Below are 230,686 nucleotides of genomic sequence, written 5' to 3' on the forward strand. Positions count from 1 at the left end.
AAAACAACTCGAAAGATACTGCTGAAAATGCTATGTTTATCAAGCATATAGTTGCTAACAACTCTAGGTCGTTATGTTTGATTACTGATGGGTTACACTTGCAAAGGTCTAAAATCTATTTTGAGAAAAACAATATAAATACTATCGCTTTAGCTTCCTCAATACCTTCTCCGGAGTTAAGAGTTTTACCGAGTTCTTATAATATTTACACAACACAAAGAATCATCCATGAATATTTTGGAATGGTAAAGGCTTACATCCAGACTCACATATAAAATTAATAATACAAATAACTTGTATGTTATATTTTTTAAGTTAATATATATAATATTAATATTGTTGCAATATTTGGCCTATAATGAAAATAGTAAATCTTTTCACTAAATTAGCACTGCTCTTTATTGTGACACTTGGTATATTTTATGTTTCATTAGGATTTTCTCATAGGGCTATTCCTGCACTTGAAATAATAGAATTTCATACAAATGAAGGAGTTACAACCGAGCAGGTTTCTGATGCTTCACAAAAATTCACAAGTGATTTAAAGAAGTATCCTGGCTTTCTTGGAAGAACTTTAACTCAAGACTCTGAGGATCTAAGTTTATGGACAGATATAATTGAATGGAATTCTGTAGATGAAGGTATTTCTGCAATGAAATCTGAAATAAATAAAGATAATATGAAAAACTTTATCGCATTAATGAAAAAAGGTCATAAAAGGTTTGAAACAGGACAAAGTATTGATGTTTCTTATCTAAATATCAAATCTCAAGACTAATTAAGTTATTGTCTTAAATATTTTATTTCTTCCCCACTTCTCTCTGATATAATCCTATTTATATAAAATAAATTTTTAAATTTAAAATGAAATATTTAAAGCTTGGAAATACAGATATTGATATCAGTAGAATTTGTCTTGGAACAATGACTTGGGGAAAACAAAACTCTCAATTAGAAGGTTTTGAACAGATGGATTACGCGCTTTCACAAGGTGTTAATTTTTGGGATACAGCTGAAATGTATGCTGTACCACCTTGTCCGAAAACCTATGGTAAGACAGAGGAAATTATTGGAAACTGGTTTAAAACATCTAATAAACGTAATAATGTCATTCTAGCTACAAAATTCTCTCCGGTCCCTTGGGCTAGAGGTGAAGAAGAGCCAGTTATAAACAGACAAAATATAATAACAGCTGTAGATAATAGTCTTAAACGCTTACAAACAGATTATATTGATTTATATCAGTTTCATTGGGCAGCAAATAGACCAAACTACCACTTTGCAGGTGTTTGGGACTTTATTCCTGATAGTTCTAAAAATAAAGAGCAAATCGAGGCTAATATTTTAGAGATTTTGCAAACTTGTAATGATCTTGTAAAGCAGGGTAAGATTAAGAATATTGGTTTATCTAATGATACTACTTGGGGGATTAATAAATTCATATCACTTGCTGAAAAGCATAATTTACCAAAAATACAAAGTATTCAACATGAGTATAGTCTTTTACGTAGAAGAGATGAAACAGATGTTATGGAAACATGCTCGTTAGAGAACTTATCTTATCTTGCTTGGTCTCCACTTAACATGGGTGTTTTAAGTGGTAAATACTTAGGAGGTAATAGACCAGATGGTACTAGACTTTCAAAAGAGGTTCTTAATGGTCAAGAAGATCGTTTTATGACTCGTACAAGCCCTACTGTTGATAAAGCTGTAGCTGAATATATGAGAGTTGCAAATAAGCATGGTTTAGATGTTTGCCAAATGGCATTAGCTTTTACTATTCGCAGAGATTATATGAGTTCTACAATAATTGGTGCTACCAATCTTGAGCAATTAAAATCAAATATTGATGCTGTGAATCTTGAACTTTCAGAAGAAGTGCTTAAAGATATTGAGATTGTTAGAAGAAAGTACCCTGTACCCTTTTAATTAGTTAAGATCTCTTTATGAATAATAAATATCAAATCCCTACACTATTATTGATTATATTTTTTAGTGTTATGGGTACTGCAATGCCATATACTATATTCGCTCCGATGTTTATTAATCATGGTGATTTATTTTCAGCATCAATTGATAGCAATATAGCCCTTAATCTAGCTTTAGGAATCACTTTGGCAGCCTATCCCTTAGGGCAGTTTTTAGGTGCTCCTATTATAGGTCGATTCTCTGATATTTTTGGGCGCAAGAAAATCTTACTATACACTCTATTTTTTGCTGGGTTTGGTTATATTTTATCTGCTCTTACGATATATAGTGGGAATATATACTATCTGGTTATAAGCAGATTCATCACAGGTGTTTTAGAAGCTAATTTTGCTGTTGCTCAAGCTTTTATAATTGATATAACTAAAGATAACAAAAAGATCTTGGAAAGCTTTCTGCTGTGATATCAATGGCTTATGTTATTGGTCCAATTATAGGAGCAATACTTTGCAATTCTAGCATAGTGTCATGGTTTAACTATGCAACACCTTTCTTGTTTACAAGCATAGGTTCCTTTGTTTTAGTGGTTATGGTAAGTAAATTATTATATGAAAATCATAATTTAGACGAAAAAAATATTCAAATAAATTTTTATGAACAAATAAATATTTTTAAAAATCTATCAAATATTATAAAAAACACATCGGTTAAATGGATACTTGTTAGCAGTAGTTTTTTATCACTATCAATTATGACATATTATGAATTTTTCCCAATAATATTAGCTTCAAGCTGGAAAATGTCTAGCATCTATATAGCTTATATGACAGCAATCTATAGTATCAGTCTATGTATAGGTGCACTTTATTTACCAAGTTTTTTGAATAAAAGATATTCTAAAAATGTCTCTATCCTTTGTATTTTAGTTATAATGATAATAGGTTATTTTCTCCTTATAACTGACTATATTACCTTAGTATACCTACAGTTTGTTATATTGGGTTTAGCCTATGGAGCAGTAAATAATTTAATGATGGTGATGCTCTCAGATGAGGCTCGACCTGATCAGCAAGGTGAGGTTCTTGGGTTTAGGATGTCTTTTGCAATGTTAGGTAGTGCAATAATTTGTCTTGTTGGAGGTCTAATTATTTCACTATCAGTTAAAATAGTTATTTTATTATGTTGTATTTTTACACTAGTCAGCATTTTAGCTATAGTTTTTTTAACTAATTATCACTCTGAATCTAACTAAATCTTAGATCTAGTCTCTAGATAGTAACTTATAAACTCTAACTCTAATGATTTACTATCTTCAGCTAAACAGTAAAAATGTACCTTAACGGTGATAATACTATCATTTTCAACTATAGGAATAAGATCTATTTTAGGCTCTAAGCTATGGACACTTATTTTTGCTAACTTAGCTTTACTAAAAACTTTACTTTCTTTAAAACTGTCACTAATCCCATATTTTTCTTTGATTTTATTAGAGATATACTGTTTTACTTTTTTAGAGATATCTAGAGCAGTATCTACATTAGTAGTAAAAGAAACTTTATGTAGCAATATAGCATCATCATTTGGGAAGGTTGTTACTGGTGCTGTAATAATTAAAGAATTTGGAATTTTAATTATTTTTCCAGTTGTTTTTTTATCACCTAAATAATAAGTCTCATTGATTGTGAAATACAGTAACCTAATACCGACAACTTTACCTATATATGATTGAACCTGTATTGAATCACCCTCAGAAAATAAGCTTCTCCAGTTGATAATAATCCAACCACTAAAATTCATAACATTTTCTTTATTGACTATAACCAAACCAGCTGCTACTAAACTAAGCATTGTAAATAAATGATAGAAGCCTTCTATCCAAATTCTTACAATTACTAAAATGGTGATAATTGTTGCTATATAAATCACCCGAGATTTAATTTTATTAAGCTGTTTTTGACTAGTAATTTTTCTTTTAAAAAATGAATGACATCCTATAGCTATTATTGCAATTACAGCTGCTGATATAAATGTGTTAAAACATTGGAAAAATAACTGATTAAATATTTGCTCTTCCTTCATATTAGATACTACCTATATTAGAATATTTACACTATAAACATACATGTTTATTTAACTGACATATTAAAGAAATACAATATGATAAGCAATGTTTATATTTAACTGTTTGATTGGTATACTCTAGCCATCTTTTTTGTAAACTTTCTGCTAAATGAAACAGTCTAAGTTTTTGATCTTTATATGGATTAGTGCCGTACTCTTTTATATGTATACTCGTATGTTAAGTACTTCACTGTCAGCTTTTTCTATCCCATTACAGTCTGAGTTTGGCTTCATTAGTATTGATATTGCATGGGCAATATCAATGTATAGTTTAGCAATGTTGATGATGAAAATACCTGTAGGAATGCTCGTTGATAGATACGGTATAGACTACCCTCTTCTATTTGCTATGAGTATGGTTTTAATCGGTACCATAATGTTTGCATACCCTATAAACTACCATCTATTATTATTGTCAAGATTTATTATTGGAGTGGGTGCTGCATTTGCAATGATGAGTGCATATAGGCTTACAAGTATAATTTTAAGTAAGCGATTATTTGCTATAGCTACTGGATTTATATACTTTTTTGGATCTTTAGCAGTTTCAGTGTCTGGAGCACCTCTTAACCTGGCTATAAGTAGTTATAAATATAGCAACATAGTTATTATTCTAGTGTTGATCATAGCTTTGATTTTATGCTTATATGCTTTTAGTCGCTATATGAATGGTAGTATCCCAAAAACGGGAAATATCCGCTCATTTGGTGATTATTTTGTAGGAGTGAAAAATATCTTTAAAGATAAACAGATAGTTATCACAATAATTTACACAAGCTTCTTTACATGTGTTTTTTTTAATACTATTGGCTATTGGGGAAATACTATCCTCTCCCACACAAAAATAAATAGTATTGAACAAGCTGGCTTAATTGGAAATAGTATTGCCTCTATCGCATCTGGTATTGCATCTATAGTTGTAGGATTTATTATTGCTGCCCAACTTCTTAAAAGAATCCATATTGCTATATTTACTACTTTAGCAACTGTATCTGTATTTATTTTGTTTTATACTGATATTACAAACATATACATTATTAATGTTTGCATCGTTTTGTTTTGGGTTTGGTTTTGGGTTTACTGGTATCGCTTTTGATACTGCTAATAAAAGAAATCAAACATATTTAGTTAGCATCTTATCAATCCTTTTTTTAGTTGAATATATTTTAAATAGTATCATCAACCCTGCAGTTGCATACTTACAAAGTACCTTAATAAGTCATGGGATCAGTGAATTTGTAAGCTATAAACTCGCCTATAGTTTGTTTTTCATATTACTTATAATTGCTAATAGTTTGAGCTTTTATATAAAACCACAAAAAGTTTGATTTATATTTTTAGAAAATTATTTAATGTTTCAAATCCATACTCACTCAGGAATGCTTCAGGATGGTATTGAAGCCCGAAGATATTTTTACTAGAATGTTCGAAAGCCATTATCTCATTAGCTTTTGTAATAGCAGATATTTTGAGTGGTTTTTTAATACTATCTATAATTAAAGAATGATATCTAATAACATCGAATTCCTGTGGGTGATTATTTAGTAAAATTGTATCGAGTGACCGTGTTACTTTGGAGCTTTTGCCATGAAATATATTTTTAGCTTTTATAACATCTGAACCAAAGTACTGTGCTATTAGTTGATGACCTAAACATATACCTAAAAGAGGTTTATTATTAAGCTCACAATACTCAATAGTTTTATAAAGGTGCTTGATTTCATTGGGATGGCCTGGCCCTGGACCGATAATAATATGAGTGAATTGGCTTAAATCAGCAGGAATATTATCTGTTTTATGTACAACAACCTCATAACCTAGTAATGATATATAGCTATAAATAGTATTTGCGAACGAATCGTAATGATCAAGGTATAAAACCATATTTTATTGCTCCAACCTAGCTTCAATTATGCCTCTAACACTATTAACTAGATATATTTCATCAGCATTTTCTAAATCTTTTAGAGAAATACTTCTCTGACTTATCTTATTGTCACTTAATAATTTCTTTCTAGCTATACCATCTAATATTCCATCTTCTAATCTTGGCGTATAGATTTTATTATCTTTTTTAACAAGTATATTGTGAAATCTAGTTTCAGTTATATTATCTTGTTCATTTACAAAAACTAGCTCCTTATTGTCTTCTTTACCGATGTATTTGTTATGCATATCAGTATAAAAGCCTCTTGTAGAAATATGTGTGGTTTTATATCTAAACATAAAATTATTAGAGTCAATTTTTTCAGGGCATACAGTCAGCTTAACTAATTTTTTATTTGTGTTATCTATCTGACTATCTGTAATAAGAATTTTTTTATCATATAAATACTCTAAGCGAATCTTGTATTGTTTATTACTATCTAACTCCCTTGTATAAGAGATAAGGGACTGTTTTAGTTTTGCAATATCTACCTCAAAAAATAGTTTTTGTGCGGTTAATTTTAAACGCTCAAGATGTAGGTCCAAATCCTTAAATTGATTAGAAAAATAAATACTTTCTATAATTGAAAACTTAGGTTTATAGATTTCTTTAATAAATGACATTTTAGTATTCATTTCTTGCCATTCATCATTAATTTCAGAAGAAACTGTAATACCTCCTCCGACTCCAAACTTGATCTTCCTACCATTTTTTTTAATCGTTCTTATTGCTACACTAAAAGTCATATCATTATTGGGCATTATATATCCAATCGCTCCAGTGTATATACCTCGATTACCACTCTCTATATTTTTGATATATTCCATAGTTCTCTTTTTTGGAGCTCCTGTAATAGAACCGCATGGGAATAAATTCTTAAATATCTTCTTAATCGAGATTTCTTTGGTGACTTCAGCAGAAATTTGCGAAACCATCTGATACAGTGTTTTATATTTCTCAATCTCAAAAATTTTATCAACTTTTACAAGATGATTCTTTGCTATAGTTGATAGATCATTTCTTAATAGATCTACAATAATTAAGTTTTCAGCCTTATTTTTAGTACAGTTTTTCAGTTTATTATAAATCAAACCATCATTATCATCTTCAATAATTTCAGCTGTACCTTTCATTGGTTTTACTGTTAGCTTAGATTGAGTTTTTTCAAAGAAGAGTTCAGGTGATAAAGATATTATCTCATCATCTTTAAACTGTAAATATGATGCATACCTTACTTGCTGATGCCTTTTTAGAATATTATAAAGCTCTAACCCTTTTGAATCTGTTTGACCAGCTACTCTTTTAGTTAGATTAATTTGATAGCTATCCCCTTTAGTTAAAGCAGAATAGACTTCTAAAAATTGTTTACCATAATCATGTAAGCTTAAATGATCATATAAAAGATCTATAGCTCCTTCATCATCCTTACTCAACAAGTCGCTAGGAATTTTAGTAGAATAATTTTTATAAGCAATAAAGTGTAATAACTTTTGAGAATTATCAGATCTCAAGTGAGCCAAGTATGGTGTTAAATAATAACTAGCTTCATAGCTAACATACCCAACCAAATATAAGCCTTTTTGTTGCAGTCGTGTAAGTTCTTTAAATGCACTATCTAAAGAGGCCTTATCTTTAGCAATAATCTCCTCAACAGGATCATGAAAAAAATACTTATCTTTTTCAGTTATTTTATTTTCAAATATAGCGTAGTCGTTACTAAAGTTCATTTGCGATTTCTTTTAGGTGTTTTCTATTGATTTTTCCAGTCGGTGTTAAAGGAATCTTATCTACTTTAATTATATGATCAATTTTTTTGTATTTTGCTAAGTAATCTGCCAAATAATTATTGATGAAATCTAGTGTATATTCTATTTTATCAGTAACTAAGAAACCACAAAGCACCTCTCCCCATATTTTATCTGTTTTTCCAACAACTACACAATCATTTATACCATCTATTTTCAGAAGAATATTCTCGATTTCTTTAGGGGCAATATTAGAGCCTCCTTTGATGATAATATCTTTATATCTTCCATAAAACTTTAGTTTATATGCTTTTTCATTAAAACTACCAACATCTCCAGTTTCAAACCAACCTTGGCAAGAACCTAAAGGTAGCATTTCATTTTTTATGAAGATCTTACCGTACTCAACTCCATCGAATTTTTCAATTTTTATATCAGTATCTGGAAATACTTCGATAACATTAATCTCCTCCAAAACCGTATTCTGACCATAGCCAAAAACTTCTGTCATACCTATACCTGTCAATAAAGGAAGCTGTAGTTTATTAGTAATTCTTTCTTGTAAATCTTCTGAAATCATATCGCCTGCTACACTTACATATCTAAGACTATTTGTATTGATCTTATCAAGCTCTAAAAGATAATACATACTTGGTAATAGTGCTAAAGCTGATACTTTAGAGTTATTAATTATTTTTAATACATCCTCAGGAGTAAATTCTTTTACGAAAGTTATATCTAAACCAAGCTCAAGTGCAGGTAGTAACTGATATGAAAATGCATATGCATGATTTACTGATAAAGCAATCAACAAATGGTCTTCTTTTATTAAACCTAATCTGTATGTTTGTGTCTTAGCATAATTAATAATCTGATCAATAGAATGATAATGCTTTTGATAAAAACCTGTAGTTCCTGAGCTGACATGAGCAATTTGACATTTATTATAAACTCTAAAATCTTGTGTTTTTTTTAATGCCTTTAAAAAACCTACTTCATCAGATATCTCAATTATCTTTATATTATTTTTATCAGCGAAATCATCTAAAAAAACTGACTTTTCAAAAGTAAAAAATATAGAATCTGGCTCAATTATACTAACTAGTTCATTATCAACTAAACGAGGATTAATTGGGATAGAAAAATCTATGTCTGCTATCAAACTAGCTATATATAAACAAATAGATAAAGGAGAGTTCTTTATATTAAAGAATATCTTTTTACGATTATATGATTCGATAAACCTAGCTAAAGCATAACTTTTATCGATAATTTCACTATAGGTAAACTTAGTATTTTCAAAGTATACATATTTATTATTGTGAGACTCTATTTTTCTTAAGAACTTTTGAAGCTGAGACATTTAAATAAGTACTTTATAAATAAATAGATATGATATATTTATACCTATAGTAAATACAACTCCTAATCACAATAATGCAACAATCCTTAGAACTTAAAAACTTACAAATTTATGTTAATCTTGGTTGCTCAGATGAAGAGCGTGATATTAAGCAACTAATATATTTAGATCTTGAATTATTATTCCCAGAAAACTTTAGTGCTAGCGATACAGATGACTTAACACAAACTATTTGTTATTATACTTTACGCAATGAAATTCAAAATTTTTGCGACGATATTAGTTGCAATCTTATTGAATATTTAGCAAAACAAATATATAACTTTATAACTGAGAAATATGGTGTTTGCGTAAAATACCTTAAACTTATAAAACGCCCTCCCATGTCTCATATTGAAACAGCAAGCTTTATAATAAAAGGATAGTATGAACTACATAATAGGTATAGGAACAAACATAGGATTTACTCTTGAAAATATTCGCTCTGCCGTAGCTCTTATAGATGCTCATAAAGATATTAGAACTATAAAAAAAGCAGCATTGTATAGTAGTGATGCATTATTGAAAAAAGATTCTCCTAAAGAATGGAATATAAAATTTTTAAATACAGCTGTAAAAATTAAAACTTCATTAAAACCTGAGCAATTACTCGTAGCTTTAAAAGAGATCGAACAAAGTATCGGTAGAGATTTAAACTCTCCTGCATGGTCTCCTAGAGTTATGGATTTAGATATATTAGCTGCTGATGATTTAGTGTTTGAAACTGATGGTTTATCAATTCCTCATAAAGAGTTAATCAACAGAAACTTTGCATTAGCACCACTATTAGACTTAGATAGAAGTTGGCAACACCCAAAATATGCTGAATTTAATCCTCAAATTAGACTTAAAGAGCTAGGACATATAGACAAACTAAATCAAACTCTTTCAAACACAATGCGTATGGGAATCATTAATATCTGTGACCAATCTTTTTCAGATGGACACTTTGATGATAGCCAACGAAAAACAAATCTAGAGAATTTGATTGAGTCTGGTGCTGAGATTATTGATATTGGTGCAGAATCTACAAAACCAAGTGCCACAACTATATGCGTTGATGAAGAATTCCAAAAACTTGATGACTTTCTTGAGTATCTTAAATCACAATTAACAAACTTTAAATATCGCCCATTAATTAGTATTGATACGAGAAAATATGAGGTAATGGAAAAAGTATTAGAAAAACATCATGATATAGTTTGGATGATAAATGATGTTGAAGGTAATGACATTATAAAAAAAGCCCAATTGATTGCTAAATATAATAAAACTTATGTTATTACTCACAATTTAGGTATTGATGACAGAAGTGATTATTTAGAAAATGAGAATGTTATCAAAGAGGTTAATCAGTTTATAGAATCAAAAAAACAAATACTTATATCAAATGGAGTTAAGCAAGAAAATATATACTTTGATGTGGGTTTTGGGTTCGGAAAAAAACAAGATGTTGCACTTCATCTTTTAAATAAAATAGATAATGTAAAGAGTGAGTTAAATCTCAAAGCCCTAGTAGGTCACTCTCGTAAACCATCAGTATTAGGATTAGCTAAAGACAGCTCTATAGATGAGTTAGATAAAGCAACTATTGAGTTATCATCACAATTACAGAAACAAAAAGTAGATATTATAAGAGTTCATAAGATATAAGAGGAATAACTTAATGACATATCATCCAAGTTTAGAGGCAATATTAGATACACTTGAAATTAGGCAAATAAAAAACCTCCCATTCCCACAGCAAAGAGAAATCTTTGAAAAGATAACAATGGAGCAAATACAAAATATACCTAAAAGTGATATTACTACTAAAGATATAGCTTTAGATAAAGATGTTTTTATCAGACATTATAAACCTACATCTAAATCTTCTAATAAAGCTATATTTTTTATTCATGGTGGTGGCTGGTGTGTAAGTTCTGTAGACACTTATGATAATGTTTGTCGTTATCTTTGTGATAATAGTAGTCTTGATGTATTTTCATTAGAGTATAGACTTGCTCCTGAAGCGCCGTTCCCTGCTGCAGTAGAAGACTCTTTAAAGGGCTATGATTGGTTATATGCCAATGCAAAAAACTTTGACGTGGACCATAAAGAGATATTTATTATGGGTGACAGTGCCGGTGGTAATCTAGCTACAATAGTTTGCCACGAAAGACAACAAACAATGCCTAAAGCTCAGATTTTAGTCTACCCTGCTACTGACAAATATACCAGCTATAAATCTCATAAAAAATACGATGCCTATAAATATCATCTAAATATGAAATGGAGCAAAAAGTTTATTAACGCATATGTACCTCAAGCAAAAGGTGACAGAGAGTTTTTTAAAAACCCTCAAATATCACCTTTGTTTTATAAAGATACAAAACAGCCTGATACCCTTCTAATAGCAGCTACTCATGATATATTAATTGATGGAATTTATGCCTATGAAAATAAACTTAGATCAGAAGGTGTAACTGTTGAAACCCATTATGATGATGAAATGTTTCACGGATTTATTGGCAGTATTGGACTTTCTCCCCTAAAAAATGCCGAAGTAGCTTTAAATAAAGCTATAGATTTCATCAACCAAAGATAACCAGAAAAATGAAACCAATTTTTGAGACAAATAGGAACTTTAGTGAAGATTCTAAGATACTTGTTAAAACATTTAACAATATCCCTGCTTTTATCGCTACAGGAGGAGAAATTCTTTTTGTCTCAGATGACCTGTTAGAAGTGCACCTTAAGTTCAACCTTACAGAAAATACAATGAACTATCATAAGTCCGGCTTTGGAGGTGCTATATATTCATCTTTAGATCCTGTATACCCGTTACAACTGATGAGTATACTTGGGGATAAATATGTGGTTTGGGATTTAGCAGCAACTATAGATTATTTAAAACCAGTTTTTAATGATGTCTATGCTAGATTTGAGCTTAGTAAAGAACAAATTGAAACCATCAAAAATAAAATTGAATTGAAAAATAAATGCGTAGTTACTCTTCCTGTTCAGTATGAAGATTTGAGTGGTAATGTGTACGCTAAAGCAACTAAAACAATTTATATTGCAGATAAAGAATACTTTCAAAGAAAAAATAATCATTCTTAGGTATGTTTTATCTCAAAGGTTTAGATATAATTAAATTATTGAACTAAAACATAGGATTTTAATATGAAAATAGAAGATGTAAAAAAGAATGTTTTTTCAATGCCATTAGTATCTCCAACAGCTAATAGAATTGACTATAAGTTCACAAATAGAGAATATTTTATAATTGATTATCTAGCGGATATTGATGTTTTGAAAAAGTTTGTTCCAGAACCTCTTAAACCCACTGGTCTTGTAAAGTTTGAATTTATGAAAATGCATGACTCTAATGGTTTCGGAAGTTTCAATGAGGCTGGTCAACTTATAGAAGTTGAGCTTGATGGTAAAAAAGGCTTATATTCACATATAATGTTATTAGATAATCTTCCATCTATAGCTGCTGGTCGAGAAATTTGGGGTTTCCCTAAAAAATATGCTCATCCTACTCTTGTAGTTGATGAAGATACGCTATTAGGTACTATTAGATATGGCAGTGTTGATGTTGCTTTTGGTACAATGGGGTATAAATATCAAGAAGTAGATAAAGCTGTAGTTAAAAAGTCACTAGAAGAAACACCGAACTTTTTACTTAAAACTATCCCTCATGTAAATGGGAAAGATGTAAGCATATGCCAGCTTGTAAAATATCATGCAAAAGATGTAACTATAAAAGGTGCATGGACAGCCCCAGCCGATTTACAAGTATTTAATCATGTTCAGGCTGCTCTTCATCACTTACCAGTTAAAGAAATCTTAAAAGGCTCTCATTTTATTGCAGATGTAACTTTAGGATTTGGTGAGGTTGTCTACGACTATCTAAAATAAAGATATCTTTATTTTCAAAAAATAACTCTAAAATCATATCGCTTACTATCATATTTATTATATAATTTTTATTATATTTAAATATTAATGTTGGTAATTTTATGTCAGTAAAAAATAAAGTAGTAATAATTACAGGTGCAGCTTCTGGTCTTGGACTTGGTATGGCAGTAGAATTTGCAAAACAAGGCGCAAAAGTAGTGATTGCTGATTTAGATTTACAAAAATCACAAACTGTAGCAACTGAACTATCTGATAAATTCAAAACCAAAACTCTAGCAATAGAGATGGATGTAACGAATGAAGATCAAGTAAATACTGCTATAGATAAAGTAGTAGATATCTTTGGTCGTATAGATACTGTTATCAATAATGCAGGTATTCAAATAATCTCGCCTATCGTAGATTTTGGTGTGAGGGCATGGAAGAAGCTTTTTGATATTCACATGACAGGTACTCTACTAGTTACTCAAGCTGCTATGAAGCACATGATTAGACTAAAAACTGGAGGTAGAATCATAGTTGTGGGTTCTGTGCATTCTGTACTAGCTTCTAAGAACAAGTCTGCTTATGTGGCGGCTAAGCATGCACAAGTTGGTTTTGTAAAAGCATTAGCAAAAGAAGGTGCTGAGCATAATATCTCTTCAAACCTAATTGGGCCTGGATTTGTGATGACTCCTCTTGTTGAAAAACAAATTCCAGAGCAAGCAAAAGAGTTAGGTATCTCCGAAGAGGAAGTTATCAAAAATGTAATGCTTGGTGGTACTGTAGATGGTGAATTTACAACTGTTCAAGATATTGCAGACGTAGCTATATTCTTAGCAGGTTTTAAAACTAATGCTTTAACAGGTCAAAAAATGATAGTTGGTCATGGTTGGGGAATGTAATGACAGCTAAAGAGAAGCTTGGCCAACTTTTTATGATGGATTTTCGCTACTGGGGTAAAAACTCTGATGGTCAAAACATCCCTTTCACACAAGCAGATGAAAAAGTCTGCAAGCTTTATAAGAACTATAATTTTGGTGGCTTTATTCTTTTCAAAGAAAATATTGAAAATAATTTGCAAACAATATCCTTACTCAGAGATTTACAAGCTAATATAGCTACCCCACTATTTTTTGGTACTGATCAAGAAGGTGGTCGCGTGCATAGACTAAAGCAAGGCACTAGCGGTTGTGGTAATATGGCTATAGCTGCGACAGATAATCCTAATAATGCTTATACAATGTCTAAACTAATAGCTGATGAGCTTTATAGCTTAGGTATCAATACAAATTTTGCCCCTGTAATAGATGTAAATTCTAATAAAGATAATCCTATTATAGGTGTAAGATCTTATTCTGATGATACTAACATTGTTATAGAATATGCTAGAGAATCTTTAAAAGGCTTAGCTGATGCTGGTGTTATATCATGTGTAAAGCATTTTCCAGGTCATGGAGATACAGCTTCAGATAGCCATCATGGTGCTGTAATTTTAGACAAAAGTATCGAAGACCTAGAAGAAGTTGAGCTACGCCCTTTTCGTAAGCTAGCTAGTGAATATGATATGGTAATGACTGCACATATAAGTATGCCGAAGCTTGATGATACCAAACATACATCTATAGCTACAAATCAACAACTCTATATTCCTGCAACACTATCATATGAAATCATCACAAAACTTCTAAAAAAATGTATGGGATTTAATGGCTTAGTTATATCTGATGCTATGGATATGAAAGCTATTGCTACTCATTTTGGTGAAATAGAAGCTACTAAAATGGCTATATATGCTGGCGTTGATGTTGTGCTTATGCCTGTAAGAGTATGGTGTGAAGATGATATTTATAAGCTTGAGAAGCTCTTTAGTTCATTAGAAAATGAATACTCTAAAAGCAAGGATTTTGCTAAGATTGTGGATAATGCCTATGATAAAGTGATTAACTACAAGAAACTACATAAACTAAGTCAAAGTCTGCTTTACACACACACTTTCGATGAGCAATTAGATATTGCAAATACTATAGTTAGCTCACAGAAGCATCAAGATGTAGCTTTTGATATAGCTAAGCAAAGTACAAGCATTGTCAAAAATAATGGCTTAATTCCATTTGCTTTGACTAATAAGCAAAAAATAATGATTCTTGATACTGATAGAGATCGACTTACAGATTTTCATATTTATTTAGAAGGTATCATTGCAGCTAAAGATTTGGATATTGAAATAATTCAGCAAGTTATTGATCCTAATGATGAAAACATATCAGCAAGCACTTCTACTCTTTTAAGCTCAAGCGATTTAATTCTTTTAATTTCTGCTAACTTACATGAATTCAATCAAACCTACAGTGATTTAACAGCTATTAACTCTGCTAAAACTATCAATATCGCTGCAATAAATCCGTATGATAATGATTATATAAATAATATTAAAAACTATGTATGTATATATGGTGCTACATCAATAGACCAAACAAATTATACAAAAACACATCTTGATATAAATATAGAAGCCGCTCTTAGTAATATATTTACAGTTTAATATTCTTATTAGCAACTAAAGATACATATTTTGTAGAATCTATAATATAAAACTTATTCTTATCTATATCGTGCTTATAATCTTTTAAAGATTTAGGACTATCAAAATCAGGCTTGTTTATGACCACTAATAATTCAAGCTTTGTTGCTCTATTCCATTGTTTAATAAACTTTGGATAGTTTGTAAGATACTCATCTGCTTCAGAATTTTTAAAATTTTTAACATCATCAAGCTCACCCTCATCATTTATAATCGTTGGAATTTCTTTAGTATAAAAAGCTACCTGATAGAATCTATCGCTTGTGTAGAGTTTAAGACTTGGATACTTTATTCTGATTTTAGATATATCATTTATAATTGGCTTTGTATCTTTAAAATCAAAATATTCACCTGAAGCATAACCAAAATTTGCTATTACAAATAACATTACACAAAAACAGCCAACTAGCTGCTTAATATTTTGAGCTTTTAAGGCATATATTGATTTATAAACTATAACTATAGATACTAAAGCAACAGGAACTAGATATATTATAAATTTAAGAATATTACTCCAAAAAGCAGGAATACATAATACAACTATTGTAACTATAGGTAACAAACTAAATATAGAAATTGGTAATATAAATGATGCTTTATCCCACTTAGAGAAAGTCTGCTTAACTGAAAGCTTTTCTAATTCAAATGCAATTAAAATAGCTAAAGGAAGTATCATTGGTGCTAAATATCCAAATAAAAAAGATTTAGATAAACCAAAGAAAATAAATATAAAAATAAACCAAACAAATAAAAACCATTTATCTTGATTATTTTTTCTATCTTTAAATGCCTGCTTTGAAAAAAAGTTTTTAAAAACTTGTGGTAAGAAAAATGTCCATGGAAAAATAGCAGCAACTACAGCAAAAAGGTATATATATTTTGCTACATCTCTATTTTGTTCATCAACTGAAAATCTTAATATCTGTTGAACGACAATATAATAGTATGCAAAATGTGGGTGATATTCTTCTACAGCATAAATCCATGGTAAAGATATTACAGCTACAATTATTAAGCCTATGTATAATCTAATATCAAATAATCTTTTATACTGACCCATTAATAAGCTATATAACCCGACAATAGCCATAGGAAAAACTATACCCATAAGCCCCTTTGTCATTACAGCTAACCCTGAAAATATAAAAGCCAACAATAACCAAAATGTACTTTTAAGGTAATTATCATCATATTTCAAACTCATCCAGTAGCTTAAAATAGTCATATTCAAAAACACTGCTATAGCTAAATCCATATTTAGGTATCTACCAATAAAAAGTAACATTACACTTGAAGATGCTACAGCTATTGAATATAAACCAAGAGCCCTTGATTTTAAAACTTTACTAATTACATAATAAGCAAAAACTAAACATATAGTTAAGAGTACAGGATTTACTAACCTAGCTCCCCAAGTGTTTTCACCAAAGACACTCATAAAAGCACAAGTTAACCAATAAACTATAGGTGGTTTATGGAAAAATATAACACCATTTATATGAGGTACAATAAAATTATGATTTACAATCATCTCTCTTGCTACTTCAGAGTATCTACTTTCGTCTGGAGAATAAAAACTAGGCACTCCATACATACAGAAGGCGATAATCATAACCACTATGATTATCAAAATATCTTTTAGTGTTTTATTCATAATGTATTTCTTAGGTTTGGTTTTATTTATTATCTTTAAAAAAATCTTTAGCAAGCTCTATAGTTTTATAAATATCTTCATCACTATGAGCAATAGATATAAACCCAGCTTCATAAGCTGATGGTGCTAAATAAACACCATTTTCTAACATATAACTAAAGAACTTATTAAATAATTTTAAATCAGTTTTTTGTAAGTCTGCAAAAGTATTAACGGCTGTAGTAGCTTTACAGAAATACAAACCGAACATCCCACCAAGACTTTTAGCATGAAAATTAAAATTATTATCTATAGCTGCTTGGTTTAATCCTTTCACGAGCTTTATAGCTTTATTTGAAAGCTCATTATAAAACCCAAACTGTGAAATTTTCTTCAAAGTTTTTAACCCTGAAATCATCGCAATAGGATTTCCTGATAGTGTTCCTGCTTGATATACTGGACCTGCAGGAGCAACCATTTGCATAATCTCTTTACGGCCACCAAAAGCCCCTACTGGCATACCACCACCAATTACTTTTCCTAGGGTAGTCATATCAGGTTTAACGTTATAAACCTCTTGAGCACCACCTAATGCAACTCTAAAGCCAGTCATAACCTCATCAAAGACTAATAAGCTTTTGTATTTATCACAAATCTCTCGTAATTGTTCTAAATAACCTTCTTTAGGTTGAATGAAGTTCATATTCCCTGCGATTGGTTCAATAATAATACAAGCAATATCATCACCATACTCAGCAAATAAGTTCTCAACAGATTCTATATCATTAAAATCAGCTATAAGTGTATCTTTAACTACATCTGCAGGTACGCCTGGTGAGTTTGGTTGACCTAAAGTTAATGCTCCAGACCCAGCAGCAACTAAGAATTCATCTGCATGGCCATGATAACACCCTTCAAACTTGATGATTTTATTTCTATTAGTAAATGCTCTAGCCACACGGATAGCACTCATTGTTGCTTCTGTACCAGAGTTTACAAACCTTACTTGCTCAATATTTGGCATAAGTTCAGTAATTTTTTTAGCTAAATCAATCTCTAGTGTACATGGAGCACCATAGCTTAGACCTTCGTCTAGTTGTAGCTTTATAGCATTTACTACATCTTCATCACCATGACCAAGTATCATCGGTCCCCATGAGCCGATATAATCTATATACTTATTCCAATCAACATCATAAAGATAAGCACCTTTTGCTGATTTGATAAACCTTGGAAAATCTTGTCCAACACTTTTAAATGCTCGAACTGGAGAGTTTACACCACCTGGAGTATATTGTTTTGCATTTATAAATAGTTTTTCTGAATTAGTGTTAGTCGACATCTAACTGCTCCTGTTTCATTTTTTGTATTTTTTCTTCAGCAGCTTGCATTAGCAAACTTGCAATATTGATTTTTGTAGCTTTATATATCTCACGCATACAAGTTGGACTTGTGATGTTTATCTCAGTTAGCTTATCGCCAATTACATCAATACCTGCTAACATTACACCCTGTTTTTTAAGTTTTTTAGCTATTTTTTTTGCCATCTTGTATTCTGCATCTGTAATAGCTCGCACTTCTGAAGTTGCTCCTGCAGCTAAATTACCACGATTATCACTATCACTTGGAATACGTGCAACCACATGCTTTATAGGCTCACCATTTACTATAAGAACTCTTTTATCTCCTTGAGATATAGTCTCTTGATAGTCTTGTACCATTATATAGCTAGTTTGATGCTTTGTAAGAGTCTCTAGAATTACGGCTTTATTTTTATCACCATCTTTTATTCTAAAAATGGAGCTACCACCCATGCCATCAAGTGGCTTTACAATAATATCTTTATATTTAGCATAAAACTTATTAATTTCAGCATAGCTACGCGTAATAAGTGTATTTGGAGCATGTTTTGGATAGTATGATATAGCAACCTTTTCATTAAAATCTCTAAGAGCTTGAGGATTATTTACTACAAGCACTCCTGCTTTTTTTGCTAAATCTAGCATATAAGTCACATATACATATTCCATATCAAATGGTGGGTCTTTACGCATAAAGATACAATCTAAACTTGTTAATGAGATATTGTTCTTACTAGCAGTTACATCATACCAAGGGGTTTTATCTTTTTTAATTTTTATATTAAATGGGTTACCCTTAGGATCACCGTTTAAAATAAACAGTTCATTCAGGTGAAAAACATAAATTTCCCAACCTTTATCTTCTGCTGCACACATCATCATATATGTGCTATCTTTTGCTATATTAAATGTACTTAAATCATCAACAATAAAACCAACTTTCATATCTATCCTATTATATGTCCAACATATTTACTTAAATCTTTTCCATTTAGAATATCTGCTATATTGAGCATTTTCTTATTTGGGAATTGTAATTTCTTAAAGCGAATAATTTTATCAGCAGTAGCTACATCAAAACCTGCTTTTGTTATAGCTATAACTTCGCCTGCTTGTTTGTTTGCATTCTCAATTATTTCAAACTGCCCTACCTTTATAGTATCTTCATCAAGCTTAAAAAATGTCGATGGCCATGGCGTAAATGCTCTTATATGACAATCTATCTCTTGTGCTGATTTACTAAAATCAATCAAGCCTTCTTCTTTGGTGATCTTATGAGCGTAAGTAGCTTTACCTTGCTGGGGCTTAGCTTCTATAGTCTCAATATTATCTAAAGTCTCAAGTAGTGGCTGTATTGCTAGCTTTGCAAATTTATCATGCAAATTAGCCGAAGTATCTGTAGGCTCTATGGCTATATCAAGTGTATTTAGTATATCGCCAGTATCTAAGCCCTCATCCATCTGCATTATACATACACCTGTTTTATCATCACCAGCTTGTATAGCTCGTTGAATAGGTGCAGCACCTCGCCATTTTGGTAGTAGTGATACATGGATATTCAAACAACCGTATTTTGGAATCTCTAAAAACTCTTTTGGTACTATAATCCCATAAGCTATTACTACAATTACATCAGGTTTTAGCCTCTTTAATGTATCTAAGCTTTCAGGTTCTTTTTTAAAAGATTGAAGTTGTAATACTAAAGTATCATTTGCTAAAGCTACTTCTTTTACTGGAGAGTATTGGATTTTTTTACCACGCCCTTTTGCTCTATCGGGTTGAGTAAGTACTGCTTGGATATTGTGACCTGTTGCGTATAAATCTTTTAATACTTGTGCAGATATATCTGGTGTACCTGCAAAGATTATATTTAGTTTTTTCATTTATTTATCACCTTTAAAAGCATAAGCTATTAATCTAACATTACTCTTATCATCTATGTCAGAACATGTGTATCTTATTTCTGCTACACCTTTTTCACTAGCTAATGAAACAGCTTTTTCTAGGTTATTTAAACATAACTGTTGCTGTGAAGCACTAGTTGTTGTTTGGTGTACTATGACTACTATTTTACCAATATTATCACTTATGTTATCTGTAGCTTTTAGTTTTTCATTTTTAACGGCATTATTTGGTATAGGTGTCGATTCTGTATAACCTCTATTTGGTAGAAAAACACCCTTTGGATCTTTATCCAGTTCTGGCATAAAAATCCAAAAACATACTATGAAAATTATCGCCAAAATAAAAACATATAACAGATTTTGTTTAAGTTTTTTCATTAAATTTAATCTCTAAAAGTATAAGAAAGCAAAGAAACACTACTTAACTCATTAAGTTCACCTTCTGGATATATGCATACAAACTTTATCTCATGCACCCCATTTCTAGCAGCAATATCTACAGCCTTGGCTATATTTGCTTCACACAACTTATTAAATTCTTTTTTATTTTCTGCGTGAACAGATGTTCTTATTGTCCCAATGGAGTTATCACTCTCACTCTTATAGTGGAGGTTATATACTCTAACCTCATTAGGACTCGTTGCTGGAGGTGTCACACTATACTTTGGTAAATAGACACCTTTTACATTATATGTACTACCATGAGTAAAATAAAAAATACTACCGCCAAATATTAGTAATATAATAGCAATATACATTATGTTTTGAACAAATCTACTCATTGAGTTTTAGATTAATTAGCTTTTAATTATTATGATTTTATCATATCTATGCTTATTAACTCTATTTAGATATAAAAACTACCAAATAATTTTCTTTCAAAGCTAATGATTCATTGTGTAAGGTTAGAGTTTTCAATATAATTAAAAATATAATACATTCAATAAATGTAAATGATAGTGACTCATTACCTCAAAAAAGAGCTAGAAGAATTAATCAAAAAAGACTCGCAAATCTTTGAGTTCTTTCGAATTAGTAGCTTAGATGGATTGTGGTACTGGGATCTTGAAAACCCTGAAAATGAATGGATCGATTCTCAGTTTTGGAAACTTCTTGGTTACGATCCTAAAGATAAAAAACATTTAGCAAATGAGTGGCAAGATATTATCTTCCCTGAAGATTTAAAAACTGCTGTATCAAATTTTGAAAAACATCTTAAAGATCCTAACCATCCATACGATCAAATTGTAAGATATATACATAAAAATGGCTCTACGATATGGGTTCGATGTCGAGGTATAGCTATTCGTGATGAATATGGAAAAGCTATTAGGATGCTTGGTGCTCATAACAATCTAACACAACTTAAAAACTCCGAATTAAATCTTCAAAACACAAATGACCTCTTAGGTCTAATTCTAGATAATACACCAGACTTAATATATGTAAAAGATTCAAAAGGTAATATTATAAAATCAAATAAAGCTTTTGAAATATTTCATAAAAAAAATAAATTTTTTAGTAAATTTATTTCTGAAGATACTTATAATAAATCGTTATCTAAATATAGTGACTCAAAAGCTTTTACAAACGGGATATTTCAAGAAACTTTTACTGTTAATCATGATAATAAGAATGTAGTTTTTGAAATTTTAAAAATAAAATTTAATGATCGAATTAATGGCGCCCTTTTATTGTGCATCGCCAAAGACATAACAGACCAAAAAATACTTATAGATAGACTAAAAGCTAAAAACACAAATATAAATAACCTTTTAAATGCTTCTGAGAGTAATCTTATTTTTGTTGATACTAATTATGAAATTACACAGTATAGCAAAAAAGCTGAGCAGACATTAAACATACATTTAGATATTACAAAATCTATTTTTGAATATATCGATTTCTTAAATATTTCAAATATTAAAACTATTTTCAAAAGCACTTTAAAAGAAGGAAAGATCTTTGAAAAAATAGTCTTTGCAAAAAATTCACGCTATTATCAAGTGAAAATCAGGCCATACATCAATGATGATAAGCAAATTACTAGTCTTTCAATAAATATTATAGACGTCAATGACTTAGAGGTCTCAAAACACATTATTAAAGAAAATGAGACCTTAATTGATGTTGCGACAAAACATGCTCGAATTGGAATTTGGGTATGGTATCTTGCCGATGACTCCGTACATTGGAATGATGGAATGTTTGATCTTTTTGGTTTGGATAAAAAAGCATTCATTCCTACTTATGATTATGTTGTAACTAGAATGGTTAAAGATGATCAAGAAAAGGTACATAAAGCAGTTAAAGATACTATAAAAAAGAAAATACCTTTTAACGTAGTTTATAGGGTAATAAAGCAAAATGGTGAATTAGCATATATACACGGTATAGGCCAGTATGATGAGTCTAAAGATGGGTTATCTGATTCAATTGCAGGAATGTCTTTCGATATAACTGCTCAAAAAGAAGCTGAAAATCAATTAAAAGAAATTGCATATAAAGATACTCTAACAGGTGTTTCAAATCGAACTCGTTTTATTACAGAATTAGATATAGCTCTTAAACTGGCTATTGACAACTCAAGCTTTTTAGCGATACTCTTTATAGATTTAGATAACTTTAAGCAAATAAATGATATTTATGGACATATTGTTGGAGATAAATTATTAGTAGAGGTATCTAATAAAATATCTAAAATCCTTAATAACAAAGCTATTTTAGCACGGGTTGGTGGAGATGAGTTTGCGGCAATTATTACAAACTGTCACCACGAAGATGAAATTGCGCAATTAGCTGATAAATGTATAAAAACCGTGATTGAACCATATAGTATTAACAATGAAATAATTGCTCAATCAATTAGCATAGGAATATCAACATTCCCCAAATCATCTCGAGATGCTAATGAGCTTCTAAAATTTGCCGATACTGCCATGTATAACTCAAAAGAAAAAGGGAAAAACACATACTCGTTCTACCGCCCTGAATACAGCATTAAGCGACTGCGTTCTGGAGAAATAGAAAATGCATTAAAACTGGCTCTTGAAAAAAAGGAATTCACTGTAGTTTATCAGCCACAGTATGACAGTAATGCTAGTTTTTATGGGGTTGAGGCACTATTACGATGGGATTCTGAGTTACTAGGAGCTGTTACTCCAGATGAGTTTATACCTATTGCTGAGAAATCACATAAAATTGTCAGTATTGGCTGGTGGGTACTTGAACAAGTTATAAGAGATATTAAGCAAATTGAGGAGAAGTTAAACTCAAAAATAGACTTTAAAGTGTCGATAAATATCTCTAGTGTGCAACTTTTTAAAGAGAAGTTCACAAAAGATATTCTTGATTTGTTTAGGCAAAACAATATTAATAATAAACTCGTGAATCTAGAAATTACAGAAACTCACCTTCTTGAAGATATACATAGAGCAAGAGCAATTCTTAATGAAATTAATAAGACTGGAACAAACTTTGCTCTAGATGATTTTGGTACAGGCTACTCTTCTCTTACTTACCTTGCTAATTTACCTATCAACTATCTTAAGATAGATAAAAGTTTTGTGCAAAAGTTAGATGTCATTAAAAATAAAGCCATTGTAAAATCAATTGTCCAACTCTCTCAAAACTTAAATAAAGTGTGTATAGCAGAAGGAGTAGAAACGCTTGAGCAGTTTGAATACTTAAAAAAGATTGGATGTAATTTATTTCAAGGGTATTATTTTAATAAGCCATTACCTATTAATGAGATTGTAAAAATAATAAGTATCGCAAAAAAAATATCTGAGACTAATTATGAATAGTATTAAAAAACAAAATAACTTAAATTATATTGTAGCAATCGGTGCTTCTGCTGGTGGGCTAAATGCTATAAAGAGTTTTTTTGATAATATTCCTTCTAACACCAATAATTCATATGTGGTTTTACAACACCTTTCTCCAGATTTTGAAAGTTTAATGAGTGAGCTTTTAATTAACCATACTGATATGGATATAATAAAGTTAACTCACAACACTCAAATTAGACCTAATACAATTTATCTTAATCAGCCAAGTTTTGAAACTACTATTAAAGATGAAACTCTAGTTGTCACTCCGAGTGATAATAATCATTTAAAGATGCCTATAGATCTGTTTCTTATAAGCCTTGCAAACCAAAAAAACTATAATTTTATAGCTATAATTTTATCTGGTACTGGTAGCGATGGGTCAAAAGGTATCCTTGAAGTAGCTAAAAATAACGGTCGTGTTTTCGTTCAGTCTCCAGAAGAAGCTGAATTTGATAGTATGCCTATTAATGCTATAAATACAAAAAAAGTAAACTATATTTTAGAGATTCCAAAACTAGCTAATGCTATTATAAACTATACTCTAGGGCAAGATACCGCTTTGCTTGATAGTTTTGATGATGAAGCTATGACTGAATACTATCGAGAAATTTATAATCTTTTATATCCCATATCAAAAAACAATTATAGGAATTATAAGAGCTCTATGATTAATCGTAGAATTACTCGTAGAATGCAATTTCTTAAAGTATTGAAGGTAGATGAGTACATAGGTATTTTAAAAAAAGACCCTCAAGAACTTGCGTTACTTGAGAAAGATTTGCTAATAGGCGTAACTGAATTTATGCGCGATGCAGAAGCTTTCGAAACTATAAGAACAAAAATAATCCCAAAAATAGTCACTAAACATATTAAAGATAACTCAAGTATAAGAGTTTGGGTCTCAGCTTGCTCAACAGGTGAAGAAGCATATTCTATAGCTATTTTATTTTTAGAATACTTTGAGCAGCATAAATTAAATATCCCGATAAAGATATTTGCAACAGATGTTAATAAATCATCCATTACTACTGCTAGTAATGGAATCTATGAGTCTAAAAGCCTTAAGAATTTAAATTCATATTTAATAAACAAATACTTCAAAAATTTCTCTAAAAATAACTATAAAGTAATTCAAAAATTACGCGATAATATTATCTTTGCTCAGCATAACTTAATTTCCGATATTCCATTCAATCAAATGGATCTTGTCACCTGTCGGAACTTCTTAATTTACATCAAACCATTAATGCAAGCAAATATTGTTCAAAAAATAATATTTGCGACTAATGTTAATGGTTTCTTATTTCTAGGCTCTAGTGAATCAATGACGAAGAATCAACAAATCAAAGCTTTTGATAATAAATGGAAAATTTATAGCAAGATAGACTTTGATTCTGATCAAAGTAAAGATGAAGAGCTAGATTTTGATTCCAAACTCAGCGATCCTTTACCAGAGAATACGCATAACCTATCATCAGTAAAAAGAGACGAAAATACAGCATTGTTAGACAAAAGAGATACTAACAACTTAAAAACATCTTTCAGTGATAATGATAAAGAGTTACGATATACTAACGAAGAATTACAATCGACAAATGAAGAACTACACTCAGTAAATGAAGAGCTTTATACCGTAAATGCTGAATATCAAGAAAAGATTATAGAACTAAATCGTGCTAAAACAGATATTGATAATATACTCAAAACATCTCAGATTGGAACTTTAATCATTGATTGTGACTTAAATATCCGTCTTATTACATCTGCAATTAACCAAGTTATAAATATTTTTGATCATGATATTGGTAGAAATATAAGTGATTTTAGCCATAGTTTGAAAATTAATAATCTCATAGAAATACTTAAGCATACTATAAAGAATGGAAAAGAAATAAGTATTGAGGCTGAGGATAAGCATAATAACTGGTATATCCTAAGAATATTTCAGTATAAAAATAAAGATGGAAAAATAGAAGGTGCTGTTTTAACAATAACAAATATCACCGCCTATAAAAGACTAAATTCTCGCTTTTATAATGCGATTGAATCTCTTATTGTAGGAGTGATTATCGTAAATGAAAAAGGAAGAATTTCTTTCTATAATAATTTTCTTGCCAACTTAATTGGTTATGATAAAAATGAACTTTTAAATCAAAAAATAGAGGTTTTAATAGAAAAAAATATTCGTTTAAACCATAAAAACCTTCAAAACAATTATCTTAAAGATCCTAAAGCTATAGATATGTCTCGCAATGCTGAAATTAATATTTTAGCAAAAGATGGTAGTACTATACCAGTGTCTATATCTCTTATACCATATATAGAAAGTAATAACAAGCAATCTATTATATGTAATATTCTAGATATGACAAAAATTAGAAAGGCTGAGAAAATTCTTTCCAAAAACCAAGAAGAATTAGAATGCGAGATAATACTGCGCTCAGCACAGCTTCTAGAATCTGAGAAAAAAGTATCACTTTTATATCATAATTCACCAGATATGCATGCATCTGTCGATCCGGAAACAGCCATTATACAGCAATGTAATAATACATTAATAGAAACATTAGGTTATAAAAGTACTGATGAAATTATAGGTAAATCAATATTTGAACTTTATCATTATACAAGTTTAGATGAGGTTAAAGAAGCTTTTAGACATTTCCAAAAAACAGGCTTTGTTGAAAATCTTGAGCTAAACCTTAAGACAACTAAAGGTATAGCTTTTCCCGTAATCCTAAAAGTAAACTCTATAAAGGATGCTGACGGTAAAATCATTAGTAGCGTATCTAGCTGGCGAGATATATCCGAGCTTAAAAGCTTACGCCAAAATCAAGCTAACTTCAATCAAGATAAAAAACTATATGAGAAAAATGAGCAACTCTATAATACAGTTTTAAACTCAGTTTCTGATGGTTGGTGGGATTGGCATCTTAAAACAGATAATATCTACATATCTCCAAGTTTTAAGACACTACTAGGTTATGATGACGATGATTTACTCAACCACTTAAGTACTTGGGAAAAACTATCTTTTGATGAAGATTTTATTAAATTTAAGCAAGAAATTGATAATTATTTAGCAGATGAAAAGCAACAATCTTTTTCGATAGAGCTGCGTTTTCGTCACAAAAATAATTCAACCATATGGATTCTTTGTCGAGGTGTTGCTTTAAAAGAAAATGGTCAAAATTATAGAATTATAGGTACTAATATAGACATCTCTAATTCTAAGGAGCTAGAATCAAACTTACAAGAAGCTAAAAACTTTGCAGAGCTTACTCTAAATGCTAGTGAAGATAAAATTTTTATTAAGGATAAAGATTATAAAATAATCCAAGCTAACACAGCATTTCTTAATCTCTACCCTAAAGATGTTCGAGATAGTGTGATAGGTTCAACAACAGTTGAGAAGTATAATAAAGAGGAAGCAAAATTATTTTTAGCAAATGATAAAAGTGCTTTTGATAATGGTATATCTAAAGTTATTGAAACTGTTAGAATGCCAAACGGCAAAAAAGTGATTTTCAATACTACTAAAATTCGTTTCTATGGTAAATACAATACTCCTTTTATACTCGGTATCTCTCGTGATGTTACCGAAAGAGAAAGTTTATTTGAAAAAGTTGAAGAATCTAAAGTTGAACTTGAGCATACAAACCAAAAACTAGTTTCGTTAAATGAAGATAATGAGATTCAAATTAAAAAACTAACTGAAATAAACAGTGATATTAGACAGCTTCTTGATTCATCTGATGATACTGTAATTTTCTTAGATAAAGATTTTTCTATAAAAAGATTCTCATCAAAAGCAAAAAAGTTGTTTAAACTAAACTCTTCTAGTATTACCAAATCATTCTTCTCTTTAGAGGGAAATTTAGACTTATCTAAATATAAAAATTTCATAAAAACATCTGTTCTTAAAAAAAATACACCTCTAAAAGAGATATTTACTAATGATGGTAGAGTATATCTTCTTAGAGTCACACCTTATTTAGATATACAGAAAAATTTACAAGGCTGTATTTTAAATTTTATCGAAATTACTGAATTACGCAAATCTGAGCAAATGATACGTGATAACCAAGATCTTTTACAATTAGCTGCTAAGAATGCTGGAATTGGTATATGGAATTGGTTTTGTGATAGTGACAAACTAGAATGGAATGATGGCATGTTTAGTCTAATGCCTATATCTAAAAAAGACTTCAAAAAAAATTATGATTCATTTATAGGTTGTATTGCTTTTGATGATAGACAAATGTTCAATTCTGCTTTAGATAACTCCATTGCAACCAAAAAACCTTTCTCAATAGAGTGTCGGATAAATACTGATTCCAACGATATACAGTATACTCGTATAATTGGAGAGTTCTATGCTGGTAATGAGTATCATCCCAATCGTTTAACAGGTATATGTATAGATATAACTCCTATTAAACAAGCTGAAATAAAACTAGATAGAATGGCTAAATTTGATTCTATTACGGGAGTTTCTAACCGTGAATATTTCTTATCCCAACTTCAAGGATTAATCTCGCGCGCAAAAAGATATAAAACACCTTTAGCTTTATTCTTTTTAGATCTGGATGGGTTTAAACAAGTTAATGATACTTTTGGTCATGCATTTGGCGATATTTTACTTGAAAAAGTTGTGTTTAGGCTGAAGAGGATTCTCCGTGAAGAAGATATGATAGGTAGAATCGGTGGAGATGAATTTGCAATCGCTATATCACAAGCTAACTCTATTGAAGAGGTAAGACAAATAGCTAATCGTTGTATTGAACTAGTTAACAATCCTTTTCGAATAAAAAATCATGAAATATATCAATCATTTAGTTTAGGCATATCAATCTATCCTGATACAGCTAACACTATTGATAATCTACTTCAGTATGCTGATACTGCAATGTATCGAGCTAAGGAAAAAGGGAAAAATAATTTTGTATTCTTCCAGGATGATCTTGATAAAAAAATGCAACGTCAAAATAGTATTGAGTATGCTCTTAGAAAATCTGTTAGTGAAAATAACTTTAAACTAGTTTATCAACCGCAATACAACCAAGATCAGCAAATAACTGGTTTAGAAGCTCTCCTTCGTTGGGATTGCCCTGAACTAAATAATCCTCGACCAGATGAGTTTATCCCTATTGCAGAAAAAACTAGAAGAATAGTTGATATAGGTAATTGGGTTTTAGAAAAGTCTATACAAGACTTCCTTACTTTACCTGAAAAAATTCAAAAAAGTATCACCCTTTCAATCAACTTCTCTGGAGTACAATTAGCTGATAAAAACATAATATCTACTACTACACGAATATTAAACAGGTACGCTATAGATTCAAAAAAATTAGTTTTTGAAATAACTGAAACACACTTAATGAATAATATAAAACAAGCTTTAAGTAACATGGATAAACTACATAAGCTAGGAGTTTGTTTTTCGCTTGATGATTTTGGTACAGGCTACTCATCACTTAATTATTTAGCAAAACTGCCTATTAGTTACTTGAAAATTGATAAGGCTTTTATTGATAAAATTAGTGATTCTGCTAATAAAACTATTGTCAAATCGATGATTACTTTAGCAAAATCTTTAAATATAGACTGTGTTGCTGAAGGAGTTGAGAAAAAAACTCAATTTGATTATTTAAATTCCATGAACTGTGATAAATACCAGGGGTATTATTTTAGTAGACCTGTTGATTTAGAGCAATTGAAAAAAGTTATTAGCTAATTTTAATCTTTTAAAAAATTATCAATATCAGGTATAAGCTCTTCCGGTATCGTTTTTGGAGCATATCTTTGAACTGTTTTGCCATCTTTACATACAAGAAACTTTGTAAAATTCCATTTGATTCTTTCTGTGCCAAGTATGCCTTTTGCATGCTCTTTTAAGTAATCAAATAGTGGTTCAGCATCTTTACCATTTACTTTAGTTTTTTTCATAATTGGAAATGTAATTCCAAATTCTGTTTCACAGAAGTTCTTTATTTCTCCATCTTCTGCTGGCTCTTGACCACCAAAAGAATTGCACGGAAATGCAACTATTTCTAAATCAGGATAAATTTCGTGAAGATGTTGTAAACCTCTATATTGTTTAGTAAAGCCACATTTACTTGCTACATTCACGATTAAAAGGACTTTATTTTTAGGTAAGTTAAACTCTTTACCATCATTAGTTGTGAGTTTAAAATCATAAATACTGTTCATTAGTGATCCTTGTCTATTTTTTAAAAACTTTGTTCTGCTGTTTGTAAATCTGTCGTATTTAGAGTATTAAAAATTTCATTTACTAAAGCTGGAGATACATCATACTGAACAGCAAAAGCAAGTCTTGTTTTCTCAAACGACTTATCTTCAAATGGATCATATGTAGGTAAATTGTTTTTTTTCTCAAACTTTAACATTTTTTTACGAATACCTTTTCGCTGAGCAATCATTTTTATCAGTTCTTGATCTGTATTCATAAGTTTAGTTTTATAGCCCTCTATTGATGGACCTGCTACATTACTATTAGCCATTGCAAAAGCTGAACTACTAGCAAGTAAACTAACTAGCAAGGCTGGGATTAGTACTTTTTTCATTGTTTTATTTATAAAACTATTATCATTTGTATACTATAGACTTTTATATGAAATTTTTAAAGAGTGATTGTATAAGATACATAAATTTAATTTGATAGTTACAAGGTTTGTAACTATAACCAACCAAATAATCTTTCAAACATACTAGGAACAGTACCATCTGCTCTCATAGTTCTAAGATATTTGTTATTAGGGAAGTTTTTCTTAAGTACTTTAATATTTGCTTCTGCAGGACCGTTTACCCCTAATTCTTTATACGCTCTAATTTTTAAAACTAAAGCATCTTGAGTAGACTCACTCTGTGGGTAGTCTTGAACAACTTGAGCAGCTCTATCTATAGCAGCATTAAATGCTCCTCTCTTAAAGTAAAAATACGCTACCTCATAATAATGTTTTGCAATTGTATTATTTATAAAAACCATTCTTCGTTTAGCATCTGGAACAAATGAACCTTTAGGATCTAAAGCAATTGCTCTTTCAAAGTTTACATATGCATCAGAGTATCCTGTTGGATCATGATGAGTCATATCATAGGGAACATATGTTTGCAGCAGTCCTCTACCATCTTCAAATCCAATTACTCCAATCATATAGTAAATATAGCCTTTATACTTACTATAAGGATACATCTTAATAAACTGTTGAGCTAACGCTAACCCCATAGGAGTTTCATCATCCATATAATAAACATATACTAAATCAACCATACCCTTTTCTGCTAATGGTGTAAAAGGATATTGTGCCGCTAAAGACTTATAAGAACGAATAGCATCGAAGTATTCATGGTTTTGCATTTGTTGATGCGCTTTTGCATAAATGAAATCAGCTGTATAACCTGTATAGACTTGTGGTAACTCACTATCTTTTTTAGGTCCGCAGCCAACTAACACCAAAACAAGCGACACAACGGCTATTAATGATAAAAATCTAGTCATTTAATTAACTATCCTCTGATTTTTTTTATATAATCTATATTAGAAAAAATTATCGCGTAGATTACCTACTAAATATGGCAAATAATAATACACTATCAAATGAGTTTCAGCAAAGTATTCTTCTAACTCCTGAGCATGCAGGTAAAAGGTTAGATGTTGCTATAAATGAGCTTTTTGACGAATTTTCTCGCTCTCAAATTCAAAAATGGATAAAAGATGGATCAATTAAAGTAAACGGATCTACTAGCAAAACCAAATATACAGTTTTAGGTGATGAAGAAATTGATGTAAATATTGAAATTTTACCAACAAATGAATGGATAGCTGAAGATATCAAACTAGATATTGTTTTCGAAGATGATGACATTATCGTGATAGATAAACCTGCAGGCATGGTTGTCCATCCTGGTGCAGGAAATATGACTGGAACTATCTCAAATGCACTTCTTGGCATGTATGATACTCAAAAAAACCTACCTAGAGCAGGTATTGTTCACAGATTAGATAAAGATACTACAGGGCTTATGGTAGCTGCTAAGACGAGCCTTGCATACCATAGCTTAGTAAATCAACTTTCTGAAAGAAAAGTATCGCGTAAATATATAGCTATTGTCGATGGTGAAATCTATGAAGACGGTACCGTTGATGAACCTATAGGCCGCGATCCTAATAATCGTATAAAAATGGCTGTTAACTATAAAGGCAAAGAAGCTATTACAAACTATACTCCTTATGAGATATATGATGGCTTTACTCTTATAGAATGTCAGCTTGAAACAGGAAGAACTCACCAAATTCGTGTACATATGAAGCATATCAAGCACCCTCTTATTGGTGATCAAACATACAACAAGCCATCAGCTAAATTAGATGAGCTAGGTATTGAACAGTTTCCAAGACAAGCTCTACATGCATATAGCCTAGCTTTTATACATCCTAAAACTGGTGAAGAAGTGAGTTTTAAAAGTGACTTACCTGATGATATGTATGAGTTAAGTGTCAAACTAGCTGATTGCATTCAAGAAGAAGATGATATGGATTTTGAATATGAAGAATTTGATGAGTTTGATGAAAGCTAAATACATGTACTTTATAATAATCTTGATAAGTGCATTTATCTTATCTACTGAGCCTAATATTAATGTTAATGACAAATATCATTTAGCTACTAAAGCAAGCTATAATGAAACAAAGCCAGATTTTAATGGTTTCAAAAATGTGAATGAAAAAAAAGAAGCTTTCATAACATATATGCTTGATGCGATAAGAGTTGCAAATAATGAAATTTGTGGTGAAAAAAAACAAGTAAATAAATTAACGCTTTCATATAAAAAAAATAAAACCTTAAATGAGAATCAACAACAAAAGCTAGACTTATATATTGACTACTATAAAATCAGTCGATCTAACTCTATTTCTAAGCAGTTACAATATTTAGATATAAAGTTAGGTACGACACCAACTAGCTTTCTTCTTGCTCAAGCTATTTTAGAAAGTGGTTGGGGTACATCTAGATTTGCTAGAGATTATAATAACTATTTTGGACTTCATTGCTTTAAAAAAGGATGTGGTGTTAAAGCTAATCGTGCAGATGTATATTTAGAGGTGTTTAAAACTGCAGATGATAGTATTTTAGGGTATTACCATAGATTAAATACTGGTTCAAAATTTGAAGCATTTCGAATAGCTCGGGATAAAGTTAACCAAAAACAGTTATCTATTGATGATCTTTTAAATACTCTTGATGAATATTCTGAACTTAATGAAGGAGAGTATCAAACAAGACTGAAATCTGTCATTAAGTATAATAAACTTGATCAGTATGATAAATTACTACAATGTTAAAAATATTATTAGACAGCTTGGTATTGTAGTATTTTTCTAGTAATATGATTAGTAAGGAAGATAACTTTGTAACAAGCTTTCAAATGAATATAAAAATATCGGATAATACTATATATTTTGAGGGGTCACTTACTCTTAAGAATATTAACACTAAAATCCTTGATAAAAAGTTATCATCACCATCGTTAAATATATCATCTATTGATATTGGCAATGTTAAAGAGCTCGATACTGCGGGATCCTATATAATCATTAAATACTTAAGATTCTTTAATTTAAGTCAAGATCAACTTTTAAGCTGCTCTGATAAAAATTTTAAACTTATAGAATTAACAGGTATCAACTACCCTACTAAGGTAGACGAAGAGTTTCAAAAAAAACCTAATACAATGTTTAACAGTATTTATGTTTTAGGTAAAAACACAAATGACATGTTTGGTGAGGTTAGATCTGCCATAGCATTTTTAGGTGCTATTATACTAGGTTATATAAATTTCTTAAGAAGACCATATAAATCTTTTTTCTCAATAGTATTAAGTATTACATATGACTCTACAATTAAAGCTTTAGGAATTGTTATATTACTATCCTTAATTATTGGGCTAGTTCTAACTTACCTTCCACTAAACATGATGATGCAATATGGGACACAAATATTTGTTGTTGATATGCTAGGAATATCATCTTTTAGAGAATTTGCTCCTCTATTTACAGCAATTATTATAGCTGGTAGAAGCGGATCAGCCTTTACCTCAGAAATAGGTATTATGAAGGTTAATGAAGAAATTGATGCCCTTCAAACTATTGGTGAAGATCCTATACAAAGACTCATCCTTCCAAGAATTACCGCTCTAATGATAAGCCTTCCAATTTTAGCTACTGTAGCAATGATCGCAAATGTTATTGGTGGGTTAATTATTACTTATGCAGTTGCTGGTATCACGCCGTTACAATTTATTGAGAGACTATTTAGTCATGTAAATGTTAGTCATTTTTATATTGGTATATTAAAAACTCCATTCTTTGCTTTAGTAATTGCTGGAATGGGATGTCTTAAAGGTATATCTGTAAAAAGAGACTCGCAAAGTGTTGGTAAAGCGACTACAGAAAGTGTCGTTTATTCAATATTTTTAATAATCGTTGTTGATGCTATTTTTGCTGTTGGCTTAAATGGCGTTGCTTAGGAGATAAATATGGCTGAAAATTTAATTGAAGTTCGTGACCTAAGCACTAAATTTGGCAAAGAATGGATTCATAAGGGTTTAAACCTTGACATCCCTCCTGAAAAAATAAGTTGCATAATAGGAGCCAGTGGCTGTGGTAAAACCACTTTGATGCGTGAAATACTTATGTTACAACCGATTCATTCAGGAAAGATATACTTACAAGGGCAAGAAATATCTAAACTTGTATCAAACCCTATTAAACGCAAAAAAATCTCAACAAATATGAGTATGATGTTTCAACACTGCGCCCTTTTCTCTTCACTTACAAATTTGCAAAACGTAATATTTCCATTAAAGCAACATACAAAGCTACCTGAAGATATTTTGACAGATATAGCTATTATCAAACTCAAAATGGTTGGCTTACATGAAGATGCTTTCGACAAATACCCATCTGAAATAAGTGGAGGTATGTTAAAAAGAGTAGCCTTAGCTAGAACAATCGTGCTTGATCCTAAGGTTGTTTTTTTAGATGAACCTAATGCTGGTCTTGATCCCTACTCAGCTCGAGCAATGGATGAGCTTATTAAGTATTTAAAAGAAGAACTAGGGATGTCTGTTGTAATGATTACACATGACTTAAGTACAATTTGGAATATTGTTGATGATATTATATATATGGATGAAAAGAAAATTATGATACATGACTCGGTAGAATTTGTTTCAAAACAAACGCAATTTGATAGTATCAAAAAGTTCTTTAGTTCACATGGAGAATCTAAAAGTGAGGAGATTAAGTAAATGAATGAAAACAATATCAAGAATCTAGTGGCTGGACTATTTGTGATCTTCATGCTCTTTGTGATGATATTTATAGCCTTCTTTTTATCTGGTGGCTTTAGAAACCAAGAAACTTCGACCTATGTAACTAATTTTAATAGTATTTCTGGGCTAAATGTTGGTTCAGATGTATCCTATAAAGGCTTTAATATTGGTAAGGTTTCCAAAATTGCTATCAACAAAAAAAATCCAAAGCTTGTTAGTGTTTTTATGGAGGTAAACGATCAAATACCTATTTACAAACAAACTGTTGCGACATTAAAAACTATAGGAATTACCGGACAGTCTATGGTTGAACTTTCATTACGTATTAGTAAAAAAGATGTTAATTTAGACCTTATAGATAAGAAGGCTAAAGAAATACCTATAATACAGTCTAAACCATCTCAATTTGATAGCATTCTTAAAAAAGTTGGAGGTATCGCCTCTTCACTTGAAGAAATCTCTGCAAAATTCAACAAGATGATGTCCCCAGGAAACCTTCAGCAATTCAACGAATTTACTGATAGTGTAAATATCTTACTTTATAACTTGAGTAATTCATCCATATATTTCAACAAAACTCTTTTAAACTTTAATGAAACTATGACAGAAAGCCAAGAAACTATTACAAGATTAAATGATGTAATTAGAATGCTTCAGTATGATCCATCAATCGTTGTAAGAGGCGTAGAGCACTAAGAGGAAATAATTATGAAAAAAAAGATCTTAATAATACTAACTATAATTTTACCAATACAAGTATTTGCTTTCTCACTTGTTGGAAATCCTATTAAGGTTCCCGGTGAAAAAGAATATATAATATATAGTAGTAAAAAAATAGAAAAAGCGAAGATTCCAGATACTCAAAATGCAGTTATAGATACTACCTTGCTTGTATATAATATTCAAACTCAAGCTTCAAAGGCTACCCAAATGTTTTATGTTAAAAATAATCGTATTAATGATTTTAAAGATAGTGTTTGGGCTATTCCTGTATCAAAAATGCTTACAGTAGCAACTTTTGAATATCTTTTAGATCATAATATTGTTAGTGGCTTAGCATTTCAGGATATAAATATTCGCCAAAACTTTACTCTTTCAGGTACTACTCCATATGGACCAATTATAGACTTAGATAACAAAATGTTCTATTTTTATATATCTTTCTATCTTAAAAATGAAAAAACAGGAAAAACTGTAATTAAAACAATAAAATACCAACAGCCTTTAGAGGGCAATAACGTTGATGCTGATATTTATGCTAAGCTAACTAATAAGGCGTTGCTTCATATATTTAAAGAGTTAAAACCTTGGCTTATTAAAAATCTTAAAACTCAAAAAGATATAGCTAAAAAGTTCACTACAACAGGACCACTTGAAGGCTTAAAAGTAAAAATTCCTAGTAAATAAAACTTACAGCCAAGCCTATAATTCCTCCGAATACCCTACTCCAAACAACTAATTAAACTAACTTTTTTGAACTAGTCTTTGACCATTTCCATGGATTAATTCATTAAGTCTTTTATTTATAACAGTTATTTTTCACTATCAAGTGAATTTTTTACTGATTAGATTTGATTCTATATGAGGTTTGCTTGTTCAAAACCATCAAGAAATAATAAGCTGCTAAAAAGCCAGGAATAGAAAGAGTCCCTCCCAATATAAACAAAGCTGCATACCCTATATTTGCTGCTAAAAAGCCACTTACAGACATGCCTAGTATGTATATCAATAATTCGGCACAAATTAAAACTGTAAAATCAGTACCTGCTTGTGATTTAGAACTAAACTTCATGAATATAGTATATAGAATCACCATTTCCATCAAGCGTGAAGCCATATTTAATAAGACTACACCAAATATAACTATAGTGTCACTAATACCATAAAATGCTATAAAGCCAAGAGAAAAGTAACAAAATGCACGTATTGTAGCTAAAAGTGATAATAGAGCTATTTCCTTAAAAAAATTAAACATGTAGCTAATAATCGCGGCTCCAAAAATCCCAATAATAGCACTGCCTACACCCATTACTACTCCAATAGTCGTGAGAGAAATGTGCGAATCCACTAAGAAAGCAGACTGCATGCCCATTACTAAACCTTCACAAGCTCTATAGCTTAGGCAAATCAACAGTAACAGTATTGTTTCTCTCCGGCGGAAAAAAGACTTAAGTGAAGGTCTCTCATGATAAGACTGTTTATCATTTGATTTTTCTTTGATAAACAGCATATAAATAGCAATAAAAAAGCTTACCCCCATGAGAGTTAAAGTGATTTGATACCAACCTATAATTTTATATAATGCTATCAGGGCAGCCCCACCTAGCATGCTACCAAGTGTAGTTCCAATGATTCTAGCAAAATTACACCACTGAAAATTTGATTCTTTAATTTGCTCAATAGAAAACCCATCTATAGCTATGTCTTGGGTTGCAGCAATAGCTGACAATAAAAATGCTAAAATAAATATATAATCAGAATATTGTTTTGGACTATAAGTAGAAAACACAAAGAACAATATAATTGTCAAAAACTGTAAGCATAAAAACCAACTCTTTCTTTTACCTATGGATGAAAAATAATTTCTATCTACATATGGAGCCCATAAAAACTTAATAGCCCAAGGTAATAAAAGAAAACTCATAAGGCCTATTTTTTCTAAAGCAACTCCTTCAGCTCTCAAGATTGTAGGTAATCCAAAAGTACAAAAATACAAAGGAATTGCTTGTGCCAAATATAGTATAACTAAGTTTAAACCTTGCCTTTTCATGCCACAAACTCTCTTTTAAGTAATATTTGACTAGCTTTTTCCCAAGCCAAGCTTATATTATCAACAGCAATACATTTAAAAGGCATACCTTTGTCCATAGCTGGTGCTCTAATTTTTTTTATAATAATAGGATCTTGAGTTACTCTAAGCATACTTAGACACCATTTTTTTAGCTCAGGTTTTACTGATTTAAACCATTTTGCCTGCTGTATTCTAGCTTCATGTCCAAATTGATAATTATCATCAAATGTACTAATAATAATAAATTTTTGCTTCTTTTCAAGAATCTTGTCACACTGCTTTAGCCAAGCTATAACATCTTCATAGCTTGAGTGACTACCAAAATGCATTTTAACAATGGGCCACTCAACTATATTACAATCAATCATACAACTCCCCCTTTTGCCTCCATTGTACTAAAAGCCTCCTTAGAACAAGTAAATAAATATGCTTTTTTCTCAGGTAAAACTATCTCACCTTGGTTTATATAACCAATTCTTGGAGCAATCTTCTCAAAAGGTGTAACTCTAATATCTGGTTCAAAAAGGACTCTATTAGCATCTAATTTAGAAAAGCAATATTTACTAAGTGCTTCTACAAATAATTTTGAATACCCTTTGCCTATAGACTCTTCAGGACCTATTAAAAGATGCCAGCCATAATCATTTTCTTCAATAGTACAATAAGAGGCAATTCTATCTTTTTCTGCTTTATAAATTTCAGCATATGCTATTTCTTCACCATCTACGGCTAGAATAAATATATCTTGGTTAGGTTTAGATAAAATATCACAAAAATGTTTCTTTAAACTCTCTCTAGATTTGTCTAAATTCCAGAACTTAGCAACATGTGGTTTATTCATCCACTTATGCACAGTATCCAAATCACTATTAAAATTAAAGGGTCTAAAAGAAACTCTTTTATGATTAAAGCTCGAAGCTTTAGAGGTATCAAAACACTTGCCTTTAAAAAGAGGATTATCTAATCTACCTGTAGATATAACTTTAGGTCTAGCAGAATAATCACTATAACCTACCTCAAATATTCTCAACCTGTTAAGACATAGTTTACTAAAGCTTTCTTTATATAAATCAAATCTGTCAAACCGAGAATTTAATTCAGGATTATGTAACTGGTAACGCTTTATACACTTGTGTAGTTTTTCATAAAAATGAACTTCTGGGTAGAGAAATTCCCCTGCTAATATTGATGAGATATATCTATAATGCACAACGAAAAGACCTGTTTGGATAAATTGAAGTAAATAATCATCATCAACGCGTGGGATAGCTTTTTTGACTTCATCTGGTAAAGTAGCTAGCTCTTTAACAGGGTCTTGGCAAATATTTATGTCATCAACAAAATCTTTCATAGCTAAACCAACAGGCATATTATCTTTAATAATCAAGATACTATTCTCTCCATGAGGAGAAAACACCATGCCATACTTATATAAGAAATGCAGTAATGCTGGAATAGTATTTTCAAAAAACATCTCCAACCAAATATCTACACTAAGACCTGACTCACTTATCATCTCACCAATAACACTTTGTCCACTACTATCAACATATGTTAGAGCTGCCATAGTTATAGCTCTTTCTCCTTTTTTAAGTCGTGTATGTATACTCTCACGCCATATAGCCCCAAGCTGCTCGGTAAAATAATAAGGGGGATTTTCTATTTCTGAATAATAAGGATGCTTGCAGTAGGCACTTGCTAGTTCACCTAATAATATAAAATTACATTTACTTAAAAAAGTATCTTCATTGGCTATTTTTTTAACCCACTCAGTTAATATAGGAGCATTTATTGTTTGATCTTTTGGTAGCCCTCTATAAACCGCTGTATTTAAAATATTAAGGGGAAGTTTAATACTATGTTTTTCAGAGTGAGATATATTTGAAAGAGTCCTTATAGACTGCATCGCAAGATGCTGATCATCCGAAGTACCTAAAAATATAATATCTTTGTTGGAAAGATACGAGGTAAATTGTTGTTCAATAACATTTTCCCACTGCCAAGGGTGTACAGGTAAAATGAAGAATTCATCTGGATTTTTATTGCTAGCTTGAATAGTTTTATTAAATTTACTCAAAAGATCTGGCTCTATTTCTGTATTAAGAAGCTGTGTGTAATCTAAATCTGAGATACAAGCAAAATCTATAAGCTGATTACTTATTGCTAGCCATTTAAGATTTATAATATTCTGCATTTCAGGAGCGTAACTACTATGATCTCTTGCATTAAAACCAATCCTACCTTTATTTATAACAAACCATGGATGACCCGTCATATTACCCTCTACTTGAGCATATGGTAATTTATAAATATTATTAGCAGAAATAGCCCCTTTCTTAATAATCTCAGTATCTGCATATAAAGTATTGTTTAACTCTTTGATAAAATGCGCCATAGTTACAGAATCTATATTAGTTATCGGCCAAGTGTCTATAATAAGCTTTATAGCATCATCTGCTACACTTTCTATACCTCTTTGGTATCTTACAACGGAGTTTTTATGAACAACTAGATTACCATAAATTCTTTTTGTTGCTTTAAACTTATAACACAAGGATGAATCAACCTTTAATGTATATGTTTCCTCATCACTATCATTTTGTATAGGCACAAAAATTTCTTCATAGCAGAACTCAGAGATAATTTTTTCTAAAAGTTTCGTACTAGCAATCTTATAGTAATTATATTCATCATTATTTAATAATTTATCATCTTTCATTATTTATCTCCTCTCTTTAAGCATTTACGCAGTCTCTATAATCAATTGTTGTTAAATATTTAGTTGGTACACCAAAATCTGAAAAAACATTTTTTCTTGGTAAATGATATATTTTCTCTTGAAGTAATTCATTCGCTATAGTGGCACTTCTGTATGCTCCCAAACCAAGGTCTGGTGTTCCAACACCATGGCTGAGCATTTCAGCATTCTGAACGAATATATTTAGCTTAGTATTTTTCATTACTACTTGATAATCTCGACTTATATTGAAATTACCTTGGCTATCTTTAGTAATGAATTTTTCTAGTTTTCTAAGTGGTGAATTAATATCAGATTTATAGCCAGTAGCTGCAATAACTCTATCAGTTTGAATTAGGAAATCGCTTTCTTGGTGATTATGATAAAAATAACAATCCAGTTTTTCACTATTGTTACCAATACTATTTAACCTGCTATTAGATATCAGCTCAACGTTGTTACAGTTGCTTAAGTTTTGCTCGTAAAGCACATCATAAATATCTGAGATTGTTTCAGCACTAATACCTTTATATAACAAATCTTGCTCAGCTACTAATTCTGCTTTTTTATCACTAGAAAGGTTATAAAAATAATCAACATATTCTGGAGAAAAATGTTCTAAACCTAACTTAGAATATTCCATTGGAAAAAAACCTTTACTGCGTGTAACCCAACTAATATTTGTCGAGCTATTTTTTGATTTCATTAAATCTAGAAAAATCTCTCCTGCACTTTGGCCTGAACCAATGATTGTAATATGATCATCATCCAAAGCTTGAGCTTTTACATTAAGATATTCTCCACTATGATGTACCTTTTTATGATTACTATTACTTTGCGAAATAAATGCTGGTAAACAAGGTTTAGTGCCTAACCCTAGTACAATATTTTTAGTTAAAAATTTTGTAGTTTCACCACTTGATTTTCTTATGGTTACTGCCCAAGCTTCTTTTTCTTGTAAATTTTCATGTTCGATACTGATAACCTCACTATCAAAATTACAAGATTTACAATTAGTAGCTACCCATGAACAATAATCATTATATTCCTGTCTTGGAACAAAAAAATTTTCTTTGAAATAGAACTTATAAAGTCTGTCTTTTTCCCTTAAATAATTCAAAAAACTAAATCTACTTGTAGGATCAACCATGGTTACCAAATCTGCAAGAAATGGAACTTGTAAGGTTGCCCAATTCATCATCAAGCCAGGATGCCAACTAAAACTTTCTTTTTTATCAAAGAAAATGCTTTCTATAGGCTTATCTTCTAATAATGCTGATAACCCTAAATTAAAAGGGCCTATACCAACTCCTATTACATCATAAATTTTCATAATTTGCCTTAAATGGATTTTTAATATTTACATATACTGATTGACTTGTAAGCGGTGCTTGTAATTCATCTAGCCCATGTAAGCGTGTAAGTAAATTTGCTTTTAATGGAAGTAGGTCTTGTGATAATATTTTTTTACAAAATCTATCATTAACTTGATTTTTTGTAGCAAACTCAGTAATGAAATTCACAAATATCTCTACAAAGTTTTGCTCTTCTAGGTAATCAGTATTTGTAATAGCTTCAATTACTGCAATCAGATGATTAACTAAAAAATAGTAACTAAAATGATGATCAACAAATTCTTCAGTGCCGATGCAAAGATCATCAATATCCCCAAATATTTTTTGATTAATATGGTTTTCAATATAATAATATCCTTGGCTATCTCTATAAAAACTTCCTACAGGTAAGCCATCTTCTAACTTAATTAATGAATTTTGCTGGTGGGCCTCAAGAGCTATACCATACTCACAATACAACCAAAGTACTGGAGCTATAGCTATATTTAAATATGTCTCAAACCAGTAGCATGCCGCTTCTTTATAAGAAAGATTGCTTTGCTCGCTAAGATATTCAATCAGTGAACTAATCCGTGTCTTACCACTAAAAGGATCTGGCTCAGTTAAACTTGCTATACAAGCAATATCTTCTTCAGAATTAAAATTTGCCTCACGAACAATGCAAATACTCGAATCAATTATCTTATCGTTTACTTTTATCGCAGTATATGCAGGATCAGCGACTAAACCAAAATATGGAAATCTATTTTTCAAAATAGTTCCTAGTTGTCCTTTATACAAATTATAAACAGTGAGGCTTCTTTTACATTCTTTAGCTAAATTCACTCGCACAGAATTAGTGATTGCTACATTCAGGGAAAATTTAAGCATTATATTTAATTCTGGGGAATATACAGTTCTAACTGAAGTTGTTGGATAAAACCACGGTCCGATAACACCTATATCAATAATTTTGTTTTGATTTTTATACTCTTTAACTTCTTTTAATTTATTTAAAAAATTAGCTTGCCAAGGATGAACTACAAAAAGCTCATAATCTTTACTAGGCTTACCTGGTAAATCAATGTCTCTCACAAAAGATAGAAATAGTTCATCTACAGATTTTTCTAATAAGCTCTCAGTTGCTACAATAGCTTTATGCACATACATAAAATGTAGCTGCATTTTTCCATTAGTTTCTGGGGAATATTTAACAAACTCATCCTTAGAAAAACCTTCTCTACTTTTAGGGTCAGGTTGCTGTCTATGCCCAACTAAAAGGTTTTGTTCATTTTTTATAAATGAACTTTTATAGCTAAAAGCACCTTCCGACCGATCTTTTCTAACTGCTAATATAGTAGCTAAATTATCAGTTGAATTAATAACTCGCTGCAGTATCTCATTAGCTCCACTAGAGAGATTTTTTGAAACTGATAGCTCTTCAATTAACATTGATATAGCTCTTAAAGAAGTAAGTTGTTCTCTTTGATTTTCATCAATCAAATAACATGGAAGTTTCCAAGTTGGCGAGCCTAAAATAGATGAGATTATAACCTCTACTTCAATACTTTGATTACTATTAGTTAGATTTACCTGTAATAAATAATCCTTATTGACAGCTTTTTTTAAAAAAAAATTATCACTTTCACGGTAATAACAATTAAGTAAGTTTTTAAGAGTAATTTCATAAGCATGCTGAATCATTACACCCCTCCTCAACCTGGTTTTCAATAAATTGACCTTGTTTTTTTATTTTGTCTAGACAGTCAGAAACAAGGTCTAAAGTAACACTAGGATTAACAAAGGTTATCTTTAAAAATGTTTCTTTATTAACCTTTGTCTGAGCTATAGCAAATTCTCCACTTAAAAACATAGATTTATGAATTTTGCTATTAATAATATTTAGAGTTTCTCTAGAAGTACTTCCATCATTAAACCTAAAAACAGCAGTATTGAGACTATTATTAAGATGTTGATTTTCTTGAAATGCTAATTCTAGATATTTATCTGAGCCAATCAACTTAATTGTTTCTGTGGTTATCTCAAGTATATGGTCAATCCATTTAGCAAAGTTTTTAGTACCACAACATTTTAGAGCCATACAAAGTTTTAAAGCATCAAAGCGTCTAGTAGTTTGTATTGATTTATCAACTAGATTTAAAGCATCAAAACCATCCTGATCCGGATTAAGATAATCAGCATGATAGTTAATAAGGCTAAATAATGACTTATCTTTACAAAGAAAAGCTCCACAACTAATCGGCTGAAAAAAAAGTTTATGGAAATCTATAGTCACAGAATCAGCAAATTCTATACCTTTTAAACGTTGCTTATGATTATTTGAAAGTAGTAAAGCACCTCCAACTGCAGCATCCACATGCAGCCATATATCATGTGCTTGAGCAATTTTTGCTATTTGAGCTATATTGTCAATACACCCAAAATCAGTATCACCAACAGTTGTTACAACGCATAATGGAATTAGATTATTATCTATAAGATTTTGTATCCTGCTTAAAAGATCATCTGTATCTAGTTGTAAATTATCATCAGTATTTACAGTTTCTATACAGTTCATACCAAGCCCTAAAAGAGATAATGATTTATGTACTGAAAAATGTGTTTTCTTTGTACATAAGACTCTAAACTTACTTGCTTCTTTAGGCAGCCCTGACTTTGATACATTATGATTAAGCTGATGGTTACAGTAGTTATCTCTTGCTAAAAGAAGCCCCATTAGGTTTGATTGTGTACCTCCACTAGTAAAGACTCCATCAGTTACATCTTCACGCTCATATATCAGAGAATTAAGCCAATTAATTGTATTTTGCTCAATATAAGTGGCTATAGGACTTTGATCCCAAGAATCCATAGACTGATTTAATACTGATATAAATAACTCAGCTATTAGTGATGGCTGCATTACAGGACAATGTAAATGTGCCATAGATTTTGGAGAATTAATATTAAGAGAATTTTCTAATACAGCTTTAAACTGGTTTTCTAATAAAGTTTCGATACTCTGAGATTTTTCACCTATTTGAAAGCTCTGAACTTCTTGTTCTAATTCAGCTGCAGTTTTACCGCTATATACCCCATTTGAGTGAAGAAACTTAGAAATATTATTTAGTGCTTTATGCATATCTAAAGTATACGTTTCTATACTTTTACCTGAACTGTTTAGAAAGTATTTATCTAAATTAAGATTCATAAGTTCTCCACTACTGCTTGTTCAAATATTTTTACTACTTGATCTATTTCTTCTTTTTTTATCGTAAGAGGAGGCAAAAATCTAATTGTAGCTCCAAATCGACCTCCTAGCTCAACAATTAATCCTTTTTTAAAACAGGTTTTCTTTATATTCAAAGCTTTATCACCGTCAGCAGGGAAACTACCTATAAGATCAGGACTAGTGCTTACATCAACCACCTCCACTCCTATCATTAAACCCGAACCACGCACATCACCTATGCTTTCATATTTATTTTTTAAGCTACTCAACTTAGCTTGCAAATAGCTGCCAGTCTCTTTTACATTTTCTAAAAATTCCGGCTGATTGACCTTCTCAAGTACGACGCTTCCAGCAGCCATAGCTAATACATTTCCCCTAAACGTACCCGAGTGAGCCCCTGGCTTCCAAGTATCTAAAGCTTTTTTATAGATAATCACTGAAATTGGCAACCCACCTCCCAAAGCTTTTGATAGCACAATTACATCAGGCTCAATACCCGCTTTTTCAAAAGCATATAAATAACCTGTCCTACCTATACCACACTGAACTTCATCAACTATCAAAGGAATATCTAGCTCTTTAGTTATAGCTCTTATAGCTTTTAACCATTTAACTGGTGCAGGAATAACTCCTCCCTCTCCCTGTACAGGCTCAAGAATTATAGCAGCAGGTTTTTTTATACCACTTTCTGGGTCTCTTAAGAGTCGAGAAATGGTTTCAATATTTACATCTATACTCTGCTCTCCTTTTAAGCCAAAAGGACAACGATATGCATAGGGATAAGGTAAAAAATGGATATATGGTGACAACCCATTGATCTCTTGTTTTGGACCTAAATTGCCCATCATAGCTAAGGTGCCTTGCGTCATGCCGTGATAAGCACCATTAAAAGCCAGTATTGTCTCTCTGGTTGTAGCTGTTTTACATAACTTGATAGCAGCTTCAACAGCATCAGCTCCACTGGGACCACAAAACTGGATCTTTGCATTATCTTTATATGAAGCAGGTAAAGTTGCTAGTAGATCTTGCATAAATTTATGCTTTTCTTCTGTAAGTAAATCCAAAGTGTGTAAAGGAGAACCTTTGTCTAAACTATCTCTTATAGCATCTATAATTAAATCATTATTATGGCCAAGAGCTATACTGCCAGCCCCTGCTAAGCAGTCTATATATTTTTTACCATTAATATCTGTTAAGTAAATACTTTTAGCTGTTTTTATAACTAAAGGATTTTTCCTTGGATAACTTCTAGCATTAGACTCCCAACATGTCTGATCATGAAGCATATTCTCTGAGTTAAGCACTGTATTTGATTGCATTTATTTTACCGCTGTAATTAATATTGATAATTATTATCATTTATAATATATTCTATGTCAACCTTTTAACAGCATGAATATGGATTTAAAAAAATACATGAAAAAACAAATAAATGTCGCAAAATTTGGTGGCTCAAGTGTTGCAAATATAAGTGCAATAAATAAGTGTATTCATATACTCAATACACACTCTGATATAAAAATAGTTGTAGTTAGTGCTCAGTCTGGTATAACAAATTTATTAGAAGATCTCACAACTAGCAACCTTAAAAACTATAAAACTATAATTGCAAAAATTCATGAGATTATTAGTCCCATAACTCAACATATTGATCAAGAAGCTTTTATCTATTTTAGAACCTGTCTTAAAGAATTAGAGTTAATATGCCAAAATACTTATATAAACCCCTCAATAAAAACAACAGATCAAATACTCTCCTTTGGTGAACGCATGTCAGCTTATTTATTTACGCAAATTTTAAGAAAAAATGCTATTTCTGCTAGATATGTAGATGCTAGAAAAATCATAAAGACAAATAGTGAATTTACAGAAGCAAAACCATTGATAGAAAATATTTGTTTAGCTGCAGAAAACCATCTTTGCTTAGAATCAAATGAAGTAATTGTCTTAGGTGGGTTTATTGGTTCAAATGAAAACGATGAAACAACAACCCTTGGCCGAGGTGGTAGTGACTATTCTGCAGCACTTATAGCAGAAGCGATAGATTCTAAGCTTTTATATATTTGGACGGATGTTGCTGGGATATATCAAGCTGATCCAAGATTAATACCCACATCAAAAGTTATAAAGAAACTTAATTTTGCGGAAGCAAGTGAACTTTCCAGTTTTGGTGCAAAAGTATTACATCCTGCAACTTTACAACCTGCTATACGCAAAAATATTGAAGTTTTTATAGGATCTACTTTTTATCCTGAAAAAGGCGGAACTTGGGTTAGCAATATCAAAAAAGAAAAAAGATCTATTATAAGAGCTATTACAGAACGTAAAGAACAAATTTTAATCACTATAAAAAATTTAAACTTATCTAAAATTCCTGATATTTCTGCAGTATTTAAAAAATATCATATAAATATAAATTTGGTTAATGTGACTGATACAATGGTTTCTTTTACTATTAATCAAAATATTGAGCATCTAGAAAAAAATTTAATTAATGATTTGAACTATTTACTAGATAGTTGTGAAATTAGTATTGAAAGAAATTTATCTTTAACTGCTATTATTGGTAATAATTTAAATAAAATACCAAAATTGCCCAACAAAATTGCCAATATTATTGATCAATCTAATATAAAACTATCAAACTACGCTCCTGATGGAAATAGCCTATACTTAGTAACTAATAATAAGAACTTTCTAGAAAAAATATATAAAACTCTATTTTAATCTATATTTTCATTTTAATTACCAAACAATTTCATCAAACCAATATTGACTTCCTAAACATATTGTCTAATATTGACAATAAAACTAAGCTGGATATAGGATGAAAAGAAATTACTTTATTATAATGATCTCTGGATTATTTTTAATTAAATTTTCTTTTGCTGATGCTCGATCACAAATAATATTAGAGAATAACTGCCCCTCCCCTGTGTCTTTTGATATAAACCCTGGCAATAGTACTGGTGCTAAAATAATAAATAAAATTCTTGCTCCCAATGAATATGTAAATATTGGTAGTTATACAAATGATAATATTGTTGATTATATTTCTCTTATCGATATAAGCTATCACTCAATGCAAACACAAGATAGTGGCTATGTTCAGTATATCTTAAATAATGGATGGGAAGCTAATCATGCCAGTTTTGAAAAGCTACAAAACATCGCAGTTGAACACCTCAATGATACTTTTTCATATGACTGGCATAGCTATACCACCACATTAAAATATAGAATACCTATATTTACAGTTTCTGCCTGTCAAGAACAAATAAATTTAGAAAACAGTAAATTAAAAGATGTAGAAAGAATACTTATCTTTGGAGATAGCTTAAGTGATAATGGGAATTTATACGGCTATACTAATGGAATAATTCCGAAATCATTACCTTATAATAAAGGGATGTTCTCAAATGGCGTTGTATGGTCAGATTACCTTGCTAAGCTGGTAAAAAACAAAATTGCAGTAAGCAACTATTCTGTAGGTGGTGCAACTGCTATATTTGAGCCAGAATGGACAGACCTTGGTTTACCATATACGCTTGGAACTGAGTTAACCGCATATAATCTTGATAGTGGTGCCCATGATACGAATAAGAAATTAGCTATTTTTTTCATCGGAGCAAATGATTATCTAACTATAGCTGCAGACCAAGATCCTAATAGCATTCCTAACATAGCTAACCAGGTAACAAATAGAATTATATCTGTCATAAAAGAAGTAAATGCTGCTAAAACACTAATTATTGGCTTACCAAACTTGGCTCTTACCCCTGAATCAGCAGAAATAGGAAATCAACATCTTCTTCAGAAAATATCATTTTTGCATAATGGCCTCCTAAAACAATTTTCTGAAACTGATGACAATATTGAGTTTATTTCTTTAAATGATATGTTTGATATGTTAGTTAACAATACATCAAAATTTAATGAAGTTTATAAAACAAGCTTAAATCCTAACAAAATTTCACAAAGCTGTTGGATAGGAGGATACTTTATCCCCCAAGACTATAAATCTTCTGATTTTTACAAAGACCTACTCGTAGCAGACCCTGAAATAAAAGCTGTATATGAAGAAAACAATTTCAAAACTGAAGATATTGACATGAATAAGATACCACTTACTCCTGATATTACATCGGCCATTTTAGCTGCAGAAACAGGTACTTTATGCGATAATCCTCAAGAATTTATATTTTGGGATAAAGTACACCCAACCTACCAGATACAAAAAGCATTATTTGAATATATCACTAAAAAATTAGGATTAAAGATAAAATAAATCAAGTAAATAATTAAGTTTTACGATCAAACAATCACTTAAAGAATTAAAACTTTGGCTTATTAAGAATCTTAAAACTTAAAAAAATATAGCCAAAAGTTCATACAACAGGGTCTTTTGAAAGCTTAAAAGCAAAAATTCTTAGTAAATAAAACTTGCAGCTAAGCCTATAATGCCTCCGAATACCCCACCCCAAACAACTAACCAACCTAAATGTTCTTTAATAATTTTTTGTACTAGATCTTTGACCATTTCTGGAGTTAACTCATCAAGTCTTTTATCTATAACAATTTCTATCTTATCTACAGCTTTTTTTGAAATTTGAGAACTATCTATATTCATGTCAGCTATTATTTGCTCAAGCTTTGAGTCAATTTTTTCAATAAAAGGTTCTCTCAAACCATCTAAACCAGCTTTACCTCCAAGAAACATGTCTATCATAGAACCATATTTACTATCCATCAACATCTCAACAAAACTCTCAAAAATCTTATTATAATCAATCTTCTTGATAAGGTTTTCTTTGATGTATTTTTTTATAGTATCTTCATTTAAGAATCTATCTAAATTCTTTGCAGAAAAAAACTGCTCCATTATCATTTTTTTGATAGCTATTTTAAAACTCTCGAACTTATTTGGAATAATCCCAGAACCATATAAAAAAGGTATCTTCTCAAAAAGCATATATATAGCTAACCAGTTTGTTAAAGCACCTGATAGAGCATAAAAACCGACATTTTTTATATGTTGGTCAGCAAAATAAAATCCTAATACTGTAATCAGTAATGCAATCAGGTTAGTCATTAAACTTTTATTTATATGATTCATTTTTATATACCTTTATGATTAAAAGAAATTATAATAAGAGTAATATTCTAGCAAATAATTCATATATGAGAACTATCAGAGCATTTTTTACAGATATTCATGATGAAATATCTACTATTTCAATTACTGGTGAATACTTCAATTATTTTAAAAATGTTTTACGACTTAAAAAGTCTGATACTATTGAACTTTTCAATAATAAAGACAATTTTCAGTATACCTCTACAGTTATAGAGATTAATAACAAATCTATAGAACTAGAAATCTTATCTAAAAATATAATAGAAAATGAAAACTCATACTCAACCAATCTTTATCAATCGTTAATTAAACTAGAAAATTTTGAGCTCGTAATACAAAAGGCTACTGAATTAGGTGTCAATAACATCCACCCTATTATAACTGACTATACAAACTTGAAATTTGATCGCAAAAATATCGACAAAAAACTTGACCGTTGGCAGAAAATAGCAGTTTCGGCTTCCGAGCAATGTAGAAGAGTTTTTATACCTAGAATACATGAGCCTACAGAACTTAAAAATATAGATATTAATCAAGACCAACTCAATATAACTTTATGCCCATACACAAAAAACGATTTAAAGTTTGAAGAACAAATTAAGGTATCTAAAGAGATTAATATTTTTATAGGACCTGAAGGTGGTTTTAGTGATTCTGAAATGAGCTTATTCAAAAGTAAAATGAATTTTTCAACAATTAACCTTGGTAAAAGAATACTTAAGGCTGAAACAGCATCAATAAATATTCTATCCGTCATTAATTTCTTAAAATAACCTGTACTAAGCCCTTGTAATACCTAAATTTAGGTGGTTTAATTATCCACTTAATTTAATATAACTGAAGTTGATAAACTAGGAAGGACTTATGCAAAAAGACTATAAAACCCTATCTGCTCCATTTTGGATAGTTTGGGGTATAGAGTTTTGGGAAAGATTTGGTTTTTATGGGTTTCAAGCAATTATTGCTTTGTATTTTACTAAAAAACTTGGAATGAGTGAAAAAGATACTATATATCTCATGGGTTCATTTTTTGCTTTTACCTTTGGTTTTATCTGGGTTGGCGGACTTGTTGGAGATAAAATTTTTGGTGCAAAGCGTACAATAATAATTGGCGCAGTTATTCTTGGAGCATCTTACCTTGGATTTATGTTTGCAGATAGGGAGAGTATTTACTATATTTTTTCAGGAATAATTATTGGTAATGCTATTTTTAAAGCAAACCCTTCCTCGCTTATATCTAAAATGTTTAAGAAAGGTGATGGCCGTTTAAATAGTGCTATGACTCTATACTATCTGGCAATAAATATCGGCGGATTAATATGTATGGCATTGACGCCGATAATTTCTGAAGCTTATGGATATACCGAAGCTTTCATTTTATGTGGTGTTGGCTTATGTGTGGGTCTTTTAGGGTTTTTAGTATTTTATAATAAAATGGATGACCTTGATACCGAGGCTGGTAAACATCCTATTAATAAGACTTACGCTGTGTATGCTTTATGTGGAATTATTGCCTCGTTTCTTATTATTGCAAATATATTACCAAATACTCAGTTATGTATTGAGCTAACAGCTGTAGTAGTCACAATTGCGACAATATACTTTATATATATTGCCCTAAAATTAGAAAAAATTGAAAGAAATAGAATGCTTGTCGCTTTGATACTAGTTATTGAAGCTATTATATTTTACTCATTATACTTTCAAATGCCAACGACACTAACATTCTTTGCTGAACATAATGTTTCTTTAAGTATATTCGGATGGCATGTTCCTGCTGCTCAATACCAGTTTTTAAATCCATTCTGGATTCTTATACTGTCACCTATATTAGCTATTGCATATAAAAAAACTCATTTAACTCATGCTACTAAATTCTGTATTGGTACTGTTTTAATGTTTGTATCTTATTTAATATTATATTGCACAAAATTCTTTGCTACAGATTTTATTGTTTCTGGTGGCTGGTTATTCATATCTTATGCCTGCTCATCACTTGCTGAACTTCTTATAGGTGCTTTAGGTTTAGCTATGGTTGCAGAATTATGTCCAGCATTTATATCTGGGTTTGTAATGGGTTTTTGGTTTTTATCGACAATGATAGCATCATATATAGCTTCTTTTATTGGTTCATTCATAGCGTTACCAACTAGTGATGATATAGTTACAAAACAACAAAGTTTAGAAACTTATACAACAGTATTTGGTTATATTGCTCTTTCCATATTCATCATTAGTATATTTATGATAATGATAGCCCCTACACTAAACAGATACATTAATAAGGCTTATGTTTCTAAACTAAAAACACTCGCAGATGAAGACTGATCTTTTTATTAGTATCAATCTTATATCTAAATATATGCTATAGAGCTTCTTTTTTTGATAAAATACTTATCAACTAACATATAAAAATAATTTATGCTAATGAGTAACTTCTCAAAAGAAACATGGTTGAATAACTATCCAGCAACAGCCCAGAAACATATTGAAGAAAATAATGAAACTATATTAGACTTATATGAAAAAACAGTCATTAGGTATCCTTTTAATACAGCTGTTTCTTGTCATGAAGTTGATTTTACTTTTACTCAAATAGATAACTTTGCTACACATTTAGCTAGTTACTTACAAAATGATTTAGGTATTAAAAAAGGTGATAGAGTCGCTATAGTACTACCAAACTGTATACAGTTTACTGTAAGTCTTTTTGCTTGTATTAAAATAGGAGCTGCTTTTGTAAACATAAATCCACTCTATACAGCTGATGAACTTGAGTCAATATTTAATAACTGTAATGTTAAGGCTGCTATTGTTATGGATATGTTTGCCCATCATATTCAAAAAGCTCGCATAAACATACCCTCTTTAGAATCTGTGATTGTCACAAACATCGCTGATCTTTACTCATTCCCTAAAAAACAAATTATTGGTTTTATCTCTAAACATCTGATTAAAACAAAACCTCAATACAATAAAAATACTTTTGTCCAATTTAGCAAAACATTGAAAGCTGATAAAAAACTTTATGTAAGACCCAACATAACAAAACAAAATATACTATGCTTACAGTACTCAAGCGGAACAACTGGTAAGCCTAAGGGTGCTATTCTTACTCACGATAACTTAGCATCAAACATAAAACAAGTATGGGCTTGGATCCAAGGGGACTTAAAAATATCAAGTCAGGTTATTGTAACTGCTCTACCTCTCTACCATATATTTTCACTTAGCGCTAATTTGTTATGTTTTTATTTTGCTGGAGCTAAAAATATCCTCATACCAAACGCTAGAGACATAAAAAACCTAATAAAAACAATGTCTAAAAATGAGTTCACTATTTTTAATGGGCTAAATACTCTATATATGGCAATGCTTGAACATGAGGATTTTGATAAGATCAATAAAACTCGCTACACCTTTTCACTAAGTGGTGGAATGCCAATATCTCGTAAAGTTTACTTAAAGTGGCTAGATAAAACAGGTGTTGAACTTAAAGAAGGCTATGGAATGACTGAGATGTCTCCAGCAATAGCATTAAACAAATTTAATGAATCTGAGTCTGACTACTTTGGAACATGTGGTTACCCTATTCCTGGTACTGAGCTTAGTATCCGAGATTTAGATACACAAGAAGAGATAACTGAATGCTATAAAGAAGGTGAAATTTGGTTAAAAGGTCCTCAAAGATGCCAAGGTTTTTGGAATGATGATGAAAATAATGAATTGTTTTTTAATGGTGAAGGCTGGTTAAAAAGTGGTGATATTGGCTATATAGATACTAAAGGTCGACTGACTATTTCTGATAGACTTAAAAACATGATTATAGTATCAGGATTTAATGTTTACCCTCGTGAAATCGAAATTTGTCTACTAAAACTAACTACTATAAAAGAAGTTGCTGTGACTGGTGTAGAATCAAAAACATCTGGTGAAAGAACTATTGCTTTTGTCTCTTTGGAAAAAGGTGCTCATTCTTCAGAAGCTGAAATTATAGCTCACTGTAAAGATAAACTAGCAAGCTATAAAGTACCAAAAGCAATTATTTTTGTTGAAACTCTACCAAAAAATAATACTGGTAAAATTGATCTTCAATCTCTTAAAAAAGAATACTTATAACAAGTGTATCAGCTATAAAATTAATAGTTATTTTTTAGCAAAATACTGCTTTGGTGTTTTCCCAAATGAACGACGAAACATTGCGATAAAATTGCTAGGTGAAGCGTATCCAAGTGAATCAGATATTTCCGTTACGGATATGTCTTGAGCTAACATATCTAAGCCTCTTGCTAACTGAGCCTGCTGACGCCATCGAGAAAAACTTAATCCAGTTTCTGATAAAAACACCCTTCTTAATGTCCTAGGTGACATTGCTGCATTAGATGCCCATTCATCTAATGTTATCGATACTGACGGGTTATCTATAATAGAATTTGCAACCTTTCTAACTCTAGGTGTTTTTGGTATAGGCAAATGTAAAACATTTTCAGGGGCTTGCCTAATTTCATTACAGATAATATTTGCTATATGCTCTTGCTCTGTTGTCAGATTATCTTTAATTTCCCATTGAGTAGCTCGTAATGCAAGTGCTCTTAAAACCTCACTCATTGGTATTACATGTGAGCTTTTAGACAAGTGTTTACATAATTTAGGGGCTATAAATATCATCCAGCCACTAACTAAACCACTGATGCGTATTTTATGTTTTGTATTTGGAGGAATCCACCCTGCTCTATTAGATGGTAAAACCCAAGAGCCATCAGGAGTACTGACATGTACAAGACCTGATTCTATACAAAAAATTTTTCCTCTAGAATGTCTATACCAGTCAGATTCATTTTTACTAATTTTATTTTCACTATCTGGAGTATTACCTCCTTTTATCGCAACGATAGATGGACCATTTAACCACTCTCCGATTGACAAAATATCTTCCGTAGATATATTTTGACCTATATTCACTATTTATTGTCCATATAATGCTATAATACATAGCAATAATTATGCAATAATTTCATCACTAAATAAACCTTATAAAAGATACTCATTATCCTTAGGTACTTTATTTATATAAAAATTTTTTAAATTAGATACAAATACTATGCAAACTGAAACAGCTAAACAAAACTTTTGGACTCAAAAACGCTCTATTATTGCTATAGCTATAAGTTTGCTTGCACTGGCTGAAATTGTTGATTTAACTATTGTAGCAGTTGCGATACCTCAGATTATGGGTTCGATTGGAGCTAATGTCGAAAGTATTGCAGATGTGACAACTATGTACATCGTCATGGCAGCAATATTTATACTGCTTTCTGGTTTAATTATAGAGAAATACGGCATTAAAAGAGTAGCCCTATTTTCTGCTGTGCTTTTTGGAGTATCTTCAATAATGTGTGGCCTTTCAACATCACTCACTGAAATGATCGTTTTTAGAGCCTTTCAAGGTATTGGAGGTGCATTTTTACCATCAGCAGCCCAAACATATATAGCCCAGAATTTCAAAGGTAAAGAATTTAATAAAATGATGATTATCTATACATTGGTAGTTGTCATGGGACCTATTATTGGCCCTGTACTTGGTGGTGCTATTTGTGAGCATCTATCTTGGGAGTGGATTTTTTATGTAAATGTTCCATTATGTGTAATTGCGTTTGTAGTTATTTTTATATATATGGAGTCTGATAAGGTTAAGAATATAAAAATTGACTATACAAGTTTTGCTTTTATGGCAATTGGAGTTGGTTGTCTTGAGCTGTTTTTCGATAATGGAAACTCCAACGATTGGTTTAGCTCTATCGCAATGATTTGTATACTTGCTATATCCATTATCTCTTTAGGCTTTTTTCTATGGAGGGGTCTATTAGGTTCATCAGTTGTAAAACTTAGCATCTTTAAAAACATTAATTATGTAATAGGCTGTTTTTTATGTTTTACATTTATATTGCTCTTTACTGCAGCACTTGCTTACTTTCCAACTATGCTCCAACAAATATATGGTTATCCGGTCGATTTAGCAGGATATATAACCGCACCTAGAGGTTTAGCTGCTATAGTAGGAGCAGGACTTTCTCAAGGATTATTAGTACCAAAAATTGGCGTAAGAAAAACTGTTAGTCTTGGTATAATTTTATTTTCAATCTCTTGTTTCATGCAAGCTTCATTCTCTTCGAATATTAATGAAAACCTTGTCATAATGACTATGCTTGTTCAAGGTCTTGGAATTACAATGTTCTTCTTACCAATCATGCAAGCAATAGTAGTAGGTTTTAAAGATGAAGATTTAGGAGATATGTCGGGAGCTTTTAATTTCTTCAGGAGTTTTGGCAGTTCTGTGGGTACTGCATTTATAGCAACTATAATCACTAGAAATCAACAAGTACATTATCAAGATTTATCATCTAATATATCTTCATATAATCAAAGTTTTCAAAACTGGAAGCAAATACTTCCTGTACCTGATATAACGACTATTGCCGTTGCTAAACAACAAATTGCTCATCAAGCAAGTTTGTTAAGTTATTTAAACTCATTTTACATAATAGGAATACTTAGCTTATGTTTAGCAGTAGTTCCATTTTTACTAAAAGAACCTCCTAAAGATGCCCCTGTAGTAATGGCTCATTAGTATATATTGATAATAGGAAATAAAATGTCAGAAGAAAAAAAAGATCAAGCAGTAGATGAAATAGAAGCAAAAGTAGAAAAAAAACCTTCTAAATTCTCACCTAAAAAAATATTTATTGGATGTGGAATAATTGCCTTAACAGCCGCTGGTATATATGGTTACTATACATATAGCAAAGTATTCCCATCTACTGATAATGCATATGTAGATGCTGATATTGTAAATATTTCTGCAAAAGTTGGTGGGTATATAGATGAGGTTTTTGTAAAAAATAATCAATATGTACATAAAGGTGACAAACTAGTTCAGATTGATCCTATTGATTATCAATTAAATGTTACAGAAGCTAATACAAATATAATAAAAGCTAAGGCTCAACTTGCTATTTCAAACGAAAAAGTTAAAAGTGCTAGAGCTGATCTTAGTAAAGCTAAAGCAAGCCTTAAAACAGCTGCAGCTATGTCAAATAGATATACTAAGTTATTTCATGAGGATGCAGGATCACTTCAAGATGCTCAAAAATATCTTAATCAAAGAATTCAAGCTGAAAAACAAAATGATCAAGCAGTATCAAATTTGAAGCAATCTATGATTCAGGTAGAAGTTGCAAAAGCTGGTCTTGATGCTGCAAATGTTAGCTATAGTAATGCAAGCTTAAATCTAGGATATACTACTATTACAGCACCTACTGATGGTTATGTTTCAAACTTAAAAATCTACAAAGGGCAGCTTGTATCACCAGGACAATCTTTATTTGGCTTTGTGAATAATAAAGAATGGTGGATAAATGCAAACTTTAAAGAGACTGATATAGATAGAATTAAACCAGGCCAAAAAGTTAAAATATCTTTAGATATGTATGATCATAAATATGAAGGTGTAGTTAATAGTATCAGCTATGCTACAGGGTCAGTATTTTCACTACTGCCACCAGAAAATGCTACTGGTAACTGGGTCAAAGTTACGCAAAGATTTCCTGTAAAGATCACTCTGAAAGATAGTGAAAAATACCCTCTTCGTGTTGGTGCTAGTGCTGCAGTACAAGTAGATACTTTTGGTGGTTAGATTAATGAAAAAACAAATATTTGCAATTGCAGCTATTACATCCACTCTACTAATATCAAGTTGTAGTTTTTTTAATCCTGAATATCAAAAACCAAAAATTGAAACTCCTAAGCTATGGAATAGTCAGAATACCTCAACTGAGCAAACTAAAAACTGGGATTTACCAGAAATGGCATGGTGGAGGCAATTTAATGATCCTGTACTAAACAGACTAATAACAACAGCTTTAAAAGATAATAATAAGCTACAGGTTTCTATTGGTAATATACTACAAGCTAATGCAGAGATAAATAAAGCTAACTATGGTTGGTTACCTACTGCAAGTGTCGGGGGCGGTGGTTTTGTTGCTCAAGCTTTTGATATTAATTCTAGTACTAGTATTCCTGGCTTAAGTATACCTAATTCTCAAACAGCTGGTGGCGGACTAGTTGGGATTATTCCAAGTTATACGATAAACATTGCTAGACAGTTTAAGCTTGGCGAAATTTCTAGATTATCTAAAAAAATGCAAGTAAACTTAAAAAACACAACTAGGCTTTCGATTATCAGTCAGGTTAGTGCTGCTTACTTCTCATTTATTACTTCTAAAGAACAGTTGAGACTACAAAAGATTATGGTAGCTCAACTACAAAAAATGTATCGTTATAGCAAAGCACAAGAGGCTCTTGGTGCTAGCTCCCCAGTTTTAACGGAAGCTATCAAACAGCAGTTAGAAAGCCAAGAAGGTAAAGTAGCTACGATTAAAAACAACATTATACATTTCCAAAATACACTAAAAATTCTAATGGGTAAAAATCCAGGTAAGATACTAACAGCTAGAAGCATGAATCAGATAAATTCTAATATAAAAGTACCAGTAAATCTACCATCTAAAGTATTAGAAAATCGTCCAGATGTCGCTATAGCAGAATATAAACTTATGACCGCTAATGCAAATATTGGTCTAGCTAGATCACAGTTCTTCCCAAGTATTGATCTAACTGGTACTTTTGGTAATGCTACACTAGCATTAGGAGAGCTTGCCACAATGAATGCATGGGCATGGGCTGCTGAAGCTGTAGCTGCTGTACCAATATTTAACATGAGTATATTCGCTGATAGTGATAAAGCTAAAGCACAATTCTATCAAGCATATTATGATTATATAAATACACTTCAGCAGGCATTTCAAGAAGTTGATGATAATCTTTCTGCTCGAGATGCTGATGAAAAAAATTACAAAAAGCAAGTGAACTCATTAGACTCTACAGTAATACAAAGACAAATATTCGCTAAAAAACATAGGTCTGGAGAGATTAGCGGATTAGAGTATACAGGTGTTACCTTAAACCAAATTTATCAGCAAATGCAGGTGAATCAAGCAAAACTAAAATCTTTAATGAGCATTGTAAATCTGTATCAAGCTTTAGGAAGTGGCTATGATGTAGATAATTATTCTGATCCGCACTTAGGTAATCCAGCTTTCGATAAATAATGGAGCAATAAATCTTTATGAAAATATCTAAACAAATAAATTATGATCAATATACTCAAAAATTAGTAACTTTCTTAAAAGAATCTTGCAAGAACTACCCTGCTGATGGTTTTGTTATAGGTATTAGTGGCGGTGTAGATTCTGCTGTTGCAAGCTCTTTAGCTACTATGACAGGTCTACCTGTTACAGGACTGATAATGCCATCGTCCAATAATGACTCTGCTGATATGGTAGATGCTATAGAGCTAATAGATAAACTTGATATTCCTTACCATATTGTGCCCATTCAAGATGCTTATGATGTCTTTATAGAAACTACAGTTAATTTCACAAACTCTGATAATGATCGTCAACATGTAATCAAAGGCAATGCCCAAGCTCGCCTTAGAATGATGTATTTATATGCTTATGCTCAGCAAAATAATCGCATGGTTATCGGTACTGATAACGCATGTGAATGGTATATGGGGTATTTTACAAAACATGGTGATGGTGCTGCTGATATATTACCTCTTGTTAACCTAAAGAAATCACAAGTTTTTGAACTTGGAGAGCATTTAAACATCCCCTCAAATATATTAGATAAAGCTCCTTCTGCAGGTTTATGGCAAGGGCAAACTGATGAAGATGAAATGGGAGTTACATATAATGAAATTGACGCTTTCTTAGATGGTGAAAAAGTTTCAGAAAAAGCATTAGAAAAAATTAGCTTTTGGCACAATCGCTCTCATCATAAAAGAAATGGAGCTTTAACTCCTAATTTTTAATATTTTTTGGCACTACCTTTTCAGTACCAATTTCAGTTAATATTTTCTCTTTTGCTTTCTTCATTTGTGATATATAAAATTCTTTATGCTCACTAAACCTCTGCTGTGGAACTAATAAAGCTATGCCAAAGCTTCCTAAAAAAGAGTTTATAGCTATAGCAACACTAGCTATTCCACCATAAGTCATCCCTTCATCAATTTCAATATCACTAGTTCGGATATTTTTTAATTTTTTTATAACATCTTCTTTCATGGAATAATTTGATAAAATTTCTTCAATAGTATCATCATCATATAAGGATAATAGTGCTCTACCTGTAGCAGTATTATAAATTGGTTGTTTTAATGTCCCTATGCTTGGAATAACCTGTAACTCCCTGTTTGCAATAACTCTATGGATAACTATCAAATCTAGTTTGTTTGAGCGAGTCATTATTACAGTTTCCTGTGTAAATTCGCTTAATTTCCTTAAGTAGTTTTGTGTTAGCGATACAATGTCTGCATATGAAGATGATACTAAGTTAAATAGTCTTGTGCCTAACAAAATTTTACCAGCTCCTTCACTTCGCGTGTATCCTTCAGATTCTAAAGCCGCTACTATTCTTTGCACTGTTGACCTAGGTAAATTCACACTTTGTGCAATTTCTCCTAGGCTCATTCCTGTAGAATTTTTACTGATTGATTCTAATATTTTTATAGCCCTACTTATTACTTGTATTTTTTTTTCTTCACTCACTTATCTAGACCTTTAAAGTTACGATTGCTGCTAGCTTTGATTAATAATTGTACATTAAAATTTAAAAATAATCATTGTATCATTATACGATACATTGTATCATTATGTTTAATAGAAAATTTTAACACATATCAGTATGAGTGTAATAGTAATAAATGGACTTTTAATATCACCATTGGTTCTACCAATACTTATGTCTTTGTTTTTAACAGCCATTACAAAATTTTTATTACCACAAATTATTAACCAATATGTGATTTTCAGTAATTATTGGATAAATATGATTATCTTTACATTTTATTTAACTCTATGTGTTTTTAGTTTAGGAGCTTTTTTTTAAGATGTTAGAAAGAAAGAAAATCATTACGAGTTTAATTATCTCTATTCTATTTCTAGCCTGCATTTATTCAATCTGGAACTACTATATGTACTCACCTTGGACTAGGGATGGTAGAGTTCGTGCAAATATTATAATGATTGCTCCAGATGTATCAGGACTAGTAAATAGTGTAGATGTAGTTGACAACCAAGTTGTTAAGAAAGGTGATTTGATTTTTAAAATAGACGATGTCAGATATAAAGCTCAATTACTAAAATCACAAGCAGAACTTGAGCATGCATACTCTTCATGGCAATTATCAAAACAACAGTATGATAGAAGAAAACTATTAGGAAAAACAGAAGCCATAAGCAAAGAAGAGCTTAATAATCATAAGATAGAAGAAAGAATTAAATTTGCAGAATTTAAAGAAGCTCAAGCTACCCTTGCTATTGCAAAAACTAACTATGAAAGAACTAATGTGTACGCGCCAGTTTCAGGAACTATAAATAATATAAATCTAAGAGTTGGTAGCTATGTGTCTCAAGCTATCCCTGTTATCTCAATTATTGAAGAAAACTCATTTTATGTAACTGGATATTTTGAAGAAACTAAATTATCAAATATTAAAGTTGGGGCAGAAGCTAAACTTGAGCTTATGACTGGTGGAAAACCCTTGTATGGTAAAGTCGCTGGAATAGGCAAAGGAGTAGCTGATACAAATACCAACACAAACAATCAACTTTTACCTGAAGTAAAAGAAGTTTACGACTGGGTTAGATTACCCAAGCGTATCCCTGTAGATATTTTACTAACTAAGATACCTGATGATACTGTTCTTGTTTCTGGTATAAATGTAACTGTTAAGATTTATAAATAAATGCTAAAAGAATTTATACGCAATAATCAAATCAATATACTACAATGCTTTAAAATATTATTAGCTATAAATATAGTCCTCTATATCTCTATCTGTTTGGATTTATACAAACCAATGTGGGCAGTTATTGGTGCTATATTTCTTCAATTAAGACCAGAAGCTGGTTTTGTAGTTGAGAAAACGATATGTTTAATAGCTGCAACTTTAATTGGTGCTATTATTGGTACTACAATTGTTGTCCTTTTTATTCCATTTCCTTTCCTTGCTATACTGTCTTTGGTATTTTTCTTGATTATTTGCTTATTTATTTCAGCAGGTATGAGTCATCCTAACTTTACTTATGGAATAGCTTTAGGAAATATAACTGCTATTGTAATTGTCTTTTATTCCGCTAGCGACCCAGAAAACATTACAGCTACAGGAGTATTTAACATAGCTGCTGCACGCTTTACAGAGATAGGCTTAGGATGCATAACTGCATGTCTAGTTAGTTTTCTTATAAAACCTCAATCAGTTAAAAGTATTTATAAAAAACATAGTAGCAGAGTATTCTTAGCAACAATAAACCACTTAAGTGCCTTAACAGACTTATATATAACAAATAATTCTATTATAAACACTGCAACCAGAGAGATTATTGAAGCTACAGTTACTCTACATAGTGATAGTAGTGCTAATATGTACGAAACTATAAATGCTAAAAACCGCTATATTCTATTTTCTAATAGAGCATTAGCTATGCTTAGGCATATTAAAGACTATTCTAAATACAGAGATAGAAATTTTACTGATGATAATTATATTTATTATTCTAACCTTTTAAACAATCAGTTAAAAACAATATCTTTAGACACAAATTTAAGAAATAAGATAAAAGAGTTAAAAGTAAACTCTAAAGATCATAAGCAACCTATAGTAATAAGAAATTTATATACAGCTTTAATCAGTTTTCTTATCGCCTATATAAACCTTGGTAACATAAAAAGCAAAAGTCTAGAACAAATAAATTTACCTAAAATAAAAAACTATCATAATCTAGCTATTGTATGTACCTCAACTATTCGCACAATAAGTATCTTCATAATCTGTACTTTATTATGGATACTTTCTAATGGTAGTCCTGGACTACTTGTAGCAATAATCTTAATGGTCATACTTTCTCAGTTATTTGGAGGGATTCCAAAATCTATTATATTAGTAAGAAATGTCTTAATTGGTGTTTTAGTTAGTGCTCCTATAGCAGTAGCTACAAAGCTATTTTTAATGCCTCAAGTACTTGGCTTTGTTGAACTATTTTTAGTACTATTTAGTTTAATTATTAGTATTGGGATTATTTGTTTAACAATACCAAGACTTCAAATATATGGTTTAGGATATTGCTTAGGAATTATTTTCATTATACAGCCAGATAATCATATGAATTTTGATATAATCAGTTCTTTATCTACATGTATTGGATTACTCATAGGGGGATGTGTATTTTATACAATATACACATTATTACCAAACGCTCCTAATATTCTTACCCAAAAGTTAGCAATTAAAGCATTATATGGTGATTTACAAAAAATTGGCAAAACTATACATAATAAAGATCAATTTGTAACTAGTGTAGCTAAAAAAGTATTATGTGTTTATAAATATGAACTTCCTAATAATGATATGTCTAAAAACTATGTTGATAAGATGCATGATATTCTTAATAAAGCTAACAAATATTTTAAAAAATAGCTCTACAAAAATAAGCATCTATTTTTATTACGTCAATTCTACATATAAAAAAATATCATAAAACTTCGTGATCATTGATTATCTAATTGATGTAATACTTCTTTTATTCTTTTTTCATAACTTTTCACAGTTTTATGATTTTGCGATTCACTATATGTAAGTAGCTTTTTATTTTTTATAATTAATTTACCATTGATAATGACAGTCTCGACATTTAAAGGATAAGCTGAATAAACTAAAACTGAATATGGATCATATACAGGGTTCATATTTGGAGACTTCGTTTCAACTATAACTATGTCAGCTAGCTTACCTTTTTCTAAAGAACCTAGAGCATCATCTTTATGAATAGCTTTAGCTCCTCCTATTGTTGCCATTTCAACAACATCTCTTGCAGGCATTACTGTTCTATCACTATGTTTTAGTTTTTGTAGTGTAGAAACATAACTCATTTGGTTAATAATATCCAGAGAGTTACTACTCATAGGTCCATCTGTACCTAGTCCTAGCTTGATATTTTCTTTATCCATCTCTAATACTGGAGCAATACCTTTTGCTGATTTTGAATTAGCTATAGGGTTATGTGACACTCCCACACCATTTTGCTTCATTAACTGAATATCTTTAGTATTAACAAATATGCAGTGTGCAGCTATAAGCCTATTTGATAATAAACCTATTGATTTTAAATATTCTACTGGTGTTTTATTATATTCTTTTTTATATTTTTCTAACTCAGCTTTAGTTTCTGCTAAATGGATAGTAATAGGGATATCTTGCTGTTTTGATAGTTTCTCGATCTCTTTTAAATGTTTAGTATCATTAGTATAAGGTGCATGAGGTGCATAAGCAGGTGTTACTAAATCATCATTTTTATATTTTGGTATTAAATATTTATTTGCATACTCTATACCACCATAAGGCTTTTTAGAGTCTGGCGTAGGGTTTCCCATAATCGTTTCACCCATTATGCCTCGCATCCCTATTATTTTGACAGCTTTGGCAGCATAATCTTCAAAATAATACATATCAACCATCGTAGTAACTCCACCTTTGACCATCTCTATAGCAGAGTTTAAAGTTGCATCATATACTAATTTAGGAGTGACTAGCTTTGCCTCTAGAGGAAATAAATACTTCGTTAATCTATCGGCAACATCATCTCCAGCGCTTCTAAATAACGACATTCCAGCATGAGTATGAGCATTGATCATTCCAGGCATAACTATACCTTGCTGAACATCTATAGTTTGTTCAGCTTTATACTTATTGATTAAATCTTTATCGCCAACATCAATTATCTTATTATTCAGAATAACTATTACGCCATCATCTATAGTTTTATAGTTCTTATTCATAGTCAGAACTAAACCATTTTTTATAATAATTGATGCTTTAACTTTTGTATCTGCAAAACATTTTAAACAGCTAAGAAGACAAATAGTAATTATAGTAATTTTTTTCATAATAATCTCTGTTAACTAACTTTAAATTATTTATCCTCAATAAAATGACTGCCTACACTCTGCTTTCTTAGTATTGCATTATCTATTGTTAGCTCAGCTAAAAGCATAAGTTTTTTAACTTTCTCAAGATTTAGATCATATCTATCTGAAACAATTTCTGGTGGCAATGTTGCGCAAATCTCACGAAGTTTTTCTTTAGCTTGTTTAAGTTTATTAGCGTTTCTAACTAAACCCACATTATCCCACATTAACTGTTTTATGACAGCTGTATACTCTTTAACATCAACATGACTCTTAAAAGCTTTAAGAGCCTCTATATCATAATCAATATTTTGCTGATCTTTAACACAAATATCTTTAGCTGCAGATAATCCATAAACTAAACACTCTAATAAAGAGTTGCTCGCAAGCCTATTTGAGCCATGTAATCCTGTACAAGAAACCTCTCCAACAGCATAGAGTCCTGTCACTTTAGTTTGAGATCTTAAATCTACTTTAATACCACCACAACTGTAGTGTGCAGCTGGTGATATAGGTATTGGTTGATTAGTTGGGTCAATACCATTTTCTAATAATTTTTTATAAATAGATGGAAACTTATCTTGCCATTGAGAGCCACTAAGATGTGTAGCATTTAAAAAGACATCATGACCTCTTTGCATATTTGCGTAAATTTGTCTTGCAACAATATCTCTAGGAGCTAAATCTTTTTGAGGATGAACTTCTCTCATTACCGCAAGACCACACTCTCGTTGTAGTATTGCCCCACTACCTCTAACAGCTTCAGATATTAGCAAAGGTTCATGATTCTTATCAAAAAAGCATGTTGGATGAAATTGCATAAATTCAAGATTTTCTAACTCACAACCTATATCGTATGCCATCACCATACCAGTTCCAGTACTTGGATTTGTTTTAGTTGCGTACTTATATATACCGGCTGCACCACCTGTAGCAAGTATTATATTACTGCTTTTAAATGCTACTATTTCTTTACTTCTAATATAAGAATATAAGCCAATACATCTATTGTTTTGATTATCTTTTATTAGCCTAAATACTTTACAGTGATTATAGATTTTAATATTTTTATATTTATGAAGAGTATTATATAAACTATCAATTATAGCTTTACCTGTATGATCTTTGATGTGTAATATTCGCTGTAATGAATGCCCACCTTCTAAGTGTAAACTATATTCACCAGTATCATCTTTATCAAAAACTACGCCGTTTTCTTCTAGCCAGTGTATCGCATTTCTAGAATTTTCTACTACATGAGAAACACTTTTAATATCAGCAATATTTGCACTAGCTATCAAAGTATCATCTATATGATTTTCAGGTGTGTCATTTACATTTATTTGTGCTGCAATACCGCCTTGAGCATAGTAACTAGCAGATTGCTGATAATCTTCATCAGATATGAGAGCAACATCAAAATTATTTTTAGCAAGCTCAATAGCACTAACAACGCCAGCTAACCCACCACCTACTATTACAACTTGATGTTTTTTTATTTCCATAAAACTTATATCGCAACCTGCATCGATAAATCTATAGCTTTAACACTTTTAGTTATAGCTCCAACAGATACAAAATCAACACCTGTTTTTGCAACATCTATAATTGTATTTTCATTAATATTTCCTGAAACTTCTAAAAGTAATTTACCTTTAGCTATTTTTACAGCTTCTAAAATATCTTGTATCGAAAAATTATCTAACATTACAATATCAGCTTTAGCTTCAATAGCTTGATTTAACTCATCAAGGTTTGTAACCTCAACTTCAACCATTTTATCTTTTGCTATATCATTAGCCCTTGCTACAGCCTTACTTATATTTCCAGCTGAACGAATATGATTTTCTTTAATAAGAAACGCATCAAACAAGCCTACACGATGATTATATCCACCACCACATTTAACAGCATATTTTTGAGCAACCCTAAAGCCTGGTACAGTTTTACGCGTATCAAGAAGTTTTGTTTTACTATCAGTAATTAAACTTACTAATTTATTAGTCGTAGTAGCTGTAGCTGATAAAGTTTGAATAAAGTTAAGTATTATTCTCTCAGCAGTAAGTATAGATCTAGCATTACCTTCTAAACTAAAAATTTCTTGATTAGCTTTAACGCTATTACTATCTTTATAATGCCAACTTATATTAAGTTTATTATCAATCTGAGCTATTACTTCATTTGCAAAATCACAACCACATAGAATCATATCTTCTCGAGTTATGCAGTATGCAGTTGTGTCAACATCATCAACAAGTAAGGCTGTTATATCTTGACCATTTCCATCATCATAAACATCTTCTTTGATTGCTAGTTCAACAAGCTCTGAAATATAGCCTTTAGGTAGACCTGTAATTTGATTTTTATTTAACATTAGAAATTTATCATCCTATTTAAAGGAACTAGAGCCTTTTGTCGAACATCTTCCGAAACAAATATTTGATTATCTTGCTTAATCAAGCTCTCACGTAAATTTTTAAGTTGATTTAATTTCATCCATGGACATTTAGCACATGACTGACAAGTAGCTCCTCGCCCAGCAGTTGCAGCTGGAATAAATTCTTTCTTAGGAGATAATTGTTTCATTTTATAAAAAATACCAATATCAGTTGCTACGATAAATTTATCATTTGGCATTTTCTGACTTGCTTCAATAAGCTGAGATGTTGAGCCTACAGCATCTGCTCTTTTAATAACTTCTGCCGGTGACTCAGGATGCACTAAAACAGCAGCCTCTGGGTACTCTAGCATAAGATCATCTAATGCCTGGGCTTTAAACTCTTCATGGACAATACAACTACCATTAAAAAGTAGCATATCTGCACCTGTTTGTTTCTTAATCCAATCACCAAGATACTTATCTGGACCCCAAATAATTTTTTTACCTTGTTTATGTAGGCTTAAACATATATCTAATGCATTTGAAGATGTAACTGTCCAATCTGCAAGAGCCTTTACCTCAGCAGAAGTGTTTACGTAGACAACAACTTCTCTATCAGGATGTTGATCAATGAATTTTTTAAACTCATCATTATTACAACTTAAATCTAGCGAGCATTCAGCAGCTAGTGTAGGCATTAAAACAGTCTTCTCAGGACTTAAAATCTTAGCTGATTCGCCCATAAATCTTACCCCTGCTACCACTAAAGTATCACAAGGACTATTTAATCCAAACTTTGCCATTGCAAGAGAATCACCAATGAAACCACCTGTTTCTTCTGCTAATTGTTGGATTTCATCATCAACATAATAATGAGCAACTAAACACGCATTTTTTTCTTTAATCAATGCTTTTATCTCATCCATGTATGCTTGCTTTTCTTCTTTTTTAACACGTATATTAGGTAGTTCTTTTCTTGCTTGAGAAATTTTTTCTTTTATTAGGTTTTCATTTAACATTATTTATAGCTCGCATTTTCCAAGTATTTCATGATTTTATTGCAGTAGAAAAATATGCTGTTAACTCTTCAACAGCTTTATCAAAATCATCATTAATTAATTTATAGTCATAATCATCAGCATGAGAAATTTCATCTTTAGCTTGATTCATACGATAGTTGATAGTTTCTATAGAATCAGTATCACGGTTTTCCAGTCTACTTCTAAGTTCATCTAACGAAGGGGGCAGTATAAATATGCTTTTAGCTTTATCTTTATAGATAGCTCTAGCCTGTTGAGCTCCTTGCCAATCAATTTCTAAGATTATATTTTTGCCTAACTGTAGGAGCCTATCTACTTCTGCTTTTGAAGTACCATAATAGTTTCTAAAAACTTTTGCATATTCAACAAAACCATTCTCACCAAGTAGATCTTCAAAAACTTTAACTGTCGTGAAATAGTACTCTTTACCATGCTCTTCTCCAACCCTAGGATCACGAGTAGTATGTGAAGTTGCAACAGCAAAATTTTGTTTACCAATATCTGTATTTAGAAAAGCTTTTAAGAGAGAACTCTTTCCAGCCCCAGATGGCGCCGATACTATAAAAATATAGTTACTCATAAAAATCATATAAATGTATAGCTAGTTCGATACATTATACAGTTTTCATCATTAAATTAGAATATAAAAGAAATAATCTCTGCCTTCTAAAAAAGATGGCAAAGATATTAGGGTTTGAAAAAATTATTTTTCAGACATGTTTAGCTTCTTACCAGATACCCAAACATTTCTAAGATGGCTAACTGTTTTAGATTCTAAGTTAGCTGGTAGATCAACAAAAGTATGATCATTTTGAATAGAGATGTTACAGATATGTTTACTATCAATTCCACCTTCATTCGCTATAGCTCCGACAATATTACGAGGAGCAACATCATTATCACGACCAACATCAAGCCTATATGTAGTTAATGCTATATCAGGTGTTCTACGAGGAGCGGATCTTCTTTCACCACCACGGTCATTACGATCAAAACGATTACCTCGATCATTACGGCCACCTCTATCATTACGATCAAACCTACCGCCACGATCATTTCTATCATTACGGCCACGATCTCTATCACGACTACGACCTTTTTCTTCACGTGCTTGTATTTCACGCGGGAAGAAAGATTTATTATCTTGTGCAAGTAAAGTAAGTACTGCTAATAAATCATCAGAATCAAGTTCCATCTCATCACGCATTGTTGTGATGATTTCTTTGTATTTGTCTAAAGATTTATTTTTTTCTAATGCGTTTTCTATTCTTGCTTTAAAGTTAGCGATTCTACTATCAGCTAAATCTTTAGCAGAAGGCATAAATACTTCTTGCATTTTTGAGCTAGTAAATCTTTCAACTATGCGTAAAAATCTCATATCCTTTAATGGAACTAAAGATATAGATACACCTTCACGACCAGCACGACCAGTACGACCAATTCTATGAACATAAGTATCTGCATCATTAGGAAGATCATAGTTTACTACATGACTAATTCTTTCTAAATCTATACCTCTAGCAACTACATCTGTAGCTACAAGAATATTTGATTTACCAGTTTTGAACTGATCAATAATATATTCTCTTTGCGATTGTTGCATATCACCGTTTATAGCAGCAACTTTATAACCCATAACTTTTAGGCTATCAGCAACTTCTATCGTAGATGCTTTTGTTTTAACAAATATAATCACACCATCAGTTTCTTCAACCTCAAGCAATCTATCTAAAGCATCAGTTTTTCTAAAGCCTTTAACTACTATAAATTTTTGAGTTACAGTATTTGCTGTCTTTGTTTTTGCTTTTACTTGAATCTTACAAGGATCTCTAAGATATTCTTTGATAATATCAGCAATATCATTTGGAATAGTTGCTGAGAAAAGTAATCTTTGGCATTCATCAGCTACATGACTAAGAACATATTTCACATCATCAATGAAACCCATTCTTAGCATTTCATCTGCTTCATCTAGTACTAAACATTTAAGGTTATCTAAACGCAAAGTACCTTTTCTGATATGGTCCATTACACGACCAGTTGTACCAACTACAACATTTACGCCATTTTTAAGTGCTCTAATTTGTGAACCATATTCTTGGCCACCATAGATAGAAGTTACACTTAAACCTGGGATATTTTTTGCAAAAGCATCAAATTGCTCTGCTACTTGTATAGCCAACTCACGCGTTGGTGCTAATACTAAAATTTGAGGTTCTCTATTTCTAGAATCAAGATCCATGTTATTAATTAGAGGTAATGCAAATGCTGCAGTTTTACCTGTACCCGTTTGTGCTTGACCAAGCACATCTCTACCCGATAAGATATATGGAATAGCATACTGTTGAATTGGTGTAGGATTTTCGTATCCTAGTTTAGTTACAGTATCTACAATATCTTGACTTAGCCCAAGCTGGCTAAAATCTTTTTTAGTTTCAGAAGTCATTTTTGTCCGTAAATTTATATTTGAAGTATTTTAAAATAATTTGAAAATCATAACTAATGTTACACACTAAATATTTTTTGAGTGATATAAGTTATAAGAAATTTAAAATTATCCGCGAGATGTAATTTCTAATAGATGATAACCAAATTGAGTTTGTACTGGACCATGAACTTTATGAAGCTCATCGTTAAATACTACTTTGTCAAATTCAGGAACCATTTGACCTTGCGAGAAAGATCCCAAATCACCACCTCTTGCGCCTGATGGGCATAAAGAGTGCTTTTTAGCAGCTTCTTCAAAAGTTATTTTACCTTCAGATATATTATTTTTGATCTCGTTACACTCGTTTTCAGATTGTACAAGTAAATGTCTAGCAGAAGCTTTCATAATTATTGTTCCTTTAGTTTGAAATGTTACTATTGTAAATTACGAGGTCAAGGATATATTATTTGAGAGATTTTTTCAAGTTTAGTGTTGACCCAAGTCTTTAAGCTTACTACCCGAGATAAGATTATCTTCTATTTTTTCTAGACTCACACCCTTAGTTTCAGGGACAAATAGTTTAAGAAATACTATTGCAATTATACAAAATATTGCATAACTCACAAATAGCATTGGTTTTCCCCAAACACCACTACCCATAATGACATTAGAGTACGCAACTACTATCCATACAAATGTCCAGTTCACTATTGTTGTAATAGTCATACCTATTTCACGAACTTTTTGTGGGAAAATTTCCGAACATAGAATCCAAGCAACAGGTCCCCATGAGCAAGCAAATCCAAATATATAAACTAAACATGAAATCAGTAATATATATTTCGGAATTTCAGAATGTACTCCCGCAATGTCAATCACATAGAAACATATAGCTACAACTAATAATGCACCAGCCATTATCGTAGCACCAACAGTGAGTAGTTTTTTTCTACCCCATTTTTCTACCCATCTGATTGCTGGAAAAGTAGATATAAAGTTAACAAAAAATACCGCTAAGCCTGCTAATATAATGTTTAAACCAGCACCTTGTAAGAAAGTTGGCGCATAATAAATCATTGCATTAATACCAACCAGCTGTTGAAACATTTGAATAATTACACCAACGACAAGAATCTTCCAAAAATACGGTTTATTCAAAGTATTTTTGATAGGCTCACCTTTTTGACTATTTTTATGTCTAATAATACTTAGTTCTGCTTCTATCTCGTCACTATTTCTTAATCTTGCTAAAACTTCTCTAGCTTTTTCTTCATCACCACGCATCATCAACCATCTTGGGCTTTTTGGCAAAAAGAAACATCCTAACGTCATCAATAAAGCAAATAGAGTAATAACAGAAAACATCATCACTAGAGAAATTTGCGTATGCCCTGCTAACTCTACAATTACAACATTAACTAAACATATAAGGAAGATACCAAATGTTATCATTAACTGGAATAATGACGACATAGCCCCTCTTATTTCAGTTGGGGCTGTTTCTGCTAAATATAAAGGTGTCGCAAAAGATGCTAAACCAACACCAAATCCCAATAAAAATCTGCAAGCTGTCAGTATACCTAATGGAGGTAAAATAGAAGAGATTAAAGCCCCTAATAAAAATGAGAACCCTGCGATAATTAAGGTGTTTTTACGACCCACAAACCTTGTAAAAAAACCACTACATATAGTTCCTAATATACCACCATAAGCAAGTATTGCATTAAATTTGCCTTCACTAATGCTTCCTGGAACCATCCCGTACACATGATCCAAGGTAGTTCCCGCGTTCGCAATAAAACCTTGATCTAGACCGAAGAGTAACCCACCTAAGGCTGCAATTATAGCTATTAAAAAGACTATTCTTTTATACTCACTATTTGAACTCATTATTTTTTCCTTATTTTATAATTTGATTTATTAACGCCCAATTCTAGCTAAAGATTTCCCACTTCTAAGATTATTCTCTATCTCCTCAAGGGATACACCTTTTGTTTCAGGTACAAAAAACTTAACAAAAAATATACATACTATACAAGTTATAGCAAAACCAAAGAAAGTACTGCCAGGATAGAAGGTTAACCATGTTAAAGCAAAATTACCTATAATAGCATTACATATCCAATTACTCATTGTCGATGCTGTAATACCTAAATCCCTACCCTCTATTGGCTGAATTTCAGAACATAAGATCCAAATAACAGGTCCCATAGCTATAGCAAAACCAAAAATAAACAGTAAACAGAAAATCAAAGAAACCCACTGCAATGTTTGAGATAAGACCATAGCTTGATCATATACAAAGTGAGTCTTAAAAATAGTTCCAACGACTAAACATGACAGTATCAATAATGTCAGTCCAAAATATAAGATAGGTTTTCTACCAAACCTATCAACATATTTGATTGCTATAAATGTCGTAAGCATGTTTAAAAGACCTATAACAATAGTAGAAGTTGCTGGATTAGTAAACCCTGCCATTTTGAATATATCTGTCGAATAATACATAAAAGCATTCATACCAGTAAACTGTTGAAAAGCTTGTAATGCCATACCCAATAATAGAACTTTTATAAAGAACGGTTTTCTAAGCATTGCAAAAGGGCTCACTCCCTTATGTGTAGTTTGCTTAATTTCATCAAATTCTTTTAAAGCTTCAACATCTGTAGTTCTTATTTTCTTTAATACTACTTTTGACTCTTCATCTTCACCTACCAAAACCAACCATCTTGGACTTCTAGGTAGAGTTAGACATCCGAAAAACATAACAACTGAAGGCACTGCTAAAACTGTTAGCATAATTCTCCAAGAACCAGTACTCTCGAGGGCAGAATTAGTTAAAAAGACTAAAAATAAACCTATAGTAATCATTAACTGATAAAGAGCTATAAGAGCACCTCTATACTTTTTAGGAGCTATCTCAGACAAATATAAAGGAGCAATAAACGAAGCAATACCAACGGCTATACCTAACACAAATCTCGATAAAATAAAGGTTTCATAATTTGGTGAGATTATTCCAACAATAGTAAAAACTGAGAATATTGCTGCTGCTATTAGCAATACTTTTCTACGCCCAAACTTTTTAGATAAAAATCCACTGAATAAGGCCCCGGCTGCGGCTCCAATCAATAAAACACTTGAAACATGTCCTCTTTGAGATATATCAAGATTAAATGTCTCAGCTATGAAGTGCAAAGACCCATTAACATAACCAATATCCATACCAAAAAGTAATCCGGCTAAAGCAGCTATTAACGCCACTCTAATAACAACAAAGTTCATTTCCCCAGACTTCATATATAATTACTCCTCGACACTAGTAATTTAAAAAACATACTAGCTCATGATATACTAACTTTAAATCATAAAACAACAGATTTTATTATCTCTCATGAATATTTCACATAAATTAGAAAACATCAAACTTTCTCATCGCCGTAAAAACATCCTCACAAATGAATGGATTTTAGTATCACCACATCGTTTAAATAGACCATGGCAAGGCCAGTCTGAAGATGTAATAAAGGATACTCGCCCGGAATATGATGAGAGTTGTTATCTTTGCCCGACAAATACGCGAGCTAATGGTGAAAAAAATGCAGATTTCAAAGATACTTTTATTTTTGAAAATGACTTTTCAGCACTATCAAAAGAAAAGCTTGATTCCAATTTAGAAATAAATGATGACCTTTTCCAGGTAAGTGGTGCAAATGGTGTTGCAAAAGTTTTATGCTTTTCAGAGAAACACAATCTTACAATGGCTTCGATGCAAGAGAAAGACATTACAAAAGTTGTAAAGCTTTGGGGCAAAGAAGTTGCTGAACTTAGTAAGACATACGAGTGGGTGCAAGTTTTTGAAAATAAAGGTGCTATTATGGGATGCTCAAACCCTCACCCACATGGGCAAATTTGGGGTTGTGATTTTTTACCCACAGAGGCTTTAAAAATTAAAGCATCTCAACAAGCTTATTTTGAAAAAAATAACTCAAATATGTTGCTTGACTACGCTCAAAGAGAGATGGCAGAAAATGAGCGAATTGTTTACCAAAATGATGATTGGCTAGTTGTAGTACCCTTTTGGGCAACATGGCCTTATGAAACGTTAATATTGCCTAAGTTTCACTGCTCACACTTAAATCATTTAAATGAAGTTCAACAACAGAGTTTATCAAATGCGTTAAAATCCATTCTTGTTAAGTACGATTCTTTATTTAACACTTCATTCCCATACTCAATGGGCTGGCACGGTTCTGTAAATGCAGTAGAATGTGATTACTGGCAACTTCATGCTCATTTCTATCCCCCTCTACTTCGTTCTGCTAGTGTTAAAAAATTTATGGTTGGATTTGAAATGCTTGCAGAATCTCAACGCGACATCACACCTGAATTGGCAGCAAAAGTTTTACGAGAGCTATAATCATGAACAATACTACGAATAACATAATCAACAATCTTCACAATGATTTTAGAGAGCTATATGAGAAAGAACCTTCTATTTACTATTCACCGGGAAGAGTAAATCTTATAGGTGAGCATACAGATTATAATTGTGGCTTTGTAATGCCATTTGCAATAAATATGGGTACATATATAGCTATTGCAAAAAGAGATGATGACTTAGTCCGTGTATATAGTAAAAACCTTAATGAAAAAAAATCGTTCATCTTAGAAGAGGTTCAAGAAAAAATAATCAACTCTTGGGACAACTATATAAAAGGCGTTTTTAATATCATAGCTAAAGACTACGGTAAAAAAACTCAAGGCGTTGATATTTATATTTATAGTGATTTACCATTTGGTGCTGGTTTATCTTCATCAGCTTCATTAGCCACTGCACTAGCTTTTGCTTATAATGATTTATTAAACTTAGATTTAAAAGATATAGAGCTTGCAACAATCGCTCAACAGGTAGAGCACCGTTATATAGGTACAAATTGTGGCTTACTTGATCAAATGGCTTGTATTCTTTCTAAAGAAGATATGACTACGATGATAGATTGTGATACATACAAGCATAAGAATATCCCTCTTGATTTAGAAGATTTAACATTGCTGATCGTTGATACAAATATAAAGCACAACCTAGCAGAATCAGCTTATAATGATCGCCGTAAAACTTGTGAAAATATAGCTAGATTTAATAACATCAAATCGCTTAGAGAGTTAAATATTGAAAACCTTACAGTAACAAAAGAAAGCTTCAGTAAGGATGACTATAGTTTAGCTAAGCATATCTATACTGAAAACCAACGAGTTTTAGATGCTACAGAAGCTATGAAATACAAAAACTGGAAAAAGCTTGGTGAACTAATGTATCAGTCTCACTATTCATTAAAAGATGATTATAAGGTCAGTTGTAATGAGCTTGATTACTTGGTTGAGTTATCTGAAAGTTTTGATGGTGTTCATGGTGCTAGAATGACTGGCGGTGGTTTTGGTGGTTCTACAATTCATCTTGTTCCAAAGAAGGTTGTTGAAGAATATAAAGCATATTTAGAAAAATATTATTATGATAGGTTTAAAATAAAGCCTTTGTTCTATATGTCTAAAGCTTGTAATGGAACTCATAAGATCTAATACAACCTACAATTGGTATAAATTCCTAACCCTCAACACAATCTAATAATAAATCCACAAAAGAAACATATTTTAACTTACCATGATGGCTTAAACCTATTTGGCAAGACCTATTGAAACTCACTCCTATATCACAGTCTTTAATCTGAGACTGCAAACCCGATAAGCTACTAGCATTTAACTCCGGTACACTAAAGCCCTTATCACCAGCAAAACCACAACAATATATCATTTCAGGAGTTACAACTTCATTTGCACACTTATTTAAAACATCAATATATTTTTGATCGATACTTTGCTTCCTAGTTGAACAGTCAATATGCAAAGCGATACTTTTATACTTTTGCCTAATGTTTAAAGTATCAAGGTTTTCTAAAATCAGCTTATTTAGATCGACTATTTCCACACCATTATGTTTAGCAAAATTTGAGCATGAGCTATTATCAATAACAGCCACATCATACGGAGTATAGTCAATTTCTTGTAAATCCTTTTCAATCACTTTCTCTTGAGTAACATTTCTCATTGAATTATACATTTGACCACAACATTTACTATTTACATCTGTAGGATACTCAACATCATAGCCTAACTTTTCAAGAATTAGCTGACTTGGGTACTTCATTGAATCATTAGCTGATGAGAAAATCCTATTTGGACAAGCTGGTAAAAGCAGTGCTTTTTTAACTTTTGATTTATTTGAAATAGACGGGTTAGTATTTGCAAAAATATCACTTTGAGCTTTTGGCATAGTATCTAGGTAAATAGGGATAGCCTTAAACTTACTATGTACAGCTTTTGTAATATTTTGCAGATTTTCTTTGCCAACTATTTGTGCAGCAACATTACCTATTTGAACTTTAAGTTTGGCTGCTGAAATTTCTTTAGCATGATTTACAGACTTATTTGCTTCTGCTTTTTGGCTCAAAATAAAACTACCAGTATCAATATCTACTGGGCACCGTGTTTTACAAAGACTCGTAGTAGCACAGGTTTTTATACCATAATACTCAAAATCTTGTTGCCATTTTTCTTTTTCTGCTCCCTTGAGAGTATTGATCTTACGAGCAACAGTATTTCTCTGTCTTGGCGTCAGACTAAGATTGCGTGATGGGCAAACAGGCTCACAAAAACCACATTCCATACACTTATCAATTTGCTCATCTACATTATTTAGCTCTTTAAGATTTTTCGTATGTAGGTTTTTATCTTTTGTGATTTTAACATCAGGGTTTAAAATATGCTTAGGATCAAAAAGACTTTTAATCTGCCACATTATATCCCAACACTTCTCACCCCACTCTACTATTGCAAATGGTGAAATATTTCTTCCACTACCATGCTCTGCTTTAAGCGAACCATTATATTTACCAGCAACAACATTTGTAAGCTCTTTCATGAAATTATCATAATTTATAAGCTCATCTTCATTGTTGAAATTTGGCGTAAGTACAAAATGAATATTACCTGCTAAAACATGCCCAAATATAGCAGCATTATTATAGCTATATTTCACAAACATCTTTTTTAGATCTACTATCAAAACTGGTAAATCTAAAATATTCACAGCAATATCCTCGATTAAAACAGTCGTACCGTCAGGTCTTGCTCCAGCAATAGTTGGTAGCACACCATTTCTAGTTTTCCAAAGCGTTTGCATTTGAGCTTCATCAGTTTTAAAACCAACCTGATGGGTAATCTTTGCACCATCTATAATGCTCTCTACAATCTTTAACTTTTGTTGAAGCTTTTGTTGATCTTCCTCGGCCAATTCTACCATTATAGCTGCGGTATTTTGATCAACTAATGGGATTAAAAATGGTTTTAAATCAGCTTGATTTTCTACAGATTTAAGTGATTGATAATCTAGCAACTCAACAGATGAAACATTTAACGGCTCAAGTTTAGTAGTAAGTGCCACGAGATCATCTAGTTTTCCATAGATTAAATTTAAAGCCCTACTTTCATAATCTGGAACAGTGTTTAAAGTAACTTCACTTACAAAGCCTAAAGTACCTTCTGAACCAATTATAAGCCTTTCAATTATTTTAATTGGATCTTCAAAATCTAAAAATGCGTTTAAGCTATAACCACTTGTATTTTTTATAGCAAATTTTTTCCGAATAAAACCTTCAAGTTCTTTATCTTGTTTTATAGTATTACGAATAGTCGATAGCTCTGTAATAAAATCACTTTTAGAATTTAGAAAGTTTTTTATACTATTTTCATCTTTAGTATCTAATACTTCTCCATCTGCAAAAATAATTTTTAACGAATCAATTGTTGCATAGGAGTTTCTTGCTGTACCACAACACATACCACTTGAGTTATTAGCTATAATTCCACCAATTTTAGCAGAATTAATTGATCCAGGATCTGGACCTATTTTCTTTTTGTGGATTTTAAGGTATTTATTAGCTTGAGCTCCGATTATACTTGGTTGTAGTTTTATAAGTGTACCATCAGTACTTACCTCATAATTAAGCCAACTATCTGCCGCGAGTATTACAAGTACTTCATCTGTCACCGCTTGCCCTGATAAGCTAGTTCCAGCAGTTCTAAATGTAAGTTTTATTTGCTCTGAATTTGCAAGCTTTAATAGTTGTTTGACCTCTTCATCCGTGCGTACAATTAAAACTAGTTTTGGTACCATTCGGTATGGACTAGCATCTGTAGAGTATGCATAGCGGAGAAGTTCATTTTCTATTATTTGTGATGAATTAATATATTTTGATATATTAGATTTAAAGTTTTTTAGCATGAAGAAAGTAGTCAAAAATATTTACTTCTTAGATTATACAAAATAAGTGTGATTATTAGAAGTTACCTTATAATCTTTGATTTTTTTTATTTTATGATAAAAACACTCTATGGTTCAAACAATATAGCTCGTATGTTATGATAATTGATTAGTAAAAATAACAGTTAAACTATAAAAAATGACGATACTTGAAAGAATATCCCGAACTGGGTATTGGAGTGACTTTTATATTTACCCTTTATTTATACTTTTATTTATAGCTATAGGAATAAAGTATATATCAATAAATACATTTATAATTCCCTTACTCTACATATTTGGAATTATCTTTTGGTCTTTTATTGAGTACATAGTGCATCGTTTTCTATTTCATCGCTTTGCTTTTCTTAAAAAACTCCATGATGCTCATCATAATAAACCTACTGAATTAATAGGTACTCCAACCTATATGTCTTTGCCCATTTATACAGTAATGATGTTTCTACCTTTATATTTGTTCTTTGGGCTAGGTATTTCATCTGTAATTTATAGTGGTATTTTAACAGGCGCCTTTCTATATTTTTTTATTCATCATAGCACTCATCACATTAAATCTAGGAAAGGTGCTCTACTTTTTTACTTTAAGAAACACCATTCTTTACACCATCTAGATTCAACACAAAACTATAGTGTTACTCTACCTATATGGGATAGAATTTTTAGAACTAAAAAATAAGTAACTTGCTATATAGAACTGCTTATAAAAACATATGACCAGTCAGCCTATAAATTTACTAAAGTGAATTTTCTTAGCTAAAAGCCTTATTTCTTCAGTATTCTTAAAATTTAATTTATATAACCAAGTTTTAATTTTTTGTAATTCCTGTTTTTACATCATAAGCTACAGCCCAGGTAACTATATTATTTTCTTTCATATAATCAGAACTCCAAGGTAAATCATTTGCAGTAGCTCCATTTTTAGGAAGGAAAATATAAGCATCTACAGTAAAACGATCTTTTTTGACCTTACTATACTCAATAGCTATATATTTAAATTTCCAGTCATTTTGCTTATTTGTAATATTCTCATTAGATGCACTCCAACTAACTTTAGAAGAAGATGATTGACCAAATATGCTTGCTTCTAAAGTGACACTTTGATCTGTCAATACTTTATGAGACTTTTCATTTGTTATAGTATAACCACCTTCTTTAGTAACATTTGTAGGTATCTTGACCATCTTAACATCATAATATTTATTTCTATCCTCATCAGCTTTTGAAACCCAGTTTAAAACCAAATCATTCTTTTCTAGGTTTTTGATATCTTCACTATTTGGAAAAGATGGCAAACCTTTTGTAACTGTTGAATATGTATCTCTTTTCTTAAATTTATCTAAAATTTTAGAGGGTTTAGTTATATCAAAAGTTATATCTGTTAACCCTGAGTTTTTAGGAGTATCCGCAAAAACAAAATCAACAATAGGGTAATTTATGTGTGTATTATCTTCTTTATCATATATGTTGATAGGCTTGTTTGAACTATAATTATATTCAATAAACTTATAAAGTTTACTTCCATATGAACGAGCCTGTCCAACAACCCAAGCAGATTTTTTTCCATATGACTGTGTAGTAAATTCCATACTTGATTTTTTGCTACTAGTAATCTTATTACTATCTACTCCTGATTGTGTTAAATTATAAGTAACACCTCCCGAGAAAGGACCTGCACTTCTTCCTAAAGTAACTGAACTTGATAATGAAAAAGATGAAGTATCAATTCCTGTATCAGCTTGACTGTTAGCTATTACAAAAGATGAAGCAACCCAAGCAGCTGTACTATCTTTATATCTTGGAGGAGCTCCAAATACAACACCTGTAGGAGTGAATCTAAGAGGGTTAAATCCTTTATCATCTACAATTGATGCGGGATTGTCTTTGTCTAACTTATATTTCGATGATGTAGTATCATAATATTTAGCACCACTTCCATACCACTCTCCACCAAAAACTTTTAAATGTTTTAAGTATTCATCTCTACTACTTGATTTTGTATACGGATATATTATTCTAGGAACTGTAGCTCTATCGCCTCCAAACAAGTATCCTTTGAGATCTTTGTGAAAATAGTTATCTAAAGATAGGTTTTCCCCAGACTTATCCTTCGATATAATTTCAATAAACTCGACCACATTCTTCATATGATTGGTTGATGATTGTTGTTCTGTATTTGTATAATGAGCCAAAATAACAAAACCAGGTACTCCTCCATTATCATGAACAAACTTTATATCAGTAATCTGTAAACCTGTAAGTTTTTTACCCTCTTCATTACTTATTTTAACTGTGGATTGTCCTGTTTTTTCTAAAGAATTATTATCTCTTACTTTATACATTTCTGCTCTTATTGTATACCCAGACCCATCATGAGTTGTACCAAAAACAACAACATAGTCTGATCCAGGGATTCTTCTTATTTTTAAAGTATTTTTATGTTTATCTTTAAATATAGGAAGTATTCTAGCACAACCACTTTCTTTAAGGTTTCCATTAACTGGATCATCTCCAATTAAAACACAAGCTTTTGGACCTCTATCAGTGTCATAAACTGCAACAAATTTTGTATCTGAAAGTGCTGCAAAACCATAGTACTCTCTTGCCGGTAAATTGTAATAATTATCCCAAAGGCTTCCTCCTCCAACGACTTCACTTATTTTATTGCTATATAAATACATATTAGAGTCATTGTGCCTATGGAGATTAAATATTCTATCAGCTGTTACCGTAGCATGATCATACTCTGCATACTTTAATTTTTCATGTTCAGCTTTAGAGTCCATCAATAATTTTCGACTTTTATAATCAATAGTACCATCACTATTTAAATCAGCCTGCCATAATCCAGGTTCGGTACCATACCCAGGTCTAGTTTCCCATAATATCTCACCAGGTATTCTAATTGAATTATAAGAATCTCTTAATGCGTATTCATCACTAAGCCTATTACTATCTCCAAATGCCATACACACAGAACAAGCACTAAAACATAGTGATATTAAAGTTTTTTTCATTATTTAAAACCTATTAAAGCAATCAACATTAAATAAATAACAACAACCTTTCTTTATTATTCAACATATTTTAATAAAATTAAATAAATAAATCCATAAATCTATAAATAAAAATAAATAAAAAATTAATTCTAATAAACATAAAAGCCAACAGAAATAAAAGTATTAGGAGTGAACTTACATCTAAATAAAGACTAAAAAAGATAAAATATTATATTTAGATCTTAATAAAATGAATTCTCCTAGCTAAAAGCCTTATTTCTTGGGTATTTTTAAAATTGGATTTGTATAACCAAGTTTTAATTTTTTTATTGCTTCCTTGTTGTAGCAGACAAACATATATCCAATTATTTATAATGATACTTCTTTTTATATCCCAAAAATCACTTTGCTTATTATCAATACATATACTGATAGTGTTTGGATATTCATCATCTATGATAATTGCAGTGATATTTTTACTAGCTGACCCTATAGTTTCAAGAAATATAGACAACCCGATTAATATACTACCTAATATTAGCATCGGATAATTTCCTCTGAAATATACACCCAGAACAAATGCTGTAAAAACTAGCATGAGCAAATAGACAACCTTACGATAATTATGATTTGTATTTAGGTATATAGTATTCATCAGAATTTACATTAGATCATAACCTAAAGATCTTAATGCCCTATCATCATCAGACCAACCACTTTTAACTTTTACAAAAGTTTTCAGATTTACTTTCATTTCTAGCATTCTTTCAATATCAACTCGTGAATCCATACCTATTTTTTTAAGTTTAGACCCTTTTGCACCGATAACAATACCTTTTTGGCTATCTCTCTCAACCAAAATACTTGCATAAATGTCTACTATTTTTTTCTCTTCATCAACCTTATAACTATCAATCTCAACTGCTATTTGATACGGTACTTCACTACCTATAGTTCGCATAATTTTTTCACGAATTATTTCAGCAACCATAAACTTCATACTTCTATCTGTAACCTGATCCTCTTCAAAAAAGAAATACTCACTTTCAGGTAGAAGTTTTTCTATGCGCGATTCTAGCTCATTTACATTATGACCTTGCTTTGCTGATACATAAATTACATCATAGAAATTCACTTTATCCTTGATAGTGTTTATGAATACAGAAGCCTGCATAGACTTTTGTTTATCAACTTTATTTACCACCAAAAATATTGGGATTTTAGAATCTTTAATTTTACTGACAATATTATCTTCAAGCTCAGTCCACTTATCCATCTCAACTACAAATAAAATAACATCAACATCACGAATCATTGTAGTTGCTGCTTTGTTCATAAATTTATTGATAGCTTTCGGCTCTTTAGTATGAATACCTGGAGTATCAACATAGATAAACTGTGTATCATCTAAAGTCTTAACACCTGTTATCTGATGTCTTGTTGTTTGAGGTTTACGAGAAGTAATACTCACCTTAAACTTTAAAATATTATTTAAGAGAGTTGATTTACCTACATTAGGTCGACCAATAATTGAAATATAACCACATCTTTTCATGTAAGAATAAAAAATATTAGAAAATAATAAAGATTGTAACAGTAATTACTTAGCGTGTCGATTGATGAATTTAGCTAATCTATCCATTGCTTTTTCAAGTTCAACCATTTCATTAGCACAACTAATCCTAGCAAACCCACTTGAGCCAAATGCAACACCTGGCATCATAGCTACAAACTCCTCTTTCAATAAGGCACTACAAAACTCTGTATCACTTTCAAAACTAGTATTTTCAATTAATTTTCTTAAATCAGGGAAAAGATAAAAAGTTCCATGAGCACTTTTTACATCAATATAAGGCATAGATCTTAAACAACTTGTTACAAACTCTGCTTTTTCTTGATAAGACTCTGCAAAATAAAGCAAATCTTGAGCAGGCATATTCATCGCAGTTATAGCTGCATACTGAGAAATAGAACAAGCACAGGTAACAGATTGCGACTGAAACTTTTTCATAGCATCATTGAGTAGCTTTGGTGCAATAGTAAAACCAACTCTCCAACCTGTCATAGCAAAATTCTTAGAAACTCCGCTAGCAATCACATACCTATCAGCTAAATCAGGAGCTACTTCTGTAAGCAATGTAATTTTATGATCGAAAAATAATTGATCGTAAATATCATCACCTATTATCCAAATATTAGGGTACTTTCTTAATAGGTTAGCTAAATCTTCTATACATTTTTTTGAATAAATAAGTCCTGTTGGATTGTTAGGATTATTTATAATTATAGCTTTTGTTTTATCTGTAATGTGCTTTTCAAGATCAGCAATATCTATTTCAAAACCATTTTCAAATTTAGTTTCTACAACTACTGGTTTTGCTCCAGTTAAAGAAACCATTGCAGGATAAGACACCCAGTAAGGTGCAAAAAATATTGCTTCATCACCATCTTCAAGAATACAATTAAAAATATTATGTAAGCTATGCTTAGCACCAGACGTTACACAGACCTGGTCTGCAGCAAAATTTACTCCATACTCTCTTTTATAGTGAGTAACTATAGCTTCTCTAAGTTCTTTCAAACCATCAACATTTGTATACTTCGTGATATTAGAATTTATAGCTTCTATACCTGCCTCTTTTACAACATCTGGCGTATTAAAGCCAGGTTCTCCAACCGCTAATGATACTACATCGTTACCATCATCTTTTATCTGTTTAGCTAACGCTGCCATTGCATTTGTCGCTGAAGGAGCTACATTTTGAATTTTTTTATTTAAAGAAGCCATGTTATATACCTTTAATCAAATTAACTTTTAAAATTTTAACATAATCACATATTAAAATTTAATTTTATACACCTTTCTTTTTCCAATGACTAGTCCCTCTCAAATACACTGGATAAGTCTCATGAGTAAGTTTTCCGGATGTTTTTTGAGTATTGTATAAAGTTTCTACGTAATTGATTATATTTATTACATCAATTTTAAAATCTGTCAAATCAGGGATTAGTTCAACTTGTGAAATAGCATCTCCAACCAAATAATAACTTTGATACAATTCAGAAGTCCACTCTTCAAGTTTATAAACATTTTCAGATAATATACTATCACTAGCCTTATCATATAAACCTAGATAAAAATCACCCATTTTTGCATCAAGGACTACCGCGACTTTACCAGCATTTATAGGGTTGCTTTTTGCGATTGCAAACATACTTGAAAACCCAACTATTGGAATATCACAACTGACAGCAAAAGCTTGTGCTACAGATGCTGCTAATCGCACACCTACAAAACTACCAGGCCCTACACCGTAAGCTATAAAGTCTAACGCTTTTTTATCAAGCTCCGCTTTAGCAAATAAATCCTCTATCATCTGTAATAAGTATTTATTATGCTGGCGTGGAATATAGCGTGTATCAGAGTAAACTTGACCATCTACACTAAGTGCAACTGAGCAATAGCTAGTTGATGTATCTAATACTAAAAATTTCATCTAACTTATTACCTGCCTTATCTGATAATTTTTATCTAAAACCACAAGTTCGGCATCAAAGCCCTGCTTGATTTGCCCTTTGTTTAATCCTAATGATTTTGCCTGGTTTGTACTAGTCATTTTGACTGCCTGGTGTAGACTACAATTTGAGAATTTCATTATATTCTCTAATGCTTTATTCATAGTAAGTACACTACCTGCCAGTACACCATTTTCTAAACGAGCTTCGCCATTTTTTACTATAACCTTTTGACCTCCTAGGTCAAATACGCCCTCACCTGCTCCTTGAGCCGACATTGCATCTGTGACTAAAGCTATATTATCACTACCTTTTATCTCATGTGTAAACTTAACCATGTCAGGATGAAGATGTATACCATCGACTATAAGCTCAGCTAATACTTTTTTAGACATCAAAAGCGCATTAGCAGCACCTGGGTTACGATGCTCAATAGGAGTCATTGCGTTAAAAAGGTGTGTCGCATGACTACAGCCTTGTTCTATAGCATTTAAAGCCTGTGCCATAGTACAACTTGTATGACCAATTGAGCTGATTATATTTTTTGAATTACAATACGCTATAACTTTATCAGCATTATCAATTTCCGGCGCTATAGTTATTTTTTTAATCAGATTATTTGATTCATTATGCCAATTAGTTAACTTTTCAACATCAGCACCTTGTAAGTAGTTTGGGTTTTGAGCACCTATTTTACCAGGAGAAATAAATGGTCCTTCTAAATGAATTCCTATTATTCTTGCTCTATCACTTTGTTGCATCGCTGTATATTTAGCTACAGCTTGCATAGATTTTAGTATAGCTTCATTAGTAGCTGTCATCGTAGTAGCAAGGTAACTTGTCACACCATGAGAATATATTGACTTAGAAATCACATCCAAAGCATCTACATCACCATCCATTACATCAGCACCTTGAGAACCATGTATGTGTATATCTATAAACCCAGGTATTACGAAATCATCACTATCCAAATTTATAACGGGAAGATTATATTTGGCAGTATCAATGTCTGCATCAATCTCTTTTATTGTATTGTTTTCAACAACAATATCTTTATATTGAAAATCATCTTGGCAATATATTTTTGCACCTTTTAGAATATAACTTTGCATAAAAAATACTTCATAGGTAAAATCTTATCTCATAATAACGAAATTTAAGTTTTTTATCTACCATGCTACATTGGTTTCCTGGGCATATGCACAAAGCTACGAAAGAATTTCGTAAAAAAATGCCATCTATAGATATTGCTATTGAAATTGTTGATTCTCGAATACCTGACTCAAGTAGTAACCATGTATTAGAAGCAATAGTTGGCGATAAGCCAATAATTAAAATACTCTCAAAAGCGGACCTTGCTGATCCTAATACCACAAAACAATGGCTCGAGCATTTTAAGGGTAGTGCTATTGCAGTAGATACACTTCGAGATAAAACTCTTACTAAAAAAATCATTGCTCTTGCTAAAAAGAAACTCCCACATAGAGGTACTGTTTTAAAACCTATTCGTGCGATTATATTTGGCTTACCTAATGTCGGAAAATCTACAATGATAAATAAACTTGCTGGACGCAAAGTAGCAAAAACTGGCAATGAGCCTGCTGTAACAAAGCTCCAACAACGCATAGATATTGAAAAAGGTTTCACAATATATGATACGCCTGGAATAATGTTTCCAAGCCCTAAAAGTGAAGCAAGTGGATTTAGAATAGCCTGTATAGGATCTATACGTGATACTGCGATGGATTACGAAGGTACAGCTGAATATTTGATTGATTTTTTACTTAAAAATAAACAACGTAGTTCATTTATAAAAAGATATGGACTTGATGACTCTAAAGTTACTAATCAGCTTCCTCAAGAGATAGTCAAAGATATTGCTGGTATGAAAACTAAACATAAAGTAGTGCATGCTTGTCAAAATATTGTTCATGATTTTAGAGCCGGACAGTTTGGAAAAATATCACTTGAAGACCCTAAAACTATCGAGAAAGAGAAATTAGCATTTATAAATGAAGATATTTCAGTAAAAAATATCGATAATGCTTAAATGTACTTTAAAGCTAATATATAATAAAATCAGTATTTTATAAAATGTATAGCTGATGTCTGACTTAGAAAACCTACCTAAGCCTCCAAAAAAGCTAGGCCCGATAACTCTAACGCGAAAAAATGTCATAAAAATTTGTGCTGGTAGTGCAATAGTAGTTTGTGGTGCTCTTGGAGTAAATAGTTACTTTAGTTATCAGCATCAAGTTTTTTTAGAAAATTATTCAAACGCTATTGCAAGCATTCAAAATAAAGATACTAGTGGTTATAACAAGGCTTTTAAAATACTAAAAGAAGTAGATGAAAATGGGACAGCTACTGCAACAGATTATTATTACCTTGGGTATGCTTTACAATATGGTTATGGTACTCATAAAGACTACGATCATGCCTTTAGATACTATAAAAAATCAGCGAATGATGAAGACCCTAGAGCTTACTATCAAATGGCGACTCTTTACCAGGCAGGACAAGGTGTAAATAGAGATGACATAAAAGCTATTTCATACTACAAAAAATCTTACGATCTAGGTTACTCTCCAGCCATTGTTAAAATTTTTAACATGCTCGAGTCTAATAGCAGATTATTAGCTTCTACTAACCCTAAACTTCTTTATAACATATACGAAGCTATTACTAATAATAAGATCAAAGACATTAAAAATAATGATGATAAAAATAAATATCTTTTATCTGCTGCTGCTGAAGGATACGAACCAGCATTAATGAAACAAGCTCAAAACTTTACTGATGAAGGTGATAACTATAGAGCTTTGATGTTATGGCAAACCCTACTATATAGCTCCAACCCTAAAACAGCTAAAAAAGCAAAAGCTGAAATAGTTAAAGTAAACAAACTTCTAGATAAAGAACGTGCAGAAGAAAGAGCTGAACAAGAAAAAATTCAAGTTGAAGAAGTCCATGAAGAAAAAGCCAAAATCATAAGACAAGTTGAAAGACAAAAAGAAATAGAGCACAAAATAGAAAAAGGTTTAAGCATTCCTAAAAGAGAAATCTCTAACCTTGATGGTTTTGTTTACATAAATTTATTTAAATCAGACAAACAAAGCCTACAAGACTTTTATCAAAATATAGCAGACATTAAAATTAATAATGATTTTTTAAACAACACTAACAACATATATACTAACTATGTCTCTGATTTTTTAAAAATCAGCAAGCTTAAAGAAAATAGATCTTCATTATTTGTAGACTTTGGTGAAAATATAAGCACTAATAAATTTGAAGGTCTAGCTTACTATTATTTCAATGAAGATGATATATTTACAAAAAATCTATTACACACAGCTTTTGAAAACCAAGCTAAAACATCCTCTTTATTACCAAAACTTATAGAAAGTGAAGTATATAAAGAATTAGAAAAGAAAAAAAATGATCTGATAGTTCAGAATAAAAAAACTGAAGAAATAAAGGAATCGGATAAAATACAGCTTACTCATGAAGAGCAAATGCAGAGACTACAAGTTTTCGCACAAAAAGGCGATTATAAAAAACTTTATAAATTAGAACAGATTGCACGATCTGATGACCCTTATGCAATGTATTTTGCTGGTGAATACTACTATAACGAGGGGGACTATAACAAGGCTCTTGATTTTTTCAAGAAGTCTGCAAATGCAAATTATGGCCCAGCAAATTATAGATTAGCGTCACTGTATTATAATGAAGAGAAAAACGGTGTACCTTTTGACAAAAAAATAGCTATTAAATATTATGAAAGAGCAGCAAAACTTGGCGTTAGAAATGCTAAACATATATTGATGTTGCTTGATTAAACAATTTATTAACATTAAAACACCTCCACCTTGCTATTTTCCTCTAAACAAGTCATTTTATACAATATTTTTTGCTACAATATCATTTGTTAATTTCAATATGTTTAAGGTCTCTAATGCAAATAAGAAAAGGTAGTAAATACTTAATATTTTATGTTGTTCTTTTCGTAGCACTTCCGCCATTTGCTATTGATGCATACATACCTGCTTTTAGTAATTTAAGTAATTATTTTCATGTCAATCAAAATCAAATAGCGATGACTGTTTCAACATACCTTTTTGGCTTTGGCTTAGGCATGCTGTTTTGGGGAGCATTATCAGATAGATTTGGCAGAAAAAAAATCTTAACTATAGGCATGTCAATTTATACAATTAGTACAATTCTATGCACATATAGCCATAATTTTGAAACACTTACCTTTATGAGGTTTTTACAAGGGCTAGGAGACTCCCCCGCTGCTGTAGCTGCTATGGCTATACTTAAAGATTGTTATCGAGGGCAAAAGCTAATCAAAATGATGGCTACAATGGTAATGGTATTTATGATAGCTCCTATAGTTGCCCCGATAATTGGTAGTGTCATCATCTACACTACGGGTGAATGGCAAAACATTTTTCATTTTTTAACATTCTATGGAATAGTCTTACTTATTATTACACTATTAATGCCTGAAACACATAAAACACATAAGAGATCAAAAAGTCTTCTTATTAGCTTTTTTGTATATATAAAGCATTTAATGAATACTCCTTATATATTAGCTACCATAAGTGGAGGACTATGTTTTGGAGCATTATTTAGCTTTATTGGAGCTTCTTCAAATATAATGCTAGGTTACCTGAATTTAGGCTACTTTCAATTCTGCCTATTATTTGCTTTAAATATTTTTGGAATTGTATTTTCAAGCTTATTTATAAAAAAGAAAGTTAATAATAGCAATCAAAGCCAAGTTATATATTATGGCTATACAATAGCAATAAGTTTAGTTTTATTAAACACCCTATGCTCTTATTTGATAGATAATATTTATGTTTTTGTAATCATAAATACATTAGCTACTGCATGTTTTGCTCTTGTTAATATCATAATCACTGCCAGAGCTATAGACTTACTAAAAGAAGGTTTTGCTGCAGGGAATGCTATCATGAGATTAATAAAATTTATGGTTGCTGGAGTAGCAACTACAATTGTAGGTTTTTTTAGTATCAACCATTTAATGGTAGAAATTCCTATACAACAGTTCTTCTTCTTGATCGTCTCTTTATTAATTTTTATAACAATAAAAGATAAACTTAAAGACTAAAATATTTTTTGGTGTTTATGACAATATGGAATAGAACCATTTCTCATGTAATAATCTAAATGATAATCCTCAGCAACATAATATGGCTTCATGCTTCTAACCTCAGTAGCAACTTTATAACCTTTTTCTACAAGAATACTTTTAAGCTCTTCAGCAATCTTTTTTTGATTATCTGTATAACAAAAAATTGCTGATTTGTATTGCTCACCTATATCGGGACCCTGACCATTTGTCTGTTCAAAATCATGAATTTCAAAGAAATATTTTAAAAGCTCTTCTAATGTTAGTTTATCTTTATCAAAGATAATTCTTACAACTTCAAGGTAATCTGTTGTCCCACTACAAACTTTTTTATAGTTTGGGTTTGGTTCATCGCCACCACAATAACCTGATTCAGCAAGTAGTACCCCATCTAACTTTTTCAAATAATGCTCCACACCCCAAAAACAACCAGCTGCAACTATAACCTCTTCAGTAGCTCCAAAGCTCTCAAAAGGTATAAAGTCAACAGAAGCAGAGTTTACACAGTATCGCGTACTTAACTTTGTATAACCTTCACCATGAAAAATATGTCCAAGATGTCCTCCACAACAGTTACATAAGATTTCAGTTCTACGTCCATCTGCATCAGGAAGTGTCTTGACATTATCTTCTATATGTAAATCATAGCTTGGCCAACCACATGTGGAAATAAACTTACTATCTGCTTTAAAAAGAGGCGTTGCACAGTTTCTACAGATATATATTCCGTTTTGATCAAGATCGTTATATCTACCTGTGAATGGTTGTTCTGTATCTTTGTTTATAATAATCTCATGTTGGTGAGGTGTTAGGCTCTTAGTTTTCAGCATTTAAAATCTCCTAAATTAAATATTAGTAATAGTAATACTTCTATCGTCAAAATCATATACATCTACTATAGCAATAAGCTAGAATATTGCTAATTAATTTTTAGTAAACTATAAGGAATTTTAATGAAAAATATAAAAGCCAAGGATTGGGGATACTTAGTTTTATTTATTACTATAGTTTTAGGGCTTGGGTTTTTAGTTGCAAGTGCTACCACTACACAGATACAAGGCTGGTATAGTACTATAAACCACCCCTCATTTTCTCCTCCAAACTATATATTTGCACCAATTTGGACTATTTTATATATTATGATTGCAATTGCTGGTTGGTTAATATGTCTAGAAGGCAAGCTAGTAAAAAAAATATTTATAGTTTATAAAACTCAATTTGTCTTAAACTTCTTATGGAGTATCATATTTTTTAGCTTTCATGAGATAGGCTTAGCATTAGTTGAAATCTCTGTTTTATGGGTGTTTATTGTATGGAATATTAGACTTTTCGCAAATGTTTCTAAAGTAGCTTCATACTTGATGGTCCCATATATTTTATGGGTTAGCTTTGCATGGGTTCTAAATGCCAGCTACTTTATGTTAAACTAGAAGTATAGACTTTGATGAACCATAAACAAAAAAAGGAAAACGTTATGAGTAAATGTAAGCAACATGAAAATCACGACCATAAACATGAAGATGGATGTGGACATACAAAAATCAAACATGGCGATCATTACGACTTTGTACATGATGGTCACCTTCATCATGAGCATGAAGGTCATTACGATGAGCATACACTAGAAGTATCAGAAAAGAATCCTGCTGACTGTAAGCCAGTAGAAGATGAATGTTGTGATCATAAACATGGTCCTGACTGCGGTCATGAAGCTGTACCTCATGGTGATCATGTAGATTACATTGTTGATGGCAGATTACATCACCCTCATGGAGACCACTGTGATGATCATGGTCCTGTTGAAGTTGTTAAAAACAAAAAATAATTCTATACAAATATCTCCTATCAATTCTTCAAATCAAACATTATTCTAATATATCAGTATTATTTTCAACTGTTTTATTTCTACATCAGATTGCTGTTTGTCTATCAACATGTATATAATCTAATTGTACCTATTAGGTATTTGATAAATATTAAGCAGGAGATATTCTATGAAAAAAATAATAACAATTATAAGTTTGGTATTAGCTATGGGTTCTATTGGTATCAGTAAACCTAATAATAATCATCAGCATCATAATAAGCGAATTCAATCAAATAATAGCTTCAAAACAACACCAAATGAATACAAAAGCATGAACAAGAATGAAAGAAAGCAGTTCAGAAACAGTATGTCAAAAGATGACTATAAGGAATTTAGAAATAAACATAATAAAAATAATGTTTCACATAAAAGAGCAGAATCTAATATCCGTTATTAAAAATGTTATACCTTGTGTAAACATGATAAATAACCTTTAAAACTGTACTAAAGTTGTAAGGAAATGTTAAATATTAAATGAAAAGAAGTATTTTGATAAGATCAATTATATCGATTGTTAGTTGCGTATTAGTTCAACAATCATTTGGATATGCTCATACAAAGCTAATGCTGGAAAATAACTGTAGTACAGATGCAATATTTACAGTTAATGAAAATAACAACACAATTATAAAAAAGACACTCAGACCTAACCAATATTACACTACAGAAAAACTAACGAATGATAATTTTATTTTTTCAACGACATCACACTACTATATAAGTTATAACTCTCAGCAATCATCCGGATCAGTTGAGTCTGATTTATCAAATAGTTTTTTCTACTTTGGAGAGAAAGGTGCAAACCGAATATTATTCAAAAATGCTAAAGGAAATATTGAAATAAACCATAGATTGCATAATAACGGCTATGAGTATTACTGGACTAATTATTCTGTAAATATTGAAACGCTAGTAAATGACAGCTTAATAACTCCGACTTTTACTGTGTCAGCATGTCATAAGAAAATAGATGTATCTGATAGTTTACTTTTCGGGGTCAAAAGAGTTTTAATCTTCGGAGATAGTCTAAGCGATAATGGTAATTTGTATAGATATACATTGCAACTTCTTCCTAAATCAACTCCGTACTATAGGGGTATGTTTTCTAATGGAGAAGTATGGTCAGAACAGTTTGCTAATAGACTGCTTTTAAATAATATGACTGTTAGTAATTATGCGGTAGGCGGTAGCTCAGTTATAGTGTTTCCAGAATGGGCTGATAATAGTACCCCTTATATATTAGATGATCAAATTGGATTATATTTAAATTTAGAAGCTAGGGATAATATAAAAAGTAATCTAGCAATATTTTTTGTTGGAGGAAACGATTACTTAACAACGAATCCTCAAACAATAGAGATCAAAAAAGCTGTGAAGCAAGTGACTAATGGAATTTTTAATGCTATAGAGCAAGTAAATATTAAGAAGACAGTAATTATAGGCTTACCTGATCTAAGTATAACAGGGGAATCTAAATCTCTTAATAATCAAAAGGTTTTAAAAGAAATATATAAGTTACATAACAATACTCTTAAGCAATATGCAAAAGTGCATGATTACAAGTACATTGATATAGCAAAAGTCTTTGATGAGCTGATTAATGATACTCGAAGCTTTAACAAAAAATATCATGCAGAAATTATGGATAAACGAACAACTGGGTCATGTTGGCTAGGAGGATACTTTATATCTAAAAGAGCAAAACTAGATAGTGCATATTCAAACCTTAAGAGTCATGAAGGCTCACAAACTGGCATATCAAATGTGAAAATGAACAATTTATTAAACTCAACATCGTTACAAAGTAGTTTAAATGCGGGCTTCAGTGGTAGAATGTGCAATCATCCACAACACTTTGCTTTTTGGGATCATGTACACCCTACATACCAAATACATAAGGCTCTATATGAGTATATTATTAAAGAGCTAGGAGCTAAATCTATAACTAAAGAAAATTAATGTACAGGCAATAATTTTAGTAAAGATTAAAATTAAAGGATATGTAAAATATAAGTGAGAAAGCTTTAGTTCGTATTGTAATTAGTACAGCAATAGACTTTCTTCATGAAGAAGAAAATGCTAACATCTTTTATCAAGATAGTTTAATAAAGCTACTTATGCTGTTATTCTAATATCAAGACTATTTAAAATAAACTAGAACAATGACCTCCCAATCTACTATAAAAAAACTTGCAATTGTTTGTATCCTTGGAGCTTTAATTGTCTGGGTGCTCTACCCTTTTATCTATGCAATTTTATTTGCTAGCTTACTTGCTATCATTTTAGCTCCAGTACAGAAAAAACTGGAAAAACATATTAGTAAGCATAAAAGTAGTTTTTTATTAGCCCTTACTGTTCTGCTATGTGTATTTATTCCTTTACTTATAATTGTTTCTTATGCTATTCATGAAATAATTCTTTATGTCCAAAACATTCAGTCTCTAGGTGAATCATCAAAACAGCTAGGAGATTATTTAACAAAAATTCCATATATAGGAGATCAACTAGATCAAAGATTAAATGATTTTATTGCTACTATTCAAAAAGACCAGGAAAAAATATTGAAGAATGTTGACCAGGTTCTACCAGCACTCAAATATGTTGGGTTTACTTCAATAAGCTTTATAACAAACTTTCTTATAACACTTTTATTGATGTACCAGTTTTTAGTGAGTGGTACTACTGTTGAACAATTTTTTAAAAAAGTAGTTCTTAAAGATTTTGATGATCGTGATAATTTTATTGAAGCGGCAATTAATACAACTAGAAGGGTAAGTATCGCTATTATGTCAACTGCTTGCTTGGTTGGCATAGTTATGGGAACAACATTTACAATGATTAACTTACCTAGTCCAGTACTCATTGCTTTTATATGCGCGATTGCATCAATGATACCTTTTATGGTTTCTATAGTCTACTTTTTGCTAGCATTCGTGATCTTTGCTCTTTTTGGGCTTTCTAAAGCTATAATTGTATTAGCTATTGGATTTGGTCTAAACATGTTTACAGATAACATAATGCAACCTAAAATTATCAATAAAGGTGTAAGTTTAAGTTTTGCAGCTTCATTGCTAGGTATATTAGGCGGTCTCCAAGCATTTGGATTTATCGGAATATTTCTTGGACCTGTAATATTCAATGTTGCCTATGTTGGATTAGAAAAATTAATGAGTGGAAATGATAGTAAACTTTAACTCTAAAAAATAATGACTTAAACAATAAATATCTCTAGAATAAATTCTACAACTATTTTACTAAAATAACTTTATGTCTGAATTAAAACACCCTAAAGGCTTGAAATTCTTGTTCTTTGCTGAAATGTGGGAGCGTTTTAGTTTCTACGGCCTTTCGGCTATTTTAATACTCTACATGACAGAAAGACTTGGATTTACTGACGCTAATGCTGCCTTAGTATTTGGTAGTTATGTAACTTATCTTTATATCACCACGGCTGTAGGTGGAATACTTGCAGACAGAGTAATTGGCTACCGACGCTGTGTACTAATTGGTGGTGTCGCAATTATGGCTGGTCATATAACTATGGCATTATCAGGCACAAGTAATATTGCTCTTTTTCTAGGACTTGGTTGTATATCTGCAGGCACGGGATTTTTCAAATCTAATGTATCAACTATGGTTGGTAGGCTTTATGATAATAAAGAAGAGCTTAGAAATAGTGGCTTTGCTTACTTTTATACTGGCATAAATTTTGGCTCAGTTTTGGCAACTTTTATAGTAGGTTTTGTCGGTGAAAAATTAGGTTGGCATTATGGTTTTAGTTTAGCCGCTTTTGGTATGGCTCTTGGCTTAATTTTCTTTGAATCTGGTAAGAAATATTTTCCTGCAAGTTGTGATAAACCTAACCGCCCTCTTATGGCTAAAAAAGTATTTTTAGGAATAAGCTTTTGGTATCTAATAATTTTATTCGTAATATTATCGGCTTGTATATTTGCTTACTTAATCGCTCACCCTACAGAATCTATGGTGATAATTTCACTATCAGGTATCGTGCTTTTAGTTTATTTGATGTCATTGTGGAAATCTTTAACTAAATCACAAAAATCAAACATAGCTATTTTATTGATTTTGTCTGTATTTATGCTCTTTTATTGGTCATTAAGTAATCAAACTAGCATTAGTATTCCTTTGTTTATCAAGCACAATATTGACTTAAACATCTTTGGATTAAACTTACCTGTAACAACAGTTATGGCGATACAATTAACTTTACTTGTAATTATCACGCCATTTTTTGCTGTACTATGGCAGAAACTAAGCGAACGCAACAAAGAACCTTCTGATGAGCTAAAATTTGTATTTAGCTTGGTATTTCTAGGTTTATGTTTTTTATTTTTGAGTATAGCTGGTTCAATCGCTGCTAACTACGGTAAGGCAAATGTGATTTGGATTATAATGTGTTATCTTATGCTTGTATATGGTGAGCTGTGTATATCACCTGTAGGCTTAGCTTTAGTTACAAGATTAGCTCCTGAACATCTTAAATCAACAATGATGGGCGTTTGGTGGACAATCAGTGCTTATGCAGGATTTTTCGGTGGCGTAATTAGCTCTAAAATTGCAGCAACTAAAACTACACCTGCAAGTAGCTTTGCTTCAGGGTACTTTAAACTATTTGTAGCTGCGATAATTATTGCACTGATACTACTAGCTCTTACACCAGTTTTAAAAAGATTTACAAAATTAAGGGTATAAAATGATACTAATAGCAAATGATGAAGGTCGTGGTGGCGTACCAGAAGCTTTTAAAAGATTAAAAAATAAGCAAAATGGTTTAAGAGCTATCATCGAGGGCATCAAACTTGTAGAAAATGATACAACAATTAAAACTGTTGGTCGAGGTTCATGGCCAGATATACTTGGCAATGTAACGCTCGATGCTTCTGTAATGGATGGTGATGACTTACGCACAGGCTCTATTGGGGCATTAAAAGGTTATGCTAATGCTGTTGAAGTCGCTTATGAAGTAATGCAAAGACTCCATCATGAAATAGTTGTTGGTGAAGGAGCTGATACTTTTGCAAATGAGATAAATGCTAAAAAAATAGATAATCTTTTGCCTGAGATAAAAAAAGTTTGGCAAGACCATTTAGATAAGCACTTAACTATTGAACAAGAAAAAGATTTCCCAAATATCCCTCTTATTGAGCTAAGTAAATTTGCTGTAGACCCTGAGAAGATATTTGACACTACAGTTTATCTATCAAAAGATACTAACAATACTATATCAAGTGCAACTAGTACTTCTGGTTGGGGTTGGCGTTATCCCGGTAGGCTTGGAGATAGTCCTATTATTGGAGCTGGCTCGTATGCTGATTCACGCTACGGCGCTTGTGCTTGTACTCATACCGGTGAGATGGCTATCCGCTGTGGTACTGCTCGCTCGGTAGTTTTATATATGAAAATGGGTATGACTGTAAAAGAAGCTGTGCTTGAAGCAGCTAAAGATTTACGCCATCTAAAAACTGGCTATCTTGATGAGCTGACTATTCATGCTATTGATAATCAAGATAACTACTTTGTAGCTAGCTTTAAAGGCTCTGAGCCTGTTTATTATTGGGTTTGGACTGATGGCATGAATGAGCCTGTTAAGAAGCAAGCTGAGTTGGTTTTATGAGATTTATAAACGATACTCTATATGTGATTTCACAATTTTCTGAGCTTTAATAAAACTTTCTCCATACCACTCCTCATAACTGCTTGAAATAGGATAACTATGATTAATATCTGTTAAATCATCCCACCAAGGTTTTTCAGTAAATCCTATATCGACAAACTTACCAGGAAAAACTTGACCACTTAATAACAGGTTAAAATCTTCTCCTCCAAGAATTAGTCCATTACAGTTAATATATGTCTCTCTTTCATTGCGAAGCTTTTTTACTAAAGAATAAAAGCTATAAAGCTGTGCTTGACCAGTAGCTCCCACCTCATCACTGATATGCCATGTTCTACGTAATGTCAAATACTTCCACTCAGAAATTTTTAACAAAATAAAAGCTGGAGATCTATTAGAATTTTCTTTAACAAAATATATTCTATCAGGCTTTATATTTTTAATCATTTCAAAATAATCCATAGGATATAGCTTTGTTTGAAGATTATTTGAAAAAGGAGTCCCTATGCCTTCAATAAGCCATCTTTCATTAACTCCAAAAGTTTTGGAGAATTTCTCTATAAATTGAAAGCTTGGCTCTTGCTTTCCTATAAATATATTCTCAAGTTTACTTATCTTTTCTAAATTCATTATTTCTGCTAACCTAGCAATAGTAAACCTTAAACAACTAGCTCTATTTTCATTCATAATCTGTAAAACTTTACAAAATCTTTCTGACACTTTTTTAGTTTCTGTAACAATACTATTTATATCATTCTTAACTCGATTCGCTTTAAGAGGATGCTTCTTTTGAGATAACTCTAGCTCTAAGTCTTGCATTTTACTATCTATTACCTTTACAAAAAAGCTATTTTTAAAGAATGAAAACACTTTTATTGAAATAAGTACGCCTACTCCAGAAAAAATCCATTCCTTATTATTAATTATGTAATCTATCAATGCGATTTCCTTAAAATAAATGAATAATGAGACCTACCCTATAACTTTATACCCAAACCAGTCTGGCTTCAAATCAAAACTTTCATCACTTAGGTGTAAATGGATATACTTACCATCTATAGAGCTAAGCTCTAAACAATCATCAACTTCCATAAGGTTATCTTTGTGTTTAATCAAACCACTATTAAGCAAACTATTTAATGCCTTCTTTTTAGCTTCGATCTTATCACTAGCTACAAACAAAGCAAACTCATGTAGCTCATTTAGTTTGTTCTTGTCATAACCACCAAGATTTACAAAGTAGAGTTTTTTATCTGTTTTTTGAGCTGTAGTTTCTAATGATATTTTATAACCATCAGCACCCTTTATAGCCTTATAGCTATCTAAGTGTAAACCTTTAACAGTACCAAACCAGTTCTGTCTAAGTTGCTCATAAGTATCTTCGATAGTTTCACCTATCACAAACTGTATATCGTGTAGTTCGATATTTGCCTTTGGTGCAGAACCACCTAGGTAGACTATAAATAATTGCTTCATAAAAACTTTCCTATATTTTGTAATTTTAGTTATTAATAATGATTATGTTTAGGGTTTATCTTTGCTGTAAGAATGTGATCTTGCCATTTTCCTGCTATTTTAAGATATGATTTTGCTAATCCTTCTTTTTCAAACCCTAACTTTGTTAATAGTTTTTCACTTCGAATATTTGATGGTATATAGTTAGCCATAATTCTATGAAGCTTTAATTCTTCAAACACATGGTAAATAGCAGATTCTAAAACTTCTTTCATTAATCCTTTACCTTGATGTCTTTCTGCTAAAGAATACCCAAGATTACAAGCTTGAAACGAACCATAAACTATATTTGTAAAGTTACAAACACCCATGATATCTCCATGATTTTTATCTAAAATAGCAAATTTTAACTCTGATTTATTATTAAGCTCTTGTTGGTTCTTTTCTAAAATTTCAGAAATACTTTGTAGTGTAAAAAAGCCATCTTCCCTCACTGGTTCCCAGAATTCTAAATGTTTTTTATTTTCAATATAATAATCTAACATAAGCTGAGCATATTTTGAGTCTAATACTTCAACTATTGTTCTACTAGTTGTAAATCTCATAATCATCAACGGACTTTTATACTACTGATATAAAAGTATATCAAATAAACGATATACATCTAATATTCAACTAAATATAATAGATCTTATTGTAGCTTATTTGTTCTAATATATGACAACCCTAGAAATCTGCATAGATAATTACCAATCAATCCTGAATGCTCAAAAAGCTAATGCTGATAGACTTGAGCTTTGTAGTGCTTTAGGTGTAGAAGGTCTTACGCCCTCACCTAGCTTAGTGACTTTTGCAAAAGAGAATTTCACAGGCTCTCTACAAGGGATGATTCGTCACCGTGCTGGAGATTTCTATTATGATGATACTGACCAAAAGATTATGCTTGCTGATTGTAAACTAATGCTAGAGCTTGGTGTAGACGGCATTGTAATTGGCGCTTTAACTAAAGATAATCAAGTTGATAGTGAATTTTTAAAACCATTTATCAAGCTTACAAAACAAGCAGGCAAAGAGCTAACTTTTCATCGAGCGATTGATTTAACTGATGATATCAACCAAGCCACTAAAGAGATTATCGAATTAGGGTTTGATAGAATTCTTACATCAGGTGGAGCTAAAAATGTAACCGCAGGAATTGAAGCTATAAAAACCTTACAACAAAACTTTGGTAGCCAAATACAAATAATGCCAGGTGGTGGAATTAATTCCACTAATGTGCAGAATATTTTAAATATAACTAAAGTTACAAATATCCATTGCTCAGCTTCTAGAAAAGTCCTTAGACATACAGCTACACGAGCATTTCCAAGAGAGTCTTTAGAAATTAAGATTTCTCAAATAGATGAGATGTTAACCATTAATAAAAAAAACTAATTTGATTTACTCCACTCTTCTAGCAAATCGATAGTTACTCCAACACCTCCACAGACAATTACAACAACATTATGTTTATCCTTGAAGAACTCACTAGCATTATCGAGAGCAGCTAAACTCGCTCCACAAGCAGGCTCAACCAAAATACGATGTTCCTTAAGCAGATGGTAACATCCACCTATAGCTTCTGCATCAGAAACCGTATGATTCACAATATCATATTCACTCGCTAACTGAAAAGCTTGTCTAGCTACACTTTTTGCACCAAGTGATGTTGCAATACTAGAAACACTATCAAGTTCAATATGTTTTTTTGCTAAGCAAGCGCGAGAATATGAGTCAGCACCTCTAGTTTCAACAGCTAATATAGGAATATTTTTGCTATTTCTTTTAAGTCCTTCTACTATTCCACAAAGAAGCCCACCTCCGCCAACTGACAGTATTATTGCATCTGGCCTAAAATTATTAGAAAGTATCTCATCAACAATAGAAGCATGTCCTTCCCATATATAAGGGTCATCGAATGGATGAATATATTTAGCCCCACCTTTAGATATTTCTATCGCATATGCATGTGCTTCAGACCAATCAGTTCCTGTTACAACAACATTCGCTCCTTCAGCTTTTATCAAATCAATAGCTTGCTTCTTAGTTGTCTTTGGAACAACTACAGTAACAGGTATATTTAGTTGGCGACCAGAGTAAGCAACTGCTAGGCCGGCATTCCCACCTGAAGATGAAACTAATGCTACAGCTCCATTTTCCACATATTTTTGACATGCATAGCCAATTCCTCTAGCTTTAAATGAACCACAAGGCTGTAACGCCTCTAATTTAAGCCATACATTAGCTTGTATTTTTTCACCAAAAGAAAGTGATTCTATTAATGGTGTACTTATGTGTATATTTGCCATTATATTTTTAATTTGTTATACGACAATTAGTATATTAATCATAACATCATAAATTTTAAATTAGAGAGTTTATATCCCAAAAATCCTTCATCACCCCAGAATATAATCTTTTTAGCAAACCAATGAAAATCAAGATTCTCAAATAGATGAGATCGTTGCTCTAAAATCAAACTTCTAGAATAGCTTTTTTATGTGAAAAAACTTTATACTTTAGCATCAGTAATAATATCATTCCCATTATAGATACAAACATACCAGCTACTACACTACTTGAATATGAAAAACCATGTTCGATAGGTAAACCTCCAACATAAGCTCCTATTGCATTTGCTATATTAAATCCTGCAATACTAAGGATAGATCCAAGCATTTCAGCTCCATTAAATACATTGATAAGTAAAGTTTGAACTGCTGGCACCAATGCAAATGCGAAGAAACCAATACTAAAGCTTAAAGCTATTGATAATATCTTATATTGAGCGAATACATACATAAGTATTAAAGCTACCACTAAGCCAAATAAAGTAACTAAAGTTGCATTTATAGAGCCTATTTTATCAGTTAATTTACCACCATATAAATTACCAAAAAACATTCCTAAACCAGCTAAGAATAATATATACGGAACACTACCTTCCGAAAGGTGTGTAATATTTGTCATTAATGGTGCTATATAACTATACCATGCAAATAACCCTGCAAAGCCAAATGATACAACTCCTAAAGCTAACCAACTATCAGTTCTCATTAATACTGCCATACTACTTTGATCAGTATCATCAGCTTTAGTTTCTTCTTGAGAATCTAAATGCGGAATAAACATTAATACAGTAATTACCGTCAAAAGCGCTGCTAAACCAACCATCACAAACGCTACTTGCCACCCTACTATATATGCTATAGAAGTAGCTACTGGAACACCTATTAAGTTAGCAATTGTTAGCCCTGCAAACATTAAGGCTATAGCTTGAGACTCCTTTCCTGGATCAGCAATTCTCATTGCAACAATTGATCCCACACCAAAAAATGCTCCATGAGGTAACCCAGACAAAAATCTTGTAAGCATCAAAAACTCATAATTAGTAGCAAATATAGATAAGCTATTAAACAATGCTAGCATTATACTTATTGCTATCAGTAAAGTTTTAGGACTATATTTTGATGAGAAAAATATTAGTAATGGAGCACCTGCTATTACACCTATTGCGTAAATACTTATCAAATGACCTGCTTGAGGAATACTGATATTAAAGTAAGTGGCAACTTGAGGTAAAACTCCCATCATCACAAACTCTGTCATACCTATAGTAAGACCGCCTAACATTAATGGTAAAATTCCTTTCTTCATATTAAATTTTCCTTAAAATTAAAAGTGTTTATGAATATGCTCATCAAATTTGATAAAGTCATCTTCTAATTTAGGGTTTTTAACTACATCATACATCACAAAAGTTGGTATTTTTTGCATCCCTAAGAATCTAAAATTTAAATGCATCGGCAAAAACATATCATCCGGTGTTTTACCTTCTAATAAATATTGATCTTTGTTACAAAATGCCTCAAAGGGAGCATTATATGTTAATGACAGCATGTATTTTTTATTTGTAAGTTTCCCTCCCGTTCCATACTGCTTTTTTATATCACTACGAGTTCTACCATCACCATCTGAAAACACTCCTTGAATTCCCGCTGTGAAAATTTCATCTATATATTTCTTAAAAATCCATGATACTCCCATCCAATGAACAGGAATTTGTAAAATAATGATATCCGCCCATAAATGCTTCTTTACTTCTTCTTGAACCTCATAACCTTGCTCCACATGAGTAGTTAATACACTATAATTTTTTTCTAGAAGCTTATTCTGAGCATTTTCGATTAATGTTTTTGTCAAATCCCCAGCAGTATGTTGATAGGTCTTATGAGTATTTATAATAAGAATGTTTTTCATAGTTTTTTTCCTTATAAACTTAAACTTTCATTGTTTAATAGCTATTATACTTTTAATTTTATTAATGATAATATATCAAATACCTAACACACCTTTTACAAAAACTAAAAGATGAAGATGCTCGATGAACTAAAACTTTTTATTGCTGTGGTTAATCAAGGTAGCCTTTCAGCAGCTGGAAGAGAATTTTATCTATCTCCTGCTAGCATAAGCAATAAAATTAATGCTCTAGAAGAGTACTATCAAACCAAACTCCTAATAAGAACTACGAGAAAAATTGAGCCCACAAAAGCAGGTGAAACGTTATATAGTGAATCTATAAAACTCTTAGAGCAATTAAATGCTGTAAAAGACAATATCTTAAACGACAAAATATCCGCAGAAGGAAGTATCAAAATAACTGTTCCTTTCGATCTTGGGCAACAACTAGTGCTACCTATTCTTAAAAAGTTCAAAGAAGAAAACCCTAATATTGAATATGATATTTTATTTACAGACGATGTAGTGTCTTATAATCAGTTTCCATTTGATTTAGCTATTCGATTTGGAAATCTTCCCGATAGTAGCTTTATATCCAAACACCTAGTTGATAATCATAGAATACTTTGTGCAAGTCCAGAGTATTTACAGAAAAATAATATCTCAGATATTAATGACATCAATGCTATTAAAAAGTGCCAGTTTATAACTTTAAAAATTAATTCGTTTACTATAAAAAAATGGTACTTGATTGATGATGAAAGCAATAAGATTGAACTAAATATCAACGCCGCATATATTGTAAATAATGGCTACATAACACGCAAAATGTGTCTTGAAGGCTTTGGAATTGCTGAGAAATCATATTGGGATATCAAAGATGATCTTGCTTCTGGAAAAATAGTACAAATACTTCCAAAATATAAGGTTCTGTTTGATCCTAAAGATAAACCTGACAACAGAATAAGCCTCGTTTATCCATCGAGAAACTATCAACCGTATAGAGTTAGAATGCTAAGTGATTTTATAAAAAATCAATTTCTAAATCTTTAAATATATTCTCCCCTTACATAGCCTATATATATTAGCTATAATCACCATAGAAAATAGTTATAAAATTTTAATATGATAAAAAATATATTCTTTGACCTAGATGGAACACTTGTAAACACTGTGGGTGACTTAACAGTTGCCACAAATACTATGCGCAAACATTTCGGACTTAAACTAGTATCTGAAGAGGTTTTAGCAAATATAATTGGCAAAGGCTATCCCACTACTGTTAGAAAGGTTTTAGCATTAGACTTTGATGATAATGACTATATAGAATCTGTCGCAGATGAAGGTGTCAAAATTGTTAGTCAAACTTATAAAACTTTAAACAGTGCAAATAGCAAAATATATCCAAGTGTAGTTGCTACGCTAGATTATTTAAAATCAAAAAACATCAAAATGGCAGTTGTGACAAATAAGCATGAAGAAGATGCTATACAATCCCTTACTCACTTAGACTTAATTGACTACTTTGAGCTGATTGTTGGTGGAGATACTACCTCTAGCTATAAACCCTATGCAGAACCTTTACTTTTTGCTATGGAAAAACTAAATGCCAAAGCCGATGAAAGTCTAATGATTGGTGACTCAGAAAATGATTTTTTATGTGCAAAAGATGCTAATGTAAAGTCTGTAATAGTTAGCTATGGTTATCATAATGGTATTGATATTAAATCTTTAGATAGCTTTGCTTATATTGATGATTTTGCTGAATTGAAACAGATTATCTAGATAAAATAGATATTATTTCATTAATTTTTCTAATGTCGGGTTTAAGCTAGAAGGATTATAGCCAAAAGGCCCTTGATCGCCACAAAAAACTATTTTTCCATCATTGATAACATACAACCTAATTGGCCAAGAATTGTAAACTTTTAATAAATTATCATCAATAGTATCTAACACTACAGACATTTCAAAATTCTTTTTGCTAATCAGCCATTCTGCCATTTTCTTACGATCTTCTATACTTTTTGCATATGGAAAACAAAAGTCTGCTTCTGCAGTATATTCTGAATCATTGATATATTGATCAACAAGTTTCCAGCCATTTTCAGCATGTGCTTCAGCGGTATAAATAGTTAAAAACTCAACACCCAAAGGCTTCCATTTTCGCATCACTTGCTGAAGTTCAGCTATTCGTTTTCTATAATGTGGGCAACTATATGATGCAAAATTTAGTACTAGTGGTTTATCTGACAAAAAAGAAGACAGAAGTACTTCTGTACCATCTAATTTAACTACCGTACCATCAACAGCTTGTTTGCCAACAGCTAGCCCTTCACTTCCTCCATTTGTCCAGCGTTGAAAAGCTTGGTCTGCTTGGCTATTTTTTTTGTTACCTGTGATACCTGTAGATTTTAATATACTCAACATTTCATCAATATAAAATGTCGCAGGAAGAGTTTTGCTTAATGCATAGAACCCAAATATCGCAGAATAAATAGCACAACCTGCAATCACTATATAAGCAAATGCTACATAATTACTCATATCTATAATAGCTGCGACTATAAAGGCAATTCCCGAGATAGGTAATGCAAATGCTTGTATAGCTATTGTTCTTTTTATTTCAACAGGTATTTGAGCCCCATGAAATATAACTCTAATGGGACCAATAAACGCGATTAGTAATAGTATTATCCCAATCCCAAACGAGAGTGCTCTATATTGTAATAGGCTATTTTCTGATGTTAGCATTAATACAGAAAGTGATATCAAACTTAGTCCAACAGCTATCAATATTAGAGTCAACACCCTAAGAACTATATAAGCTGGTATTTTCATGATTTTTTACTCCAATAAGCAAGCACAACTGCTTTAGATGATATGTAATTATAGCTAAGCTCGAAAACTATAGCAAAGATGCTATAATTCTAACAATACTTATTATATTAAAACATTTAAATGGCAACTCATCATAAACTTATAATACTAGGATCAGGCCCAGCTGGCTTCACTGCAGCAATTTACGCAGCTCGTGCAAACTTAAACCCTGTGATTATTACAGGAATGCAACCAGGTGGTCAACTTACGACTACTACAGATGTAGATAATTGGCCAGGTGAAGCTGACGGTATCATGGGACCTCAGCTTATGGAAAATCTACAAAAACAAGCTGAGAGATTCGACACACAGTTAGTGTACGATACGATAAATGCCGTAGAGCTTACAAATAAACCTTTTAAACTTACAGGTGAGCTTGAAAACTACACTTGTGATGCTCTTATAATCTCTACAGGTGCAACTGCGAAGTACTTAGGCTTAGAGTCAGAAGAGAAATTTATGGGCAAAGGTGTATCTGCTTGTGCAACTTGTGATGGCTTCTTTTACAAAAATAAAGACGTAGCTGTAATTGGTGGTGGTAATACTGCTGTTGAAGAGGCTTTATTTTTATCAAATATCGCAAAAACTGTAACTCTAATCCATCGTAGAGATTCTCTTAGGTCTGAAAAAATTCTCATAGATAAATTAATGGAAAAATCGAAAACTGGTAATATTAAAATCCTATGGGATAGCACTCTTGAAGAAGTTTGTGGTGATGATATGGGTGTAGATTCTATCCGTGTAAAAAACATCAAAACTAATGAAGAAGCAAAGCTTGATGTTCACGGAGTATTTATAGCTATTGGACATACCCCAAACACAGGTATTTTCAAAGGGCAATTAGATATGGAAAATGGCTACATAAAGGTTAAATCTGGTCTAGCTGGTGATGCTACTCAAACTAGCATACAAGGTGTATATGCTGCTGGCGATGTAGCAGATCATGTATATAAGCAAGCTGTAACTTCTGCAGGGACAGGCTGTATGGCTGCTTTAGATGCTGAGAAGTATTTGGATATCTTAAACTCTAATTAGTACTATTTTTATATTTTTCCTCTAAATCTTTATTTATTTTTTCTAATAATTCTTTTGATTTAACTTCATCGCCAAAAATATCATACTTTATTTCTAGAGTTGATGAGATATTTGTTAAAGCGACTACTGAAACAGTAAAGCTTCCTTTATATTTTTTAGAGTTGACCGTACCGTCTATTACTGATTTTTCAGTAGTGATTATTTTCTTGGTTATAGTTATGTTTTTATTTTTCTTAAATAAATCTAAAACAGCTTGGCTTACTTGTGCTACTGAGTAATCAAAATTTTTCGAATAAGTCGCTTCCTGGTCTACAGCATATGATGACCCTGCTATCAAAATACAGCTATTTAAATTTAAAAGACAACTACCTATAATTATTGAGCAAAATATTTTTTTCATAATCCACTTTTATATGAAGTTCTTTATTTATGACTTTACCATAAAGCTTTAGATAAAAATATAAGCGTAAGATACAAGTTGAGAAAACATAACTTTATATGCTATATTTGGGGGCATATTTTATTTAAAAACTTATAAATCATGTTTGATCAAAAATTTTTAGCTAAACCAAAAGCAGAGTTACACATGCATATAGAGGGTAGTCTAGAACCCAAAATGATGTTTGAATTAGCAAAAAGGAATAACATCCCACTAAAATACAAAACTATAGAGGAAATAAAAAAAGCATATAGTTTTAATAACTTACAACAATTTCTAGATCTTTATTATCAAGGTATGTCTGTACTAATCACAGAGCAAGATTTTTATGATTTAACATACGCTTACCTTAAACAAGCAGCCGCAGAAAATGTCACTCATACAGAGATGTTTGTTGACCCTCAAGCTCATTTAGAAAGAAATATTAGTCTAGCAAATGTATTTTTAGGTATGCAAAAAGCTATACAACAAGCTGAGAAAGACTTTGGGATTAAAGCTAGTTTAATTGTTTGTTTTCTTCGTCACCTATCTGAAAAAAGTGCTTTAGAATGCTTTGAGCAAATTATGGACTATCGTAAACACTTTATTGGTATAGGTTTAGATAGTTCTGAGCTAGGTCATCCGCCAACTAAATTTAAAAATCTTTTTGATATAGCCAGAAAAGAGGATTTATTTCTAGTAGCTCATGCCGGTGAAGAAGGCCCTGCGGAATATGTTTGGCAAGCTCTTGATATATTAGGTGTTGATCGTATAGATCATGGCAATGCTATTATTACAGATAAAGAGCTAGTACAAAGAATAATCAAAGATGATATTGCTCTGACAATGTGCCCATTATCAAATAAATCATTAAAAGTAACACCTGACTTAAAAGACTATCCAGCTAAACTTTTATTAGATATGGGTGTAAAAGTTACTATAAACTCAGATGATCCTGCCTATTTTGGCGGTTATCTTAATGAGAATTACAAGCAATTAGCATCAAGTTTGAATCTAAATAATCATGATATAGATAAACTAATTCAAAATAGTTTAGATGCTAGGTTTATAAAATAAAAATCTTCTAAATAATGATGCTACTACGCAATACACAAGGTGTACATACTGAGAAGTATTTCGATAGGTTGAGCTAATTATCTTATTAATGACAAGTAATTTCTTTAGAACAAGTAGCTACATTTAAGTATTTCAAACTTTTTTACTATAATAAATAACTCTTATAGTTGGTTTAATTTCCAATCATAATCTTTAAAATAAATAATGTTATTATCACCCATTAGGGCTTGCTTGATTTTATTATTTTTTATGTAATACGATATAAATTTGCGCATTTGTTTTTGATTACCAAAATCACTACCATACCAGTTAAATATTTCAGATAAATATAACTTGTTATTTTTAATTTCAACACCTTTAGAACTATTTACCCAACTTGAGAAAGCATTATTCAATTGTTCATTAATTTCAGAGCCTTGATACGCATCCTTAGAAAGGTTTGGACAACTAATAGATGCACAGTTAACGGCTGCATGAACTCTAGGATTTTTCCAAATTGGACGAATTATACGGTGTTCAATATCATTTAAAGTCAAATATTTGCCACTAATTTTAATTACTTTTTGATCCCAAACTTTTGATACTCCAAACCAATTTTTATCTATGTCAGTTATTGATTTAACAGGATAGTTTTTTAAAATAGTTTCAACTGTTAGTATATTATACATATTAATCCAATATGCTAATTGTTGATCACGGTTATAATCTAATATATTCAAACTAGCATAATTTTTAATCATCTTATCTAGTTTTACTTTATCAGAATCAGTTACTTTAGCATAACGCATATAAGTCTGATTTTTTTCTTTAACCACATAAGTATCTAAAAAGATCTGCCATTCATTAAAATTAATTACATTAGTAGATTTTAAGTTTGATTTATCCCAATAACTCCACAAATTTGCTGATGGCGCTGCCTGTAATGAACTAGTAAATATCAAACATAATACACATGCTATACAATATCTAGCTAATTTAATTTTTCTCATGTTCTCTCCATCCATATCAAAATAAAACTTATAAACTTAGGTTCTGATTCTAAGTATCACAAACATTAAATTCCTAGTTAAATACCCAATCAGATGTTAACCAACCAACTTATTTTCTTGTTCTATTGATCTAATATAATAGATTAACATACCTCATTAAAACCTCTTTACCTTTGAATGGGTTCGACTTTTAAATTTCATCAATTGATTTCCAATCAGAATCTTGAGGTCTATTCTTTGCTATTTCATATGCCTCATAATAATATTTATAGATATCTTCTTCACCACATTTGTACTTATATATTTCTAAGCAAGCAAATAAACTTGATATTGTTAGCTTAGCTTTTAGCCAAATATCTCTATCTTGATACAAGACCCCATTTTTTTGAAACCTGAAACTTAAACTCTCTCTTAAATTTTTCAAATAAGGCTCCCAATCTATGCTATCACCCTCAAGCAAAGTCCTAAGAGGTACTTCTTTAATATCAGACGATACATTGTTCTTGTTTCCCCAAATCAATGGACTATCACAAGTTACAGCTAAGCTTGCCCAATAATTAAAATCTTTTTCTAAATTAGTTATTGTAAGCAAAAGTCCTTCAAGCTCTCTTTGCAACTTTGATTGTCTAATAGTTTCTAACAATCCTACAAATGCCAAGAGTGCGTAAAAAGGACCTAATATTCCACCAACATAAGTTCCAAAATTTGCCCAATCTTGGGTCGACTTAGATAGATGACTGTGGAAATTATAAAAATAAATCCCTATTACAAAGGATGACACAAATACAGCTACACAAAGTAATATTTTTAACATCTGTTTTAGCGCCATATTTTACCTGCTTAACAACTATGATTTTTGATTATAGCATTTATTACTATATACAAAACCTACCTCCCCCTCAAAAAGAAACTATCCAACTGAGTATTAGTAAGCTTCACCCAAGTGGGTCTACCATGATTACATTGCCCAGAGTTTTCAACTGTTTCCATTTGTCTTAGAAGATGATTCATTTCTGGTAAAGTTAGTTTATCGTTTGCTCGAACTGCTGCATGACAAGACACTGTAGCTAGTATATGGTTTAGATAAAACTCTACACTTTTAGTCTTACCCGAAGTACTGATTTCTGTAGCCACATTTGAGATAAGATCTTTGATGTCTTTTGTCTTTACATAATTTGGTGTTGAGCGGACAAGTACCGCATCATCAGCAACTATAGATATTTCAAACCCAAGCTTTTCAAAAACCTCTAAATTCTCATCAATAGTTGCAACCTGTCCACCTGCTAACTGACAAGTCATCGGCATAAGTAAATTTTGTTTGAAGTTTTCAGCATCACTATGCCAAGTCTTTTTCATCTCTTCATAGAGTATTCTCTCATGGGCTGCGTGCATATCTACAAGCACCACTCCACCCTCTATTTGAGACAATATATATATCCCATGAATCTGACAAATCGCTTGGCCTAAACCACTAGTTTGTTGTGTTTTATCTTCTGTATTTATTGGTTGCTTAAATTCTGTAGTATTAGCTATATTTGAAAAACTCAATTCTTGTTTATTTTCAAAATCTTCGGCTTTAACATCTATATCAAGGCTCATATTGCCGATATTAAGCGGATTGTTATTCGCTTGAGAAATATCTTCTGAAGTTACTGAATACTCATCATCAGCTTGTACATCTGCACTTGTAGTTATAGTTTTTTTGACCTTACTATATAAAAAATCATAAATAAAGCGTTGATTTCTAAAGCGAACTTCACTTTTTGCAGGATGAACATTCACATCAACCTCTCGATGATCCATATCTAAGTACAACAAAAATGCAGGAAAACGATTGCCATACATTACATCTTTATAAGCACTTTTTATTGCATGATTAACGATCTTATCCTTGATGATACGACCATTTATATAAAAACTCTGCATATCTGCTCTGGCACGATTGTACCTAGGGCTTGCAACCCAACCCCACAAGTGAGCATCGCCGACATTTTCATCTATATAAATAGCATTTTCAATAAACTCACGACTATATAAATCAAGCACACGATTGTATTTTAGCTCGGCTTCATTTGCAGCAAATAGGCTTTTGATTTCCTTACCGTTATGAATAACCTTAAATGCGACATTAAAGTAGCAAAGCATATACTTTTTAAGTAATTCAAATATATGTAAAAACTCAGTATTATCTTTTTTTAGGAATTTGCGTCGTGCAGGAGTATTATAAAAAAGCTCGCCGACTTCTATTGTTGTGCCAGTTACATGCGCAGCAGGAATTACTTCATTTGAGATGTTGTTTATCTGCCAAGCCTCTTCTGAACTTATCTGTTTTGAGATTATCTTAACTTTTGCAACAGAACCAATACTTGCTAAAGCCTCGCCACGAAAACCCATACTAGCTACAGATTCTAGCTCATCAAGATTATAAACCTTACTTGTAGCATGAGGCGCTAGCGCTAGTGATAAATCATCTTTTGAAATACCTTTGCCATTATCTCTTATACGAATAAATGACTTACCGCCCTCTTGTATCTCTATCGTTATATCACTAGCCTCTGCATCTATAGAGTTTTCTACTAGCTCTTTAATGATTGAAGATGGTCGTTCAATTACCTCACCAGCTGCGATTTGATTAGCTAAACTTTGTGATAAAACTTTTATTTGACGGGTATTTTCCACTTTTAAGCCTATTAGTTATAATGGTTTCTTTACAAAATCTCTAGTTGAGCATTCTTCAAAAAGTTTTTGGTCTATAACCTTTCCATTTTTATCCTCATATGGGTAAACATTATCTTTTGTTAGACCACATAACTTTTGGATTTTTTTAGCTTCTGATTTAGATATTCTTTCCCAATACTCATCTTTACCCAAAAATCCCCAAAATGCTCTTACATAAACTCTTTGCCCACTATCTATAGTCTGTGCTTTCATGTGATAATAATTGCCATCATGAGGGTTTAATACAGCACCATCTTTATATAGAGGTCCTTTTGCATCATTGGACTTAGCATTTGAGTTTTTTGCATTCCAAACAAATTCCATACCTTGGTATTTATCCTTACCACTTGAATAATCATAATCATTGCCATAAGCACTACCTTTACCACAATTTTTACAGTAAATCATCGGAGCATGAACTTTGTTATCATCAACATTAGAAAGAGGTACAAATATTTTTGCATTTAAATTGCCGTCTTTATTATTGTAAGCTTGAATTACTGATGTGTTTGTATTTGTATCTTTGTCCTTTTGTAACCAGTAGCCATTAGGTAAAGCATCTTTTTCAGATGCAAAACTTATTGTCGCAAATATAGGTAAAAATACTAAAGGAATTTTTCTTAACATAAGAATGAAAAAAATATTTTAATTGTAGGAATAAAGTATAAAGAAAATCTGCAGTTATACAAATTTATTAGATAATAATCAGTTTGCAAAAACTAAATTTATGCCGTTGGATTAGGAACACCAAAGTCATAGTTATAACACTCTTTAAACAGCTTACTATCTTTAAGTTTTCCATCTTCATCTTGGTAAGGGTATAGATTATCTGCTGTTAAGCCACACTTCTCTTTAACCGCCTCATATTGCTCAGGAGTAATTTTCTTCCAATGAGCATCTTTACCAAACCAGCCATAGTAAGCTCTTACATCAAGTGTTTTACCACCATCTGCTATTATTGCATTAGCTGAGTATGTTTTACCATCATTAGGGTTTAGTACACCACCCTTATCATAACCAGCACCTACTTTTTGCAGGTTACCTGAGAATACTAAACCTTGAGTAAAGTTTGTTTTATTTGAAGTATAATCATATTTAAACCCATTTATTTCACCTTTCACGGCTTTAACAGCCCCGCCTTTTTGGAAACGAATATCAGCTGGAACTATTTCACCAGACGAATTAATTTTCATAATAGGAACGGCGATATTCATCTCTAATGTACCTTTTTTACCATGAGTATCATTAGTAGCTAAATATGTATGAATCACACCTTGTACTTTACCACGGCCAGAATCTTTATCTTCATCAAACTGAACCCAATAACCTTCGTACGGATTTGCACTCGCTTCTGTAGCTTCAGCAGCATAAAGTGAACCTGAAAAACCTGCTAATGTAAGTAAAGCAACAATTTTAGTTTTTTTCATATATTCTCCTTTTGTATGAAAACTTTTCAATCAACAGTATCGATACTAGCAAAGATATACTTTTTATTCAAACATCTGAGCATTTAATTTAACAAATAACACAGATAAGTTTATACTTACTACAACTTAAGCAATTCTATAGAATAACCTTTGACACATACTGGAAAAATAATCACCAATTTTGGTGGAAGCATAACCGTTAAACTATCTGATGGTGAAAAAATTAATGCTACAATGCGTAGCAATCTTAAGGGTGAGCTAACAGTCGGGGATATTGTTGATTTAGAGTACAACAATCAAACTTATGTTATTACAACTCTTCACGAGCGAAGAAATCTTATATCTCGCCCAAACTTATACCAGCGTAAAAATAAGAACATTGCTGCAAACATAGATCAAGCCGCCATTATTATCTGTCATTCCCCTGCCCCTGTTGAGCATTATATAGATAGATACCTTGCTGCATTACACAATAGTCACATTAAACCTATTATCATAGTAAATAAAGTAGATAGCCAATCTCCTGCAGATAAAGAATATATCGAATCTTTGATGGATATTTATAAACAAATTGGTTATGAAATTTATTATATTTCTGCTCAAGAAAACATTGGAATTGATAATCTTCTAGAAGCTCTTAAGGGTAAATCTTCTATATTTTTGGGGCAATCTGGTGTTGGTAAGTCTGAAACTCTAAATACAATTCTTGGTGAAAAAATAACTGCAACCAAAGCTGTTTCAAACTCTACAAAAAAAGGCCGCCATACAACTACAGCCTCTACTTTGTATGAAATTGATGATGATACAAATATAATTGATTCTCCAGGAATACGAGAATTTGGACTTTGGCATATTACAAAAGAAGAACTTTTTGATGGATTTATGGATTTTAAAGAATATAAGGGCGAATGTCAGTATCGAAACTGCGCCCATGAAGAAAATTCAAAAGGTTGTAAAATAGTGGAGCAGATTAAATCTGGCAATATTTCTTTATTGAGATTCAAGAACTACCATAGAATTTTAGCTGAAATAGTTAAGTAATATCACTTACGACTCTTTTTTAGTTTGCTTGAGATATTTTCTAATATAAAGATTAACTAAGCTAATCCATAATGGACTAAATAGTAAAGATAATGAAATTAATGTAATTGATAACTCATAAGTATTATCGTTTACAATTCTTAAAGAATATCCCATAGTTATCAACACAAAACTAAACTCTCCTATCTGAGATAGCATTGCTCCACCAATTAATGACTCATCTAACCTCTGTTTTAGCATTTTAAATATTATGGTATTTACTGTTGTATTTATTACAAATATTAATACTAAAAACACTACAAAACCAAAGAGATATTGCCAAACTAAATGTAAATTTATTAGCATCCCTATTGATATAAAAAACAATGCCATAAATATAGTTTTTACTGTAGATAAACTATGACCAACCCACTCAGTCTCCTCTACCGTTGCTACAACCATTCCACCTACAAAAGCTCCTAATGCTGATGATAAGTTTAATGACCCTGTAATAGCAGCCATTCCAAAACAAATAATTAATGCCGCAAATACACGCATCTCTTCATCTTGACCAAGCATCGCTATAAATTTAAACTTTATATTTTTCTTAATCGCCATAATAGCTGCAATACCAACGACTAAAATACCTCCAGCTATTTGTGTAAGTATTTGGCTTAAATGTGGTGTTTCTCCCCCTAATAAACCAATAATAATCAACATAGGTACTACCGCAAGATCCTGTACTAAAAGAACTCCTAAGACATTTTGTCCTAGTCTAGTCTTCATAGTACCTCCATCGTGAAGCAACTTAAGAACAACTGCTGTACTACTCAAACTCATGACAGAGCCAAAAAGTACTATCTTAGCCATAGACCACTGAAAGTATAATCCTACTAATGAGACTATCAAGGATGTTACTAATATCTGAGCCATTGTACCTAATGTTGGCACTTTCCAATTTTCCGCAAACTTTCTTGGTGAGATCTCCATCCCTGCAAAAAATAGCAATAAAATTACACCTATTTCTCCTAACCTTTCAAGATTATGAGTATCTTTTATGAGATCTAACCCATAAGGTCCAAGAAGAATACCTGTAAAAAGATATGCTATTACATAAGGTTGCTTTAGCTTTTTGATTATCATTGTGAAAATCAATATGCCTAACATTAAAAATACAAAAATTGGGATAAGTGGTTCGCTGTGCATTTATTCTAACTATTTATAAAAATTATCTTTATATATAAATAATACTTTATATAATAATAAAATGTTACTGTTTAAGAAGTTTTTTAAGTATTTTGTGGCTTGCCAATAACTACAGTTAGTAAAACTAAAAATTAAATATCTTTTTATAAACAAATCAATATTTATATACACATTCAAAATATGCTAAAATACCCTCACTTTTTTGATTTAAATTTTAAAATAACTATGGAATATAGAAAATACATTTGTATCGTATGCGGTTGGATTTATGATGAAGCTGAAGGCCATGAAGAAGATGGACTAGCTCCTGGCACTAGATGGGAAGATATCCCTGATGATTGGGAATGTCCAGATTGCGGCGTAACAAAAGAAGATTTCGAACTTTTAGAAGAATAATCTAATATAACTTCTAATGTCATCTCTTTTTCAAAAAATTATCTTTGATAATAAAGAATTTATAATAATGCGTGATGACTTAACCCATCCTATTTTCTCGGGAAACAAAGCTCGCAAACTTGCATATATAGTTAATGACCCACAAAAATATTCTCATATAAAAACTATAGTTTCGTTTGGTGGTAATCAATCAAACTTCATGCTTGCTTTATCTCAACTGGCACAGATTATGAATTGGCAGTTTGAATACTGGATAAAGCCCTTACCAAAATTCCTAAAACAAAAAAAAATTGGAAATCTAAGTTTAGCGATAAAAAATGGTATGGTTTTAAAAGAAACAATCCAGGAGCTCTCTATAAATAGCATCAAAGCAAATTATAAAGAAACTCAAGATATATTTTTCTTTGACCAAGGTGGTAGAGATAAAAATGCAGAGGTTGGCCTAGCAGACTGTGCTGAAGAGATTCAAAGTTATTGTACTGAAAACAGTATAAATAACTATAGTGTAGTTGTAGCATCTGGTACTGGCACTACTGTTTTATATTTAGAAAAATATTTACCAAAAAAAGTGTATACCATCTCTTGTGTAGGTACAAATAAGTATCTTACTGATCAATTTAACAGCACTGATAATACACTAAAGCACCCTCAAATATTACAAAAACCTTTTAAAGCCAACTTTGGTCAACTCGATATTAAAAACTATCAAATATATAAAAATCTTCTTAAACAAACAAACATAGAGTTTGAATTACTTTATGACCCTACCGCTTGGCGAGTGTTATTAGAAAATTATGATAATTTACCAAAGCCAATAATCTATATACACTGTGGTGGAACTAGTGGTAATGCTACCATGATTGCTAGGTATAACCGATTTTTATCTCAAAATAGCAACGACAATCATCTCTTAGCTAAATACTCACCCTCAAAAAAAGACTCTACATCTTTAACATAAAAATCAATTTCTTGATTATCATAAAAGTTAGCCTCTGATTTATCATCATCTGCATGCACAAGTACTGTTTGCATCCCTAAGTGTTTTGCAGGTACTAAATTATGCGAGGAATCTTCAAAGAAAATCGCATTTGTAAAATCAATATCAAACTTATCACGACCTATCTCAAAGTACTTTGTTTTTGGCTTTGCAACAAGGTTCGTACCTTCTAGTGTTAAGATACCATCAAAGCTTTTATCTAAACCAAGTTGCTTGAGTACTCTATAAGTATGAAAATCAGAAGCATTTGTAAAAATATATGTACGATGATCTTTTCTTAAATCATTAATGTATTTATTGAGTTTTTGATTTGGCTCAAAATGACTAATATCTATATCATCAATAAAATCTAAAAATTCTTTATACTCAATATCATGATAACGCATCATCCCAAGCATAGTAGAGCCAAACTCGTAGTAAAGCTCATCTCGTATAGCATCTGCTTTTTCATTATCGGTAATTTTAAGCTTGAGCTTTATATACTCTCTCATTCTATCTAGTTGGCTAGCAAATAGACCATTATTGTAAGAGTAAAGTGTGTTGTCTAAGTCAAATATGTAGGTTTTCATTAAAAAATTAATCTAGAAATCTGTAGTTCAAGTATATCAATATTATAATGCCTGAGAAATACTTAAATACCATTCAATGTTTTGCGTAATATTTTAAATCTTTGAATATTTTCTTTTCTTAAAATGAACATCATCTGCATCATTAAAATTAATGAAATTATAATATATTCTTGTAGCTCAAAACTCTTTTCTGAGCTTGTGACAAATAAAAGACAAAGTAATATGATATTTAAAGCTAAAAAGCCATTTTTCAATCTATATGGAAATAGGCATTGGTTACTATACATTTTAACAAGAAAAAAGGCTAATGAACCTATTACTAATGCTAAAGCTGCTCCCTCTGCTCCTAACATAGGGATAAAAATAAAACAGCTTATTATATTAGTTAAAAAACCTAAAACACTTGCCCAAATATTCCACACAGTTTTTTTAGTTTTGATGATACCTGCACTCAATAGCCGTCCCAAAAGATTAAAAAATGGAATAAATAAAAGCCACATAAAAACATTAATAGCTTCCCGAAAATTTTCACCTAACAACAATGATAATGGACTTCTAATTAAAAAAACAAAAAGCATTCCAACAATAAACACAGACATTAAATTTTGATATAAAAATGAATATATGACTTTTGCTTTGTTAAGCTTATGTAATAAAAGTTTATTAGCAAGAGGAGTCCACATAGTGCCAAAAGTTGATTGCAAAATCATCAAAGGTGCAATCAATGTAAAACTAGCACTATATATACCTAAATCATAGAAACTACCATATTTTATTAAAAATAATCGATCTATATACTGCATTCCCCAAATAGTTATAAATGAAAATATAAATGGCCAGCTATACTTAAATATTCCTTTTAGTTCTTCTTTCTGAAACACTGATGAATCAAAATATTTAAATATATTCCATTTATCTAAATCTAATAAAATTAAAAATAGGGAAACAGTAGATAATGATATTAATTGCGAATAAATAATTAGCTTAAAACTAAAGATATTGAAAATATAAAAAACACCGAACAATCCAATCAAGTAGCTTACAGAATTTAAGACCTGAGCTAGTGAATATAGGAATGCTTTCTGCTGCATGCGAATAGATAGCATAGCAAAACGATTTAATATATATAGAACTAAACCATAAACAATAGCGAGATATAACATAAAGCTACTTGATTGAAAGAAAAATTCTAAAATAGGTATTCTAATAAAGAAAAATAAAATAGAAATAAATAGAGCTAAAACTAAGACTATGAAGAGACACTGATAAAATAAGTTTACTTGGTATTTTTTAGTTTTACGCTCATAAAAAAAACGCATATATCCCATATCTAAGCCAGCATTAGATATATAAAATAAAAGTGTAATAATAGTTATATAAAGAGCACCTTTACCATAGTCATCTGGGGATAAAATCCTAGTAATAAAAGGCACTGTAAAAAAGCTAATAGCAGCCGAACCTATTGATCCTATTCCATAAGTTAGAAACTTCTTAATCATCTCTCTAACACACTCTTATAAACTTGATAATATTTATTTGCTACTACTTTTTGAGAAAAATTATTCTTACAATATTTTTTTATAGATTCCTTTTTACTAGACCATTGTTGTTTATGGTTATATAAATCGAGCATAGCATTAGCTAATTCTTCAACATTATTTTTCTCAACTAAATACCCTACATCTTCATTAACAATAGATTCAGGCCCGCCACATCTTGTTGCAATTATAGGTAATTCACAAGCTAAAGCTTCCACAAAAACAACACCAAAAGTTTCATAGCGGCTAGCTAATACAAATGCATCTGAGTTTTGCATTCTATTTAAAGTTTCTTTTCTAGATAACTTCCCTAAAAAAACTACTTTATCTGCTATTTTTAAGTCTTTAGATAATTCTTGGAGTTTGTTTTTTTCTACTCCATCGCCACCTACTATAAGCCTAACATCATCAATATTATTAAATGCTCTAGAAAATGATTCTATCAAAACATCAAAACCTTTTTTAAAGTCTAATCCCGCAATACTAATAAAGTCAAATGAATTATTATTGTTATTAGTATTTCTTTTTTCAAGAAACTTACTATTTACACTATTTGGAATATATTCAAATTTCCTTTTGAAGAATATTGAAAGATACTTTGCAAAAGCATTCGATACAGCAATGTTTTTAGAACTATATTTAAAAACATTGCTAATTATATCTAGCTGCTTTTGTGAAAACATTTCTCTTTGAAAGGCTGTGCTATGTTCAGTTAGAATATACGGAATATTATATTTTTCATAGATTTGCAAAGCTACAAGTCCAGATTGCCATGCAGAATGCACATGAATCAAATCTGGTTTACCATTTTGTTTTATGTATTTTTTAAATAATTTGATCGTCTTATATATATGTATCTTTGCTTGAAGCTGGCGTAACTTAGGGATGGATACACTAGTTTTTATAATAGTTAATACACCATTATCAATATCATTAATATCTAATTTAAAACCCACTTTTTTTAAACTATAAAAGTGCTGATATATAACACCTACTTTAGCATTAGGAAAATAGCTTTTATAAGCTATTGTTTGCTCTTTAAAAAAAGAACCTGAAAAATCACCTTCATACAGAGGATACCAAGATGGTAATACTAAAATATGCATTTGTCAGACCCTTTTTGAGCAATTAAAGAACAAATCTTTTGAACCCTCTCAATATATATGTCAGGTAAACAAACACTATCCCTATTCTCCAAAAACACTCTTTGCATAAAATAAATAATTAAATTTTCTCTAGTAAAAGCATCATCAAAACTACTATATTTGAAAGCATTTTCTAAATATTCTAAAAAATTAATATTATTGTTTTTGACATGTTTTTCAATTTTATAATGATACAAATCAAAGAAATTTGGTAACATTGCTAATCTATCTAAATCTATTAAAACCTTTTTTTCTTTATAACTCATTATATTTGATGGTGTCAAATCTCCATGAGAAAATGAAAGTCGAATACTTCCTTTAAGTGCTTCAATTATATTTTCAACTAATGGAAAGCTTCGTTTATAACTATACTTATAAAAGTAACTTTTAGAACACTCTTCTTTAACAGGAGATATAGATTGAATTTTTTCTACAACACTTCTAACATCTTTTTCTTTTATACTATTCAGTAATTGAAGTTTTGGCATTATATAAAGTTTATTAATTTTCTTATATGAATACTCAACTAGTTGGCTTTTAGCTTTTTTTAGAATTTTGTAACTCTCAAAGGATTTTTTTAAGTCGCATTCAGCAGATTTTGAGAGAGGTAGCTTATAAACTATAGAATCAGTAAAAACAATTAAGCAACCAGTACTCGTTATATTATAACTATTCCCCATCACTTTTTTTATATAAAAAAAGTGAGTAATCATAACTTTTAAACAATAACTTTTAGACACATAAATAGAATTTCTTTGTAAGATACAAATATTTAATATTAATCTTATAAAGGAACTTTTATTCAATATAAACTTCTTTAAAGCTACTTTCATTACTGATTCTTCTTATCTAAATCTATAATAATATCGACAACAGATGTATAAACTTCTTTTTGAGACATATCAGTATCTACAACTTTAACCTCATCAATATTATACATATAGTCTTTATATGCTTTATTAACTTCGAGCATTTTTTCATATGAATAATCTTGTTTTCTCTGATATGCAACATCTGGGCTTACATCTAAAAAAATGGTTACATCTGGTTTTTTGATAATACTATTTACTCTAAATAATTTTGTATATAACCATACTAGTACTTTTTTTAGTGAACCTTTCTTTTCAACCCTCTTATCTTTATTTAACTCTTTACCAATCAAATCATCATAAAAATATCTATCCGCAACTACATGATTACCCATAAGCATATAGTATTTTGCTATATATATTCTTAACTTCCTATCTACTAAAACTAAGGTACTCAATAAAAGTCTTAAATATTTGTTTTTATATTGCTTTTCTAATAGCCAAAGTAAACCAGGTATCCAATACTCATTATTTCCAAAATATACTCTTTTGATACCTGTCAGATTAAAAAACTTCAAGTTACAAACATATTCGATGGTACTACTTTTACCAGCTCCATCAACTCCGACAAAAGCGATTAAGCACCCTCTTTTTCTAATTCTATAATTAGGCTTTTTGAAGATTCTATTTTTCACAGCAGCCATTTTAGTTAAAAAATAACGAAAGCTTTGTTTTAGATACAAAATATTGTCTGTATTTACATTATCTTGAACTAACCGTGAGTAATGTCCTTTTAAGTCTTTCCAACTAGCTGACTTTAAAATATTAACTACTATATTTTGCCAATCGTCTCCTACAATGCTCTCAACTAAAGTTTTGATATAACCATCTTGAATACTCGTGTTTATTAAATACTCTTTTATTTCATTAAGGTCTTGTTGTTTTTCACTTAGTGATAGTATTCTCATGAGAAACATTAATGGAATATAATCGTTATCGCTTAATAATAACAACTGATTAAACTTAACAATTTTTAGCTTATCAAAATCAATATTCACATGAAATGGTTTATAAGGTTTGGGTCCAAATTGAATATTTGTATTTAAATCAATTAATATAAATTTATGTGTTTGCTGGTCAATCCCAATAAAATAATATGGCTTATCAGATTTAAAACTTAAAAAAACACTTTTTTTCTTGAGAGTAGTTGTAAAAACATCCAAATCTTTTTTATCAATTAATATATCTATGTCACCGCGATTACCCTTTAAATCTTCTTGTAAAAAATTTAAGCTTTTATATACACAGTATTGCACATTGTTTCTATTTAACTGATCAAATATATCTTTATATATCTTTAACATGTAATCATTTCTTTTAATACAAATTAATCGGCAAACTCAAAACTGTATCACACAAGTTTTGAGAACCTGTAAAACAATCCAACTCTATTAATTTATTCTTAAAAGCACCTTGCTTGTACATTGGCTTATTATAATAAATCATAGTTGGTACATCTTTATTCTTATACTTGTTTTGTAAATTATCTCTTGCTTCTTTGGAGTCGAGCCTAATAGTATATTGAGCAAAACTAGAGATATAATCATCTGGAATATATGGTAGCTGATACCCTTTACCTTTTAACTCTTGATTATAATTATCTGCTACCTTATTTACCGCATCTAATTCATAATTTTTAAAAGCTCTTAACTTAATTCGTAAAATAGCAGCTTGTATACTATCTAATCTAGAGTTTACACCTATCATGATATTATCGTACTTATCATCACCGTTTTTACCATGGACTACATAAGAACGGATAAATTTAGCCATTTCATCATTATTTGTAAATATAGCTCCGCCATCTCCGTAGCAACCTAATGGCTTAGCTGGGAAAAATGAAGTTGTCGCAATATCACCAAAGCTACAAGCTTTTTGACCATTAATACTACCGCCAAATCCTTGAGCAGCATCTTCGATTACAAATAGATTATACTTATCTGCTATTTTTTGGATTTCTGGGTAATTTGCTGGTAGTCCAAATAAATCTACCGTCATTATAGATTTTATTTGATTAGCATAACCTTTTTGTTGTAGTTCTATTATTATTTCTTCTATTTTTTGTGGGCAAATATTATAAGTTTTCTCATCTACATCAACAAATACCGGAGTTGCTCCTACAAATGCTACAGATTCACCACTAGCAAAAAATGTAAAATCTGGAACTAATACAATATCATTTTTCCCAACGCCCAACGCTACTAAAGATATAGATAATGCATCTGTGCCATTAGCACAAGTTATGCAATGCTTAACACCTACATAATCAGCTAACTCTTGCTCTAGAGCTTTTACCTCTGAACCACCTATATATTGCCCAGATTCTAGCGCAGATAATACAGCTTCATCGATTTTTGTTTTTAAAGACTTGTATTGTGCTTTTAAACCTCTAAATTCCATTTAAATTCGCTCCAAGACATCATTTTCTAGTCTATATTCTCTACCACATTCATTACATTTATTAGTATCTTTCAATACTTCACCACACTCACAAGCCCAGCCTATCTGTTTTGCTGGAACTCCTGCCATAAGTGCATAATCAGGCACATCTTTTGTTATAACTGCTCCACTAGCTATCATTGCCCACTCGCCAATAGTATTACCACAAACTATGGTTGCATTTGCACCAATTGAAGCAGCATATTTTACTAAAGTTTTCTTATACCCTTCCTTGCATTTTGGGTATTTTGCCCTTGGTGTAAGATCATTTGTAAACACCATAGATGGCCCACAAAACACATAATCTTCTAGCTCTACACCTTCGTATACAGACACATTATTTTGTATCTTTGCACCATTACCAATTTTTACATTATTACCGACATTTACATTTTGCCCTAAAGAACAATTTTCACCAATATTGGCTCCACTATGGATATGTGAGAAGTGCCAAATTTTAGTTCCATCACCAATAAATACTCCATCATCTACATAGCTAGATTCATGCACATATGGTTCAGAATTATTATTTTTCATAATTTCCCTATAACTTTATATCCTATTAAGATCCTGAAACAAGTTCAGGATGACTCCTTTCTTTGTCATGCTGAATTTATTTCAGCATCTCACTATAAACTATCATATAAGTCATCTAAGTTTGGATTAAACTGTTTAATCAAATTAAACTTCCAATCTCTATGCCAATATTTAAGTTGTTTCTCTCTCAAAATAGCTGATGTAATCTCTTCAGCTATTTCATAGTATACCAATTTATGAGTACGATACTTTTTACTAAATCCATCAACAAGCATATTCTTATGCTGATAAACTCTTTGTTTAAGCGATGATGTCACGCCTATGTACAGTACGGTATTGCTATGGTTTGTAACAATGTAAATATACCCTTTTTTTACTAATAGCAATAACTTTCATATTAGATCCTAAAAATTCATTTCAGCATCTCATTCCATCCATTACACATAGATCCTGAAACAAGTTCAGGATGACTACTTCCCTTCTACCTTCTCACAAAAAGAATGATACTCTCCCACAAGCCCTAAAGCTGGCAAACTTCGGATAGTAGAAACAGTTCTGATAGACCCATAAGCTTCATCAAGACCAAAACCACCGCCATTAAGTATATGCTCATAGCTTTTAGTATGTAAATCAGTGAAGCCACCACTAAACTCTATCTCATCACCATCTACTGTGATTGAGCGATAGGTTCTGATACCTTTATCCTTTATTTCTTGTGGTATATAGTCATAATTTACAGACAGAAACCATCTAACAGTAGCATTTTTTAGTTTAAAATACCCTGCATTTGTATCTGCTGTCTTAATGTGAACTATATTTTCTTCTACATCGCCAAATATCCAGCAAAGCATATCGTAGAAATGAACGCCAATATTTGATGCTATACCACCCGATTTTTCGCCTTTTCCTTTCCAAGATTCAAAGTACCATTTACCACGGCTAGTTAGGTATGTTAGGTCTATATCATACATTTTATTAGGATTTTCTTTTAGCTCTTCTGCAACTCTCTCTTTTAATGCAATAATAGAGTCATGCAACCGTAGTTGTAAAATGTTATAAACCTTTTTACCTGTTTCTTTTTCTATAATTTTTAACTCATCTATATCTGCAGGATCTAAAACAAGAGGTTTTTCACATATAGCATCTGCCCCACTTTTAAGAGCTACCCGAATATGACTTTTATGCAAATAGTTTGGCGTCATAATACCTATATAGTCTACTTGAGAACTTCTATTATACTTCTCAACAAAGTCTTCAAATCTTTCTAACTCTGTAAAAAACTCAGCCTCTGGAAAGTTACTATCCATAACACCAATACCATCATATACATCATAAGATGCTATTAGGTCATTGCCTGTCTCTTTAATAGCTTTCATATGTCTAGGAGCTATATATCCAGCAGCTCCGATTAATGCAAAGTTTTTCATACTGTTATCCTTTAACTCAAAGTGTTTTAACTTATTAGTCCTTCTTAATGGTAGCAGACCCATTCTCATAAGCTGAGGCCTGGCTCTAAATACTAAATGTTACGAATGTTTTTTTAGCAATACAATTCATTCTCTAATTTTTTATAAACACCATATAACTTCCGCTCTTCCATACTCCAATTATACTTTTCTAAAACAGCTTTTTTGCCATTTTGTCCCATTTCCTCAGCTTCTTTTGGATTTGTTATGATGTAGTTTATTGCATCAGCTATTTCTTTTGGTTCTAGTGGATTTACACATACTCCACATTTTGCTTCATCTACTATTTTCTTCCAAAGCTTTATGTCTGATGAAATAACTGGTAACCCAGCAGCCATATATTCAAACATTTTCACAGGCAATGCATCTAAATAATTTATAATTGGCCTAAGGGTTACAAGTCCTGCTTTTGATTGACTATAGATACTTGATACTTCATTTCTATTTAAAAAGCCAAGTTCATTAACATTTTTCCAGCCATAATAATTTTTAACTTCTTTTTCAACTTCTTTTTCAGCAAAAAATCCACCAAGATTCAACTTAACTGTAGATGTAAACTCCAAAGCCTTTACCATCTCTTTTATACCACGAGCTTCACCAATACCACCGACATAGCAAACTTCTTCTTTTTTATCATTCCAATTTGTTTTATTTGAGAGTTCCTCCAATATAGGGAAATTATTTATATCTATACTGCTTTTATTAATCTTTAAAAACTTATCTCTAATATATGGTGTTGCTGCAATAATATAATCAAACTTTGGCATTGCATATTTTTCATAAAGCTCAAAACTTTTTGATAATATTAACTTCATGGATCTGCTTAAGTATGGTTTTCCAAGAAGTTGTTTTGGCAAGTCTTCATGAGCATCAAATATAACTTTTTTACCAAGCTTTTTTAACTTTAATCCTATGGGTATAAGCTCTGGGTCGTGAAGATGAAAAATATCACTACCTAGCTTTTTCGCCTTCTCAAAAATTTTTTTAGTAGTTTTTGTCATACGAGCAATACGACCACCAGCTTTAGCACCAACATCATAAATATTTACATTGTTTTTAACTTCATCTCCCTTACCATCAGCTACTACAAGACTTACATCATATTCTTGATTGATGCCTAGAGAGCTACACATCTTAATAAATATACGAGTATCAGAGCGTGGGTGGGCTGATGTTAAGTGAGTAATTTTGATTTGCATTTATTACAAAACCTCAATATTAGACTTATCAGCTAAATCAGCCGTTGCATTCTTAGTATCAAAAATAGCTATCGCATTTTTTTGTACCATACTATAGTCTACATTACTATGATTAGCTCCTATAAAAACAAGATCAGCCTTGTTTACCTTAATAATCTCTAAATCTTTCAAGCCTACTTTCTTAACATTTTTATACTTATATTCAGCTATATAAGAGTCATAAAAGTCGACATTTGCTCCCATTGATTCAAGAATATCTACAATCTTTAAAATAGGGCTTTCTCTATAGTCATCTATATCATTTTTATAAGCTACACCTAAAACAAGTATTTTTGAACCATTGATAGATTTTTTGTACTTGTTTAGTGCCCGAGAAACTCTTTCCACACAGTACTCTGGCATACGATCATTAACCATCATTGATGCTTCTATCATAGAAGTATGAAAACCAAACTCACGAGCTTTCCATGATAAATAGTAAGGGTCTAAAGGTATACAGTGACCACCTAAACCAGGACCTGGATAGAATGCCTCAAAACCAAAAGGTTTAGTTTTTGCAGCATCTACCACTTCCCAGTAATTTATTCCCATCCTCTCACTAAGCATCACCATCTCATTTGCTAAGCCAATATTTATATTTCTATAAGTATTCTCAAGAATCTTTGTCATTTCAGCTATAGCTGGTGTAGATGTTACAAACACATCACCCTCTAAAACCTGTCTATAAACTTCAGAAATAACTTCTTTAGCATCTTCACCTATTGCTCCTACAACCTTAGGAGTATTTTTTGTTTTGAAAAGTTTATTTCCTGGATCGACTCTCTCAGGCGAGAATCCCAAATAAAAATCCTCTCCACATTTTAGGCCTGAGCCCTTTTCTAAAATTGGTTTTAGAAGTTCTTCTGTAGTACCTGGATAAGTAGTTGATTCAAGTACAACCATAGCTCCTTTTTTAAGATACTTTGCTATTGCTTTTGCAGAGTCTTTTACATAACTAATATCAGGCTGTTGATAAGCATCTAATGGCGTAGGTACGCATAAAGCTACAAAGTCGACATCTTTTATAAAACTAAAATCACTCGTTGCACTTAGTAAATTCTTATCAACAACTTTTGACAAATCAGAATCAATTATATCACCAATGTAGTTCTCACCCGCATTAACTTTGTCTACTTTTTCATCCTGTATATCAAAACCTATAGTCTTAAACCCTACCAAAGCTTTCTCTACAGCTAGTGGCAGTCCAACATAGCCTAAGCCAACCACACCTATAATTATGTCTTTAGATTTTATTTTTTTCAGTAAACTAACTTTCATATTTATTTTTTACCTTTATAAGAATATTTTCCAGCTTTTCAGCATGATTTTTAAAATCAAAACTATTTGCTTGATGTAGAGAGTTAGAAATATAGCTTTTTTTAGTCGGTGTATCTAATAAATATATTTCTTTAACCGCTTTGATTATATTATTTGTAGATAATGGATATACATTAACCCCACAACCCTCTTCTACAACGAAGTTATAATCTTCAGCTGGATTTGTTAACATTATCGGTCTTGCTGACGCTAGATATTCAAACAACTTATTCATTGAAATACCATACTTATATAAGTTTGGTTTATCATCAATAATAACAATATTTAAATCAGCTTTTGAAATAATTGAAGGGATATATTTTTTATCTACTCTTCCTTTGAACACAATATTACCTAAGCTTTTAGATAAACAGTACTTTTTCAAACCATCCTCTTCAGAACCTTCACCAAAAATAATAATTTTTACTTTTTTATTTTCAAGTTGTTCTGCAACTTTAACAAGTTCTTCAATTTTATTAACTTTTGATATAGTCCCAGTATAAACAACTTTAAACACATCAGGAGCATCTAAATCTTTATCATTAAATACATATTTTTCTTTATTCTCTCTAAATGTTTCTAAGCATACACCGTTATTTATATAATTAACCTTTTCAAGGTTAATATTATTACTCCAACCTTTATCTATAATATACTGCTTGCCTCCCTCCACTGTAAAAACAATAGCAGCAGATTTTTTATAACACCATTTTTCTAATCTATATAAAGCTTTTATGATTAGATTTTTATCTGTTAGACTTGTATACTCAACAATAGATAAAGGCCATAAATCTCTGACTTCACAAACACAAGGAATCTTCATTTTTTTGGCAATATGTAATCCAACATGGAGCGTAGATATGGGACCACTCGAAGCTATAATCACATCAGCATTTTTAGGTATTATCTTTTTATAACGAAAGAAAAGCTTGAAGTAAAAATCTAAAACATTTAACCATCTTCGCTTAGATTGTACAGGTTTATATTTTAATGTATTTACAAAAATCCAATCATTGCCATTATCATCTTGCAAGGTTTTGATAATATTTTTATTTGTATTAACAATATAATCACTATGATGATCTACATTAGAGCAGACCACTTTCACATTGTGACCCTTTTTAGCCAATTCTCTAGCAAAATAATATTGCCTACCACCTTTACCTACAAAAGCTCTAGTAGCATAATGATCAATAATAACTATATTCATAAACTAAAGATCATTATCCTTCGCAAACTCTTCCCATCTAACTATATCTTGACATATATCATCTATAGATTTTTTAGTTTCAAAACCTAACTCTTTTTTAGCTTTTGAAGCATTTGCATACATCGTAGCTATATCGCCTGCTCTTCTATCAACTATTTTATATGCTATCTTTTTACCAAGAGCTTTTTCATAAGCTGTGACAATCTCAAGTACACTACATCCATGACCTGAACCTAAGTTATACGCTCGCCATGCCGGAGTATCTCTAGCTATACCTTCTAATGCAGCTATATGACCGATAGCTAAATCTACCACATGAATATAATCTCTGATACAAGTACCATCACGAGTATCATAATCCCCACCAAATATTTTTAGTTCTTTAAGCTTACCACTACCAACCTGCCCTACAAATGGCATTAGATTATTTGGGATACCTTGCGGATCTTCACCTATTAAACCACTTTTGTGAGCACCGACAGGGTTAAAGTATCTTAAACAAGTAACATTAAGATTTGGATTTGTATGATTACAGTCTCGTAAAATATCTTCGCACATCAGTTTAGTTGCACCATATGGACTTGTAGTACTTAGCGGCATATTCTCTGAAAATGGCGGCTTATTATTCATACCATATACAGTTGCAGATGAGCTAAATACAAATTTATAAACGCTATACTGTTGCATTAGCTCAAGTACATTTATAGTATTTAGGATATTATTATGATAATACGCTAAAGGCTTCTCAACGCTCTCACCAACTGCTTTATAGCCTGCAAAATGAATAACTGAGTCTATATTATGCTCTTGAAAAACTCTCTCTAGTTTAGCTTTATCAAGAAGATCTATCTGATAAAAGTCAAAGCCTTTACCTGTAATAGTCTTAACTCTATCAATTACAGATATTTTACTGTTAGATAAATCATCTACAACTACAACCTGATAATCTCTATCAAGAAGTTCAACCACTGTGTGACTACCTATATAGCCTAAACCACCTGTTACTAGTACTTTTTTACGCATCATATATACCTTATATAATTTCCATCTACTACTCTTTCTATTTTAACACTAACTTCTTTTTTACTTGGTAGAAAGATTCCAATAAACTTCATGCAAATCACTCTGACTGTCTCGATTATTATCAATAAATCAAACAAAAAACTCCATCTACGTATATATATCAAATCAAGTTTTAATTTATTTTCTGGAAGTGTCGAGTAACTAGTCAAAACCTGAGCATATCCAGTAATTCCAGCTTTTACCTTTGTTCTATAAGAAAACTCTGGCGTATCTTTTGTAAACTCCTCTATAAGCTGTTGCCTTTCTGGACGAGGACCAACTATAGACATATCACCCTTTAGTACATTAAAAAACTGCGGCAACTCATCTATCCATAACGGTCTGATTAACTTACCTACTATGGTTATTCTAGCATCATCATTTGTTGCCCATACAGCTCCAGTTGCTGATTCTGCATCAACGCTCATACTTCTAAACTTTATCAACTTAAAATTTTTATTATGCTTTGTTACTCGTTCTTGTACAAAAAATGGATTCTTTTTATCTTCTAAGTATATTGCTAATGCTGTAATTAGCATTATAGGCGAACTTATTATTATGAAAATCACACTAAAGACTATATCAAATATTCTCTTTACTATTTGTGCCTCAAAGGATAATCCAAAATTTCTTACACTCATTGCAACACTGTCACCTAGAGGTACAAGCATTGCTCCCCATATAGATATTTCATATTTACGCGGTATCACGACTATTTCTATATTATTTTGACTCAAACAAGCTAAGTCATCATCTGTCATTATTTTTAAAGCTTTATCAGATATAAACGCTTTTGTATATTGTGAAACTATAGTCTCTAAGTCATAGCCATCGTTATCAACCTCAAAATATCCACCTAATTTTTCTTTAGGTAATTTAGAGCTTTCAGCTTTTTCAAAAATCCACTGCTGTTCATCTGATAAACCAATAAGTAGTATATTGTTATAAATAGTTTTTCTAATAAGGCTTCTAAAAAACACTCTAGTAAACGATAAAAACACTACTTGAACTACAAAACCGATAAGTATAATACTTCTTGGAAATGAAAATCCTCTTAAAAAGAAAGCTAATGCTGTAATCACTATTGCTATAGCTAGAGAGGAAATAATAACCTTTAATATATTTTTTGTCTTAGAAACTTTTTCACCATTAGTATATTCAGCTAACAATAGGATCAATATCGCTATGATAGCCATAAATACCGCAAGAAAATTAAAACTTGAAAAGTTACTAGGGTTATAGTTAAAAAAATGAAGCGGAATAGAATAACTAGCAAGTATAATAACTACTGAAACTACAAGTTCAAATATCTTAATATATACAAACATTTTATATATTAGCTAACTCTTCACGCATTTTAGAAATAGTATTTTCATAACTATCTGAATTAAAAATAGCAGATCCCGCCACAAAAGCATTCACACCACACTTAGCAATCTCTGCAATATTTTGCGGATTTACTCCACCATCTATTTCTAAAGTTATATTTCTACCTATAGACTCTATCCAGTTAGAAACTTCTTTTGCTTTATCAAGCATCTCGGGTATAAACTTTTGTCCTCCAAAACCAGGATTCACAGACATAAGCAGTACTCTATCAATATGTTTCTCTACATATTTTAAGCATTCTAAACTAGTAGCTGGATTAAGAGCTAACCCTGCTTCAATACCATATGACTTAATTAGCTGTAAACTTCTATCTACATGCTCACTAGCCTCAGGATGAAATACTATACTACTAGCTCCAGCTTTTGCAAAACTTTCTATCATGCTATCTACAGGCTTAACCATAAGATGTACATCCATGCCGGCTGTAATACCATAATCACGTAATGCTTTTAATACCATTGGTCCAAATGTAAGGTTTGGCACATAGTGGTTATCCATCACATCAAAATGGACATTATTAGCCCCAGCTTTTAATACATCTAAAACATCATCACCTAATCTAGCTAAATCTGCTGATAAAATCGAAGGATTTATTTGAAAAATACTCATCTTTGAAATACATTACATTAAAGTTATTTAAAATTATTTTATCATAATCACACAAAATAATTGAGCTAAGCTTAGACAAAATCTATAATATTTAACTGAAGTTACATAGTAAACATAAATTTGAGTAAAAATAAGGTATTAAATACAAGGTAAGTTTTTATTAGCATGGAAGAAACTATAGTAGTAAAGTTCTAACATAGTCAGATAATACTTTAGCTTTTTGTACCTTGGATGATATGATTTATATTAAGTAACGAAACAGCTTATACACTCAAAATATGTTTTGTGTGTAACTTCGGTTATCTAAGTTAACGAATTATTTATATCATACCAAGGACTTACACATGAGTAATATTGAGAATGCAAAAAAAACATTTGAGTTCGAAATTAGTGCTTTAGAAACACTCAAAAATTCTATAGATGAAAACTTTGAAAAAGCCTGTGAGATAATCCTAAAAAATCCTAATGGGCGAGTTATAATCACAGGAATGGGGAAGTCTGGACATATAGGTAAAAAAATAGCAGCTACCTTATCTAGTACTGGTACTCCTGCTTTTTTTGTTCATCCAGGTGAAGCTGGCCATGGTGATTTTGGTATGATTACAGCTAACGATGTTTTAATCGCTATATCTAACTCTGGTAACTCTGGAGAAATTATGGGGCTGATGCCTATGATTAAGTACCTAAAAATACCAATTATTACTATTACAAGTAATAGTAACTCCCTAATGGCAAAAGCAAGTGATGTCACCTTAAACCTTCAGGTACAAAAAGAAGCTTGCCCTCTAAATTTGGCACCAACTTCAAGTACTACAGCTACATTGGTACTTGGTGATGCTTTAGCTATAGCATTACTAAAAGCAAAGAATTTTTCAGCTAAAGATTTTGCATTCTCTCACCCTAGTGGCGCGCTAGGCAAAAAACTAATACTAAAAGTTGAAAATATTATGCGTAGAAAAGATGAAATACCCACTATAAAGCCAACAGACACTATTCGTAAGGCAATACTCGAAATTAGTAGTAAAGGTATAGGTAATACACTTATTGCAGAAAATAATAAGTTATTAGGAATATTTACTGATGGAGATTTAAGAAGAATTTTTGAAGTCGATAGTTTCAACTCTCATCTACCCATATCAGAAGTAATGAGTAAAAAACCTAAATCAATCTCAAAGAATGACCTAGCTATAACGGCTCTTGAAATTATGGAAGAATTTGAAATTACAAGTTTAGCTGTTGTTGATTCTAAAAACAATCTAACAGGTGTAGTAACACTTCATGACTTAGTGAAGCTAGGATTGAAATAAAGTTTATTTCTTAATAAATATTTTCTTTAACCAATGGTCAGCACTTACATATCTACCGCCACCATATATAAACAATGTAAATAGCATAATGAAGTATGTTACTGAGAACTCCATTCCACCATTAAGTACGACAGGATCTCCTAGAGCTGTAGCATGGTTATACCTATCTGGGAAGTTTTGAGCTAACCATATAAATAAGTCGTTTAATCTTTGAGTAGATTCTGCTGTTTTGTCAGCAATTGCAGGCCAACCATGAGTCCAATGTACCATTACACCTGCAACTCCCATAACAAACATCATTGGTATAGAAACTAGTCTTGTAAATAGTCCTAAAGCGATTCCCACACAACCAATAACCTCTGCAGATGTTGCTAAAAATGCCATCACTTCTGGGAAAGGCATTCCTAAACCGCCTTGAGATGCTGGTGTTGCAAACCATGTAGCTGTTGTATGAAAGCCTTCAATTTTTGACCTTGCTCCTACAAACATTGTTGGTACTAAATATAGTCTAATTCCTAAAAGTAGCAAAAAGTCTACAGACTTAAATTTACTCACAACTTTAGAGTAACAGTCATACATTTTATTTATCATTTTTTTCTCCTTTCAAATTTAATCTAATCATATTTTGATTATGCCAATTTATAATTTTTTTAATTAAATCACTTTTGCAATTAATGCTTAAATTTTCATAACCTATTAATTCAAATGTTTTCTCAATCCCTTCATCTATTAAAGATTTTAAAATAAGATGATTAACCATACTCACTTTTTGATATGTAACTCTATCATTTATGTTTCGATATACCGCATAAGAAATATCCTCAACAATATCAAAACTTTTTTCTAGACCACATATATCAAAAGGTAGAGATATAAAATTTAATGTTAAATTAGCATCTATACTAACTATATCGCTATAATCAATCTCAACGTTAATTTGTTTATTATCGCAAGCTTTTTCTGGTGAAATTTCAGTATTAAATATCAACCATTCAAACTCTAGCAATTTTTTTAATTCTGCCTTTAGCTCTATGTTTTGAGAGCATTTCAAAAATTCTGTAGCAATCTGATGAAATGCCGGATCGCTACTATTATTTTGTTGTAGAAAATATTCAACTAACTCTTTTTTATTTTTATCAGAAGCATATGTGTTGAAATATGGAAAAGTATTTTCCAAAACTCCTTCAACATTACTCATTATAAACCCACGATACAACTCTAAATCTTTAGATTTTGAACCAATTCTAATATTATTAGTAAAGTTCTCCATTTGTAGTTTTAGTGATTCAGGTATCTTCATTTTTACTCCTGATTTATGTGGTCAGTTATGCCATTAAGTTCAGATACAAGCTCTGACAAACTAGGTAGTCTATTGTCTCGTTCTAGTAGCAACGGATGCCAACCATGCTTTTTGACAGTATACTTAGCTAAGTCTTTAACAGCTAAATTTACATCTTTACCATGAGTATCTAAAACAATATCTTCAGTCTGTAAGTGCCCTGCAATATGGTAGTAACTAATACTTTCTTGCTTAATTTCATCAATAAACGCATATGGATCATAGCCATGATTAAGAGCGTTTACATATACATTATTGATATCAAGCAACAGTTTAGCACCACTTTTTTCTAAGATAGTATTGATAAAGTATGTCTCAGAAATATCCTTTTCAAACTTATGGTAATACGATATATTTTCAAGAACTAATGGTCTTTTGATAATATCTTGAACCTGCTGTATTCTACTTACGATATAGTCAATATTTTCTTGTTGCCTAGGTACAGGCAAAAGATCATATAAATAACCCTTATCATCATCAGTAAAACACAAGTGATCACTATATATATCTATATCATACTCATCTAAAAACACTTTTACTTGCTTAACAAAATCAATATTTAATGGCTTAAAACCACCTATTGATAGATTTAAACCATGTGCTACTAGTGGATAGATTGATGCGATTTTATCTAAGTAAGTTTTTTTATAACCACCTAAATTCATCCAATTCTCAGGTGACAGCTCAAGAAAATCAATTCCATCGACTTTTTTACTTGCCAAATCAGCTTGATGTTCAGACCTTAAGCCTATACCCTGAGATTTTTTAATCATTTTCCACAAACTCCACTAGAGCATTTTCCTAACTGAGGTACTTCTTTTTTGTCTAATTTACCATAAACCTTGTTGCTTCCTGTTCCACAGTTGCCATCTCTGACACGAACAAGCTTTCCATCTTGCTCATCTGCATCTACTTCAACAACACCAAACTTTTTAAGTGATCCACATTTACCACTCGCACATTTTCCTTCACCTTGTGCTATTGGGCTTGTTTCAGAAGCTTCAGCACTTGATGAATTATCAGTACTGCTAGTATCTGCTGCAAATGCTGCACTTAAGCTCATTGTAGCTGTTAACGCTATTGTTAAAGGTATTTTATTTTTCATCTTTACTCTCCTTTTTTATTCCATCAACTGGGAAACATGATAAGTCTCTGCCTTCATAGACTTGACCTTTATAATATTTTTTAACAATTTTTGTAGATTGATCTTTTAAAACTAATCCTCTACCTAAGAAATGACTCAACACTAAAACTTTAGGGTTAACTTCTGCAGCAACTTTACCAATTGTTGATGGCTTAGCATGTAAGAATGTCGAAGCTTTATCTGCATTTTCGTCAATTGGCATAGGCATCATTAGAACATCTGCACCTTTAGCAAAATCAACAAATGCTTTTCTAAAGTCATCTGGTTGATTATGACCACCAGAACCTGCAACAACTATAGTTCCTTTTTTAGAAACTATTTTATATGCTAAAGCAGGTACATCACCTTTAGGAATTCCTAATGCCCAAATTGTAAATTCATCATTTGAAAATACTTTTGTTGGAGTTTTATTTGTATAATCAATATTCTTTACTGGATCTAGTTTAAATGGAAAACCATCTGTACCCGTAAGGATTCCATGTAAATAAGCATAAGTTCCGCCATCTTTACCAAAAACTCTTTGTAAGAACTCAGTAGCGCTTGGGAATAATCCGCCGTGAATAGGACCAGAAAAAGGTAAGTCTGTCTTTCTATCTGAGAAATAAGCACCTTTTAATATTGCAGGGATATCAGCTGAATGATCTGCATGGAAATGAGTCATATTAATGCTTTCTAAATCCTCAATTCTAGCACCTGACTGACCAAACCTAAGATATGTTCCACCACCAGCATCAACTAATACTTTAGATTTACCATCCATCCATATAACTGCGCCTGGTGATGCTCTTTCATCATCACTGATAGGACCCCCAGATCCTAACAATTGAAGTGTAAAAGACTTATCTAAACATTGCAAAGATGTCTTTGCAATACCATTAGAGGCAGTTGCCATTAATAGTGATGTTAAAGCCAAACCAGCAAGCTTTTTTTTCATTATGATTCTCCTTGATTTTCTCATATTTAACAATGAGTTAATAAACTTATGAAGCAATTGTAAGTTCATATTTAATATTAGTAAAACAAAAGTTTTTTATATTACATATAAGCAAATTTTATTAAGGATATATGTAATAATCTGAAGTTAAGAATTTTGAAAAATTATTAAATGAAAAAGAAGGTGCTTACCGTTAATTCTGGGAGCTAGATTTTGTTAAATACTATAGAACATTGCCCATGCTTACACTATGATAACCAGCATCTACATGAACATTTTCACCTGTAATACCAGAAGCCATATCAGAGCATAAAAAGGCTACTGTATTACCAACTTCCATAATATCTACATTTTTCTTTAGAGGTGCAACCGTAGCATTATAGTCAAGCATTTTTTTGAAGTTTGAAATACCAGATGCTGCTAATGTTTTAATAGGACCCGCTGATACAGCATTCACATTGATACCATCTTCCCCTAAAGCTAGTGCTGTATAACGAACTGTTGCTTCTAAGGATGCCTTTGCAATCCCCATAGTATTATAACTTGGCATAGCTTTTTCAGCGCCAATATAAGTAAGAGCAACCATAGAAGCATTACGACCTTTCATTAGGCTACGGCCTTCTTTTGCTAATGCAGCAAATGAGTAAGCACTAATATCATGAGAAATAGCAAAACCTTCACGAGTTACACAGTCAATAAAGTTACCTTCTAATTGATCACGAGGAGCAAATGCTATAGAGTGGATAATTCCATCTAAACCATCCCAGACTTTAGCGACATCTGCAAATAATGTTTTAATTTGCTCATCAGAAGTTACGTCACACTCTAATACTGCTGCCGGGTTGAACTCTTTAGATAGCTTTTCAACTCTTTCCTTAAACTGACCAACATAAGTAAAGATAAGCTCAGCACCTTCTCTATGTAAAGCCTTTGAGATACCATAAGCTATTGATTTGTTACTTAAAAGTCCTGTTACAAGTATTTTTTTTCCTGCTAGAAAACCCATGTTTTATTTCTCCTTTGTAGATTTTGACAAACTATATTTATAGTTAGATTTACAACAAACTAAAGTATTAATTATCAGCCTGTGCTTGCAACCTAGTATTAATATTTAAAACTAATAGCTATAATTATAGATAATCAGTCATTAAAAATCACTATTTAAATTATAAGGGAGTAAATAATGACAAATAAAACCAAAAAAATAGTACCTTCTCATAAAGGTGAAGTAACTTTTGATAGAGCAAAAGAAACTTGGAACATCATGAAAATTACTTCCGAATTAGTCGAAGGCTATGAAAGGCTCGATAATTTAACACCTGCTATTAGTATATTTGGTTCAGCACGACTTTCAAAAGAAAATAAATATTATAGAAAGACCGTGGAGCTTGCTGAAACACTTTCAAACCATGGCTTTAGTATAATCACAGGTGGAGGCCCTGGAATTATGGAGGCTGGAAATAAAGGCTCTCATGAGGGGAGTTCTAAAAGTGTAGGACTCAATATAACATTACCTCATGAACAAAAACCAAATGATTATCAAGATATTAGCTTAGTTTTTAGATATTTTTTCACACGAAAAGCCATGTTTATTAAGCACTCCATGGCTTATGTCGTTATGCCTGGGGGATTTGGTACAATGGATGAGTTATTTGATATATCAACATTAGTACAGACTGGTAAAAAATCACATATGCCTGTTATACTCTTTGGTAAGGATTTTTGGGGTGGTTTGATTGAGTGGATAAAAACGACCATGATTGATAATAAGGTTATTGATGAAAGTGATTTTAAAATTCTACATCTTGTTGATAGTATCGATGAGACTATCGAAATAATTAGAGATCATTATAACAACACATATCATTCACAAGAAGATTCAAAAATCATATTCTAAAGGTCTACTATTATGGATATTAATACTATTTCAGCCACTTTAATCAATAACTCCTTACCAATAATTACAGCTTTTAGTGTGCTTATACATATATTCTGTGGTTTAGCGATTGCAAAGGATATAGCTCGAGTACTTGAACGAAGAATTACAACCGTATTACTACCAAAAAACATCTGGATACTAGTTGGACTTGTCTTTGGGATTTGGGGTTTACTTATATACTGGTTAATGCACCACTCTACAATAACTAAGGATTAAATATGGAAAAACAAATTTGGAATGCTGAGCATTATAACTCTACAGGAAGTTTTGTAACCAACTATGGCGATGATGTAGTTAATCTACTACAACCAAATCAAAATGAAACAATCTTAGACCTAGGTTGCGGAACAGGTCGTTTAACCAGCGATATCTCTAAAAAAGCAAAAAAGGTCTATGGAGTAGACTATTCACAAGCAATGATTGATAGTGCTAGAAAAAATTTTGAAGATATTGAGTTTAGTGTAGCAGATGCCCAATTAAACTTGGATTACCCAGATCAAACATTTGATGCTGTATTTTCTAATGCTGCTCTTCACTGGATGATGGATGCAGAAAGTGTAATTAAGAACATACATAAAGTATTAAAGCTTAATGGCAGATTTGTATTTGAAATGGGCGGTAATGGAAATATTAAAGAGGTTTTAGCTTCGATAGATAAGGTTTCTAAAAGCTATCAACTTAAAAATTATCATTTACAAAACTTTTACCCAAGTCTGTCACAGTACTCTTCTCTACTTGAAAAAAATCGCTTTGAAGTAAGATACGCTCTGCTTTTTAACCGTCCAACCTTACTTGAAGGCAAAAATGGTTTAGCTAATTGGGTTTCGACTTTCAGAAGTAATTTATTAGATCGAATTAGTAATAAAGATGCATTTTTAGAAGAAGTCCAAAATGTTGCTAAAACTAAATTATACAAAGATGGTAAATGGTATGCAGACTATGTGCGACTAAGAATGATTGCCTATAAAGTTAGTTAGAAATTTGTTTAGAAATATCACTTTTAACAATATCTAATACCCCCATTTCACCAAGATAATGATCAACACCTTTTATAACTTCAATATTCTCAAAATGTTTCATGAAATATTTATTATCTGTAATATTATCTAATTCTGCAAGCTTGAGTCTAATTCTCTTATCAAAAGTACCCATACGACCATTCAAAAGTATCAGAATATGACACCCAAAAAAATCTTTAGGTGCTGCTTTTAAAAGCTTACAAACGGGTTTTGTATAGAGATAAAAAGGAGTAATCAAACAAACTCGATCAAAGTACTTCTTATCAATAATACTCGTCATACATGACGACATTGATACTAGATAAATCTGATCATAATCTGCAAGATGATATTTTGATAATATGTTCTTGAACTTTTTTCTAAGGTTAACTGGCTTACCTATAGGTTCCATAGTTATATTTACGGCTTTACCGTATATTTCAATAGTTTCTTTCATGCTAAAGCTACTATCATAACCCCTGATAATAAGAATATTCATTTATTTTAGTACCATTATTTCTTGAAAAAAATACACCGATAAAAAACACATATTTAAGTAAAAGCCTTTAAAACTATTGTTTAAAACTATTTTTAATATATTATAACAAATTTTTATCATTCCAATATAAAATTAGGACTCTAAAATGAGCAACTTTGAACTACTAATTGCATACACCTTAACAAACTTTGTAATGATGCTGTTATCATACAAATATTTTGGTAAGAAAGGTATTAGTATATTTATAGTTATTAGTGTGATCGCTGCTAATATACAAGTTAATAAAGGAATAGAATATGACATCCTAGGCTTTCACTTTGTAGCGACTATGGGCAATGTTATGTTTAGTGGTATTTTTATGGCAAATGATCTTATCAATGAAAAACACGGAAAAGCTGAAGCTCAGAAAATGGTTCTTACATCTATATTCTTCGGTATAGGATTTATGTTGCTAATGTTTTTTGCGACTCTTTTTCAGTCGATTAGTCAACAAGAGTATAACGATGTTAACCATGCAATGAATCTATTTTTCTCATTAAATGGTGGTGCTATAAAAGCTATTATCATAGGAAACCTTGTATACTTAATTTCTCAATCATTTGATGTACTAATATACTCTAAACTTAAAAGCTATAACTCAGACTTTAAGTGGTTATGGTTTAGAAATTCAGGCTCTACAGCATTGTCACAAATAGTAGATAGTTTTTTAATTACTTATGGCTTTGTTTTTGCTGGAATTATCCCAAATGAATATGCTTTAGAAATGGTATTTTCAACATTAATAATCAAGTATATAATTACTGTTATAAACGCCCCTTTATTCTATTTACTGGCAGCAGTTAAACCTAGAGTTTAGCTTTGCATATGGCAAAATTTAAAGTACTATATCTAAAAAAATTTCTCAACCACTAAATGTTATTTAAACAAGCAATAAAAATAAGCATAACACTAAGTCTTCTAACATCTTTAGCTATTGCAAATACAACTAAGCAAAGTGATGCTGATAACTACAAATTACTAACTATTTCAGATATTCATTTAAATGCTAATCAGAAAAATATAATGGAAAGTGACCCAAAAGGTTATAACCCTAAAAATGATATGGACAAAGATTCGTTTGATAAAATAATGGAGAGGATTGCTGAATATAACAGCTCTAATCTACCTAACTCAGTTTTGTATCTTGGAGATGCTGTTGGACATGACAACACACTAAAACCTAAAGACAGAGCAGAATTTGTCACTAAAAATGAAACTTTAATATATAAAAGCCTGCAAAAAAGCTTCCCTAATACTCCTATAATTAATGTCTTTGGCAATAATGATAGTGCTGAAAAAAATTATGGAAGCTTTGAAAGTAATAATATCTCGCCATATACTATCGCTATTAAAAGTGGCTTTAAAAATGGATTTTTATCTTCTGGTGAGATCTGTGATAAAGATGAAAAAGTATTCCCTTGTCTAATAAACCAAAATACTCACACTGGATTTTTTAGCATTAAGCTAGAAAATAAATTCGTATTAATTGGCCTAAATACAGTAATGTATACTGACATATCTAGCTTTAGTAAAGAAGAGTCTAATCAACAATTTGAGTTTCTAAAAAGCACTTTAAAAAATGCTAAAGATAATGATCAAACTGTGCTAATTGCAACACATATACCTTTTGGTAATAACATTTATGATGGCTCAAACTTTTTTAACAAAAACTATACAGATAAATACTTAAAGCTAATCAAAAAGTATCATAATCATATAGCAGGCATTCTAGTAGGCCACACACACATTGAAGAGCTTAAGATACTACCTTTTAAAGATAAAGTTTTAGGTGAATATTATACAGCTGGTCTATCAACCTCTCATGGAAACTCTCCTTCATACAAAACATATTCCATACATAAAAATTCTACTGAAAACTGGAGTATAGATGACTATATAGCTTATCAACTACATAGCAATAAAAATGGAGATTTTAAACTTTCAGAGCTATATAGCTTTGCAAAATCATACTGTAAAGAAGCATATCAAAACGATATAAATATCTGCCTAACAAGGCTTAATGAGACTCAAAAAACCAAAGATATTTTCTCTAAATTCTTGCCTAAGATGACTGTTGATAATCCAAAATACCCTGTTTATAAGGCTAATAGTCCAGAATCAATAAAAGTTAATACTGCCAATATATAATTCAACTTTATCTAAAGAATCATAACAAGTAAAACAACAACCATAATAAATAGATAAATTGTATTTTGTATATTATTAGGAATACTTTTTGATAGTTTAACACCAAAAATCGCTCCAATCATAGATCCTACAATAATCCCAATAGCTGCTGGCAAATATACAAATCCTAGACAGTAGTCAGGCACACTTGATGAGTCAGATCCTAATAAAATATAAGATACTGCACCAAATAAAGCTAAAACTGGTGTAATTGATGTAGCAATAGCTGCAGCTTGAGCAAGTTTATAGTTACGATGCTTGAAGAAAGGAACTATAATTATGCTTCCTCCTATACCTAAAAGTACAGATACAGTACCTGTTATAAAACCATAAATATACAAAAGCTTAGATGAAGGTTTATTTACCGGTAAATCTTCTACAGCTACACTAGACCTTGAATTACTTAATAGTTTCGATACCCATTTTGTTATCGTATAAAGCATAAATATAACAAATAAAGCTTTTAAAACTTCACTTGAAAAATAACTAGCTATAACCGCACCAAAAATAACACCAAATATAAGTCCAGCTTTAAGCTTTAGTACAATATTCCAAAGTATGTTTTTTGCACGATGATGGGCGTAAGAAGTTGTTAATGAAGTAAAAATCATACAAAATAAAGAGGTAGCTATTGCAATGTGCATAGAGTCACTTGCAAATGCTGGCTCATATATTGTTATAAATGTCATCACTGCTGGAACTACTATCAGTCCCCCACCAAAGCCAAAAAGCCCCGCTAAGACTCCAATCAATAACCCAACAAATATGAACCCTAAAACTATAAATATCACTAGATAGTATTCCAACCTTCGATTTTAACTATAGCATGATAAACTCCATCGTCATTATTAGAGTTTGTTATAAAGCTTGCTCTTTGCTTTAACTCATCAGTTGCATTTTCCATAGCTACTGCTACATCTACACGACCAAACATCTCAAGATCATTATTCCCATCACCAAAAGCATAAGTTTCATAATCTTCTAAGCCTAGGTGCTTAACGACTTTATCAATACCATCAGCTTTAGTATTACCTTCTAAATAACAATCCACATAACCATGTGCTGGATGGGGTGCAGTAACAACCCCATCACCTAAAGTATGCTGTAAACCAACAACATCAACATCGTATCCTAATATCAAAGCATTATATATGGTTTTATTGCCTAGATTACTATGATCGGCTTCAAATATTTTATCTTTATTCACTACAACACTTTCATAAAAAGCTATTAGAGCCTCTGATTTTAAATTATTTGTATAAGCAAATTCACCTTCAAATAACCAGTCATGATTATGCTTTTCACAAAATTCTAAAACATGGTTTAGAGCATCTTGTGGAAGCAACTTCTCATAGATAACTTTACCATCAATTTCTACTACTGATCCATTTGCGGTAATAAAGCCATCCATTGGTAACTCTAAAACTGTAGGAGGTATAAAGCTCTGCGATCTTCCTGTAGCGATAAATGTCTTATAACCTTGCTCCCTAAGACTTTGTATTGCTTTTAAGTTTTTATTAGAAACTTCTAAATCATTTCCTACTTTATGTACTAAAGTACCGTCTATATCAAAAAAGAATGCTTTTTTCATTTTATTCCTTAATTAATCGAGTTTTTCGTTATTCACTAGCAGGTCACTGAGCGGAGTCGAAGTGCCGTGCTGTGTAGTATAATGCAATTGCGACCCTTCAACTCCGCTCAGGGATCTTATTATCTTAACTAATAAACATCGCATCGCCATAACTAAAGAAACGATATTTATTTTCTATAGCATGATGATACGCTTTCATAATTTTTTCTTTATCTGCAAATGCACTTACAAGCATAATTAAAGTAGATTTTGGTAGATGAAAGTTTGTAATCATCGCATCTACGACATTAAACTTTTTACCAGGATACAAGAAAATATCTGTCTCACCCTGATAATCCTCTATCTGACCACTTTGGCCTGCTGTCTCAAGCGACCTTACAGAAGTAGTCCCTATTGCTATCACTCTACCACCATTTGCTTTAGTTTGGCGAATCTTCTCACAAACTTCTTCAGGTACGGATATAACTTCTGAGTGCATCTTATGATTATTGACATCATCAACTTGTACAGGCTTAAATGTTCCTGAGCCAACATGTAAAGTAATGTAAGCAGTATCTACGCTTTTAGCTTTTATTTTTTGCATTAGCTCTTCTGAGAAATGTAAGCCAGCTGTAGGTGCTGCTACAGAACCAAGATCTTTTGCGTAAACTGTCTGATACCTTTCTGCATCAAACTCCTCATCATCACGCTTCATATATTGCGGTAACGGAATATGCCCAAACTCATTCATTAGAGTATATATATCTTTATCACCAATCAGCTCAAGCAAATATAAGCTGCCATCTTTCTCTAGAACTTTAGCAAGTGTATCTTCTATAAATATCTCACTACCTATAGCTGGTGAACGATTTGACTTTATATGGGTTTCAAAAATTTTCGGAGTTTTTACTTTCTCAATCAAAAACTCAAGTTTTGCACCCGTGGCTTTCTTGCCGTAAAGCCTAGCTAACATTACCTTACTATCATTAAATATCAATAAGTCTTTTGGTGTAATAAAGTCTACAAAATCTCTAAAAATACAATCTTGTATCTCACCTGTAGCCTTGCTTAACTTCAAAAGTCTACTTTCATCTCTACTATCAAGAGGATAACTTGCGATTAATTCCTCTGGTAGCCTATAATCAAAATCATCTGTTTTCATTTTATTTCTCTATTTACTCTTTTATTTAAGCTTTAGCCTACTTGTAAGCAAGACACTCCTTTGACACTTGAAAGGGTAGTATTTCACATCTCTACAAAGCCTGCTTAACTATAATCTTTTTCAAAATTTCATTATTATCTACAAAGTCCAAACCTGCTCTACGAGTCTTTTGGATAAACCCTTTTTGACTACCAAACCCTTCTTTAAAAGATTTCATCAATAACACCATCTTTTTATTATCAAGCATTCTGTCACGTTGGTACTTATCTAAGGTAGATATATGCCCAATCAATCGCCCTTTTGCAAATGCTTTACTAATCACATCATTTAAAGAAAGTACATCTTTAAAACCAAGGTTTACGCCTTGCCCTGCTAATGGGTGGATGCTATGGCAGGCGTCGCCAACAAGCACTACATTATTTTGAATATAACTTTGAGCATGGCGTTGAATTAGTTCAAAACTAAATCTTTTTGATAAAAGTTTTATAGCACCAAGCTCATTAGATATTGCTTCAGCTAACACCCTTTCAAACTCGGTATTTTCAAGTGCCATAAGATAACTAGCATAATCACTATTAACTGACCAAACTATAGAAGCTTTATTTGAGTTTTCTAATGGAAGAAATGCAAGCACACCTTTATTATAAAATCGTTGATATGCTGTATGATTATGAGGTTTTTCTAGCTCAAGTGTCGCCACGATAGCGGTATGCTTATATGGTTTAACTTTTGTATCAAAGTTAAAATAATCTCGAATGAATGAATTTGCTCCATCCGCCCCAACAATCAAACTTGTTTCAATAACTCTATCAGCTAAGTATAGTTTTTCAGTATTACCATTTCGCTCAATTTTAGTTATAGTTTGATTTTCATAAATTTCAATGCCTGTATTTGCTATCTCTTTAAGCAATGCCTGTGTTATAACATCATTTTCAACTATACTACCAAGACTATGCTCTGCTAGTTCTTCAGCTGTGATGTTTATACACTGCTTAGGTTCATCGTCCCATACTTGCATTTTATAGTATGGAGATACGCGATAATTTTGAATATCATTCCAAACACCAAGCTCTTTAAATAACTTTTTAGAAGTATGATTTATCGCACTAACGCGTGTTTCAACTCTATCATTAGTCAAAGGTTTTTTTGATATACTTCTTGCCTCAACTATAGCAACCTGTAACCTATTTTTATGTAGAGATAATGCTAGACTAAGCCCTACCATACCACCACCAACTATAACCACATCTTTATTTATTTGCTGAGTTGTCATTCTTCGACCACCTTACGCATTAAAGTTGAGCCTTTACTTAGCTTGCCCATCATTACTCTTGATAATGCTTTTTTAGCTAATTTACTTCGTTGTAATAAGTGTAAACCAATATTTCTACTAGCTACAAGCTTAGGATCATTAGAAACAAACCATCTTATAAACCCATGTGTAACTTTTATAGTTCTATCATGATCTGGTTTTCTAGTTTTAGCAAAGTTTTCTAGGACACTGTCAACATTCCCCTTCGTAAGGAAGGGGTGGCAGTCGTCAGACTGACGGGGTAGTTTTTTTTCAAGCAAATCATACAAACAACCGATATCTCTTATACTAAGGTTTAACCCTTGCCCAGACACTGGGTGTAAAAAATGTAAAGCATTACCAAAAAATAATACATTTTTCTGGAAAACTTCTTCTGATTGAACCAGATAAAGTGGAAATATTGCAGGTTTAGACACTACTTTAACTTGTCCCAACCTAAATCCAAACCTCTCCTGCACTAGCTCTTGAAACTCTTGTTTGTTAAGCTCAAGTTTAGCTTTTGAATCAGCTCTATCTACAGTCCAAACACAACCCATAGTGTTATTTGTTTTTGGTAACATTGCTAATACACCATCACTCATAAATCGCTCAAAAGCAGTATTGTTATGAGTAATGTCTGTTTCAATATCAAAAACTATCGCATCTTGATTATAATCAGTAGTTTCAGCATCTACACCTAACATTTTTCTCATGCTAGAGTTTGCACCATCACAAGCAATTATAAAATCTGCTTGTATATTTTTCTTTTTCTCAGCTTCTTCAACAACCAACTTATAATTACCATCATCTTGTAACTCTAAACTTTTTACAGTGGTGTTAAATGATTTTGTAATGTTAGTGTTATCAGATACCTCTTGTAAAGCGACCCTTAAAAGCTCTTTCATCGGTGCTATTGCACCTAAAAATGGTAAACCCTCATCTTCAGCATAAATCTCTGCACGCCCATATTTACCTTTATCTGTAATATGTACTTTTTTTATTGCTTGAGTGCTAGTTGAGACTCTATCCCAAAGACCAAGGGTATTTAAAAATGCTATCGAAGAATAAGACACCGCTAAACTACGATTATCATCCTTAATCTCAAGCTGGTCTTTTTCTATATGGATAATACTATAATCAGTCTTTGCTAAGGCAAGCGAAGTCAATAAACCAACTATACCACCACCAACTATAGCAATATCATACTTTTGTTGCATAGGCTAAACCTTCTCACTGTCTATAAGCAATACCGCTACTCGTGTATATTCTAAAAGCTCTAAAAAATCAGCTTCACTATCTTCATCATCACCTAAAGCACTATGATCCATATAAGATATTTGCATTAAATCATTTATCGCTTCTTTAACATCTTTTTTATCAGTCTTTTCAAAATCTAGGCCAAAAAGTCCAACTCCAGATAAAAAACCTTTTATCCAATTTGCTAATCCTTCTGCTCGATAACCAAGCTCTTCATCATCTGCTGGGATAAATAAATCAAAGCTTAGACCTTTCTCATCAAACTGAGCTTTAGTATAGTCATATAGTTTTTTCATAGTTTGTAATGCAGATATAGCTACTAAATCACCCTCTTCTAATGACTTTGTCATCAAAGAATCTGACCAAGCTGTAAATTTAACATCTGCACCAAAGCTAAATAACGCGCACAAAAGCCCATGAGACTCTGATGCTGTTGTTAATGCTTGCATAATATTTAGTGCTTCACGCACATCTTCAAAATTTGGCTTTTCATTTTGCATAGAAATTAGTATTTTATAGTTATATTTTATTAACATAATATTTTACTTTATATATGTACCTAGTAATAGTCTTTTGAGGAAAATATTTGGTGTTAAAACTTTTTGAATCTTTTAAGTTATCAATTATAATAGCTTATATAATTTAAACTGTGGTTCACGTAACTCCAGTTAACAGTTTAGCTACCTGGGTTGTTTGTGATTTAGTTACAATCTTGAGCCGATAATACTAAAACAGGGAGTTTTGGTGTTTTGACTAGAGAGTAAGCTTTGATACATTAGTATTCACAAAGAAACCCAATGTTGGAACTATGACACCCACTTGAACCTTAAAGGGATCAAGAACATTGAACTAAAACGGTAACTCGGGTAGCTAATTAAATTTATGACTAAATCTGAAATTCGCAACAATCTACTACAAATTCGTAACAATCTTAATAATAAGCATAAGCTTTCCCAAGATATTTGCAATAAACTGCTAGAGCATATTTCAAAACATTATCCAGATTCAAAGATAGCAAGCTTCGTATCTTTAATTAATGAAGTCAATACAACCACTATAAACAACTCATTAACAACTTATCTACCAATAGTACACCCTCATCTTAAACACTGTATGTGGTTTGCAAAAGATACTGGACAATATTATTTAAATAAATATAAAATCAAAGAACCTATACATAATGCCAAGGATATAATTGCCCCATGGGAACTTGACCTAGTTATAGTACCTATAGTTGGTTTTAATCAAAATAAATATCGAATGGGAATGGGAGGTGGTTTTTATGACTATTCTTTTAGTTTCAAAAAAAACACATTTTTACCAATAACTATAGGTATAGCCTTTGATGAACAACAAAATAATGATATTATCGTAGATAATCATGATATTCAGCTTGATTTAATAATCACGCCAACTAGGATACTATAATGGATGAATCTGCACTAATCGAAAAAATCCGTCAAAGCTTATTAAAAGACATTGATTCAGCAGCATTTATCAAAATTATTGATGAAACTCATAAACATAAAAAACACAAAGGCTTTATCGAGGGTAAAAGACATTTTGCTCTTGAAATAGCATCAGATAAATTAAACTCTATCTCTAAAATTAATGCTCATAAAAACATTTATAAAGCTGTGGATCCACTTATGGAGCATATTCATGCCTTATCTATAAAGTTATTAGCTGATAAGGAGTCTAAAAATGCTTGAATCACTCATGCACTTTAACTCAAATATTAGTGAATTTGTAAACGGTCTTGGTCCGTGGTTTTATATATTGTTATTTTTTATAATATTTTGTGAAACAGGGTCAATATTTGGAATATTTTTTCCTGGGGATTCACTGCTATTTACTGTAGGTCTTACTGCTGCTGCAACTGGTTTAAATATACATTTTGCTGTCTTAGCTATTTGTCTTGGAGCAATTCTTGGTGATTCCTGTAATTATATTACTGGCAAACTCATTGGTGATAAATTTTTTACTACTCATGCAAGAGTTTTTAAAACAGCTCACCTAATACGAACGAAAGAATTTATGGATAAACATGGCAATAAAGCAATCTTATTTTCTAGGTTTATTGCATTTGTTAGAACGTTAACACCATTTGTTGCAGGTATTGGTCGTATGAACTACCCTAAGTTTGTTTTGTTAGGTGTTATTTCCGCAATCATATGGTCTTTTTCGATCACTTATACTGTATATTTCTTTAGTGACAATGATTTTGTTAGAGAAAATCTTACAACTATAATAATGCTCATAGTGATATTTGTAATTATCCAAACATTCTATAAATATATCTCAAATAAAATAAAAGCGAAAAAAACTTAACCTTTAATCATTATTTCCCTATAATTTAACGATTAAAATACCAAAAGCGAAAATATGGATACTATCGTAGCATTATTTAATATTATTTTACACCTAGATCAATTTATCAGTTCATACATTAACATTCTTGGTGACTGGACCTATTTATTGCTTTTTGCAGTTATTTTTTGTGAAACAGGATTTGTAATCACTCCCTTCCTTCCAGGAGATTCACTTTTATTTGCCGTTGGATTGACAGGTGCCGCAACTACTCTTAATGTCCATCTTGTTGCTCCAATCCTTGTTTTAGCCGCGGTGCTAGGGGATTCTTGCAACTACTTCTTAGGTAGACTTATTGGCAAAAAAATATTCAAGGATGATGCCAGAATACTTAAAACAGCACACCTTGATAAAGCACAAAACTTTTTTGACAAATATGGTTCTGCAGCAATAATACTTGCCAGATTTACACCAATTGTGCGTACATTCATGCCTTTTACAGCCGGCATGGCTCGTATGAAGTACCCTAAATTTGTAGCAATGGGTATATTAGGTGCATTTATTTGGGTTTATTCGATTACATATTTAGCATTTATGTTCAGTAACAATGACTTTGTTCGTAAAAACTTTGGATTATTTATAATTATAATCATTGCTATTTCTATAGTCCCAGCTGCTATATCTTTCTTTAAAGCAATGAAAAATAAACTTCTATCAAAGAACTCTATTTAAATTCAGATAATCAACCAAAAGCCTACGACTTTTTAATTCTCTACCCATCAATAAACTATCAATATTGACTCTTACAATTTTTGAAATAGTTTTCAAATCACTATCATTCCAAAGGCTGATAGACTGATTAATTTTAAGTAGGCTCTCCCCTTTTATAGATTGTAAAGATTCATCACCTGTCAACTTAAACTCATGCCCAATCATAGAATAATTTTTATCGAACTGAATTTCATTACCATTACTATCATCATATATATAGATGCCCTGCCCTAAACTTTCAAGTAACTCTAGCTCAAAAAACCTTAGTAAATACCTATAATTTTCATCTGTAATATTCTCAATAACAAAGTTATATTTTTCAAATAACTTATGCTCTTCATGTGAGTAACTTAATAACAAATACAAAAGCTCGTTTAAATATTGTATCGATAATAAATTTATATAAGACTTTTTATAAAATGATTCTACAAGCTCGATATTATAAACCTTACTAAGCCCAGTAGTTTTTTTTGAAATACTAATCTGCCCTCTTAATTTAACCAAAGGCTGATAAAGATTTGCTTGTTTTTTTGGCACTCTAATAATTGCTGACAATTTACCAAACTCACGAGTAAATATAGATACCAACAATGCATTCTCTTTGTACTTTTGTTGGTGTAATATGTAAAATTCATATAGTTGATCTTTCATTTAAGTTGCTCAACAAGTTCCATCATTAAAATAGCATTTCTGAGTTTATTATCTGGTAGCTCAAATTTTTCAATGAAAGTATTTAAACTTAACTTAAATATACCATTATTATTAGATAAATATATTTGCAACCACTTTACCATTGCAATTATGTATGGATCACCTTTTACTCTATAGCTGATTCGCTTACTTGAAATGTACAATTCAATCTCTGCATAACCATCTCTAACACTATATTTTAGTTGTTCAGCACTCACTTGAGCATCTGTAACTTTTATAGCTTCTAGACAATCTTTCATAGTATCACTATACATTCTCACCTCCATCAATTTTTTTGGGAGATATAGCGTTCAGTAGACTTATCTTTTCAAGCATCTTGTTTGCTACAATTACAATCTCCTGCTTATTTGTCATAGTACCAAGAGAAATTCTTATAGTACTGTCAGCATCCTCAGCCGATAAACCTATTGCTGTTAACACATGAGATGGTTCAATCGCTTGAGAATTACACGCAGAACCTGTAGATAGACAGATATTTGGCAATATAGCTAAAAGGGTTTCAGCTTTAATATTTTTTATTGTTAAATTTAAAATACCAGGATAGCTGTACTCAAGAGGAGTATTGATCACGACCTGTTCTTTAGCTTCAACATTTGATAACAACATATCTAAAAATACTCTTCTTAAATTAGAGATATAGTCAAAATTCCTATCGAAATTTTCAAACATCTCCTTACTAGCTTGAGCAAGTGCAAATATCTGCTGATTAGCTAATGTACCAGCTCTAAGGTTATATTCTTGAGAACCTCCATGGATCTGTTTGGCAAGTTTTACTCTAGGAGCTTTTGATCTTACATATAAGAAACCCACTCCTTTTGGAGCATATATTTTATGACCCGATACTGAAAGTAGGTCTATATTCATCGCATTTATATCAACATCGACCTTCCCATAACCTTGAGCAGCATCGACATGAAACAATATTTTGTTTTGCTTTGTAACCCCACCAATATCTAAAAGATTATTTTTTGTCCCTAGTTCATTATTTACAGCCATCAAGCTTACCAAAATTGTATTTGGTGTAATGCTTTTCCTCAAGTCCTCTACATCAATCTGACCGTGATGATTAACATCAAGATATGTAACTTCAAACCCTTCCATTTCAAGATGCTTACAGACATCTAGTACAGCTTTATGCTCAGCTTTTGATGTGATTATATGATTGCCTTTATTTTTGTAGGCATAAGCAACTCCTTTGATAGCAAGGTTATTTGATTCTGTAGCTCCTGATGTAAATACTATTTCACGAGGAAGTACATTTATCGTGTCAGCAATGGTAGCTCTCGCTTGCTCTATCTGACTCTTAATCTCTTCAGCTTGCTCATAAGTAGAAGAGCCAGAATTAAAAAAACTAGTATCATCATTTATTGAATCAACAAGTATTGATTTCACTCTCTTGCTAAGTGGCGTCGTTGCTGCGTAATCTAGGTATATAAAGCTCATTAAACTTTATTACTTCTTTTAATTAATAGTCAATATTGGTATTATATCAAATAATTGTATACATACTACTTTTACAAAATCACTACCGTATATATGAAGCTGACTAAAGATGGTAAATTTAGTCAACTTGTTGCTGTACTAAATGGCCATATATTTACTAGTGATTTAATTAAGAAGATCGAAGGCTTACAAATCCAGAGATCTAAAAACGAATTGACTCGTTAAACAGTCAATTATGAATTACACAAAAGGAATTTAAAATAATGAAAAAAATACTAATTAACAGTAAGAGTAATGAGGAAACTAGAATCGCTACTCTTGATAATGGAAAACTTATAGATTTAGATATTGAAAATGTAGATAGAGAGCAAAAAAAAGCTAATATTTACAAAGGTTATATCTCAAGAATTGAACCTAGTTTAAATGCAATTTTTGTAAACTACGGCGAAGAAAAAAATGGTTTTTTACCATTTAAAGAAGTTTCAGAATACTACCTAAAAGATACTCCTAAGGGAGATAATATTGCTCACCTTTTATCTGAAGGTCAAGAGCTTATAGTACAAATTGATAAGGAAGAAAGAGGCGATAAAGGTGCTGCTTTAACTACTTTCATTACACTTGCAGGATCATACATGGTTTTATTACCAAACAATCCTTCTGGTGGTGGTATTTCTCGTCGTGTTGAAGGTGAAGATAGAGAAAAGCTTAAAAAATATTTAAAAGATTTAAATATGCCAAAAAACATGAGCGTAATTGCTAGAACAGCTTGTGTTGAGTGTACTTTTGAAGAGTTAAAACATGACTTTGATACTCTTGCTGAATTGTGGAGCTCTATTTCTCGTGCTTATCACAAAATCAAAAAACCAACTCTTTTACATAAAGAGAGTGACATTATAATTCGTACAGTTAGAGATCACTTAAAAGAAGATGTTAAAGAGATCGTTGTAGACTCAAAAGAGTGTTTTGAAGATGTAAAAAGACAACTAGGTCTATTAAGACAAAGTTTTAACATCAATAAAGTTAAGCTCTATGATGAAGATTTACCTATCTTTGCTCAGTTTGGTATTGATCAACAAATTGAAAATGCTTACAAAAGAGAGATTCGTCTACCTTCTGGTGGTTCAATAGTTATTGATACAACAGAAGCTTTAGTTGCTGTTGATGTTAACTCATCTCGTGCAAATAAGGCTGAAGATGTTGAAACTACTGCTTTCAAAACAAACATGGAAGCTGCTGAAGAAGTTGCAAGACAACTTAGAATCCGAGACTTAGGTGGTCTTGTGATTATTGACTTTATCGATATGAGCTTTTTTCCAAATAGAAAGCAAGTTGAAGAAAAGCTTATGGAAGCTTTACAACAAGATAAAGCTAGAATCCAAATGTCTCGCATTTCTAAACTTGGGCTTGTTGAGATTTCAAGACAAAGACTTAGCTCTTCACTAAGTGAAAGTGTAATGCAAAAATGTCCTCGTTGTGAAGGCCATGGTTTCATTAAAACTACTCAAGCAACAGCTCTTACTATTTTAAGAAAAGTTCGTGCTGAAGCTATGAAAGATGATACTAATGAAATTCGTGTACAAGTACCTGTCGATATTGCAGCTTATATTCTTAATGAAAAAAGAGATAATATCGTTGAAATAGAGAAGGTCACTAATGTTAAAGTTATGCTTATACCTAACTTCAACCTTGAAGCTCCTAAGTTTCAGATGCAAAGAATATGGGGTTCTAGTTATAAATCCAACAAGACAAGTCCAGATCTTATAGAAGAAGTTTATAGTGTTGAAGTACCTAAAGCTGCTAAAAAAACTCAAGCTGCTGTTGATATGACTAAAGTTGTTAAATCTGAAAAACCTCAACAAAAAGTTGAAGCAAAGCAAGAGAATAATCAGGAAGAAACTAAGCAGCAAGCTCCTAAAATTGAACAAAAAGAAGCTGTTGCTCCAGTAAAACCTGCTGAAAAAAAAGGTTTCTTTAGCAAACTTTTTGGGTCTTTCGCTAATGAAGAGACAAAACCTCAAGCACAAGTTGAAAAAACTCAGCCTAAGCAAGAGAATAAATCTCAAAAGCCTGTAGCTAAAGAGCAAAATAAAAATCATAACAAGAATGAGAATAAAAATAATGATTTAAAAAAACCTCGTTCTGAAAACTCTAATCGCAGTAACCAAAACGATAACCAAAAACAAGAGCAACGTCCTCGTAATAATGAGCAACGTGATAATAATCGCCCTAACCGTAGCGAAAATAATCGTCCTAACAATAAGAACGAAAATAATCGCAACGACAAAAGTGAGAAAGGTGATCGTAACAACCGTAACGATAAGAGAAATGATAAGTTTGATAAAAAATCTAACAATAGAAACAATAGCTCAAACAGAAGTAGTAACTTAAACCTCAATAATGCTGAAGAAGTTGTTGATATCACTAAAGTTAAGTATGCTAACAAAGTTACAACGAATGAAGTAGATAACATTAAGAAAGTAATCTCTAAAAACCCTGATGAGTTTATGTCAGTAATGGTTACAGATGTGCTTGAAAACTACGATAGTTTAAAAGATGATGGCTCTGCTAAAATCACCACAACTGAAAAAGGTAAAACTCACAAGTATCTTAGGTTTAACACAGTATCTGTAGATGCTGAAATCAAAGCTACTGAAACTAAAAAAGTTGCTAACGAAGAAAAGTCAATTAAGCATAACGACAGTGAAAATGTAGTTGTATCCGAGGCACCTCTTGAAGCTACTGTTTCAGTAGAAGAAAAAGTAGTCGCAGTAGCAGAAACAACTACGCTTAATGAAGTAGAGGTAAATGCTCCAAAAGAAGAAATAAAAAAACCTTCTGATAAGAAGCAAAAAGCTCCTAAGCAAGAAAAAACTGAAGCTAAAGCTAAAGATGCTCCTAAGCAACAGAGTAAAACATCAGTAAAAGAAGAGTTTATTAACTACTCACCTGCTGTTGACTTTGAATCTCAATCAATAAGATAAGGCTGTTAAATGTTACAGTATCCTCATATTGACCCTGTAGCAATACATTTGGGTCCTATAAAAGTTCATTGGTATGGCTTAATGTATCTTTTTGGAATTTTTTCTGGATGGATGCTACTTAGATATAGAGCTCAAAAAAAATCTTGGGCTCCATTTTCTCCAGATCAAGCAGGCGATCTAACTTTCTACATCGCACTTGGTGTTATTTTAGGCGGAAGAATTGGTTACATAGTTTTCTATAACCTACCATTTTATCTACACAATCCTCTTCAAATGTTAATGCTATGGGATGGAGGCATGTCTTTCCATGGTGGTTTTATTGGTGTGCTTATTGCTTTTGCCATATATGCCAAAAAATTAAAGGTTAATTTTTTTGACCTTGGTGAGTTTGTTGCCCCAGTTGTTCCCATAGGTTTAGGTGCTGGTAGAATAGGTAATTTCATCAATGGCGAACTTTGGGGTAGAGTTACTGACTCTCCAATTGGTATGATTTTTCCTACTGGTGGACCACTACCTCGTTACCCTTCTCAACTTTTTGAGTTTTTCTTTGAAGGAGTTGTCTTATTTACAGTATTATGGCTAGTAACTATTAAGAAAAGACCTAGATACCTTGTGCTAGGTTTATTTATGTTCTTATACGGCTGTGCACGATTTATTTGTGAGTTTGTAAGACAACCTGATCCTCAGTATGGATTTATATTCTTTAATTGGATGACTATGGGGCAAATACTTTCTCTACCAATGATTATATTAGGTGCAATAATTTTAATTGCTGTATTTATTAAAACAAGAGGTAACAAATGCAACAATATCTAGACTTTTTAAAACATATTCAAACTCATGGTGTTGCTAAAGGTGACCGTACAGGTACTGGAACAAAAAGTGTATTTGGCTATCAAATGCGCTTTGATTTGCAGCAAGGTTTTCCTCTAGTAACTACTAAAAAAATCCATATTCCAAGTGTGGTTCATGAACTTTTATGGTTTTTAAGTGGTGATACTAGCGTCAAATATCTAAACGAAAACAAAGTCCGTATTTGGAACGAATGGGCTACTGAAGATGGTGATCTAGGTCCTATCTATGGTAAGCAATGGCGTGACTTTAATGGTGAAGGTATTGACCAAATAGCTGATGTCATAGAGCTTTTAAAAACTAATCCAAATTCACGCAGAATACTAGTGTCTGCTTGGAACCCATGTGTAGTACCATCTGAAAGACTAACTCCACAAGAAAATGTAGCAAAAGGTAATTCTGCTCTTCCTCCTTGTCACGCGATGTTTCAGTTTTATGTCGCTGACAATAAGCTTTCATGTATGCTTACACAAAGAAGTGCTGATGCTTTTCTAGGGGTTCCTTTCAATATCGCAAGCTACTCATTACTTACACACATGATTGCCCAACAATGTGATTTAGATGTTGGAGAATTTATTTGGTCTGGTGGTGATTGTCATATCTATAATAACCATACTGATCAGGTAAATGAGCAGCTTACTCGTAATCCATTAAAACTTCCAACTCTAAAAATAAAAAGAAAAGCTAAAAACATTTTTGATTATAAATTTGATGACTTTGAGTTTGAAAATTATGATCACCACCCCGCTATTAAAGCAAAAATCTCAATATAAAGGAATTTTTTGATGTCTAAATTATCTTTAAGTAAAAAGAAAATACCTATTTTACTATTAGAAGGTATTCATAATAATGCTGTTGAATCTTTCAAAACCGCTGGCTATGAAAATATTGAACTTATGAGTTCTGCACTAGAGGGTCAAGAACTTATTGATAAATTAAAAGACTATAAGATGGTTGGTTTGCGTTCACGCACTCAACTTACTAAAGAAGTCTTAGAAAATTCTACACATTTAGCAGCTATTGGGTGCTTTTGTATTGGCACAAACCAGGTTAATCTTCAAACAGCTCACAAACATGGTATCCCAGTATTTAATGCTCCCTATTCAAACACTAGAAGTGTTGCAGAATTAGTGCTTGCTCAAGCAATTTTATTAGTCAGAAATGTTGTTGATAAAAATGCTAAAGCTCACCGTGGTCTATGGCTAAAATCTGCTGATAATGCTAATGAAGTTCGTGGTAAAACTCTTGGAATTATTGGTTATGGTCATATAGGTATGCAACTTGGCATACTAGCTGAAAGTATGGGTATTAATGTAATATTTTATGATGTAGAAGAAAAACTTCCATTAGGTAATGCAACACAAGTGGAGTCACAAGCACAATTACTAAAACAAGCTGATGTAGTGTCATTACATGTACCTCAACTTGCTAGCACTAAAAACTTAATTACAGCAAAAGAATTTGCTTTGATGAAAGATAACTCTATACTTGTCAATGCTTCGCGTGGTAATGTAGTAGATATTGATGCATTAGTAAATGCTCTTGAAAGTAAGAAACTTAAAGGTGCTGCTATTGATGTGTTCCCAAGTGAACCATCATCAAAAAATGAGCAATTTGAAAGTCCACTTAAAGATTTTGACAATGTATTTATCACTCCGCATATTGGTGGAAGCACTATTGAAGCACAGGAAAATATTGCTAATGAAGTGAGTGCTAAACTTATTAAGTATTCTGATAACGGCTCTACTTTAAATGCAGTTAATTTCCCAGAACTTTCATTACCTTCAAATGCAGGTGCTGATAATCATAGAGTTCTTCATATTCATAAAAACATCCCTGGTGTAATGAATGAAATCAATGAAATACTAGCTCAGAAAAATATAAATGTCGAAGGTCAATATTTACGTACACAAGATGATATAGGCTATGTAGTTATGGATATTAAATCATCAACTCAAGATGCAAAAAGCCTAGTTAAAGAATTTAAAAAAGTTAAAGCCACTATTCGAGCTCGCTATCTTATCTAAATGACTATTTGCAAACATTCTATCATATCAAAAACCCTAGAATTTAATCCTTCTCATATAGTTATTGGTTTCAGTGGTGGCATTGACTCTAGCGTATTAGTTAATATTTTCAAAGAAACTAAAATTCCAATCATAGCTATATATATAAACCATGCTATTCACCCTGATGCTAATAGTTGGCAACAGCATTGTAATAATATTTGTGATGAACATAATATCGCATTTATTACACATAAACTTGGGAAAGTACCTAAAGGAGAAAGTTTTGAAGCTTGGGCAAGCAAGCAACGAATAGCTTTTTTTGAGCAACAAATGGCTAAGTGCCTTGCTCCTATTTTACTGTTAGGACATCACCAAGATGACCAAGCTGAAACCTTCTTACTTCAAGCAATACGAGGTTCAGGTTTAGCAGGGCTAGCTGGAATACCTTATAGCAAAAAATTAAAGCATGGATTCGTTTTACGCCCACTATTAGAATACTCAAAATCAGATATTGAAAACTATGCGAAAGCTAAACAAATAAAGCATATTTATGATGACAGCAATGAAAACTCCAAATACAAAAGGAATCTAGTCCGCAATGAGATTATTCCAATACTTAAACAAGTGAATCCTACGGTAAATAAAACTTTAGCAAGAAGTGCTAGCATTTGTGCAAACTCCAACAGTGTTTTGAATAAACTATTAGCCAAAGAACTTGATACTATTTGCAATAAAGACAATGAGGTGGAAGTCAAACTTTTAGCTAAGCTTGATAATGATATTCAACAATCGTTACTACATCTATGGTTTAAGAAAAACACTAATTTAAGCTTAAAGCACTCACAAGTTATATCTATTACCAAAGCCATATCTGATCCTGTTCATACAGGGTGGTCTATTAATGTTAATGAGTACCTAGTAATTAATGTTGAGTACGGTTTATTGAAGATTAAACATATTCAGAAAAATTCTTTAGAGTTTAATAAAACAGCTATTGAGCAATGGCTAAGTAAAAGTCTTCATCTTAACAAATCACAGTTAGCGAACATTATTATTAGAGATAGAAAATCTAGTGATAAATGTCGCTATATAGGTAGAAATAAGCCTAATAAGCTAAAAATCCTTTTTCAAGAACTTAAAATACCGACTAGTCAAAGAGATAGTGCGAAAGTAATCGAGCTAGAAAATAAAATAATAGCTGTGTATCCTTTTTTTATATGTGATAAATAGAAGATATTATTTAAGTTTTTTAAGAACAATTGCCACGAAGAACCACAACAAAGAAGTAGCCAACAATATAATAGTAATATTACCAAATAAACCACTGAAAAGTTTTGCTTGCTCAATTAGATTCATACTTTCAGATATAGTATTAAATGCCGCCATATCAGCAACTTTTGCTCCTATAAATCCAGCAACACTTCCTGTAAATAACATATAAGCAGCTGCTAAGAAACCAATGTGCTTTTTATCTTTAATTGAAGTGATTTCTGAAAGAGCTATTGGGTCAATAAATAACTCTGAAACACCTAAGAAAATTAAAGCTGCTATAACTAATATAGCAGAGCTTGTTCCATTTATACTTGCTTGCTTAGCTGCAATAAAGAATAATACAAAACAGATTAACTGAAATAAAAATCCACAACCAAACTTTATCATTCTACCAAAATCACCTTCAAGTGATTTAAGCTTTTTCCAAGCCCAAGCAACCACTAAGCCACCAAATAAAATCGATGCTGAATTTACAGATGTAAAAACACTAGCTGGAATATCAAAACCTAAAAAGTAAGTATCAACATTTCTATGAATAAATATTTCTACAGATGTATATAACTGCTCATCAAAAACCCAAAATACAATGCCAAAAACAAAGAATGGTAATAAGAAAAATATTGATTTCCTAGAAACCTTATCTGTTTCTATTAAAATCTTAACAAAATAAACAACTGTCGCAACAGCAACAACCGCTAATAAATAACCATCAAACCGGTACTCTAAAGCTAAATAGCTCGTTATAACAATAGTGAGTATAGATAGAGCTGTAATAATTTGCCCCAATGACCTTGAAGGAGACTTTTCTGGTAGAATATTTGGAATATGCTTTGATCCAGATAGAAATACTAACAAGCCGAATATCATCCCAATACCGGCTAGACCAAACCCATAGTGCCAACCATAATAATAAGCAACAAACCCACATAACGCAGGTGCAAATATGCCTCCTAAATTTCCGCCTAAATACATAAGTGTAAAGGCTGAATCTTTCTTAATGTCATTAGGGCTATAAAGTTGCCCCATCAAACAAGAAATATTACTTTTAAAGAAGCCATACCCAGAAACTATAAATGCCATTCCCACATATAGAGAATCATCTCCACCTAAGCCAAGAATAATATGCCCTATAGACATTAATAAAGCTCCACATATTACAGCTCTTTTATAGCCTAAAACTTTATCTGCAACAGAACCACCAATAATTGGCGATAAATATACTAATGTTATATAGGCTCCAGATATAGCATAAGATAGCGTATCACCTAGCTTTAAATGCTGAATAAGATATAGGATCAATAAGGCTCTCATTCCATAGAAACTAAAGTACTCCCACATATAGATAGCTATAATGTACCACAACCCTTTAGGATGTTTATTTGAAAAAGTTTCTGACATGATTCCTCTATAGAAATTTATATTTAATTATAATATTTTATATAAGTTATCAAAATATAACTAGCATTGTTAAAACATAACTAACTTACTTATGCAGAATTTGTGATATTATTTTCTTATAAGTCAACTTTCGAGGAATATCAGTGAAATTAAAAAGAAAACTCTTAGGCACAGTACTCGCATTATCTATACCCTTTTCACAAGGGATAGCTTGTACTGCTATAAGCATGGTCACTCCAGATGATCATGTAGCTTCAGGTAGAACTATGGAATGGGGTTTTAATTGGGATTGGAGCGTAATGTATGTACCTCAAGGCACTACTCATAGTCTTACAGCACCAAGTGACTCTAACCTTCCTCAAATTAACTACTCTTCTAAATACTCGATTTTAGGAACAGGACTAGTTAGAAATAGTAAAGATCTTTTCTTAGATGGGCAAAATAGTGAAGGACTTAGTTTAAGCGCAAACTATTTGCCAGGATTTACAGAATACCAGAAGGTTGATTCAAAAGATAAAAGCTATGCTTCTATATTAGAAATAACGACATATATATTAAGCGAAGCTGCAACAGTTGATGATGCTAAAAAAATACTAGCTAAAACAAAAGTATGGTCAGATAAGTCTACAATGGTAGACGGTGTATCTCCACAACTACATTTCCTTATCACAGATAAAGCTGGTAAAGGTATAATTGTAGAATATGTTGATGGTAAGATCAAAATTACAACTATGGACACTAAAGTTAAAGTTATGACAAATGCTCCAACTATTGACTGGCATTTAACTAACCTTAGAAATTACTTAAACTTAAGCAACCATACTATTGCAAGAATCAAACTTGGCAACAAAGAAACTGAAAACCCTAAAAATGAAAATCCTGAAGATATTAATGCTTTAGGGCAAGGTAATGGGTTATTAGGAATGCCTGGTGACTACTCTCCTCCTTCAAGATTCATTAAAATAGCTGCGTTAGGTTATTATTCTGACCTTAAAGGTCCAGAAGATGAATCCGCTGTAGACAAAGTGACTCATGTATTAAATAGTGTTGATATACCTAAAGGTGCCGTTGTTGAAAAAATAGGCGATGAAAAGATGTATGATCATACAGCATATACTGTTGTAAAAGATCAAACAAATAACAAATTATTCCTTAGAACATACAACAATATAAACTCTCCAGTGATGATTGATTTGAATAGTCTGGATCAGTCTCATAGTAAAGCATTTTCTATAAATATGGATGATTTAAAATATCCTAATAATGATATTACAAATACACTAAAATAATCTTCCCAACTATTAACCTCACCATCTTTATTCTTTGCTAAATCACTCATCAAAACTTGATTTAAATGTGATTTTTGTTATAATTCACTGTCTGCTTTTATAAGCTAGATAAATGTAACTATAACAAAAAGTCAGAAGTCTAATTAAGTTTAGATAGTTCTGAGATAAAATAAATCTAATAACGGAGTATATAAATGTACGCGATAATTAAAAGTGGCGGTAAGCAATACAAAGTAGCAGAAGGTCAAGTAGTAAAACTTGAAAAGATTGAGCTAGGTATTGGCGAAAAAGTAGAATTTGATACAGTTTTAATGGCTGAAACTGCAGAAGGCGAAGTTAAAGTTGGTGCTCCAACTGTTGAAGGTGCTAAAGTTGTAGCAGAAGTTGTAGAGCAAGGTCGTAACGCTAAAGTTAAGATCATGAAATTCCGTCGTCGTAAGCACAGTATGAAGCAACAAGGTCATCGTCAGTATTTTACTGCGGTAAAAGTTTCATCAATTAGTTTATAATTTTTTTAATACAAAAGGAGTATACAAATGGCTCACAAAAAAGCTGGTGGTAGTACTAGAAACGGAAGAGATTCAAACCCTAAATACTTAGGTGTAAAAAGATACGGTGGAGAAGTTGTTAAAGCTGGTTCTATCATTATTCGTCAACGCGGTACAAAAACTCACCCAGGTGTAAACGTTGGTTGTGGTAAAGATCACACGTTATTTGCTTTAAAAGATGGTGTTGTTAAATTCCATACTGGCGGCGCTCTTAACCGTAAGTTCGTATCAGTAGAAGACTAATCTTACAAAATTCTTTCTAAAATTTCTTTTTATATAATTTCACTATTTTAAGCATTAAAATTTTGTTAATTTTGCACGCTATGTAATCATATGCTCGAGTTGTTCACAATCCAACAACCATTTAAATGATCATTGACTAGCCCTACTGCTTGCATATAAGAATATATAATCGTACTTCCTACAAAGCTCATACCTCTTAACTTTAACTCTTTTGAGATTTTATCACTCAAAGCTGTAGTAACAGGTATATCACTTTTATTATCCCATCTATTCACTATCGGTTTATTATCGACAAATTGCCAGATAAATTTCGCAAAGCTTCCATACTCTTTTTGAACATCTAAAAAGCTCAAAGCATTTTTACGAGCTGAATAAATTTTAAGTTTATTACGAATAATACTACTATCTAATCGTAGAGCTTCAAGCTCATCATCGCTCATGTTTGCAACTTTTTGTGGATCAAAATCGTGAAACACCTTTCTGTAACCTTTTCGCTTTTTTAAGATAGTTTCCCAACTTAAACCAGCTTGCGCTCCTTCAAGAATTAAAAACTCAAATAACACTCTATCATCATAAACAGGCTTACCCCATTCATTATCATGATAATCAGCATATATCTGTGAGTTTGAGCCAAAGCATCTTATTTTAGTATCAATCATGATTTGTTTGTGTTTTTACAAAACATTTAAAAAATATGTGTATCAAAATAGCTCCAATAAATACGATTAAAGCAACGATATATAAAGCTAAAGAGATTGAGCTTGTTGAGTCTATAATGTATCCAACTAAATACGGCGTTATAAAACCAGATAAATTTCCAACGGAATTAATAATTGCAATAGCTATAGCGGCTGCCATACCACTCATTAATGCTGCAGGAAGACTCCAAAAAAGAGGTATTAAAGCTAAAATTCCAGCTGTAGCAAGTGACATAGTTATAATTGTAAGATATGTATTACCATCAAACATTCCAGTCCCTATAAAGCCGACTACCGCAAGTATACTTATACCTATTAGGTGGTATTTTCTCTCTTTAAAATGATCCGAACTAGCACCTATACCAATCATCACGATTACCGCAAATAAATAGGGTATTGATGAAATTACACCAATTGTAAATATATTTGTAACACCCGAGGCTTGTATTAATGTTGGTAAATAAAAGCTAATTGCATATAGTCCAGAAATACCACAAAAATAAATTAATGATAGCCACCACACCCTAGGATCAAGAAAAACTGATAATTTACTAGAATTAGACTCAGTATTTTTTTCTTCATCAAGTTGATATTGTAATGAAACTTTCTCATCTTGATTTAGCCATTTTGCCTTACTAATAGTTGGTAAAAATATAGGCGTTATTAAACCAAGTAAAATAGATGGAATACCTTCCATTAAAAATAGCATCCTCCAACCATCATAATGATATTGATTAAAAATATCCATTATAAATCCTGAAATAGGTCCTCCGAATATCCCAGAAAAAGCTGTAGCACTAAAAAATATAGCCGTTACTTTTGCCCTTCGATATGATGGGTACCACTGTGATAAATAATATATCACCCCTGGGAAAAATCCTGCCTCTGCAGCTCCTAAAATAAATCTAAGGACATAATATTGATTAGCAGTCTCAACAAACATTGTACAAGATGATAAAGCCCCCCAAACTACCATCAAAAAACCTAACCATCTACTAGGCCCTATTTTAACTAAGACATAGTTACTTGGAACCTCAAATAAAAAATAACCAACAAAAAAGATACCTGCACCAAACCCATAAACTGTCTCTGACAAACTCAAATCAGACATCATCTGAATTTTTGCAAAAGAAACATTTACCCTATCGAGGTACGCTACCGTATAGCAAATAAGCAGAAAAGGAATTATTTTCCAGCTAACTTTTTTATATATTTTATCTAACATCTAAATTTTGAAATCATACTAATCATTCAATTATATGGAATATCTAACTAAAGTTAAATAAAATAGCATTATATAAAATATATACTTCAAAATATGAAAATTGTAATTGCTCCTGACACATTCAAAAACTCTCTTGATGCTAGCCAAGTGTGCCTGGCAATTGAAAAAGGCTTTAAAAAAGTTTTTAAATTTGCTGAATATACAAAAATACCAGTTGCGGATGGTGGTGAAGGCTCAATAGATGCTATAGCAAATAATTTATCTAATGCTAAATATATTAAAACAAAAGTCCATTCAGCCTCTGGAAAAATTATAGATGCTGAGTATCTAACTATAAATAATACAGCTATTATTGAGCTTGCTAAATGCTGTGGTTTAAACCTAACAGATACAAAGCAGATGAAACCTCTCGAAGCTAGTACATTTGGTTTTGGTCAACTAATAAAGCATGCTTTAGATAGTGGCTTTAATAAAATCATCTTAACTTTAGGCGGAAGCTGTACTAATGATGTGGGAATAGGTTTATTACAAGCATTAGGAGTAAAATTTTTAGATGTTAATAAAGATACTATTCAAAACTGTAAACTTAAAGATATAAATAACATTGCTAGTATTGATATAAGTAATATTAACTCAAGAATTTCAACAACAGACTTTAAAGTTGCTAGCGATGTTAATAATGAACTATATGGACAAAATGGTGCAACATTCGTTTATGGTCAACAGAAAGGTCTTAAAAGCTATCAGCTATCTACAGTAGATGAAAGCATAAAGTCTTTCTCTAAAGTATGTAGTCATATAACTAATAAAAATCATCACTCCACTAAAGGAACTGGAGCTGCTGGTGGTGTAGGGTATGCGTTAGCAACTTTTCTTAATGCTGAAATAGTATCAGGCGCAGAGCTAATATTAGATATTATAGGTTTTGAAAATTCATTAAAAGCAGCTGATATAGTTATAACAGGTGAAGGTAAAATGGATCAACAAAGTTTCAATGGTAAAGTCCCTACCATAATTGCTCAAAAAGCAAAAAAACACAACTCTACAGTTATTGCTATAGTAGGAAGCTACGATTTTTCTGATAACGATTTAGACAATAGTGATATAGATGCTGTATTTTCATGTATTAATCATTATAGTGACTTAGATACTATATTATCCTCAGCTGCTCATAATATAGAACAAACTGCAACTAACATAGCGAAATTTTTAGCAGCTACAAAGCATATCGCAACGGTTTAACAATCAAAGTTTTTTTGTCATAAATATTTTTCATTGAAAGAGCATAATATCTATTTTGTATTTTACTCAGCTACTTTACCATGACACTGTTTAAACTTCTTACCAGAGCCACAAGGACAAGGATCATTCCTTTTTACTTTAGGTCCTTCGCGTTTAACTTGCTGAACTTTTGGAGCTTCTTCTTGCTGATCTTCTTGAGCTTCATTATTGTCTAAAACACTCTCATGCTCAGCATTAATATCACTCATAGACTCTTTCCACTCCTCCTGTGCTCTTTCTGTTTCTTCTTCTGATGCTATGCGTATTTTAGCTAATGAAGAAATAACCTCATACTTAAAGTTATCTAACATACTAGAGAAAAGCTCAAACGCCTCTTTCTTATACTCATTTTTAGGATCTTTTTGAGCATATCCACGCAAATTAATACTATTTCTAAGATGGTCAATAGCTCCTAAATGATCACGCCAATGAGTATCCATAGATTGTAGTAATGAGAATTTCTCAAAGTTTTTGACAACTTGAGGATCAAGATTTTTAATCTTGTTTTCAAACTCAAACTTAATAGCCTCAACCACAGCATTTTTCAAATCTTCTTCGGCTATGTTATCATTTTCTTCAAACAATGTTTGTAAATCTACTTCTATCATAAAGTCAGATTTTAACGCACCTTCAAGACCCGCAAGATCCCAAAGCTCAGGCATTGAACCTGCAGGCACATAATTATGAAATACTGTCTCAGCAACATCTATTCTAATATCATTTAATGTTTCGGTAACATCTTCAGCTTCTAAGAATGATTGTCTTTGCTCATAGATTACTTTTCTTTGAGTATTTACGACATTATCATATTCAAGTAAGTTTTTACGAATATCAAAGTGATAACTTTCGACCTTTCCTTGAGCTTTAGATATAACTTTTGACATAAATCCAAAAGCTAGAGATTCTCCACCTTTCAAGCCTTTTTTAACTCTTTCAGCCATACCTTGTGATGCAAATATTCTAAGCAAATTATCATCCATAGATAGGTAAAACTTACTCTCACCTGGATCTCCCTGACGAGCAGCACGACCACGCAACTGGTTATCAATACGGCGAGAGTCATGTCTTTCAGAACCTATAATACAAAGTCCGCCTGCTTTTTTCACAGCTTCATTTCGCTCTTGCCAAGCTTTCTTTACTTCTGCAATTTGCTCTGCTGTTGGATCTTCTATCTCTGCAAGCTCAACTTCCCAGTTACCACCTAATATAATATCTGTACCACGACCTGCCATATTTGTCGCAATTGTTACATTACCCGGGAAACCTGCCATTGCAATTATGCCAGCTTCTTTTTCATGCTGTTTAGCATTCAAAACACTATGCTTAATTTTTTTCTTTTTCATTAGAGTTGATAAAATTTCAGATGCCTCGATAGATGCTGTACCTACTAATATTGGTTGACCTATTTCTACACGATTTTTGATTTCTGCAACTACTGCATCAAATTTCTCACGTACACTACCATATATTTCATCATGATGATCTTGACGAATTCGAGGCTTGTTTGTTGGGATAATTATAACTTCTAGGTTATATATAGAGTGTAATTCAAATGCTTCAGTATCAGCTGTACCTGTCATACCCGCAAGCTTATTATATAATTTAAAAAAGTTTTGGAATGTAATAGATGCCATAGTTTGATTTTCAGCATTTATCTTAACACCTTCTTTAGCCTCTATAGCTTGATGTAAACCATCAGACCATCTACGTCCTGGCATAGCACGACCCGTACTTTCATCAATAATAACTACTTCTTGATCACGGACAATATAATCAACATTTAGTTGATAAAGTGAATAAGCTCTCAAGCAGGCACTTAGATAGTGCATTTTCGTAATATTGTGCGGACTATATAAGTTATCATCTTCTTCAAGAATACCTTCTTTCTTAAGCATACTTTCAATTTTTGCATAACCATTTTCTGTTAAGAAAGCATTTTTAGACTTTTCATCAAGATAATAATCTTTACCTTCCTCACCTTCTTCAACTTCTTCTTTTTCTTGCTTTTCGAGATATGGAACCAGTCTATTAAAAAGATTATACATCTCTGAGCTATCGTCAGATGCTCCTGAAATAATAAGAGGTGTTCTAGCTTCATCGATTAGGATTGAGTCAACCTCATCTATAATTACAAAATTACGGCTTCTTTGAACTTGATTTTCTTTTTCATAAGCCATATTATCGCGTAGATAGTCAAAACCAAACTCATTATTTGTACCATATGTAATGTCACAAGCATAAGCCTCTTTTCTCTGCTCTGGATTTAAATCAGCAACTATTATACCCACAGAAAGACCTAAAAAGTGATAAATCTCACTCATAAGCTCAGCATCTCGTTTTGCTAAATAATCATTTACTGTAATTACATGTACACCTTCACCAGATATTGCATTTAGATAAGCAGGAAGTGTAGCAACTAAAGTTTTACCCTCACCCGTCCCCATCTCAGCAACTTTACCTTGATGAAGTACCACACCACCGATAATCTGCACATCATAGTGACGCATACCTTTAGTTCTTTTTGAAGCTTCTCTAACTACTGCAAATGCTTCTGGCAATAAGCTATCTAAAGACTGTCCTTTAGATAATCTTTCCCTAAACTCAAGTGTTTTTGCTTTTAACTGCTCATCTGAAAGCTTCTCATATTCACTCTCATAAGAGTTTACTTTTTCAACTGTTTTGGATATTTTCTTGATGAATCTATCGTTACGACTACCAACTACTTTTTGAATTAAACTCAGCATTTTGAACCAACTTTTTATTAAATTTATAGAAATATTAGAATCTAACACTACATTATATAGAGTTTGTAAGAAATTTAAATTAACATACTCGTATTAAGAGCTAATTTTGTAGATATAAAACAGATGAACACCTCCAGATTAAAAATAATGGTAGTTTTAATTACTAGTTTTATGCTATTTGGTTGTTCATCTACAAATACAAAAGAACAATTTTCACCTTTTTCTAAAGAAAAAAAACTCAAAATTCCTAAAACACCTGAGAGCCATAATATCCCCCTAAAAAAGCCTATACCTCCAGCCTGGATCGATAATACCCCAAATAATGATGATCTTTTTATTTACGGTGTTGGTGCTGGAGAAACCTTTAATAAATCCATAGATAATGCTTTAGCCGATATAGCTCAAAGGCTTCAAGTTTCAGTATCTGCAGACACATCATTACAGACAATTTCTGAAAATAAAAATATTTCTCAAAAACTAATACAACAAGTATCAACTACTACAGCTCAAATTAGCGTGCCAAACTATAATATAATTAACCAAACAAGCTCTAATGGCACCACCTATGTTGAGTTACAGGTTAACATTAAAGAAACTATAACAACCTTGCATAAAATCATTAAAGCTAATATTGAAGAATCAAAACTTCTTTTAAGTTCAATTGAAAATAAAAACTCTCTTACAAGATTTAATTTGACAAAAAAAATTGATAAAAATATAACCAAAATCAAAAGTAGCTTGAGAACCTTACTTATACTTAATCCAGATACAGATATTGCTACATATATGTATTGTTTGAATAACATAGATAATCAGAATCTAAATATTAAAAGAAATATAAATATTTATATAGATCGTAATAATAGTGGTTATTTCTATGATACTTTAAAAAAATACATTTTTTCTAATGGGTTTAATATCACTAAAAAGCAGTTATCCAATCTAAATTTAACTCTTAAGTTAACTGATTACGATACGTCAGATAAAGATTATCAATACTGCATAAATACCAAGCTAGAACTACAGATACAAGACAGCTTATCTAAGCAGTTAAATACAGAATCATATAGAATAAAAACATGTTCAAAAAAAGGGCGTGATAACGCAATAATCAACGCATGTGATGAATTTTATTCTCAATTAAACAAAAACCATGAGTAATTAGGTATATGAGCATCAAAATAGTACCAGAGAAGCTAGACAAAATACAAAACCATAAAACTAGACATAAGATTAAAAACACTACCTATGCTAACAAAGAACTGATATCTCGAGCAAATTACTTAGCTTCTTCAAATGAGGTAGCAAATAAACAGCTTCATAAATTAAACATACCCTATTTACAAGATACCGACATTATCTATTACTCTGCTACCAAAATAATAGTTAGAAGCAATAAAGAAATACTAAAAACTAAAATAAAAGAATTACACCAACAATTTATTGATATATTACAAAAACATACAATGTTTTCAAAATTACAGAAAATAGAAATTCAAATTGAATATGATCAAAATACCAAGAAAATTATCAAACAAGATAATGCACAAGCTAAAAAACAAATAAGTAAATTAAAAGAGAGTTTATCGTAAGGAAAAATAATGGAAGTTCATAGCAATAAACACCCTAAAGGAATATGGTTCGTAAGCATACTCTATATGTTTGAATATTTTAGTTTTTACGGTATGAGAGCTATATTTGTACTATATTTAATAAACCAACTTAAATTTACTGATCACTATTCTTATGCAATATATGGGGCTTTTACAGCATTAGCATACTTAGCTCCATTATTAGGTGGTGTAATTGCAGATAAAATACTTGGTTTTAGAAATGCTCTTATCTTAGGAGGTCTACTTATGACATGTGGGCATTTCATTCTAGGATTAGATCCTAACGATTTATTTTTTGTAGCTCTTGCGTTTATAATTTGTGGCTTTGGATACTTTGAAAGTAATATTGCATGCTTAGTAAATCAACTTTACCCTGAAGATCATCCTAAGCGAGATAGCGGGTTTATATTACTATACCTAGGTGGTAATGCTGGAGGTACTCTTGCACCAATAATTTGTGGATATGTAGCATATATGTTTGGCTATGAGTATGGTTTTAGTATAGCTGGTGTAGGTATGTTGATTGGTATATTAATCTTTATAGCAGGCTCAAAACACATACCAAATGTTATACCAAACTATAGTGAGAATCATATAAAAAGATTATTGAAAGGTCTATTTATAGCCTTGATTAGTTTTTGTATTATTGCTGTTGCAGTATTAGTTATTCAAAATGAATATGAAACATATCTTGTTAGTAGCGTATCCATAATAGCTACAATCGCATTTATAGCTTTAATAGTGAAAAATAAACAGTATCGTTCAAAACTTTTATTTGCAATTCCATTCATTATTTTTGCTCTATTATTTTGGGTTTTTGATGATATGATATTCACTTCATTTGAAGTATTCATAGATAGAAACATCTCCTCCCAAATAGCTGGGTTTACAATACCAGCCTCTGTATTGATATGTATTAACCCTTTAACTATAATTATTCTTGGAGTCATCATCTCAATTGCATGGCAGAAAAACAAACCTGCTCAAAACTACAAACAGATGATGCGCTTTTCTTTTGGTTTTATATTACAGTTTCTTTCATTTTCACTACTAGCTTTTTCAGCATACTTAGCAACAGCCACAGGAAAAAGTTCAATTATATGGGTAGCTATATCTATTTCTTTACTTGGTGCAGCAGAGCTATTCATAAACCCTATAGCACTATCAAACATCACAAAAGCAGGTGGAGCAAAATATGCAGGTTTTATGGCCGCACTATATACACTCTATACAAGTAGCATTGCTGAACTTAGCTCAGCTAAATTAGCTCAACTTTCAGCAGAACAAGATATATCAAAAGCACATGATTTAACTACCCAAGCAAAATTATTTTTTAGCTTGTTTGGTAGTATAGCAATTGCTCTTCTTGCAATAATAATTATATGGTTAGGAATAACTATTTGTTATAAAGTGCTTCTACAGAAAAGAGAAATCTAAATTTTGATTTAAAACTACAGTTCTAAAGTTCCTAAGGCAACTTCCATCATTTCAGTAAAAGTATCTTATCTTTCTTCTGATGTTGTCTAAGTTGTTACTAAACAATCTGATATAGTCTATAATCATTATAGCAGATGCTTTGTTATCTAATGCTTTAGCAACTGAAAATAAAACAGCTGCTTCCATCGCAACTACTTGGCAGTTATACTCTTTATTGATAGGTACAAAACGCCTGAGGTTAGATGATAATTATGGATTACTAGATACTATCTTTGTTTGATTGTTATCATGGAATATAGTGTTTACTAACTCTCTTGTTTCTTTTACATTATCACCAGTAACTACAATTGATGGTTTTAGTTCTTTATATAGTTTTTGTAGTTCATCACCATCTGTTAGAGGTGTTTGTCTTTTATACTGCTGTATTTCTGGTTTAAGTCTTTCTAAGAAGAGATTAGCCATTAAAGGCCCTTGTAATATATATTGAGTTTTATCTGTCTTAACTCCCTTAGTATCATTTTTTATAATACTATCAACTACAGGATAGTGCGTGCAAAACTCACCAAATACATCAATTTTTGTACCTGCTGGAATTATACTTTTTAATAAATTCAAATCACGGAAAACTATTTCTTCTTTTACTTTCTTTGATGCTCCATGCTCAATAAGATCAACCCAGTTTGCAGGAGCAAGCTGATAGATAAATATCTTTTTATTGCCAAATTCAATGGTACTTACTCTAGTTAGAGATGTTATATTTTCTTTTGTATTTTTCTTATACCATCTATCTTGGACTATTTTTGTAATCTTCTGTGATGTTAATTTTCCACCATAAAGTTTTGCTAAAGCCTCTGGATAAGCTTTTGATTTCAATGTTGCTGGGGTTGATATTATAGATATATTTGCTACATTTTGCTTGGATAGTACAGGTTTTAGCAAGTTTTTGACGCGATTAGTCGATGCTGAGATAACATAAGATATACTCTTACTTTTAGAATCGCCATACATAGAATCAATGATGCTATTTGCCTGATTTCTTCTTGTTGATGCTGTATTACATGCAACAAAAGTCATATCTGGAGTCCCAGCTTGGAAAATATCACTAAGATTAAATGCTGTAAAGAAACCAATAGCTTCTGGCTCTTTTTCTCCATAGGGAGCATTTTTTGTATCACCTAAATGTGAAATTTTAAATGATACATCATAATCTTTAACAACCTCTTTTGCTTTTTCTTCTATGGCTTTAGCTGTAAAGAAACCTCCAAACCCAGAATCAAAAGTTTGGATATAGTACTCTTTTTGTGAAGCAAGTAATACAGAGGGGATAAGCAAAAATAATGCTAAAATTAGTCTGAAATTTATATTTTTTCTAAAAAACATAAGCGTAATAATTAAGTTAATATAGTATGTTTTTTGATAATACCAAATATAAAATCTAAAACTAGTTATTTAATAGCAAAATATTAAACTCTATAATTAATATAAAACTTACTCAAAGATAAACAAATGTTTTAGATAGTCTGAATCATTAGAAATAAATATAAAAACCATTACAGAAAGAGTGGTTAAAGTTTGATTAAAAAATTATAATTCTAAAGTTCCTAAGGCAACTTCCATCATTTTAGTAAAAGTATCTTGTCTTTCTTCTGATGTTGTTGTCTGACCTGTTACTAAACAATCTGATATAGTCATTATAGCAGATGCTTTCTTACCTAACGCTTTAGCAACTGAAAATAAAGCTGCTGTTTCCATCTCAACTACTTGGCAATTATGCTCTTTATTGATAGATACAAAATCATTAAAGTTTTTTCTATAAAACACATCTGTACAGTGTGCTTTAACTTTTTTTAATTCTGTATTTTGTTGTTTAGCAGATGTTTCAAGAGCTTTGTTTAACAAACTGCTAGGTTTGATATCTTTAACCTTCTTGCCTGTTACAATCTCAATAAAGTCAGATTCTCCATAAGCCTCTTCAATAAGCACCACATCATAAACTTTATAATCAGCATCATATGAACCACATGATCCTATACGGATAATACTATCAACATCATAGTCCTTAAATAACTCATTTGCATATATACCCATACTTGGCATACCCATTCCTGAGCCCATTACACTTACTTTATGACCTTTAAATGTTCCAGTATATGCAAACATATTCCTTACATTATTAATCTTTTCTACATTTTCAAGGTAGTTCTCTGCTATAAACCTAGCTCTTAGTGGATCTCCTGGCATAATTACTGTTTTAGCAAACTGATCTTTATTTGCAACTTCTATATGTGGGGTTGGTAATGACATGACTTATTCCTCGCTACTCTATTTTAAACTAATTAATCTTGATTGTTTTCATCATTTTTTATTTCTTCAATTTCTGGAGCTACTACAACACCCTCTTCTTTAGGCTTATAACTATCCCCATAATCACCAGGTTCTCTAACTTCACGACGCTCCATCAAGTCATCAACTTGCATAGCATCTATAGTTTCATATTTCATCAGTGCTTCAGACATAGAGTGAAGTATATCAACATTTTCTTCAAGTACTTTTTTAGCTCTAGCATAACTAGAATCTATAAGCTTGCGAACCTCTTTATCAACTTCTTGAAGGGTATTATCAGAAAGTTTAGCAGACTTACCGCCACTTCCACCAAATGGCCCATCATCTTCCACGTCGTACAAAATAGTACCCATAGCATCAGATAAACCCCATTTGGCCACATAATTTCTAGCTATATCTGTAGCCACTTGTATATCATTAGATGCACCAGTAGTTACATGATCATAACCAAATATAAGTTCCTCAGCTAATCTACCACCGAAAATACTACATAATCTACCTTGAAGAATAAGTCTACTTTGACTCACAGTATCACCATCCGGCATATACATAGTAACACCTAAAGCACGACCTCGTGGGATAATACTAACTTTATATACAGGATCATGTTCCGGCATCAATCTACCAATAATAGCATGACCTGCTTCATGATAAGCTGTAAGCTTTTTCTCTTTCTCAGTCATTGCCATAGATCTTCTTTCAGATCCCATCAATATCTTATCTTTTGCTTGCTCAAATTCCGCCATTGTTACAACTTCTTTTGATTCACGTGCAGCAAATAAAGCAGCTTCATTTACAAGGTTTGCAAGCTCAGCACCAGAAAAGCCAGGTGTTCCACGAGCAATCCAATCCGCTCTAATATCATCACCTGTAGTGATTTTCTTCATGTGAACTTTAAGTATAGCTTCACGACCTTTAACTGTCGGTAAGCCTACATTTACTTGTCTATCAAAACGACCAGGTCTTAAAAGTGCATTATCTAGTACATCTGGTCTGTTAGTAGCAGCAATTACAATTACACCTTCATTATCTGCAAAACCATCCATTTCTACAAGTAGTTGGTTAAGAGTTTGCTCACGCTCATCATTACCACCACCCATACCTGAGCCACGATGACGACCAACTGCATCTATCTCATCAATAAATACCAAGCATGGAGCTTTTTTCTTTGCTTGTTCAAACATGTCTCGTACTCTTGAAGCACCAACACCAACAAACATCTCAACAAAATCTGAACCTGAAATTGAGAAAAATGGTACTTTAGCTTCTCCAGCAATAGCTCTTGCAAGAAGAGTTTTACCAGTACCAGGAGGTCCAACCATAAGTACACCTTTTGGTATTTTACCACCAATTTTTTCATACTTTTTAGGCTCACGTAAGAAGTCAACTATCTCGCCAACTTCTTCTTTTGCTTCTTCTACACCAGCCACATCATCAAGAGTTACTTTGATTTGATCTTCGCCTAGCAGCTTAGCTTTACTTTTACCTACAGAGAAAGGACCTCCCTTTCCCCCGCCGCCAGCTTTCATCATCATAAAGATGAAGAAACCAAATATAAGCAGCATAGGTAGCCAGTTAAGTAAAAACGCCACAAATAAATTAGGTTTTTGTGGTGCTTTAGCCTTAATTGCTGTTTTGCTATCTTCAAGCTTATTTACAAGACTACTATCTAGTAAAGGTGCGTATGTTACAAAATCTTCACCAGAGCTTGTCTTTCCAGTTATTGTTCTCCCATCAACATCTACAGAAGTAATGCCATTATCTTTTAACTTTGATACAAATGTTGAGTAATTAATGCTCTTTGAAGAATTAGTCGATTCATTTACACCATTAAATAGTAGTAACATACCACCAATAATTAAGATCCAAAAAACAATATTTTTCATCATATTGTTCTTATTGTCGTTTTTATCTGCCATATTGTTTATTTATGCCCTTTTAATTTTAGAAATTAAATTGATTTTTGACTAGTATACTATATTAAAAAAAATGCTTTTTAGCTAGTCGTTTTATATCTATACGATAAAAATTAAGCATTTTTAATTTATTTAGTTATAAAATTAATTACAACATATCTTGAAGATATTTCCCAGTATAAGATTCTTTACATTTTATAATATCTTCAGGTACTCCTTCAAATATTATTTGTCCACCCTTATTACCGCCCTCTGGTCCAAGATCTATTAGCCAATCTGCCATTTTTATCACATCAAGATTATGCTCAATGATAATCACAGTATTACCTTTATCACGCAAGCTTGTAATAACTTTAAGCAACTGATGAATATCATAAAAATGAAGTCCTGTTGTAGGCTCATCCATTATATATAAAGTCTTGCCTGTCGAGCGTTTTGCTAGCTCTTTTGCTAATTTCACTCGTTGAGCTTCACCACCAGAAAGTGTAGTAGCACTTTGACCTAATTTTATATAAGAAAGTCCTACACTCATCAATGCTTCGAGCTTGCTTTTAATGCTTGGTACAGCATCATAAAATTTCAAACCTTCCTCAACTGTCATATCAAGTACTTCGTAAATATTTTTACCTTTATACTGAACAGACAAAGTTTCACGATTATAGCGCTTGCCATTACATACATCACAAGCGACATATACATCTGCTAAAAAGTGCATTTCAACTTTGATTACACCATCGCCTTGGCAAGCTTCACACCGACCACCTCTCACATTAAAACTGAATCTACCAGGGCTATAGCCTCTCGCTCGAGATTCAGCTGTTGCAGCAAACATTTCTCTAATCGGTGTAAATACACCTGTATAAGTTGCAGGGTTTGATCTTGGAGTTCTTCCAATTGGTGACTGGTCAATATCTATAACTTTATCTAAATGATTAAAACCTTTATGAGACTTATATTCCATTGATACTAAGCTACTTCTATTTAAAAGTCTTGATGCTAATGGATATAGGGTTTTATTTATTAGCGTAGATTTACCAGAGCCTGATACACCTGTTACACAAGTAAGTACTCCCATAGGGATTTTTAAATCATTGCCATGAAGATTGTTACCTGTAGCTCCTTTAATTTCAAGATAATTATTACTTTTAGCTTTTAATCTTTTCTCAGGAACTTCAATTTTTTTACGACCACTTAAATAGTCTGCCGTAAGTGATTTTTTGTTTTTGATAATAGTATCATATGTCCCTGCAGCAACAACCTCACCGCCATGAACACCAGCCATAGGCCCCATATCAATCACAAAATCAGCTTGTTTAATCGCATCTTCATCATGCTCAACAACAATTACGGTATTACCTAAGTTTTTAAGGTTATGCAAAGCATCAAGTAGTCGTTGGTTATCTCTTTGATGAAGCCCTATAGATGGTTCATCAAGGATATACATCACACCAACTAATCCCGCACCAATTTGACTTGCTAATCGTATCCTTTGAGCCTCACCACCAGACAAAGTATCTGCTTGACGAGAAAGAGATAAATACTCAAGTCCGACATTTTGTAAAAATGTAACACGAAGCTTTATCTCTTTAAGAAGGTTTTCTGCTATTTTTTGCTGTTGTCCAACAAACTTTAATCCATCAAGCCAACTCAATAAATCCTCAATAGATAACGCACAAATATCTGCAATATTTTTTTCAGCTATAAAAATATTACGAGCAAACTCACCAACCCTAGCTCCACCACAAGTTTTACATTTAAGGTTACTCATATATTCATAAAGGTCTTTTTTGACCATATCTGAATCTGACTCATAATATCGACGCTCAAAATGAGGAATAACTCCCTCAAAAGTTTTCGCCCTAGTTTGTCTTCCACCACGAATTGAGTCGATAGTCATTTCTATAATTTCATTACCAGAACCATAAAGTATGATGTTTTGTAATTCTGTCGAAAGCTTTTCAAAAGGGGTTTCTAAAGAGAACTTATAATGCTTTGCCAAGGATTCTAATTGGGAATAATAGTATTGATTACCCTTACTCCACTTAACTATTGCGCCAGCTTTCAACGATAATGATTTATCAACAATAACTTTTTGTTCATCAAAAAATTCTTTAACACCTAGTCCATCACAACTTGTACAAGCTCCTAAAGGACTATTGAATGAGAATATTCTCGGTGTTAACTCTTTTAATGCAAAATTACATAGTGGGCAAGCATGCTTTGAAGAAAATAATACATCTTGAAAATCTTCTTCATTCATATTTGCAACTTTAATAATACCATTACCCAAGTCTAAAGCCGTTTCTATAGATTCAGCTATACGTTGGTCATTATCTTTTTTAGGTTTAAAGCGATCGACAACTACATCTATATTATGTTTTTTATAACGATCTAATTCTGGGTGCTCTTCATCAAGATTATAAAACTCGCCATTTATACGTACTCTTATATATCCTTGGGAAAGAATTTTTTCCATTAAGGTATTATGCGTTCCCTTTTTCTCAGACACAACTGGTGCCAATATCATAAGCCTCGCACTATCATCAAACTCTAAAATTTTATCAACCATTTGGCTAACAGTTTGTGCTTTTAACTCTATCTGATGAGTAGGACACTTTGGACTTCCCGCTCTAGCAAAAAACACTCTTAGATAGTCATAAATTTCAGTTACAGTTCCAACTGTAGAACGAGGATTATGTGAAGTCGTTTTTTGATCTATAGATATTGCTGGTGAAAGCCCTTCTATATGCTCAACCTCTGGCTTATCCATCATTGACAAAAATTGTCTAGCATAAGATGATAGTGATTCCACATACCTTCTTTGCCCTTCAGCATAAAGAGTATCGAATGCTAATGATGACTTACCTGAACCACTTAAACCTGTAATTACAGTAAGTTTATCCCTAGGTATTTCAACATCAATATTTTTAAGATTATGTGTTTTAGCACCATTAATGATAATTTTTTTCATAGATAGACTTAAAATAGTTTTGAGGAAAGATAGATTTAGATATACTGCACTTCAACGACTTCGTAAGTAACTTTACCTTTAGGAGTGTCAAGAACAAACTCATCTCCTTCTTCTTTCTTTATTAGAGATCTTGCTAAAGGTGCTATTACTGATATTTTATTGTGCTCAATATCTGCTTCATCTTCACCTACGATCTGATAAGTTGTCTCTTCTTCAGTTTTTATATTCATCACTGTAACTGTAGCTCCAAAGACAACCATACCATTCACATTTAACTTAGTAACATCTATTACCTGAGCATTTGAAAGCTTAGCTTCAATATCTTTAATACGTCCTTCGATAATACCCTGTCTTTCACGAGCTGCATGATACTCAGCATTTTCTTTCAAATCACCATGATCTCGAGCATCTGCTATTGCAGTTATTATTGTTGGTCTTTCAACTTTTTTAAGTTGATTCAACTCTTCTCTTAAAGCACTTTCTCCCGCTGGAGTCATTGGTATTCTATCGTTTGACATTATTTTCTCCTTTATAAAAATAAAAAACTAACTACTACAAGTAAAAGTTGTTCCGTTTCTAGTTGCTTCATCTGTATATATTGTTCTACCGACTATATTTGTAATCAGTGCCGCCTGATATTTATTATCCCTATCACAATAAACAACATTACCATTACCATTAACCATAAAACCATTTGGCTTTATCTCTATTTCATTACCTGTATTAAAATTTAAATAAATATGTTCGTTATGTCCTTCAGCTAGGTTTGCTATTACAGAATCATCTGCTGCAGTATAGTTTGCAGTACCATCTGCACTTTCAAATGCAACTATTGGACTATCTCCCCAGTCTGAAGAGTTTAAACATTGCAAATTATTTTCATCAAGTTTACCAACACTATTTAAACTATCAGATGTTACAGCACATATAATAACCGTAGTACCATCTGTTCTAGCTTTAATAACAGAAAATTCAATTAATTTCTGTAAATTAGTCAGTCGTGTTTGAGCAAACGTTTTATAGTAGAAAGTAAAAGAGCTTATTGCAGCCATCATTAATATAGTCATAATAGCTATTACTACCATCAACTCTACTAATGAAAAACCTTTTCTTTTACTATTAATCATCCTACCTATTTACCTTAGCTATTAAATTTTTAGTTGATTGGTCTAACTCTTTAAATTCATTCGAGTCCATATCTTCCATAGCTTTCAAGATATTTTTACCAAGCTTTTTACCAAGCTCAACACCCCATTGATCGTAACTATTTATGTCCCACAATACACCTTGGACAAATATCTTATGCTCATACAAAGCAATCAATGCACCCAAGTTATAAGGATTTAACTCCTCTAGAAGAATCGTACTACTAGGCCTATTGCCAGGTATGACTTTATGAGGGGCTATTTTTTTAGCTTCTACATCTGTCATACCAGATTTTAACAGCTCATTATATACCATTTGATATGATTGTCCAAACATTAGCGCCTGAGACTGAGCAAAGCAGTTTGCTAACAAGGCTTCTTGATGATTATCGTATTTATGATAACTATTTGCCACAGCAATAAAATCTACTGGTATGAAAACATTACCTTGATGTAATAACTGATGAAAAGCATGCTGACCATTTGTACCAACTCCACCCCAAAGAACTGTTGCAGTTTGATAGTCAACAGTTTCACCAGCAAGATTTACTGACTTACCATTACTCTCCATATCTGCTTGTTGTAGATAGTCCATAAAGTAACATAATCTTTCATCATACGGCAGCAATGCTTGAGACTGAGCATTATATTCACAACCATAAAAATTTGTTAAAAGAGCCATAATCACTGGAATATTTTTCTCAAAACTAGCTTCTTGAAAATGCTTATCTACAGATTCAGCACCAGCTAAAAGTTTCTCAAAATTATCATAACCTACCGCAAAAGCTATCGACATACCGATAGATGACCACAGAGAGTATCTGCCACCAACCCAGTCCCACATTTTATAGCAATGTTCCAGGTCTATACCAAACTCTTTAACCTTATCAAGCTTACTAGAGATTGCGACAAAATGATTAGCTACAGCTTTATCATTTTCATAATGATCAAGTAACCACTCTCTCGCAGACATAGAGTTTAAAAGAGTTTCTTCTGTAGAAAAAGATTTAGATGCAACAATGAAGAGTGTAGTCTCAGGATGCACTACATGAAGTGCTTGCAAAAGAGAATCTGCATCAACATTTGAAACAAAGTGAATATTTAAATCTGTGTGATATGGTTTTAGTGCTCTTGCAACCATTTTAGGACCAAGGTCAGATCCTCCAATACCTATATTAACTATATCTGTTATTTTTTTACCTGAAAATCCTAACCACTCACCTGTAGTTACTTTTCTAACAAGCTCTTTTACTCGAGCTTTTTCTTTCTGTACTTCTTTAGCAACATCCTCACCATCAACACATATACCTATATCTGATGAGCTACGCAATGCTGTGTGTAAGACTGCTCTATCTTCAGTAAGGTTAATCTTTTCACCATTAAACATCGCTTTAATTTTGGCTTTTAACCCAGAATTATTAGCTAGGTTTATAAGTTTAGTAAAAACGTCATCGTTTATAAGGTTTTTTGAAAAATCATAAAAAATTTCTTCATGAGTTATAGAAAATTTTTCTAAACGATTACTGTCATCAGCAAACTCTTGTTTCAGGTTAACATTGTTTAAACTCTTTTCTTTTAAATCTTTACAAAACTGCATTTAAGCGATCCTTATATTTTTTATGCGATATAAATAATAAAATTTTTCCACTTGAGTAGGATATATTTACATCATTTTCTATAGCATAGTTTCTAATACCTGTTGCCACACCAAATTCTAAATCTTCTCCATTCAATGGATACTTCAAACCATTATAATATATATTCTTAACACAGCCAAAAGGCATTATTGAAAACATTTTCCCTTCAACATCTTTAATCATGAATTTTTTAGGGATAAAAAAATATCGAGAATATCCATCAACGAACTCTATAGCTATTTTATCTGCATATAATTTTGCTATAGACATATTTGCTAGAAAATGATCCATCTCACCCTCTGAAGCTCCAAATACTACTACTTTAGAAAATCTAAGCTTCAACAAATATTCTAACGATTTTTCAAAGTCTGTTGAATATTGATCGTGATCAACTAAAAACAAATCATTGTCCTCAGCTTTATATGAATCAAAATCTCCAATCACTCTTTTTATTTTAGGACTTATAAACTCTGAAGCTTTTACTTTATTATATGCCCCATCAGCACAATATACAGATTCCATAGGAAAATTTTCAGAAATATAGTTTTCACAAAAAGAAACATCCACTTTTCCATTTAAAAAAAGTATCGCTGTATTTTTAAGTTCAGGATGCATCTAGTTTTAGGATAAAATATATGTTTTATGCATTATACAGTTTTATAGAGATAATTAGAATGTATTAAGACTGATAATTAGGTGGCTCTTTAGTGATCGTAACATTATGTACATGAGACTCATTAAAACCAGCACCTGTAATTTGTACAAATGTTGGTTCTGTACGCATAGTTTGAATATTTTTTGAACCAGTGTAACCCATGCTTGACCTTACGCCACCAATCAATTGATGAATGACTGCAGCAAGTAAACCTTTATACGGGACTCTTCCTTCCACACCCTCTGGTACAAATTTTTTAGAATCCGTATCTGCTTGGAAATATCTATCAGATGAACCTTTCTCCATCGCACCAAGTGAACCCATGCCACGATATGACTTATATGAGCGACCTTGGAAAAGCTCAACTTCACCAGGAGACTCTTCAGTTCCTGCAAATACTCCACCAACCATTATCACAGAAGCACCGGCAACTATAGCTTTCGCAACATCTCCAGAAAACCTAATTCCACCATCGGCTATTACTGGGACACCGGTACCCTCTAACGCAGTTGCTACATTTGAAATAGCACTAATTTGTGGTACTCCAACACCTGCAACTATACGCGTAGTACATATTGAACCAGGGCCAATACCAACTTTAACAGCATCAGCTCCAGCTTTAATTAGATCCTTAGCTGCTTCAGCTGTTGCAATATTACCACCGATAACTTGTATATGAGGGAAGTTCTCTTTCACCCATTTAACCATATCTAGCACACCCTGAGAATGACCATGAGCAGTATCAACTACAACTACATCAACACCTTCTCTTGCAAGAGCTGTAACTCTATCTTTAGTGTTTGCAGCAGTTCCAACAGCAGCACCGACTCTCAAGCGACCAAGAGAATCTTTACAAGCATTAGGTTTGTTTTGAGATTTTTCAATATCTTTTGTTGTAATAAGTCCTACTAACTGATCGTTATCATCAACAACTAGAACTTTCTCAATTTTATACTCATGCAATTTTTTCTTGATTGAGCCTTGAGAAGCATTTTCTGGCACAGTTACCAACTTGCCTTTAGGTGTCATAATTGAGCTAACAGGCTCTTCCAAGTCTTTAGCAAATCTAAAATCCCTTTTAGTAACTATACCAACTGTTTGATTATTATCATCAACGACAGGAAAACCTGAAAAATTATGTTCTCTAGCTAGTTGCATAATTTCTCTTATCGAGCTATGAGATTTAATAGTTACAGGGTCTATAACCATACCATTTTCAAATCTTTTAACTTTTTTCACTTCTTGAGCCTGAGCTTCGATAGACATATTTTTATGAATAATACCTAAACCGCCTTCTTGAGCAATAGCAATAGCAAGTCTTGATTCTGTAACAGTATCCATAGCAGCTGAAACTAAAGGGATATTTAACTCAATATCTTTGGTAACGTTTGTTTTCAAACAGACCTCATGAGGTAGTACATTTGAGTATCTAGGGCTTAAAAGCACATCATCGAATGTGATTGCTTCTTGTGTAATTCTTAACATTTTTAATCTCCGTAATTATATTCGAGAAGGTGAATTTAATTACAAAAGTATTATAGCATAGAAGTTTATTTTTACTATGAAATTTTAAAGAGTAAAGTTAAAGCATAGTGTAAAGACACTAGAACTTAAGAAATAAAATTAAAGAGTTAAAGCTAGCATTTACAAGATTAGAAAACTTTAGCTTGTTTTAGAATTAGTATAACTAGTTGCTAAAGCTATAGTTATAGTTATAGTTATAGTTATAGTTATAGTTATAGTTATAGTTATAGTTATAGTTATAGTTATAGTTATAGTTATAGTTATAGTCTGAGCAATACCAGCTTAATCAAAAAACTTTTTAGCATAGTCTTTAACATTATCAAACCATGTTTTACTTTTTGGAGAATGTTTACTTTCATATGCTTCACCTAAACTCTCGGCAAACTTTTGTAAAAGCTCTTTTTGATCTGAGTTTAAATTTATAGGTGTTTCGACAACTACTTTACACAACAAATCACCACGTCTTTGTCCTCGAAGAGGTTTCATCCCCTTTTCCCTCAAACGAAATACTTTATCAGTCTGAGTTTCTGGAACTACTTTTAATTCAACTTCACCATCTAGCGTAGGTACTTTTATTGTTCCACCTAGACATGCTGTTGTAAAACATATTGGCATTTCACAATATAAGTTTATATCTTTTCTTTCAAAAATATTATGTTTTTTAACCATAACCTGTACATACAAGTCACCGTTCATCGTTCCATTTGATCCGACATCGCCTTCACCTTGAAGACGAACTCTATCACCATTATCAACACCTGCAGGTATTTTAACCTTAAGAATTCTTTGCTTCTTAACTTTACCATTGCCATGACAATCATCACATGGATCAGCTACACTTGAGCCACTACCATTACATACAGGACAAGTTTGCTCAAACGCAAAAAAACCTTGCTGACGGCGTATAGTGCCTTGACCATGACAAGCATGACAAGTAGCTTTAGTTTTAGACTTTGAACCAGTACCGTCACATGAGTCACAGTTAGCCATCCTTGGTATACTAATTTCTTTTTCTATACCATTGAACGCCTCTTCAAGAGAGATTTCAAGCGTATACTCAAGATCACTACCTCGTGACTGTCTAGATCTTGAGGAACCACCTCTTTGACCACTGCCACCAAAAAATGTATCGAAGATATCTTCAAAACCACCAAAACCTTGACCACCACCGCCAGCTTGCTGATTTACACCAGCATGTCCAAACTGATCGTAACGAGATCTTTTTTGATCATCACTAAGTATTTCATAAGCTTCCGAAATTTCTTTAAACTTAATTTCAGCATCTTTATCATCGGGGTTCCTATCTGGATGATACTTCATCGCAAGCTTTCTATATGCTCGCTTAATTTCTACACCGCTAGCTGTCTTTGAGACACTAAGCGTTTCATAGTAACATTTCTGTTGCATTTTATTTAACCTAAAAATTTAAGACACATCATTATAGCAAATAAAAAAGCACGGATAAACCGTGCCTTATTATTTAATTAACCATTAGCTAGATTACTTTTTAGCATCATCAACATCTTCAAAATCAGCATCAACAACATCTTCATCTTGTTTAGCTTCTTCTTGAGGTTGAGCACCTTCTGCACCGCCAGCAGCTTGCGCTTGCTCAGCATAAGCTTTTTGTGCTACAGGAGTAAATACTTCCTCTAATGCTTTAGTTTTTGCTTCAATTGCTTCTTTATCATCGCTTTTCAGAACTTCTTCAAGTTCTTTACAAGCAGCTTCAATTTTTTCCTTTTCTTCTTCTGTAACTTTCTCACCTAACTCACTCACAGCTTTTCTTGAGCTATGAACTAAGTTATCAGCAGTATTTCTTACAGTTACAAGCTCTTGAAACTTCTTATCTGAATCTGCATTAGCTTCAGCATCTTGTACCATTTTTTCGATTTCTTCTTCAGATATACCACCACAAGACTTAATCACAATGTTTTGCTCTTTACCAGTAGCTTTATCTTTAGCAGATACATTCATTATACCGTTAGCATCAACATCAAAAGTTACTTCAATTTGTGGCATCCCACGCGGTGCTGGTGGAATATCAGCCAAATCAAATCTACCTAGAGACTTGTTAGCTGAAGCCATTTCTCTTTCACCCTGCATAACATGGATAGTTACTGCAGGTTGGTTGTCTTCTGCTGTAGAGAACACTTGTGATTTCTTAGTAGGAATCGTCGTATTTCTCTCGATAAGCTTAGTCATAACACCACCCATAGTTTCGATACCTACAGAAAGAGGAGTTACATCAAGAAGTAATACATCTTTTACATCACCAGCTAATACACCACCTTGAATCGCCGCACCAACTGCTACAGCTTCATCAGGGTTTACATCTTTACGAGGCTCTTTACCAAAAAATTCTTTTACTTTTTCTTGTACTAGAGGCATACGAGTTTGTCCACCAACTAAAAGTACCTCTGTAATATCAGACTTACTTAAACCAGCATCTTCTAAAGCTTTTTTACATGGCTCTAAAGATCTAGTTACAAGATCACCAACTAAAGATTCAAATTTAGCTCTAGTGATTTTTACATTTAAATGCTTAGGACCTGTAGCATCTGCAGTTACATAAGGCAAGTTTACATCTGTTTGCTGAGCAGAAGATAATTCCACTTTAGCTTTCTCAGCTGCTTCTCTTACTCTTTGAAGAGCTAACTTATCATTATGAAGATCTATACCTTGTTCTTTCTTAAATTCATCAATCAAATAATCCATAAGAACTAAATCAAAATCTTCACCACCAAGGAAAGTATCACCATTTGTAGATAGTACTTCAATTTGGTTATCGCCATCTACATCAGCAATTTCAATGATAGATATATCAAACGTACCACCACCTAAGTCATATACTGCTACTGTTTGTTCACCTTTCTTAGAGTCTACACCATAAGCTAATGCTGCTGCAGTTGGCTCATTGATGATTCTTTTAACATCAAGGCCCGCAATTTTACCAGCATCTTTAGTAGCTTGTCTTTGGCTGTCATTGAAGTAAGCTGGAACAGTAATTACAGCTTCTGAAACTGTTTCACCTAAAAAGTCTTCCGCTGTCTTTTTCATCTTTCTTAAAATTTCGGCAGAAACTTGAGGTGGAGCCATTTTCTTACCTTCTTTAGTAGAAACCCAAGCATCGCCATTATCAGCTTTTACTACTGCATAAGGCACTTTCTTTTTAATATCGTTTTGAACAGCCTTATCATCATACTTACGACCGATTAATCTCTTTATAGCAAAGAAAGTATCATCTGGGTTTGTTACAGCTTGTCTTTTAGCTGATTGACCCACTAAGATTTCTCCACCATCTGTATAAGCGACAACAGAAGGAGTAGTTCTATGACCTTCTGCGTTCTCTATTACTTTAGCACTCTTACCATCCATAATTGCAAGACAAGAGTTAGTAGTTCCTAAATCTATTCCGATTATTTTTCCCATTTTGTTATTCTCCTATGTGATTTTATTTTTATTACAAATACAAATTCTTTATCATATATATGGCAATGCTTTATTATATTTCAAGAAATATTTTTAATTTTTTACAACTATTACTTTTGCTGCCCTAACCACTCGACCATTTAACAGATATCCTTTCTGAAAAACATCAAAAACCGTGTTATCTTCAAGCCCTGGGTTTGGCACCATTGCCATTGCCTCATGAAAGTTTGGATCAAATTTTTCACCCATTGGATCCAATTCTTCTAAGCCATTTTTCTTTAAAACATCCAGCAGCATTTTAGCCGTCATTTCAACACCCTCTTTCATGGCAACAGCCTCTTCAAGCTTTACTTCATGCTTTAGGGCCTGGTCAATACTATCTGTAACAGGCATTAGCTCTTTTGCAAATTTCTCAATACCAAACTTACGTGCATTAGCAACATCTCTTTCAGCTCTTTTGCGAATATTCTCAACTTCAGCAGCAGCTCTTAAAACCTCTTCTTTCATTGAAGTATATTCATCCTGCATACTTTCAATTTTTTCATTTGCCTTTTCAAGCTGTTCTTGTACTAAAACATCAGAATCTGCATCATTAACCTCTTCTACTTTTTGTTCTGTTTCAAGAATTTTTTCTTCTAAGTTATCTTTTTTTTCATTGCTCATAAAACTAGCCTTTTATTTTAGTTCTGTTAATACTACAATTTACTAGATTGTGTTTAACATCTGTTTTTTCAAGTAATAAATTGAAAATTTATAAGGTAATGTTCTAATGAAACTTATTAAAAAGATAAGTATACTTGTATCTACTGCGATTACTGTTTCTAGCTGCCTTACTAGTTGCTCTACTTTTTCATCAACAAAACCACCTGAACAGACACCTACTAAAAAAAATTCACATAAAATAACGTATAAGCCAGAATCATTTACTGACTTTAAAAACTGGGATAATGCTAATCAGCTTAAATCATTTAATGCATTTAAGAAGTCATGTAAAAAAATACTAGAAGAAAATAAGCCAAAATATAAAAGTTGGATTAGTGTTTGCAACAAGGCTATAGTCACAAAACTAAAGAGCAAAGGAGAAGCTAAACTTTTTTTTGAAGAAAACTTCACCCCTTTTCAGATAATCTACAACTCTGATGATACAGGAACTTTTACAGGCTACTATGAGCCAACTATGAAAGGAAGCTTGGTTAAAACACTCCAATATACTGTACCAATATATAGAACTCCAAAAGACTTAGTGAAAATTCCTGATGGTGATGATTTTAAATATGGACGATATAAGGGAGATAAATTTATTCCATATTATACTAGAGCAGAAATATCTAAGGGAAATCTTTATAACAAAAAAGATGTACTCGTTTGGGTTAAATCAAAAGTTGATCGAACATTCTTGCAAATACAAGGCTCTGGAAGAATAGAGACTGATAGTGGAGATATACTGGTTGGTTATGATAGTCAAAATGGTCATAAGTATGAACCTATTGGTAGATACCTCCTTGATAAGAATTATATATCTAGAAAAGATATGTCTATGCAATCTATTAAAAAATGGCTATCAAACAATAAGGGGCAAGTTGACAAAGTTTTAAACTACGATCCCTCATTTGTATTCTTTAGATATCTAAATGCCAAAAATGCAATTGGCGCTCAAGGTGTTGAGCTTACTCCTGGTTACTCACTGGCCATAGATGATAAGTTTCATTCTTACGGAGTTCCAATGTGGCTTGAAACAAACTACTACAAAAATAATCATGAAGAAACATCTCCGCTAAATAGGCTTATGATAGCTCAAGATACTGGTGGAGCAATTTTAGGTGCTGTCCGAGGAGATGTCTTTTGGGGACATGGTAAACAAGCCGAATATAATGCTGGTCATATGAATAATGAAGGCAAATTATGGATTCTACTCCCAAACAAAGAAAATATAGGCAAAAATGATAAAAATTAACACTGTTATTCTCGGCGGAGGTATATCCGGCGTAAGCTTTTCTCAAAAACTTACCAAAGAAAATATTGAAAATATAGTAATTGAAAAAGAGCAAATAGGTGGATGTATTTATAGCGCTCAATACAACGACCTTTGGTTTGAAATGGGTGCTCACACAATATATAACTCCTATTCAGACACTATAGAGTTTATTAAAAAAAACAAAATACAGCAAGATATTGCTACTCGTAAAAAACTACCATTTTTGATGGTAACCCCGACTAACCAAATCCAGAGCATTTTTAGTAACCTCAACTACTTAACTTTAGTTCCAAGCTATATTCTTAATAGAAAAATCTCAAAGGATGATAAAACTGTAAAACAGTATGCATCCCAAGTCTTTGGTAAAAAGAACTACGATAACACTTTTAAATATTGTTTTAGCGCTGTGCTATCACAAAATAGCGATGATTTTCCTATGAAATATTTATTTAAAAAATATGATCGAGATACATCCTTTCCAAGAAGCTTTACTTTTAAAGATGGGTTATCCAACTTATTTAAAAACACTAGTGTCAACTTAGTTAAAGGAGAAGTTTTTAAAATATCTCAAACTGATGATAAACAGTGGCTAATAACGACAAACAACGCCACCTACAACGCGAAAAATATTTGTTTAGCAACTCCATGGAATATAACTAAAAATCTAATTTCTGAAATATTACCAAGCATAGCAAGCCACCAATACTCTCCTAAAATGTCACATCTAACAAGCATTGGCATAGTAGTATCAAGAGATAAGTTGAAGCACATAAAAGACATTGCTGGCTTGATAGGTAAAGAACAATTTTTCTACTCCGCTGTATCTCGCGATGTAATTAAGCATCCAAATCTAAGAGCTATTGTATTTCACTGTAAATCACAGCCCAACCTAGAAATGAAAAATATTAGAAATAAAGCTGCAAGTGTATTGGGCATATCAACAAAAGATATAATTCACACCCATATAAAACAGAATTCACTCCCTTGTTATAACAAAAACCATGATATTTTCATAAAAGATTTAGAGGATGCTCTTACCAAACATAAAAATCTTTTTATAACGGGGAATTTCTTTGATAGATTAGCTATTGAAAACTGTATCAGAAGATCAAACCAGCAAGCAGGTAAACTTATCTGCAACAAAAATACCTAATTACTTGATAGTCAGACTAAAAAAATGTAATATATGGTGTGCTAAAAAATTCAATGGACGCAAGCTTATAAACTTGCAAGTAATAAATTTTTTGCTAAAACTGAGTAATTGACAACAATAAATCAAAGGAAAAAAGATGAAAACGTTTACTGCAAAACCATCAGACATCAAAAGAGAATGGCTTTTGATTGATGCTACAGATAAAACTTTAGGTCGTCTAGCTACAGAAGTTGCTATGGTCTTAAGAGGTAAAAACAAACCTGAATATACTCCACATATGGACACAGGTGATTATGTTATTATCGTAAATGCTGAAAAAGTAGCTGTAACTGGTAACAAAAGAAAAGATAAAACTTATTATCATCACACTGGTTTTATCGGTGGTATTAAATCTATATCATTCGAAAAACTAATCGCAAGCCATCCAGAAAGAGCTATTGAAAAAGCTGTTAAAGGTATGTTGCCAAGAACACCTCTTGGTCGTGCTATGTACAAAAAGTTAAAAGTATATGCTGGTGAAAATCACCCACATACTGCTCAACAACCAAAAGCTCACACAATTTAAATAAAGGATGGTAAAAATGTCAGATTATAATTATGGTACAGGTCGTCGCAAAAGTTCTGTAGCTCGTGTATTTATGAAAAAAGGTACTGGTCAATTTATCGTTAATGGTCTTCCATTAGAGCAGTATTTATGTCGTGAAACTGATTGCATGATTGTTAAGCAACCCCTAGTTCTTACTGAAAACGCTGAAAACTTTGACTTCAAAGTAACAGTTAAAGGTGGTGGTACTACTGGTCAAGCTGGTGCAATTCGCCTTGGTGTAACTAGAGCTCTTATTGAGTTTGATGAAGATCTTAAACCTTCTCTTCGTGAAGCTGGTTTTGTAACTCGTGATTCTCGTAAAGTTGAGCGTAAAAAACCTGGTCTTAGAAAAGCTCGTAGAAGAAGACAGTTCTCTAAGCGTTAATATATCTATTATATTATTTTTTCAATATCTATTCTTTTTATTATTTACTAGGAGGATAAACCTTTGGTTTTATACACAAAAAAGGATGATATCTATAGCGATATAGTGCGCACGATTCTTCTTATCAAAGGAGCTAATGCTGAGTTTATTGATGTTTCTAAAGAAGAAAACTCTAAGCACCTTGAAGAACTAAATATCATTACTCCAAATTGCAACATCCCTACTCTAACAACTGATGAGTTTGCAGTATATAGACTTGCAGTACTTATTGAGGCTGTTGAAGACTTATACCCATTTCCTCCAATGTTTCCAGTATTTCCGAAACAACGAGCTAATGCGCGTATACTTCTTGAATATGTGAACAAAAAATATCTTCAAAATATAGTTAAGCTTTCTGAACAAAATTTAAGTGAAGAAGAAGCTAATGAAATAAAAAAAGTAATGCAAAAAGATCTTGTAAGTACTTATAAGACTGTTGTCAGTGAAAGAGAGATTAACGCAGAAAGCAATCCTGATGCTCAAAATGTTAATGTTTTAACACTGATAATAACTTTTATTTTTTATTATTTTATTAAATTAAAAATAGCTATACCAACAAAAGATAAAAATCTCATTGCCGAGATAAAAGATCTTTTTAATGAACCAAACTTCATAAAGACAATCAAAGAAGGAGCTTAATTATGGCTATGCTTAGATCTTATGTAGTTAAGGCTACATATAATTGGTTAGTAGATCATGGTTTTACACCATATGTTTTAGTTGATACTGAATATGACGGTGTAATAGTCCCTGCAAACTATATTGATGAGGATAAAAAAATTCTTCTTGATTTATCCCCTCAAGCTATTCTAAACACAAACATCAGCGATACGCAAATCACTTTTGATGCAACATTCGATGGTGAACTGATGTCACTTGTAATACCAGTAGAAGCTATTCTTGAAGTTTTCTCAAGAGAAACAGAGCAAGGCATATATGCTCGTGAATTTGGCTATGGGATCAGTGTAAATGAAGGTGAAGATGATGAATCAGTTAACCCTAAAAAAATAGGCGAAACTGAAGAAGCTAATGTCTTATCTTTTGATTGATATCCATACTCTAAAATAACTTTATTCTTTTCTTACTAACTCATATTATGCACTAAATATAAATCTGGTACATAATTTTAGTTAGTAAATAAAGTATCCAAGAGTTTCATACTTACTTAGTATTTATATTTATATTTATAAAAAATGTGGGTAAATATCCAAATATAAAGCTAAGTGGTATACATAATACAGCCCAGTAAAGCACAAAGGTTTCTTGATCTAAAAGTAAATAACATATCAATGAGCTTATAATACCTACAACGGTACTTAATATTGCTCCTACTAAGTTTGATTTGCTACCATAAAAACCATACAGTAAACTAAAAGCTAATGCTGCTATTGGGATATTGAAAAGCAGCATTTTATCTAAAACCTGATCTATAAAGCCATTTGCAATAACATAGCTCAGTAAAGCTATAGTAATCACAACTATTATACTTTTCTTTGTACTTCTAACTCCTGACACATGAGCAAAAAATACTGATGCCATAGTATTCCATAAAGCAGCAATTGTTGTTAAAGCTATAAAAAACAAAAGCACATAAAACATAAACTGCACATAAAAAGGAAACAATTGTGTAACCAAGCTTATTAGTGCCGAATCTGGATTTATTCCTAAAGTAACTTCTCTGTACTGAGCAGTTGCAAATACTGCTATAGCGTATAAACCGCCAACTATAAAAGATGTTAAAATAACAGAATAAAATGCAACCCTAGGTGATTTAGCTGAGAATATTTTTTGCCCATACCATGGTGACAATATATATGTAAAAGCTGTAATTATTGTTAATGAAAGTATAAAGGATTTTGGTATAGCAACACCTGGATTATTTTGAGTAGTTAGTGTTTCAAAACTCATATTGTACATACTATAAAATAGATATAGAAAAAACAGAAAGCAAAAAACAAAACTAATTCTATCTATCTTTACGATAGCTTTTAATCCATCTTTGATAGTAAATAATCCCATAACCAAACAGGCTACACCACTTAAGAGCCACTTATTGTATTCTGGAAATACTTCTTGTAAACAAATAGTTATTGAGTGAATAAAGTTAGCTCCAAAGCCTAACATCGCGACCCACAAACATACAGCTACGAATAAAGCATACTTAGTACCATAACGTTTTGAGAAAAACTCTGTAACACTTATTGCATTAAAATTTTTCCATTTCTTTGCAGCAACAATAGCATAAAATAGTAAGCCAAAAAGAAAAACCAAACCTAAAGATATAGCAGATAAGCCATAAATATAACCTAAGCTAGAAAAGCCTATCAAGGTCGAAGTATTAAGCTCTGTCATCACAAGAGTAGCTGTTAAGGTAAATAAGCCTAAATTTTTACCCGCAGTGTAATATTGCTCAGATTTTTTTTCAGACATCTAAAACCTAACTTATTGTTTTAAACTAAATCCACTATAGTAATTCAACATAATAATGGAAGCCTATTGCCTTTTATATTTATTTTTTGACTGACTCTGGATATTCATATTTTAATTCTTCATATTCTCTTCGGAGTATAGACATTATATAAAATGATTCATATTCTTTTTTGAGATTGCTAAATTCGCAATCTCTTAAAGTACCTTCTATTACAAACCCGTTAGATTGATATATATGAATAGCCCTAGCATTAAAGTCTTTAACATCCAACCATACTCTGTGTGCTTGAGTGTTTTCAAAAATCCAGTCTAATATTAATTTAAAAGCTTTTTTTCCATATCCCTTATTATTCTTTAAAGGGTCAATAGCAATTCTTTTAATATGAATAGAGTTATTATTATTCTGCAAATCAGTTAATATTGCATAACCACATTTTTGAGATAAATCATTTTGAATAATAAAATATTTAATATCTTCACTTTCCAATGCTAGAATGTGCTGTTTATAATCCCACTGACCAATATATAAAGAATTTTCAGGATCACCTTCCAACTCCAGAATGAATTTTATATCATCCCTATTTGCATTTCTTATTTGGATATTTTCAGATTTATATAACATATTACTTACTCACCCTGTAAAGAATTATAATTTATTTTTTTCTAGTAGCTCAAATATAGGTTTATAACTTTTTCTATATATATCTATAATGCCAAATTTTTTAATATTAGCTAGATGCTCTTTAGTTGGATACCCTTTATGCCTTGCAAAACCATACTCAGGATATATTGTATCATGTAACAAACAGATGTTATCTCGATAAACTTTCGCCAATATTGATCCTGCAGATATTTCTTGAACTTTTGAATCACCCTTTACTATAGCCTCAGAAGTATAGTTCCATTTTGGCAGTTTATTACCATCAACTAGCACTTTATCAAACTGCCCTTTTAGATTATCCGCAACTCTTTTCATGCCTGTTAGTGTAGCTTGAAGAATGTTTAACTTATCTATTTCTGCTGGTGAAATCTCAACTATCGAATATGCTTTAGCTTTAGCTATTATTTCGTGATACAAAATATGACGTTTCTTTTCACTTAGTTTTTTAGAATCTCCAAGGCCATCTATTGGTTCATCTGGGTTCAAAATAACACCTGCAACTACTACAGGGCCAGATAAAGGTCCTCTACCTGCTTCATCTATACCTAGGATTATCACTTGTCTTCCTTAGTATTTAGGGAGCTTAAAAAGCCTCTTAGAATATTTATTTCTTGCGACTCTAAATCTGTACGCTGAAATAGTCTTTTAAGCTTATCCATCACATGACCTGGATTATCACTATCTAAAAACCCCGAATCTACCATTGTATTCTCAAAGTGATCATAAAGCCCTTGCCTTTCATTAACGCTTGCAGTTTTATGTAAATGATTATATTCAGGCACTTCTTTTGAATCTGTATAAACTATACTTTGCTTAAAAATCTCATAAGCTACTAGCTGTACAGCTTGAGCAAGATTTAGTGATGTATAACCCTCATTTGAAGGAATATAAGCATGAACATTACTCATCAATAGCTCTTCATTTAAAAGTCCTGTTCTTTCACGCCCAAATAGAATTGCAACTTTATGATTTGATGTATTAATTCTATCTAAAACACTAGACGCTACAGTTGAGATTGGCTCGATTGGTAAAGACACTCTCCTAACTCTAGCACTAGTTCCGACAACAAAATCAACATCTTTCAAAGCTTGCTCTAATGATTGTGTAACTGTCGCATTTTTAATAACCTCTGTCGCATGACAAGATAATGCAATAGCTTCATCATCAATAGGCTTACGAGGATTTACTAAGTATAAATCAGTAAGTCCCATATTTAACATTGCTCTAGCTGTTGATCCAACATTACCATTATGTGATGGTTCAACTAGAACAATACGGATATTATTTAGAATATTTTTTGAGTTATTAGTCATTATCACTATCTTTTATAATTAGTTTAAATAGAGTATCTATATCTTTTATCTGCTCAAGATTGTCTAATATATCAGTTTTTTTGAAGAAATGAGCTAATTGTTTTAAAAGCTCAGTATGAATTTCCGAAGTTTTATGTGGGAAAAACACACCTACAGCCGTTTTTATATGATCGTCAACAGAATCATCATAATAACTATTTTTTAATGTGAAAATCACAATTTTAGTAGTAATTAATCCATTAACCTTACAATGAGGCATATAGATATTCTTACCTATATATGTTGAGCCAATCCTTTCTCTTTTATATAAATTACTTAAAACATTATCTTCTTCAACATTTTCATAATTAGTTGCTAACCTATTAGCAAAAAGCTCTACAAGCCTCTTCTTAGATTCTATATTAAGATTTAAGCTAATATTTTTTTTATTAAGAAGAGATCGAAGGTTCATTTGAAAAATAGTGTAAGATTAAATAAATAATTATGAATGATACTATTCACCGTGGTTTGTTCTAAGCTTATTTTTGTGCTTTCTTAATTGACGAGCAATTTTGTCTTCCACTAAATCAATGGCAGTATATAAATCTTTATCATCAGCTTTTGCAACAAACTCCGACCCTGGAACTGTAATGATTACCTCTGCAATTTGAGTATCTTTTTCTACAGATAATATAACCTTTGCAGACGTTATATTATCAAAATATTGACTTACTTTTCCTATCTTCTCATCCACAAAGTTTTTAATAGCTTCTGTAACCTCTACATGTCTTCCAGTAATTTGTATATTCATATAAAATCTCCATGTTTTTTTAGGTTTAGTCAGCTTAAAGTTTTGTAGCCGACCTATTTAAAATATTCACCGAAGTGATATACTTGTAAAATCATTATACAAGCTAAACGCCATAATTAAAAGCTATGAACCTAAATGTAAAACAAATTTTAAGCTCAGCCGTCATGATTGCGGTTGGAATATTTGCTTTTATTCTACTCGCACCATTTTTTGTATTTTTAATTATCTTTTTTATGATTTTTTCTGTTATTGTTAGAAGAAGAATTATAAAACAAAATCCTGAGTTTTTTAAAAATGCTAAGTTTAAAAAAGGTAGAGTAATTGATCAAGAAGATGAAGATTCATATACTCAAGATAATCAAAACAATCAAAAGTTGCACTGATTTAAATGTATAGTAAAGATACTATAGTTGCTATAGCAACTCCTCAGGGTAATGGTGGAATCGGCATTATTAGAATCTCTGGACCAAAAGCCTTAGAAATATCTAATTCTATTACTCAAAAGAATCTTATTCCTAGATATGCAACTTTTTGTGACCTTTTTCATGGTGAGGAAATTATAGACAATGGTATTGCTATATTTTTTAAAGCTCCATTTTCTTATACTGGTGAAGATGTAGTAGAAATCCAAGCACATGGTAACTCTTTTATACTTAACCTTATTATAAAAGCAACTGTAGAACTTGGTGCTAGAATGGCAAAGGCTGGTGAATTTACCGAGCGTGCTTTCTTAAACAACAAGCTAGACCTAACTCAGGCTGAAGCAGTTGCAGATATTATCAACGCTTCATCTGAAATAGCTGCAAAGTCTGCAGCAAAATCATTACAGGGTGATTTTTCAAAAGAAATAAATTCCTTATTAGAAAAACTTATTTATTTGAGAATGTATGTTGAAGCATCTATAGACTTTCCAGAGGAAGAGATTGATTTTTTACAAGATAAAAAAATACACAGTAGTCTTAGTGACATCTATACGATAATACTTGATGTAAAAAATAGTACCAAGCAAGGAGCTCTTCTTACTGAGGGAATAACTCTTATATTAGTTGGTAAGCCAAATGCTGGTAAATCCAGTTTATTGAATGCTTTAGCAGGTAAAGATACTGCTATTGTTACTGCCATAGCTGGTACAACTCGAGATATTGTTAAGGAACATATTCAAATAGATGGTGTGCCAATGCATATTATAGATACTGCTGGCCTTAGAAATAGCGATGACTTGATTGAAAGTGAAGGTATAAAGAGAGCAATTAAGAAAATCCAAGAAGCAGACCAAGTCTTATTTGTAACAGATGATTATACTAACAGTAATGTTAAGTTTAGTGATATTAAAGATATTATCCCTGAGTTTTATAATCAAATTCCTAAGGATATCGATATAACTTTTGTTCATAACAAAATTGACCTACTTAAACAAACACCACAAAATGATGATAATCATATTTACATATCTGCTGAACATGGTATTGGTGTAGATAAATTAAAAAAACATATACTTAAAAAAGTTGGTTACACTGCTCAAAATGAAAGTATATATACAGCAAGAGAACGCCATGTTAACGCTATTAATAATGCTTATGAGCATATTAACTTAGCAAAAGACCAGCTAAACTTAGGCAACGGTGAACTTCTAGCAGAAGAGCTTTTAATAGTGCAAGAATATCTAAACTCAATTACTGGAGAGTTTACATCTGATGATTTACTTGGTGAAATATTTTCAAGTTTTTGTATTGGTAAATAAGGTCTTCTAATGAATACTAGCTTTTATTTTTTACAATTTGCTTCGTTAATCTTCGGGTTAATTTTTGCTATTAAAATTATTGATTTTAAAAAATCTGCTTGGGTATTCTACTTTTTAGCTACAGTCGTGGGTTCATTTCAATTTATAGATTTATCTAATTTTAAAATCATCGAATACTTAAACAATTTACCAATGTATACGCATGATTTGATTTTGTCACTAATCGCTATACTTATTTACAGTCAGATAAATATAAAGCCTCGGGCAATAACTAAAAAAAATATTTTTTCAGTAATCACATTATTACTTCCCATGACAATATTTATGATTGTTTTTTATTACTTAACCATCCCTAGTTTTGTATTTGTAAATGCAGATACTGCCATAGTCATATCCATTACTTTTAGCATAGCTACATATTTAGGGAGTACTTTATTAGTTTTTGGGCTTATTTCGGGATTACTTATAAATGCAATATGCACTATTCAGTTTATTGCTATAGATTTATTCTATATGATCAAGTATGACTCATTTCCTCTGCAACTATGGCTAACTATTTTCTTTGGTTTTATATCATTTTTTATTTTCTTATATGGATATAATAAAAATAAAAAACTATTGTCACACTAAAGTCTGTAAGTTTTTAGGTACTTTTGATCGTTATTAGTCTATAATTGTTGTGATTTATTCAAATTTAATCAAAATAACGGTAACTAAATGATAGAAAATCTAAGAAATATTGCAATTATTGCCCATGTAGACCATGGTAAAACTACACTTGTAGATAAATTATTACAGCAGTCTGGTACACTTAATACGCGTGGCCCAGAAGTTGAAAGAGTTATGGACTCTAACGACATTGAGAAAGAAAGAGGAATTACGATTCTTTCAAAAAATACAGCTTTAAAATGGAATGACTACCACATTAATATCGTAGATACTCCAGGCCATGCCGATTTCGGTGGTGAAGTTGAGCGAGTTCTTTCAATGGTTGATTCGGTACTTCTACTTGTAGATGCTGTTGATGGTCCTATGCCACAAACTCGTTTTGTGACAGAAAAAGCTTTTGCTCAAGGTCTAAAACCTATCGTTGTTATCAACAAAATTGACCGTGATGGTGCAAGACCTGATTGGGTTGTTGATCAAGTATTTGATCTTTTTGATAGACTTGGAGCTACTGATGAGCAGTTAGATTTCCCTATTATCTATGCTTCAGCTATTAATGGTTGGGCTACTAAAGAATTAGGCGTAGAAAAAGAAGATATGAATGATTTATTTCATGCTATCGTTGACAATGTATCTGCTCCTGATGTTGATGAAAATGGTGCATTCCAAATGCAAATCTCATCTTTAGACTATTCAAACTTCTTAGGTACAATCGGTATTGGTCGTATCCAAAGAGGTAAAGTTAAAACAAACACTCCTATTACTCTTATCAATAAAGATGGTAAAACTCGTAATGGTAGAATTTTACAAGTGTTAGGCTATATGGGCTTAGACCGTGTAGAAGTGCCTGAAGCTCAAGCTGGTGATATTGTATGTATTACAGGTATGGAAGGTTTAAATATATCAGATACTCTATGTAGCCCTGATAAAGTAGAAGCTCTACCTGAGCTTTCTGTTGATGAACCAACTATCAGCATGACTTTCCAAGTAAATAATTCTCCTTTTGCTGGTAAAGAAGGTAAGTTTGTAACTTCTCGCCAAATTAAAGATCGTCTTGATAAAGAGCTTCTTACAAATGTAGCATTACGCGTTGAGCAACTTGATGATGCTGATAAATTTAAAGTATCTGGTCGTGGTGAACTTCATCTTTCTATACTACTAGAAAATATGCGTAGAGAAGGTTTTGAAATCGCAGTATCTCGCCCTCATGTAATCTTCAAAGAAGTTGATGGCGTAATGCACGAACCATTTGAGCAAGCTATTATTGATGTTGATGATACTTTCCAAGGTGTTGTGATGGAGAGAATGGGTCTGCGTCAAGGTGAGCTTAAGAATATGGAACCTGATGGTAAAGGTCGTGTGAAACTAGAGTTTATAATTCCATCGCGTGGTTTAATCGGTTTCTATACAGAGTTTTTAACTATCACATCTGGTTCTGGTATCATGAACAAGATATTTGACCATTATGGTCCTGTTAAAAAGCAAGTATTAGAAACTCGCCAAAATGGTACTCTTATCTCTATAAATACTGGTAAGGCTGTAGCGTTCTCAATATTTAATTTACAAGAGCGTGGTAAAATGTTTGTAACTCATAATACAGAAGTTTATGAGGGTATGATTATAGGTATACATAATCGTGATAATGACCTTACTGTGAACTGTACGAAAGGTAAGCAACTTACAAACATGCGTGCATCTGGTAAAGATGAAGCTGTAGCTTTAGTTACTCCTATTAATCTTACTCTTGAGTATGCTTTAGAGTTTATTGAAGATGATGAACTTGTAGAAATCACTCCTGAAAATATTAGATTGCGTAAAAAGCATCTAACAGAAAGTGGTCGTAAAAAAGCTGGCCGTGGCGGTTAATAACTTTTCATTAAGCTTTCATTCTTTACTTTCTATAATCTTAATTTATTTTATTATTTCTAAACACTTCTAAACAATGTCTTTATATATTCTGATTAACTATCAACACTTCTTTAAAAAATATAAACACATTAAATATTAATCTTACAATTTCAAACTTTCTATGTACAAGAATATCTTTCTATACAGATAGAAACCAATTATTCTTAGTAAGTCATGATCTTCCGTAATAAGTTAATACTGTTGATTTAATAACAAAAGTACATTGAGCCTGTCGAAATGCTTACTATCAACCAAAAAAGACCGGAAATCCTATTAAACCAACAGTCTTTACTACGCTATTTTTATAAGTGTGACAATACTTTTCAGGTATTATAAGAAAAATTAGTTTTGAATAATTGAATTTTAATACCCCACTGCTAAAGCTCCTGCTCTTCGCGGATCTGCAGCACCATAAACATACTGACCGTCTGATGCTACAGACTCAGCAGCTCCCATAGCAGCATAAGGTATGACATTATTACCCATCTTATTAAGTAAATTAACAGTATCTATAGATATGCCCTGCTCTACACCTAATTCTTCTGGCCACAATTGGCTATGTATGCGAGGATTATTTACTGCTGCTTGCAGGTTCATATTATAGTCAATCATATTTAAAATAACTTGCAGAGTTGTTGTAATGATTCGACTGCCTCCAGGAGAGCCTGTAGCTAAGAATGGCTTACCATCTTTGTCTAACACTATAGTCGGAGTCATAGAGCTTAAAGGTCGTTTATTTGGAGCTACAGTATTGGCTTCTCCTTGGACCAATCCAAATACATTAGCAACACCAACTTTTGAAGCAAAATCATCCATTTCATTATTTAAGAAAATACCAGTACCTGGTGCAATGATACCATTACCGTAAGAGTAATTAAGTGTATAGGTGTTTGATACCATATTACCATCTTTATCAACCACACTAAATTGAGTAGTTTGCAGTTTTTCACGATCTTCAGGATCAACAGTACTAATATCTCTACTCGGAATATGTTTATCTGTCGTTATTTTATCCGCTATTTGTTTTGCATACTTTTTAGATAAGAACTTATTAATATCCATCTTCACGAAATCAGGATCACCAAGATCAGAGTTACGATCGTTATAAGCATAGCTCATTGCATTACTCATAAGGTTAATAGTTTTAGCACTATTATTACCATAATCAGCTAATGGGAAATTCTCTAATATATTCAGGAGTTCAATTAAGATAACACCTCCAGAGCTTGGAGGTGGCATTGAGTAAATAGTATAGCCATGATACTCACCTTTTATCGGCTTCATCTCTTGAATATCATAGTTTTTCAGATCTTCTAATGTAATCAAACCACCATGTTTTGCCATAGCATCAGCAATCTTATGAGCAATTTCACCCTCATAAAAAGCTTTCTTGCCTTCTTTAGCGATCAACTTCAAACTATGTGCAAGCTCAGGCTGTTTTAAAATCTCTCCGATATTATATGCTGAACCATCTTTATGATAAAAAGTTTTCATTGCCTCTGGTGATTTTACTAGCCAAGGCTTAGCAGTTTCCAATGATTGATGTAAATCATAACTTACAGGAATACCATCTTCTGCTAACTTAATAGCTGGTTCGATAACTTGAGCAAGTTTTAACTTACCATATTTTTGCTGAGCATCAATCAAACCTGCGACAGTACCCGGAACACCAGTAGCACTATATGAGCCAGATACTTTATTATAATCAACCTCGCCTTTATCATTTAAGTACATGTCATGAGATGCTTTTGAAGGAGCCTTCTCACGATAGTTAATTGCTATATTTTTATCTTTTTTATTTAAGTGAATAATCATGAAGCCACCGCCTCCAAGATTACCAGCTCTCGGTAAAGTCACAGCTAAAGCAAAACCAACTGCCGCCGCCGCATCTATAGCATTACCACCTTGCTTTAAGATATTAACTCCCACCTTACTTGCTAACGCTTCCTGAGATGAAACCATTCCATGCTCCTCTGTAACTGGTTGAGCGATCTGCATTTCCTCTTGAATAGGAATAAAATCATAACCACTTGGGACTGGTGCTGCTATTGATAAACCTGGTAAAAGCATTGCCGAGCATAGCAAGGTTGTAAGTGTTTTTTTCATAAAAAATAATGTTTCTAAATTGCTTATCTGTCTAATATATCAAAAAAAGTATAACTATTGGCTAATGTTTAGCACTTTTTTTAAAACTTCTAACCCAAAATCTTTGCGGTGATAGAGCTTGAATCAATTTTTGTGATGCAGGACTTAATTGATTATTAATTTGTGAAGAAATAATTTTTGCTGCTAATAATGATGAGCATAAACCCTTAGAACCAAAACCTGAAGCTAAATATAATCCCTGTTCATATTCAACTTTTGGCATTTTTGCTTTAGGATAGCCCTTTGATAGTGGTTTATAAAAATTTTCTTTAAATTTAGTATAATCAACAAGCTTACCAATTATTGGAAGGTGATCAGAAGTTACACAACGCCCTGCCACTCGAGATTCAACTACTGAGACATCATGTCTTTTATCAAGCATCGCTGAAATTTGAGCTATATTAAACTCATCATCTGCCTTACGAATATCACCGGACATATCACTGTTATCTCTAAAGGTTGCTCCAATAACTTGGAAATTATTTTTGTAGTTTGGAATTATATAGCCCTTATCGATAATAGTATGAGATATATCATAAGTACTATTTATGACTGTTAATTGTCCATGTGATTCAAAAACAGGGATATCTTTTAAATAAGAAATATTTTCAAAAAGCTTGTATCCTCCAGCGAATACTACTACATCAAAATCTTGTGTACTATCACCAAAATCTAATCGCCAACTATAATCTTCATCATCTAGCTTGCATATATCTACAACACTTGTATTTAGCTTTAACTCTGCTTGTGATAACTCTAACCATAGTCTACATAGACTTCTAGGTTCAAGAGATACTGCATTTGGGTAATATAGCGACTGATAATTTGTTTTCTGTTGTAGAAGATTTGTCGTTTCTTTATTGTCTAAGAGTCGTGCTAAATCATTAGCAATATCTCTTTTTGTAAAAATCTTTTGATACCGTAAAATCTCTTTTTCATCTGTAAGAAGCTGTATAACTCCTTTACTACAAATATTAATCTTACTCTTATATTGATTGATAAAATCAACGAGTAGCTGATAGCCTAAAGTATGAAATTGATCTGAATAATTATTATCAGCTGTTAGGTTTGGAGCTAATATCCCTGCATAATTACCCGAAGCATCTTTAGCAACACTATTATTTTTATCAAAGATTGTTATATCTAACTCATCAAACTTACTCAACTCATAAGCTACTGAGCATCCTGCTAAACCTGCCCCAATAACTGCTACTCTTTTTTTATGCTCCAAAGCCTCTAAGACCTTCTTTTTTGCGCTTTTGCTCAGCTCGTAACATTCTAGCTTGTTTAGGATCTATAGTTAATTCTCTATATATTTCGATTCTGTCTTTATCAGTAACAGAATGATTCAACTCTACAATTTGACCATATATCCCGATCTTAGATTGCGTTAAATCAATTTGAGGATATTTATCTAATAATCCAGATTCCTTAATAACATCCTCAACAGTCATAGTTGTATTTTGAGATTCTATTTTAAATATAACCTGCTCATCAGGAAGTGCATATACAACTTCTACTTTCACTAGCCATGAACCTCTTTTGCGCGCTTACAAAAAGCATCTAGCATCTTCTCAGCTAAACCTTTAAACACTGGTCCTAATGCCATTTCCACAAACTTATTTTCAAATGTAAACTCCATATTTAAGGAAACTTTTGAAGTATTCTCAGTTAATGGTTCAAAGACCCAATCACCTGTAAGAGTCTTAAATGGACCTTTTACTAGATTAAGATGGATATGCTCATTTTTTATCATTGTGTTATGAGTAGCAAAATCTAACTTCACAAATCCAGATTTAATTTTCAAACAGGCTTTTTTTTCAGTTGCGCCCTCTTCGATCATCTCGATATCTTCACACATCGGTAAAAACTCAGGATAACTTCTAATATCGTTTACCAAATCATACATCTGCTCAGCTGTATAGTTTACAACTGATGATTTATTAACTTTATTCATTTATTTATTCTTTTCACTTTTACTGATAGTATATAGCGTTACATTGTATATCTTTTACAAAAAATAATAAAGTTATGAGTAAACAAAAGGTTTCTCCTGCAACTATAGCTAGGAATAAAAAAGCATTTCATGATTATACTATCCTTGAGAAATTTGAGGCTGGCATCGTTTTGCAAGGCTGGGAAGTAAAAAGTATTCGCGCAGGTAAAGTACAAATGGTAGATACCCATGTGCATGTGCGTAAAGGTGAAGCTTGGCTTTTTAATTGTCTAATCACACCACTACTATCAGCCTCCACACATGTTACACCAAATACAACAGCGTCAAGAAAACTTCTGCTAAATCGCCGTGAGATAGATAAAATTATGGGCAAAATTGAACAAAAAGGTTTCACTTGTGTACCACTTGCGATGTACTGGAAAGGTTCTAATGTAAAAATTGAAATAGCTCTTGCACAAGGTAAAAAGCTCCACGATAAACGCGATGCTCAAAAAGATAAAGACTGGGCCAGAGAAAAAGATAGATTATTCAAAAAGGCTCAACGCTAATATGTCTAAGCATACTATTTCAAAAACAGAGAAAAAACTACGTCATTACATTACTAAAGCTATAGCTGACTATAAGCTTTTTAATAAAGGCGATAAAATAATGCTTTGCTTATCAGGTGGTAAAGACTCATTTGGTTTATTAAAAGTACTGCACAATCTAATCAAAGAGAAAGAGTACGACATAGACCTTCATGTATATACACTTGATCAATCTCAACCTGGTTGGGATGATAGTAATCTTCGTTCATACCTTGATGATCTAGGTGTAAGCTATGAGATTGAGACAAAAAATACCTATGGTGTAGTTATCGATAAAATTCCAGAAGGTAAAACCTATTGCTCATTATGCTCGCGTATGCGTCGTGGTAATATCTACCGTTATGCAAAAGAGCATAAAATGGATAAAATAATCCTAGGCCATCATCGTGATGATTTGATCGAATCACTACTTATGTCGATACTCTATCAAGGGCAAATAAAATCAATGCCACCAAAGTTTGTAACTCAAGATGGTGAAAATACTGTAATTAGGCCGATGGTACTTGTCCAAGAAAGAGATTTGATAGAATTTGCTAAAGAGCAACAGTTTCCAATAATTCCGTGTAATCTATGTGGAACTCAAGAAAATCTTAAAAGAAAAAAAGTTAAAAACCTAATCAAAGAATTAGCTTTAGATAATCCAAAAGTGCCGAGTAATATTTTAAACTCTTTATCGAATGTATTACCAAGTCACTTAATGGATAAAGATTTACTAAACTCCTTACATAGTTAAATACTTCAAAAAAATCTATTATAATATTTTATTTACTAACATTTACTCATTTTTAATTCTGATATTACTCTTTATCCTGATCTTTATCATCTATATCAGTAAGTTCAATACTTTTTGTTACTTCATCTATATTTATATCAGGACACAACTCTTCAAGAATTTTAGAAGCATTAAATAAAACATCTGTATCTTGTAAAGCACTTGCCAAAATATCAGCATTTATAACTGGCAGACCAAAATCATTAACGGCTTTAGATGCATCATTATTACTTATTGTTTTTATTGAGTTTTGAATATTTGCAATCCTGGAAAATAAATTGTCAAAATCTTGATTAACAGCCTTTTTATCAGATAATACTACCTTGTTAGAACTCATGTCTTTAAGTTGTATTTTTAAATGTTCGACTTCATCATTTAAATTACTTATTCTAGCTTCATTGCTATTGTTTATAGCTTTCTGTTTAACTCTTTCTTCTTTTAATGTCACTACCAAATTATTAAGGAAACTAGCCATTTCATCAGCACTACCGGCAAATCTATTAAAGACAGTTAAAAAATGTAGTATTGATTTATCGTCTGAAAAATCAGGATACCTTACTCTATGGTCAATCTCACTCCAACCCTCTTCAAATATTGTTCTTACCTGTATTTCACAGAATATTTCTTCTTTTAATGGTTTAGCTTTAATAACATAATGAGTCGAGCGATACCCAATTGGATGTTCTTTTACTTCACAATCTTTATGTTCAGAAACTTCATTATCACCCTTTCTAACATAAACTATCTTCTCATGAGTTTCATACTTTTGATTAATGTAGTGATATATATCCTCCCACTCATTTTTAAATAAATGTAGTGCTCTTATCCCTATTAAATCTGTAATTATTTCTAAATAATTATTTACAGATATATTAGTATACTTCTTATTTCCATCTTTTTTCTTTCTTACTATTTTTTTTAAAAGATGAGTAGCATCTTTCACACGCCACCTAACAGAATGAACATTATCACATTGCTGTAAAGTGTTTGCTAGATAGCTCGCGGTACTTTTAAAATCATCAATTCTACTCAGATAGTCACTTATAATTTCTGACAATTCTTTTTCACTAATATTAGCTTGCTTCAAACAAGCACTAGAAATATTGCTATCTTCTAAAAAATTTTTTATATCCATATCTTATGTATCTCTTAATATCACGCTTACTTAACGTTATTCATCCCAAATTCTTAAAGACTAGTTTTACATTATATAGAAACTAATTCAACTGCTATAGCTAAATGGAAATGATTAGTTTTGATAAACAATTATTAATTTGAAATACTCCTAGAAACTAACTTTTGAGCTACTCCATGTAAACCTTTCTGAATAAGTTAGCTGAGTAACTATTATCTGTTGAATATAGCATAAACTTCATTATCATTTGATAATAGGTTTTGAAAAGCAAATAAGTAACTAATATGATAAAAAATCATGATACATTCAACCCAAAAGATAAAACAAATATATTACATTTAAATTTAGACATTTTTTTAAATAATGCTAAAAATATTCTTACTCATAATGTCTCTAAAATGCCCTTAATAACTCTAGATAAATTAAAGCTAGATCTTAGATGTCAGTTATGTAATTTACTTGAGTCCTTTTACTTATTTATTCGTGAGAAACAAGAACCTAGTGCTATACAGAAAACTACAGACGATTTTATGACAGTAATGCCAACTATTGAGAAACTCATTGAGAAAGATATTCAATCCGCTTACGAAAGAGACCCTTCTACATACAATAAAATTGAGATTATATTATGCTTCCCAGGCGTTGATGCTATTATAATGCATCGCATCTCACATGCATTAGATAATTTAAATATCCCTATATTACCTAGAATGATATCAAAAAAAACGCATGAAAAAACAAGCATAGACATACACCCAAAAGCAAAAATTGGCGAAAGCTTTTTTATAGATCATGGAGCTGGTGTTGTGATTGGTGAAACATGTATCGTTGGGAATTTTGTCACCTTATATCATGGTGTAACATTAGGTGCAAAAAGTTTCCCAAAAGATGAGAACAATGAGGTGATTAGAGGTATAAAGCGTCATCCGAATATTGAAGATAATGTAACCATATATTCTAATACTACAATCTTAGGTGATATAACAATCGGTAAAGAAAGTATAATAGGTGCAAATGTATCTATAACAAAAGATATTGCTCCACAAAGCCGAGTTTACCAACAAAAATATAAACAAACAACCTTCGAAGATGGTTTAGGTATATAAAAAACAGGAACTAACATGAACAGAAAACATAAGCCTAAAATTGCTAAAAATATAGTAGAACTTATAGGAAATACTCCACTAGTTTCATTAGAACAAATCAGTAAAAATTTACCAGGAAATATCGTCGTAAAACTTGAGTACTTTAATCCTATGTCAAGTGTTAAAGATAGAATCGGTGCTGAGATGATCGAGAGTGCTGAAATATCTGGTGTACTTAAAAAAGGTATGACGATTATAGAGCCTACAAGTGGTAATACAGGAATAGCCTTAGCTTTTGTGGCTGCTAGTAAAGGTTATGAATTAATTATTACAATGCCTGATACTATGAGTATAGAAAGACAAAAAATCATGAAAGCATTAGGAGCTAAAATCATACTGACTCCTGGAGCAGATGGCATGAAAGGTGCTATTGCAAAAGCTACTGAAATTACAGAGTCAAGCTCTAACTACTATATGCCTCAGCAATTTAATAACCTAACGAATCCAGAAGCTCACCGTAAAACTACTGCTATAGAAATATGGGAGGATACAGATGGACAAGTAGACTTACTAGTTTCTGCTGTTGGTACTGGAGGTACTATTACAGGTATTGCTAGTACTCTAAAGAAAGTTAAACCATCACTAAAAGCAGTTGCTGTAGAGCCTGAAGGTTCTGCAGTTTTATCAGGAGAACCCTCAGGTCCGCATAAAATCCAAGGTATTGGTGCTGGATTTATTCCTAAAACATTAGATATGGGTGTAATCGATGAAGTAATCAAAGTATCCGACGATGATTCAAAAAAATATGTACATCTATTAGCAAAAGAAGAAGGAATTTTAGCAGGAATTTCATCAGGTGCTGCTTTATGTGCAGCTATTAAACTAGCTGCTCGTGAAGAAAATAAAGACAAGATGATAGTTGTAATATTAGCATCATGTGGTGAGAGATATTTATCTACTTGGCTGTATGATGATATTTAAGGTAAAACCAACCTCTTATTTAAGCTAACCAGCACTATTCCTAGAAACTAATTTCTGACAAACTTGCTCTAGCGAAATGCTTTTCTCTCTTAATAAAACTAATAAGTGAAATAATAAGTCGGCTGTCTCAGAAATTAACTCATCTTCTGAATCCTGTTTCATTGCAGCAATTACAACTTCCACACCCTCTTCGCCAACCTTTTGAGCGATTCGTGGTAAGCCTTCTTTAAATAAACTAGTTAAATAGCTATTCTCAGGTAAGTAATCTTTTCTTTCAGCTATTAATTTTTCTAACTTATTTATTATATACAGAGAGCTATTCTCTTCATTTTTAGTAAAACATGATTTACTTCCAGTATGGCAAGTTGGGCCATAAGGTATAGCTTTTATAAGTATAGAATCATTATCACAATCAACTGCTATATCTTTTAGCTCAAGAAAATTACCGCTTTCTTCACCTTTAGTCCATAGGCGTTTTTTACTACGACTATAAAAAGTTACTTTGCTTATCTCTAAAGTCTTTTCTAAAGATTCTTTACTCATATAGCCTAGCATTAAGACACTATTATCAGTTGCTGATTGAATAATAGCTGGAACTAAATTATCCATTTTTTGCCAAACTATAGTCTCTATAATTTTGTTATCCATTTTGTATCCTATTTTACTATTCTTATCGGAATATTGTTTTCAAAAAGCTTTTGTTTTAACTTAGGTATAGCAATTATATCATCATGAAATACACTAGCTGCCAAGGCTCCATCAATATTTGTATACTTAAATACATCGATAAAATGTTGAATATCACCTGCTCCACCAGAAGCAATAACAGGAATTGAAACATTTGATTGCACTTCTCTTAAATGCTCTAGATCATAACCACCTTTAACACCATCATGATTCATACAATTGAGAACTATCTCGCCTGCTCCACGCGATTCAACCTCTTTTGCCCAACTAACGGGATCTAATAAAGTCTGAACAGTTTTATCTGCACTTCCTGTATATTGGCAAACTTTAAATTCACCATCAATAAATTTACTATCTAACCCAACCACTACGCATTGAGTGCCAAACTCATAAACTAACTCATCTATCAAATCAGGTCTTGCTAACGCTGCTGAGTTGACAGATATCTTATCTGCTCCCTCATTTAGTATAGCTCGAGCATTCTCTACCGACTTAATTCCTCCAGCTACACAAAACGGGATATTTATCTTTTTAGCTATCTCTTGTATCCACTTGATAGAAAGTAGCTTATTATCAGGACTTGCGCCAATATCATAAAATACTAGCTCGTCAGCACCAGCTTCTGAGTATTTCTGTGCAAGCTCAATAATATCACCAATAACTCTATGATTTCTAAACTTTACACCTTTAACAACGACACCATCTTTTACATCAAGACATGGGATTATTCTTTTAGTTAACATTCTAAAGCCTCTTGTAGTGTAAATTTATTTTCATACAAAGCTTTACCAATAATTACACCATAGGCTTTTTGTTCTTTTAATTTTTCTAGATCCTGTAAGCCTCCAACTCCACCAGAAGCCATAAACCTAATATCTGGATAAATAGATGAATATATTCTATACAGCTCAAAATTTGGTCCTTGCAACATACCATCTCGAGAAATATCAGTACATAAAACATATTCAAGCCCATCACTAAGATAAGTTTGTAATATATCATCTAAAGTAGTTGTACTAGACTCTTGCCAGCCATGTGTTGCTATGTAAGGAATACCTTCTTTGATAAAAACATCTAAAGCTAAAACTACCTTCTCAGCTCCATATTTCTCAAAAAACTTCTTCGTTAAAGCTATATCCTTAACAGCTAAACTACCAACAACTATCCTATCAACTCCGATTTCCAGAAGTTTTTCAATAGTCTCAAAATCTTTGACACCACCACCAACTTGTAGCGTCATATTACAGTTATTTCTAATCTGCTGGATAGTTTCAAACTGACAAGTTTGACCTTTTTTAGCACCATCAAGATCTACAACATGGATAAACTCTGCTCCAGCTTGCTGATATGCTTTTGCAACATCTTTAGGTTCAAGTTCATAAGTAGTAGTTTTATTAAAATCACCTTTTTCTAAACGAACACATTTGCCATTTATTAGATCTATCGCTGGAAATATATTCATCTACAAAGCTCCTTGTATAAAATTCTCTAAAATCTTCATCCCAACCCTACCAGACTTCTCAGGGTGAAATTGGATACCATAAAAATTATCTTTATTTACCATCGCAGTGAAATCATTTATATAGTCATTAGTAGCTATGCTAAATTGATTAAGCTCAACATAAAAACTATGCACAAAATATACATAATCATCTTCTGCAATATCTTTAAATAAAAAATGATCTTTGTTTATATTCTGTAAGCTATTCCAACCCATGTGTGGGATACTAAAACCTTGAGTTTTCTTAAAAGCTTTTACTTTTTCAGGGAAAATACCCAAACAATCCGTATTGCCTTCTTCAGAATAACTATACATAATCTGCATTCCTAAACAGACTCCTAATACAGGTTGCGTCAGTTTAAGGATAAGTCTATCTAAATCATACTTTCTTAGATTTTCCATTGCTGATTTAGCATGTCCTACACCTGGCAGAACAACGCAATCTGCTTTTTTGATTACTTCGGGATCATGTGTTAGGACTATTTCTTGCCCTAATTTCTCGAAAGCATATTTTACAGAGGCAAAATTACTACCACAACAATCTATTATTGCTATCATAACACCCCTTTTGAGCTTGGAATCTCACCTACGCCATCTTTAGCGACTGCCTGTTTAAGAACTTTACCTAAACCTTTAAAACAAGCTTCTATTTTATGATGCGTATTTTCACCAGTAACTTTGATATGTAAGGTAGCTTTTAGCCCTTCAGCAAACGATACAAAGAAATGCTTTACTAATTCTACTGATAAATCACCCACCATTTCTCGATCAAAATTCGCTTCAAACGAGCAATAATTCCTACCACTTAAATCTAGAGCAATCTCAACTAAAGCCTCATCCATTGGTAGTAAAAACCCATAACGATTAATACCATATTTATCACCTAAAGCCTGAGCAATTGCTTGTGAAAGAGTTATTGCAACATCTTCAACACAATGATGATCATCAATATGAAGATCACCCTTTGCCTTAATTACAGCACTTATACCAGCATGCTTTACAATCTGATCAAGCATATGATCAAAGAAGCCTAGACCTGTCTCTATTTCTCGAGTTCCATGAGCATCTAAGTTAACTTTTACAACAATATCAGTCTCATTAGTTGTACGCTTAATTTCAGCCACTCTAGGCTTATTTAATATCGCTGTAGTTATGTTATCCCAAGTTTGATATTCTCCGAAACCAAATTGAATAGGATTAACCTTTATATTATGAGCTAACTTAACATCTGTCTCTCTATCACCAATTACATAGCTATTTTTTAAAGAGATTTTTTGCTCAACTAAATAATCCATCAATAGACCTACTTTAGGCTTACGACAATTACAATTCTCATGATCAAAATGTGGACAAATTAAAACATTCTCAAACTCGATACCTTGTGATTTAAATATCTTCATCATCAAGTCATGAGGAGCATCAAAATCCTCTTGAGGAAAAGATTCTGTTCCTAAACCATCTTGGTTTGACACCATCACAAGTTTAAAGCCTGCTTTTTGTAGTTTTTTAAGAGCTTCAAACACTCCATCAAAAAACTCAAGTTTCTCGATACTATCAACCTGTTTGTCTATAGGTGGCTCAACAATTAAAGTACCATCTCTATCAATAAATAAATATTTATTTTGCTTCATAATCACTACTTAATTTTTGTAATATTTTGATTAGTTTTTCATTTTCAATAGATGTTCCTATACTTATTCTTAGGATTTTTTCATCATTAAAAAAATGAGCCATAGAACGGACAACTATGTTATTTGTGATTAAATCATCAAAAACAACTTTGTAAAAACTCACTAACAAAAAGTTTGCATCTGATGAATATACTTTGTTTACTATCGCTAACTTTTCTAACTCTTCAAGCACTAGTTGTCTTTGTTGTTTTATTTCTTCAATCTGATTATCTAACTTAACTAAGCTTTTATCATCAAGCAAATCTACTATAGTCGTTTCAGTAGTTTTAGGAATTGGATATGGTGCTAATATTTTTCTAAGCCATTCAATCATATTAGAGTTAGAAATTACTGTACCTAATCTAAGCCCTGCCATACCAAATGACTTTGATAATGTTCTTAATACAACTAGATTTTGAAATTTATCAATAAGATTAGTAGCTGATTGCTCTATGCTGAATTCTATATACGCCTCATCGACAACAACTATACATTTATCTGCTAAACTAGCCAATACCTTTTCAATATCACCTAAAGAAAGTGATTTACCAGTTGGGTTATTAGGAGTACATAAAAAAAGTAACTTACAGTTATTAGGAATACTTTCTAAAAGCTTAGGAATATCAAGTTCAAAATCATTTTCCTGATTAAGCTTTATAGTTTTATACTCTACACCTTGTAATTGTGCAGCTATTTTATACATTCCAAATGTTGGCTCTACCGCAAATACACTGTCTTTTTTATATTCACAAAATAGTCTAAATAAAAGATCTATCCCCTCATCACTCCCTCGAGTAACTAACAAATTATCAGCTTTTACTTTATATATTTTTGCTAAACGCTGAACTAACTCTTGGGGCTGTTGTGAAGGATAACGATTAAATAGTTTTTCATCATTATAAGGTGACTCATTTGCATTCAGCCATATATTTCCTTGAACCTTCAAAGATCTTGCTGACGAATACGCACTAAACTCTTGCAAATCTTTACGGATTAACTTTTCTAGCTTTTGCATATTTTATAAGCTCTCCAAACGAATTTTAACAGCCATTTCATGAGCTTTTAGACCTTCTATATCAGCTAGTCTCATAGCCATTTTTCCTATATTTTTTATTCCTTGTTTCGATACATTTTGGATACTTATAGCTTTCATAAAATCTATAGTTGCTAAACCACTATAAGCTTTGGCATAGCCATAAGTAGGCAGCACATGATTAGATCCAGTAATATAATCACCTAATGCCTCAGCTGCCCAAGGACCAACAAATATAGCACCTGCATTTTCGATACTATCAATATAGTCATCTGCATTTTCGATATTTAAAATAAGATGCTCAGAAGCATATTCATTAGCAATCTTAATTGATTCATCAATAGAGTTTGTAATTATAATTGCACTATTTATGAGTGATTTTTCGATGATATCTTTTCTTTGAGCTGTATCAGTCTGCTTAGAAACCTCTTGCTTAACTTTATCAGCTAAAGTCTGACTCGTCGTAATCAATATAGCCTGAGAATCAACTCCGTGTTCGGCTTGTGCTAATAGATCTGCAGCAACAAATCTTGGATCTGCACACTCATCAGCTATTACTAAAACTTCTGAAGGCCCTGCTGGTAAATCTATAGCAGCTCCTTGATTATCATTAGATACTTGCTGTTTTGCTTCTGTAACCCATGAGTTTCCAGGTCCAAAAATTTTATTTACCTTAGGCACTGTTTCTGTACCATAAGCTAATGCAGCTATCGCCTGAGCCCCGCCTAGTTTATAAATATTTGATACTTTACAAATATCTGCAGCTATTAAAATTAGTGGATGAACATTACCATTTTTATCACATGGAGTAGTTACGAAGACTTCTTTACACCCTGCGATTTGTGCTGGTGCTGCTAGCATTATCAAAGTTGATACTAACGGAGCTGAACCTCCTGGCACATATAAACCAACTTTTTCGATAGATTTATAAACTTTTTTACAAACCACACCGTCATTAGTATCACAAACAGTAGTCTTTGGTTTCATAACTCTATGATAGTTAGATATACGTGCTATAGAGCTTTTAATCAAATCAATATCATCTTGTGAAGCTAATGAGTAAGCTTTTTTAATCTCACTCTTTGAAACTTCAATATTATCTAAATCAACACGATCAAACTTTGAAGTAAACTCAAAAAGAGCTTTATCACCATTTTTCTGTACTGCATTTAATATATCTCTAACACCTGAGATTAAGCTAGCTTTATTAGCAGAAACTGGGCGAGCTAGAAGATCTATTTGCTTTTTTATATCAAGCTCTTGCCAATTATATATTTCTATCATTATATTTATTTACTCCAACATTTTCTCAATTGGTAAGACTAATATAGAGCTAGCGCCTGCTTCTTTTAATTTCTCTAAAGTTCCCCAGAAAACTCCTTCTTTGGTAACTAAATGTATCGCCACCTTATTATCATCATATAAAGGCATAATAGTTTGCCCCTCATGGCCAGGTAAAATATCTTTAATAGTGTCAACAGCATCCTTATCAATATGAAACATAATATACTTTCTCTCTTGAGCATGTCTTACACCCTCAATTCTTCTAAGTAATAATTCATAATACTCTTCTAACTCATCTCCAAAACTCTCATTTGAGCGAATCAAAATTGCTTGGCTTTTCATTATAGTATGAATCTCTTTAAGATTATTTTCTTCTAATGTTCTACCAGTAGAAACTAAGTCACATATTGAGCTTGCCATTTGTAAATTAGGAGCTATTTCAACTGAGCCAGAAATAGATAAAGGATCAAGACCTAAATTATTCTTTTCTGAAAATTGTTGGATTAAGTAAGGGTATGAAGTTGCTATTCGCGTATTTTTTAAATCGTTTAAATCTTCGCTAGCATTACTTGGTACTGCTATGGATAATCTACATTTACCAAACCCAAGTTTCTTGGTTTTTATAATATCATTGTTTTTATTAGTATCTTTTATGCTTAGGAGATACTCTTCTAAAACATTTTCACCAACTATACCAAAATCACATACATTACCATTTACTAATGTTGGGATATCATCATCTCTAACAAAAAGAAAATCTATAGGAGCATTTATAGAATGACACAACAAGTTACTCTTACTTGAAAACTCTACCTTAACACCTATTTTTTTAAATAACTCCATAGAATTATCATTTAGTCTACCTTTCTTTTGTATAGCAACTCTTAGTCTTTTTCTCATCTTTAATTCTCTTTTTTAATTTTGTTATAGATAGTGTTATAGCCATTTGTTCCGTAAGTAAGACACCTAGCAACCCTGCTAATAGTTGTTAAGCTAACACCTGTTTCAGCATGGATTTGTCGGTATGGTTTATCTTCTTTTAGTTCTTTGACCACTCTCCAACGGGCAGCCATAGCCATCAAATCAACAGGAGTACATAAATCCTCAAGAAAAAGTTTAGCTTCTTCAACCGATTCAAAATTAGTGAAAACTTCATAAAGCTTATGTAAATTTTTTTCGTTATCTTTTATTTCAGACATTCATAATAAAACAATGTATTAATGTATTAACATAGTAGTACACAATATCAAGCATTACAAACAAATATCGAAATAAATTCAGTTTTTTTTGAAAAAATAGAAGTCTTTGTTGAGGGTGGTATAACAGGATATTTAATTTATTGTATTATCTTGTAGAGGTTATTATTTTATATGACAAATTTAAAATAATTATTTAGAACTTTAAAGGACTCTTTACTCTTCCAATTCAATACCATTTGTTTCAGGCATCTTAGCTACTATTATTACAATTATTATAGAGGCTAAAATCGCATATAATGCTGGTGCCATTGAACCAAAGTACAAAATCAATAATCCTGAGATTAACGGTACAGTTCCACCAAGTAGTGCATTACTAATATTATAACCTGTAGCTACACCACTAAATCTCAAATGCGTAGGGAAAAGTTCATTAATCGTTACTACAAATGTAGCTGTAGCCGCTGATATAAATAACATCAGTATGCACATCATAATACATGTAAGAACAGGTGAATTTGCACTATTGATGATATACAGACTTGGATATATAAGAACACCTATAGCGGTACAAGAAGTTAAAAGAACTTTTTTACGACCAATCTTATCAGATATAAACCCCCAAAGTGGTGCTGTTGAAAAATAACAAATAGATGCAATCATAGTCATAAGCATCGCCATGTTTGTTGAATAGTCCAAACCTCCTTCAAGCATCGATGGAATAAACGCTGAAAGCATATAATAAACGATCCCTAAATACCCAGCTAAAGCAAATACTACAAATATCTGATATGGATATTCTTTAATTGCAGAAACTACAGGCGTATCATCTAAGGCACCATCTTCTTTAGCTTTTAAGTATTCAGGGGATTCATCTTGTAAAAACTGCATTACTAATACTATCAAGGCCATAATTGTACCTATAATAAAACAAGCTCTCCAACCATACGCATGCATTTGTGAATCAGTTAAGTAATATGAAAATATAAAAACTATAACTGTGCCTAAAAATACTCCAAACCCAGAAAAGAAGGTTCCAAATGCCGTTACCAATCCTCTTTTATCATCAGGAGCTTGTTCGCTTAATATCGCTAAAACACCATTATATTCACCACCGATTGAGAAACCTTGTATCATCCTAGCAAAAACTATTAGTAGTACTGAGAATACCCCGATACTTTGATAGCTTGGTGTAAATGCTATTATAGCTGTTGATATTGCCATTAATGCAACTGTAATTATTAGGACACTTTTTCTACCTAGCTTATCGCCTAGATTTCCAAAAAATATACCACCTACAGGCCTCATCAAATAACCTGCAGCAAACATGCCAAATGTTTTTATCATCGCAACAGTAGAATCACTCTCGGGGAAAAAAGCTGCTGATATGTATACCGTAACATAAGCAAATAGAGCAAAATCAAAGTATTCAACACTTGTTGCTAAACCAGCAAAAATGACATTTTTAGGGGAAATATTCTTTTGCATTTTCATTTAATTTTAAATAGTTTTGACTAATACTATAAGACAATGATTTATTTTGCAAAAAAACTCTTATAATATTTAACTAATAACCAAATAAATACATAAAACCATGTTTAAAAACAAAAAACTCTTGCTCTCAATATGCCTAACACTACCAAGCTTCATTTTTGCTAATGATAATTCATTTAACCTAAAGACATTAGAACAACAACAGAATGCTGTAGCAAATATTCAATATAATACAAATGTTTCCTCCTCTGATGAAAACAATGGAGCTACTACAAAACGTGGAGACCCAGCTGATGCGATGAAATCTTTAGCTAGTGCCAGTGAAATGTCTAAAGATAATTTATACCTATATAATCAACTAATGATGTCATTAGGTAATCTACAAGTTTTAAATAACCATATTGATCAAGCTAAAGCTACTTTCACAAAACTTGGAAGTATAAACTCTAACAAAAATCCTATACTACAAGTTTATTTAACAGCATACTCACTACTATGGAACCCTGTAAAATATAAAAATGACCTAAATATTTTAAAAGCTTCTAAATGGCAAAAAATGCCACATTATATAAAAGCTATCGAAACTGCAGAAAATAGTTTTGATATAAAGTTAAACACCTCTGTTGATAAACTTCCAAAACTTGATCAAAATCGTCTAGCAATAGTTGTTTTAGGATATGCTTTAAATGATGATGGTACTACGACAGATATTCTTACTGATAGACTAAAAAAGGTTCTTGATGCTTACCATAACTACCCTAATGCTATAATCATAGTGAGTGGTGGTGCCGCTCGTAACGGTACGACCGAATCATATCAAATGAAGCAATGGTTGATTAAACATAAAGTTCCCAGTAACAAAATCATTCAAGAAGATCAATCTATTAGCACCGTAACAAATGGCTTAAACACTATCGAAATATTTAAGAAAATAAACAGACCTATTCAAGATATTTTGCTAATTTCTAGTGATTCTCATACTCGTAGAGCAACAGCTATATTTGAGCAAGCAATAGCTAATTCTCAAATGCCAATTAAAGTCAACAACCTTGTTGCAAGCACAAAACAATATGACATAGATAAACCTGCTAATAAACAAGAACAAGCACTAATTATAGTAGATACTTTAAGAACTGCTGGGCTTTGGGAAATGCCTGGTATGGTCTTTTAGTATCAAAATAATCATAATCCTTAATCGCTTATTTATTTTATTAAAAAACTCTTATATTATCTGTATAAGAGCTAAACAACTAATGCTTAAAGTATGAAATTTATAAATAAACATTTTTTATTAATATATTTATTTATATTTGCAATGATAGGGAATAGCTATTCTGCTGAAGAGATTATTGCTCCAGAATTAACAACTATAGATCTCGAACAACAAGCAATTGAAAATGTTCGCAATAGTAAGCTTAACCACGAACTTGCTGATCAATATCTAAATAAAGCTCTAAATGTAATACAGATAGCTGTAAAAAAAGCTGATACTGATAGCAATGAGTTTTTACGGCTTGGACTTTCCTTATTTTCGCTACAAATAGATACTGAAAGATACAAGGAAGCTGGGATAACATTACAAATGCTGGTTCAAAAATTTCCAGAAAATCCAATTATTCAAGTTTATAAAACAGCGTATTCAAATGTATTTGAGTTTAGTGATTATAGAAAATCTTTATCAGGATTAAAAGAATCATCATGGTCTAGAATGCCAGTATTCTTAAACTCTTTTGATATAATTACAAAAAGTTTTAACTTACATATAAACACTAGATCTAACCAGATATCTATACCTCAGAAATCCACTCCTGTAATCATAATTCTAGGATCTCCTTTAAACCCTGATGGCTCACTTAATAATCCACTGATAAAAAGCTTAACCAAGGGTAAACTTGCCTACGAGAGATTTCCTAACTCAAAGATTATTGTCACTGGTGGCAGAGCTAAATCTGGAGTCACAGAATCATATAAAATGAAGCAATGGCTAGTTAATAACAAAATACCTAAAAATCAAATAATCATGGAAGATCAGTCCTATGATTTAGTATGGCAAACTATGAATACCTTCAAAATATTAAAAGGTTTAAACCCTAAAGCTTCTGATATTATAATAATTACATCTGCATCAAAAATCAGAAATGCTAATGCTGTATTTAAACAAGAAGCATTTGATAACAATATGCTTGATCTTAGACTGCATAATCTAGCTACTGAATCAAAAAAATATAACATTTATGACTCTCTTAGTTACGCTGAAAAAGTATTGATAATAAAAGATACTCTTAGGGCCGCAGGCATTTGGATGATGCCTGGAATGAGTTTTTAAAATAATTTCTATAAAAATATGGAGTAAAACAATATTATGAGTAAAATAAATTTTTTCAATAACCGTGAACTATTTAAACAGCATCTAAATTTTACAGGTTCAGCTGAACAGCCAAAAAGAATGGACATCGTAGATTTAGCAAAACAAAAAGCTGAAAAAAACAACCTAATTAACAACCACAAAATACTTCCAGAAAATTTTTCTGATGAATTTTTAACGTATTTAAATCAAATCCACTCTAGTAAACATATTTCTGAAATCACCAATTCTCCGAAATATTTAACTTCAACGTACCCACTTAAAGCATTCACACAGACATTTGATACTGCTATTAAAAACAATCAAATATCTTTTTATGCTATGCGCCCTCCTGGCCATCATAGTTTTGATGGTGGTATCTGTAAAGATGATGATTTTGATGGCGGTTATCAAGTTGGCGAAGGCTTCTGTTATTTCAATAATATTGCATTTGCAAGTATGCTAGCGAACATCAAATACAGTAAAAAATCGATACTGATCATAGACTGGGATTACCATCATGGTAATGGTACTCAAAGTGTCCTTTTTGATATTAAAGACAACAGTATCAAAGCTAGGTTCAAAGATTTTGAAACTTATTTCATATCATTTCATAATGCTACGATTTACCCATATAATGAGGATCCTGATTTAGAGCCTGATAATTACGCTACAGTATGTGGTAAAGCTAATAACTCAAATAGTTTTATTAAAAACATACACACTTCAAAAAAAGATTATATAGATAGCATTTTTCTGCCTAAATTTTATAAAACTATAGATGAAGCTTTTGAAAATATTAGTCCTGATTTAGTTTTCATCTCAGCTGGGTTTGATGCTAGACATGGTGATCCAATAGCCAAATTCACCAAAGACGAAGGTTTAAGTGATAATGCGTATCTACAGATGACTAAATATCTAAAATCAAAACTTAAAAATTCTAAAAATGATGCTCCGATTATATCTTTGCTTGAAGGTGGTTATAATGTTACTGATTCAGGGTTTTCTGAAGCTGTATTTCAACACCTTAAAGGGTTGTACGAGAACGAATAATTGATGGGTATCATCAAATTTATAGGCTGTGTGCTACTCGTAATTAGCTGTATGATCGGTGGTGGAATATTGGCGCTGCCTATAGTAGCAAACCAGCTTGGTCTCTTAACAACCTTTATACTAATGCTCTTTGCATATATTGTTATGCTTTTTTCTGGATTTTTAATCGTTGATTTAAGTTCGAAACTTCCTCTTTATAAAAACAATTTCTGTTCTATAGCTGAGGATAGTTTCGGAAAGTATGCTCGATATATCATTATGCTTTCTTTTGCAATCACACTCTATAGCGTATTAACTGCATACATAAATACAAGCCCAGATATCTTTCTAAACACTATTTTTAAAGGGGTTTATATTCCCTACCAAAATAAAGTGTTGAGTCTTTTTTTTACGATAGTATTTGGAACGCTAGTAGTTTTAGGTGTTAAATATGCAGAGAAACTAAACTCTTTAGTAATGATTGCTAAACTTACATTTTTAGTAGTCGCCGTAATATTTTTAAACCTTAATATTTCGAGTTTTGCAAACTATGACTTAAAAAAAATTGAACATCTATCTCAGGGATTTTCTGTAATTATATTAGTTTTTTCTTATCAATCAATAATTCCCAGTCTGGTAAATTATATCGGAAGAGATAACACTAAACAGCTGAAGCTAATACTTACAATAGCTACGACTATTACTCTTGTTGTAAGTTTACTTTGGATAAATGCGATAGTTAGCTTAGTTGAACCTTATGGGAGTAAATACCATAATCAACTAACTCTTGGACAGATTCTAGAAATAATTGATACTTACAACTTCAGTAGTTTCATAACCGCTTTTCTAAAAGCTTTTTTCAACATAACTTTAATAGCTTCATTTATAGCTTTATCTGTTGCATTCATAGATTTTCTAATCGATTCATTCAAACTAAAATACACTTTATTAAATAGATTCTACTGTGGAATTATTGGGTTTACGCCATGCTGGCTAGTTGCAAATTTCTATGAAAACTTATTCGTCAAAGCGATAGCTATTTCGGGCTTTAGTGGACTATTTTTTGCACTTTTGCTACCGTCATTAGCATCATTTAAACAATACAAATCACAACGAAAATACTCTCCAACACAGTTTTGTTTCAAATTATTGATGGTTGTTCTAAGTGTATTAATTATAATGATTATAGCTTTAGGTATGATTTAAACAGATATCAGAGGTTTATTTAATGTCTTCAAAAAACTCATTTTATTCGATAGCTCACCAGGTAAATAAACCTGAAAATATCTGTAAAGTACTTCCTTATTATTCTGGATTAGAGATAGATATAGCCTATAGTGCTTCTAAAAAACAATGGGTGGTTGCTCATCATGATTTTAATAATACAAAGCATTATTCTCTAGAGGATTGGTTAACTAGTTTTAAGCAGCTCTATAGTAAGCGCGAATCAAAACTCTCTATACTATGGTTAGACATTAAGACCCTTGATGACAACAATATAAAAGATATGCTATCTACTATAAATAAACATATCCCTAAAAATATCAGTATTATTTATGACTTGGGTAGACCTCTTAATATTATCAACAAAAATTTTAGTTACAAAAATATTATAAATAATCTACGAGAGATTGATAGCGTTGGATGTTGGATAACAAAAGAAGACCTCAACCTTGTTAGTAAAGTCAAGAATCAACTGATCACTGATAAAGTTAAAAACACAATCATTAGCTATGGAGAAGTAGTAGATATAGACTTAGAAGTACTATATAAACTTTGCGAAATTAATAAAAAATTACAAACTCCTTTTTCAAAAGTGTTTGTCTGGAATATTCAATATATAAAAGAAATTGATGAGCTTATAGCTTGGCAAGAAATTTCGGGGATGATTATTGGCTACAAAAAGCAAATGTGGAATGATGGTTGTTTAGATCAGTTAAAATATTTAAATGATTTAAAAGTAAAATTTAATCGTAACACCCCTACTACTTTTGATAAGGATTAAGAGAAGCTATTAGCTAATATTTTTTTCTTTTCTAGTAGCTAAAAACACCGCAACTGTGATAGCTAAAATAAACGGCATTATAAATGATTCTATAATAGTAACTATTATATTTTGAAGACTTGATTCTAATGGGTTAATTTCGACACTTAGACTCTTCAAACTATAGACTAAACCTACTGTAATCAATGATTTAATAATCATTAATGCTAGTATACTAACAGATACTTTGATCATATAAAAAGTATCTGACTTTAAAAGAGAGAAATTTGACTTAATTGCATCAAATACATTCTTCTGTTCAAGAAGCACATTTGGAAAAACAGTAACAAAAAGTAGGATAGCTAAAAACATACCTATATACTGCAAAAACATTGTAAACATGCTCATAATAATCATAGATAGGAAAAATGCTCCTATAAAAGCGAATACTCTCTTAGAAAATATCTGAAGAGATAGTTTTAAAGCATCTGATTGTTTCATTTTTTGCTTTATGAAGATACCTTGTAAAAGTAAGATCATTGCATAAACAAATATTGTTGCAACTACAATAACTATCATCATTAAGGCTAAAACTTCTCCCGGAGGGAAGTTAGCAGGTATTTCTTTGCCTTCATTCTCTATAAATTCTAACATTCCATGATTCATCATATAAACCATGCAAAATTCTGAGATAAATGACAACATAAAAGCTAAAGCAAAAGCGATCTTAAAAGATCTCTTATATATATTAACTGCAAGAGATATTGTTTCTTTATAATTTAAACTACTCATTAATCAAACCATTTTTATTATTTTGACAGCGTAAAATATACCATAATTTTAAAACTTTGTGGCTAGATTCGTAACTTTATAACCAAAAAAACTTGTAAAAAATCTAACGCTCCCCATATTTATATAATAGATTTATACAAAGCCTACAAACAAATAAGGTAAATGATATGGAAATAATGAAAGGTACTACTATTCTTTGCGTAAGAAAAGGTGACAAAGTTGTAATTGGTGGTGATGGCCAAGCTACTTTAGGTCATACTATTGCAAAAGATAATATCGTAAAAGTTAGACAATTAAACGGTGGTAAAGTACTTACTGGTTTCGCTGGATCTACTGCAGATGCATTCACTCTATTTGAAAAATTTGAACAAAAGTTAGAGTTTTATCAAGGTAATCTTGAAAGAGCAGCTGTTGAAATGGTTCGTGAGTGGCGCTTAGATAGAATGTTGAGTAAACTTGAGGCTATGATTATAGTTGCTGATGAAAACAAGTCTCTACTAATTTCTGGTGTTGGTGATGTAATGGCAGCAGATAAAAATGAGATTATATCTATAGGTTCAGGATCGACTTATGCTCGTTCTGCAGCAACAGCTTTAATCGAAAACACAGATTTATCAGCTGAAGAAGTGGTTAAAAAAAGCCTTACAATAGCTGCTGACACTTGTATTTACACAAACCACAACTTTACTATAGAAAGTTTAGATAATAAGAAGGATGCTTAAATTATGACACAAGTATTAACTCCTAAAAAGATTGTACACGAGTTAGAAAGACATATCATTGGTCAAAGTGATGCTAAAAAGGCAGTGGCTATTGCCCTTAGAAATAGATGGAGAAGAATGAATCTAGAAGGCGATATGCGCCAAGAAGTTACTCCAAAGAATATCTTAATGATAGGCCCAACAGGTGTTGGTAAGACTGAAATTGCACGAAGACTGGCAAAACTTGCTGATGCTCCTTTCATAAAAGTTGAAGCTACTAAATTTACAGAAGTTGGTTATGTTGGTAAAGATGTAGAATCTATAATCCGTGATCTTGTAGAAATGGCTGTAAAGATGAAACGTGAAGATGCCAAAAAAATGTATCAAGATAAAGCAGAAGTTCAGGCCGAGGAAAGAATCCTTGATGTACTTCTACCTCCTGCACGCCCTGCTGAGTCAAAAGTTGGCTTTGGTAATGAGCCTGTTGATGAACATGCTAAAAAAGATAAAGATAACTCAACTCGTGAAATATTTAGAAAGAAAATCCGTAATGGTGAACTTGATGATAAAGAAATTGAGATTGAAGTTTCAGCTGCTCCTAAACAAATTGGTGTAATGGGACCTCCAGGCATGGAAGATATGACAAGTCAAATTCAAGATTTATTTTCTAATCTAAGTAGTGATAAGAAAAAATCTAAGAAAATGAAAATCAAAGATGCTTTAAAACTTGTAAAAGATGAAGAAGCTGCAAAACTAGTTAATGAAGAAGAGATTAAAGCCAGTGCTTTAGAATCTGTTGAACAAAATGGTATTGTTTTCTTAGATGAAATTGACAAAGTTTGTAAAAAATCTAGCAATAATGGTGGTGATGTATCTCGTGAAGGTGTTCAGCGTGACTTACTACCTCTAGTTGAAGGCTCAACAGTATCTACTAAGCATGGTATGATCAAAACAGACCATATATTATTTATAGCATCTGGTGCTTTCCATGTAGCAAAACCTTCTGACCTTATCCCTGAACTTCAAGGTAGACTACCAATTCGTGTAGAGCTTAGATCTTTAGAAATAGCAGATTTTGTTAGAATTCTTAAAGAGCCTGATTGTTCAATCTTAAAGCAATATATAGCTTTAATGAAAACAGAAGGTTTAGAGTTGAGCTTTGAAGATGACGCAATAAAACGCATAGCTGAGATTTCTCATGGAGTTAATGAAGAAGTTGAAAATATCGGTGCTAGAAGACTTCATACTGTAATGGAAAAACTTCTTGAAGAAATATCTTTTGATGCTCCAGAACTTGAAGATAAAACTATAAACATAACAACTAAATATGTTGATGATAAATTAGGAAATCTTGTTAAAAATAAAGACCTAAGTCAATATATCCTATAATACTCTTTCCTAACTTTCTTAGATTTATTTCTAATAATTTGCTTATTTTATCTAGTTTTTATAAACTCTAGGTGTTATTTACTATACTTATAATCAACATGCTAGATAAATATAAAACCCCTCTAAATACTCAAACAAAGTTTATACTTTCAACGTCAGGAAGTAACTCTTCTATTACTAGACATAATAATGCTATGCATGAACTAGGTTTAAACCTGTGTTACTTCACATTTGAGGGAGAAATTGATGCTAAAACTTATACAGATGCGATAAAAGCGCCTTTTGTAAATGGTGGTACCGTCACAGCTCAAAATGGCCTTAAATCAAAAATTATACCTTTTCTAGACTATGTAGAACCTCTTGCTAAAGAAACCTTAGCTGTAAATACTGTTATAAATAAAAACGGTAAATTACACGGCTATAACACTGATTGCTTTGGTCTACATACAGCTTTAACTAA

220 protein-coding genes, 1 other RNA gene and 1 pseudogene (2 of these 222 running past the window's edge) are annotated in these 230,686 nt (G+C 31.8%); 99 read left to right on the forward strand and 123 right to left on the reverse strand.

What is annotated here, in order from left to right:
- The 5 genes from FLM55_RS01100 to FLM55_RS01120 form a co-directional block, all read left to right on the forward strand.
- A protein-coding gene (locus FLM55_RS01100) for a YdcF family protein (protein WP_178947624.1) crosses the window boundary here: on the forward strand, positions 1-275 show its end. 409 nt of this gene lie to the left of the window's left edge; 275 of the gene's 684 nt are visible here — the last part of the coding sequence; its start codon lies beyond the left edge, outside the window; the stop codon is at positions 273-275.
- Between the two features lie 83 nt (positions 276-358).
- The gene (locus FLM55_RS01105) at positions 359-778 is read left to right on the forward strand and encodes a hypothetical protein (RefSeq protein ID WP_178947625.1); all 420 of its coding nucleotides are present in this window, start codon (positions 359-361) and stop codon (positions 776-778) included.
- 86 nt (positions 779-864) lie between these two features.
- Complete coding sequence (locus FLM55_RS01110; RefSeq protein WP_178947626.1) at positions 865-1,929, forward strand: aldo/keto reductase; 1,065 nt, start codon at positions 865-867, stop codon at positions 1,927-1,929.
- Between the two features lie 17 nt (positions 1,930-1,946).
- Entirely contained in the window at positions 1,947-2,390 is a 444-nt protein-coding gene (locus tag FLM55_RS01115; RefSeq protein WP_178947627.1) for an MFS transporter, read from the forward strand.
- Between the two features lie 5 nt (positions 2,391-2,395).
- Positions 2,396-3,178, forward strand: coding sequence for an MFS transporter (locus FLM55_RS01120; protein ID WP_178947628.1), 783 nt, complete (start codon positions 2,396-2,398; stop codon positions 3,176-3,178).
- On the opposite strand, the gene FLM55_RS01125 is transcribed toward FLM55_RS01120, so the two are convergent.
- The gene (locus tag FLM55_RS01125; RefSeq protein WP_178947629.1) at positions 3,175-4,005 is read right to left on the reverse strand and encodes a mechanosensitive ion channel domain-containing protein; all 831 of its coding nucleotides are present in this window, start codon (positions 4,003-4,005) and stop codon (positions 3,175-3,177) included. The genes FLM55_RS01120 and FLM55_RS01125 overlap by 4 nt on opposite strands.
- A gap of 151 nt (positions 4,006-4,156) precedes the next feature.
- Here FLM55_RS01125 and FLM55_RS01130 point away from each other — a divergent pair, with 151 nt between their 5' ends.
- Entirely contained in the window at positions 4,157-5,143 is a 987-nt protein-coding gene (locus tag FLM55_RS01130) for an MFS transporter (protein WP_256868892.1), read from the forward strand.
- A gap of 233 nt (positions 5,144-5,376) precedes the next feature.
- Here the strand turns inward: FLM55_RS01130 and FLM55_RS01135 are convergent, their stop codons facing one another.
- From FLM55_RS01135 to FLM55_RS01145, 3 genes are read right to left on the reverse strand one after another with little or no spacing between them, the layout of a single operon-like run.
- Positions 5,377-5,931 carry an aminodeoxychorismate/anthranilate synthase component II gene (locus FLM55_RS01135; RefSeq protein WP_178947630.1) on the reverse strand — a complete coding sequence of 185 codons (555 nt, stop codon included), beginning with the start codon at positions 5,929-5,931 and terminating at the stop codon, positions 5,377-5,379.
- 3 nt (positions 5,932-5,934) lie between these two features.
- Positions 5,935-7,701, reverse strand: coding sequence for an aminodeoxychorismate synthase component I (gene pabB, locus FLM55_RS01140; RefSeq protein WP_178947631.1), 1,767 nt, complete (start codon positions 7,699-7,701; stop codon positions 5,935-5,937).
- The gene (locus tag FLM55_RS01145) at positions 7,691-9,082 is read right to left on the reverse strand and encodes a class I adenylate-forming enzyme family protein (RefSeq protein ID WP_178947632.1); all 1,392 of its coding nucleotides are present in this window, start codon (positions 9,080-9,082) and stop codon (positions 7,691-7,693) included. Before FLM55_RS01145 ends, pabB begins: the two co-directional genes overlap by 11 nt.
- 74 nt (positions 9,083-9,156) lie before the next feature.
- Between FLM55_RS01145 and FLM55_RS01150 the strand changes: the two genes are divergently transcribed.
- From FLM55_RS01150 to FLM55_RS01180, 7 genes are all read left to right on the forward strand, one after another.
- A complete protein-coding gene (locus FLM55_RS01150; RefSeq protein ID WP_178947633.1) occupies positions 9,157-9,507 on the forward strand; it encodes a dihydroneopterin aldolase in 351 nt (116 codons plus the stop codon).
- Position 9,508: 1 nt separating this feature from the next.
- Positions 9,509-10,774, forward strand: a complete 1,266-nt coding sequence (gene folP / locus FLM55_RS01155) for a dihydropteroate synthase (RefSeq protein ID WP_178947634.1) — start codon at positions 9,509-9,511, stop codon at positions 10,772-10,774.
- A gap of 13 nt (positions 10,775-10,787) precedes the next feature.
- Positions 10,788-11,708 carry a pimeloyl-ACP methyl ester esterase BioJ gene (gene bioJ, locus FLM55_RS01160; protein WP_178947635.1) on the forward strand — a complete coding sequence of 307 codons (921 nt, stop codon included), beginning with the start codon at positions 10,788-10,790 and terminating at the stop codon, positions 11,706-11,708.
- 8 nt (positions 11,709-11,716) lie between these two features.
- Positions 11,717-12,223 carry a PaaI family thioesterase gene (locus FLM55_RS01165; RefSeq protein ID WP_178947636.1) on the forward strand — a complete coding sequence of 169 codons (507 nt, stop codon included), beginning with the start codon at positions 11,717-11,719 and terminating at the stop codon, positions 12,221-12,223.
- Positions 12,224-12,286: 63 nt separating this feature from the next.
- Complete coding sequence (locus FLM55_RS01170) at positions 12,287-13,027, forward strand: acetoacetate decarboxylase (protein ID WP_178947637.1); 741 nt, start codon at positions 12,287-12,289, stop codon at positions 13,025-13,027.
- Between the two features lie 101 nt (positions 13,028-13,128).
- Positions 13,129-13,911 (forward strand): 3-hydroxybutyrate dehydrogenase, encoded by a 783-nt coding sequence (locus FLM55_RS01175; RefSeq protein ID WP_178947638.1) that lies wholly within the window; start codon positions 13,129-13,131, stop codon positions 13,909-13,911.
- Entirely contained in the window at positions 13,911-15,551 is a 1,641-nt protein-coding gene (locus FLM55_RS01180; RefSeq protein WP_178947639.1) for a glycoside hydrolase family 3 protein, read from the forward strand. The genes FLM55_RS01175 and FLM55_RS01180 overlap by 1 nt, the downstream gene beginning before the upstream one ends.
- Here the strand turns inward: FLM55_RS01180 and FLM55_RS01185 are convergent.
- From FLM55_RS01185 to FLM55_RS01210, 6 genes are all read right to left on the reverse strand, one after another.
- On the reverse strand, positions 15,541-17,244 hold the full coding sequence (locus FLM55_RS01185) for a glycosyltransferase family 39 protein (protein ID WP_178947640.1): 1,704 nt from the start codon (positions 17,242-17,244) through the stop codon (positions 15,541-15,543). The genes FLM55_RS01180 and FLM55_RS01185 overlap by 11 nt on opposite strands.
- A gap of 22 nt (positions 17,245-17,266) precedes the next feature.
- Complete coding sequence (gene hemL, locus FLM55_RS01190) at positions 17,267-18,565, reverse strand: glutamate-1-semialdehyde 2,1-aminomutase (RefSeq protein WP_178947641.1); 1,299 nt, start codon at positions 18,563-18,565, stop codon at positions 17,267-17,269.
- A complete protein-coding gene (gshB, locus tag FLM55_RS01195) occupies positions 18,555-19,529 on the reverse strand; it encodes a glutathione synthase (RefSeq protein ID WP_178947642.1) in 975 nt (324 codons plus the stop codon). Before gshB ends, hemL begins: the two co-directional genes overlap by 11 nt.
- A gap of 2 nt (positions 19,530-19,531) precedes the next feature.
- Complete coding sequence (gene fmt / locus FLM55_RS01200) at positions 19,532-20,467, reverse strand: methionyl-tRNA formyltransferase (RefSeq protein WP_178947643.1); 936 nt, start codon at positions 20,465-20,467, stop codon at positions 19,532-19,534.
- Positions 20,468-20,791 (reverse strand): hypothetical protein, encoded by a 324-nt coding sequence (locus FLM55_RS01205; RefSeq protein ID WP_178947644.1) that lies wholly within the window; start codon positions 20,789-20,791, stop codon positions 20,468-20,470.
- Between the two features lie 80 nt (positions 20,792-20,871).
- Complete coding sequence (locus tag FLM55_RS01210; RefSeq protein ID WP_178947645.1) at positions 20,872-21,270, reverse strand: hypothetical protein; 399 nt, start codon at positions 21,268-21,270, stop codon at positions 20,872-20,874.
- A 171-nt stretch (positions 21,271-21,441) separates the two neighbouring features.
- Between FLM55_RS01210 and FLM55_RS01215 the strand changes: the two genes are divergently transcribed.
- Together FLM55_RS01215 and FLM55_RS01220 are read left to right on the forward strand one after the other, a co-directional pair.
- Positions 21,442-24,294 carry an EAL domain-containing protein gene (locus tag FLM55_RS01215; protein WP_178947646.1) on the forward strand — a complete coding sequence of 951 codons (2,853 nt, stop codon included), beginning with the start codon at positions 21,442-21,444 and terminating at the stop codon, positions 24,292-24,294.
- Positions 24,287-30,058: an EAL domain-containing protein gene (locus FLM55_RS01220; protein ID WP_178947647.1), complete on the forward strand. Its 5,772-nt coding sequence runs from the start codon at positions 24,287-24,289 to the stop codon at positions 30,056-30,058. Before FLM55_RS01215 ends, FLM55_RS01220 begins: the two co-directional genes overlap by 8 nt.
- A gap of 2 nt (positions 30,059-30,060) precedes the next feature.
- On the opposite strand, the gene FLM55_RS01225 is transcribed toward FLM55_RS01220, so the two are convergent.
- The 3 genes from FLM55_RS01225 to FLM55_RS01235 form a co-directional block, all read right to left on the reverse strand.
- Entirely contained in the window at positions 30,061-30,534 is a 474-nt protein-coding gene (locus FLM55_RS01225) for a glutathione peroxidase (protein ID WP_178947648.1), read from the reverse strand.
- A gap of 20 nt (positions 30,535-30,554) precedes the next feature.
- Entirely contained in the window at positions 30,555-30,908 is a 354-nt protein-coding gene (locus FLM55_RS01230; RefSeq protein WP_178947649.1) for a chorismate mutase, read from the reverse strand.
- A 113-nt stretch (positions 30,909-31,021) separates the two neighbouring features.
- Positions 31,022-31,843, reverse strand: coding sequence for an outer membrane protein assembly factor BamD (locus FLM55_RS01235; protein WP_178947650.1), 822 nt, complete (start codon positions 31,841-31,843; stop codon positions 31,022-31,024).
- Between the two features lie 74 nt (positions 31,844-31,917).
- Between FLM55_RS01235 and rluD the strand changes: the two genes are divergently transcribed.
- The 6 genes from rluD (at position 31,918) to FLM55_RS01265 (ending at position 37,086) form a co-directional block, all read left to right on the forward strand.
- A complete protein-coding gene (rluD, locus tag FLM55_RS01240) occupies positions 31,918-32,922 on the forward strand; it encodes a 23S rRNA pseudouridine(1911/1915/1917) synthase RluD (RefSeq protein WP_112869958.1) in 1,005 nt (334 codons plus the stop codon).
- Positions 32,891-33,688 (forward strand): glucosaminidase domain-containing protein, encoded by a 798-nt coding sequence (locus tag FLM55_RS01245; protein ID WP_178947651.1) that lies wholly within the window; start codon positions 32,891-32,893, stop codon positions 33,686-33,688. Before rluD ends, FLM55_RS01245 begins: the two co-directional genes overlap by 32 nt.
- 83 nt (positions 33,689-33,771) lie before the next feature.
- On the forward strand, positions 33,772-34,872 hold the full coding sequence (locus FLM55_RS01250; RefSeq protein ID WP_178947652.1) for an ABC transporter permease: 1,101 nt from the start codon (positions 33,772-33,774) through the stop codon (positions 34,870-34,872).
- Positions 34,873-34,881: 9 nt separating this feature from the next.
- Positions 34,882-35,655 (forward strand): ABC transporter ATP-binding protein, encoded by a 774-nt coding sequence (locus FLM55_RS01255; protein WP_178947653.1) that lies wholly within the window; start codon positions 34,882-34,884, stop codon positions 35,653-35,655.
- A complete protein-coding gene (locus FLM55_RS01260) occupies positions 35,656-36,375 on the forward strand; it encodes an MlaD family protein (protein ID WP_112869955.1) in 720 nt (239 codons plus the stop codon).
- 12 nt (positions 36,376-36,387) lie between these two features.
- Positions 36,388-37,086, forward strand: a complete 699-nt coding sequence (locus FLM55_RS01265) for a hypothetical protein (protein WP_112869954.1) — start codon at positions 36,388-36,390, stop codon at positions 37,084-37,086.
- A gap of 151 nt (positions 37,087-37,237) precedes the next feature.
- Here FLM55_RS01265 and FLM55_RS01270 read toward each other — a convergent pair whose 3' ends face one another.
- Genes FLM55_RS01270 through FLM55_RS01300 form a run of 7 tightly spaced genes read right to left on the reverse strand, consistent with a single transcriptional unit; the run spans position 37,238 to position 47,092 of the window.
- On the reverse strand, positions 37,238-38,449 hold the full coding sequence (locus FLM55_RS01270) for an MFS transporter (RefSeq protein WP_178947654.1): 1,212 nt from the start codon (positions 38,447-38,449) through the stop codon (positions 37,238-37,240).
- Positions 38,446-38,838, reverse strand: coding sequence for a hypothetical protein (locus tag FLM55_RS01275; RefSeq protein ID WP_178947655.1), 393 nt, complete (start codon positions 38,836-38,838; stop codon positions 38,446-38,448). Before FLM55_RS01275 ends, FLM55_RS01270 begins: the two co-directional genes overlap by 4 nt.
- Positions 38,835-41,189 carry a GNAT family N-acetyltransferase gene (locus FLM55_RS01280; protein ID WP_178947656.1) on the reverse strand — a complete coding sequence of 785 codons (2,355 nt, stop codon included), beginning with the start codon at positions 41,187-41,189 and terminating at the stop codon, positions 38,835-38,837. Before FLM55_RS01280 ends, FLM55_RS01275 begins: the two co-directional genes overlap by 4 nt.
- A gap of 16 nt (positions 41,190-41,205) precedes the next feature.
- Complete coding sequence (locus FLM55_RS01285) at positions 41,206-42,540, reverse strand: lysine N(6)-hydroxylase/L-ornithine N(5)-oxygenase family protein (protein ID WP_178947657.1); 1,335 nt, start codon at positions 42,538-42,540, stop codon at positions 41,206-41,208.
- Positions 42,527-44,245: an IucA/IucC family siderophore biosynthesis protein gene (locus FLM55_RS01290; protein ID WP_178947658.1), complete on the reverse strand. Its 1,719-nt coding sequence runs from the start codon at positions 44,243-44,245 to the stop codon at positions 42,527-42,529. The genes FLM55_RS01285 and FLM55_RS01290 overlap by 14 nt, the downstream gene beginning before the upstream one ends.
- Entirely contained in the window at positions 44,226-45,752 is a 1,527-nt protein-coding gene (locus FLM55_RS01295) for an aspartate aminotransferase family protein (protein WP_178947659.1), read from the reverse strand. The genes FLM55_RS01290 and FLM55_RS01295 overlap by 20 nt, the downstream gene beginning before the upstream one ends.
- Positions 45,749-47,092, reverse strand: a complete 1,344-nt coding sequence (locus FLM55_RS01300; RefSeq protein WP_178947660.1) for a diaminobutyrate--2-oxoglutarate transaminase — start codon at positions 47,090-47,092, stop codon at positions 45,749-45,751. Before FLM55_RS01300 ends, FLM55_RS01295 begins: the two co-directional genes overlap by 4 nt.
- A gap of 97 nt (positions 47,093-47,189) precedes the next feature.
- Here FLM55_RS01300 and FLM55_RS01305 point away from each other — a divergent pair, with 97 nt between their 5' ends.
- Together FLM55_RS01305 and FLM55_RS01310 are read left to right on the forward strand one after the other, a co-directional pair.
- Entirely contained in the window at positions 47,190-48,500 is a 1,311-nt protein-coding gene (locus FLM55_RS01305) for an aspartate kinase (protein ID WP_178947661.1), read from the forward strand.
- 100 nt (positions 48,501-48,600) lie between these two features.
- Entirely contained in the window at positions 48,601-50,061 is a 1,461-nt protein-coding gene (locus tag FLM55_RS01310; protein ID WP_178947662.1) for an SGNH/GDSL hydrolase family protein, read from the forward strand.
- Positions 50,062-50,202: 141 nt separating this feature from the next.
- Here FLM55_RS01310 and FLM55_RS01315 read toward each other — a convergent pair whose 3' ends face one another.
- Positions 50,203-50,889 (reverse strand): DUF445 family protein, encoded by a 687-nt coding sequence (locus FLM55_RS01315; RefSeq protein ID WP_178947663.1) that lies wholly within the window; start codon positions 50,887-50,889, stop codon positions 50,203-50,205.
- Between the two features lie 65 nt (positions 50,890-50,954).
- Between FLM55_RS01315 and FLM55_RS01320 the strand changes: the two genes are divergently transcribed.
- The 3 genes from FLM55_RS01320 to FLM55_RS01330 all read left to right on the forward strand — a co-directional run bounded on the left by FLM55_RS01320 (position 50,955) and on the right by FLM55_RS01330 (position 55,029).
- The gene (locus tag FLM55_RS01320; RefSeq protein ID WP_178949029.1) at positions 50,955-51,683 is read left to right on the forward strand and encodes a 16S rRNA (uracil(1498)-N(3))-methyltransferase; all 729 of its coding nucleotides are present in this window, start codon (positions 50,955-50,957) and stop codon (positions 51,681-51,683) included.
- A gap of 91 nt (positions 51,684-51,774) precedes the next feature.
- A complete protein-coding gene (locus tag FLM55_RS01325; protein WP_178947664.1) occupies positions 51,775-53,238 on the forward strand; it encodes an oligopeptide:H+ symporter in 1,464 nt (487 codons plus the stop codon).
- A gap of 99 nt (positions 53,239-53,337) precedes the next feature.
- Positions 53,338-55,029 carry a long-chain fatty acid--CoA ligase gene (locus FLM55_RS01330; protein ID WP_178947665.1) on the forward strand — a complete coding sequence of 564 codons (1,692 nt, stop codon included), beginning with the start codon at positions 53,338-53,340 and terminating at the stop codon, positions 55,027-55,029.
- 27 nt (positions 55,030-55,056) lie between these two features.
- Here FLM55_RS01330 and FLM55_RS01335 read toward each other — a convergent pair whose 3' ends face one another.
- On the reverse strand, positions 55,057-55,872 hold the full coding sequence (locus FLM55_RS01335; RefSeq protein ID WP_373193961.1) for a helix-turn-helix domain-containing protein: 816 nt from the start codon (positions 55,870-55,872) through the stop codon (positions 55,057-55,059).
- A 139-nt stretch (positions 55,873-56,011) separates the two neighbouring features.
- Here FLM55_RS01335 and FLM55_RS01340 point away from each other — a divergent pair, with 139 nt between their 5' ends.
- The 4 genes from FLM55_RS01340 to nadE are packed head-to-tail and all read left to right on the forward strand — an operon-like array spanning position 56,012 to position 60,844.
- Complete coding sequence (locus FLM55_RS01340) at positions 56,012-57,538, forward strand: MDR family MFS transporter (RefSeq protein WP_178947666.1); 1,527 nt, start codon at positions 56,012-56,014, stop codon at positions 57,536-57,538.
- A 24-nt stretch (positions 57,539-57,562) separates the two neighbouring features.
- Positions 57,563-58,603 carry an HlyD family secretion protein gene (locus tag FLM55_RS01345; protein WP_178947667.1) on the forward strand — a complete coding sequence of 347 codons (1,041 nt, stop codon included), beginning with the start codon at positions 57,563-57,565 and terminating at the stop codon, positions 58,601-58,603.
- Between the two features lie 4 nt (positions 58,604-58,607).
- Positions 58,608-60,077 (forward strand): efflux transporter outer membrane subunit, encoded by a 1,470-nt coding sequence (locus FLM55_RS01350; protein WP_178947668.1) that lies wholly within the window; start codon positions 58,608-58,610, stop codon positions 60,075-60,077.
- Between the two features lie 17 nt (positions 60,078-60,094).
- Complete coding sequence (gene nadE / locus FLM55_RS01355; RefSeq protein WP_178947669.1) at positions 60,095-60,844, forward strand: NAD(+) synthase; 750 nt, start codon at positions 60,095-60,097, stop codon at positions 60,842-60,844.
- Here the strand turns inward: nadE and FLM55_RS01360 are convergent.
- Positions 60,834-61,580, reverse strand: coding sequence for an IclR family transcriptional regulator (locus FLM55_RS01360; RefSeq protein WP_178947670.1), 747 nt, complete (start codon positions 61,578-61,580; stop codon positions 60,834-60,836). The two genes, nadE and FLM55_RS01360, sit on opposite strands and share 11 nt — an antisense overlap.
- 341 nt (positions 61,581-61,921) lie before the next feature.
- Between FLM55_RS01360 and FLM55_RS01365 the strand changes: the two genes are divergently transcribed.
- Together FLM55_RS01365 and FLM55_RS01370 are read left to right on the forward strand one after the other, a co-directional pair.
- Positions 61,922-62,779, forward strand: coding sequence for an HlyD family secretion protein (locus FLM55_RS01365; RefSeq protein ID WP_178947671.1), 858 nt, complete (start codon positions 61,922-61,924; stop codon positions 62,777-62,779).
- The gene (locus FLM55_RS01370; RefSeq protein ID WP_178947672.1) at positions 62,780-64,510 is read left to right on the forward strand and encodes an FUSC family protein; all 1,731 of its coding nucleotides are present in this window, start codon (positions 62,780-62,782) and stop codon (positions 64,508-64,510) included.
- 71 nt (positions 64,511-64,581) lie between these two features.
- On the opposite strand, the gene FLM55_RS01375 is transcribed toward FLM55_RS01370, so the two are convergent.
- The 9 genes from FLM55_RS01375 to FLM55_RS01415 form a co-directional block, all read right to left on the reverse strand.
- Entirely contained in the window at positions 64,582-65,976 is a 1,395-nt protein-coding gene (locus tag FLM55_RS01375; protein WP_178947673.1) for an amidohydrolase, read from the reverse strand.
- 26 nt (positions 65,977-66,002) lie between these two features.
- On the reverse strand, positions 66,003-67,502 hold the full coding sequence (gene nadB, locus FLM55_RS01380; RefSeq protein WP_178947674.1) for an L-aspartate oxidase: 1,500 nt from the start codon (positions 67,500-67,502) through the stop codon (positions 66,003-66,005).
- Positions 67,503-67,507: 5 nt separating this feature from the next.
- Positions 67,508-68,371 carry a carboxylating nicotinate-nucleotide diphosphorylase gene (nadC, locus tag FLM55_RS01385; protein ID WP_178947675.1) on the reverse strand — a complete coding sequence of 288 codons (864 nt, stop codon included), beginning with the start codon at positions 68,369-68,371 and terminating at the stop codon, positions 67,508-67,510.
- A complete protein-coding gene (nadA, locus tag FLM55_RS01390) occupies positions 68,371-69,396 on the reverse strand; it encodes a quinolinate synthase NadA (protein WP_178947676.1) in 1,026 nt (341 codons plus the stop codon). Before nadA ends, nadC begins: the two co-directional genes overlap by 1 nt.
- Positions 69,397-69,424: 28 nt before the next feature.
- On the reverse strand, positions 69,425-69,997 hold the full coding sequence (gmk, locus tag FLM55_RS01395; protein WP_178947677.1) for a guanylate kinase: 573 nt from the start codon (positions 69,995-69,997) through the stop codon (positions 69,425-69,427).
- 123 nt (positions 69,998-70,120) lie between these two features.
- Positions 70,121-71,863: a DEAD/DEAH box helicase gene (locus FLM55_RS01400; protein WP_178947678.1), complete on the reverse strand. Its 1,743-nt coding sequence runs from the start codon at positions 71,861-71,863 to the stop codon at positions 70,121-70,123.
- Positions 71,864-71,971: 108 nt separating this feature from the next.
- Complete coding sequence (locus tag FLM55_RS01405; RefSeq protein WP_112869923.1) at positions 71,972-72,250, reverse strand: peptidylprolyl isomerase; 279 nt, start codon at positions 72,248-72,250, stop codon at positions 71,972-71,974.
- 81 nt (positions 72,251-72,331) lie between these two features.
- Complete coding sequence (locus FLM55_RS01410; RefSeq protein ID WP_178947679.1) at positions 72,332-73,735, reverse strand: sugar porter family MFS transporter; 1,404 nt, start codon at positions 73,733-73,735, stop codon at positions 72,332-72,334.
- 30 nt (positions 73,736-73,765) lie between these two features.
- Positions 73,766-75,145: a sugar porter family MFS transporter gene (locus tag FLM55_RS01415; RefSeq protein WP_178947680.1), complete on the reverse strand. Its 1,380-nt coding sequence runs from the start codon at positions 75,143-75,145 to the stop codon at positions 73,766-73,768.
- A 94-nt stretch (positions 75,146-75,239) separates the two neighbouring features.
- Here FLM55_RS01415 and FLM55_RS01420 point away from each other — a divergent pair, with 94 nt between their 5' ends.
- Both FLM55_RS01420 and FLM55_RS01425 read left to right on the forward strand, forming a co-directional pair.
- Positions 75,240-76,265 carry a UDP-glucose--hexose-1-phosphate uridylyltransferase gene (locus tag FLM55_RS01420; RefSeq protein WP_178947681.1) on the forward strand — a complete coding sequence of 342 codons (1,026 nt, stop codon included), beginning with the start codon at positions 75,240-75,242 and terminating at the stop codon, positions 76,263-76,265.
- 2 nt (positions 76,266-76,267) lie between these two features.
- Positions 76,268-77,425: a galactokinase gene (locus FLM55_RS01425; RefSeq protein WP_178947682.1), complete on the forward strand. Its 1,158-nt coding sequence runs from the start codon at positions 76,268-76,270 to the stop codon at positions 77,423-77,425.
- A 25-nt stretch (positions 77,426-77,450) separates the two neighbouring features.
- On the opposite strand, the gene FLM55_RS01430 is transcribed toward FLM55_RS01425, so the two are convergent.
- Positions 77,451-80,201: an FAD-binding and (Fe-S)-binding domain-containing protein gene (locus FLM55_RS01430; RefSeq protein WP_256868893.1), complete on the reverse strand. Its 2,751-nt coding sequence runs from the start codon at positions 80,199-80,201 to the stop codon at positions 77,451-77,453.
- Between the two features lie 163 nt (positions 80,202-80,364).
- Here FLM55_RS01430 and FLM55_RS09560 point away from each other — a divergent pair, with 163 nt between their 5' ends.
- Positions 80,365-80,901, forward strand: a complete 537-nt coding sequence (locus FLM55_RS09560; RefSeq protein ID WP_373193962.1) for a sterol desaturase family protein — start codon at positions 80,365-80,367, stop codon at positions 80,899-80,901.
- Positions 80,902-81,031: 130 nt separating this feature from the next.
- On the opposite strand, the gene FLM55_RS01440 is transcribed toward FLM55_RS09560, so the two are convergent.
- From FLM55_RS01440 to nagA, 6 genes are all read right to left on the reverse strand, one after another.
- Positions 81,032-83,239, reverse strand: coding sequence for a hypothetical protein (locus FLM55_RS01440; RefSeq protein WP_178947684.1), 2,208 nt, complete (start codon positions 83,237-83,239; stop codon positions 81,032-81,034).
- Positions 83,240-83,456: 217 nt separating this feature from the next.
- The gene (locus tag FLM55_RS01445; RefSeq protein ID WP_256868894.1) at positions 83,457-83,876 is read right to left on the reverse strand and encodes a hypothetical protein; all 420 of its coding nucleotides are present in this window, start codon (positions 83,874-83,876) and stop codon (positions 83,457-83,459) included.
- A gap of 6 nt (positions 83,877-83,882) precedes the next feature.
- Positions 83,883-84,776 (reverse strand): GTPase Era, encoded by an 894-nt coding sequence (gene era, locus FLM55_RS01450; protein WP_178947685.1) that lies wholly within the window; start codon positions 84,774-84,776, stop codon positions 83,883-83,885.
- 45 nt (positions 84,777-84,821) lie between these two features.
- Complete coding sequence (locus tag FLM55_RS01455) at positions 84,822-86,009, reverse strand: pyridoxal phosphate-dependent aminotransferase (protein ID WP_178947686.1); 1,188 nt, start codon at positions 86,007-86,009, stop codon at positions 84,822-84,824.
- 64 nt (positions 86,010-86,073) lie between these two features.
- Entirely contained in the window at positions 86,074-86,718 is a 645-nt protein-coding gene (gene tsaB, locus FLM55_RS01460) for a tRNA (adenosine(37)-N6)-threonylcarbamoyltransferase complex dimerization subunit type 1 TsaB (RefSeq protein WP_178947687.1), read from the reverse strand.
- Positions 86,719-87,852 (reverse strand): N-acetylglucosamine-6-phosphate deacetylase, encoded by a 1,134-nt coding sequence (nagA, locus tag FLM55_RS01465; RefSeq protein WP_178947688.1) that lies wholly within the window; start codon positions 87,850-87,852, stop codon positions 86,719-86,721.
- 62 nt (positions 87,853-87,914) lie between these two features.
- On the opposite strand from nagA, the gene ylqF reads away from it, so the two are divergent.
- The 3 genes from ylqF to FLM55_RS01480 all read left to right on the forward strand — a co-directional run bounded on the left by ylqF (position 87,915) and on the right by FLM55_RS01480 (position 91,889).
- On the forward strand, positions 87,915-88,790 hold the full coding sequence (ylqF, locus tag FLM55_RS01470) for a ribosome biogenesis GTPase YlqF (protein ID WP_178947689.1): 876 nt from the start codon (positions 87,915-87,917) through the stop codon (positions 88,788-88,790).
- 55 nt (positions 88,791-88,845) lie between these two features.
- A complete protein-coding gene (locus FLM55_RS01475; protein ID WP_178947690.1) occupies positions 88,846-90,585 on the forward strand; it encodes a tetratricopeptide repeat protein in 1,740 nt (579 codons plus the stop codon).
- Between the two features lie 116 nt (positions 90,586-90,701).
- Positions 90,702-91,889 (forward strand): multidrug effflux MFS transporter, encoded by a 1,188-nt coding sequence (locus tag FLM55_RS01480; protein ID WP_178947691.1) that lies wholly within the window; start codon positions 90,702-90,704, stop codon positions 91,887-91,889.
- Here FLM55_RS01480 and FLM55_RS01485 read toward each other — a convergent pair.
- Positions 91,886-92,740 carry a bifunctional methionine sulfoxide reductase B/A protein gene (locus tag FLM55_RS01485; RefSeq protein ID WP_178947692.1) on the reverse strand — a complete coding sequence of 285 codons (855 nt, stop codon included), beginning with the start codon at positions 92,738-92,740 and terminating at the stop codon, positions 91,886-91,888. The genes FLM55_RS01480 and FLM55_RS01485 overlap by 4 nt on opposite strands.
- 123 nt (positions 92,741-92,863) lie before the next feature.
- Here FLM55_RS01485 and FLM55_RS01490 point away from each other — a divergent pair, with 123 nt between their 5' ends.
- From FLM55_RS01490 to FLM55_RS01520, 7 genes are all read left to right on the forward strand, one after another.
- A complete protein-coding gene (locus FLM55_RS01490) occupies positions 92,864-93,340 on the forward strand; it encodes a TspO/MBR family protein (protein WP_178947693.1) in 477 nt (158 codons plus the stop codon).
- Positions 93,341-93,384: 44 nt separating this feature from the next.
- Positions 93,385-93,735, forward strand: coding sequence for a hypothetical protein (locus FLM55_RS01495; RefSeq protein ID WP_178947694.1), 351 nt, complete (start codon positions 93,385-93,387; stop codon positions 93,733-93,735).
- Positions 93,736-93,904: 169 nt separating this feature from the next.
- Complete coding sequence (locus FLM55_RS01500; RefSeq protein ID WP_178947695.1) at positions 93,905-94,174, forward strand: hypothetical protein; 270 nt, start codon at positions 93,905-93,907, stop codon at positions 94,172-94,174.
- A gap of 77 nt (positions 94,175-94,251) precedes the next feature.
- Positions 94,252-95,736, forward strand: coding sequence for an SGNH/GDSL hydrolase family protein (locus FLM55_RS01505; RefSeq protein ID WP_256868895.1), 1,485 nt, complete (start codon positions 94,252-94,254; stop codon positions 95,734-95,736).
- A 203-nt stretch (positions 95,737-95,939) separates the two neighbouring features.
- Entirely contained in the window at positions 95,940-96,971 is a 1,032-nt protein-coding gene (locus FLM55_RS01510; RefSeq protein ID WP_178947696.1) for an AI-2E family transporter, read from the forward strand.
- Positions 96,972-97,044: 73 nt separating this feature from the next.
- Positions 97,045-98,490, forward strand: a complete 1,446-nt coding sequence (locus FLM55_RS01515) for a peptide MFS transporter (RefSeq protein ID WP_178947697.1) — start codon at positions 97,045-97,047, stop codon at positions 98,488-98,490.
- A gap of 1 nt (position 98,491) precedes the next feature.
- Complete coding sequence (locus FLM55_RS01520) at positions 98,492-99,412, forward strand: N(4)-(beta-N-acetylglucosaminyl)-L-asparaginase (RefSeq protein WP_178947698.1); 921 nt, start codon at positions 98,492-98,494, stop codon at positions 99,410-99,412.
- A 3-nt stretch (positions 99,413-99,415) separates the two neighbouring features.
- On the opposite strand, the gene FLM55_RS01525 is transcribed toward FLM55_RS01520, so the two are convergent.
- The 3 genes from FLM55_RS01525 to rimJ are packed head-to-tail and all read right to left on the reverse strand — an operon-like array spanning position 99,416 to position 101,481.
- On the reverse strand, positions 99,416-100,351 hold the full coding sequence (locus FLM55_RS01525) for a helix-turn-helix domain-containing protein (protein WP_178947699.1): 936 nt from the start codon (positions 100,349-100,351) through the stop codon (positions 99,416-99,418).
- A 33-nt stretch (positions 100,352-100,384) separates the two neighbouring features.
- On the reverse strand, positions 100,385-100,888 hold the full coding sequence (locus FLM55_RS01530) for a DUF1543 domain-containing protein (RefSeq protein ID WP_178947700.1): 504 nt from the start codon (positions 100,886-100,888) through the stop codon (positions 100,385-100,387).
- Between the two features lie 32 nt (positions 100,889-100,920).
- Positions 100,921-101,481, reverse strand: coding sequence for a ribosomal protein S5-alanine N-acetyltransferase (gene rimJ / locus FLM55_RS01535; RefSeq protein ID WP_306293444.1), 561 nt, complete (start codon positions 101,479-101,481; stop codon positions 100,921-100,923).
- Positions 101,482-101,584: 103 nt separating this feature from the next.
- Between rimJ and FLM55_RS01540 the strand changes: the two genes are divergently transcribed.
- On the forward strand, positions 101,585-102,301 hold the full coding sequence (locus FLM55_RS01540; RefSeq protein ID WP_178947702.1) for a copper homeostasis protein CutC: 717 nt from the start codon (positions 101,585-101,587) through the stop codon (positions 102,299-102,301).
- Here FLM55_RS01540 and FLM55_RS01545 read toward each other — a convergent pair.
- The 3 genes from FLM55_RS01545 to FLM55_RS01555 form a co-directional block, all read right to left on the reverse strand.
- The gene (locus FLM55_RS01545; RefSeq protein WP_178947703.1) at positions 102,298-103,215 is read right to left on the reverse strand and encodes a pyridoxal-phosphate dependent enzyme; all 918 of its coding nucleotides are present in this window, start codon (positions 103,213-103,215) and stop codon (positions 102,298-102,300) included. The two genes, FLM55_RS01540 and FLM55_RS01545, sit on opposite strands and share 4 nt — an antisense overlap.
- 166 nt (positions 103,216-103,381) lie before the next feature.
- A complete protein-coding gene (locus tag FLM55_RS01550) occupies positions 103,382-104,563 on the reverse strand; it encodes an MFS transporter (protein WP_178947704.1) in 1,182 nt (393 codons plus the stop codon).
- Positions 104,564-104,581: 18 nt separating this feature from the next.
- On the reverse strand, positions 104,582-105,166 hold the full coding sequence (locus tag FLM55_RS01555) for an NAD(P)H-dependent oxidoreductase (protein ID WP_178947705.1): 585 nt from the start codon (positions 105,164-105,166) through the stop codon (positions 104,582-104,584).
- 111 nt (positions 105,167-105,277) lie between these two features.
- On the opposite strand from FLM55_RS01555, the gene FLM55_RS01560 reads away from it, so the two are divergent.
- Positions 105,278-106,198, forward strand: a complete 921-nt coding sequence (locus tag FLM55_RS01560) for a LysR family transcriptional regulator (protein WP_178947706.1) — start codon at positions 105,278-105,280, stop codon at positions 106,196-106,198.
- A gap of 72 nt (positions 106,199-106,270) precedes the next feature.
- The gene (locus FLM55_RS01565) at positions 106,271-106,930 is read left to right on the forward strand and encodes an HAD-IA family hydrolase (RefSeq protein ID WP_178947707.1); all 660 of its coding nucleotides are present in this window, start codon (positions 106,271-106,273) and stop codon (positions 106,928-106,930) included.
- A 12-nt stretch (positions 106,931-106,942) separates the two neighbouring features.
- Here the strand turns inward: FLM55_RS01565 and FLM55_RS01570 are convergent, their stop codons facing one another.
- Positions 106,943-107,986, reverse strand: coding sequence for a deiodinase-like protein (locus tag FLM55_RS01570; RefSeq protein WP_178947708.1), 1,044 nt, complete (start codon positions 107,984-107,986; stop codon positions 106,943-106,945).
- 120 nt (positions 107,987-108,106) lie between these two features.
- Here FLM55_RS01570 and trxB point away from each other — a divergent pair, with 120 nt between their 5' ends.
- Positions 108,107-109,060, forward strand: coding sequence for a thioredoxin-disulfide reductase (trxB, locus tag FLM55_RS01575; RefSeq protein ID WP_178947709.1), 954 nt, complete (start codon positions 108,107-108,109; stop codon positions 109,058-109,060).
- Here trxB and FLM55_RS01580 read toward each other — a convergent pair.
- Complete coding sequence (locus FLM55_RS01580) at positions 109,053-109,460, reverse strand: DUF3568 family protein (RefSeq protein ID WP_178947710.1); 408 nt, start codon at positions 109,458-109,460, stop codon at positions 109,053-109,055. The two genes, trxB and FLM55_RS01580, sit on opposite strands and share 8 nt — an antisense overlap.
- A 141-nt stretch (positions 109,461-109,601) precedes the next feature.
- Between FLM55_RS01580 and FLM55_RS01585 the strand changes: the two genes are divergently transcribed.
- Positions 109,602-110,555: an adenosine deaminase gene (locus tag FLM55_RS01585; protein ID WP_178947711.1), complete on the forward strand. Its 954-nt coding sequence runs from the start codon at positions 109,602-109,604 to the stop codon at positions 110,553-110,555.
- Between the two features lie 161 nt (positions 110,556-110,716).
- Here the strand turns inward: FLM55_RS01585 and FLM55_RS01590 are convergent, their stop codons facing one another.
- From FLM55_RS01590 to FLM55_RS01610, 5 genes are all read right to left on the reverse strand, one after another.
- A complete protein-coding gene (locus FLM55_RS01590; protein ID WP_178947712.1) occupies positions 110,717-111,544 on the reverse strand; it encodes a DUF547 domain-containing protein in 828 nt (275 codons plus the stop codon).
- 190 nt (positions 111,545-111,734) lie between these two features.
- The gene (locus FLM55_RS01595) at positions 111,735-112,358 is read right to left on the reverse strand and encodes a hypothetical protein (RefSeq protein WP_178947713.1); all 624 of its coding nucleotides are present in this window, start codon (positions 112,356-112,358) and stop codon (positions 111,735-111,737) included.
- 74 nt (positions 112,359-112,432) lie between these two features.
- Entirely contained in the window at positions 112,433-114,223 is a 1,791-nt protein-coding gene (gene mutL, locus FLM55_RS01600) for a DNA mismatch repair endonuclease MutL (RefSeq protein WP_256868897.1), read from the reverse strand.
- Positions 114,224-114,238: 15 nt separating this feature from the next.
- Positions 114,239-114,889: a DUF2147 domain-containing protein gene (locus FLM55_RS01605; RefSeq protein ID WP_178947714.1), complete on the reverse strand. Its 651-nt coding sequence runs from the start codon at positions 114,887-114,889 to the stop codon at positions 114,239-114,241.
- 98 nt (positions 114,890-114,987) lie between these two features.
- Positions 114,988-115,689 (reverse strand): DUF2147 domain-containing protein, encoded by a 702-nt coding sequence (locus tag FLM55_RS01610; protein ID WP_178947715.1) that lies wholly within the window; start codon positions 115,687-115,689, stop codon positions 114,988-114,990.
- 150 nt (positions 115,690-115,839) lie between these two features.
- On the opposite strand from FLM55_RS01610, the gene rsgA reads away from it, so the two are divergent.
- Positions 115,840-116,730 (forward strand): ribosome small subunit-dependent GTPase A, encoded by an 891-nt coding sequence (gene rsgA, locus FLM55_RS01615; protein WP_256868898.1) that lies wholly within the window; start codon positions 115,840-115,842, stop codon positions 116,728-116,730.
- A 6-nt stretch (positions 116,731-116,736) separates the two neighbouring features.
- Here the strand turns inward: rsgA and FLM55_RS01620 are convergent, their stop codons facing one another.
- Positions 116,737-117,915 (reverse strand): cation:proton antiporter, encoded by a 1,179-nt coding sequence (locus FLM55_RS01620; protein WP_178947716.1) that lies wholly within the window; start codon positions 117,913-117,915, stop codon positions 116,737-116,739.
- 225 nt (positions 117,916-118,140) lie between these two features.
- Between FLM55_RS01620 and FLM55_RS01625 the strand changes: the two genes are divergently transcribed.
- Both FLM55_RS01625 and FLM55_RS01630 read left to right on the forward strand, forming a co-directional pair.
- The gene (locus FLM55_RS01625; RefSeq protein ID WP_178949036.1) at positions 118,141-118,311 is read left to right on the forward strand and encodes a rubredoxin; all 171 of its coding nucleotides are present in this window, start codon (positions 118,141-118,143) and stop codon (positions 118,309-118,311) included.
- 16 nt (positions 118,312-118,327) lie between these two features.
- Positions 118,328-119,191 (forward strand): annotated as a pseudogene (locus FLM55_RS01630) (1-aminocyclopropane-1-carboxylate deaminase); the annotation flags it as partial.
- Positions 119,192-119,214: 23 nt separating this feature from the next.
- On the opposite strand, the gene FLM55_RS01635 reads toward FLM55_RS01630, so the two are convergent.
- The 15 genes from FLM55_RS01635 to rpe form a co-directional block, all read right to left on the reverse strand.
- Entirely contained in the window at positions 119,215-119,877 is a 663-nt protein-coding gene (locus tag FLM55_RS01635) for a pyrimidine 5'-nucleotidase (RefSeq protein WP_178947717.1), read from the reverse strand.
- A gap of 62 nt (positions 119,878-119,939) precedes the next feature.
- Positions 119,940-121,376, reverse strand: a complete 1,437-nt coding sequence (locus tag FLM55_RS01640; protein WP_178947718.1) for a lipopolysaccharide biosynthesis protein — start codon at positions 121,374-121,376, stop codon at positions 119,940-119,942.
- On the reverse strand, positions 121,373-122,521 hold the full coding sequence (locus FLM55_RS01645; protein ID WP_178947719.1) for a glycosyltransferase: 1,149 nt from the start codon (positions 122,519-122,521) through the stop codon (positions 121,373-121,375). The genes FLM55_RS01640 and FLM55_RS01645 overlap by 4 nt, the downstream gene beginning before the upstream one ends.
- A complete protein-coding gene (locus tag FLM55_RS01650; RefSeq protein ID WP_178947720.1) occupies positions 122,509-123,273 on the reverse strand; it encodes a hypothetical protein in 765 nt (254 codons plus the stop codon). Before FLM55_RS01650 ends, FLM55_RS01645 begins: the two co-directional genes overlap by 13 nt.
- Before the next feature lie 119 nt (positions 123,274-123,392).
- Entirely contained in the window at positions 123,393-124,733 is a 1,341-nt protein-coding gene (locus FLM55_RS01655) for a hypothetical protein (protein WP_178947721.1), read from the reverse strand.
- A gap of 13 nt (positions 124,734-124,746) precedes the next feature.
- Positions 124,747-125,829, reverse strand: a complete 1,083-nt coding sequence (locus tag FLM55_RS01660; RefSeq protein ID WP_178947722.1) for a DegT/DnrJ/EryC1/StrS aminotransferase family protein — start codon at positions 125,827-125,829, stop codon at positions 124,747-124,749.
- Entirely contained in the window at positions 125,830-126,405 is a 576-nt protein-coding gene (locus tag FLM55_RS01665; protein WP_178947723.1) for an N-acetyltransferase, read from the reverse strand.
- A gap of 92 nt (positions 126,406-126,497) precedes the next feature.
- On the reverse strand, positions 126,498-126,791 hold the full coding sequence (locus tag FLM55_RS01670; RefSeq protein WP_256868900.1) for a GIY-YIG nuclease family protein: 294 nt from the start codon (positions 126,789-126,791) through the stop codon (positions 126,498-126,500).
- An 84-nt stretch (positions 126,792-126,875) separates the two neighbouring features.
- Positions 126,876-127,832: a Gfo/Idh/MocA family protein gene (locus tag FLM55_RS01675; RefSeq protein ID WP_178947724.1), complete on the reverse strand. Its 957-nt coding sequence runs from the start codon at positions 127,830-127,832 to the stop codon at positions 126,876-126,878.
- Between the two features lie 113 nt (positions 127,833-127,945).
- Complete coding sequence (locus FLM55_RS01680) at positions 127,946-129,070, reverse strand: glycosyltransferase family 4 protein (protein WP_218644483.1); 1,125 nt, start codon at positions 129,068-129,070, stop codon at positions 127,946-127,948.
- Positions 129,071-129,073: 3 nt separating this feature from the next.
- On the reverse strand, positions 129,074-130,387 hold the full coding sequence (locus tag FLM55_RS01685) for a nucleotide sugar dehydrogenase (protein WP_178947725.1): 1,314 nt from the start codon (positions 130,385-130,387) through the stop codon (positions 129,074-129,076).
- Positions 130,377-131,636 carry a glycosyltransferase family 4 protein gene (locus FLM55_RS01690; protein WP_178947726.1) on the reverse strand — a complete coding sequence of 420 codons (1,260 nt, stop codon included), beginning with the start codon at positions 131,634-131,636 and terminating at the stop codon, positions 130,377-130,379. The genes FLM55_RS01685 and FLM55_RS01690 overlap by 11 nt, the downstream gene beginning before the upstream one ends.
- A gap of 3 nt (positions 131,637-131,639) precedes the next feature.
- Positions 131,640-132,659 carry a UDP-glucose 4-epimerase GalE gene (gene galE / locus FLM55_RS01695; protein ID WP_178947727.1) on the reverse strand — a complete coding sequence of 340 codons (1,020 nt, stop codon included), beginning with the start codon at positions 132,657-132,659 and terminating at the stop codon, positions 131,640-131,642.
- Entirely contained in the window at positions 132,659-134,026 is a 1,368-nt protein-coding gene (locus FLM55_RS01700) for a sugar transferase (RefSeq protein ID WP_178947728.1), read from the reverse strand. Before FLM55_RS01700 ends, galE begins: the two co-directional genes overlap by 1 nt.
- Before the next feature lies 1 nt (position 134,027).
- Positions 134,028-134,696, reverse strand: coding sequence for a ribulose-phosphate 3-epimerase (rpe, locus tag FLM55_RS01705; RefSeq protein WP_178947729.1), 669 nt, complete (start codon positions 134,694-134,696; stop codon positions 134,028-134,030).
- A gap of 344 nt (positions 134,697-135,040) precedes the next feature.
- Between rpe and FLM55_RS01710 the strand changes: the two genes are divergently transcribed.
- Entirely contained in the window at positions 135,041-136,003 is a 963-nt protein-coding gene (locus tag FLM55_RS01710) for a KpsF/GutQ family sugar-phosphate isomerase (protein ID WP_178947730.1), read from the forward strand.
- Between the two features lie 3 nt (positions 136,004-136,006).
- Here FLM55_RS01710 and FLM55_RS01715 read toward each other — a convergent pair whose 3' ends face one another.
- From FLM55_RS01715 to FLM55_RS01740, 6 genes are all read right to left on the reverse strand, one after another.
- On the reverse strand, positions 136,007-136,594 hold the full coding sequence (locus FLM55_RS01715) for a DoxX family protein (RefSeq protein WP_178947731.1): 588 nt from the start codon (positions 136,592-136,594) through the stop codon (positions 136,007-136,009).
- Positions 136,584-137,303: a putative DNA-binding domain-containing protein gene (locus tag FLM55_RS01720; protein WP_178947732.1), complete on the reverse strand. Its 720-nt coding sequence runs from the start codon at positions 137,301-137,303 to the stop codon at positions 136,584-136,586. Before FLM55_RS01720 ends, FLM55_RS01715 begins: the two co-directional genes overlap by 11 nt.
- 2 nt (positions 137,304-137,305) lie before the next feature.
- Positions 137,306-138,115 carry a DUF692 domain-containing protein gene (locus FLM55_RS01725; RefSeq protein ID WP_178947733.1) on the reverse strand — a complete coding sequence of 270 codons (810 nt, stop codon included), beginning with the start codon at positions 138,113-138,115 and terminating at the stop codon, positions 137,306-137,308.
- Positions 138,112-138,447: a hypothetical protein gene (locus FLM55_RS01730; RefSeq protein WP_112869860.1), complete on the reverse strand. Its 336-nt coding sequence runs from the start codon at positions 138,445-138,447 to the stop codon at positions 138,112-138,114. The genes FLM55_RS01725 and FLM55_RS01730 overlap by 4 nt, the downstream gene beginning before the upstream one ends.
- Positions 138,437-139,378: an MBL fold metallo-hydrolase gene (locus FLM55_RS01735; protein WP_373193968.1), complete on the reverse strand. Its 942-nt coding sequence runs from the start codon at positions 139,376-139,378 to the stop codon at positions 138,437-138,439. The genes FLM55_RS01730 and FLM55_RS01735 overlap by 11 nt, the downstream gene beginning before the upstream one ends.
- A 265-nt stretch (positions 139,379-139,643) precedes the next feature.
- Positions 139,644-140,426, reverse strand: coding sequence for an enoyl-ACP reductase (locus FLM55_RS01740; RefSeq protein WP_112869858.1), 783 nt, complete (start codon positions 140,424-140,426; stop codon positions 139,644-139,646).
- Between the two features lie 177 nt (positions 140,427-140,603).
- Between FLM55_RS01740 and FLM55_RS01745 the strand changes: the two genes are divergently transcribed.
- Genes FLM55_RS01745 through FLM55_RS01755 form a run of 3 tightly spaced genes read left to right on the forward strand, consistent with a single transcriptional unit; the run spans position 140,604 to position 142,336 of the window.
- On the forward strand, positions 140,604-141,317 hold the full coding sequence (locus FLM55_RS01745) for a TIGR00730 family Rossman fold protein (protein WP_178947735.1): 714 nt from the start codon (positions 140,604-140,606) through the stop codon (positions 141,315-141,317).
- Between the two features lie 12 nt (positions 141,318-141,329).
- On the forward strand, positions 141,330-141,575 hold the full coding sequence (locus FLM55_RS01750; protein WP_112869856.1) for a hypothetical protein: 246 nt from the start codon (positions 141,330-141,332) through the stop codon (positions 141,573-141,575).
- A gap of 2 nt (positions 141,576-141,577) precedes the next feature.
- Entirely contained in the window at positions 141,578-142,336 is a 759-nt protein-coding gene (locus FLM55_RS01755; protein ID WP_178947736.1) for a class I SAM-dependent methyltransferase, read from the forward strand.
- On the opposite strand, the gene FLM55_RS01760 is transcribed toward FLM55_RS01755, so the two are convergent.
- Complete coding sequence (locus tag FLM55_RS01760) at positions 142,329-142,814, reverse strand: hypothetical protein (protein ID WP_178947737.1); 486 nt, start codon at positions 142,812-142,814, stop codon at positions 142,329-142,331. The two genes, FLM55_RS01755 and FLM55_RS01760, sit on opposite strands and share 8 nt — an antisense overlap.
- A 187-nt stretch (positions 142,815-143,001) precedes the next feature.
- Here FLM55_RS01760 and FLM55_RS01765 point away from each other — a divergent pair, with 187 nt between their 5' ends.
- Positions 143,002-143,712 (forward strand): queuosine precursor transporter, encoded by a 711-nt coding sequence (locus FLM55_RS01765; RefSeq protein WP_178947738.1) that lies wholly within the window; start codon positions 143,002-143,004, stop codon positions 143,710-143,712.
- Between the two features lie 56 nt (positions 143,713-143,768).
- The gene (locus FLM55_RS01770; protein WP_178947739.1) at positions 143,769-145,043 is read left to right on the forward strand and encodes a metallophosphoesterase; all 1,275 of its coding nucleotides are present in this window, start codon (positions 143,769-143,771) and stop codon (positions 145,041-145,043) included.
- An 11-nt stretch (positions 145,044-145,054) separates the two neighbouring features.
- Here FLM55_RS01770 and FLM55_RS01775 read toward each other — a convergent pair whose 3' ends face one another.
- The 6 genes from FLM55_RS01775 to FLM55_RS01800 all read right to left on the reverse strand — a co-directional run bounded on the left by FLM55_RS01775 (position 145,055) and on the right by FLM55_RS01800 (position 150,862).
- On the reverse strand, positions 145,055-145,873 hold the full coding sequence (locus FLM55_RS01775; RefSeq protein ID WP_178947740.1) for a sulfite exporter TauE/SafE family protein: 819 nt from the start codon (positions 145,871-145,873) through the stop codon (positions 145,055-145,057).
- Positions 145,873-146,673 carry an HAD family hydrolase gene (locus tag FLM55_RS01780; RefSeq protein ID WP_178947741.1) on the reverse strand — a complete coding sequence of 267 codons (801 nt, stop codon included), beginning with the start codon at positions 146,671-146,673 and terminating at the stop codon, positions 145,873-145,875. Before FLM55_RS01780 ends, FLM55_RS01775 begins: the two co-directional genes overlap by 1 nt.
- Before the next feature lie 124 nt (positions 146,674-146,797).
- Positions 146,798-147,814 (reverse strand): tRNA preQ1(34) S-adenosylmethionine ribosyltransferase-isomerase QueA, encoded by a 1,017-nt coding sequence (queA, locus tag FLM55_RS01785; protein ID WP_178947742.1) that lies wholly within the window; start codon positions 147,812-147,814, stop codon positions 146,798-146,800.
- 91 nt (positions 147,815-147,905) lie between these two features.
- Positions 147,906-149,087: an FAD-dependent oxidoreductase gene (locus FLM55_RS01790; RefSeq protein WP_178947743.1), complete on the reverse strand. Its 1,182-nt coding sequence runs from the start codon at positions 149,085-149,087 to the stop codon at positions 147,906-147,908.
- Positions 149,084-150,322 carry an FAD-dependent monooxygenase gene (locus tag FLM55_RS01795; protein WP_178947744.1) on the reverse strand — a complete coding sequence of 413 codons (1,239 nt, stop codon included), beginning with the start codon at positions 150,320-150,322 and terminating at the stop codon, positions 149,084-149,086. Before FLM55_RS01795 ends, FLM55_RS01790 begins: the two co-directional genes overlap by 4 nt.
- A 3-nt stretch (positions 150,323-150,325) precedes the next feature.
- Entirely contained in the window at positions 150,326-150,862 is a 537-nt protein-coding gene (locus FLM55_RS01800; RefSeq protein WP_178949039.1) for a UPF0149 family protein, read from the reverse strand.
- A 178-nt stretch (positions 150,863-151,040) separates the two neighbouring features.
- On the opposite strand from FLM55_RS01800, the gene ssrS reads away from it, so the two are divergent.
- From ssrS to FLM55_RS01825, 5 genes are all read left to right on the forward strand, one after another.
- Positions 151,041-151,235, forward strand: a non-coding RNA gene (gene ssrS / locus FLM55_RS01805) — 6S RNA.
- Positions 151,236-151,244: 9 nt separating this feature from the next.
- The gene (locus FLM55_RS01810; RefSeq protein WP_178947745.1) at positions 151,245-151,790 is read left to right on the forward strand and encodes a 5-formyltetrahydrofolate cyclo-ligase; all 546 of its coding nucleotides are present in this window, start codon (positions 151,245-151,247) and stop codon (positions 151,788-151,790) included.
- The gene (locus tag FLM55_RS01815) at positions 151,790-152,074 is read left to right on the forward strand and encodes a BolA family transcriptional regulator (protein ID WP_178947746.1); all 285 of its coding nucleotides are present in this window, start codon (positions 151,790-151,792) and stop codon (positions 152,072-152,074) included. The genes FLM55_RS01810 and FLM55_RS01815 overlap by 1 nt, the downstream gene beginning before the upstream one ends.
- Entirely contained in the window at positions 152,067-152,693 is a 627-nt protein-coding gene (locus tag FLM55_RS01820; protein ID WP_178947747.1) for a VTT domain-containing protein, read from the forward strand. The genes FLM55_RS01815 and FLM55_RS01820 overlap by 8 nt, the downstream gene beginning before the upstream one ends.
- Before the next feature lie 54 nt (positions 152,694-152,747).
- Positions 152,748-153,404 (forward strand): VTT domain-containing protein, encoded by a 657-nt coding sequence (locus FLM55_RS01825; RefSeq protein WP_178947748.1) that lies wholly within the window; start codon positions 152,748-152,750, stop codon positions 153,402-153,404.
- Here FLM55_RS01825 and recO read toward each other — a convergent pair.
- The 3 genes from recO to FLM55_RS01840 are packed head-to-tail and all read right to left on the reverse strand — an operon-like array spanning position 153,387 to position 155,597.
- Entirely contained in the window at positions 153,387-154,094 is a 708-nt protein-coding gene (gene recO / locus FLM55_RS01830; protein WP_178947749.1) for a DNA repair protein RecO, read from the reverse strand. The two genes, FLM55_RS01825 and recO, sit on opposite strands and share 18 nt — an antisense overlap.
- Complete coding sequence (locus tag FLM55_RS01835; RefSeq protein ID WP_178947750.1) at positions 154,091-154,408, reverse strand: hypothetical protein; 318 nt, start codon at positions 154,406-154,408, stop codon at positions 154,091-154,093. Before FLM55_RS01835 ends, recO begins: the two co-directional genes overlap by 4 nt.
- Positions 154,401-155,597, reverse strand: a complete 1,197-nt coding sequence (locus FLM55_RS01840; protein WP_178947751.1) for a cysteine desulfurase family protein — start codon at positions 155,595-155,597, stop codon at positions 154,401-154,403. The genes FLM55_RS01835 and FLM55_RS01840 overlap by 8 nt, the downstream gene beginning before the upstream one ends.
- Before the next feature lie 93 nt (positions 155,598-155,690).
- Between FLM55_RS01840 and FLM55_RS09460 the strand changes: the two genes are divergently transcribed.
- From FLM55_RS09460 to tilS, 6 genes are read left to right on the forward strand one after another with little or no spacing between them, the layout of a single operon-like run.
- Positions 155,691-155,822 carry a hypothetical protein gene (locus tag FLM55_RS09460; protein WP_256868901.1) on the forward strand — a complete coding sequence of 44 codons (132 nt, stop codon included), beginning with the start codon at positions 155,691-155,693 and terminating at the stop codon, positions 155,820-155,822.
- A 38-nt stretch (positions 155,823-155,860) separates the two neighbouring features.
- Complete coding sequence (locus FLM55_RS01845) at positions 155,861-158,578, forward strand: Rne/Rng family ribonuclease (protein WP_178947752.1); 2,718 nt, start codon at positions 155,861-155,863, stop codon at positions 158,576-158,578.
- A 9-nt stretch (positions 158,579-158,587) separates the two neighbouring features.
- The gene (lgt, locus tag FLM55_RS01850; RefSeq protein ID WP_178947753.1) at positions 158,588-159,394 is read left to right on the forward strand and encodes a prolipoprotein diacylglyceryl transferase; all 807 of its coding nucleotides are present in this window, start codon (positions 158,588-158,590) and stop codon (positions 159,392-159,394) included.
- A complete protein-coding gene (locus tag FLM55_RS01855) occupies positions 159,379-160,203 on the forward strand; it encodes a thymidylate synthase (RefSeq protein ID WP_178947754.1) in 825 nt (274 codons plus the stop codon). Before lgt ends, FLM55_RS01855 begins: the two co-directional genes overlap by 16 nt.
- 12 nt (positions 160,204-160,215) lie before the next feature.
- Positions 160,216-161,457, forward strand: coding sequence for a phosphoglycerate dehydrogenase (gene serA, locus FLM55_RS01860; protein ID WP_178947755.1), 1,242 nt, complete (start codon positions 160,216-160,218; stop codon positions 161,455-161,457).
- A complete protein-coding gene (gene tilS, locus FLM55_RS01865; RefSeq protein WP_178947756.1) occupies positions 161,458-162,669 on the forward strand; it encodes a tRNA lysidine(34) synthetase TilS in 1,212 nt (403 codons plus the stop codon).
- 6 nt (positions 162,670-162,675) lie between these two features.
- Here the strand turns inward: tilS and FLM55_RS01870 are convergent, their stop codons facing one another.
- Entirely contained in the window at positions 162,676-164,109 is a 1,434-nt protein-coding gene (locus FLM55_RS01870; protein WP_178947757.1) for a peptide MFS transporter, read from the reverse strand.
- Between the two features lie 143 nt (positions 164,110-164,252).
- On the opposite strand from FLM55_RS01870, the gene FLM55_RS01875 reads away from it, so the two are divergent.
- The 3 genes from FLM55_RS01875 to rpmA all read left to right on the forward strand — a co-directional run bounded on the left by FLM55_RS01875 (position 164,253) and on the right by rpmA (position 166,189).
- Positions 164,253-165,398, forward strand: coding sequence for a choloylglycine hydrolase family protein (locus FLM55_RS01875; RefSeq protein WP_256868902.1), 1,146 nt, complete (start codon positions 164,253-164,255; stop codon positions 165,396-165,398).
- Between the two features lie 194 nt (positions 165,399-165,592).
- Positions 165,593-165,907, forward strand: coding sequence for a 50S ribosomal protein L21 (gene rplU / locus FLM55_RS01880; protein ID WP_112869831.1), 315 nt, complete (start codon positions 165,593-165,595; stop codon positions 165,905-165,907).
- 27 nt (positions 165,908-165,934) lie between these two features.
- Positions 165,935-166,189 (forward strand): 50S ribosomal protein L27, encoded by a 255-nt coding sequence (rpmA, locus tag FLM55_RS01885; protein WP_112869830.1) that lies wholly within the window; start codon positions 165,935-165,937, stop codon positions 166,187-166,189.
- An 86-nt stretch (positions 166,190-166,275) separates the two neighbouring features.
- Here rpmA and FLM55_RS01890 read toward each other — a convergent pair whose 3' ends face one another.
- Both FLM55_RS01890 and FLM55_RS01895 read right to left on the reverse strand, forming a co-directional pair.
- Complete coding sequence (locus FLM55_RS01890; protein WP_373193963.1) at positions 166,276-166,848, reverse strand: DNA-3-methyladenine glycosylase I; 573 nt, start codon at positions 166,846-166,848, stop codon at positions 166,276-166,278.
- A complete protein-coding gene (locus FLM55_RS01895; RefSeq protein WP_178947758.1) occupies positions 166,841-168,112 on the reverse strand; it encodes an MFS transporter in 1,272 nt (423 codons plus the stop codon). Before FLM55_RS01895 ends, FLM55_RS01890 begins: the two co-directional genes overlap by 8 nt.
- Positions 168,113-168,205: 93 nt before the next feature.
- Between FLM55_RS01895 and FLM55_RS01900 the strand changes: the two genes are divergently transcribed.
- Positions 168,206-169,354 (forward strand): glycerate kinase, encoded by a 1,149-nt coding sequence (locus FLM55_RS01900; protein WP_178947759.1) that lies wholly within the window; start codon positions 168,206-168,208, stop codon positions 169,352-169,354.
- Between the two features lie 62 nt (positions 169,355-169,416).
- Here FLM55_RS01900 and secA read toward each other — a convergent pair whose 3' ends face one another.
- Complete coding sequence (gene secA / locus FLM55_RS01905; protein ID WP_178947760.1) at positions 169,417-172,137, reverse strand: preprotein translocase subunit SecA; 2,721 nt, start codon at positions 172,135-172,137, stop codon at positions 169,417-169,419.
- Between the two features lie 147 nt (positions 172,138-172,284).
- Here secA and FLM55_RS01910 point away from each other — a divergent pair, with 147 nt between their 5' ends.
- From FLM55_RS01910 to FLM55_RS01920, 3 genes are read left to right on the forward strand one after another with little or no spacing between them, the layout of a single operon-like run.
- Entirely contained in the window at positions 172,285-173,298 is a 1,014-nt protein-coding gene (locus FLM55_RS01910) for an LPP20 family lipoprotein (protein WP_178947761.1), read from the forward strand.
- Positions 173,299-173,306: 8 nt separating this feature from the next.
- Positions 173,307-173,729 (forward strand): hypothetical protein, encoded by a 423-nt coding sequence (locus FLM55_RS01915; protein WP_178947762.1) that lies wholly within the window; start codon positions 173,307-173,309, stop codon positions 173,727-173,729.
- A 9-nt stretch (positions 173,730-173,738) separates the two neighbouring features.
- Positions 173,739-175,187, forward strand: coding sequence for a peptide MFS transporter (locus FLM55_RS01920; protein WP_178947763.1), 1,449 nt, complete (start codon positions 173,739-173,741; stop codon positions 175,185-175,187).
- A gap of 249 nt (positions 175,188-175,436) precedes the next feature.
- Here FLM55_RS01920 and FLM55_RS01925 read toward each other — a convergent pair whose 3' ends face one another.
- The 12 genes from FLM55_RS01925 to grpE all read right to left on the reverse strand — a co-directional run bounded on the left by FLM55_RS01925 (position 175,437) and on the right by grpE (position 191,473).
- Positions 175,437-176,567: a hypothetical protein gene (locus tag FLM55_RS01925; protein ID WP_178947764.1), complete on the reverse strand. Its 1,131-nt coding sequence runs from the start codon at positions 176,565-176,567 to the stop codon at positions 175,437-175,439.
- Positions 176,568-176,771: 204 nt separating this feature from the next.
- Positions 176,772-177,491: a purine-nucleoside phosphorylase gene (gene deoD / locus FLM55_RS01930; RefSeq protein ID WP_178947765.1), complete on the reverse strand. Its 720-nt coding sequence runs from the start codon at positions 177,489-177,491 to the stop codon at positions 176,772-176,774.
- Between the two features lie 32 nt (positions 177,492-177,523).
- On the reverse strand, positions 177,524-179,449 hold the full coding sequence (gene ftsH, locus FLM55_RS01935; RefSeq protein WP_162699195.1) for an ATP-dependent zinc metalloprotease FtsH: 1,926 nt from the start codon (positions 179,447-179,449) through the stop codon (positions 177,524-177,526).
- A gap of 145 nt (positions 179,450-179,594) precedes the next feature.
- Positions 179,595-182,417 carry an excinuclease ABC subunit UvrA gene (gene uvrA, locus FLM55_RS01940; RefSeq protein WP_178947766.1) on the reverse strand — a complete coding sequence of 941 codons (2,823 nt, stop codon included), beginning with the start codon at positions 182,415-182,417 and terminating at the stop codon, positions 179,595-179,597.
- 35 nt (positions 182,418-182,452) lie between these two features.
- Entirely contained in the window at positions 182,453-182,935 is a 483-nt protein-coding gene (gene greA, locus FLM55_RS01945) for a transcription elongation factor GreA (protein WP_178947767.1), read from the reverse strand.
- Between the two features lie 27 nt (positions 182,936-182,962).
- Positions 182,963-183,544 (reverse strand): Tfp pilus assembly protein FimT/FimU, encoded by a 582-nt coding sequence (locus FLM55_RS01950; protein ID WP_178947768.1) that lies wholly within the window; start codon positions 183,542-183,544, stop codon positions 182,963-182,965.
- Between the two features lies 1 nt (position 183,545).
- Positions 183,546-185,159: a glucose-6-phosphate isomerase gene (gene pgi / locus FLM55_RS01955; protein ID WP_178947769.1), complete on the reverse strand. Its 1,614-nt coding sequence runs from the start codon at positions 185,157-185,159 to the stop codon at positions 183,546-183,548.
- Positions 185,146-185,814: a thiamine diphosphokinase gene (locus tag FLM55_RS01960; protein ID WP_178947770.1), complete on the reverse strand. Its 669-nt coding sequence runs from the start codon at positions 185,812-185,814 to the stop codon at positions 185,146-185,148. The genes pgi and FLM55_RS01960 overlap by 14 nt, the downstream gene beginning before the upstream one ends.
- A gap of 64 nt (positions 185,815-185,878) precedes the next feature.
- Positions 185,879-187,339 (reverse strand): IMP dehydrogenase, encoded by a 1,461-nt coding sequence (gene guaB, locus FLM55_RS01965; protein ID WP_178947771.1) that lies wholly within the window; start codon positions 187,337-187,339, stop codon positions 185,879-185,881.
- Positions 187,340-187,660: 321 nt separating this feature from the next.
- Complete coding sequence (gene dnaJ / locus FLM55_RS01970) at positions 187,661-188,785, reverse strand: molecular chaperone DnaJ (RefSeq protein WP_178947772.1); 1,125 nt, start codon at positions 188,783-188,785, stop codon at positions 187,661-187,663.
- 93 nt (positions 188,786-188,878) lie between these two features.
- The gene (gene dnaK / locus FLM55_RS01975; protein ID WP_178947773.1) at positions 188,879-190,810 is read right to left on the reverse strand and encodes a molecular chaperone DnaK; all 1,932 of its coding nucleotides are present in this window, start codon (positions 190,808-190,810) and stop codon (positions 188,879-188,881) included.
- Positions 190,811-190,903: 93 nt separating this feature from the next.
- The gene (gene grpE, locus FLM55_RS01980; protein ID WP_178947774.1) at positions 190,904-191,473 is read right to left on the reverse strand and encodes a nucleotide exchange factor GrpE; all 570 of its coding nucleotides are present in this window, start codon (positions 191,471-191,473) and stop codon (positions 190,904-190,906) included.
- A gap of 106 nt (positions 191,474-191,579) precedes the next feature.
- Between grpE and FLM55_RS01985 the strand changes: the two genes are divergently transcribed.
- From FLM55_RS01985 to FLM55_RS02010, 6 genes are all read left to right on the forward strand, one after another.
- Positions 191,580-192,764, forward strand: coding sequence for a murein transglycosylase A (locus FLM55_RS01985; RefSeq protein ID WP_178947775.1), 1,185 nt, complete (start codon positions 191,580-191,582; stop codon positions 192,762-192,764).
- Positions 192,751-193,938 (forward strand): NAD(P)-binding protein, encoded by a 1,188-nt coding sequence (locus FLM55_RS01990; RefSeq protein WP_178947776.1) that lies wholly within the window; start codon positions 192,751-192,753, stop codon positions 193,936-193,938. Before FLM55_RS01985 ends, FLM55_RS01990 begins: the two co-directional genes overlap by 14 nt.
- A 136-nt stretch (positions 193,939-194,074) precedes the next feature.
- Entirely contained in the window at positions 194,075-194,503 is a 429-nt protein-coding gene (rplM, locus tag FLM55_RS01995) for a 50S ribosomal protein L13 (protein WP_178947777.1), read from the forward strand.
- Positions 194,504-194,519: 16 nt separating this feature from the next.
- Positions 194,520-194,909, forward strand: a complete 390-nt coding sequence (gene rpsI / locus FLM55_RS02000) for a 30S ribosomal protein S9 (RefSeq protein WP_112869809.1) — start codon at positions 194,520-194,522, stop codon at positions 194,907-194,909.
- Positions 194,910-194,972: 63 nt separating this feature from the next.
- On the forward strand, positions 194,973-195,587 hold the full coding sequence (locus FLM55_RS02005; RefSeq protein WP_112869808.1) for a glutathione S-transferase N-terminal domain-containing protein: 615 nt from the start codon (positions 194,973-194,975) through the stop codon (positions 195,585-195,587).
- Between the two features lie 2 nt (positions 195,588-195,589).
- The gene (locus FLM55_RS02010; protein WP_178947778.1) at positions 195,590-195,997 is read left to right on the forward strand and encodes a ClpXP protease specificity-enhancing factor; all 408 of its coding nucleotides are present in this window, start codon (positions 195,590-195,592) and stop codon (positions 195,995-195,997) included.
- 112 nt (positions 195,998-196,109) lie between these two features.
- On the opposite strand, the gene FLM55_RS02015 is transcribed toward FLM55_RS02010, so the two are convergent.
- The 6 genes from FLM55_RS02015 to hpf form a co-directional block, all read right to left on the reverse strand.
- On the reverse strand, positions 196,110-197,378 hold the full coding sequence (locus FLM55_RS02015) for a sodium:solute symporter (RefSeq protein ID WP_178947779.1): 1,269 nt from the start codon (positions 197,376-197,378) through the stop codon (positions 196,110-196,112).
- A gap of 79 nt (positions 197,379-197,457) precedes the next feature.
- Positions 197,458-198,000 carry a GNAT family N-acetyltransferase gene (locus FLM55_RS02020; RefSeq protein ID WP_178947780.1) on the reverse strand — a complete coding sequence of 181 codons (543 nt, stop codon included), beginning with the start codon at positions 197,998-198,000 and terminating at the stop codon, positions 197,458-197,460.
- A gap of 24 nt (positions 198,001-198,024) precedes the next feature.
- Positions 198,025-198,597: a ribonuclease HII gene (rnhB, locus tag FLM55_RS02025; RefSeq protein WP_178947781.1), complete on the reverse strand. Its 573-nt coding sequence runs from the start codon at positions 198,595-198,597 to the stop codon at positions 198,025-198,027.
- Positions 198,594-199,352: an RNA methyltransferase gene (locus tag FLM55_RS02030; protein ID WP_178947782.1), complete on the reverse strand. Its 759-nt coding sequence runs from the start codon at positions 199,350-199,352 to the stop codon at positions 198,594-198,596. The genes rnhB and FLM55_RS02030 overlap by 4 nt, the downstream gene beginning before the upstream one ends.
- The gene (locus FLM55_RS02035) at positions 199,345-199,803 is read right to left on the reverse strand and encodes a PTS sugar transporter subunit IIA (protein WP_178947783.1); all 459 of its coding nucleotides are present in this window, start codon (positions 199,801-199,803) and stop codon (positions 199,345-199,347) included. The genes FLM55_RS02030 and FLM55_RS02035 overlap by 8 nt, the downstream gene beginning before the upstream one ends.
- 42 nt (positions 199,804-199,845) lie before the next feature.
- Entirely contained in the window at positions 199,846-200,142 is a 297-nt protein-coding gene (hpf, locus tag FLM55_RS02040) for a ribosome hibernation-promoting factor, HPF/YfiA family (RefSeq protein ID WP_178947784.1), read from the reverse strand.
- A 125-nt stretch (positions 200,143-200,267) separates the two neighbouring features.
- Between hpf and FLM55_RS02045 the strand changes: the two genes are divergently transcribed.
- From FLM55_RS02045 to typA, 4 genes are all read left to right on the forward strand, one after another.
- Complete coding sequence (locus FLM55_RS02045; RefSeq protein ID WP_178947785.1) at positions 200,268-200,525, forward strand: hypothetical protein; 258 nt, start codon at positions 200,268-200,270, stop codon at positions 200,523-200,525.
- A 5-nt stretch (positions 200,526-200,530) separates the two neighbouring features.
- Positions 200,531-201,883, forward strand: a complete 1,353-nt coding sequence (gene mnmE, locus FLM55_RS02050; protein ID WP_178947786.1) for a tRNA uridine-5-carboxymethylaminomethyl(34) synthesis GTPase MnmE — start codon at positions 200,531-200,533, stop codon at positions 201,881-201,883.
- 9 nt (positions 201,884-201,892) lie between these two features.
- Positions 201,893-202,513, forward strand: a complete 621-nt coding sequence (locus FLM55_RS02055) for a hypothetical protein (protein ID WP_178947787.1) — start codon at positions 201,893-201,895, stop codon at positions 202,511-202,513.
- 87 nt (positions 202,514-202,600) lie between these two features.
- A complete protein-coding gene (gene typA / locus FLM55_RS02060; RefSeq protein ID WP_178947788.1) occupies positions 202,601-204,415 on the forward strand; it encodes a translational GTPase TypA in 1,815 nt (604 codons plus the stop codon).
- Between the two features lie 405 nt (positions 204,416-204,820).
- Here the strand turns inward: typA and ggt are convergent, their stop codons facing one another.
- From ggt to FLM55_RS02080, 4 genes are all read right to left on the reverse strand, one after another.
- Complete coding sequence (gene ggt / locus FLM55_RS02065; protein WP_178947789.1) at positions 204,821-206,563, reverse strand: gamma-glutamyltransferase; 1,743 nt, start codon at positions 206,561-206,563, stop codon at positions 204,821-204,823.
- 61 nt (positions 206,564-206,624) lie between these two features.
- A complete protein-coding gene (gene mnmC / locus FLM55_RS02070) occupies positions 206,625-207,833 on the reverse strand; it encodes an FAD-dependent 5-carboxymethylaminomethyl-2-thiouridine(34) oxidoreductase MnmC (RefSeq protein WP_178947790.1) in 1,209 nt (402 codons plus the stop codon).
- The gene (locus FLM55_RS02075) at positions 207,823-208,128 is read right to left on the reverse strand and encodes an RnfH family protein (protein ID WP_178947791.1); all 306 of its coding nucleotides are present in this window, start codon (positions 208,126-208,128) and stop codon (positions 207,823-207,825) included. The genes mnmC and FLM55_RS02075 overlap by 11 nt, the downstream gene beginning before the upstream one ends.
- A complete protein-coding gene (locus FLM55_RS02080; RefSeq protein ID WP_178947792.1) occupies positions 208,128-208,559 on the reverse strand; it encodes a type II toxin-antitoxin system RatA family toxin in 432 nt (143 codons plus the stop codon). Before FLM55_RS02080 ends, FLM55_RS02075 begins: the two co-directional genes overlap by 1 nt.
- Before the next feature lie 74 nt (positions 208,560-208,633).
- On the opposite strand from FLM55_RS02080, the gene smpB reads away from it, so the two are divergent.
- Together smpB and ttcA are read left to right on the forward strand one after the other, a co-directional pair.
- On the forward strand, positions 208,634-209,107 hold the full coding sequence (gene smpB / locus FLM55_RS02085) for an SsrA-binding protein SmpB (protein WP_112869789.1): 474 nt from the start codon (positions 208,634-208,636) through the stop codon (positions 209,105-209,107).
- 1 nt (position 209,108) lies between these two features.
- Positions 209,109-209,879 carry a tRNA 2-thiocytidine(32) synthetase TtcA gene (gene ttcA / locus FLM55_RS02090; RefSeq protein WP_178947793.1) on the forward strand — a complete coding sequence of 257 codons (771 nt, stop codon included), beginning with the start codon at positions 209,109-209,111 and terminating at the stop codon, positions 209,877-209,879.
- 64 nt (positions 209,880-209,943) lie between these two features.
- Here ttcA and FLM55_RS02095 read toward each other — a convergent pair whose 3' ends face one another.
- Positions 209,944-211,053: a RelA/SpoT domain-containing protein gene (locus tag FLM55_RS02095; protein WP_178947794.1), complete on the reverse strand. Its 1,110-nt coding sequence runs from the start codon at positions 211,051-211,053 to the stop codon at positions 209,944-209,946.
- 284 nt (positions 211,054-211,337) lie between these two features.
- On the opposite strand from FLM55_RS02095, the gene epsC reads away from it, so the two are divergent.
- Both epsC and cysK read left to right on the forward strand, forming a co-directional pair.
- Complete coding sequence (gene epsC, locus FLM55_RS02100) at positions 211,338-212,159, forward strand: serine O-acetyltransferase EpsC (protein ID WP_178947795.1); 822 nt, start codon at positions 211,338-211,340, stop codon at positions 212,157-212,159.
- Between the two features lie 15 nt (positions 212,160-212,174).
- Positions 212,175-213,119 (forward strand): cysteine synthase A, encoded by a 945-nt coding sequence (gene cysK / locus FLM55_RS02105; protein ID WP_178947796.1) that lies wholly within the window; start codon positions 212,175-212,177, stop codon positions 213,117-213,119.
- A gap of 24 nt (positions 213,120-213,143) precedes the next feature.
- Here the strand turns inward: cysK and hisIE are convergent, their stop codons facing one another.
- From hisIE to FLM55_RS02155, 10 genes are all read right to left on the reverse strand, one after another.
- On the reverse strand, positions 213,144-213,767 hold the full coding sequence (gene hisIE / locus FLM55_RS02110; RefSeq protein ID WP_178947797.1) for a bifunctional phosphoribosyl-AMP cyclohydrolase/phosphoribosyl-ATP diphosphatase HisIE: 624 nt from the start codon (positions 213,765-213,767) through the stop codon (positions 213,144-213,146).
- 8 nt (positions 213,768-213,775) lie between these two features.
- Positions 213,776-214,549, reverse strand: coding sequence for an imidazole glycerol phosphate synthase subunit HisF (hisF, locus tag FLM55_RS02115; RefSeq protein WP_178947798.1), 774 nt, complete (start codon positions 214,547-214,549; stop codon positions 213,776-213,778).
- Positions 214,543-215,268, reverse strand: coding sequence for a 1-(5-phosphoribosyl)-5-[(5-phosphoribosylamino)methylideneamino]imidazole-4-carboxamide isomerase (gene hisA / locus FLM55_RS02120; RefSeq protein ID WP_178947799.1), 726 nt, complete (start codon positions 215,266-215,268; stop codon positions 214,543-214,545). The genes hisF and hisA overlap by 7 nt, the downstream gene beginning before the upstream one ends.
- Positions 215,269-215,865: an imidazole glycerol phosphate synthase subunit HisH gene (gene hisH, locus FLM55_RS02125; protein ID WP_178947800.1), complete on the reverse strand. Its 597-nt coding sequence runs from the start codon at positions 215,863-215,865 to the stop codon at positions 215,269-215,271.
- Entirely contained in the window at positions 215,862-216,938 is a 1,077-nt protein-coding gene (hisB, locus tag FLM55_RS02130) for a bifunctional histidinol-phosphatase/imidazoleglycerol-phosphate dehydratase HisB (protein ID WP_178947801.1), read from the reverse strand. Before hisB ends, hisH begins: the two co-directional genes overlap by 4 nt.
- Positions 216,925-217,992 carry a histidinol-phosphate transaminase gene (gene hisC / locus FLM55_RS02135; protein WP_178947802.1) on the reverse strand — a complete coding sequence of 356 codons (1,068 nt, stop codon included), beginning with the start codon at positions 217,990-217,992 and terminating at the stop codon, positions 216,925-216,927. Before hisC ends, hisB begins: the two co-directional genes overlap by 14 nt.
- A gap of 3 nt (positions 217,993-217,995) precedes the next feature.
- Positions 217,996-219,294, reverse strand: a complete 1,299-nt coding sequence (gene hisD / locus FLM55_RS02140; protein ID WP_178947803.1) for a histidinol dehydrogenase — start codon at positions 219,292-219,294, stop codon at positions 217,996-217,998.
- Positions 219,295-219,303: 9 nt separating this feature from the next.
- Positions 219,304-220,194, reverse strand: coding sequence for an ATP phosphoribosyltransferase (hisG, locus tag FLM55_RS02145; RefSeq protein WP_178947804.1), 891 nt, complete (start codon positions 220,192-220,194; stop codon positions 219,304-219,306).
- 2 nt (positions 220,195-220,196) lie between these two features.
- Positions 220,197-220,493 (reverse strand): YerC/YecD family TrpR-related protein, encoded by a 297-nt coding sequence (locus FLM55_RS02150; protein ID WP_178947805.1) that lies wholly within the window; start codon positions 220,491-220,493, stop codon positions 220,197-220,199.
- A 213-nt stretch (positions 220,494-220,706) separates the two neighbouring features.
- On the reverse strand, positions 220,707-221,978 hold the full coding sequence (locus FLM55_RS02155; protein ID WP_178947806.1) for an MFS transporter: 1,272 nt from the start codon (positions 221,976-221,978) through the stop codon (positions 220,707-220,709).
- A gap of 106 nt (positions 221,979-222,084) precedes the next feature.
- On the opposite strand from FLM55_RS02155, the gene FLM55_RS02160 reads away from it, so the two are divergent.
- The 5 genes from FLM55_RS02160 (at position 222,085) to FLM55_RS02180 (ending at position 227,365) form a co-directional block, all read left to right on the forward strand.
- A complete protein-coding gene (locus tag FLM55_RS02160; protein ID WP_178947807.1) occupies positions 222,085-223,155 on the forward strand; it encodes a YdcF family protein in 1,071 nt (356 codons plus the stop codon).
- 93 nt (positions 223,156-223,248) lie between these two features.
- The gene (locus FLM55_RS02165) at positions 223,249-224,310 is read left to right on the forward strand and encodes a YdcF family protein (protein ID WP_178947808.1); all 1,062 of its coding nucleotides are present in this window, start codon (positions 223,249-223,251) and stop codon (positions 224,308-224,310) included.
- Positions 224,311-224,346: 36 nt separating this feature from the next.
- The gene (locus FLM55_RS02170) at positions 224,347-225,381 is read left to right on the forward strand and encodes a hypothetical protein (RefSeq protein WP_178947809.1); all 1,035 of its coding nucleotides are present in this window, start codon (positions 224,347-224,349) and stop codon (positions 225,379-225,381) included.
- Positions 225,382-225,384: 3 nt separating this feature from the next.
- Complete coding sequence (locus FLM55_RS02175; RefSeq protein ID WP_178947810.1) at positions 225,385-226,566, forward strand: aromatic amino acid transport family protein; 1,182 nt, start codon at positions 225,385-225,387, stop codon at positions 226,564-226,566.
- Positions 226,567-226,588: 22 nt separating this feature from the next.
- Positions 226,589-227,365, forward strand: a complete 777-nt coding sequence (locus tag FLM55_RS02180) for a hypothetical protein (protein ID WP_178947811.1) — start codon at positions 226,589-226,591, stop codon at positions 227,363-227,365.
- A gap of 9 nt (positions 227,366-227,374) precedes the next feature.
- Here the strand turns inward: FLM55_RS02180 and FLM55_RS02185 are convergent, their stop codons facing one another.
- Positions 227,375-228,136, reverse strand: a complete 762-nt coding sequence (locus tag FLM55_RS02185; protein WP_178947812.1) for a hypothetical protein — start codon at positions 228,134-228,136, stop codon at positions 227,375-227,377.
- A 167-nt stretch (positions 228,137-228,303) separates the two neighbouring features.
- Between FLM55_RS02185 and hslV the strand changes: the two genes are divergently transcribed.
- From hslV to FLM55_RS02200, 3 genes are all read left to right on the forward strand, one after another.
- Entirely contained in the window at positions 228,304-228,858 is a 555-nt protein-coding gene (gene hslV, locus FLM55_RS02190) for an ATP-dependent protease subunit HslV (RefSeq protein ID WP_112869770.1), read from the forward strand.
- Positions 228,859-228,861: 3 nt separating this feature from the next.
- The gene (gene hslU / locus FLM55_RS02195; protein WP_178947813.1) at positions 228,862-230,226 is read left to right on the forward strand and encodes an ATP-dependent protease ATPase subunit HslU; all 1,365 of its coding nucleotides are present in this window, start codon (positions 228,862-228,864) and stop codon (positions 230,224-230,226) included.
- 98 nt (positions 230,227-230,324) lie between these two features.
- Positions 230,325-230,686, forward strand: the 5' end (the start) of a protein-coding gene (locus FLM55_RS02200; RefSeq protein WP_178947814.1) for a shikimate dehydrogenase. 484 nt of this gene lie beyond the right edge of the window; only the first 362 of its 846 coding nucleotides appear in the window; it begins with the start codon at positions 230,325-230,327; its stop codon lies beyond the right edge, outside the window.

The organism is Francisella sp. Scap27 (assembly GCF_013394105.1).
Lineage (GTDB): Bacteria > Pseudomonadota > Gammaproteobacteria > Francisellales > Francisellaceae > Francisella > Francisella adeliensis.

Coding starts and splice junctions, on each gene's coding strand:
- FLM55_RS01105 (WP_178947625.1), top strand. CDS start 359: ATGAAAATAGTAAATCTTTTCACTAAATTAGCACTGCTCTTTATTGTG.
- FLM55_RS01110 (WP_178947626.1), top strand. CDS start 865: ATGAAATATTTAAAGCTTGGAAATACAGATATTGATATCAGTAGAATT.
- FLM55_RS01115 (WP_178947627.1), top strand. CDS start 1,947: ATGAATAATAAATATCAAATCCCTACACTATTATTGATTATATTTTTT.
- FLM55_RS01120 (WP_178947628.1), top strand. CDS start 2,396: ATGGCTTATGTTATTGGTCCAATTATAGGAGCAATACTTTGCAATTCT.
- FLM55_RS01125 (WP_178947629.1), bottom strand. CDS start 4,005: ATGAAGGAAGAGCAAATATTTAATCAGTTATTTTTCCAATGTTTTAAC.
- FLM55_RS01130 (WP_256868892.1), top strand. CDS start 4,157: ATGAAACAGTCTAAGTTTTTGATCTTTATATGGATTAGTGCCGTACTC.
- FLM55_RS01135 (WP_178947630.1), bottom strand. CDS start 5,931: ATGGTTTTATACCTTGATCATTACGATTCGTTCGCAAATACTATTTAT.
- pabB (WP_178947631.1), bottom strand. CDS start 7,701: ATGAACTTTAGTAACGACTACGCTATATTTGAAAATAAAATAACTGAA.
- FLM55_RS01145 (WP_178947632.1), bottom strand. CDS start 9,082: ATGTCTCAGCTTCAAAAGTTCTTAAGAAAAATAGAGTCTCACAATAAT.
- FLM55_RS01150 (WP_178947633.1), top strand. CDS start 9,157: ATGCAACAATCCTTAGAACTTAAAAACTTACAAATTTATGTTAATCTT.
- folP (WP_178947634.1), top strand. CDS start 9,509: ATGAACTACATAATAGGTATAGGAACAAACATAGGATTTACTCTTGAA.
- bioJ (WP_178947635.1), top strand. CDS start 10,788: ATGACATATCATCCAAGTTTAGAGGCAATATTAGATACACTTGAAATT.
- FLM55_RS01165 (WP_178947636.1), top strand. CDS start 11,717: ATGAAACCAATTTTTGAGACAAATAGGAACTTTAGTGAAGATTCTAAG.
- FLM55_RS01170 (WP_178947637.1), top strand. CDS start 12,287: ATGAAAATAGAAGATGTAAAAAAGAATGTTTTTTCAATGCCATTAGTA.
- FLM55_RS01175 (WP_178947638.1), top strand. CDS start 13,129: ATGTCAGTAAAAAATAAAGTAGTAATAATTACAGGTGCAGCTTCTGGT.
- FLM55_RS01180 (WP_178947639.1), top strand. CDS start 13,911: ATGACAGCTAAAGAGAAGCTTGGCCAACTTTTTATGATGGATTTTCGC.
- FLM55_RS01185 (WP_178947640.1), bottom strand. CDS start 17,244: ATGAATAAAACACTAAAAGATATTTTGATAATCATAGTGGTTATGATT.
- hemL (WP_178947641.1), bottom strand. CDS start 18,565: ATGTCGACTAACACTAATTCAGAAAAACTATTTATAAATGCAAAACAA.
- gshB (WP_178947642.1), bottom strand. CDS start 19,529: ATGAAAGTTGGTTTTATTGTTGATGATTTAAGTACATTTAATATAGCA.
- fmt (WP_178947643.1), bottom strand. CDS start 20,467: ATGAAAAAACTAAATATAATCTTTGCAGGTACACCAGATATATCTGCA.
- FLM55_RS01205 (WP_178947644.1), bottom strand. CDS start 20,791: ATGCCAGAACTGGATAAAGATCCAAAGGGTGTTTTTCTACCAAATAGA.
- FLM55_RS01210 (WP_178947645.1), bottom strand. CDS start 21,270: ATGAGTAGATTTGTTCAAAACATAATGTATATTGCTATTATATTACTA.
- FLM55_RS01215 (WP_178947646.1), top strand. CDS start 21,442: ATGATAGTGACTCATTACCTCAAAAAAGAGCTAGAAGAATTAATCAAA.
- FLM55_RS01220 (WP_178947647.1), top strand. CDS start 24,287: ATGAATAGTATTAAAAAACAAAATAACTTAAATTATATTGTAGCAATC.
- FLM55_RS01225 (WP_178947648.1), bottom strand. CDS start 30,534: ATGAACAGTATTTATGATTTTAAACTCACAACTAATGATGGTAAAGAG.
- FLM55_RS01230 (WP_178947649.1), bottom strand. CDS start 30,908: ATGAAAAAAGTACTAATCCCAGCCTTGCTAGTTAGTTTACTTGCTAGT.
- FLM55_RS01235 (WP_178947650.1), bottom strand. CDS start 31,843: ATGACTAGATTTTTATCATTAATAGCCGTTGTGTCGCTTGTTTTGGTG.
- rluD (WP_112869958.1), top strand. CDS start 31,918: ATGGCAAATAATAATACACTATCAAATGAGTTTCAGCAAAGTATTCTT.
- FLM55_RS01245 (WP_178947651.1), top strand. CDS start 32,891: ATGAAGAATTTGATGAGTTTGATGAAAGCTAAATACATGTACTTTATA.
- FLM55_RS01250 (WP_178947652.1), top strand. CDS start 33,772: ATGAATATAAAAATATCGGATAATACTATATATTTTGAGGGGTCACTT.
- FLM55_RS01255 (WP_178947653.1), top strand. CDS start 34,882: ATGGCTGAAAATTTAATTGAAGTTCGTGACCTAAGCACTAAATTTGGC.
- FLM55_RS01260 (WP_112869955.1), top strand. CDS start 35,656: ATGAATGAAAACAATATCAAGAATCTAGTGGCTGGACTATTTGTGATC.
- FLM55_RS01265 (WP_112869954.1), top strand. CDS start 36,388: ATGAAAAAAAAGATCTTAATAATACTAACTATAATTTTACCAATACAA.
- FLM55_RS01270 (WP_178947654.1), bottom strand. CDS start 38,449: ATGAAAAGGCAAGGTTTAAACTTAGTTATACTATATTTGGCACAAGCA.
- FLM55_RS01275 (WP_178947655.1), bottom strand. CDS start 38,838: ATGATTGATTGTAATATAGTTGAGTGGCCCATTGTTAAAATGCATTTT.
- FLM55_RS01280 (WP_178947656.1), bottom strand. CDS start 41,189: ATGAAAGATGATAAATTATTAAATAATGATGAATATAATTACTATAAG.
- FLM55_RS01285 (WP_178947657.1), bottom strand. CDS start 42,540: ATGAAAATTTATGATGTAATAGGAGTTGGTATAGGCCCTTTTAATTTA.
- FLM55_RS01290 (WP_178947658.1), bottom strand. CDS start 44,245: ATGATTCAGCATGCTTATGAAATTACTCTTAAAAACTTACTTAATTGT.
- FLM55_RS01295 (WP_178947659.1), bottom strand. CDS start 45,752: ATGAATCTTAATTTAGATAAATACTTTCTAAACAGTTCAGGTAAAAGT.
- FLM55_RS01300 (WP_178947660.1), bottom strand. CDS start 47,092: ATGCAATCAAATACAGTGCTTAACTCAGAGAATATGCTTCATGATCAG.
- FLM55_RS01305 (WP_178947661.1), top strand. CDS start 47,190: ATGAAAAAACAAATAAATGTCGCAAAATTTGGTGGCTCAAGTGTTGCA.
- FLM55_RS01310 (WP_178947662.1), top strand. CDS start 48,601: ATGAAAAGAAATTACTTTATTATAATGATCTCTGGATTATTTTTAATT.
- FLM55_RS01315 (WP_178947663.1), bottom strand. CDS start 50,889: ATGAATCATATAAATAAAAGTTTAATGACTAACCTGATTGCATTACTG.
- FLM55_RS01320 (WP_178949029.1), top strand. CDS start 50,955: ATGAGAACTATCAGAGCATTTTTTACAGATATTCATGATGAAATATCT.
- FLM55_RS01325 (WP_178947664.1), top strand. CDS start 51,775: ATGCAAAAAGACTATAAAACCCTATCTGCTCCATTTTGGATAGTTTGG.
- FLM55_RS01330 (WP_178947665.1), top strand. CDS start 53,338: ATGAGTAACTTCTCAAAAGAAACATGGTTGAATAACTATCCAGCAACA.
- FLM55_RS01340 (WP_178947666.1), top strand. CDS start 56,012: ATGCAAACTGAAACAGCTAAACAAAACTTTTGGACTCAAAAACGCTCT.
- FLM55_RS01345 (WP_178947667.1), top strand. CDS start 57,563: ATGTCAGAAGAAAAAAAAGATCAAGCAGTAGATGAAATAGAAGCAAAA.
- FLM55_RS01350 (WP_178947668.1), top strand. CDS start 58,608: ATGAAAAAACAAATATTTGCAATTGCAGCTATTACATCCACTCTACTA.
- nadE (WP_178947669.1), top strand. CDS start 60,095: ATGAAAATATCTAAACAAATAAATTATGATCAATATACTCAAAAATTA.
- FLM55_RS01365 (WP_178947671.1), top strand. CDS start 61,922: ATGTTAGAAAGAAAGAAAATCATTACGAGTTTAATTATCTCTATTCTA.
- FLM55_RS01370 (WP_178947672.1), top strand. CDS start 62,780: ATGCTAAAAGAATTTATACGCAATAATCAAATCAATATACTACAATGC.
- FLM55_RS01375 (WP_178947673.1), bottom strand. CDS start 65,976: ATGAAAAAAATTACTATAATTACTATTTGTCTTCTTAGCTGTTTAAAA.
- nadB (WP_178947674.1), bottom strand. CDS start 67,502: ATGGAAATAAAAAAACATCAAGTTGTAATAGTAGGTGGTGGGTTAGCT.
- nadC (WP_178947675.1), bottom strand. CDS start 68,371: ATGTTAAATAAAAATCAAATTACAGGTCTACCTAAAGGCTATATTTCA.
- nadA (WP_178947676.1), bottom strand. CDS start 69,396: ATGTTAAATGAAAACCTAATAAAAGAAAAAATTTCTCAAGCAAGAAAA.
- gmk (WP_178947677.1), bottom strand. CDS start 69,997: ATGAGTAACTATATTTTTATAGTATCGGCGCCATCTGGGGCTGGAAAG.
- FLM55_RS01400 (WP_178947678.1), bottom strand. CDS start 71,863: ATGACTTCTGAAACTAAAAAAGATTTTAGCCAGCTTGGGCTAAGTCAA.
- FLM55_RS01405 (WP_112869923.1), bottom strand. CDS start 72,250: ATGAAAGCTTCTGCTAGACATTTACTTGTACAATCTGAAAACGAGTGT.
- FLM55_RS01410 (WP_178947679.1), bottom strand. CDS start 73,735: ATGAGTTCAAATAGTGAGTATAAAAGAATAGTCTTTTTAATAGCTATA.
- FLM55_RS01415 (WP_178947680.1), bottom strand. CDS start 75,145: ATGAAGTCTGGGGAAATGAACTTTGTTGTTATTAGAGTGGCGTTAATA.
- FLM55_RS01420 (WP_178947681.1), top strand. CDS start 75,240: ATGAATATTTCACATAAATTAGAAAACATCAAACTTTCTCATCGCCGT.
- FLM55_RS01425 (WP_178947682.1), top strand. CDS start 76,268: ATGAACAATACTACGAATAACATAATCAACAATCTTCACAATGATTTT.
- FLM55_RS09560 (WP_373193962.1), top strand. CDS start 80,365: ATGACGATACTTGAAAGAATATCCCGAACTGGGTATTGGAGTGACTTT.
- FLM55_RS01440 (WP_178947684.1), bottom strand. CDS start 83,239: ATGAAAAAAACTTTAATATCACTATGTTTTAGTGCTTGTTCTGTGTGT.
- FLM55_RS01445 (WP_256868894.1), bottom strand. CDS start 83,876: ATGAATACTATATACCTAAATACAAATCATAATTATCGTAAGGTTGTC.
- era (WP_178947685.1), bottom strand. CDS start 84,776: ATGAAAAGATGTGGTTATATTTCAATTATTGGTCGACCTAATGTAGGT.
- FLM55_RS01455 (WP_178947686.1), bottom strand. CDS start 86,009: ATGGCTTCTTTAAATAAAAAAATTCAAAATGTAGCTCCTTCAGCGACA.
- tsaB (WP_178947687.1), bottom strand. CDS start 86,718: ATGAAATTTTTAGTATTAGATACATCAACTAGCTATTGCTCAGTTGCA.
- nagA (WP_178947688.1), bottom strand. CDS start 87,852: ATGCAAAGTTATATTCTAAAAGGTGCAAAAATATATTGCCAAGATGAT.
- ylqF (WP_178947689.1), top strand. CDS start 87,915: ATGCTACATTGGTTTCCTGGGCATATGCACAAAGCTACGAAAGAATTT.
- FLM55_RS01475 (WP_178947690.1), top strand. CDS start 88,846: ATGTCTGACTTAGAAAACCTACCTAAGCCTCCAAAAAAGCTAGGCCCG.
- FLM55_RS01480 (WP_178947691.1), top strand. CDS start 90,702: ATGCAAATAAGAAAAGGTAGTAAATACTTAATATTTTATGTTGTTCTT.
- FLM55_RS01485 (WP_178947692.1), bottom strand. CDS start 92,740: ATGCTGAAAACTAAGAGCCTAACACCTCACCAACATGAGATTATTATA.
- FLM55_RS01490 (WP_178947693.1), top strand. CDS start 92,864: ATGAAAAATATAAAAGCCAAGGATTGGGGATACTTAGTTTTATTTATT.
- FLM55_RS01495 (WP_178947694.1), top strand. CDS start 93,385: ATGAGTAAATGTAAGCAACATGAAAATCACGACCATAAACATGAAGAT.
- FLM55_RS01500 (WP_178947695.1), top strand. CDS start 93,905: ATGAAAAAAATAATAACAATTATAAGTTTGGTATTAGCTATGGGTTCT.
- FLM55_RS01505 (WP_256868895.1), top strand. CDS start 94,252: ATGAAAAGAAGTATTTTGATAAGATCAATTATATCGATTGTTAGTTGC.
- FLM55_RS01510 (WP_178947696.1), top strand. CDS start 95,940: ATGACCTCCCAATCTACTATAAAAAAACTTGCAATTGTTTGTATCCTT.
- FLM55_RS01515 (WP_178947697.1), top strand. CDS start 97,045: ATGTCTGAATTAAAACACCCTAAAGGCTTGAAATTCTTGTTCTTTGCT.
- FLM55_RS01520 (WP_178947698.1), top strand. CDS start 98,492: ATGATACTAATAGCAAATGATGAAGGTCGTGGTGGCGTACCAGAAGCT.
- FLM55_RS01530 (WP_178947700.1), bottom strand. CDS start 100,888: ATGAAGCAATTATTTATAGTCTACCTAGGTGGTTCTGCACCAAAGGCA.
- FLM55_RS01540 (WP_178947702.1), top strand. CDS start 101,585: ATGACAACCCTAGAAATCTGCATAGATAATTACCAATCAATCCTGAAT.
- FLM55_RS01545 (WP_178947703.1), bottom strand. CDS start 103,215: ATGGCAAATATACACATAAGTACACCATTAATAGAATCACTTTCTTTT.
- FLM55_RS01550 (WP_178947704.1), bottom strand. CDS start 104,563: ATGAAGAAAGGAATTTTACCATTAATGTTAGGCGGTCTTACTATAGGT.
- FLM55_RS01555 (WP_178947705.1), bottom strand. CDS start 105,166: ATGAAAAACATTCTTATTATAAATACTCATAAGACCTATCAACATACT.
- FLM55_RS01560 (WP_178947706.1), top strand. CDS start 105,278: ATGAAGATGCTCGATGAACTAAAACTTTTTATTGCTGTGGTTAATCAA.
- FLM55_RS01565 (WP_178947707.1), top strand. CDS start 106,271: ATGATAAAAAATATATTCTTTGACCTAGATGGAACACTTGTAAACACT.
- FLM55_RS01570 (WP_178947708.1), bottom strand. CDS start 107,986: ATGAAAATACCAGCTTATATAGTTCTTAGGGTGTTGACTCTAATATTG.
- trxB (WP_178947709.1), top strand. CDS start 108,107: ATGGCAACTCATCATAAACTTATAATACTAGGATCAGGCCCAGCTGGC.
- FLM55_RS01580 (WP_178947710.1), bottom strand. CDS start 109,460: ATGAAAAAAATATTTTGCTCAATAATTATAGGTAGTTGTCTTTTAAAT.
- FLM55_RS01585 (WP_178947711.1), top strand. CDS start 109,602: ATGTTTGATCAAAAATTTTTAGCTAAACCAAAAGCAGAGTTACACATG.
- FLM55_RS01590 (WP_178947712.1), bottom strand. CDS start 111,544: ATGAGAAAAATTAAATTAGCTAGATATTGTATAGCATGTGTATTATGT.
- FLM55_RS01595 (WP_178947713.1), bottom strand. CDS start 112,358: ATGTTAAAAATATTACTTTGTGTAGCTGTATTTGTGTCATCCTTTGTA.
- FLM55_RS01605 (WP_178947714.1), bottom strand. CDS start 114,889: ATGTTAAGAAAAATTCCTTTAGTATTTTTACCTATATTTGCGACAATA.
- FLM55_RS01610 (WP_178947715.1), bottom strand. CDS start 115,689: ATGAAAAAAACTAAAATTGTTGCTTTACTTACATTAGCAGGTTTTTCA.
- FLM55_RS01620 (WP_178947716.1), bottom strand. CDS start 117,915: ATGCACAGCGAACCACTTATCCCAATTTTTGTATTTTTAATGTTAGGC.
- FLM55_RS01625 (WP_178949036.1), top strand. CDS start 118,141: ATGGAATATAGAAAATACATTTGTATCGTATGCGGTTGGATTTATGAT.
- FLM55_RS01635 (WP_178947717.1), bottom strand. CDS start 119,877: ATGAAAACCTACATATTTGACTTAGACAACACACTTTACTCTTACAAT.
- FLM55_RS01640 (WP_178947718.1), bottom strand. CDS start 121,376: ATGATTAAGAAGTTTCTAACTTATGGAATAGGATCAATAGGTTCGGCT.
- FLM55_RS01645 (WP_178947719.1), bottom strand. CDS start 122,521: ATGCATATTTTAGTATTACCATCTTGGTATCCTCTGTATGAAGGTGAT.
- FLM55_RS01650 (WP_178947720.1), bottom strand. CDS start 123,273: ATGATTACTCACTTTTTTTATATAAAAAAAGTGATGGGGAATAGTTAT.
- FLM55_RS01655 (WP_178947721.1), bottom strand. CDS start 124,733: ATGTTAAAGATATATAAAGATATATTTGATCAGTTAAATAGAAACAAT.
- FLM55_RS01660 (WP_178947722.1), bottom strand. CDS start 125,829: ATGGAATTTAGAGGTTTAAAAGCACAATACAAGTCTTTAAAAACAAAA.
- FLM55_RS01665 (WP_178947723.1), bottom strand. CDS start 126,405: ATGAAAAATAATAATTCTGAACCATATGTGCATGAATCTAGCTATGTA.
- FLM55_RS01675 (WP_178947724.1), bottom strand. CDS start 127,832: ATGAAAAACTTTGCATTAATCGGAGCTGCTGGATATATAGCTCCTAGA.
- FLM55_RS01680 (WP_218644483.1), bottom strand. CDS start 129,070: ATGCAAATCAAAATTACTCACTTAACATCAGCCCACCCACGCTCTGAT.
- FLM55_RS01685 (WP_178947725.1), bottom strand. CDS start 130,387: ATGAAAGTTAGTTTACTGAAAAAAATAAAATCTAAAGACATAATTATA.
- FLM55_RS01690 (WP_178947726.1), bottom strand. CDS start 131,636: ATGAATATAGTTATTATTGATCATTATGCTACTAGAGCTTTTGTAGGT.
- galE (WP_178947727.1), bottom strand. CDS start 132,659: ATGCGTAAAAAAGTACTAGTAACAGGTGGTTTAGGCTATATAGGTAGT.
- FLM55_RS01700 (WP_178947728.1), bottom strand. CDS start 134,026: ATGTTTGTATATATTAAGATATTTGAACTTGTAGTTTCAGTAGTTATT.
- rpe (WP_178947729.1), bottom strand. CDS start 134,696: ATGAGTATTTTTCAAATAAATCCTTCGATTTTATCAGCAGATTTAGCT.
- FLM55_RS01710 (WP_178947730.1), top strand. CDS start 135,041: ATGAGTAATATTGAGAATGCAAAAAAAACATTTGAGTTCGAAATTAGT.
- FLM55_RS01715 (WP_178947731.1), bottom strand. CDS start 136,594: ATGATAAATAAAATGTATGACTGTTACTCTAAAGTTGTGAGTAAATTT.
- FLM55_RS01720 (WP_178947732.1), bottom strand. CDS start 137,303: ATGAAGATACCTGAATCACTAAAACTACAAATGGAGAACTTTACTAAT.
- FLM55_RS01725 (WP_178947733.1), bottom strand. CDS start 138,115: ATGATTAAAAAATCTCAGGGTATAGGCTTAAGGTCTGAACATCAAGCT.
- FLM55_RS01730 (WP_112869860.1), bottom strand. CDS start 138,447: ATGAAAAATAAAATACCTTTAACAATAGCGTTAACAGCTACAATGAGC.
- FLM55_RS01735 (WP_373193968.1), bottom strand. CDS start 139,378: ATGGCAACTGCCTCTAATGGTATTGCAAAGACATCTTTGCAATGTTTA.
- FLM55_RS01740 (WP_112869858.1), bottom strand. CDS start 140,426: ATGGGTTTTCTAGCAGGAAAAAAAATACTTGTAACAGGACTTTTAAGT.
- FLM55_RS01745 (WP_178947735.1), top strand. CDS start 140,604: ATGACAAATAAAACCAAAAAAATAGTACCTTCTCATAAAGGTGAAGTA.
- FLM55_RS01750 (WP_112869856.1), top strand. CDS start 141,330: ATGGATATTAATACTATTTCAGCCACTTTAATCAATAACTCCTTACCA.
- FLM55_RS01755 (WP_178947736.1), top strand. CDS start 141,578: ATGGAAAAACAAATTTGGAATGCTGAGCATTATAACTCTACAGGAAGT.
- FLM55_RS01760 (WP_178947737.1), bottom strand. CDS start 142,814: ATGAAAGAAACTATTGAAATATACGGTAAAGCCGTAAATATAACTATG.
- FLM55_RS01765 (WP_178947738.1), top strand. CDS start 143,002: ATGAGCAACTTTGAACTACTAATTGCATACACCTTAACAAACTTTGTA.
- FLM55_RS01770 (WP_178947739.1), top strand. CDS start 143,769: ATGTTATTTAAACAAGCAATAAAAATAAGCATAACACTAAGTCTTCTA.
- FLM55_RS01780 (WP_178947741.1), bottom strand. CDS start 146,673: ATGAAAAAAGCATTCTTTTTTGATATAGACGGTACTTTAGTACATAAA.
- queA (WP_178947742.1), bottom strand. CDS start 147,814: ATGAAAACAGATGATTTTGATTATAGGCTACCAGAGGAATTAATCGCA.
- FLM55_RS01790 (WP_178947743.1), bottom strand. CDS start 149,087: ATGACAACTCAGCAAATAAATAAAGATGTGGTTATAGTTGGTGGTGGT.
- FLM55_RS01795 (WP_178947744.1), bottom strand. CDS start 150,322: ATGCAACAAAAGTATGATATTGCTATAGTTGGTGGTGGTATAGTTGGT.
- FLM55_RS01800 (WP_178949039.1), bottom strand. CDS start 150,862: ATGCAAAATGAAAAGCCAAATTTTGAAGATGTGCGTGAAGCACTAAAT.
- FLM55_RS01810 (WP_178947745.1), top strand. CDS start 151,245: ATGACTAAATCTGAAATTCGCAACAATCTACTACAAATTCGTAACAAT.
- FLM55_RS01815 (WP_178947746.1), top strand. CDS start 151,790: ATGGATGAATCTGCACTAATCGAAAAAATCCGTCAAAGCTTATTAAAA.
- FLM55_RS01820 (WP_178947747.1), top strand. CDS start 152,067: ATGCTTGAATCACTCATGCACTTTAACTCAAATATTAGTGAATTTGTA.
- FLM55_RS01825 (WP_178947748.1), top strand. CDS start 152,748: ATGGATACTATCGTAGCATTATTTAATATTATTTTACACCTAGATCAA.
- recO (WP_178947749.1), bottom strand. CDS start 154,094: ATGAAAGATCAACTATATGAATTTTACATATTACACCAACAAAAGTAC.
- FLM55_RS01835 (WP_178947750.1), bottom strand. CDS start 154,408: ATGTATAGTGATACTATGAAAGATTGTCTAGAAGCTATAAAAGTTACA.
- FLM55_RS01840 (WP_178947751.1), bottom strand. CDS start 155,597: ATGAGCTTTATATACCTAGATTACGCAGCAACGACGCCACTTAGCAAG.
- FLM55_RS09460 (WP_256868901.1), top strand. CDS start 155,691: ATGAAGCTGACTAAAGATGGTAAATTTAGTCAACTTGTTGCTGTACTA.
- FLM55_RS01845 (WP_178947752.1), top strand. CDS start 155,861: ATGAAAAAAATACTAATTAACAGTAAGAGTAATGAGGAAACTAGAATC.
- lgt (WP_178947753.1), top strand. CDS start 158,588: ATGTTACAGTATCCTCATATTGACCCTGTAGCAATACATTTGGGTCCT.
- FLM55_RS01855 (WP_178947754.1), top strand. CDS start 159,379: ATGCAACAATATCTAGACTTTTTAAAACATATTCAAACTCATGGTGTT.
- serA (WP_178947755.1), top strand. CDS start 160,216: ATGTCTAAATTATCTTTAAGTAAAAAGAAAATACCTATTTTACTATTA.
- tilS (WP_178947756.1), top strand. CDS start 161,458: ATGACTATTTGCAAACATTCTATCATATCAAAAACCCTAGAATTTAAT.
- FLM55_RS01870 (WP_178947757.1), bottom strand. CDS start 164,109: ATGTCAGAAACTTTTTCAAATAAACATCCTAAAGGGTTGTGGTACATT.
- rplU (WP_112869831.1), top strand. CDS start 165,593: ATGTACGCGATAATTAAAAGTGGCGGTAAGCAATACAAAGTAGCAGAA.
- rpmA (WP_112869830.1), top strand. CDS start 165,935: ATGGCTCACAAAAAAGCTGGTGGTAGTACTAGAAACGGAAGAGATTCA.
- FLM55_RS01890 (WP_373193963.1), bottom strand. CDS start 166,848: ATGATTGATACTAAAATAAGATGCTTTGGCTCAAACTCACAGATATAT.
- FLM55_RS01895 (WP_178947758.1), bottom strand. CDS start 168,112: ATGTTAGATAAAATATATAAAAAAGTTAGCTGGAAAATAATTCCTTTT.
- FLM55_RS01900 (WP_178947759.1), top strand. CDS start 168,206: ATGAAAATTGTAATTGCTCCTGACACATTCAAAAACTCTCTTGATGCT.
- secA (WP_178947760.1), bottom strand. CDS start 172,137: ATGCTGAGTTTAATTCAAAAAGTAGTTGGTAGTCGTAACGATAGATTC.
- FLM55_RS01910 (WP_178947761.1), top strand. CDS start 172,285: ATGGTAGTTTTAATTACTAGTTTTATGCTATTTGGTTGTTCATCTACA.
- FLM55_RS01915 (WP_178947762.1), top strand. CDS start 173,307: ATGAGCATCAAAATAGTACCAGAGAAGCTAGACAAAATACAAAACCAT.
- FLM55_RS01920 (WP_178947763.1), top strand. CDS start 173,739: ATGGAAGTTCATAGCAATAAACACCCTAAAGGAATATGGTTCGTAAGC.
- FLM55_RS01925 (WP_178947764.1), bottom strand. CDS start 176,567: ATGTTTTTTAGAAAAAATATAAATTTCAGACTAATTTTAGCATTATTT.
- deoD (WP_178947765.1), bottom strand. CDS start 177,491: ATGTCATTACCAACCCCACATATAGAAGTTGCAAATAAAGATCAGTTT.
- ftsH (WP_162699195.1), bottom strand. CDS start 179,449: ATGGCAGATAAAAACGACAATAAGAACAATATGATGAAAAATATTGTT.
- uvrA (WP_178947766.1), bottom strand. CDS start 182,417: ATGAAAAAAATTATCATTAATGGTGCTAAAACACATAATCTTAAAAAT.
- greA (WP_178947767.1), bottom strand. CDS start 182,935: ATGTCAAACGATAGAATACCAATGACTCCAGCGGGAGAAAGTGCTTTA.
- FLM55_RS01950 (WP_178947768.1), bottom strand. CDS start 183,544: ATGATTAATAGTAAAAGAAAAGGTTTTTCATTAGTAGAGTTGATGGTA.
- pgi (WP_178947769.1), bottom strand. CDS start 185,159: ATGCAGTTTTGTAAAGATTTAAAAGAAAAGAGTTTAAACAATGTTAAC.
- FLM55_RS01960 (WP_178947770.1), bottom strand. CDS start 185,814: ATGCATCCTGAACTTAAAAATACAGCGATACTTTTTTTAAATGGAAAA.
- guaB (WP_178947771.1), bottom strand. CDS start 187,339: ATGTTAAGAATTACACAAGAAGCAATCACATTCGATGATGTGCTTTTA.
- dnaJ (WP_178947772.1), bottom strand. CDS start 188,785: ATGCAACAGAAATGTTACTATGAAACGCTTAGTGTCTCAAAGACAGCT.
- dnaK (WP_178947773.1), bottom strand. CDS start 190,810: ATGGGAAAAATAATCGGAATAGATTTAGGAACTACTAACTCTTGTCTT.
- grpE (WP_178947774.1), bottom strand. CDS start 191,473: ATGAGCAATGAAAAAAAAGATAACTTAGAAGAAAAAATTCTTGAAACA.
- FLM55_RS01985 (WP_178947775.1), top strand. CDS start 191,580: ATGAAACTTATTAAAAAGATAAGTATACTTGTATCTACTGCGATTACT.
- FLM55_RS01990 (WP_178947776.1), top strand. CDS start 192,751: ATGATAAAAATTAACACTGTTATTCTCGGCGGAGGTATATCCGGCGTA.
- rplM (WP_178947777.1), top strand. CDS start 194,075: ATGAAAACGTTTACTGCAAAACCATCAGACATCAAAAGAGAATGGCTT.
- rpsI (WP_112869809.1), top strand. CDS start 194,520: ATGTCAGATTATAATTATGGTACAGGTCGTCGCAAAAGTTCTGTAGCT.
- FLM55_RS02010 (WP_178947778.1), top strand. CDS start 195,590: ATGGCTATGCTTAGATCTTATGTAGTTAAGGCTACATATAATTGGTTA.
- FLM55_RS02015 (WP_178947779.1), bottom strand. CDS start 197,378: ATGTCTGAAAAAAAATCTGAGCAATATTACACTGCGGGTAAAAATTTA.
- FLM55_RS02020 (WP_178947780.1), bottom strand. CDS start 198,000: ATGTTATATAAATCTGAAAATATCCAAATAAGAAATGCAAATAGGGAT.
- FLM55_RS02030 (WP_178947782.1), bottom strand. CDS start 199,352: ATGACTAATAACTCAAAAAATATTCTAAATAATATCCGTATTGTTCTA.
- FLM55_RS02035 (WP_178947783.1), bottom strand. CDS start 199,803: ATGAACCTTCGATCTCTTCTTAATAAAAAAAATATTAGCTTAAATCTT.
- hpf (WP_178947784.1), bottom strand. CDS start 200,142: ATGAATATACAAATTACTGGAAGACATGTAGAGGTTACAGAAGCTATT.
- FLM55_RS02045 (WP_178947785.1), top strand. CDS start 200,268: ATGAACCTAAATGTAAAACAAATTTTAAGCTCAGCCGTCATGATTGCG.
- mnmE (WP_178947786.1), top strand. CDS start 200,531: ATGTATAGTAAAGATACTATAGTTGCTATAGCAACTCCTCAGGGTAAT.
- FLM55_RS02055 (WP_178947787.1), top strand. CDS start 201,893: ATGAATACTAGCTTTTATTTTTTACAATTTGCTTCGTTAATCTTCGGG.
- typA (WP_178947788.1), top strand. CDS start 202,601: ATGATAGAAAATCTAAGAAATATTGCAATTATTGCCCATGTAGACCAT.
- ggt (WP_178947789.1), bottom strand. CDS start 206,563: ATGAAAAAAACACTTACAACCTTGCTATGCTCGGCAATGCTTTTACCA.
- FLM55_RS02080 (WP_178947792.1), bottom strand. CDS start 208,559: ATGAATAAAGTTAATAAATCATCAGTTGTAAACTATACAGCTGAGCAG.
- smpB (WP_112869789.1), top strand. CDS start 208,634: ATGAGTAAACAAAAGGTTTCTCCTGCAACTATAGCTAGGAATAAAAAA.
- ttcA (WP_178947793.1), top strand. CDS start 209,109: ATGTCTAAGCATACTATTTCAAAAACAGAGAAAAAACTACGTCATTAC.
- FLM55_RS02095 (WP_178947794.1), bottom strand. CDS start 211,053: ATGGATATAAAAAATTTTTTAGAAGATAGCAATATTTCTAGTGCTTGT.
- epsC (WP_178947795.1), top strand. CDS start 211,338: ATGATAAAAAATCATGATACATTCAACCCAAAAGATAAAACAAATATA.
- cysK (WP_178947796.1), top strand. CDS start 212,175: ATGAACAGAAAACATAAGCCTAAAATTGCTAAAAATATAGTAGAACTT.
- hisIE (WP_178947797.1), bottom strand. CDS start 213,767: ATGGATAACAAAATTATAGAGACTATAGTTTGGCAAAAAATGGATAAT.
- hisF (WP_178947798.1), bottom strand. CDS start 214,549: ATGTTAACTAAAAGAATAATCCCATGTCTTGATGTAAAAGATGGTGTC.
- hisA (WP_178947799.1), bottom strand. CDS start 215,268: ATGAATATATTTCCAGCGATAGATCTAATAAATGGCAAATGTGTTCGT.
- hisH (WP_178947800.1), bottom strand. CDS start 215,865: ATGATAGCAATAATAGATTGTTGTGGTAGTAATTTTGCCTCTGTAAAA.
- hisB (WP_178947801.1), bottom strand. CDS start 216,938: ATGAAGCAAAATAAATATTTATTTATTGATAGAGATGGTACTTTAATT.
- hisC (WP_178947802.1), bottom strand. CDS start 217,992: ATGCAAAAGCTAGAAAAGTTAATCCGTAAAGATTTGCAAGAGTTTAGT.
- hisD (WP_178947803.1), bottom strand. CDS start 219,294: ATGATAGAAATATATAATTGGCAAGAGCTTGATATAAAAAAGCAAATA.
- hisG (WP_178947804.1), bottom strand. CDS start 220,194: ATGAGAAAAAGACTAAGAGTTGCTATACAAAAGAAAGGTAGACTAAAT.
- FLM55_RS02150 (WP_178947805.1), bottom strand. CDS start 220,493: ATGTCTGAAATAAAAGATAACGAAAAAAATTTACATAAGCTTTATGAA.
- FLM55_RS02155 (WP_178947806.1), bottom strand. CDS start 221,978: ATGCAAAAGAATATTTCCCCTAAAAATGTCATTTTTGCTGGTTTAGCA.
- FLM55_RS02160 (WP_178947807.1), top strand. CDS start 222,085: ATGTTTAAAAACAAAAAACTCTTGCTCTCAATATGCCTAACACTACCA.
- FLM55_RS02165 (WP_178947808.1), top strand. CDS start 223,249: ATGAAATTTATAAATAAACATTTTTTATTAATATATTTATTTATATTT.
- FLM55_RS02170 (WP_178947809.1), top strand. CDS start 224,347: ATGAGTAAAATAAATTTTTTCAATAACCGTGAACTATTTAAACAGCAT.
- FLM55_RS02175 (WP_178947810.1), top strand. CDS start 225,385: ATGGGTATCATCAAATTTATAGGCTGTGTGCTACTCGTAATTAGCTGT.
- FLM55_RS02180 (WP_178947811.1), top strand. CDS start 226,589: ATGTCTTCAAAAAACTCATTTTATTCGATAGCTCACCAGGTAAATAAA.
- FLM55_RS02185 (WP_178947812.1), bottom strand. CDS start 228,136: ATGAGTAGTTTAAATTATAAAGAAACAATATCTCTTGCAGTTAATATA.
- hslV (WP_112869770.1), top strand. CDS start 228,304: ATGGAAATAATGAAAGGTACTACTATTCTTTGCGTAAGAAAAGGTGAC.
- hslU (WP_178947813.1), top strand. CDS start 228,862: ATGACACAAGTATTAACTCCTAAAAAGATTGTACACGAGTTAGAAAGA.